This is a genomic window from Micromonospora chalcea (genome assembly GCF_028768405.1).
Taxonomy (GTDB): Bacteria; Actinomycetota; Actinomycetes; order Mycobacteriales; family Micromonosporaceae; genus Micromonospora; species Micromonospora chalcea.
The window spans coordinates 3,886,403-4,112,837 of the sequence record NZ_CP118233.1 but is presented as its reverse complement, the minus strand read 5'-3'; the positions used below and the strand labels follow the sequence as shown (position 1 = coordinate 4,112,837).

Sequence of the window (226,435 nt, the reverse complement as noted above, 5' to 3'; positions counted from 1 at the left end):
TCACCTCGGAGCGGATGTGCGCCGAGGGCGGACTGCGCACCGACCGGTACACCTCCTGCCGGCTGCCCGGCCGGGTCGTGCTCAACCTGGCCCGCTGGATGACGGCGGTGCCCGACTACGGCGCCCCGCTGGACGTCTACCGGACCTACGTGATCAACCACGAGGTCGGGCACGAGTTCGGCGAGCTGCACCAGGCGTGCCCCGCGCCCGGCGCGCCCGCCCCGGTGATGCAGCAGCAGACGTACGGGCTGGACGGCTGCCTGCCGAACGCCTGGCCGTACGTCGACGGGGCCCGATACTCCGGCGAGCCCACCGACGGGGTCTGAGTTATTCCCGGTCCCGCAGTTCGGGCCGAGTGTCCCTCATCATGGCCGATCCCCGCCCGGGCGAGCGACAATGGCGCGGTCACACCGCCGATCCCGGGGAGTCCACCGTGTCGTTGCCCCCGCTCGTCGAACCCGCCGCCGAGCTGACCGTAGACGAGATCCGCCGATACTCGCGCCACCTGATCATCCCGGACGTCGGGGTCGAGGGGCAGAAGCGGCTGAAGAACGCCCGGGTGCTCTGTGTCGGCGCCGGCGGCCTCGGCTCGCCGGCCCTGCTCTACCTGGCCGCGGCCGGTGTCGGCACGCTCGGCATCATCGACTTCGACACCGTCGACGAGTCGAACCTGCAGCGCCAGGTCATCCATGGCGTCTCCGACGTGGGCCGCTCCAAGGCCGAGTCCGCCGCCGCGTCGATCCGCGAGATCAACCCGCTGGTCAACGTGGAGATCCACAACACCGCGCTGGACCGGGAGAACGTCCGGGACATCTTCTCCCGGTACGACCTGATCGTGGACGGCACCGACAACTTCGCCACCCGGTACATGGTCAACGACGCCGCGGTGCTGCTCGGCAAGCCGTACGTCTGGGGTTCGATCTACCGCTTCGACGGCCAGGCGTCGGTGTTCTGGGCCGAGCACGGGCCCTGCTACCGCTGCCTCTACCCGGAGCCGCCGCCGCCCGGCATGGTCCCCTCCTGCGCCGAGGGCGGCGTGCTCGGCGTGCTCTGCGCGTCCATCGGGTCGATCCAGGTCAACGAGGCGATCAAGCTGCTCGCCGGCATCGGTGAGCCGCTCGTCGGCCGGCTGATGGTCTACGACGCCCTGGAGATGAGCTACCGCAAGATCAAGGTCCGCAAGGACCCGAACTGCGTGCTCTGCGGCGAGAACCCGACCCTCACCGACCTCATGGAGGACTACGAGGACTTCTGCGGCGCGGTCTCCGACGAGGCACAGGAGGCGGTGGTCGACTCGACCATCACCGCGCTGGAGCTGAAGGACTGGCAGGACTCCGGCAAGGACATCTTCCTGGTCGACGTGCGCGAGCCCGCCGAGTACGAGATCGTCCGCATCCCCGGCTCGACGCTCATCCCCAAGGGCGAGATCCTCTCCGGCGAGGCGCTGGCGAAGTTCCCGCAGGACCGGCAGATCGTGCTGCACTGCAAGTCCGGCGTCCGCTCGGCCGAGGCGCTCGCCGCGCTGAAGGCGGCCGGCTTCAACGACGCCGTGCACGTCCAGGGCGGTGTGCTGTCCTGGGTCAAGCAGATCGACCCGTCCCTGCCGTCGTACTGAGTCGTGTCGATGGGCCCGCCCGGTTCCCCGGGCGGGCCCATCGTGCTTTCCGTACCCCGTGGCGTGGACAAACGCCTGGTCGCCCGACCCGCAGGTGGATGCGTTCGGCGACCGGTGGGCGGTACCGGCCCTGACCGAGCTACCGAGGCGTAACCCCGGCCGCGCCAGTACCGTCAGGGCCGTGGTGGACTTGGACGCGGCGATCGGATTCGTCGTCGCTCACGGAGACGCGGTGGACCGCGCCCGTCTCTCCCGGCTGCGCACCGGCGCTCCGGTGCCGTCGGACGTGCTCGACGCCGCCGAGTCCGGGCCGGCGCCGGGCGGCGGCTGGCCCGCCGTACTCGACGGCGAAGTCGCCTCGATCGACGCGACCTGCTTCCGCCTGGCCGAGCTGGACGACCTCGGCGCGCTCGGCCGCCCGGCGGCCCGGCACGCGCTGGACTGGCTGGCCGCCCGGCAACTACCAGACGGCGGCTGGGACGAGGATCCGTCGCTGGCCGGGCTCGCCCCCGAATGGGCCACCCCCGGCGATCCGGAGGCCCGGCTCTACCAGACCGCCAACGCCGGATTCTGGCTCACGGTGGCCGGGCTGGACGCCCGGGCCGCCGGGCCGCTGGACCACCGGGTCGGCGGCGCGTACGCCGGTGTGGTGCAGGCGGCGGCCCAGGCGCTCGCCGCCCAGCTCGCCCCGGACGGAAGCTGGCCGTCCTTCCTGCCCGCCGGCTGGCTCGCCGCCGCGGTGCTGCACCGCCAGCAGATGTACTACGAGTCGGCGCGCATCCAGGCGGTGCTGGCCGACCGGATCCCCCGGATGTCCCCGGCCGACGTGGCCTGGCTCGCCGCCACGCTGCGCCGGGTCGACGTCGGCGAGGAGCAGTGGCTGCTGGTGTCCGCGCGCAGGCGGCTCGCCGAGACCCAGCGCAGCGACGGCGGCTGGGACAGCGACGACGGCCACCAGTTCGACGTGCACACCACGCTGCGGGCGATCCGGGCGTGCCGTCCGAACACGCCCGAGGCCCCGGTAGCCGGCGCGCCGTTCGTGGCGCCGCGCCCCGCCGAGCTGCCCCCGCCGCCCGCGGTGCCGGCCCCGCGCCCGCGCCGGCTCCCCGCATCGACGTCTCCGCCGCCCGCGCCCGACTCTGGGCCGCCCGCCTCCACGCCCGCGTCGCCTGCGCCCGTGTCTCCGCAGCCCGCCCCGGCTCGCCCGTTGACCGGCCCGGCTCGCCCGTTGACCGGCCCGGCCGAGGCATCGGTCGCATCGGCGGGTCCCGCTTCCGACCCTTCGGCGGGCTTCGGCTCCGACCTGTCGTCCAGTTTCGGCACCGACCCGTCGGCCGGGATCGCGCCCGCGCTGTCGGACGGCGCGCCGGAGCTGTTTCCGGCCCGGGGTCTCGGGCCGGATACCTGGTTCCGTCCGGACACCGGGCCGGATGCGATGCCCGGATCGGGAGCAGGGCCTGATCCGTCGGCCGGTGCTGAGGTGTCGGCCGGTGCGGAGAGCGGGCCGGGGCCGTGGTCCGCCTGGATCGTCACGCCCGATCTGCTCCCCGACGAGAGCGCCGGGCCTGCCGCGCAGCTGGTGTCGGAGCTGCTGCCCGGCCCGGTGCCGCCCGCTCTGCCTCCGGCGGTTGCGGTGCCACCGGCCGCCCCGGTGTCCCCGGGTTTGCCTCCGCTGGTCATGCCGCCATCGGAGCCCACCGCCCAGGTGATCGCCGCACCGCCGCAGCCCGGCACAGTTCCGCCGGTCGACCCCGCCGCACCGGCCGACGGAGATCCACTCCAGATCGCCTAGCCCGGCCAGCTGATGATCAACACCAGTTCGGGGAGGTGGTGGCATCAAAGTGCGGGGGTGGCGCCGGCGCGCCACAACGGGCAAGGTGGGTCAGCGCAGGTGACCGTCGCCGGTCACCACGTACTTGGTGCTGGTCAGCTCCGGCAGGCCCATCGGGCCGCGCGCGTGCAGCTTCTGCGTCGAGATGCCGATCTCCGCGCCGAATCCGAACTCGCCGCCGTCGGTGAACCGGGTGGACGCGTTGACCATGACCGCGGCCGAGTCCACCCGGGCCACGAACTCCCGGGCCGCCCGCTGCGAGTCGGTGACGATCGCCTCGGTGTGACCGGTGCCGTACCGGCGGATGTGCGCGACCGCCGCGTCCAGCGAGTCGACCACGGCGACCGAGATGTCGGCGGAGAGGTACTCGGTGCCGAAGTCCTCCTCGGTGGCCGGCACCACGGCGTCGGAGTGGGCGGCCACCTCGGGCGTGCCGTGCACGGTCACCCCGGCGTCGGCGAACGCGGCGAGCACCGCCGGCAGGAACGCGTCCGCGACGTCGCGGTGCACCAGCAGCGACTCGGCGGTGTTGCAGGTGGACAGGCGCTGGGTCTTGGCGTTCAACGTGACCGCCAGCGCCTTGCCGAGGTCGGCGGCGGCATCGACGTACACGTGGCAGTTGCCCACGCCGGTCTCGATCACCGGCACCGTCGACTCCTCGACCACGGCGCGGATCAGCGACGCGCCGCCGCGCGGGATCAGCACGTCGACCAGGCCGCGGGCGCGCATCAGTTCCTTGACCGAGTCACGGGTGCTGGAGTCGAGCAGCTGCACCGCGTCGGCCGGCAGCCCGGCGCCGGCGACCGCGTCGCGCAGCACCGCGACCAGCGCCGCGTTCGAGTGCGCGGCTGACGAGGAGCCGCGCAGCAGCGCCGCGTTGCCGGACTTCAGGCAGATCCCGGCCGCGTCGACTGTCACGTTCGGCCGGCCCTCGTAGACGATGCCGACGACACCGAACGGCACCCGGATCTGGCGCAGCTCCAGGCCGTTCGGCAGCGTCGAGCCGCGTACCACCTCACCGACCGGATCGGGCAGCGCGGCCATCTGGCGCAGCGCGTCGGCGATCGCCGCCACCCGGCCCTCGTCGAGCGCGAGCCGGTCCAGCACGGCCGCGGACAGCCCGGCCTCGCGCCCGGCCGCCAGGTCCGCGGCGTTCGCCGCCAACACCTCGGGGGTACGCGCCACGAGCGCGTCGGCCATCGCGTGCAGCGCGGCGTCCTTGACGGTACGGGTGGCCGTGGCCAGGGCTTCCGCCGCGTCCCGGGCTCGCCGGGCCTGCTCGACGACGCTCATCGTGCGTACTCCTTCGGAGGTGTTTTAAGGAGGGGCCCCTTATTAACAGACGTCTGTTAATAAGGGGCCCTTGCTTACAGCAGGACGAGGTCGTCGCGGTGGACGACCTCACGTTCGTACGCCGGGCCGAGCGCCGCGGCGAGTTCGGAGGTGGAACGGCCGAGCAGGCCGGGCAGTTCCACCGCGTCGTAGTTGACCAGCCCGCGGGCCACCGGCGCGCCGGCGGTGTCGACCAGGTCGACCGGGTCCCCGGCGGTGAACGCGCCGTCGACGGCGGTGATGCCGGCGGGCAGCAGCGACTTGCGGCGGCCCACCACCGCCTGCACCGCGCCCGGGTCGAGGTGCAGGCGTCCCCGGGGCGCGGTGGCGTGCGCCAGCCAGAACAGGCGCGCGGCGGGACGGCGGCTGCTCGGGTGGAAGTACGTGCCGACGGGCTCCCCGGCCAGCGCCGGCGCGGCCAGCGGCGCGGCGGTCAGCACCACCGGGATGCCGAAGCCGGTCGCGATGCGGGCCGCCTCGACCTTCGTCACCATGCCCCCGGTGCCCAACCCGGCCCGGCCGGCCCCGCCGATGTCCACGCCCGCGAGGTCGCCCTCGCCGTGCACCTCGGTGATGCGGGTGCTGCCCGGGCGGGCCGGGTTGCCGGTCCAGAGCGCGTCGACGTCGGAGAGCAGCACCAGCAGGTCGGCGTCGACGAGCGCGGCGACGAGCGCGGCGAGGCGGTCGTTGTCGCCGAACCGGATCTCCTCGGTGGCCACCGTGTCGTTCTCGTTGACGATCGGCACGGCCCGCAGGTCGAGCAGTTTCCGCAGCGTCCGGTACGCGTTGCGGTAGTGCGCGCGCCGGGTCACGTCGTCCACGGTGAGCAGCACCTGCCCGACGGTGCGGCCGTGCCGGGCGAACGCGGCAGCGTACCGTCCGATCAGCAGGCCCTGCCCGACGCTGGCGGCGGCCTGCTGGGTGGCCAGGTCGCGCGGGCGCCGGGGCAGCCGCAGCGGGGCGAGACCGGCGGCGATCGCGCCGGAGGAGACCAGCACCACCTCGCGTCCGGCGGCGGCCAGCCCGCCGAGCGTGTCGACGAGCGCGTCGACCCGGGCGTCGTCCAGGCCGCCGGTCGCGGTGGTCAGCGAGGACGAACCGATCTTGACGACGATCCGGCGGGCCGAGGTGACTGCTTCGCGCACCCGACCATTCTGCGCGCTGCGGTCTGTGACGCCGCGGCGCGTTCCCATATCGTGGCAGCTCGTGACACCTGACGAGTACGTCGAGGCGGTGCTGGCACTTGTCGAGCGGATCCCGCCGGGCCGCGTGATGTCGTACGGGGCGGTGGCCGACGCGCTCGCCGACCGCTCCGGGCGGGCGTCGCCGCGGCTGGTCGGCTCGATCATGGCGCGGCACGGGGGCGGCGTGCCGTGGCACCGGGTGGTGAACTCGGCCGGCCGGCTGCCGCCGGGTCACGAGCGCAAGGCGCGGGAACGGCTGCTCGCCGAGGGGTGCCCGCTGCGCGGCGACCGGGTGGACCTGGCGGCGGCGTCCTGGTCGCCGGACGAGGGGTGACCCGACCGCGTCGGAGGCGGCCGGTCGATCGATCGCGACTCCGCTCAACGGGGCCGAGTCATCGCGGCCACTCGGAGAACGTGTGCCGGAGGTCGTGGATCTCAGCCGGGGTGAGGCGGTAGAGCACGAAGACGGTGTCGGGGAGGCGGTCGAGGCGCTGCAGCGCGTCCTGGAACTCTTCGTCGGTGAGCGCCGGGTCGGCACGCCGTGCGAGGTCCACCAGGTCGTTCCTGCTGTACCGGCGGAGCGCGGCGGCTACGTCGATGTAGTCGCGGGGTTGAGCACGGGTCACCATGGCGGCGACTTTGGTGCCGATCACGTCGTCCAGGTGCAGCACCGGCCCGACGTCGAGCACGATCGGGCTGGCGCTGCGCGCGAAGCGCACGAGTTGCAGTCGTACGGTCCGGTCGTCGCGGCGAACCTCGAACTCGGTCATGTCGTGTTCGAAGCCGTAGAAGACATCGTCCAGCTCGGTGGGCTCGGCGATGGTCTCGACCTGAAACCCGGCATCGAGCAGGGTGGCGTGCACCAGCTCGGCGGCTGCGGTGACCCCGCCGTCGAGATCGGTGAACAGGTCCACGTCCTCGGTGGGACGGGCGCCGATGCCGTGGGCGATGAGGGCCTGGCCGCCGGCGAGGGCGAAGCCGTGTCGGCCGGCCACGGCGAGCGCGATACGGGCGACCTCGTGCTGGAACGGGTCCGGCGCGGGTGACATCAGGCGGCGACGTCCCGGGCGCGCAGCACCGGGTGGCTCTCTTCCCAGGCGCGGCGGACACCGCGGGGCACGTAAAGCTCGGGCCACAGCCGGACGAGGGTGGGTCCGTGCAGCCAGGTGCGCAGCTCGTCGGGATGAACGGCTTCGGTGAGCACCGTCTCGTACATCCAGGCGAGCAGACCCGGAACGTCGAGGTCGACGTGCCGGTCGGGTTGCCAGAACAGCCGGTGGGGCAACTCGACGATGCCGGTGACCGGGCCCTGCAATTCGCTCAGGGCGGGGACCACGACCGCACGGCGGCCGGGGCGGGCCTCGTACGGTGCCCGCGAGCTGCGAACGGATCGGGCCGGGTCCATGCCCTACAGGGTAACGGTGCCGACCTGCGGCTTGTTGCGACTCGCGAGCGCCTGGCGGCATCGAACAAGCAGCGTCCGGGAGGGGATGTGACGCGAGCCATAACGTGAGTAGCATTCGGCTCCATGACAGCTTCGGGCCTGCCCCGCCGGGTGCACCTCGGATACGCGCTCGGTTCCCTGGTCACCGGCGCGTTCGGCACCGTGCCCGGGCTGCTCCTGCTGCCGTACCTCACCGACACGCTCGGCGTCGCCGCCGGGCTGGCCGCGCTGCTGGTGCTCCTGCCGAAGGCGTGGGACGTACTGGTCAACCCGGTCGCCGGGCGGATCTCCGACCGGACCCGCTCCCGCTGGGGCGCCCGCCGCCCGTACCTGCTGGTCGGCGGGCTGGCGCTCGCCGTGCTGTTCGCCTCGATCTTCGCCGCGCCGTTCGCGAACGGTCCGGCCGCCGCCGCGTACGTGGCGCTGGCGTTCCTGGCGACAGCCACCGCGTTCGCGTTCTTCCAGGTGCCGTACGTGGCCATGCCGGCCGAGCTGACCGCCGACCCGGCGGAGCGTACCCGGCTGATGACCTGGCGGATCGCGGTGCTGGCGCTGGCCATCCTGGTCTCCGGCGCGGTGGCCCCGGCCGTGGTGAGCGCGGGCGGCGACGGCGTGCCCGGTCACCGGTGGATGGGCCTGTTCGTCGCCGCGCTGATCGTCGCCGGCACCGTCGGCGTGTTCCTGGGCACCCGGTCCGCGCCGACCGGCACGGTGGGGGAGAGCGAGCCGAGCCTGCGCGCCCAGCTCGCTGTCGCCACCGGCAACCGGCCGTTCCGGGTGCTGCTGATCTGCTTCGTGATCCAGTCCGCCGGGGTGGCCACCGTGCTGGCCGGGGTGAAGTACTTCGCCGGCCAGGTGCTGCGCGAGCCGGACAGCGGCCCGACGCTGCTGTTCGCCTGCTTCGTGGCACCCGCGCTGCTGGTCATGCCGCTGTGGTCGCGGGCCGGCGCCCGGCTGGGCAAGCGGGCGTCGCTGGTCGCCGCGTCGCTGATCTTCGCGGTGGGCGCGCTGGCCCTGGTCGCCGCGCCCGCGCTGCCCGCCGCCGCGGCCTACGCGGTGGTCGCGGTGATCGGCGTCGGGTACGCGGGCCAGCAGGTGTTCGCGTTGGCCATGCTGCCGGACTGCATCGCGTACGACACGGCGCGCACCGGGCGCCGGCAGGCCGGGGTGTTCACCGGGCTGTGGACCGCCGGGGAGACGTTCGGGCTGGCGCTGGGGCCGGGCATCTACGGGCTGGTGCTGCAGCTGTCCGGCTATGTCTCCTCGTCCACCGGTACCGCCGCCGCCCAGTCCGACACGGCACGTCTCGGCGTGCTGCTCGGCTTCACCGTGCTGCCCGCCCTGCTGGTGGCGATCCCGCTGGTGCTGCTGCGCGGCTACACCCTGACCCCGGCCCAGCTGACCGCCGCCGCACCCGAGGCCGATGACGCCGCGCCGGCCGCGCGGGCGTGAGCACCCCGTCCACGAGAGGAACCACCCGATGACCGACACGGCAGGCGCCGGTGCGCTGCCCGCCCAGGGGATGCCCGCGGCGGACGTACTCGGCGAGATCCGCGCGCTGCGGGACGCCGACCGGCCCACGCACGGCGGGCGGTTGTTCGCGTACGTCTACGACCCCGGCGTGGCCGGTCTGGACGAGCTGGCGCAGGCCGCGTACGCGCAGAGCGCCCACGTCAACGGCCTCGACCCGACCGCGTTCCCGTCGCTGCTGGCGATGGAGAACGCGCTCGTCGGCGCCGCCGCCCGGCTGCTCGGCGGCGGCCCCGGCACCGGCGCGCCGGATGTCGTCGGCAGCGTCACCAGTGGCGGCACCGAGTCGCTGCTGCTCGCCGTCAAGGCGGCCCGGGACGCCCGCCCCGACCTGACCGAGCCGCGGATCGTGGCGCCGGCGAGCGCGCACGCGGCGTTCGCCAAGGCGGCGCACTACCTGCGGGTCGCGCTGGACACGGTGCCGGTCGACCCGGTGACGCTGCGCCCGGACGTGGCAGCGGTGGCCGCCGCGATCCGCCCGGAGACCGTGCTGGTGGTGGCGTCCGCGCCGTCGTACGCGCACGGGGTGGTCGACCCGGTGACCGAGATCGCCGCCGTCGCGCAGGCCGCCGGGGTGCGATGCCACGTGGACGCCTGCTTCGGCGGCTGGGCGCTGCCCTGGCTGCGGCGGCTCGGCGCGCCGGTGCCGCCGTTCGACTTCGCCGTGCCGGGGGTCACCTCGATCTCGGTGGACCTGCACAAGTACGCGTACGCGCCGAAGGGCGTCTCGGTGCTGCTGCACCGCGATCCGGCGCTGCGCGCCCCGCAGTTCTTCGCGTACGCGGACTGGCCCGGGTACACGATGGTCAACCCGGTGATCGCCTCCACCCGCTCCGGCGGGCCGATCGCCGCCGCGTACGCCACGCTGCGGCACCTCGGCGAGGACGGGTACCTGCGGCTTGCCGCCGCCACCCGGGACGCGGTCGCCGGGCTCGCCGACGCGATCCGGGCCACCGACGGGCTGCGGCTGATGGCCGAACCGGAGACCACTGTCGTCTGCTTCACCAGCGACGATCCGGGGCTCGACCTGTTCGTGCTGGTCGACGAGCTGACCGAGCGTGGCTGGCACACCCAGCCCCAGCTCACGTACGCCGATCTGCCGGCCAGCGTGCACCTGACGGTGACCGCGGCGGTGGCGCCCCGGGTGGCCGAGTTCGGCCCGGCGCTGGCCGAGGCGGTCGCGGCGGCCCGCGCCGCCGGGCCGGTGGTGCTGCCGCCGGAGCTGCTGGCGCTGGCCGGCAGCCTCACCCCGGAGGCGCTCACCCCCGATCTGGTGGCCGGGCTGGCGGGCGGGCTCGGCCTGGCGGCCGACGCCGGTGCGCCGGAGCGGATGGCGGTGGTCAACACGCTGCTCGACGCCGCGCCGGCCCGGCTGCGGGAGCGGCTGCTCGCCGAGTTCGTCGGGTTGCTCCAGCGCCCGGCCTGGTGACGCGGACGGGGCCCGGCCTGGTCACGTGGACGCGGCCCGCCCGGATTCCGGGCGGGCCGCGTCGTGCGGTGTCTCAGCCGGCCGCGCCGATGCTGAACGTGGTGGTGTCGTCCGCCGGGTCGACGTCTGCGACCGGCTCGTTCACGTAGCGGGCCTCGACGGTGAACGTGCCGCTGCCCAGCACGCCGGCAGGCGTTCCGGCCGGAGCCCGCAGGACGACGTCGAACGTGCGCTCCTCGCCGGGCATGAACCGGCCGCCCGGGACGTCGAACGAGTCCGGGAAGCTGGGCAGGTCCTGCGGGTCGGTGCTCCAGACCTCGACCCCGGCGGGCAGGGCCGCCCGCGCGGCGAGCCGGAACGACGGCGCGTCGTTGCCGTAGCGCACCGTCACCGGCATCCGGCCCAGCAGGCTTCCGTCGGCCTGGCGGGTCAGCGTCACGTCACGACCGTTGACGGTCAGGTCCGTCTCGGTGGCCTGCCGGTAGACGCGCGGCGCGCGGACGCTGCCCGAGGTGGACCGGAACACGGTCGGGAAGAAGTCGCGGTCCGCGACCCGGGCGCCGCCGCCCGGCACCACCGCGATCGAGCCGCCCGGCGCGACCATCGGGTAGGCGCGCGCGGTCGTCCAGACCTGGAAGTTGAGCCGCAGGGCCCGGCTGTCGCCCGCCGCGACCCGGCCGCCGAAGCTGCCGATGACCCGGCGGTTTTCCACCAGGCCCTCGGTGAACCACGGCGTGCCGTCGTCGAGGCCGATGAACGAGGCGCCGGCCGGCTCGGTGATGCGCAGGTCGGCGACGCCGTCGGCCCGGCCCCGGTTGCTGATCGTCGCGGTCAGCGTGCCGACGTACCCCCGGTCGGTGGGCGTCAGCACCAGCGGCCCGGTGTCGACGGTCAGCCGTGCCGCAGCGGTGCCGCTCGTGGCTGCGGCGGGCGTGGCCAGCGCGAACAGCGCTGCCGCCCCGGCCAGCAGCGCGGTGGCGACTCGTGCCGTACGTGTGGTCATGACAGGTCCTCCGTGATCCCCGTGGTGGGCGGCGGTGGTTCCGTCCGCCCGACAGTGAAGACACCCGCCGGCCCCGGGGACAGTTGCCCGGGTTCCCTGTCGTGGGTACGACACCGGACCGCTGTGGTTGACTGTCTGCTCGGGGTTCACGGACAGCGGGAGGTCGGAGATGCAGCTGCCGGGCGTGCTCGGCGAGCCGATCCGGTTCGTGCTGAACTGGGGCCGCCGCTACTCGCTCTGGGTGTTCAACTTCGGCCTGGCCTGCTGCGCCATCGAGTTCATCGCGACCAGCATGGGCCGGCACGACTTCATGCGGCTCGGCGTGATCCCGTTCGCCCACGGCCCCCGGCAGGCCGACCTGATGGTGGTCAGCGGCACCGTCACCGACAAGATGGCCCCGGCGGTCAAGCGGCTCTACGACCAGATGCCCGAACCGAAGTACGTGATCTCGTTCGGCGCCTGCTCCAACTGCGGCGGCCCGTACTGGGACTCCTACTCGGTCACCAAGGGCGTCGACCAGCTCATCCCGGTCGACGTGTACGTGCCCGGCTGCCCGCCGCGCCCGGAGGCGCTGCTGCACGGCATCCTGCGCCTCCAGGAGAAGATCGCCGCCGAGCAGTCCGGCGTCGGCGGCGTGGCCCGCCCCGACGCGCTCGCCTCTCCGGCGGACGCTGTGGCGCGGCCGGTCGAGGCGCTGACCGCGCCGCCGGTCCGTCCGCCGCTCGGCTGAGCCGTCGGGTGGCGCCGCCGGTCTAGCCTGCGGCTCATGACCGACTTCGCGGAGAAGCGCTCCGCATTCATCATCGACGTGCTGACCGAGGAGTTCGGCGCGTCCATGGCGATCGACCCGGCGGCGTTCCGCCGTAAGTTCCGCAAGATGGCCGCGTCACCGTTCGCGTTCTACCGGGGCAGCGCGGCGCTGTTCTACGCCGACCAGCGCGGCGACTTCGGCAGCGACCGGTTCCTCGACGGCCGGACCAGCCGGGTGTGGATCCACGGCGACCTGCACGCCGAGAACTTCGGCACCTACATGAACGCCTCCGGGCAGCTCGTGTTCAACGTCAACGACTTCGACGAGGCGTACGTCGGGCCGTTCACCTGGGACCTGAAACGCCTCGCGGCGAGCGTGGCGCTGATCGGCTACGCGAAGGCCCTCTCCGACCGGGTGATCGGCGAACTGGTCACCGGCTTCGCCCGGTCGTACCTGGCCGAGCTGCGGGCCATCGCGGCCGGCGGGGACGACGCGATCGGCTCGATCACGCTGGACAACGCCGACGGCGTGCTGCGCCGGGTGCTCCAGCAGGCGCGGCTGAACACAAGGGTGGACCTGCTCGCCGCGCAGACCACCGTCGACAACTACGAGCGCCGGTTCTCCCTCGGCGACGGCGTGCACGAGATCGACGACGCGACCCGGGAGAAGGTCTGCGCCGCGTTCGCCGACTACCTGCACACGCTGCCGGACTCGACCACCCGGATGCGCCCGGTGGCCACCGGCATCAAGGACGTGGTGCTGCGCAAGGGCGTCGGCATCGGGTCGGCCGGGCTGCCGTCGTACAACCTGCTGCTGGAGGGGCACACCCAGGCGCTGGAGAACGACGTCGTCATCTACATGAAGCAGGCGCAGGTGCCGGCCGTGGCGCGGTACGTCGACGACGAGCGCGTCCGGTCGTACTTCCGGCACCAGGGGCACCGCACCGCCGAGTCGCAGCGCGCGTTGCAGGCGCACGCCGACCCGTGGCTGGGCTTCACCGAGCTGGACGGCGTCGGCCAGCTCGTCGCGGAGGTCTCCCCGTACGCGGCGGACCTCGACTGGGCCGACGTGAACGAGCCGGAGGAACTGGCCGGGGTGCTCGCCGACCTGGGCCGCGCGGTGGCCCGGATGCACTCGGTGGCCGACGACGAGTCCAGCCACGACCTGGTCGACTACTCCACCGAGGAGGCGATCGTCGCTGCCGTCGACTCCGACCCGGACGGGTTCGTCGACTACCTGGTCGACTTCGCGCACCGGTACGGGATCCGGGCCCGCGAGGACCACCAGCTCTTCGTGGACCTGTTCCGCAACGGCCGGCTGCCCGGCATCTGAGGGCGCGGGGCGTCGACCGCGGCGCCCCGCCTCACTGCGTGAAGTCCAGCACCGCCTTGATGTCCTCGCCGGTGCGGGCGTACGCCTCCCGGTAGTTCGAGACCGGTACGCGGCGGGTGATCAGCGACGTCAGCCAGGACTGGTCCGCCTGGGCGAGCGCCTCGGCGGCCAGGTCCCAGTGCCGCCGGCCGGCGTTCACCGAGCCGAACACCACGTTGTTCTCCAGCACCAGCTCCCGGTTGAGCGCCCCGGCGTCGAAGTTGATGGTCCGCCCGCCGCTGGACACACCGGTCAGGCAGACGATCCCGGTGGGCGCGGCCTTGCACATGGCGTCCAGCACCACCGTCGGCGCGCCGGTGCACTCGATCACCACGTCGGGTTTCACGTCCAGCTCGGTCACCGACGACGTGTGGTACGTGGCGCCCAGCGCCCGGACCAGGTCCGGCTTCGGGCCGGTGGTGTTGCGGTCCAGCACGTGCACCGACAGCTCACGCTGGCTGCCGAGCAGCGCCGCCAGCAGGCCGATCGGCCCGGCCCCGGTGATCAGCACGCTCTTCGGCGTCCACTCGGCCCGGCGCCCGATCCGCTCGATGTGGTCCCACGCCTTCGCCACCACGCTGGCCGGCTCCAGCAGCATGCCCACCGACGCGAGGGCCGGGTCCAGGCCGACCGCGAACTTGGGCTGCAGCCGCCAGCGTTCCCTGGCGAAACCGGGCAGTCCCTTGATGCCGTGCTCGGTGTACAGCCCGTTGCGGCACATGTCCCACTCGTCCACCGCGCAGTTCGCGCAGGGCACCGGATCGGGGTGGCGGACCACGCCCGCCACCAGGTCGCCGGGCTGCAACGTGCCGGTCGGATCCTCCAGCACCCGGCCCAGCGACTCGTGCCCGAGCACCAGCCGCTCCTGGCCCGGCGGCGCCTCGCCGTACTCGCCGGCGACGATCTCGTGGTCGGTGCCGCAGACGCCCACCGCCAGCGCCTCCACCAGGATCGCACCCTCCTCGGGCGCCGGCTCGGGCCAGTCCTCGACCAGCCGCAGCGAGTCCGGGACACCGGGGGTCACAGTCACAGCGCGCACGTCCCTCATCCTCCCGCGCGCTCCCGCCGTCCGCCCGGCAAAGCGACGATCCGGCACGGGCGGCCCGACCCGGTCCGCAGCCGTCGGCCATAGGATCAGCGCATGACTCCGGAAGAGGTCGGCCGGCGGGTGGTCGAGCTGCTCGCGCCCGTGGAGGCCACCGCGTCGGTCTCCGGCGGTCAGGGGTACGCCCGCGCCACCGTTGACGTACCCCCGGCGAGCTGGGCGGACGCGGTGCGTGCGGCGCGTGACGACGCCGAGCTGGGTCTCGACTTCCTCGACTGGCTGTCGGCGGTGGACGAGCTGGCCGACGGCTTCGACGTGGTGCTGCACCTCTGGTCGGTCGCGCACCGGCACGGGCTGCTGCTGCGCACCCGGGTGCCCCGCGACGCGCCCGTCGTCGCCTCGGTGGTCGACCTGTTCCCCGGCGCGGCCTGGCACGAGCGGGAGACCCACGAGATGTTCGGCATCGACTTCGCCGGCCACGGCGAGCTGCGGCCGCTGCTGCTGCCGCCGGAGTTCGAGGGGCACCCGCTGCGCAAGGAGTTCGTCCTCGCCTCCCGGGTCGCCAAGCCGTGGCCCGGCGCGAAGGAGCCGGGCGAGTCGGAGGCGGGCGGCGGCCGCCGGCCGGTCCGGCCGCCGGGCGTGCCCGCGCCGGGTGAGTGGGGCACGACGCCCACGCCGGCGGGTGCGGCGGGCGCCGGTGAGGGCCCCCGCGGGGGTACGCCGGCCCGCCCGGCCCGGGAGCGTCCGGCGCGTGCTGCCCGTCCCTCCACCGGCGCGGGGCAAGCGCGGTCCGGCGCTGCTCCGGCGGCCGATGAGGCGGGTCCGCTCGGGCGGCCGCTGCCCGGGGAACCGCCGACCGGTCCGCCCCGGCAGCAGCCGGACCCCGACGCGGCGGGGGAGAGCTGATGCCGGACTGGTTGGAGCTGGTCCTGCGCGTGGCGGGCGTGCTCGTCGCGTTCCTCACGCTGCCGCTGATCGTCGGCCAGGCCGAGCACAAGGTGATGGCGCACATGCAGGGCCGGCTGGGCCCGATGTACGCGGGTGGCTTCCACGGCTGGGCGCAACTGGTGGCCGACGGCATCAAGTTCGTGCAGAAGGAGGACGTCACCCCGCGCGACGCGGACCGGCAGGTGTTCCGGCTGGCGCCCGCGGTGGCGCTGGTGCCGTACCTGCTCGTGCTGCTCGTGATCCCGCTCGGCCCGGGTGACCTGGTCGCCCAGCCGCTGGACATCGGCCTGTTCTTCGTGCTCGCCGTGGTGGGCGTCGGGGTGCTGGCGGTGCTCATGTCCGCGTGGGCGTCAGCCAACAAGTACAGCCTGCTCGGCGGGCTGCGCGGCGCGGCCCAGCTGCTCGGGTACGAGCTGCCGCTCGTGCTGGCCGCCGCTTCGGTGGCGATGGCGGCCGGCACGCTCAGCCTCTCCGGCATCGTGGAGGCGTGGCAGCCGTGGTGGCTGCTCTGGCAGGCGCCGGCCATGGTGATCTTCTTCGTGGCGGGACTGGCCGAGATCCGCCGCCCGCCGTTCGACATGCCGGTGGCCGACTCCGAGCTGGTCTTCGGCTACATGACCGAGTACACCGGTCTGCGGTTCGCGTTCTTCCTGCTCGCCGAGTACGTCGGCATCGTGGTGATCGCGGCGCTGACGACTGTGCTGTTCCTCGGCGGCTGGCAGGGCCCGTTCGCCGACGCGCAGCTCGGCTGGCTGTGGACGCTGCTGAAGGTGTTCGCCGTCGCCTTCGTGATCATCTGGTTGCGGGTGAGCTACCCGAGGCTGCGCGAGGACCAGCTCCAGCGCCTCTGCTGGCTGGTCCTGGTCCCCCTGGCCCTGGCCCAGCTCGTCCTGACCGCCGCAGTCCGCCTGGCCCTGTAACCCACCCTCCCTCCCCACCCCCACCTCCCCGGCGATCTTGCACTTTCTGCCCCGGCGAAAGGGGCAAAGCTCGCAGGTTCCGGGCTCAATGTGCAAGATCGACGAGGCAGGGGCGGGCGGGCAGGGCGGGGCGGAAGAGAGCGGGTCAGCGCAACGGCGTGTGGGCGGGGTCCACCTGCTCGGACGGGGGTGGGGGCGGGGGTGGGGTGCCGTCGCCGAAGGGGCGGCCGCCCAGTTCCTCCCGGCCGTGCGGGGTGAGCCAGTTGCTCAGGTCGGGGCCGAGCGGCACGATCCCGGTCGGGTTGATGTCCCGGTGGACCTCGTAGTAGTGCCGCTTGATGTGGTCGAAGTCGATGGTGTCGCCGAACCCGGGCGTGGTGAACAGGTCCCGGGCGTACGCCCACAGCACCGGCATCTCGCTGAGCTTCTGCCGGTTGCACTTGAAGTGCCCGTGGTAGACCGGGTCGAAGCGGACGAGCGTGGTGAACAGCCGTACGTCCGCTTCGGTGATCGTGTCGCCGACCAGGTACCGCTGCCCGGCCAGCCGTTCGCTCAGCCAGTCCAGCCGGTCGAAGAGCCGGTGGTACGCCTTGTCGTACGCCTCCTGGCTGCCGGCGAAGCCGCACCGGTAGACGCCGTTGTTGACGTCCGCGAAGACGACCGCGTTCACCTCGTCGATCTCGGCGCGCAGCGGCTCCGGGTAGAGGTCCGGCGCGCCCGGCCGGTGGTGCGCCGTCCACTCGGTCGTGAGGTCCAGGCTCATCTGGGCGTAGTCGTTCGTCACGACCTGGCCGGTGGGCACGTCGACGAGCGCCGGGACGGTGATGCCGCGCTCGTAGCCGGGGAAGCGGGCGAAGTAGGCGTCGGCGAGCCGCTCGATGCCGAGTACCGGGTCCTTGCCGTCCGGGTCCAGGTCGAACGTCCAGCTGCGCTTGTCGTGGGTGGGCCCGGCCACTGCCATCGAGATGGCGTCCTCCAGCCCGAGCAGGCGCCGGACGATGATCAGCCGGTTGGCCCAGGGGCAGGCCCGGCTGACCGCCAGCCGGTAGCGCCCCGGTTCCACCGGCCAGCCGTCCCGCCCGTCGGCGGTGATCCGGGTGGCTATGTAGCGCTGGTCGCGGGTGAACTCGCCACCCGGCTCCACGTACTTGCCGCCGGTCCGGTCCAGGACCTCGTCGTCGCTGCCGCCCACGCTCTACCTCCGAGTTCGCTTTTCGCTCCCATCATGGTCGCTCGGGCGGCTCCCGGCAGGTCGAGCGCGTCACAAAGAGGCATAGGCTGCCCGCCGTGACCGATGTGGAGACGGCGGCCCGGCGTTTCGTCGCCGACGTGTGGAACGCCGGGCGCGAGGAGAGCGCGTACGAGCTGGTGGCGGCGGAGTGCCCGGGCCTGGGCGGCACCGGCCCGGCGGCGATGCTGGCGTGGCACCGGGACCGGCGGGCGTCGTTCCCCGACCTACGCTACAAGATCGTCGACGTGGTGGCGGCCGGTACGCGGGTCGCGGTGCGGTGGCGGGCCGCCGGCACCCAGGCGGGCCAGTTCGGTCCGGTGCCGCCGACCGGCCGGGTGGTCAGCTATTCGGGCGCGACGTTCCTGCGCTTCGACGACGACGGGCGGATCGTGGACGTGTGGAGCGTCAACGAGCTGTTCCAGGTGCTCCAGCAGCTCGGCGTGGAGATGCTGCCCCCACTCACACCCGGCGAGGCGTGATCCGGCCGCACGCCCGGGCCAAAGCGCCGGGTGGTGGTCGCGCGCGCCCGGGTCACAGGGCAGGATGGGCGGCATGAGCGAGCACGGTGGAGTGCCCGGCGGCGGTCTGGTGAAGGGCCTGGCGGTCACGTTGAAGACGATGACCCGCCGCTCGACCACCCAGCAGTACCCGGATGTGGCGCCCGAGCTGCCGCCGCGCTCCCGTGGCGTGATCGCGCTGCTGGAGGAGAACTGCACGGTCTGCATGCTCTGCGCGCGCGAGTGCCCGGACTGGTGCATCTACATCGACTCGCACAAGGAGGAGGTGGCGGTGCCCGGCGCCGCCCGCCCCCGCCAGCGCAACGTGCTCGACAAGTTCGACATCGACTTCTCGCTCTGCATGTACTGCGGCATCTGCGTCGAGGTCTGCCCGTTCGACGCGCTCTACTGGTCGCCCGAGTTCGAGTACGCCGAGTACGACATCAAGGACCTGCTGCACGACAAGGACCACCTGGGCGAGTGGATGGCCACCGTCCCGCCGCCGCCGGCGCACGACCCGCTCGGCGACCCCTCCAAGGAGGAGACCACCGCCGCCCGGAAGGCGGCGGGTCCGTCGGCCCGTCCGGCTCCTTCCCGGGTACGCCCCGACGCCGCCACCGATCCGGGCGGAGGCACCGCCTCATGACCGGTGCGGACGTGCTGCTGCTCGCGCTGGGCGCGGTGGCGGTGGGCGCGGGCGCGCTGGTGGTCGCGACCCGCCACCTGGTCCGGGCCGGGTTGTGGCTGGTGGTGTGCCTGGGCGCGCTCGCGGGTGACTACCTGGTGCTGACCGCTGAGCTGGTGGCCTGGGTGCAGGTGCTCATCTACGTCGGCGCGGTGGTGGTGCTGCTGTTGTTCGCGGTGATGCTGACCCGCGCGCCGATCGGCCCGTCGGACGACCTGGACCGGCCGGGCTGGGCCGCCGCGCTGGTCGGCGGCGGCAGCGGCCTCGGCCTGGCCGTGCTGCTGATCGACGCGTTCCGCTGGTCCCGGGTGGACCTGCCGGCCGCCGGCACCGCCGAGCGCCTCGGCGAGCAGATCTTCCGCTCGTGGGTGCTGCCGTTCGAGGTGCTGTCGGTGCTGCTGCTGGCCGCGCTGGTCGGCGCGATCGTGCTCTCCCGCCCCGACATCGGCCGCCGGCCCGCCGACGAGGGCGGGCGCCCGTGAGGCCGGTCATCCCGTACGTCACCGCCGTGCTGCTGTTCGGCCTCGGCGTGTACGGCGTGCTGCGCCGCCGCAACGCCGTACTGGTGCTGATGGCGGTGGAGTTGATGCTCAACGCGGTGAACCTGGTGCTGGTCACCGCCGACACCACTGTGAAGGCCACGCTGCCGCACTCGGGTCAGGTGTTCGCGCTGTTCGTGATCGTGCTGGCCGCCGCCGAGATCGGTGTCGGGTTGGCCATCGTGCTCCAGCTCTACCGGCTGCGCGCCAGCGTCACAGTCGACGACGTTCCGCTGGCCGAGCCGGCGCCCGCGGTGACCCCGGCCGAGCGCCCGGAAGGAGCGGTCCGGTGAGCACGCCGACGCTGTGGCTCGCGGCGGTGCTGCCGGGCGCCCCGCTGGTCGCCGGGCTGCTCGGCCTGCTGCTGCCGCCCGCCCCGCGCCACGACCGGGCGTCGGCCCGGCGGCTGGCGGTCGCGCTGGGCGTGGCCGGGGCGGCGGTGTCGCTGCTGGCCGCGCTGGCGCTGCTGGTCCGCGTGGACGCGCCGGTCGAGGCGTCCACCACCTGGGTCGACCTGGGCGGACTGCGGGTCACGCTCGGCCTGCGGCTCGACGGCGTGGCGGTGCTCGTCGCCACCGCCGTCGCCGCTGTCGCGCTGGCCGTGCAGGTCTACTCGATCGGCTACCTGCGCCGGGGCCCGCACGACGACGTGGACGTCGACCACCGCTACCCGCCGTACGCGGCGCAGTTGAGCCTCTTCACCGCCGCCATGCTCACCGTGGTGGTGTCCGGCGACCTGATCATGCTGCTGGTCGGCTGGGAGGTGATGGGCGTCTGCTCGTACCTGCTCATCGCCCACGACCGGCGGCTGCCCGAGGCACCCGGCGCGGCGGTGAAGGCGTTCCTTGTCACCCGCGTGGGTGACGTCGGCTTCCTGCTCGGCATCGCGCTGCTCGGCGTGGGCGCGGGCAGCTTCCGGATCGCCGACGTGCTGGCGCACGACTACGGCACCGGTACGCTCACCGCCGCCTGCCTGCTGCTGCTCGCCGGGGTGGCGGGCAAGAGCGCCCAGTTCCCGCTGCACACCTGGCTGCCCGACGCGATGGCCGGCCCGACGCCGGTGTCCGCGCTGATCCACGCCGCCACCATGGTCGCCGCCGGCGTGTACGCGGTGGCCCGCCTGTTCCCGCTGTTCGAGCGCGCCCCGGCCGCGCTCGCCGTGCTGGGCGTGATGGCCGCGATCACGATGCTGCTGGGCGCGTTCGCCGCCACCGCGCAGGACGACATCAAGCGCGTGCTCGCCTGGTCGACCGTGTCGCAGATCGGCTACATGACCGGCGCGCTGGCGGTCGGCGCACCGGCTGCCGCGCTGTTCCACCTGCTCACCCACGCCGCGTTCAAGGCGCTGCTGTTCCTCGCCGCCGGTGCGGTGATCCACGCCGTCGGCACCACGCTGATGTCCCGGATGGGCGGCCTGCGTACCGCCATGCCGGTGACGTTCTGGTGCACTGTGGTCGGCCTGGGCGCGCTCGCCGGCGTACCCCCGCTCTCGGGTTTCTGGAGCAAGGACGGCGTGCTCGCCGCCGCCGAGGCGGCCGCGCTCGACGGCGCCGGGCCGAGCGCGGCCTGGGTCGGCTGGCTGGTCTGGCTGGCCGGGCTGGTCGGCGTGGCGGTGACCGCCTGGTACGCGACCCGGCTGCTGCTGCGCACGTTCCTCGGCGCGACCCGCACGCCGCTGCTGCGGCCGCACGACCCGCCCGCGCTGCTGCGCTGGCCGGTGCTGCTGCTCACGGTCCCGGCCGCGTTGCTCGGGCTGGCCGCGTTCGCGCCGTGGTTCGCCGACCGGCTGCGCGTGCCGGGCGACGACACCGGCGAGGCGGTCGAGCTGGTGCACCTCGCGCCGAACCTGGTCCTGCCGTTCCTGCTGCTGCTCGTCGGCGCGGGCGTCGCCTGGGCGGGCTGGCGCCGCGACCCGGCCGCCGACCCGGCCCGCTTCCTGGGTCCGCTGCGGCCGGTCTTCGTCCGGGCGTTCCGGCTCGACGACGTCCAGCACACAGTCGTCGTACGCCCGGTGGGCGCGCTCGCGCGGGTCGTGCGTACCGGTGACGAACTGGGCGTGGACGGGCTGGTCGAGGGCAGTGGCCGGACGGCGGTCGAGGTGGGCGGTGGCCTGGCCGCGCTGCACCGGGCGGCGCTGCCGCGGGCGGCGGCCGGGGTGCTGGCGGGCGCGCTGCTGATCGGCCTCGCGGTCGCCCTGATCGGAGTCACGTCATGACGTTCGGGCAGGTCCTGCTGGTCGCCGTGGTGGCGGTACCGGCGCTCGGCGCGCTGGCCACCGCGGTCGTGCCGGGCGACCGGGCCGGCCGGGTGGTCGGCACCGTCGCCGCCGCGTTGACGCTGCTGGCGACGCTGCCGCTGGTCGGCGGCGACCACGGCTGGTTCGGGTACGGGCCCCGCCCGGCGGTGCAGCCCTGGCACCAGGTCGACGTGGCGTGGGTGCCCGGGCTCGACCTGCGCTTCCACCTGGGCGTGGACGGCATCTCCTGGCCGCTGGTGGTGCTGACCGCGCTGCTCACGCTGCTGTGCTGCGCGTACACGCTGTGGCGGGTGCCGTCCGGCGGCGGCAGCGGACGGGCGCTGGTGGCGTTGCTGCTGGTGGTCGAGGTCGGCATCCTCGGCACGTTCCTCGCGCTCGACCTGGTGTTGTTCTTCCTGTTCTTCGAGGTCGTCCTGCTGCCGATGTACGCGGTGATCGCCGGCTGGGGCGGCGCGGACCGGCGGCGCGCGGCCCGCAAGTTCGCGCTCTACACGCTGTTCGGCTCGGTGCTGCTGCTGGTCGGCGTCTACGTGGTGGTGGCCGCCGCGGGCACCGCCGACCTGGTCGCGCTCACCGGCGGCGCCGGGCTGTCCCGGGGCACCCAGCTCGCCGCGTTCACGCTGCTGGCGCTCGCGTTCGCGGTGAAGAGCCCGCTCTGGCCGCTGCACTCGTGGCTGCCCGACGCGCACACCCAGGCGCCGACGGTCGGCAGCGTGATCCTCGCCGGGGTGCTGCTCAAGATGGGCACGTACGGCATGATCCGGGTCGCCGTGGGGGTGGCCCCGGAGGGCGCCCGCTGGGCCGCGCCGGTGCTCGGCGTGCTCGCCGTCGCCGCCATTCTGATCGGTGGCCTGGTCTGCCTGGCGCAGGACGACCTGAAACGGCTCATCGCGTACTCCAGTGTCGGCCACATGGGCTTCGTGCTGCTCGGGATCGCCACGCTCACCGCCACCGGGCTCCAGGCCGCGCTGATCGGCAACATCGCCCACGGCGTCATCACCGCCCTGCTGTTCTTCCTGGCCGGCGCGGTCAAGGACCGCGCGCACACCGGCTCGCTGGCCGACCTGTCCGGGCTGCGGGAGACCGCGCCCCGGCTGGCCGGGCTGCTCGGCTTCGCGGCTGTCGCCTCGCTGGGGCTGCCCGGCCTGGCCGGGTTCTGGGGCGAGGCGTTCGCCGTGGTCGCCGCCGTGCAGCGGGGCGGCCCGCTCTGGCTGACCCTCGCCGTGCTGGCCGCGCTGGGCGGGGCGCTCACCGCCGCGTACTTCCTGCGGCTGCTGCGCCGGGTTTCGCACGGGCGGCCCAGCCCGGCGGTGGCCGGGCTCGCACCCGGGCTGGCCGGTGCGGAACTGACCGCCTGGGCGCCGCTGGTGCTGCTCGCGCTCGCGGTCGGCCTGGCCCCGGCGCTCGTGCTGTCGTACGCCTCCGGTCCGGTGGAGGCGCTGCTGGGGGTCGTCCCATGAGCCTGGTGCAGAGCGTCGACAACGTGGCGATGCTGCCCGCATACCTGGCCGCCGGCACCGCAGTGCTGGTGCTGCTGGTCGACCTGCTGGTGGCGCGGCCCGCCGTCACGGTCGCGGTGGCGGCGCTCGGCGCGACCGGTACGGCTGCCGGCGCGGCGCTCGTCGGCACGGCCGGGACCCGGCGCACGTTCTGCGTCGGCGACGACTGCTCCTGGGTGTGGGGCGGGCGAGCGGCGCTTGTCGGGGCGGTGATCGCCCTGCTCACGCTCGGCGTGCTGGCGCTGTCCGGCCCGCTGCTGCGCGCCGGGCGCACCCCGGTAGGCGAGTACTGCTTCCTGCTCGCCTGCGCGATGACCGGCGGCGTGGTGCTCGGCGCCGCCGGTGACCTGATCACGCTGATCGTGGCGCTGGAGACGCTGACGCTCCCGCTGTACGTGCTGGTCGGCCTGCGCCGGGGCAGCCTCGCCGGCGCCGAGGCGGCGGTGACGTTCTTCGTGGTCAGCGTGGTCGCCACCACTGTGACGCTGCTCGGCGCGGCGCTGCTCTACGCGGTCGCCGGCACGCTGCACCTGGACCGGCTCGGCGCCACGCTGGCCGACCGCGCCGACCTGACCGACCTGCCGCTGACCGGCGTCGCGGCGGCGCTCGTGGTGGCCGGGCTGGCGTTCAAGGTCGCCGCCGTGCCGTTCCACGCCTGGGCCCCCGCCACGTACGACGGCGCGCCGCTGCCGGTGGCCGCGTACCTGTCGACCGCCTCCAAGCTCGGTGGCGTGGTGGCGCTGCTGGCGGTGGTGCAGCGCGCGCTGCCGGGAGACATGACCGGCCCGGTGCTGGCGGCGCTGGCGGTGCTGACCATGACCGTCGGCAACCTGGTGGCGCTGCGTCAGCGGCGTACCGTGCGGTTGCTCGCCTGGTCGTCGGTGGCCCAGGCGGGGTACATCCTCGCCCCGCTGGGCGCGCTGGCGCTGGCCGCGGGCCGCACCGGCGACGCGCGCACGGCCGCGTACGCGGCAGCCGTCGCGTACGCGATCTTCTTCGTGCTGCTGGAGCTTGCCGCGTTCGCCGCGGTGGTGGCGTTGCGCCCGGCTGACGGCGACGGCGGCACGCTGGCCGACCTGCGCGGCGCGGCGCGGCGGCACCCGTGGGTGGGCGGCGCGTTCGCGCTGGCGCTGATCGGGCTGGCCGGTCTGCCGCCGGGCCTGGCCGGGCTGTTCGCCAAGGTGACAGTGGTACGCGCGCTGCTGGCCGGGCACGCGGGCTGGCTGGCGCTGGTGGTGGCGTTGAACGCGGTGATCGGCCTGGCCTACTACCTGCGGGTCACCGCCTCGCTTTACGCGACGCCCACGGGCGCGGCGGCGGTCCGGCCGGCGCGGACCGTGGCGCTGGCGCTCGGCGTGGCCACCGTGGCGGCGGTGGTGATCGGTTTCGCACCGCAGCTGGTGCTGGACGTGGCGGCGCGCTGACCGGTTCGTGCCCTGGTGGGCGACCGCTTCAGCGTGTGCACAGCAACATCCAGCCAACTTTCAGCCATGAGCCGGATGGTTGACGGGTACCGGTGTGTTGAACCGGTCAGCGGGCCTCCCGCAAGGGCCCGCGCACCGAAGGAGAGATCGTGCATCACAACCGTCTCAAGACCGCAGCGCTGCTCGGCCTGTTGACCTCGCTGATCCTCGCGATCGGCTACTGGTTCGGCGGTAGCGGCGGTCTCGTCATCGCCGTCGTCGTCTCGTTGCTGATGAACGGCGTCACCTACTTCTTCTCCGACAAGCTCGCACTGCGCTCGATGAAGGCGCAACCGGTCAGCGAGGCACAGTTCCCCGAGCTCTACCAGATGGTGCGGGAGCTGTCGACGCTCGCCGGCAAGCCGATGCCCCGGCTGTACGTGAGCCCGACCTCGCAGCCCAACGCGTTCGCCACCGGCCGTAACCCGGAGAACGCGGCGGTCTGCGTGACCCAGGGAATCGTGGAGATCCTGGACTACCGGGAGCTGCGTGGCGTGATCGGCCACGAGCTGTCGCACGTCTACAACCGGGACATCCTGATCTCCAGCGTGGCGGCCGGCCTGGCCGGCATCATCACCATGCTGGCGAACCTCGCCTGGTTCATCCCGCTGGGCTCGTCCGACGACGAGGACGGCCCGAACCCGGCCGTGCTGCTGCTCACGCTGATCCTCGGCCCGATCGCCGCCACGGTGATCCAGCTCGCGATCAGCCGGAGCCGGGAGTTCCAGGCCGACCAGTCCGGCGCCGAGCTGAGCCGCGACCCGCTGGCCCTGGCCAGTGCCCTCCGCAAGATCCACATGGGTACGCAGGCGCGCCCGCTCGCGCCGCAGGGCCAGCTCGCCAGCACCGCGCACCTGATGATCGACAACCCGTTCAAGCGGGGCGGCGGCATCGCCGCGATGTTCGCCACCCACCCGCCGATGGAGCAGCGGGTGGCCCGCCTGGAGCAGATGGCCCGCAACTCCGGGCCGGTGCAGTTCCAGCGCTGACCCGCCGTACGCCCGCACCGCGCCCGCGTCCCCAGGACGCGGGCGTGGTGGTGTGTCCGGGCACAATGCGTTTCCCCCGATCAGGCCGCGCCGTTAGGGTCGAAACGTCTCCCACCCATTACTCCCTCGGAGGTCGACCGTGGCCGCACTGCGCCAGTACCAGGGCGTCTGGCGGATCCCCGGCGCGCCGATGCTGCTGATCCTCGGCATCATCGGGCGGCTCGGGATCGGCATGACCCCGCTGGCGCTGCTGCTCGTCGTCGAGCAGGTCACCGGCCGCTACTCCCTGGCCGCCGTCGCCGGCGGCATCTACGCGCTCTCCGGCGCCGCGCTCAGCCCGGTCGCCGGACGCATCGCCGACCGGGTCGGCCCCACCCCCGTCCTGGTGGCCACCGCGTTGGCCCACCCGCTCGCCCTGCTCGGGCTGCTCGTCGCCACCCGCTCCGGCACCGGCAACCTCCCGCTGATCTACCTGGCGGCGGGCCTGGCCGGTGCCACGTACCCGCCGCTCACCGCAGCGATCCGGGGCGCCTGGAACGACCTCACCGCCCCCGCCACCGGCCGGGCGCACCTGCGCAACACCGCGCTCGCCGCCGAGACCACCCTCTTCGAGGTCGTCTTCGTGATCGGCCCGCTGCTGGTGGCTGGGTTCGTGCTGTTCGCCGACGCCTCCGCCGCGCTCGTCGGCGCCGCCGTGGTCACCCTGGTCGGCACCGGCGCCGTCGCGTTCGGCCGGGTCATGCGCGGCTGGCGCCCGCACCCGCGCGAGCACCACGCCCGGGGCCTCGGCCCGCTGCGGATCGGCGGCTTCCCCGCGCTGCTGCTCTGCGTGGCCAGCCTCGGCATCGCCTTCGGCGCCTCCGGCGTCATCGTCCCGGCCTTCGCCGGGAACTCCGGCGCCGACGACCCGGAAAGCCTGGCCGGCGTGCTGCTCGCGCTCTGGGGCATCGGCAGCGCCATCGGTGGTTTCTGGTTCGGCGTACGCAAGCCCGCCGCCAACATGACCCGCCAGTTCGCCTGGCTGCTCGGCACCGTCGCGGCCAGCTTCGCCGTCTTCGCGGTGATGCCCGGCCCGGCCGCGCTCGGCGTCGCGCTGGTGCTCGGCGGCGCGGCCATCGCCCCCGCGCTCACCCTGGAGAACACGCTGGTCGGGCGGATCGCCCCGGCCGGCATGCTGAACGAGGCGTACACCTGGGTGGTGACCATGTCGGTCGCGGCGAGCGCCGCCGGTGGCTCGATCGCCGGCCTGATCATCGACCACGCCGGCGGCGTGTCCTGGGCGTTCGTCTTCGCCGGGGTGGCGGTCGCCGTCGGGGCCGCGGTCGCCGCGCTGCCCGCCGGGCCGATCGCCCGGGCCGAGGCCACAGCGGTACGCGCCGAGCAGTCACTGGCCGCCTGACCGGTGGCGTCCGGGTGGGCCGGCCGGCGGCCCGGTCCCCTCCCGGCGCCTCCCCACCCGGGGCGCCCGGCCACGAGCAGGCCCAGGACGAGGATCGCCACCGCGCACGTCAGCAGGGTGGGCCGCGCCCCGAGCAACGCGGTCGCCGGACCGCCGAGCATGGTGCCCAGCGGCACCGACAGCACCAGGAGAGCCCCGTTCGCCGCCAGTACGCGAGGCAGGTCGGCGGCCCCGGCCCGGCGCTGGAACAACACCGTCACGGTCGGCTGGTAGGGGGCCCAGACCAGCCCGGCGAGCGCGAACGCGGACAGTGACAGCACCACAGGTGCGCCCAGGCCGAGCGGCAGCAGCGCGGTGCCGAACAACGCCACGATGCCGGCGAGCGTGGTCCGCGGCGGCCAGCCGCGCAGGTGCCCGGTGAGCAGCCCGCCGAGCAGCGAGCCGACGCCGAACGCGGTGTAGTAGGCCGCGAGCGTCCCGGCGGAGGCGTGCAGGTCGTCGGTGACGTGCACCGGCATGGCCACGTAGAACGGGCCGAAGAGGAAGAAGAACGCGAAGGACAGCGACAGCAGACCGAGCAGCGACCGGTCCCGCGCGATGATCCGGAATCCGGAGGCCGGCCGTTCTGCGCGGTTGCCCGTGCCCGCGTTGCTCGCGTGGCGGTCTGTGCCCGCGCTGCCTGTGTGGCGGGCTGTTCCCGCGTGGCGGGTGGTCGGGATGACGAGGCGGTAGCTGACGGCCAGCACGGCGAAGCTGACCGCGTCGATCGCGATCACCCACACCGGGCCCACCCCGGCGATGAGCAGACCGGCCAGCGGCGGCCCCACGATCGTCGCCGCCTGGCCGAGGGTCCCGAGCAGCGCGTTCGCGGCCAGGTGGTGCCGCTGCGGCAGCAGCTCGGCCACGAGCGTGAACCGACCGGCCGACCCCCACGGGTGCAACAGCGAGGACACCGCCAGCAGGGCGACGTAGAGACCGGCGTCCAGCACCCCGACGAGGTGTGCGGCCGGGATCGCGCCCAGCGCGGCCGCCCGTACCGTGGCGTCCCAGCCCGCGAGCTGAGCCCCGCTCCGCCCACCCAGCCAGCGACCGAGCAGCACCGCACCGGCCGCGCCCGGCAGCGTGTACGCCGCCACCGCCAACGCGGTCCAGGTGCCGCGCTGCCCCTCCGGGGCGAGTTGCAGCGCCAGCCACGTCACCGCGACCAGGGCCAGCCCGTCACCGAGCGCGGACGTGGCGAGGCCCGGCAGCAGCCGGCGCAGCACGGGATGGCCGAGCACCGGACGGTAGGGGAGGAGCAGCGCGGAGGTCATGGCTACCACCCGACCCCACGCCCGCCCTCCGGAACAACGAAGTTGCCTGTGGGCAGAAGCCGGCCGGAAACGACGGAACCTTTCCGCCCCGCCGTGAGTGGAACAAGCTGAGCAGGGAGGTGAGGGTGTCCGACGACGACGTGATCGCGGATGTCTATGCCGGGTGTTTCCGGCGGCTGGTCGTTCAGCTCTACGCGGTGACCGGTGACCTGAGCGAGGCGCAGGAGGCGGTACAGGAGGCGTTCACCCGGGCGCTCGCCGCGCCCCGCCGGTTCGCCGGCCTCGACAACCCGGAGGCGTGGCTGCGCCGGGTGGCGGTCAATGTCGCCCGCAGCCGGCATCGGCGTCGGCGGGTGCTCGACGGGCTGCTGCGACGGACGTGGTCGCCGCCGGTGGTCGCCGACAGCGCGCCGGAGCATCTGGCGCTGCTGGCCGCGCTGCGGCGCCTGCCGGACGGGCAGAGGCACGCGCTGGCCCTGCACTACCTGGTGGACCTGCCGGTCGAGGAGGTGGCGCGAACCCTGGGCGTCTCCGTCGGCACAGTCAAGTCCCGGCTGTCCCGGGGGCGTCAGGCGCTCGCCCTGCTGCTCTCCCCAGCCGACACCGTCGATGCCGTAGCCAGTCGTAGGAGGGCCGATGTCCGATCGTGAGTTCAGCGGGTTCGACGTGGACACCATCACCGACGCCGTCCGTCAGCCACCGCTCGACGATCTCCGGGCCGCCGTCGACTCGCGTCGTCGGCACCGCAGAAGCGGGATGGCGTTGGCCGCTGTGGCGGTCCTCGTGGTGGCCATCGGGGCCACCGCGCTCGTCCGCGCACCCCGCCAAACCGACCCGGTGCCACCGGCTGGGCCGTCGCCCACCCCGACCGTAACCACCGCCGCCGGCACACCCGAAGACTGGGCCCGGATCGACGCGGCCGTCATCCCGGCGCTGCTTCGACAGGCGCCCGAGCTGAGCGGCCCGGCCCGGCACGACCTGCTCAGCAACTGGAACAAGCAAGGCGGGACGGAGGGAGAGACGACTCTCACCGGCTACTGGGGTCAGGGCACCCTCGGCGCCGGGAACGGCAACGCTCACCTGTCGGTCCAGCTCACGCGAAACGCCGGTACCTCCCTCGCGTCGATGATCACCACTGCCTGCCCCTCCCGCACGGCGAGCGGCACCTGTGTGCAGCAGGTGGGCCCCGCGGGCGAGAAGATCAAAGTACGAACCTCGCTCCGGGAGCACCGGCTTCCGGCGGAGCGCGGCGCCGAGGTCGTGCGGTACGAGACGCTCAGCGTGGACCTGCTCCGGCCCGACGGGTCCGCAGCGTCCCTTCGCCTCACCGCGAGGAACGGATCTCTGCCACTGACACCGGACCAGGCAATCGGCGTGGTGCTCGATCCGCACCTGGTCCTCGGCCCCGCGACGTCCGCCACGCCTGGTGTCGAGGCGACGGACTAGGAGATATCCCTTCGCGGGTGCGACCGGCCGGCCGGTCGCACCCGCCTTCGGCATGACGGAGGCCCGCCGACGGCTCACGGTCCATGGTGGTTGCGGTAGGCCGCCGTGGGTCTTCGAGGAGCCTGCAACACGTTCCGATCATGCGTCCGGCCGAAGGGGGTCGTGTCCCATCAGCGGTCCTTGCCCGCGAGGGGTCGGAGCGCGCGCCGGGTCGAGGAGAGGCCGACCGACATCCGCGCGGATGGCAAGGCCCGGCCGGCCCGATGACCAGGCCGGCCAGAGTCCCCCTTACCGGTAGTTGGTGAACTGGAGAGCCAGACCGAAGTCCTCGCCCTTGAGCAGCGTGATGACGGCCTGGAGGTCGTCCTTCTTCTTGCCGGTGACGCGGAGCTGGTCGCCCTGGATCTGCGCCTGCACGCCCTTCGGGCCCTCGTCGCGGATCTTCTTGCTGATCGCCTTGGCCTTGTCCGAGTCGATGCCCTGCACCACCTTGGCATCGATCTTGAAGATCTTGCCCGACTGCTTGGGCTCGCCGGCATCGAGTGACTTCAGCGAGATGTTCCGCTTGATCAGCTTCTCCTTGAAGACCTCCAGCGCGGCCCGTACGCGCTCCTCGGTCTCCGCCTGGATGCTGATCGCCTCCTCGCCCGACCAGGAGATCTCGGCACCCGTGCCCCGGAAGTCGAACCGCGTCGAGAGCTCCTTCTCCGACTGGCGGAGAGCGTTGTCGACCTCCTGCCGGTCGACCTTGCTCACGATGTCGAACGAGGGGTTCGCTGCCATGCTCATGCTCCTGCTGTCCGGCGGTCTGTCCTGGTCCGTCCCGCGCTGACCAGCGTGGGACCTCCTGACGGTACCCGGTTGCGGCGGTGCCGGGGGCAACCGCTATCCTTGCTTCCGCCACCGCGTTGCGACGCGGTGGTGTGCCCTGGCGGGTTGCCCGAGCGGCCAATGGGAGCGGACTGTAAATCCGTCGCGAAAGCTACAGAGGTTCGAATCCTCTACCCGCCACCAGGTGCAGATACGGCCCCTGACCAGCAGAGATGCTGATCGGGGGCCGTTCTCGTTCGTCTGGCCGAGTCCGGCTGAGTCCAGCCGTCTGCGACTGATTGTGGGCGGGCCACGGAAAGGACGTCCACGACAAGATCGGGGATAATCCGTGGTGGCTCAACCCTGGTCCCTGCCGGCGCCGCTGTCGCCGACCAGTCGTCGAGCTTCGGCGATGACCTCCGCGTCGAGATCCTCGGGCTTGGTGCTGACCAGCATGTGTACCTCGTTGGCGGCCTCGACGTACTCGTAGGCGCTCTCCAGGTTGATCAGTTCGCCTGCCAGGGGAGTCCCGGCGTAGGTGATGAACTGTGAGACCCAGGACGTGAGTTCGCGAGGCGCGATCTTCCTGGCGAGCAGTCGTCGCGCCATGATGCGGAGGACTTCCTCTTCGGCCTTCCGGCTCTCTTTCCCGTAGTAGGTCAGGGAGAGTTCCGCGAACGCATCAGCCAGCCAGCGGCGCAGATCGTCGTCCTCGCTGCCCTTCACGGGGGAGACGCCGGCCAGGATCCGGAGGGTCGGACTGTCGACGCCTGCCACCAGGCAGTCGCAGGCGGCCATGACCACGTCAACCGAGGTGGCGGAGCCGATGCTCCAGAAGACGACGGTGTCGTGAAGGTTGGCAAGAGCCTCTTCCCTGGTCATCGACACATGATCGGTCGGCAAGCTGGTGGTGTCGCGGAAGTTATTGGGCGCCGGGAACGGTGGCAGGGGTGGATCCATGGGCGTTGGGCAAATGGTGGGCCGTGGACCGGCAAGCCCTGGCCGGCCGGCAGGAAAGCAGCAGCTGCCTCGGCCCATCTCGCCGCTGAAGTGCGCTCGTGACGAGCAGAGCGCCGGATCTGCGCCAAATGGGACTGAACTGCTTGATTGGTGTGGGTGCGAGGGGGTGTCTGAGCTTTGCCGTAAGCTGCCGTCCCATGGCGTCGAGCACTGAGGAGCGGGACCGGCTCTACCGAGAGATCCTGCTCGCGCCGCTCCGCACGTCGGCGGATTGCCTTCCCGAGATGGGAGGGGCCGACGAGGTCGACCTTGCCGGCTTCACCGCGCTGTACGGCGCTGACCCGCTCTGTCACTGAATGGGCGTCGCCTCGCCCCTGATGTTCGCCGCGCAGAGCCGCGGGCGGCATGACGTCGATCCACAGGCAGTTCGGCGTCGGCTGCGAGCGCATCTTCCGCCAGGTCCTCAAGGCGGAGTTCGGACTGTCCGAGAACCAGGTCACATGGTCTGCTCGCGATACCTGACCGGCAACTGGAGTGTCTTCCCAGCCGTGGGCGGGCATGACCCCCTGTCCAGTACTTTCGGTTTCCTGCGGGACGTTGTCGGCTACCTCCGGCGGGACACCACCGACCTGCGCGCCAGCGTGGAGCACGTCCTGCGGCGACTCCTGGAGGCGGCATGACGGAGCTCGTCGAGCGCGCGGCGCACAGCCGCAACGAGCACATGACGTTCCGCGCCAACATGGGTGTGGGGAGGCACGGCTGGTTGCGCCTCACGCCCGCCTACGGCGTACGCCTCGTCCGCGATCGCATGTCGCACATGCCGAGCGGCAGCATCGTCACCGACCCCTTCTCGGGCACGGGCACGACGCCTCTCGCGGCTGCCGAGCTCGGCCACCGGGGGCAGTCGGTGGACATCAACCCGTTCCTGGTCTGGCTCGGCACGGTCAAGACGACGAACTACCCGGAGGACACGCTCGTCGCGCTCGCTGACGCCGTGACGAGTGTGCTCGACGGGGCGCGGGCGCACGACGAGGACGCCGATCTCTGGCAGCCGAGCCTGTTCAGGATCGAGAAGTGGTGGTCGCCGGGCGCGCTCCACGCCCTCAAGGCGCTTCGGAACGAGATCGACCGTTTCGACGGGCAGATCCGCGACCTGCTGGAGATCGGTCTCTGCCGGTCGCTGATCTCCTGCTCCAACGCGGCGTTCAACCATCAGTCGATGTCCTTCAAGGAAGCGCCGGCCGAGCAGGCGCTCTTCGTGGTCGACGACCTCGACAAGGCGCTCGACGGGTACGCCACGGAAATGGCGACGATCATCGAGTCCGCCCGTTTCGACCTCGCCGGCACGGCGGTTGTCCGGCAGGGCGATTCGCGGACGGGTCTGGACGGCCTGGAGCCTGCGGACTTCGTGCTGACCTCACCGCCGTACGTGAATCGGATGAGCTACATCCGCGAGCTTCGCCCGTACATGTACTGGCTCCGCTACCTGGACGTGGCCGGCGACGCCGGCGAGCTCGACTGGCGCGCCATCGGTGGCACGTGGGGCACCGCCACGAGCAAGCTCAACACGTGGAAGCCGGACGTCGGGACGCCTGTCGACGGGGCGATGAAGGTGGTCTGCGAGAAGATCGCGGCCGACGGCGGCAAGAACGGTCCGCTGCTTGCCAGCTACGTTCACAAGTACCACCACGACATGTGGCTGCACTTCCAGAGCGTGACGAAGCACTTGAAGCCGGGCGGCAGCGTTTCCTACATCGTCGGAAACTCCACCTTCTACAAGCACGAGGTGCCCGCGCACACCTGGTATGCCGTGATGCTGCGCGAACTCGGCTATTCGGACGTCAAGGTGGAGACCATCCGCAAGCGGAACTCCAACAAGGCGCTGTTCGAGTACGACGTCACCGGCACGAAGCCCGCGTGAACCGGCAGCGGCGGTAGCCGGCCGGCAGTCAGGGTGCTGTCACCGGCTCGCGATCGGCCAGGGCTGGGGCGTCCTCACCGGCCGGCTGATGATTCACTCGGTTCTCCTGGCGTGAAACCTTGCCTCAGGCATCGATGATGGTAGAGGCTGTCCGAGGGCGGCCGACGGGAGCGCCGACGCCATCTACTGTGGCCGTGGCCGGGTGCCGGCCGGCTGACGGGTGAATCAGGCGCTAAGCGTGGTTTACGCGCGAAGTCGTTGTGCGCGCCTTCCGTAGCGGCTGCGGGGCTGATCGTGACGGTATGCTGGGCCGGAGGGTGAGCCGCGCCTGTCGAACGGATGATTTCCCTGCCACTGCCCCTGCGCGAGGGCTCGCGCAGCTTTTGCCCGTGAGCGGGGTGTGGCACGATCGTGGAACCTTCACGATGGTTGTAACTCTCCCGACAGGAGCAATCATGTCTGGTCGTAGGCTGGGCCGGCTGTTTGGCTCGCTCCTCCTCGTTTCCGCCGCCTTGGGCGTTTCGGTAATCAGTGCAAAGTCCGGCCTGGGCGACCTCCGCCTCCTCGACTACGTCTGGGTCTGACAGCGACCCGGGCTGACCTCCACGGGGGCGGAAGCCGGTGGGTCCTGCCCGCCGGACCGGGAGTGGGACCCACCGGACAGGGAGTGGGATGAGCGGGCGAGACAACCCGAGGCGCAGACCCTCCGAGGACGCCTGGATAATCACCGCGCCGCTCGCCCTGGTAGCGGTGGCTTGTTCGACGGTCACCGGATTGATCGCGAAGCCACCCATCGGCGGGTGGCTTCCGGCGGTGCTGCTCCTGGCGCTGATGATCGTCGCCAGCGGGCCGGTCGTCGGCGTGGTCATCCGCCGGCAGTCACTCGGTATGACGCTCACCGAGCTGCCGCTGGTGCTCGCCTTCTACTTCCTGCCGCCGCTCACCGTCGTCCTGATCTACACGCTGTCCTCGCTCGTGACGCACCTGCGTCACCGGTTGTCGGCGCCGAAGCTCTGGTTCAACGTCGCGCGTGCGGCGGCGGGCACCTCGGTCGGCGCCCTGGTGCTGACCATCCTGCCGCCGACCGAGGGCGTGGGCCCCGCCACGTGGCTGGGCCTCTGCCTCGCGGTGGCGATGGTGATCCTGGTGAGCCTCACCTCGATCGCCGCGGTCCAGACCCTGCTCATCGGGTGGCACGCCGGCCGGGAGACGTTCCGGGCGCTGCGTTCGGGCGTGCTGACCAACGGCATCAACGTGTCGGCCGGCCTGATCGTGCTGATGTTGCTGGAGCAGTCCTGGTGGTCCCTGGTGCCGTTGGCCGCGCTGGCCGCGGGGCTGGTGGCGGTCTACCGGTCGTACACCGAGTTCTTCCAGCAGCACCGCACGCTCAGCGGCATGTACGAGCTGAGCCGGGCGATCTCGGCCAGCGGCCAGGACGGCACGCTCGCGGACGCCCTGCTGGGCCGCGTCCGGGGTCTGATGCAGGCGGAGTACGCGACGTTGTGGCTGCCCGCCCAGGGCCGGCACCCGGAGACCCTGCTCACCGCGCGGGTCGATGACCCCGGCCTGCTGGACACCGCCCCGACCGGGGTGGAGCTGCGCCAGCGGGCGATGCAGAAGGCCCGCCCGGTCACCGTCGGCCGGGGCGTGTGCAGCGATCCGGAGTTCCGGGCCAGCCTGGCCGAACAGGGCGTCAAGGACACGATCATCGTCCCGTTGCGCTCGGGCCGGGTGGTGATCGGGACGCTCGAGGTGACCAACCGGCTGGTCGACCCCTCGCACTTCACCGCGCGCGACGTCGCGGTCCTGGAGACGGTGGCGGCGCACGCCGCTGTCGCCCTGGAGAATTCTCGCCTGGTCGACCGGCTGCGGCACGACGCCGACCACGACACGCTCACCAAGCTGCCCAACCGGCGCCGGCTGACCGCGGCGGTGGCCGAGGCGGTGAAGATCGGCGCGCCGGGCGAGGTGGTCGCGTTGCTCCTCTTCGACGTCGACCGGCTCCGCCAGGTCAACGAGTCGCTCGGCCACGCCGCCGGGGACAAGGTGCTCGTCGAGGTGGCCGAGCGGCTGCGCGCCTGCGCGCCCTCCTCGGCGCTGGTCGGCCGCGCCGGTGGGGACGAGTTCCTGGTGACGCTCCGGCTGGAGAGCACCGAGGCGGCCCTGGAACTGGCGGCCCAGCTCCGGGAGCAGATCCGCGACGAGATGGTTTTCGACGCGCTCACCGTGGACGTGGACACGGTGGTCGGCGTGGCGGTCCACCCCGACCACGGCAGCGACGCGGTGGCGTTGTTGCAGCGCGTCGACCTGGCGGCCAGCGCCGCCAAGTCGGTCCCGGGCAGCGTGCAGCTCTACAGCCCGGCGCTGGAGTCGCGGTCGCTGCGCCGGCTCGGCCTCGCCGGCGACCTGCAACGGGCGCTGGACGAGGGCAAGCTGGAGGTCTACTTCCAGCCCAAGGTCACGCTGCGGGACCGCCGCCTGGTGGGCGTGGAGTGCCTGGCCCGGTGGGAGCACCCGGCGCACGGCACGGTCTCGCCGGACGACTTCGTGGCGGTGGCCGAGCACACCGGCCAGCTCGGCCGGCTCACCGAGTTCGTGCTCCGGGAGAGCCTGCGGCGCAGCCGCGACTGGAGCCACGGCGAGCAGCCGCTCTCCGTCGCGGTCAACCTCGCCGCGCGTACGCTCACCGACCAGCACTTCCCGGCGCTGGTACGCGATCTGCTGGCCGAGTACGGCGTACCGCCGCAGCGGCTGACCCTGGAGGTCACCGAGGCCGGTGTGCTGGACGGCGCGGAACGTCCCATCCCGACCCTGCGCAGCCTCCGTGACCTCGGTGTCCGGCTCTCGGTGGACGACTTCGGCACCGGCAACTCGTCCCTGGCCCAGCTGCGCCGGCTGCCGGTGCACGAGGTGAAGGTGGACCGGTCGTTCGTGCAGGGCATGGCGACCGATCCGGGTGATCTGGCGATCGTGAACGCGGTGGTGACGCTCTCCCAGCAGTTCGGCCTGGCGGTGGTGGCCGAGGGCGTGGAGAGCGAGCTGATGCTGGAGCTCCTGCAGGACATCGGCTGCGAGATCGGCCAGGGCTTCCTGTTCAGCCGCCCCCTGCCGTACGAGCGTCTGGAGGCCTGGTTCGGTGCCCAGGTCGACCCGGAGACGGTGGCCACGGGGGAGCTGCCGCGGCTGCGTGTGGTGCCCTGAGCAGGGCCGACACGTACCTGGGGGATCCGATTTCACCTCGGCGACGCGGTCGTGTACTGTTTCCCCTGCGCGACACCCCCCGGGTGATCGGGCAGGCCCCCTTAGCTCAGTCGGCAGAGCGTCTCCATGGTAAGGAGAAGGTCTACGGTTCGATTCCGTAAGGGGGCTCAGAGGGTCCGGCTGGACCCGCCACGGCGGTGTAGCTCAGATGGCAGAGCAAGCGGCTCATAATCGCTGTGTCGCCGGTTCAAGTCCGGCCACCGCTACTCTCGTCCTCCGGGTACACCCGGTGGTCGGTGGGACGGGCGCCACAGGCGCCCACTTTGCATGTCCGCGTTGTCAGCGCGTAGGCTGACACGCCGTAGTTGTTCCGTGAGCGAGGAAGGCACTCCGCCGTGGCGAAGGCGACCGATGTTCGGCCGAAGATCACTTTGGCGTGTGTGGAGTGCAAGGAGCGCAACTACATCACGCGCAAGAACCGCCGTAACGACCCGGACCGCATCGAGCTGAAGAAGTTCTGCCCCCGGGACGGCAAGCACACCGTTCACCGCGAGACCCGCTGATCGCTACCGGCGCAGCCGGTCGGCACCAGCTTCGCGTACGCCGATCCACCTGACGGGTGGCCTCCGGGCCGCCCGACCGGGCGGATCGGCGTTCGTGTTTTCCGTGTAGGTTCGGCGGCATGTCCCTGGACCCGTCCTTCGTCGGCCGGACGTACCCGCCGACCGCCCCCTACCAGGTGGGCCGAGAAAAGATCCGCGAGTTCGCCACCGCCATCGGCGCGACCGACCCGGCCCACCACGATCCGGAGGCGGCCCGTTCGCTCGGCCACGCCGACGTGGTGGCCCCGCCGACGTTCCCGGTGCTCGTCACGATGGCGGCGAGCCGGCAGATCGTCGAGGATCCGGCGCTCGGCGTCGACTACAGCCGCGTGGTGCACGGCGACCAGCGGTTCGCGTACACCCGGCCGGTGGTGGCCGGCGACGAGCTGGTGTGCGTGAGCACCATCGAGGAGGTCACCACCCGGGGCGGGCACGGCTTCCTGACCACCCGCACCGATGTGAGCACTGTGGACGGTGAGCCGGTGGTCGCCGTCTGGTCCAAGATCGTCGTACGCGGGGAGGCCTGAGGACATGGAGCTGCCCACCCAGACGTACCGGGTGACCCGCGCGGACCTGGTCCGCTACGCGGGCGCCTCGGGCGACTTCAACCGGATCCACTGGAGCGACCGCGTCGCCACCGACGTGGGGCTGCCGGGCGTCATCGCCCACGGCATGTTCACCATGGCCCTGGTCGGCCGCGCGGTGACCGGCTGGGCCGGCGCGCCGGACGCGGTGGTCGACTTCGGCGTCCGGTTCACCCGGCCGGTGGTCGTCCCGGACACCGACGAGGGCACCGAGATCGAGGTGTCGGCGGTGGTCAAGGAGGTCACCGAAGACGGTCTGGCCAGGCTCGACATCACCGCCACCTGCCAGGGCGAGAAGGTGCTGTCGCAGGCCCGGGCACTGATCCGCACGACGCGCTGAGGGTCCGCCCGACGCGCGAGGGGCAGACCGGTTGGGAAAGTCGCACGACTACCCGTACACTGGTCCGCCGTGGGGCAAGTGACCCCCGCTCGGCACAGTGTGTCCGGGTGGAGGTGAGTTGCCGCACAGGGGTGTAGCTCAATTGGCAGAGCAGCGGTCTCCAAAACCGCAGGCTGCAGGTTCAAGTCCTGTCACCCCTGCGCCTCAGGCCTGACCGTTCCGTGGGTCGCGTCGCCCTCACCGGCGGCGTCCGGCCCGTGGTGGTGGCACCGGTGGGGTGGTTCCGAGGCGCTCGGGCCCTCCCGGCCGGTCCGCCGGCCGCGGCCCGTCGCGGGACGGTTGGTCCGGCCGGCGTGACCAACACGCCGCGCACGCCGCCCGGCGTGCGACCCCATATCCCGCACGGAGGGCGAAGTGGCCAAGAGCAAGCGCCGCGGCGAGGACGACGGCGACGAGCGTCTGAACGACGACGCGACCGTCGACGGCGTGGCCGACGACGACGTGGCCGACGACGACGCCACCGACGCGGACGAGCCGGTCTCCCGGGGCGGCACCGCGACCCGTAAGCGGGCGCAGGCCGAGCCGGCCGAGGGCCGGAAGACCCGCAAGGACACCGAGCGGATCGGGCTGTTCGCCCGCATCGCGCGGTTCTTCCGCGAGGTCGTGGCAGAGCTGCGTAAGGTCATCTGGCCGACCCGCAAGGAGCTGCTGACCTACACGGCCGTGGTGGTCACCTTCGTCGCGGTGATGCTGGCGATCGTGGCCGGCCTGGACTACGGCTTCGCCAAGGCGGTGCTGTGGGTCTTCGGCGAGCCGAGCTGACCTGCGGACAGCGATACTGACGGAAGTGAGCGAGCGTGCCTGAGTACGACGAGACCGCCGGAACCCCGGACAACCAGTCCACGGTGGCGACGGCGGCCAACAACGAGTCGGTCGAGGCCGCCAGCGAGCCGGAGTTCCCGACCACCGAGCCGGACCCGGACGAGGACTTCGACCCGGTCGCCGAGCTGCGCCAGAAGCTGCGCTACGCGCCCGGCGACTGGTACGTGGTGCACTCGTACGCCGGCTACGAGAACAAGGTCAAGACCAACCTCGAGACCCGGATCACCTCCCTCGACATGGAGGACTTCATCTACCAGGTCGAGGTGCCGACCCGGGAAGAGGTCGAGGTCAAGAACGGCAAGCGGTCGCAGGTCCAGGCGAAGGTCTTCCCGGGCTACATCCTGGTCCGGATGGAGCTGACCGCCGAGTCCTACTCCTGCGTCCGGAACACCCCGGGGGTCACCGGCTTCGTCGGCGCGACCGACCGGGCCGACCGGCCGGCGCCGCTGAGCCTCGACGAGGTGCTCAAGTGGCTGGCCCCGGCGGTCGAGACCGAGCAGAAGAAGGCCAAGCCCGAGGTCAAGGTCCTCGACTTCGAGGTCGGCGACTCGGTCACCGTCACCGACGGCGCGTTCGCGTCGCTGCCGGCGACGATCAGCGAGATCAACGCCGACCAGCAGAAGCTCAAGGTGCTGGTGTCGATCTTCGGCCGGGAGACGCCGGTCGAGCTGAACTTCAACCAGGTCGCCAAGATCTGACGTACGTCGGCACCGGCGGCCCGCCCCTTCCGGGGTGGCCGCCGGTGCGCCGTTTCGCCACCCACCGACCTCGGCGCGGAGGGTGGCCGACGGCTGCGCTACCCTAGAACGTCGGCTGTCCGCACCGCGCTGACCGTGCGCGCCCGCGGACCGGCGAGAATCCCAGTTTCAAGCCCCAGGAAGAGACATGCCTCCGAAGAAGAAGCTCGTCAAGACGTTCACGCTTCAGCTGCCGGCGGGCCAGGCCACCCCGGCGCCGCCGGTCGGCCCCGCGCTCGGCCAGCACGGCGTGAACATCATGGAGTTCTGCAAGTCCTACAACGCGCAGACCGAGTCCCAGCGGGGCGACATCGTCCCCGCCGAGATCAGCGTCTACGAGGACCGCACGTTCACCTTCGTGCTGAAGACCCCGCCCGCCGCCCGGCTGCTGATCAAGGCCGCCGGTGTGCAGAAGGGCTCGGGCGTCCCGCACAAGGAGAAGGTCGGCTCGGTCACCCGCGCCCAGCTGCGCGAGATCGCCGAGAAGAAGATGGCGGACCTCAACGCCAACGACATCGACCAGGCCGAGAAGATCATCGCCGGCACCGCCCGGTCGATGGGCCTGACCGTCGCCGACTGATCTCGCTCCACCGCTCCACCCGATCTTTCTGTTCGTGGGAGGGCCGCGTACGCCGCGCGCCCGCCAGAGACCACAGGAGTCACCAGAAATGCAGCGCAGCAAGAGCTACCGCAAGGCCGCCGAGGTCATCGACCGGTCGAAGCTCTACACCCCGGTCGAGGCCGTCAAGCTGGCCAAGGACACCACCAACACCAAGTTCGACGCCACGGTCGAGGTCGCGATGCGCCTCGGCGTCGACCCCCGCAAGGCGGACCAGATGGTCCGCGGCACGGTCAACCTGCCGCACGGCACCGGTAAGACCGCCCGCGTGATCGTCTTCGCCGCCGGCGCGAAGGCCGAGGAGGCCGTCGCCGCGGGTGCTGACGAGGTGGGCACCGACGAGCTGGTCGCCCGCATCCAGGGCGGTTGGCTGGACTTCGACGCGGCGATCGCCACGCCCGACCAGATGGCCAAGATCGGCCGGATCGCGCGGATCCTGGGCCCGCGCGGTCTGATGCCGAACCCGAAGACCGGCACCGTGACCATGGACGTCACCAAGGCCGTCTCGGACATCAAGGGCGGTAAGATCACCTTCCGGGTGGACAAGCACTCCAACCTGCACCTGATCATCGGCAAGGCCTCCTTCTCCGAGGCCCAGCTGGTCGACAACTACGCCGCGGTGCTGGACGAGGTGCTGCGCGCCAAGCCGTCCGCGGCCAAGGGCACGTACCTCAAGAAGGTCACCCTCACCACCACCATGGGCCCGGGCGTCCCGGTCGACCCGAAGGTCGTGAAGAACCTGCAGGAGGCCTCGACCGAGGCCTGAGCAACCAGCACGTCCCGGACGGGGCTCCGCCACCAGGTCGTGGCGGGGCCCCGTTCGTCTGTCCGGTGTGGCAGTCTCGGCGCATGCGGCTCGACGGCGTGTGGTTCCGCTACCACCGGCACGGCCTCTGGGTCCTGCGGCAGGTCGACGTCGCCGTCGGCCCGGGTGAGGTCGCCGTGGTGCTCGGCCGCAACGGGGCCGGAAAGTCCACGTTGCTTCAGCTCACCGCCGGGGTGCTGCGTCCGTCCCGGGGCCGCGTCGCCGACCGGCCGCGGGTGGTCGGCTGGGTGCCGGAGCGCTTCCCCGCCGACCAGCCGTTCACCGTCGGGGCCTACCTGACCGCCATGGGCCGCGTCGCCGGCCTGTCCGGTCCCGCCGCCGACCGGGCGGTGCGCCACTGGGTCGAGCGCCTCGGCCTGGCCCGGTTCCACGACGTCCGTCTGCCCCGGCTGTCCAAGGGCACCGCGCAGAAGGTCGGCCTGGCGCAGGCGCTGCTGCGCCCGCCCGGCCTGCTGGTGCTCGACGAGCCCTGGGAGGGGCTGGACGCCGCCGCCCGCGAGGCGGTCCCCGAGATCATCGGCGAGGTGCTGGCCGCCGGTGGCGCCGTACTCGTGAGCGACCACCGGGGCGAGACCGTCCGGCTGCCCGGTGCCCGGCACTGGTCGGTCACCGACGGCACGGTGACCGAGCAGGCCCCGTCGGGCGGCGCGGCCGTCGCCGTGGTCGAGCTGGCGGTGCCGGCCGCCGGGCTGGCCGCCGCCGTCGCCCGCCTGCGCGCCGACGGCCACCAGATCCTTCGGGTACGCGACCACGCCGTCCCGCCTCCGGCCACGCACCCGGTGCCGGCCTCCGTCGGCCCGTCCGCCGATGACGACTGCCCGGATGCGGACGCGCTATCCGGCCCGGTGGGCCACGTTGACGCCGGGGCCGGGGACTCGGGCCGCCCCGGGCCGGCGCCGGAGGTGGCCCGGTGATCGCGCTGGTCCGGCTGCGGCTGGCCGGCTTCCTGCGTACCGGACGGGCGCTGGCGCCGGTGCTGGCCGGCCTGCTCGTCCTGGGCGTCCTCCACGGCGGCGGCCGGGCCCGCCCGGCGGAGGCCTACGGCGTCTCCGCCGTGGTCCTGTTCCCGGTGCTGGCCTGGCAGACCAAGATCCTGCTGGACGTCGAGCCCGACGTGCAGCGCCGGCTGGCCCGGGTGGTGGTCGGGCCGGGCCGGGAGTGGGCGGCCGGGCTGCTCGCCGCGCTGGTGGCCGGGCTCGCCGTGGTGGTGGTCGCGCTGGCGCTGCCGTGGCCGCTCGGCGGGGTGACCGCGGCCGTCGCGCCGGGGGAGCGGCCGGTGCTCGTGGGGGTGGCGCTCGGGCTCTGGGCGCACCTGCTCGCCCTGCCCGCGGCGGTGGCGCTCGGCGCGCTGGCCAGCCGGGCCGTGACCCGCAGCGCCGGCTACGGGGTGGCGGTGCTGGTGACCGGCGCGGTCGGGGTGGTGGTGCTGGGGCTCTCCGGCTCGGTCGCGCCGTGGCTGGCCCCACCGGTCATGGCGACCGCGCGGGAGGTCACCGGGCCGGTCGCCACCGGTGCCGGCCTGCTGCTCACCGGCTGGGCGGCGCTCTGGGCGGCGGTGGCGCTCAGCGGCTACGCCTGGGCCCGCCGCACCCGGGCCTGAGGCGCGGTGACCGGGAGCACCGGGGCGCGATTTGGCGCTGCGGTCCCGGTCGCGTAACCTGGTGCGGTAGTTCCACCCAAAGACCGCTGGTCACCGTGCCCCGGCACGGTCGAAGGTCCCGCGACGACGGGCGACCCGCGCAGGGCGGTAAGCGAAAATCGGTGTCATGCATGGTCCGCCGACTGTGCCCGTGCCGCCGGCCCTCGCCCCGTGCGCCCTGCGCCGGGGCTTTTTCGTTGTCGTGATGCCTCCGCCGCCGCCGTCGAGCCTTGGCTCGTCGCCGGCGTACCAGCTCCGAGCAACGAGAGAGGAGGGACATGGCGGACAAGCCGATCCGGGCCGACAAGGCCACGGCCGTCGCCGAGCTGACCGAGAGCTTCCGCAACGCGGGGGCGACCGTGCTCACCGAGTACCGCGGGCTCACGGTTTCGCAGCTCACCCAGCTGCGGCGCTCGCTCGGCAAGGAGACCAGCTACACGGTCGCGAAGAACACGCTTGCCAAGCGTGCCGCGGCCGATGCGGGCATCTCCGGCCTCGACGAGCTGTTCTCCGGTCCTACCGCGCTGACTTTCGTTTCGGGCGACGTCGTCGAGGCGGCGAAGGGGCTTCGCGACTTCGCGAAGGCCAACCCGAAGCTCGTCATCAAGGGCGGTGTCTTCGAGGGCAAGGCCATTTCCGCGGCCGAGGTCACGAAGCTCGCCGACCTGGAGTCCCGCGAGGTGCTGCTGGCCAAGCTGGCCGGCGCGATGAAGGGCAACCTGAGCAAGGCCGCGGCCCTGTTCCAGGCGCCGCTCTCCAAGGCCGCCCGCGCGGCGGCCGCCCTGGCGGACAAGAAGCGCGAGCAGGAGGGCGCCGAGGCGGCCTGAGGCCCTCCCGGCGCACCACGTTCTTAGTTTTCATTGCGAGAAAGGACGCCAGACATGGCGAAGCTCAGCACCGACGAGCTGCTCGACGCGTTCAAGGAGATGACGCTGATCGAGCTCTCCGAGTTCGTGAAGCAGTTCGAGGAGACCTTCGAGGTCACCGCCGCCGCTCCGGTCGCCGTGGCCGCGGGCGCCCCGGCCGCCGGCGGCGCTGCCGCCCCGGCCGAGGAGGAGAAGGACGAGTTCGACGTCATCCTCGACGCCGACGGTGGCAAGAAGATCCAGGTCATCAAGGTCGTGCGTGAGCTGACCGGCCTGGGCCTCAAGGAGGCCAAGGACCTGGTCGAGGCCGCGCCGAAGGCCGTCCTGGAGAAGGTCAACAAGGAGACCGCCGAGAAGGCCAAGGCCAAGCTCGAGGGCGAGGGCGCCAAGGTCACCATGAAGTGACCTTGCTCCACCTGACGCGCGTCCGGCTCACGTGAGCCGGGGCACACCGCGTCGCGGCGGGCGGTGATCCGGAATCGGATCGCCGCCCGCCGTGTTGGTGGTCCCGGACGGCAGCGGTGTGAGCAGGGCGTACGACGGCCCGTGTGCCGGCTGGTCAGTGGCGTCTGTCGGTAGCCCGTCGGTGGGAAAGACACCCCGACCGGTAACCGGCCCTTGACGCGGCACCGGCCTGCCAGGCACGCTGACATCAGCAAGACTTTCCGCGCTTGCAACGGCCACCACTCGGGTAATGGCAACGGCAGCACCGCCGCCGCGGCACCCGAGCGGACCGGCAGGAGCGTCGCGTTCCGAGCGGCCCGGACGACCCGGTTTTCCGAGGTCCCAGGGCTTGTTCCGCGACGACCTGCGGGGTGGGCTGGACAGCGGTTAGCCTCTCGGCTACACTGCTAGTTTGCGCTGCCTTCCGACTTGACCCCTGCTCGGAAATGTCCGTTTACGGATAATTCTGGTGGGGTCATTGGAGTGCACGCGTACCAGCCGTTCTGCAGCACCGGTCCTCGGAAGGACGCATCTTGGCAGCTTCCCGCCCTGCGAAGACCAGTCGTACGTCGAGCGCATTCGCGCCCCGCCGAGTTTCTTTCGGTCGGATCACCGAACACCTCGAGGTCCCCAACCTCCTCGCCATCCAGAACGAGTCCTTCGACTGGCTCGTCGGCAACGAGGCTTGGCAGGGCCGGTCGGCGGACGACCCGCACGCACGCTCGGGTCTCGCGGAGATCCTCGACGAGATCAGTCCCATTGAGGACTTCTCCGGCACCATGTCGCTCTCCTTCTCGGCTCCGCGCTTCGACGAGGTCAAGGCCTCGATCGAGGAGTGCAAGGAGAAGGACCTCACCTACTGCGCGCCGCTGTTCGTGACCGCGGAGTTCACCAACAACACCACTGGCGAGATCAAGAGCCAGACCGTGTTCATGGGTGACTTCCCGATGATGACGCCGAAGGGCACCTTCATCATCAACGGCACCGAGCGCGTCGTGGTCAGCCAGCTCGTCCGCTCGCCGGGCGTGTACTTCGACAAGCAGCCGGACAAGACCTCCGACCGCGACCTCTCCAGCGTCAAGGTCATCCCGAGCCGGGGTGCCTGGCTGGAGTTCGACATCGACAAGCGCGACACGGTCGGCGTTCGCATCGACCGCAAGCGCCGCCAGGCCGTCACCGTCCTGCTCAAGGCCATCGGGTGGTCCGCCGAGCGCATCCGTGAGAAGTTCGGCTGGTCCGAGCTCATGATGACCACGCTCGAGAAGGACCACATCGCCGGCCAGGACGAGGCCCTGCTCGACATCTACCGGAAGCTCCGCCCCGGCGAGCCGCCGACCCGTGAGAACGCCCAGACCCTGCTCGACAACCTCTTCTTCAACCCGAAGCGGTACGACGTCGCCAAGGTCGGGCGCTACAAGTTCAACAAGAAGCTCGAGCTGGACGTGCCGATCACCACCGGCACGCTCACCGAGGACGACATCGTCGCCACCGTGGAATACCTCTGCCGGCTGCACGCCGGTGAGGAGGGCTACGAGGCCGACGACATCGACCACTTCGGCAACCGTCGCCTGCGTACCGTGGGCGAGCTGATCCAGAACCAGGTCCGGGTGGGTCTCTCCCGGATGGAGCGGGTCGTCCGCGAGCGGATGACCACCCAGGACGTCGAGGCGATCACACCGCAGACCCTGATCAACATCCGCCCGGTGGTGGCGGCGATCAAGGAGTTCTTCGGCACGTCGCAGCTGTCCCAGTTCATGGACCAGACCAACCCGCTGGCGGGCCTGACCCACCGGCGCCGGCTGAGCGCGCTCGGCCCTGGTGGTCTGTCCCGTGAGCGGGCCGGCTTCGAGGTCCGGGACGTGCACCCGTCCCACTACGGCCGGATGTGCCCGATCGAGACGCCGGAAGGCCCGAACATCGGCCTGATCGGCGCGCTCTCCACGTTCGCCCGGGTCAACCCGTTCGGCTTCATCGAGACGCCGTACCGGAAGGTCATCGACGGCCGGGTCACCGACCAGATCGACTACCTGACCGCGGACGAGGAGGACCGGTTCGTCAAGGCGCAGGCCAACGCCCCGCTGAAGTCGGACGGCACCTTCGCCGAGGACCGCGTCCTGGTCCGCCGTAAGGGCGGCGAGACCGAGGACGTCGCGCCGGGCGCCGTGGACTACATGGACGTGTCGCCGCGGCAGATGACCTCGGTCGCCACCGCGATGATCCCGTTCCTGGAGCACGACGACGCCAACCGCGCGCTCATGGGCGCGAACATGCAGCGTCAGGCGGTGCCGCTGGTCAAGGCCGAGGCCCCGCTCGTCGGTACGGGCATGGAGTACCGCGCCGCGGTCGACGCCGGTGACGTGGTCGTCGCCGAGGTCGGCGGTGTGGTCGAGGACCTCTGCGCGGACTACATCACGGTCCACCAGGACGACGGCCACCGCCGGACGTACCTGCTGCACAAGTTCCGCCGCTCCAACGCCGGCTCCTGCGTCAACCAGAAGCCGGTCGTCTTCGAGGGCGACCGCGTCGAGGCCGGTCAGGTCATCGCCGACGGTCCGTGCACCGACGAGGGCGAGATGGCGCTCGGACGCAACCTGCTGGTGGCGTTCATGTGCTGGGAGGGCCACAACTACGAGGACGCGATCATCCTGTCGCAGCGCCTCGTGCAGCAGGACGTGCTCACCTCGATCCACATCGAGGAGCACGAGGTCGACGCCCGGGACACCAAGCTCGGCCCGGAGGAGATCACCCGCGACATCCCGAACGTCAGCGAGGAGATGCTCGCCGACCTCGACGAGCGCGGCATCATCCGGATCGGCGCCGAGGTCGTCCCCGGCGACATCCTGGTCGGCAAGGTCACCCCGAAGGGTGAGACCGAGCTGACCCCCGAGGAGCGGCTGCTCCGCGCGATCTTCGGCGAGAAGGCGCGCGAGGTCCGGGACACCTCGCTGAAGGTGCCGCACGGCGAGACCGGCACGGTCATCGGTGTGCGTACCTTCTCCCGCGAGGACGGCGACGAGCTGCCCCCGGGCGTGAACGAGCTGGTCCGGGTCTACGTGGCCCAGAAGCGCAAGATCCAGGACGGTGACAAGCTCGCGGGCCGCCACGGCAACAAGGGCGTCATCTCCAAGATCCTGCCGATCGAGGACATGCCGTTCCTGGAGGACGGGACCCCGGTCGACATCGTGCTGAACCCGCTCGGTGTGCCGTCCCGGATGAACATCGGCCAGGTCCTGGAGACCCACCTCGGGTGGGTGGCCAAGACCGGCTGGAGCGTGGACGGCGACGACGAGGAGTGGAAGCGCCAGCTCCGCTCGATCAACGCGCACGAGTCCGAGCCGGACACCAACGTGGCCACGCCGGTCTTCGACGGTGCCCGCGAGGAGGAGATCTCCGGTCTGCTGGCGTCGACCCTGCCCAACCGGGACGGCAACCAGCTCATCGGGGGCAGCGGCAAGGCGCAGCTGTTCGACGGTCGTTCCGGCGAGCCGCTGCCCGACCCGATCGCGGTCGGCTACGTCTACATCCTGAAGCTCAACCACCTGGTCGACGACAAGATCCACGCCCGGTCGACCGGTCCGTACTCGATGATCACGCAGCAGCCGCTGGGTGGTAAGGCGCAGTTCGGTGGCCAGCGCTTCGGTGAGATGGAGTGCTGGGCCATGCAGGCGTACGGCGCCGCCTACGCCCTGCAGGAGCTGCTGACCATCAAGTCCGACGACGTCCTGGGCCGGGTCAAGGTCTACGAGGCGATCGTCAAGGGCGAGAACATCCCCGAGCCGGGCATCCCGGAGTCGTTCAAGGTGCTGCTCAAGGAGCTGCAGTCGCTGTGCCTCAACGTCGAGGTGCTCTCCAGCGACGGTGTGGCCCTGGAGATGCGCGAGACCGACGACGAGGTGTTCCGGGCGGCGGAGGAGCTGGGCATCGACCTGTCCCGGCGCGAGCCGAGCTCGGTCGAAGAGGTGTAAGTGGTGAGGTCGGGGGCCGACCGGCCCGCTCTGGGCGGTCAGGCTTGATCCCGACGCGGGCCGGCCGGCCCCCGACCCCGCCCATGATCTAGCTGTAAAGACGACGACATAGGGGACATAGTGCTCGACGTCAACTTCTTCGACGAGCTGCGCATCGGCCTCGCCACCGCTGACGACATCCGTCAGTGGTCCCACGGCGAGGTCAAGAAGCCCGAGACCATCAACTACCGCACCCTCAAGCCGGAGAAGGACGGGCTCTTCTGCGAGAAGATCTTCGGTCCTCAGCGGGACTGGGAGTGCTACTGCGGTAAGTACAAGCGGGTCCGCTTCAAGGGCATCATCTGCGAGCGCTGCGGCGTCGAGGTGACCCGCTCCAAGGTTCGCCGGGAGCGGATGGGTCACATCGAGCTGGCCGCTCCGGTGACCCACATCTGGTACTTCAAGGGCGTGCCGAGCCGGCTGGGCTACCTGCTGGACCTCGCCCCGAAGGACCTCGAAAAGATCATCTACTTCGCCTCGTACGTCGTGACGAGCGTGGACGCCGAAGCGCGTCACCGCGACCTCTCGACCATCGAGAACGAGATCCTGGCCGAGAAGCGGCAGGCGGAGAACAGCCGCGACTCGGAGATCGAGAAGCGGGCCGCCAAGCTGGAGGCCGACCTGGCCGAGCTGGAGGCCGAGGGCGCGAAGGCGGACGTCCGGCGCAAGGTCAAGGAGGGCGGAGAGCGCGAGATGCGCCAGATCCGCGACCGGGCCCAGCGCGAGATCGACCGCCTCGACGAGGTCCTCGACACCTTCCGCAAGCTGGAGCCGAAGCAGCTGGTCACCGACGAGCTGCTCTACCGCGAGCTGCGCGACCGCTTCGGTGAGTACTTCACCGGCAGCATGGGCGCCGAGGCGATCAAGGCCCTGGTCCAGAACATGGACCTGGAGGCCGAGGCGGAGAACCTGCGCGAGACCATCCGCTCCGGCAAGGGCCAGCGGAAGATCCGGGCGCTCAAGCGGCTCAAGGTCGTCGCGGCGTTCCAGAACACCCGGAACTCGCCGCTCGGCATGGTGCTGGACTGCGTCCCGGTCATCCCGCCGGACCTGCGCCCGATGGTGCAGCTCGACGGTGGCCGTTTCGCGACCTCCGACCTGAACGACCTGTACCGGCGTGTGATCAACCGGAACAACCGCCTCAAGCGGCTGATCGACCTCGGCGCGCCCGAGATCATCGTCAACAACGAGAAGCGGATGCTCCAGGAGGCCGTCGACGCGCTGTTCGACAACGGCCGTCGTGGTCGTCCGGTCACCGGCCCCGGTAACCGGCCCCTGAAGTCGCTGTCCGACATGCTCAAGGGCAAGCAGGGCCGGTTCCGCCAGAACCTGCTGGGCAAGCGCGTCGACTACTCCGGCCGTTCGGTCATCGTGGTCGGCCCGAAGCTCAAGCTGCACCAGTGCGGCCTGCCCAAGCAGATGGCGCTGGAGCTCTTCAAGCCGTTCGTGATGAAGCGGCTGGTCGACCTCAACCACGCGCAGAACATCAAGTCCGCCAAGCGGATGGTCGAGCGGCAGCGGCCGGTCGTGTGGGACGTGCTGGAAGAGGTCATCGGCGAGCACCCGGTGCTGCTGAACCGCGCGCCGACCCTGCACCGTCTGGGCATCCAGGCCTTCGAGCCGCAGCTGGTCGAGGGCAAGGCCATCCAGATCCACCCGCTGGTCTGCACCGCGTTCAACGCCGACTTCGACGGTGACCAGATGGCGGTCCACGTGCCGCTCTCCGCCGAGGCCCAGGCCGAGGCGCGGATCCTGATGCTGTCGTCGAACAACATCCTCAAGCCGGCCGACGGCAAGCCGGTCACCATGCCCACCCAGGACATGGTCATCGGTCTCTACCACCTCACCCACCTCACTCCGGGTGGCAAGGGCGAGGGCCGGGCGTTCAGCTCGGACGCCGAGGCGCGGATGGCGTACGACAACGGCGAGCTGCACCTGCAGGCGCCGGTCCGGATCCGGCTGCGCGACGTCGTCGGTGTGGACAACGGCGCCGGCGCCGAGCCGTGGACCGCCCCCGAGGGCTGGACCGAGGGCGAGCCGGTGACCGTGGAGACCACGCTGGGCCGGGTCCTGTTCAACGAGACGCTGCCCCCGGGCTACCGCTTCGTGAACTACGAGATCCGCAAGGGCCAGCTCTCCGCGATCGTCAACGACCTCGCCGAGCGCTTCCCGAAGGTGGCCCTGGCGGCCACCCTGGACGGGCTCAAGGAGGCCGGTTTCCACTGGGCCACCTGGTCCGGCGTCACCATCGGCATGGAGGACGTCATCGCTCCGCCGCGCAAGCGGGAGATCCTGGAGCGGTACGAGAAGGAAGCCGACCGGATCGACAAGCAGTACCAGCGTGGTCTGATGACCGCCGAGGAGCGTCGCGGCGAGCTCATCGAGATCTGGACCAAGGCGACCAACGAGGTCGCCAAGGAGATGGACACCGCGCTGCCGCAGGAGAACCCGCTGTGGAAGATGATCAACTCGGGCGCCCGCGGTAACCTGCTCCAGCTCCGGCAGATCGCGGCGATCCGTGGTCTGGTGGCCAACCCGAAGGGTGAGATCATCCCGCGGCCGATCAAGGCCAGCTACCGGGAGGGTCTGTCCGTGCTGGAGTACTTCATCTCCACGCACGGTGCCCGTAAGGGTCTCGCGGACACCGCCCTGCGTACCGCCGACTCGGGTTACCTGACCCGGCGTCTGGTGGACGTCTCGCAGGACGTCATCATCCGCGAGGAGGACTGCGGCACCGACCGCGCCATCCCGATGCAGGTCGGCGAGCGCATCGACGGCAAGCTGGTCGTGCACGAGCACGCCGAGACCAGCGTGCACGCCCGGACGCTGGCCGACGACATCAAGGGGCCGGACGGCACCGTGGTGGCCCACCGCGGCCAGGACATCAACTCGATCCTGGTGGACGCGATCGTCGCCGCCGGTACCGAGACGGTGCGGGTGCGCAGCGTGCTCACCTGCGAGTCGAAGCTGGGCGTCTGCGGTGCGTGCTACGGCCGCTCGCTGCCGACCGGCAAGACCGTGGACGTCGGCGAGGCGGTCGGCATCATCGCCGCCCAGTCGATCGGTGAGCCGGGTACGCAGCTGACGATGCGTACCTTCCACACCGGTGGTGTCGCGGGTGAGGACATCACCCAGGGTCTGCCCCGTGTCCAGGAGATCTTCGAGGCCCGGGTGCCGAAGGGTAAGGCGCCCATCGCCGACACCCCCGGTCGCATCCGGATCGAGGACGGCGAGCGGTCCCGCAAGATCGTGGTCATCCCGGACGACGGCAGCGACGAGATCGTCTACGACAAGATCTCGAAGCGGGTCCGGCTCCGGGCGCACGACGGCGACCACGTCGAGGTCGGCGAGAAGCTCACCGAGGGCACCATCGACCCGCACGAGCTGCTGCGCATCCTCGGCCCGCGCGCGGTCCAGGTCCACCTGACCCAGGAGGTCCAGGAGGTCTACCGCTCGCAGGGTGTGCTCATCCACGACAAGCACATCGAGATCATCATCCGCCAGATGCTCAAGCGGGTGACGGTCATCGACTCCGGCTCGACCGAGTTCCTGCCGGGTGTGCTGGTCGACCGGGCGCTGTTCGAGTCGGAGAACCGCCGGCTCGTCGGCGAGGGTGGCGAGCCCGCCGCCGGTCGCCCGGTGCTGATGGGTATCACCAAGGCCTCGCTGGCCACCGACTCCTGGCTGTCGGCGGCCTCCTTCCAGGAGACCACCCGGGTGCTGACGGACGCGGCGATCCACGCCCGCAGCGACTCGCTGATCGGCCTCAAGGAGAACGTGATCATCGGTAAGCTCATCCCGGCCGGTACGGGCATCAGCAAGTACCGCAACGTCCGGGTCGAGCCGACCGAGGAGGCGAAGGCCAAGGTCTACTCGATGACCGGCTACCCGGAGACCGACTACGGCTTCGGGCCGGCCAGCGGCCAGGCGGTTCCGCTGGACGACTTCGACTTCGGGTCGTACCGCTAAGCAGTAGGAAACGACGAGGCCCCCGGCAGCAGCCGGGGGCCTCGTCGCGTCCGGGCCGGCTTGCCGGGACCGGGGAACCGGATCCGGGGCATGATGGAGGGCATGACGACAGTGCCCGGGCCGGCGCCCGTCGTGCCGCAGGCGCACCGCCATCCGCACGACCCGGAGCCGGTCCGCTCCACCAAGGCGCGGGCGGTCTTCGCGCTCGGCCTGATCGGCGCGCTCACCGGTCTGTTCATCGGCGGCGCGGTGCCGGCCACGATCGCGCTCACGCTGGCCCGGCAGGCGCGCCGCGAGGCGTACACATCTGGTGGTTATCTCACCGGCGGCGACTGGCTGCGGCGCGGCGAGCAGATGGCGCGGACCGGGCTGGTGCTGACCGCGGCGGCGGTGGTGGCGGCGGTGGTGATCGGCGTGGTCCGGTACGCCGACGGCTCGTTCGGCCACGACTTCGCGCCGAACTTCGACTGACCGGGCGGGGGAGCGGAGCCGCGCCCGCCCACCCGGCCGTGACCGGCGACGGTAGCCTGGCCGGTGTCCGCCGGGTGGCGGGCGGGTGTGGACAGGAGGAACCGTGACGGAACCGGCCGCGCCGGGAGGCGACCCGAACCGCCCGGGGCCGTATCCGCCGGGTTCCGCGTCCGCGCCGGCGCATCACCCGCACGGGGCGTACTCGGGGAACGCGCCGGCCCACGGCGGCGGGTGGCCGGCGCCGGGAAGCGCGCCCGGCCACGGGGGCTGGGGGCCGGCGTTCCCGCCGCCGCCGGCCGAGGCGCCGCGGCCGCCGAAGCGGGTCGACGCGGTGCCGGGTACGCCGTTCGGGGTGGTCCACCTGGACGTGCCGCCGGTCACCTCGGGGCTCGCCATCGGCTCATTGATCGCGGGGATCGCCGCGATTCTGGTTTCTCTTCTGGTCTTCTGCTTCGGTATCGCCGGGCCGGACTACGGTGGCGCCTGGGCGGCCGGCGCGTTCACCGTGCTCGGCGCGCTGATCGGGGTCGGCGCGGTGGTCGCCGGGCTGCTGGCCCGGCGGCAGATCCGGCGGCCGGCGCCGCCGCCGGCGGTGCGGTTCACCGGCGCCGGCCTGGCCGTGGCCGGGCTCTCCTGCGGCGGGGTGGGGCTGCTGTTCAGCCTGGTCGGGCTCGGGCTGGCCCTCGTGGTGCAGATCACCTGAGGTCCCCGGTGGGGCCGGTGCGGCCGGTGACCTGCCGCGACCGGTATGTCCGGGTGCCCGGGGGGTGGGCTGTGTCGGGGCCGCCGGGCCGCGCGGCGGACGAGCCGGTACACTTGTCACTGTAGGTGCCCATCATGGGCGCGTCGGCGATCCGGAGATCGGCCCGGCGGACCGCGGCAGCGGTCCTCCCGACCCATCCGTTTTGACCGGCGCGGCTGTGGTAGGTACTCTTTCCCCTTGTGCCCGGGCTCGCCCGGGCAATGCGTGCGTGCGCTGGAACCGGTCAGCCGGTGAATCGCGCGGTCGCACCATCAAGACCAAACAACCCGGTACGACGCGCCAGCGGCCGGCACCGGGACCGTGACTTGGGCGACACGCCCGACCGCGGGTGCTGGGACGCCGTCAGGCGGCCCCGGTTGGAATGTAGGAGAGCCGCCCATCCGGACGGCTGGAGCAGACGGCGCGGTCGCCTCGCAGCGGCCGAAGGGAGCGGAGAAACCCGGTGCCCACCATTCAGCAGTTGGTCCGAAAGGGCCGTCAGGCCAAGACGACCAAGACCAAGACCCCGGCGCTCAAGGGGTCTCCCCAGCGGCGCGGCGTGTGCACCCGCGTGTACACCACCACCCCGAAGAAGCCGAACTCGGCGCTGCGCAAGGTCGCTCGTGTCAAGCTCAGCAGCCAGATCGAGGTGACCGCCTACATCCCGGGCGTCGGCCACAACCTTCAGGAGCACTCGATCGTGCTCGTGCGCGGCGGTCGTGTGAAGGACCTCCCCGGCGTGCGGTACAAGATCGTGCGCGGCTCGCTGGACACCCAGGGTGTCCGCAACCGCAAGCAGGCTCGCAGCCGCTACGGCGCGAAGAAGGAGAAGAGCTGACATGCCGCGTAAGGGACCCGCTCCGCGGAAGCCGCTGGTCGCTGACCCGGTGTACAACTCGCCCCTGGTCACCCAGCTGGTGAACAAGATCCTGCTGCGCGGCAAGCGTCAGCTCGCCGAGCGCATCGTGTACGCCGCCCTGGAGGGCTGCCGCGAGAAGTCCGGCACCGACCCCGTCGTCACGCTCAAGCGCGCGATGGACAACGTCAAGCCGACCCTCGAGGTGCGCAGCCGCCGTGTCGGTGGCGCCACCTACCAGGTTCCGGTCGAGGTCCGGCCGTCCCGCGCGACCACGCTCGGTCTGCGCTGGCTGGTGACCTACTCCCGGGCCCGGCGCGAGAAGACCATGGTCGAGCGGCTGATGAACGAGCTGCTGGACGCGAGCAACGGCCTCGGCGCCGCCGTCAAGCGGCGTGAGGACACGCACAAGATGGCCGAGTCCAACAAGGCCTTCGCGCACTACCGCTGGTAACACCTGAGGTTCCGGCGCCGGCAGGCGCCGGAACCGCCACCAGTTGTGTCGAGACGACGATAAGTAGGGATTGAAGTGGCCGCCGCAGACGCGCTCGCCAACGTACGCAACATCGGCATCATGGCCCACATCGATGCCGGTAAGACCACTACCACCGAGCGAATCCTGTTCTACACCGGCATCACGTACAAGATCGGTGAGGTCCACGAGGGCGCCGCCGTCATGGACTGGATGGAGCAGGAGCAGGAGCGCGGTATCACCATCACTTCCGCCGCCACCAAGTGCGAGTGGAAGGGCCACACGATCCAGATCATCGACACGCCCGGCCACGTCGACTTCACGGTCGAGGTCGAGCGGTCGCTGCGGGTTCTGGACGGTGCGGTCGCGGTCTACGACGGCGTGGCCGGCGTGGAGCCCCAGACGGAGAACGTCTGGCGGCAGGCGGACAAGTACAACGTCCCCCGGATGTGCTTCGTCAACAAGCTCGACCGGACCGGCGCCGACTTCTTCCGCTGCGTGCAGATGATGATCGACCGGCTCAACGCCACCCCGCTGGTGCTCCAGATCCCGATCGGCGCCGAGTCCGACTTCATCGGCGTGGTCGACCTGGTCGAGATGCGTGCGCTCACCTGGCGCGGCGAGACCCAGAAGGGTGAGGACTACGCGGTCGAGGAGATCCCGGCCGACCTCGCCGACTCCGCCGCGGAGTGGCGCGAGAAGCTGATGGAGACCCTCGCCGACGTCGACGACTCGGTGATGGAGAAGTACCTCGAGGGCGAGGAGATCTCGGCCGACGAGATCAAGGCCGCCATCCGCCGGGCCACCATCGCCGGCAAGGCCAACCCGGTCCTCACCGGTACCGCCTTCAAGAACAAGGGCATCCAGCCGATGCTGGACGCGGTCGTCGCGTACCTGCCCTCGCCGCTGGACATCCCGGCGATCGAGGGTACGGCCACCGACGGCGAGACCCCGCTGCAGCGGAAGCCCTCGGTCTCCGAGCCGTTCTCCGGCCTGGCCTTCAAGATCCAGACCGACAAGCACCTCGGCAAGCTGACGTACGTCCGGATCTACTCCGGCACGCTCGAGTCCGGTTCCCAGGTGATCAACTCCACCAAGGACCGCAAGGAGCGGATCGGCAAGATCTACCAGATGCACGCCAACAAGCGGGAGGAGCGCAGCTCCGCCCAGGCCGGCGACATCATCGCGGTGCAGGGTCTGAAGCAGACCACCACCGGTGACACGCTGTGCGACCCGGCGAACCCGGTCATCCTGGAGTCGATGACCTTCCCGGAGCCGGTCATCGAGGTGGCCATCGAGCCGAAGACCAAGGCCGACCAGGAGAAGCTCAGCACCGCCATCCAGCGGCTGGCCGAGGAGGACCCGACCTTCCGCGTCAAGCTGGACGACCAGACCGGTCAGACGGTCATCTCCGGCATGGGCGAGCTGCACCTGGACATCCTGGTCGACCGGATGCGCCGCGAGTTCAACGTCGAGGCGAACATCGGTAAGCCGCAGGTGGCGTACCGCGAGACCATCCGCCGCGCGGTGGAGAAGGTCGAGTACACCCACAAGAAGCAGACCGGTGGCTCCGGCCAGTACGCCCGCGTGATCATCAGCGTGGAGCCGCTGCCGCTCGGCAACGAGGCCCCGACCTACGAGTTCGCCAACGCCGTGACCGGTGGCCGCATCCCCCGGGAGTTCATCCCCTCGGTGGACGCGGGCGCGCAGGACGCCATGCAGTACGGCATCCTCGCCGGCTTCCCCCTGGTGGGCGTCAAGCTCACCCTGGTGGACGGCCAGTACCACGAGGTCGACTCGTCGGAAATGGCGTTCAAGATCGCCGGCTCGATGGCGATGAAGGAGGCGGCCCGCAAGGCCGACCCCGCTCTCCTCGAGCCGATGATGGCCGTTGAAGTCACCACTCCTGAGGAGAACATGGGTGACGTCATCGGCGACCTCAACTCCCGGCGTGGCATCATCCAGGCGATGGAGGAGCGCAGCGGCGCTCGCGTCGTCCGGGCCCTGGTGCCGCTGTCGGAGATGTTCGGCTACGTCGGCGACCTGCGGTCGAAGACCCAGGGCCGGGCTAGCTACAGCATGCAGTTCGACTCCTACGCCGAGGTTCCGAACTCGGTGGCCAAGGAGATCATCGCCAAGGCGACGGGTGAGTGACACTCACCCTCGGCTGATCCGATGACACGAGGGCGGTCGCGGGAGGGTTCTCCCGCCCGCGGCCACCTCGATCGGATTGCGTGAGACCGGGCCTGTAGGCTTCATCGCCGCAGAACCCACAAAAGCTCTCCGGCCTTCCGGCCGGAAAGGCTGTCGACAGAGTCCTAAGCGCCGAACGGCGCGCCGGGGCGAACGAACCAAGAAAGTCCACAGGAGGACACCAGTGGCGAAGGCGAAGTTCGAGCGGACTAAGCCGCACGTCAACATCGGCACCATTGGTCACATCGACCACGGTAAGACGACGCTGACGGCGGCCATCACCAAGGTCCTGCACGACCAGTACCCGGACCTGAACCCGTACACGCCGTTCGACGAGATCGACAAGGCGCCGGAGGAGAAGGCCCGCGGCATCACGATCTCCATCGCGCACGTCGAGTACCAGACCGAGGCGCGTCACTACGCGCACGTCGACTGCCCCGGTCACGCCGACTACATCAAGAACATGATCACCGGTGCCGCGCAGATGGACGGCGCGATCCTGGTGGTGGCGGCGACCGACGGCCCGATGCCGCAGACCCGCGAGCACGTGCTGCTGGCCCGTCAGGTCGGTGTGCCGTACATCGTCGTGGCGCTCAACAAGAGCGACATGGTCGACGACGAGGAGCTCCTGGAGCTCGTCGAGCTCGAGGTCCGTGAGCTGCTCTCCTCGCAGGAGTACCCGGGTGACGACCTGCCGGTCGTCCGGGTCTCGGCGCTGAAGGCCCTGGAGGGTGACCCGGAGTGGACCGGGAAGCTCCTGGACCTGATGAACGCCGTGGACACCGCGATCCCGCAGCCGGAGCGCGAGACCGAGAAGCCGTTCCTCATGCCCATCGAGGACGTCTTCACGATCACCGGTCGCGGCACCGTGGTGACCGGTCGCGCCGAGCGCGGCATCCTCAAGCCGAACGAGGAGGTGGAGATCGTCGGCATCCGTGAGAAGTCGATGAAGACCACCTGCACCGGCATCGAGATGTTCCGCAAGCTGCTCGACGAGGCCCGCGCGGGTGAGAACGTCGGTCTGCTGCTGCGCGGCATCAAGCGCGAGGACGTCGAGCGCGGCATGGTCGTCATCAAGCCGGGCACCACGACCCCGCACACGGAGTTCGAGGCGACGGTCTACATCCTCTCCAAGGAGGAGGGCGGCCGGCACACCCCGTTCTTCCAGAACTACCGCCCGCAGTTCTACTTCCGGACCACGGACGTCACCGGCGTCGTCACGCTGCCCGAGGGCACCGAGATGGTCATGCCGGGCGACAACACCTCGATGACGGTGAAGCTGATCCAGCCCATCGCCATGGAGGAGAACCTGAAGTTCGCGATCCGCGAGGGTGGTCGTACGGTCGGCGCGGGTCGCGTCACCAAGATCATCAAGTGAGCTGGGTAACCCCGATTAGCGTCGCCGCCGGTCGTGCGGCATACTAGTCAGGTTGCGTAACGACAGTCGGTCGCCTGCGTCCGGTTAACGCTGGACCTCCGGGAGTCAGACTGTCTCGCGTAGGGTGGTTGATCGCCATCGGCGGTCAACCACCCTCGCGCGGCGTCCAGGTCGCGGCCCCCGCGATCGGCGCCATGACCCACCGCGTGGTCAGAGAATCGCTCCGGAGTCCCGGGGCGGAGCCTGGCCCACGGGCGCGACACGCCCGACCGCGGGGGTCGGCGGAAGTGGGCCTGTGCCAGCCGGTACAGGCGCCCGCAACACAGCGGCATCGAGAGAAGGAACAGAAGCCACCATGGCGGGACAGAAGATCCGCATCCGGCTCAAGGCCTATGACCACGAGGTCGTCGACTCCTCGGCTCGGAAGATCGTCGAGACGGTGACGCGTACCGGGGCGCAGGTCGCTGGCCCGGTGCCGCTGCCCACGGAGATCAACCGTTTCTGCGTCATCCGCTCGCCGCACAAGTACAAGGACTCGCGCGAGCACTTCGAGATGCGTACGCACAAGCGTCTGATCGACATCATCGACCCGACCCCGAAGACGGTCGACTCGCTCATGCGCCTCGACCTGCCGGCTGGCGTCGACATCGAGATCAAGCTGTAGGGACCGGACAAATGGACAGGCAAGTCAAGGGGATCCTGGGCGCCAAGCTCGGCATGACCCAGGTCTGGGACAACAACAAGGTTGTGCCCGTGACCGTGGTTCAGGCCGGCCCGTGCGTCGTGAGCCAGGTTCGTAGCGCCGACAAGGACGGCTACTCCGCGGTCCAGCTGGCGTACGGGGTCATCGACCCGCGCAAGGTCAAGAAGCCGATCGCCGGGCACTACGCCAAGGCGGACGTCGCGCCGCGCCGGCACATCGTCGAGCTGCGCACCTCCGACGCCGCGGACTACGCGCCCGGCCAGGAGGTCACGGTCGAGGAGTTCCCGGCCGGCGCCGTGATCGACGTGACCGGCAAGACCAAGGGCAAGGGCTACGCCGGCCCGATGAAGCGGCACGGCTTCCACGGTCTGCGCGCCAGCCACGGTGTCGAGCGCAAGCACCGCTCGCCCGGCTCGATCGGCGCCTGCGCGACCCCGGGTCGCGTCTTCAAGGGCACCCGGATGGCGGGCCGGATGGGTGGCGTGCGCTACACCGTCCAGAACCTGACCGTCCAGGCGGTCGACACCGAGAACAACCTCCTGCTCGTCCGCGGCGCCATCCCTGGCCCGAAGGGCGCGCTGGTCCTGGTCCGCACCGCGGCCAAGGCGAAGGTGAAGAAGGGCGGTGCGGCCAAGTGACCACCGTTGACGTGATCAACGTCGAAGGCGCCAAGAGCGGCTCCGTGGAGCTGCCGGCCGACATCTTCGACGCGCAGGCCAACATCGCCCTGATGCACCAGGTCGTGGTGGCCCAGCTCGCGGCGGCCCGCCAGGGCACGCACAAGACGAAGACCCGCGGCGAGGTCTCCGGTGGAGGCAAGAAGCCGTACAAGCAGAAGGGCACCGGTCGTGCCCGCCAGGGCTCAACCCGCGCGCCGCAGTTCGCCGGCGGTGGCGTGGTCCACGGCCCGGTGCCGCGCGACTACAGCCAGCGCACCCCGAAGAAGATGAAGGCCGCCGCCCTGCGTGGCGCCCTCTCCGACCGGGCCCGCGCCGGCCAGGTGCACGTCGTCGAGGCGTTCGTCTCGGGCGAGAAGCCGTCCACCAAGGCGGCCCTGGCCACGCTGACCAAGCTGACCCAGGCCCGTCGGGTCCTGGTCGTGCTGAGCAGCACCGACGAGCTGAACTGGGTGTCGCTGCGGAACCTGCGCAACGCGCGGGACAGCCGGGTGCACCTGATCGAGGCCGGCCAGCTCAACACCTACGACGTGCTGGTGGCCGACGACGTGGTCTTCACCAAGGAGGCCCTGGACGAGTTCCTGGGCGTTCCCGCCGAGACCACCGAGGAGGATGGCAAGTGAGCACGATCGCCGATCCGCGTGACGTCATCGTCGCGCCGGTCGTCTCGGAGAAGAGCTACAGCGAGCTGAACCGCAACTGGTACACCTTCCTGGTGCACCCGGACGCCAACAAGACCGAGATCAAGATCGCTATCCAGCAGATCTTCAACGTCCGCGTCCTGACGGTCAACACGCTCAACCGCGAGGGCAAGCGCAAGCGGACCCGTACCGGGTTCGGCAAGCGCAAGGACACCAAGCGCGCGATGGTGAAGCTGGCTGACGGTGACCGTATCGAGGCCTTCGGCGGCCCGGTCAGCTGAGGGGTGTAGACAATGGCTATCCGTAAGTACAAGCCGACGACGCCGGGCCGGCGTGGCTCGAGCGTTGCCGACTTCGCCGAGATCACCCGGTCGACGCCCGAGAAGTCGCTGCTGGCTCCGCTGCCGAAGAAGGGCGGACGCAACGCCCACGGCCGGATCACCACGCGGCACCACGGCGGCGGTCACAAGCGCCAGTACCGTCTGATCGACTTCAAGCGGGTCGACAAGGACGGCGTGCCGGCGAAGGTCGCCCACATCGAGTACGACCCGAACCGCACCGCGCGCATCGCGCTGCTGCACTACGCCGACGGCGAGAAGCGCTACATCATCGCGCCGAAGGACCTGAAGCAGGGCGACCGCGTCGAGTCCGGTCCGGGCGCCGACATCAAGCCGGGCAACAACCTGCCGCTGCGCAACATCCCTGTCGGTACCACCATCCACAACGTGGAGCTGCGTCCGGGTGGCGGCGCCAAGCTGGCCCGCTCGGCCGGCGTCGGCATCCAGCTGCTCGGCCGTGAGGGCGCGTACGCGACCCTGCGTATGCCGTCCGGTGAGATCCGGCGTGTGGACGTGCGCTGCCGCGCCAGCATCGGCGAGATCGGCAACGCCGACCAGTCGAACATCAACTGGGGTAAGGCCGGCCGTATGCGGTGGAAGGGCAAGCGCCCGACCGTCCGTGGTGTCGCGATGAACCCGGTCGACCACCCGCACGGTGGTGGTGAGGGTAAGACCTCCGGTGGTCGCCACCCGGTCAACCCGCAGGGTAAGCCCGAGGGCCGCACCCGTCGTAAGGGCCAGCCGAGCGACCGGCTGATCGTCCGCCGCCGCTACGCCACGCGTAAGCGCGGCTGAGGGAGATAAGACATGCCTCGCAGCCTGAAGAAGGGCCCGTTCGTCGACGACCACCTGCTCAAGAAGGTGGAGACGCAGAACGACAAGGGCTCGAAGAACGTGATCAAGACCTGGTCGCGCCGCTCGACGATCATCCCGGAGATGCTGGGTCACACGATCGCCGTGCACGACGGACGCAAGCACGTCCCGGTCTTCGTGACCGAGGCCATGGTCGGGCACAAGCTCGGCGAGTTCGCGCTGACCCGCACGTTCAAGGGTCACGAGAAGGACGACCGGAAGAGCCGCCGGCGCTGACGCCGCGGGCATACGGATAGAGGAACAAGGGGTTACAGCGATGCCAGGAAAGGGCGACGCTCCGGTGCTTCCGGGCGCGCGGGCGGTTGCGCGGCACGTGCGCATCTCGCCGATGAAGGCGCGCCGGGTGGTCAACCTCGTCCGCGGCCTGCCCGCGAAGGAGGCGCTCACGGTGCTGCAGTTCGCGCCGCAGGCTGCGAGCGAGCAGGTGTACAAGGTGCTCGCGAGCGCGATCGCCAACGCGGAGAACAACGAGCGGCTGGACCCCGACGCGCTGCTCGTCAGTGAGGCGTTCGTCGACGAGGGCCCGACCATGAAGCGGTTCCGGCCGCGTGCGCAGGGCCGGGCGTACCGGATCCGCAAGCGCACCTGCCACATCACCGTGGCGGTCGAGGCGGTCGCGCCGGCCGCGCCGAAGAAGTCGGCGAAGAAGGCCGCTCCGGCCAAGCCGGCCGCCGAGGAGCAGAGCACGACGGAGGGTGCCGAGTAATGGGTCAGAAGGTTCACCCGACCGGGTTCCGGCTCGGCATCTCGACCGACTGGAAGTCCCGCTGGTTCGCGGACAAGCTCTACAAGGACTACATCGGCGAGGACGTCAAGATCCGCCGCATGATGTCCAAGGGCCTCGAGCGCGCCGGCATCTCCAAGGTCGACATCGAGCGCACCCGGGACCGGGTCCGCGTCGACATCCACACCGCCCGGCCGGGCATCGTCATCGGCCGTAAGGGTGCGGAGGCCGACCGGATCCGCGGCGAGCTGGAGAAGCTCACCGGCAAGCAGGTCCAGCTGAACATCATCGAGGTCAAGAACCCCGAGTCGGACGCGCAGCTGGTCGCCCAGGGCGTTGCCGAGCAGCTGTCCAGCCGGGTCAGCTTCCGTCGGGCCATGCGCAAGGCGATGCAGTCCGCGATGAAGAACCCCGCCTGCAAGGGCATCCGGGTTCAGGTCTCGGGCCGTCTCGGCGGCGCCGAGATGAGCCGGACCGAGTTCTACCGCGAGGGCCGGGTTCCGCTGCACACGCTGCGGGCCAACATCGAGTACGGCTTCTTCGAGGCCCGTACCACCTTCGGCCGGATCGGCGTGAAGGTCTGGATCTACAAGGGCGACGCCGTCCCGGGCCGCGAGGCCCCGGCCGAGGCCGCCCCGTCGCGCGGCCCGCGCCGCGACCGTGGCGACCGGCCGGACCGGCCGCGCCGTGGCCGCTCGGGCTCGTCCGGTACGACCGCCGGTGGCACCGAGGCCGGCCGGGCTGCCGCGACCACCATCGCGCAGCAGGCGGAGACGCCGGCCGGTGAGCCGGTCGACAGCAGCGCTGTCGCCGCAGCCGCCTCGGCTCCGGTCGGTAACCAGCCGGCAGAAACGCAGCAGGAGGGCTGACAGATGCTGATGCCGCGCAAGCCCCCGAAGGGCTTCCGCAAGCCGCACCACCCGGACCGCAGCGGCGCGTCCAAGGGTGGTAACCGGGTGGTGTTCGGCGAGTTCGGGATCCAGGCTCTCGAGCCGGCGTACGTGACCAACCGCCAGATCGAGTCGGCGCGTATCGCGATGACCCGTCACATCAAGCGTGGCGGCAAGGTCTGGATCACGATCTTCCCGGACCAGGCCCTCACCAAGAAGCCGGCCGAGACCCGGATGGGTTCCGGTAAGGGTTCGCCCGAGTGGTGGGTCGCCAACGTGAAGCCGGGGCGGGTCCTCTTCGAGATGTCCTTCCCCAACGAGCAGATCGCGCGAGAGGCGATGCGTCGCGCGATCCACAAGCTCCCGATGAAGTGCCGCATTGTTACGCGCGAAGTGGGTGAATCCTGATGGCAGCGGGCGTCAAGCCCTCCGAGCTGCGTGAGCTCTCCGAGGAGGAGCTGGTCACGAAGTTGCGCGAGGCTAAGGCGGAGCTGTTCAACCTCCGCGTGCAGGCCGCAACCGGGCAGCTGGACAACAACCGGCGGCTGCAGGTCATCCGTCGGGAGATCGCCCGGATCTACACGATCATGCGTGAGCGTGAGCTGGGTCTCTCGGCCGCGCCGACTGAGGTGACTGCATCATGAGTGAGAACACCACCGCCCCCGCGCGGGCCCGCCGCAAGGTTCGCGAGGGCCTCGTGGTCAGCGACAAGATGGACAAGACCGTCGTGGTCGAGGTCGAGGACCGCGTCAAGCACGCGCTGTACGGCAAGATCATGCGCCGTACGAGCAAGCTGAAGGTGCACGACGAGCAGAACTCGGCCGGCATCGGCGACCGGGTCCTGATCATGGAGACCCGGCCGCTGTCCGCCACCAAGCGCTGGCGGCTCGTGGAGATCCTCGAGAAGGCCAAGTAGCGAAGGCTCGAGCTCGGCCGGGTCTCGGTCGGGCGCAGGTTCCGCCAGGCTCCGGCCGCCCTGAGCGGCCGGAGAACCGGCAGACATAGGAGATAGACGTGATTCAGCAGGAGTCGCGACTGCGCGTCGCCGACAACACGGGTGCCCGGGAGATCCTGTGCATCCGGGTGCTCGGCGGCTCCGGTCGGCGCTACGCGAGCATCGGCGACGTCATCGTGGCGACCGTCAAGGACGCGATCCCCGGTGCCGGTGTGAAGAAGGGCGACGTCGTCAAGGCTGTCGTCGTTCGGACCGCCAAGGAGAAGCGGCGGCCGGACGGGTCGTACATCCGCTTCGACGAGAACGCCGCCGTCATCATCAAGGACGGTGGGGACCCGCGCGGTACCCGTATCTTCGGCCCGGTCGGCCGGGAGCTGCGGGACAAGCGGTTCATGAAGATCATCTCTCTCGCGCCGGAGGTGTTGTGACCGTGAAGGTCAAGAAGGGCGACACGGTCGTCGTCATCGCCGGCAAGGACAAGGGTGCCAAGGGCAAGGTCATCGCGGCCTACCCGCGGCAGGACAAGGTCCTGGTCGAGGGCGTGAACCGGGTCAAGAAGCACACCCGTATCAGCACCACCCAGCGTGGCGCCAAGACCGGTGGCATCGTCACCCAGGAGGCCCCGATCCACGTCTCGAACGTGATGGTCCTGGACTCCGACGGCAAGCCGACCCGCGTCGGCTACCGGATCGACGACAACGGCCAGAAGGTCCGCATCGCGCGTAGCACCGGTAAGGACCTCTGATGACCACGGCTACCGAAACCAAGACCCTGCCGCGCCTCAAGGAGCGGTACCGCAACGAGGTGGTGGCCGAGCTGCAGAAGCAGTTCGAGTTCGCCAACCCGATGCAGGTGCCGCGGCTGGTCAAGATCGTCGTCAACATGGGTGTCGGCGAGGCTGCTCGCGACGCCAAGCTGATCGACGGGGCCGTTCGCGACCTGGCCACCATCACCGGCCAGAAGCCGCAGGTCCGGCGGGCCACCAAGTCCATCGCGCAGTTCAAGCTCCGCGAGGGCATGCCGATCGGCGCGAAGGTCACCCTCCGCGGCGACCGGATGTGGGAGTTCCTGGACCGGCTGCTCTCGATCGCGCTGCCGCGTATCCGCGACTTCCGCGGCCTGGACGGGCGCAAGCTCGACGGGCACGGCAACTACACGTTCGGCCTGACCGAGCAGTCGGTGTTCCACGAGATCGATCAGGACAAGATCGATCGCCAGCGGGGCATGGACATCACGGTGGTCACGACCGCCACGACCGACGACGAGGGCCGGGCGCTGCTCAAGCTCCTGGGCTTCCCGTTCAAGGAGAACTGAGATGGCCAAGAAGGCGCTGATCCTCAAGGCGGCCGCGAAGCCGAAGTTCTCGGTTCGCGCGTACACCCGCTGCCAGCGGTGCGGGCGTCCGAAGGCGGTCTACCGCAAGTTCGGTCTCTGCCGGGTGTGCATCCGGGAGATGGCCCACCGCGGTGAGCTGCCCGGCGTGTCCAAGGCTTCCTGGTAATAGCCCGGCGCGCTCCGGCGCGTCAGCTGAACTGTCTCTTCGCCGTAGGCCCCGGGCCTGGCCCGGGGAACCCCGGCGAGAAAGGTTGACGAGTTTTCATGACGATGACCGACCCGATCGCAGACATGCTCACGCGTCTGCGTAACGCCAACCAGGCGTACCACGACCGGGTGACGATGCCCTACTCGAAGATCAAGGCGAACATCGCCGAGGTCCTCAAGGCCGAGGGTTACATCGCCACCTGGTCGGTCGAGGAGCCCGAGGAGGGCGCCGTCGGCAAGCGACTGGTCGTCGAGCTGAAGTACGGCCAGAACCGCGAGCGGAGCCTGGCCGGCATCAAGCGCGTGTCCAAGCCCGGTCTCCGGGTGTACGCCAAGTCGGACGGGCTCCCGCGGGTGCTCGGCGGGCTGGGCGTGGCGATCATTTCGACGTCCCAGGGGCTGCTCACCGACCGGCAGGCCCGCAAGCGGAGCGTTGGCGGGGAAGTCCTCGCCTTCGTCTGGTAACGGGAGACAGGTAGAAATGTCGCGTATTGGACGTAAGTCGATCCCGGTGCCTGCCGGCGTCGACATCACGATCGACGGCCGGACCGTCAAGGTCAAGGGCCCCAAGGGCGAACTGAGCCACGTGCTGGCCGAGCCGATCACGGCGGAGCGGGGCGAGGACGGCGAGCTGCACGTCAACCGGCCCAACGACGAGCGCAAGGCCAAGGAGCTGCACGGCCTGAGCCGGACGCTGGTGGCCAACATGATCGTCGGCGTGACCGAGGGCTACCGCAAGAGCCTGGAGATCGCCGGCACCGGTTACCGCGTGACCGCCAAGGGCAAGGACCTGGAGTTCGCGCTCGGGTTCTCGCACCCGGTCCTCGTGCCGGCGCCGGAGGGCATCACCTTCACGGTCGAGAAGCCGACGCTGTTCCACGTGGCCGGCATCGACAAGCAGCAGGTCGGTGAGGTCGCCGCCAACATCCGGAAGATCCGCCCGCCGGAGCCCTACAAGGGCAAGGGCGTGAAGTACCAGGGCGAGGTCATCCGCCGCAAGGCTGGTAAGGCGGGCAAGAAGTGACCGCGGCCATCAACACCCGGGCGAGGTCGTCCGCCGGCCGTGAGGCCGTGAGAAAGGCAGGTAAGAAGTGAGCGCCACGCTGCTCAAGCGCCGCCGCGGCGTCGCCGCCAAGCGTGCCGTCGGGCGTGCGCGTCGGCACTTCCGGGTCCGCAAGAACGTCAGCGGCACCGCCGAGCGTCCCCGCCTCGTCGTCACCCGCTCCCTGCGGCACATGGTGGCCCAGGTCGTGGACGACACCAAGGGTCACACCCTGGCGTCGGCCTCGACCATGGACGCCTCGCTGCGCGGCGCCGAGGGCGACAAGAGCGCCCTGGCCGGCAAGGTCGGCGCCCTGCTCGCCGAGCGCGCCAAGGCCGCCGGCGTCTCGAAGGTCGTCTTCGACCGCGGTGGCAACCGGTACGCGGGGCGTGTCGCCGCGCTTGCCGACGCCGCCCGCGAAGCCGGGCTCGAGTTCTAGAAACCCCGTCACGAGAGAGAAGGAAGGCTGCTGATGCCAGGTCAACAGCGCCGTGGCGGCGGGTCCGGTGGCAACGAGGGTGGTCGCCGCGACAACCGCCGTGAGGGCGGCCGCGGAAACGCGCCCGTCGAGAAGACCCCGCACCTCGAGCGGGTCGTCGCGATCAACCGCGTCGCCAAGGTCGTGAAGGGTGGTCGTCGCTTCAGCTTCACCGCCCTGGTGATCGTGGGCGACGGCGACGGCACCGTCGGTGTGGGCTACGGAAAGGCCAAGGAGGTGCCCGCGGCGATCGCCAAGGGTGTCGAGGAGGCCAAGAAGCACTTCTTCAAGGTGCCGCGGATCGGTCAGTCGATCCCGCACCCGGTCACGGGCGAGGACGCGGCCGGTGTGGTGCTGCTCAAGCCGGCCTCCGCCGGTACGGGTGTCATCGCCGGTGGTCCGGTGCGTGCCGTGCTGGAGTGCGCGGGCATCCACGACGTGCTCTCCAAGAGCCTCGGCTCGTCCAACCCGATCAACATCGTGCACGCCACGGTGGCGGCCCTGAAGGGCCTCGAGTCCCCGGAGCAGGTCGCGGCCCGTCGTGGTCTGCCGGTCGAGGACGTCGCGCCGGCCGCCATGCTGGCGTCGCGGGCGGGGGTGGCGTCCTGATGGCACGCCTGAAGGTCACCCAGGTCCGGTCCGAGATCGGGACCAAGAAGAACCAGCGTGACTCGCTGCGTTCGCTCGGTCTCAAGCGGATCAACGACGTGGTGGTCAAGGAGGACCGGCCGGAGATCCGCGGCATGATCTTCACGGTCAACCACCTCGTGAAGGTCGAGGAGGTCGAGTAATGACGATCAAGGTGCACCACCTGCGTCCGGCTCCGGGTGCCAAGACCGACAAGACCCGCGTGGGTCGCGGTGAGGGCTCGAAGGGCAAGACCGCCGGTCGCGGTACCAAGGGTTCGAAGGCCCGGAAGAACATCTCGCCGGCGTTCGAGGGTGGGCAGATGCCCATCCACATGCGCCTGCCGAAGATGAAGGGCTTCAAGAACAAGTTCAAGGTCGTGTTCCAGGTGGTCAACCTGGACCGGCTGGCCGAGCTGTTCCCGAACGGCGGCCAGGTCGGCCCGGTCGAGCTGGTCGAGGCCGGCGCGGTCCGCAAGGGTCACCCGGTCAAGGTGCTCGGCACCGGCGACCTCGGTGGCGTGTCTCTCCAGGTCTCGGCGCACGCGTTCAGCGCGTCGGCCAAGGAGAAGATCACCGCCGCCGGTGGCTCGGTCACCGAGCTGTAAGGCGATGTTCATGGCGCCCGCTCAGTTGTTCGCAACTGGGCGGGCGCCATGGTCTACCGGCCACGTGTGCGCCGGGTAACATCGGATTCGTTTTATGTAGCCGGGCACATCTGCCCGGAGGGGGATCGGACTGTTAGAGTCCGTTCCCAGCCATGGAATCCGGGCACGCCGCCCGGCCACACCACCCCGCCCCGCCAGGATTCGTCACCGGCGGCCCGCGTCGCGCAGGAGGAAGAAGTTGCTGTCCGCCTTTCTCAGTGCGTTCCGTACGCCTGACCTGCGCAAGAAGCTGCTGTTCACAGTAGGCATCATCGCGGTCTACCGGCTGGGCGCCACGATGCCCAGCCCAGGCGTCTCGTACGGCAACGTGCAGAAGTGTCTCGACACCATCCAGGGTGGCAGCACCGGCGTGCTCAACCTGCTGGATCTCTTCTCCGGTGGCGCGCTGCTCCAGCTCTCGGTCTTCGCGCTGGGCATCATGCCCTACATCACCGCGTCGATCATCCTGCAGCTGCTGACGGTGGTGATCCCGCGCCTGGAGCAGCTCCGCAAGGAGGGCCAGGCCGGGCAGGCCAAGATCACGCAGTACACCCGCTACCTGACGCTGGGTCTGGGCGTTCTGCAGGCCTCGGCGTTCGTGGCGCTGGCCCGCTCCGGGCAGCTGTTCAACAACCAGTGCGACCAGTTCCCGATCGTGCCCCGCGGCACCGGCATCCCGGACTGGCTGACGCTGACGATCCTGGTCATGACCATGACCGCCGGCACCGGCGTGGTGATGTGGCTCGGCGAGCTGATCACCGACCGGGGCGTCGGCAACGGCATGTCCGTGCTGATCTTCACCTCGATCGCGGCCCGGCTCCCCAGTGAGGGCTGGAAGATCAAGACCACCAAGGGCTGGGGGATGTTCCTCCTCGTCATCGCCCTGGTGCTGGTGGTCATCACCGCTGTCACGTTCATCGAGCAGGCGCAGCGCCGCATCCCGGTGCAGTACGCCAAGCGCATGATCGGCCGGCGGATGTACGGCGGCACCTCGACCTACATCCCGCTGAAGGTGAACCAGGCCGGCGTCATCCCGGTCATCTTCGCCTCGTCGCTGCTCTACCTGCCGCAGCTCGCGCTCCAGTTCTTCGATCAGAACGACCCGGGCAAGGTCCAGGCGTGGATCCAGAACCACATCGTGAAGGCGAGCGCGCCGGAGCACATCGCGATCTACTTCCTGCTGATCATCTTCTTCACGTACTTCTACGTGTCGATCACGTTCAACCCGACCGAGGTCGCGGACAACATGAAGAAGTACGGCGGCTTCGTGCCGGGTATCCGCCCCGGCAAGCCGACCGCCGAGTACCTCGACTTCATCCTCAGCCGGATCACCCTGCCGGGCGCGCTCTACCTGGGCATCGTCGCGATCCTGCCGAACTTCTTCTTCATCTGGCTGGACAACCAGCAGTTCCAGAACTTCCCGTTCGGCGGCACCGCTGTGCTGATCATGGTTGGCGTCGGTCTGGAGACCGTGAAGCAGATCGAAAGCCAACTCATGCAGCGGAACTACGAAGGGTTCCTGCGGTAGATGCGACTCGTTCTGGTTGGCCCGCCGGGCGCGGGCAAAGGCACACAGGCGGAGTTCATCGCCGCTCACCTCTCGGTGCCGAAGATCTCGACCGGTGACATCTTCCGGGCGAACGTCTCCCAGGGCACGCCCCTGGGAGTCGAGGCCAAGCGGTACATGGACGCCGGCAAGCTGGTCCCGGACGAGGTCACCATCAACATGGTGCGTGACCGGCTCGCCGAGCCGGACGCGAGCGAGGGCTTCCTGCTCGACGGCTTCCCGCGGACCACGCCGCAGGCGGCCGCGCTGGACAAGCTCCTCGCCGACCTCGGCACCGCGCTGGACCTGGTCCTGGAACTGGTCGTCGACGACGACGAGGTGATCCGGCGGCTGTCCGGCCGGCGCACCTGCCGGGGCTGCGGCAAGATCTGGCACGTCGAGTTCGACGCGACCAGCCGGGAGGGCATCTGCGACCGCTGCGGCGCGGAGCTGTTCCAGCGGGACGACGACAAGCCGGAGACCATCGCCGCCCGGCTGCGCGAGTACGCCGAGAAGACCGCGCCGCTGGTCGACTACTACGGCGCCCAGGGCAAGCTGGTCGGCATCGACGCGACCGGTCCGGTGGAGGACGTCACCGTCCGCGCCATCGACGCGCTGCGCTCGTACGGCGGCTGAGGTCCCACCCGCCACCCGGCGGATAGAGTGCGAACAGCGGGGTACGTGCGACGTGCCCCGCTGCTCCGCGTACGCGCGACGAAAGGTAACCACCACCATGCGCCGTCACCAGCTGGACATCCAGCTGAAGACCCCCGAGCAGATCGAGCTGATGCGGGCCGCCGGTCTGGTCGTCGCCCGTGCCCTGCGCCGGATGCGGGAAGCGGTGGCGCCGGGCGTGTCGACGGCAGACCTGGACGCGATCGCCGAGTCGACGATCCGCGAGGCCGGCGCGGTGCCGTCCTTCAAGGGCTACCACGGCTTCCCGGCGTCGATCTGCTCCTCGGTCAACCAGCAGGTGGTGCACGCCATCCCGTCGCCGCAGCAGGTGCTGCGCGAGGGTGACCTGATCTCGATCGACTGCGGCGCGGTGCTGGACGGCTGGCACGGCGACGCGGCCGTCACGGTGCCGGTCGGCGAGGTCGACCCGGCGCTGCTGAGGATGACGGCGGTGGCCGAGGACGCGATGTGGGCCGGGATCGCGGCGGCGGCGCGCGGGGCGGCCTCGGGCAAGGGCCGGCTCACCGACATCTCCCACGCGGTCGAGAGCGCGGTCCGCAAGGGCGGCCGGTACGGCATCGTCGACGGCTACGGCGGTCACGGCATCGGCACCGAGATGCACCAGGACCCGCACGTGCTCAACCACGGGCGCCCCGGCAAGGGGCCGCGTCTGGTGCCGGGCCTGGCGCTCGCCATCGAGCCGATGATCACCATGGGTTCGCCGCGTACGGTCGAGCTGGCCGACGGCTGGACCGTGGTGACCCGGGACGGCTCCATGGCGGTGCACGTGGAGCACTCGATGGCGCTGCTGGACGACGGCGTGTGGGTGCTGACCGCCGAGGACGGCGGACGGGGTCGCCTGGGCGACCTGGTGACCGCCCGGCAGACGTCTGTCGACTCTCCGGCGGTCTGAGCGGGCGCACGCCCGTCCCGGGCGCCGTGCTGCGGGCCTGGCGGCCGGATGACATGCTTGCTCCCATGGATGAGCGCAACCGGATGCGGGCGGCCGACGCGGACCGGGAGGCCACCGCGGATCGTCTCCGGGCGGCGCTGAACGAGGGCCGGCTCGACCTGAACGAGTACGACGAGCGGCTGCGCCGGGCGTACGGGGCGAAGACCTACGGCGAGCTGGACGAGCTGCTGACCGACCTGCCCGGTTCCCGGCCGGCGGAGACTTCGCTGCCGGCTCCGCGCACGGCCGGGAAGAGCCCGGCGGTTGATCGGGACCAGGCGGCCGAGAGCACGCGCAGCGTCTGGCTGCTGGGGGTGTGGGGGCCCTGGCTGAAGGTGGCCCTGATCCTCACCGCGATCTGGTTCGTCTCCCAGCTGGGTGAGGGCGAGTTCGACGACTACTGGCCGATCTGGGTGCTCGGCCCGTGGGGCGCCGTGGTGCTCTACCAGACGATCCAGGGGCTGGCGCACGGCGCGCCGGAGAAGGACGCGGAGCGCCGGCGGCGCAAGCAGGTCGAGCGGGAGGCGCGCCGCCGGGCGAAGCGGGAGCTGCCGGAGACGTGAGCTGCGTCATATTCACGCCCTGCGGGTGACGGTCCCGCCGGTCGGTTTGGCGAGCGCGCGCGGGTCGGCGTACACTTTCAGATCGGCGCACAGCGTCCACTCCGCCATGCCCACCCTGCGCTTCGGTGGGAGTCGGAGCCGCGGCTGGCGCGGGTTTCCTGATCTTGGTCAGTTCTCCCGTGTAAGACGTTGTGGGCCGTCCGGAGTAACCGACGTCAGGACAGCGGAGGACATGCCGAAAAAAGACGGAGCCATCGAGATCGAGGGTCGGGTCATCGAGCCCCTGCCGAACGCCATGTTCCGGGTGGAGCTCGCGAACGGTCACAAGGTGCTGGCTCACATCAGCGGCAAGATGCGGCAGCACTACATCCGCATCCTGCCGGAGGACCGGGTCGTCGTCGAACTCTCGCCGTACGACCTGACCCGCGGGCGCATCGTCTACCGCTACAAGTAAGCCTGACGGCGGCCGGGACGTTCCCGTGTCCGTCTTCGACGTCCGGGTCGCGCTGCGTCGCGCCTCCGGGCCAGATGGGAAGTAAGGCAACCGTGAAGGTCAAGCCGAGCGTCAAGAGGATCTGCAACAAGTGCCGGGTGATCCGCCGGCACGGCCGGGTCATGGTCATCTGCACCGACCCGCGCCACAAGCAGCGCCAGGGCTGACGCCCCACACATCACCAACTCGTCCCAGCCGCGGTCGGGCGCGCAGCGCGTACCCCCTCGTGGTTGACCCCCGGTCGGAGGCCGGGGCCCGCTCGGGCAGCGACCCGTCCCGGTCGCCGGCGTTCGTCGCCGGAAGGACAGGGACGGTCGGGTAGCGGGGTGGGACGGGTCCACACCTCCGCCACAACATCACGAGGAGTACGCCCGCACATGGCACGTCTAGTCGGCGTGGATCTCCCCCGCGAGAAGCGGATGGAGATCGCGCTCACCTACATCTTCGGGGTCGGTCGCACCCGCGCCCTGGAGACGCTCGCCGCGACCGGCATCTCGCCGGACAAGCGCGTTCGGGACCTCACGGACGAGGAGCTCGTCGAGCTCCGGAACCACATCGAGGGCAACTACAAGGTTGAAGGCGACCTGCGCCGCGAGGTCGCCGCTGACATCCGCCGCAAGGTCGAGATCGGCTGCTACGCCGGTATCCGGCACCGCCGCGGTCTGCCCGTGCGTGGCCAGCGCACGAAGACCAACGCGCGGACCCGGAAGGGCCCGAAGCGGACCGTGGCCGGCAAGAAGAAGCCCGGCAAGAAGTAACTAGGAGCGCACAGACTTATGCCACCGAAGGCTCGTGCCGGAGCCGCCGTCAAGAAGGTCCGGCGCAAGGAACGCAAGAACGTCGCCCACGGGCAGGCGCACATCAAGAGCACCTTCAACAACACCATCGTGTCCATCACGGACCCGACCGGTGCGGTCATCTCCTGGGCCTCCTCCGGCCAGGTCGGCTTCAAGGGCTCCCGCAAGTCGACTCCGTTCGCCGCGCAGCTCGCCGCCGAGGCCGCCGCGCGCCGCGCGATGGAGCACGGCATGCGCAAGGTCGACGTGTTCGTCAAGGGCCCCGGCTCCGGCCGGGAGACCGCCATCCGTTCGCTGCAGGCAGTGGGCCTCGAGGTCGGGCAGATCTCCGACGTCACGCCGCAGCCGCACAACGGGTGCCGTCCGCCGAAGCGTCGCCGGGTCTGAGAGGTTAGAGAGAGATGGCTCGTTACACCGGTGCTGACTGCCGCCGTTGCCGGCGGGAGAAGATGAAGCTGTTCCTCAAGGGCAGCAAGTGCGATGGCCCGAAGTGCCCGTTCGAGTCCCGGCCGTTCCCGCCCGGGCAGCACGGCCGCGGCCGCACGAAGGAGACGGAGTACCTGCTCCAGCTTCGTGAGAAGCAGAAGGCCCGTCGTGTCTACGGCGTGCTGGAGAAGCAGTTCCGCGGCTACTACGAAGAGGCCGTGAGCAAGGAGGCCAAGACCGGCGAGGTCCTGCTGCAGATCCTCGAGTCGCGGCTGGACAACGTGGTCTACCGGGCCGGCTATGCCAAGTCCCGGGACATGGCCCGCCAGCTGGTCAAGCACGGCCACTTCACGGTGAACGGCAAGAAGGTCGACATCCCGTCGTACCGCGTCAAGGAGCACGACATCGTCGAGGTGCGTGCCAAGAGCAAGGAGCTCACCCCGTTCCTCGTGGCGCAGGGTGAGGCCGGCTCGCGGACCGTTCCGGCGTGGCTGGAGGCGATCCCGAGCCAGCTGAAGATCCTCGTGCACTCGCTCCCGGCCCGCCAGGTGATCGACACCCAGGTCCAGGAGCAGCTGATCGTCGAGCTCTACTCCAAGTAAGGGCTCGTTGCGGTGGCCCGTCCTCCGGGGCGGGCCACCGGAACAGTTGTGTCGTGGGCGTCAAATAGCGGGCGCCCCGGAAGAGAAGAGAAAAGATGCTCATCAGCCAGCGACCGTCTCTCTCCGAAGAGTCGATCAACGAGACCCGCTCCCGGTTCACCATCGAGCCGCTGGAGCCCGGCTTCGGCTACACGCTGGGCAACTCGCTGCGGCGTACGCTGCTGTCCTCCATCCCCGGTGCGGCGGTCACCTCGATCAAGATCGACGGTGTGCTGCACGAGTTCACCACGATCCCCGGGGTCAAGGAGGACGTGGTCGAGCTCGTCATGAACATCAAGGAGCTGTGCGTCAGCTCCGAGCACGACGAGCCGGTCAGCATGTACCTGCGCAAGCAGGGCCCGGGCGACGTGACCGCCGGTGACATCCAGCCCCCGGCCGGTGTCTCGGTGCACAACCCGGACCTGAAGCTCGCCACCCTCAACGGCAAGGGCCGGCTCGACATGGAGCTGACCGTCGAGCGGGGTCGCGGCTACGTCACCGCGGCGCAGAACAAGCAGGCGGGCGCCGAGATCGGCCGGATCCCGGTCGACTCGATCTACTCGCCGGTGCTCAAGGTGACGTACCGGGTCGAGGCGACCCGTGTCGAGCAGCGGACCGACTTCGACCGGCTGATCATCGACGTCGAGACCAAGCCGTCGATGGGCCCGCGTACCGCGCTGGCCTCGGCCGGCTCGACGCTGGTGGAGCTGTTCGGGCTCGCCCGTGAGCTGGATGAGACCGCTGAGGGCATCGACATCGGGCCGTCCCCGCAGGACGCCCAGCTGGCGGCCGACCTGGCCCTGCCGATCGAGGAGCTGGACCTGACCGTCCGCTCCTACAACTGCCTCAAGCGCGAGGGCATCAACTCCGTTGGTGAGCTCATCGGGCGTACCGAGGCCGACCTCCTCGACATCCGCAACTTCGGCCAGAAGTCGATCGACGAGGTCAAGATGAAGCTCGCCGGGATGGGCCTGGGGCTGAAGGACTCGGCTCCGAACTTCGACCCGGCGCACGTCGTGGACGCCTTCGGTGAGGCGGACTACGACACCGACGACTACCGCGAGACCGAGCAGCTCTAGTCCGCGCTGCCGCCACACCTGAGGAGCACCAAGCATGCCCACGCCCACCAAGGGCCCCCGCCTCGGCGGCAGCCCCGCGCACGAGCGGCTGATGCTGGCCAACCTGGCCACCGCGCTGTTCCAGCACGGCAAGATCCAGACCACCGAGACGAAGGCCCGGCGGCTGCGTCCGCTGGCCGAGCAGCTCATCACCAAGGCCAAGCGCGGCGACCTCGCCTCGCGTCGCCGGGTGCTGGGCGTCGTCAAGGACAAGGACGTGGTCTACGCCCTGTTCGACCAGATCGCGCCCCGGTACGCCAACCGCAACGGTGGCTACACCCGGATCGTGAAGACCGGTCCGCGCAAGGGTGACGCCGCTCCGATGGCGATCATCGAGCTGGTGGAGGAGCTTCAGGTCGCCGAGCCGAAGGCGAACAAGAAGACCGCCGCCCGCAAGGCCGCGCAGCAGGACAAGGTCGAGGCCCTGGCCCCGGCCGAGGAGAAGCCGCGCTCCAGCGAGGGCGACCAGGACGCCGAGGCCCCGGTCTCCGCGTCGGGTGACACCGCCGCCGCCCGTGAGGACAGCGACGAGGCCACCGAGAACGACAAGGCCTGAGATCAGGCTCGACCGGGCCCGGCATCCCCTCGGGGGTGCCGGGCCCGTCGCCGTCGACAGGAGGTACGAGGTGGACGAGCGGATCCGGCTGCGGTTGGACGTCTCGTACGACGGCACGGACTTCTCCGGCTGGGCGCCCCAGCCGACCCGGCGCACCGTGGCCGGCGTGCTCATGCAGACGCTGGACCTGGTGCTCGGCGCGGGCACGGCGACCGGCCTGACGGTGGCCGGGCGTACCGACGCCGGGGTGCACGCCACCGGGCAGGTCTGCCACCTCGACCTGCCCGTCGGGGTGTGGCGGGAGCACGAGGGGCGGCTGCTGCGCCGGCTGGCCCGGCTCCTCCCGCCGGATGTGCGGGTACGCGCCATGACCGAGGTGCCGGCCGACTTCGACGCCCGCTTCTCGGCCACGTTCCGGCGTTACGAGTACCGGGTCACCGACGCCCCGTGGGGCGCCGAGCCGCTGCGCCGCCGGGACACCCTGGCCTGGCCGAAGCCGCTGGACCTCGCGGCGCTGAACGCCGCCGCGGCCGGGCTGGTGGGCGAGCACGACTTCGCCGCGTACTGCCGGCGCAAGGAGAACGCCACCACGCTGCGCGAGGTGACCCGGCTGGACTGGCGGCGCGACCCGGACGGGATCCTGGTCGCCACCGTGCAGGCCGACGCGTTCTGCCAGAACATGGTGCGCAGCCTGGTCGGGGCGATGCTGGTGGCCGGGGACGGGCGGCGGCCGGTGCAGTGGCCGGCCGGCCTGCTGACCCGGCGTGAGCGCTCCAGCGAGGTGACTGTGGCGCCGGCGCACGGCCTCGCCCTGGTCGCTGTGGGCTACCCGGCCGACCCGGCCGAGTACGCCCGCCGCGCCGATCTGACCCGCCGGTTGCGGGTGCCGGTGGCCGAGGGCTGACCGGAGGTCAGTCGGTGCCCCGCTGACCGGCGCTGTCCCCGGCCGACTCCGCGTCGGGCTGCCCGGCCGTTCCGGCCGCCGCACGACGGTCCAGCACAGCCCGGTTGAGGTGCAGCTCGACCATGTCGTACATGATCTCGCGGGCGCCTGCGTCGTCGCTGGGGATGCGTTCCCCGTCGGCGCGCGTGACCAGGCAGTAGGCGACGTAGTGTCCGCGTACCTGCCAGGCGACCCGGGCCGCGGCCTTCTCCACCACCTCGGTGTCGTCGCCCGCCGCCATGCCACGGAACCGTCCCTGGCGCGCGTCGAGCAGCGGCCGGATGCGGTCGCGTACGCGCTGAGCGGTGGCCACGTCGGTGAGGTTGAACAGACCGGCGGTGATCAGGTGGTCGCCGTCGGGGGAGCGGAGCGTGCCCCGCACGACCTGGTTGCAGCCGAGCCGGACCAGCAGGTCGGCGATCTCGCCGGTGGCCGCTACCTGACACTTCGTACTGGCCTGGGTCTTGAGCACCCGGTACGCCGGCTTCCCGTCGGTGAGCACCAGGTCCTTGGTCGGGAAGACCTCCTTGGCGGTGAGCGTCGCCTGGTCGGTGTCCCGGGAGTCCAGGTCGGTGCCGCCGGCCGGGGTGCTCGATTCGCTCGGCTGCGGGGTCGGCTGGCCGGCGGACGGCGTGGCCGTCCGCTCGTCCAGCAGCGCCGCGACGGCGAGCCCGGTGAGCGAGAGCAGCAGCAGTACGGCGGCGCCACCGACGAGCGCCTGCCAGAACCGGCTGCCGCCGTTGCGGCGGTCGGCGCGCCGGGCCCGGGGCAGTTCGGAGACGTCGCCGGCGCGGGCGGTCGGGTTGGCGGGGATCGGCACTGTCGGCCGGTTCGTCGCCGCCGGTACGGGCGCGGGCATGGGTGGCGCGGGCTGCGGCACCGGGGACGGCTCCCGTGGTGGCGCGGGCCGTCCCGGTGTCGGCGCCGGGGCCGGTGGCGCCGGAGCAGGTGCGCGGGTGTCGTCCGCCACCGCCTGTCCGTCGGGGTCGTCCTGCCCGGCCGCGCCGGCCGGCGGCAGCGCCGGTTGCGGGCGCGGCGGCGGGGGCAGCGACGGCGTGGGGAACCGGGAGCGTGACGGACCCGCGGGCGGCGGCGTCGTGGCTGCGGGCCCGTGCGGGGCCGACCCGGGCTTCGGGTACTCCAGGAAGGCGTCCTCATCGGACTCGTACCGGTACACCATGTGGCATAGAGTAGGACTGATTGTCCCTTTCAGGGGTAATATCGGGAAATTCTGGCGGAGTGGCGTCCGGCTCCGCCCCTGACACCGTTGCCGGAACCGCCCCGGCCCGGTGCGAGAATGCCTGCGTGACCGGCGACCACTACTTCACCGCTGAGCCCTCGGCTCCGGCCCGCCCGCGCGAGGTCGAGTTCACAGTCGCCGGGCGCGACTACACGCTCGGCTCGGCCGGTGGCGTCTTCTCCGCCGACCGGCTCGACCCCGGCACCGCCGTGCTGCTGCGCAAGGCCGACCTGCCGGCCGCCGACGTCACCGGCGCGCTGCTCGACATCGGCTGCGGCTTCGGCCCGATCACCTGCGTCCTCGCCACTGTCGCGCCGGAGGCCACCGTCTGGGCCGTGGACGTCAACGAGCGGGCCCGCGCCCTCACCACCGCCAACGCGGCAAGGGTCGGCGCCGCCGACCGGGTACGCGCCGTCGCGCCCGACGAGCTGCCGGACGATGTCACCTTCACCCAGATCTGGTCCAACCCGCCCATCCACATCGGCAAACCGGAACTGCACGGCCTGCTGCTGCGCTGGCTGCCCCGGCTCGCCCCGGACGGCGTGGCCTGGCTCGTCGTCGCCCGCCATCTCGGCGGCGACTCGCTGCACCGCTGGCTGGTCGAGCAGGGCTGGTCCGTCGAGCGGCACGCCAGCCAGAAGGGCTACCGGGTGCTGCGCGTCACCCGGTAATCCGGTGTCGTCCAGCGGCCCGGCTCGGGCAGGATGCCCGCGTGGGATACGTGGACGTGGCAGCGGTCGGGCACATCCTCCCGGACGGGCGTGAGCTGTTCAGCGACGTCTCGTTCCGGGTCGGTGAGGGTGCCAAGGTGGCGCTGGTCGGCCCGAACGGCGCCGGCAAGACCACGCTGCTGCGGATGGTCGCCGGTGACCTGCCGGTGAAGACCGGCGCGATCGCGCGCTCCGGCGGGCTGGGCGTGATGCGGCAGTTCATCGGCATGATCGGCGACGAGTCCACGCTCGCCGACCTGGCGCTCTCCCTCGCCCCGCCCGCGCTGCGCGACGCCGGGCGGCGGCTCGCCGAGACCGAGGCGGCCATGCGGGCGGCCGAGGTCCGCGGCAAGTACAGCTCCGCCGCGGCCAAGGCCCAGCTCGCGTACGCCGAGGCGCTCGCCGCCTGGGGCGAGACCGGCGGTTACGACGCGGAGGTCCTCTTCGACACCGTCGCCACCATCGTGCTGGACCTGCCGTGGGACAGCGCCCGGGACCGGCCGGTGCGCACGCTCTCCGGCGGCCAGCAGAAACGCTTCGCGCTGGAACTGCTGCTGCGCGGCCCGGACGAGGTGCTGCTGCTCGACGAGCCGGACAACTTCCTCGACGTACCCGGCAAACGCTGGCTGGAGGGGCGGCTGCGCGAGTCGGCCAAGTCCGTGCTGTACGTCTCACACGACCGGGAACTGCTGGCGCAGACCGCCGACCGGGTCGTCGCGGTGGAGGGCGGCAGCGCCTGGGTGCACCCGGGCGGCTTCGCGAGCTGGCACGACGCCCGGGTCGCCCGGCACGCCCGCCTCGACGAGCTGCGCAAACGCTGGGACGAGGAGCACCAGAAGCTGCGCGAGCTGATGCTGATGTACAAGCAGAAGGCCGCGTACAACGACGGGATGGCGTCCCGCTACCAGGCCGCGCAGACCCGGCTGCGCAAGTTCGAGGAGGCCGGGCCGCCGCCCGTACCCCCGAAGGACCAGGACATCCGGATGCGCCTGACCGGCGGGCGGACCGGCAAGCGCGCGGTCATCGCCGAGCAGCTGGAGCTGGACGGCTTGACGTACCCGTTCGACCTGGAACTCTGGTACGGCGACCGGGTCGCGGTGCTCGGCGCGAACGGCACCGGCAAGTCGCACTTCCTGCGCCTGCTGGCCCGCGGCGGCACCGACCCGGAGCCCGGCAACACCCCGGTCGACGGCGCCGCCGCGCTCGCGCCGGTCGCGCACGGCGGCGTGGTCCGGCTCGGCGCGCGGGTGCGGCCCGGGCACTTCTCGCAGACCCACGACCGCCCCGAGCTGATGGCGAAGACGCTGGTCGAGGTGCTGTGGCGCGGCGACGAGCACCGGGCCGGCATGGACCGGCACGCGGCCATGGCGGCGCTGTCCCGGTACGAGCTGGCCGGTCAGGGCGACCAGCGGTTCGGCACGCTCTCCGGCGGTCAGCAGGCCCGCTTCCTGGTGCTGCTGCTGGAACTGTCCGGCGCGACGCTGCTGCTGCTCGACGAACCCACCGACAACCTCGACCTGGCCTCGGCCGAGGCGCTGGAAGCCGGGCTGACCGCGTTCGAGGGAACTGTCGTCGCGGTCACCCACGACAGGTGGTTCACCCGTACCTTCGACCGGTTCGTGCTGTTCCGCGGCGACGGCGACGTGGTGGAGACGCCGGAACCGGTCTGGGACGTGGCCTGAGCCGCTCCCCGGGTGGGCCCCGGGGAGCGGGCATAGGGTGGATCTCGTGAGTGAGATGACCTATCGCCGGCTGGGCGACTCCGGGCTCGTGGTGTCAGTGGTCGGCATCGGCTGCAACAACTTCGGCCGCAAACTCGACCTCGACGGCACCCGGGCGGTGGTCGACGCCGCCCTCGACGCCGGGATCAACTTCTTCGACACCGCCGACATCTACGGCGAGCCGCAGGGCGCCTCCGAGGAACTGCTCGGCCAGGCGCTCAAAGGCCGCCGCGACGACGTGGTGGTGGCCACCAAGTTCGGCATGGACATGCACGGCGCGAACGGGCCGGACCACGACGCCCGGGGTGCCCGCCGCTACATCGCCCGCGCCGTCGAGGCGTCGCTGCGCCGGCTCGGCACCGACCACATCGACCTGTACCAGATGCACGAGCCCGACCCGGGCACCCCGATCGACGAGACGCTCGCCGCGCTCGACGACCTGGTGACCGCCGGCAAGGTGCGCTACCTGGGCAACTCCAACTTCGCCGGCTGGCAGATCGCCGACGCCGACTGGACCGCGTCGTCGCAGGGGCGTACCCGGTTCATCTCCGCGCAGAACCACTACTCGCTGGTGGAACGCGGGGTGGAGGCCGAGGTGATCCCGGCGTGCGAGCGGTTCGGCCTCGGCATGCTGCCGTTCTTCCCGCTGGCCAACGGGCTGCTCACCGGCAAGTACAAGCGCGGCGAGGCGCCCCCGGCCGGTAGCCGGCTGGCCGGCGGCGGCCGGTACGCCGAGCGGCTGGCCGCCGCGCGCTGGGACGTCATCGAGGCGATCGATGCGTACGCGGCCGAGCGCGGCATCAGCATGCTGCACGTGGCCATCGGCGGCCTGGCGGCCCGTCCCGCGGTGACGTCCGTGATCGCCGGCGCCACCACTCCCGACCAGGTGAAGGCGAACGCCGAAGCCGGCACGTGGCAGCCGTCCGACGAGGACCTGGCCGCCTTGGACGCCATCCTCTGACTGTCCGCGCCCGCGCGCTCGGGCTTGCACGTCGGGCGTGTGCTGGCGCGCTCGGGTTTGCACGTCGGGCGTGTGCTGGCGCGCTCGGGCCTGCACGTCGGGCGTGTGCTGGCGCGCTCGGGCCTGCACGTCGGGGCGTGTGCTCGTGTGTCGGGTGTGTGCGTCGGGGCGTGTGCTCACCCGTTTGGGCCTGCGCACACCGGGCTGCCCGCGCGCTCAGCTCACCCACGCGTTCGGCTCCGCCCGCACGTGGACTGTGCGCCCTCGGTTGGGGGCGCGCCCGCGCGGCCTGCGCCCCATCAAGGCTCGCCCACGCGTCAGGCACCCATAGCGTGCCACCCACAGGCAGCGCTCACGACGAGTGGAACACCATGGGTGTCATAAGGGCCTTGAGACCCCCATGGCGTTCCACTCGGGGCTGGATCTGGCGACGAGTGGAACGCGATGGGTGTTTGCGGGCGGGCCTCTGACGCGCGTGGTGTCTCGGGCGGCTCGACGGGTGGCGAGCCGGGGACCCAACGGGTGGCGGGCGGCGAAATGGGGGCCCGGTGGGTGGTGGGTGGTCCGGTGGGTGGTAGGTGGCGAAATGGGGGCCAGCGGTGACGTGTGGCGGGCCGGGGGCGTAGCGGGGTGAGGCTCGTGGCGGCGGGCGCGGATCAGTGGTTCGCCTCGGTGGCACGACGTTCTGCCAAGGCCTGGCGCACCAGGGCCACTGTGGCGTCGGGCCGGCGTAGCACGTCGTCGGCGGTGAAGCGGAGCACGAGCCACCCGGCTGCGCGCAGCGCGTTCAGGCGAGCCACGTCACGGCGGAAGTGAGCCCGTTCGCGGTGATGGTCGCCGTCGTACTCGACCGCGAGGCGGAGCGCCGGCCAGGCCAGGTCCACCCGGGCCACGAAGCGTCCGCCGGCGCGTACCTCGTGTTGGGCGGTGAGCGGGCCGAGGCCGGCGTCGAGCAGGAGCAGCCGCAGGCGAGTCTCCATCGGGGACTCGCTCAACGGCTCGGCCAGCGCCAGCACCTCGCGCAACAGCGGAGCGCCCGGCCAGCCCGGCCGGGCGGCGGCGTAGGCCCGCAGGGCGGGCAGCTTCACGGCCCGGCGACGCAGCAGCGCCTCGACGGCGACCAACGCCTCGGCGAGTGAGCCCTGCCGGCCCAGGTCGAACGCCGTGCGAAGGGGCGTGGTGACCGGCAGCCCGCCGACGAGGGTGCGGTCCCGCTCCGGCAGCGGTGACCGGACCAACCGCAACCGTGGGTGCGGTCGCAGCCGCGCAGCAGTCGGCAACAGTACTGTCACCGGCGCGTCGCGGGGGAGCACGTCCGCGCCGAACAACCACGCGGCGCTGCGCCCCGCCAGCACGGCACCCGGCGGCAGGCGCAACGCCACCGCCTCGCACCACATCCGGTGGTCGTCGGCGCGGTACCCGTCGCGGTGCACGTACACGTCCGGCCGCAGGCGGATCCAGGTCTGCCCGCGCAGCATCGTCCAGGTGAGTAGCCCTTCGGAGACGGCACGGCTGCCCCGGAACGGCAGGACCGCCAGGCGGCGGGGAACACGGGCGGGAACGGACACCCAGGCAGCGTGTCGTGACGGGACGGTCACCCGCTGCCCCGATCCGGCGGACGGCTGGTTCCTGGGAAAAACCTCACCCGGGCTTCCGTACGGGCGGGAGGCGTCGTACGGTAGGCCGCAAGTGACCCACGGGAGCCCGGTGCGGACCGGGCTGAGAGGGGGGCTGGGAGCCCCCGACCGTCGAACCTGATCCGGGTAATGCCGGCGCAGGGAGGAGCGTTGCCGTGCTGTCCCTGGGACGACTGCATCTCATCACCGACACCCGGCCGGGGCGTGACCCGCTCGCCGTGCTGCGTGCCGCACTGCCCGTGGCGGGCGCAGACCTCGTCGTGCAGGTGCGCGTGGAGGACGACGCCACCGACCGGGAGGCGTACGAGCTGGCCCGGCTGGTGGTCGACGCCTGCCGGCCGTACGGAGCACAGTGCCTGGTCAACGACCGGCTGCACGTGGCGCTCGCGGTGGACGCCGCCGGTGGCCACGTCGGCGCGGACGACCTGCCGGTGCGTGCCGCGCGCCGGGTGCTCGGCCCGGACGCGGTGCTCGGCGCGACCGCCCGCGAACCGGTGACCGCCCGGGCCGCGGTGGACGCGGGCGCGAGCTACCTGGGCGTGGGCCCGTGCCACGTCACCACCACCAAGTTCGGCCTGCCGGAACCGATCGGCCCCGAGGGGATACGCGCGGTCGCCGAAGCGGTGACCGTGCCGGTGATCGCGATCGGCGGGGTGACCGCCTCAAGCGTGCCGGCGCTGCGGGCCGCCGGGGCGTACGGGGTGGCGGTGGTCGGCGCGCTCAGCGGGGCAGCCGATCCCGCGCACGCCACCGCCGAGCTGCTGCGGGCCCTGACGTGTTAACAGGGGGCCCTTCCTCTACCGGAGGCGTTAACAGGGGGCCCTTCCTTAACGACGTGGCGGTGGTGGGGGGCGGGCCTGTCGGGTGGGCGATCGCGTGGCGGTGCGCGCAGCGTGGACTGCGCGTGGTGGTGCACGACGACCGGCCCGGGTCGGGCGCGTCGTCGGTGGCCGCCGGGATGCTGTCGCCGGTCGCCGAGGCGTACTTCGGTGAGCGCGAGCTGACCGCGCTGCTCGTCGAGTCCGCCGCCCGCTGGCCCGGCTTCGCGACCGAGCTGGCCGGGGCGAGCGGCGTCGACATCGGCTACCGCACCGAGGGCACGCTCGTCGTCGGGCTCACCGCCGACGACCTGGCCGAGGCGAGGCGGCTGTGGTCGTACCAGCAGGGCCTGGAACTGCCGATCACGCCGCTGCGTCCCTCGGAGCTGCGCGACCGCGAACCGGCGTTGGCGCCGCGCGTGCGCGGCGGCGCGGTGGCCCCTGGTGATCACCAGGTCGACCCGCGGCGGCTGGTCGCCGCGTTGCGCACGGCCGCGGAACGCGCCGGCGTGGAGCTGCGCCCGGCGCGCGTCGGCGCGCTGTCCGAGGTGGACGCGCGGGTCACTGTGGTCGCGGCCGGCTGCGGCGCGGCGGCGCTGACCGGCCTGCCGGTCCGCCCGGTGAAGGGCCAGGTGCTGCGGCTGCGCGCGCCGGGTGGCGGTCCGCCGGGCTTCCGGCACGTGATCCGGGGGTACGCGGACAGCGAGCCGGTCTACCTGGTGCCCCGGGACAGCGGCGAGGTCGTGGTCGGGGCGACGGTCGAGGAGCGCGCGGACACCGCTGTCACCGCCGGTGGCGTGCTGACACTGCTGCGCGCCGCCACGGAACTGGTGCCGGAACTCGTCGAGTACGAGCTGGTGGAGGCAGTCGCCGGGCTGCGCCCTGGTACGCCGGACAACGCGCCGATCATCGGGCCGCTGCCCGGGCAGCCGGGTGTGCTCGCCGCGACCGGACATCACCGGCACGGCATCGTGCTCACCCCGGTCACCGCCGACCTGGTCACCGAGCTGATCGTCACCGGCGAGCCGGATCCCGCGCTCGCCCCCTTCACCCCGGACCGCTTCGGGAAGGAGCGCACGTGGAACTGATCGTCAACGGCACCGGCCGGACGCTGCCCGAGGGCGTCACCGTCGCCGAGGTGGTCCGCACCGTCACCGACCGGGAGCGCGGGCTCGCCGTGGCGGTGAACGGCGAGGTGGTGCCGCGCGGCGGCTGGTCGGCGAGCGTCCTGCGCGACGGCGACCGGGTCGAGGTGCTCAGCGCCACCCAGGGCGGGTGAGCAGGATGTCCACGCTTGAGATCGGTGGGGTCGGGTTCGGCTCCCGGCTCATCCTCGGCACCGGTGGCGCGGCGAACCTGCACGTGCTGGAGGCGGCGATCCGCGCGGCAGGCACCGAGCTGGTGACGCTGGCGCTGCGCCGGGTCGACACCACGCCCGGCGGGTCGGGTGGCCTGCTCGACCTGGTGGAGCGGTGCGGCGTACGGCTGCTGCCGAACACGGCCGGCTGCCGTACCGCGGTGGAGGCGGTGAAGACGGCGCACCTGGCCCGGGAGGCGTTCGACACCGACTGGGTGAAGCTTGAGGTGATCGGCGACGAGCGCACGCTCCTGCCCGACGGGGTGGAGCTGCTGCGCGCCGCCGAGGAGCTGGTCGCGGACGGGTTCACCGTGCTGCCGTACACGTCGGACGATCCGGTGCTCGCGCGGCGGCTGGCCGACGTGGGATGCGCGGCGGTGATGCCGGCCGGGTCGCCGATCGGCTCCGGGCTGGGCATCGGCAACCCGCACCACATCCGGCTGATCCGGGCGGCGGTCGACGTGCCGGTGGTGCTCGACGCGGGCATCGGCACCGCCTCCGACGCCGCCCTCGCCATGGAGCTGGGTTGTGACGCGGTGCTGCTCGCCAGCGCCGTGACCCGGGCCGCCGACCCGGTCGCGATGGCCACGGCGATGCGCTACGCGGTCGAGGCCGGCCGCCTGGCGTACGGCGCGGGCCGCATCACCCGCCGCTTCCACGCCCTGCCGTCCACCCCCGACGAGGGACGGCCCGACCTGTGACCGCCTCACGCGTAGCGGATCTTGGTACGGAGGCGCCCCCCGAGGGGCGGCCGCGTACCAAGATCCAGGGCGGGCCGAGCGGGGTCGTGCTGCTGACCGATCGGCGGGTGGCCCGGGGGGCGCTCGTCGACGTGGTGGCGGCTGCCGTGGGTGGGGGAGTGCGGTGGGTGGTGCTGCGGGAGAAGGACCTGCCGCGCGCCGAACGCCTCGCGCTCGCCGTCGACCTGCGCGCGATCCTCGCCGACGCGGGCGGCACGCTCGTCGTCGCCGGACCCGACCCGCTCGACGGGGACGCGGTGCACCTACCGGCTGCCGGCCCGTACCCGCCGCCCACCGTCGGCCTGGTCGGCCGCTCCTGCCACGACACCGCCGAGCTGGCCCGCCTCACCACCGAGCACTACGCCACCCTGTCCCCGCTCTACGAGACAAAGACAAAACCCGGCTACGGCCCTGTGTTGGGACCGGGCGGATTGAGCGAGCTGATCGCGGTCAGCCCCGTGCCCGTCCTCGCGCTGGGCGGCATCGAGAACCCGGACCAGGTCCACGCATGCGTCGAGGCGGGCGCCGCCGGAGTAGCCGTGCTGGGCGCGATCATGCGCGCGGACGACCCGAGAGAAACCGCCACCACGCTGGGCAGAGCCTTCCAGGAGGCGGCCACCCACTTGGCGCGCACCCACCCCGCGCGATCCGACGCAAGCCCGCACGCGACAGGGCTGCGGCCGACCGTGCCCACGGAGGGATCAAGCCTGACCGCCCGGAGTGGGCACGGTCGGCCGCAGCCCCGAACCGCAACCACTGTCGGCCGCAGCCGTCAAACCACCGGAGAAGACCAGTGACGCCGAAAACAGTTCTCAGCATCGCCGGCTCCGACTCCGGAGCAGGCGCCGGCATTCAGGCCGACCTCAAGACGTTCGCCGCGCTCGGCGCGTACGGCACGAGCGTGCTCACCGCTGTCACCGCGCAGAGCACCAGGGGCGTGGACGCCGTCCTGCCGCTGCCCCCGCAGACGGTGCGCGACCAGATGGACAGCGTGCTCGGCGACTTCGACGTGCGCGCTGTGAAGACAGGGATGCTCGGCACCCCGGCCGTCGCCGACGCGGTGGCCGAGGCGGCCCGGGCCGGGCGGCTGCCACACCTGGTCGTCGACCCGGTACTGGTCGCCACCAGTGGGCACCGGCTCGGCGTGGTGGAGGCGGTCGAGCGGCTCCTGCCGTACGCGGAAGTGGCGACGCCGAACTGCGCGGAGGCCGCGGCCCTCACCGGAGGCCCGGTGGGCACGGTCGAGGAAATGGTGGCGGCGGCCGAGGCGCTGGCGGCGCGCGGACCGGCGTTCGTGGTGGTGACCGGCGGTGACGTGGACGCCGACGGCGAGTCGGTGGACGTGCTGTCGGGCGGCGGAACCACTCGGCTGCTGCGCGCGCCCCGGGTGGACACCCGGCACAACCACGGCACCGGCTGTTCGTTCTCGGCCGCCGTCGCGGTCCGGCTCGCCGCGGGTGACGCGGTGCCGGTCGCGGTGGCGGCCGCCAAGGAGTACGTAACCCGCGCGCTGACCGGCGCGCGGACCTGGGAGCTGGGCGCGGGACGCGGCCCGCTGGACCACTTCGGCTGGTCCGCATGAGCGACAGGGAGGCTGTCATGCAGGCACGTCGCAAGGTGTACGTGGAAGGGTCGCGCCCGGACATCCGGGTGCCGTTCGCCGAGGTGCCGCTGACCGGGGACAACCCACCGGTACGGCTCTACGACACCTCCGGTCCCGGCTCCGACCCGGAGGTGGGGCTGCCCGCGCTGCGCGGGCCGTGGATCGCCGAGCGCGGCGACGTCGCACCGGTACGCGGCGCCGGCACGCCGCTGGCCGGAACCCGTCCGACTCAGCTCGCGTACGCGCGGGCCGGGATCGTCACGCCGGAGATGGAGTTCGTGGCGATCCGGGAGTCGGTGTCGCCGGAGTTCGTGCGGGACGAGATCGCGGCCGGGCGGGCCGTGCTGCCGCTGAACGTGAACCACCCGGAGTGCGAGCCGGCGATCATCGGCAAGGCGTTCCTGGTGAAGGTCAACGCGAACATCGGCACCTCGGCTGTCACCTCGTCGGTGGCCGAGGAGGTGGAGAAGCTGACCTGGGCCACGCGGTGGGGCGCGGACACCGTGATGGACCTGTCCACCGGCAAGCGCATCCACGAGACGCGCGAGGCGATCGTGCGGAACGCGCCGGTGCCGATCGGCACGGTGCCGATCTACCAGGCGCTGGAGAAGGTCGGCGGTGACCCGGTGAAGCTGAGCTGGGAGGTGTTCCGCGAGACCGTCATCGAGCAGGCGGAGCAGGGCGTCGACTACATGACCGTGCACGCCGGGGTGCTGCTGCCGTACGTGCCGCTGGCGGTGGACCGGGTGACGGGCATCGTGTCCCGGGGTGGCTCGATCATGGCGGCCTGGTGCCTGGCGCACCACGAGGAGAACTTCCTCTACACCAACTTCCGGGAGCTGTGTTCGCTGCTCGCGAAGTACGACGTGACGTTCTCCCTCGGTGACGGGCTGCGCCCCGGTGCCATCGCGGACGCCAACGACGAGGCGCAGTTCGCCGAGCTGCGCACGCTCGGCGAACTGACGAAGATCGCCTGGGAGTACGACGTCCAGGTGATGATCGAGGGCCCCGGGCACGTGCCGATGCACAAGATCAAGGAGAACGTGGACCTCCAGCAGGAGTGGTGCCACGAGGCGCCGTTCTACACGCTCGGGCCGCTGACCACCGACGTCGCGCCCGCGTACGACCACATCACCTCGGCGATCGGCGCGGCGATGATCGGCATGTTCGGCACCGCCATGCTCTGCTACGTCACCCCGAAGGAGCACCTCGGGCTGCCCGACCGCGACGACGTGAAGGCGGGCGTGATCGCGTACAAGATCGCCGCGCACGCGGCCGACCTGGCCAAGGGGCACCCCGGCGCGCAGGCGTGGGACGACGCGCTCTCCAAGGCCCGGTTCGAGTTCCGCTGGGAAGACCAGTTCAACCTGGCGCTCGACCCGGAGACCGCACGGGCGTACCACGACGCGACGCTGCCCGCCGAGCCCGCGAAGACCGCGCACTTCTGCTCGATGTGCGGCCCGAAGTTCTGCTCCATGAAGATCACGCAGGAGTTGAAGGAGTACGCCGCGCGGGGCATGCGCGACAAGTCGGAGGAGTTCGTCGCCGGCGGGTCACGGGTCTACCTGCCACTGGCGTGACCGGAGCCGGGGCGGGCCTGGTGTCCCGGCCCGCCCCGGTGCTCGTTCAGTCGCGGTGGTGCCGCCCGGTACGCAGCGAGCGGGCGTCGTCGGCGTTGTCGTCCGAGGCGAGACCGGCGACCCAGTCCACGTACTCGTCGTCGGCCGCAGTGGTCGGTTCGGCCGTACGCTCGGCCGGCTCCGGCTCATCCTTGGCCCGGTTGCGGCGGAACAGGCCACGCCGGGCCTTCGACTTCCCGGCGGGCGCGTCGGCGTCGTCCGGTCCGGAGTGCCGCCCGCGCCGGGAGTCCGCCTCCGTCTCCGTGGCCTCGGGCAGCGCGGCGCCCGCCTCGCCCGGTACGGCAGTCGCCGCTTCGGGCCGGGCGAGCGGCATCCCCGCCTCCGGCCGGGCGAGCGGCCCCGCCGGGCGGGCGTTCGTGGCGAGCGCGTCCCAACCGGTGCTCGCACCCGGCTCGGGCAGACCACGGTGCCGGGGACGCGGCGCCGGCTCGCCCGGGGCGACCGCGTCCGCGGCGTCCCGGTCCGGCGCGTCCGGTTCGGCGGTCGCGCGGTGCGGCCGGCCCGCCGGGGTGATCGGCCAGGCCGGGCGCACCTCGCCGGGCTGCCCGGTCACGTCCTCGAACATCGCGAACCGCGGCCGGGTCGACGGGGCGGGCACCGGGTCGTCGAAGAAGAAGTCGCGTCCGGTACGCCCGGTCGGCGCCACCACGTTCGAGTCGGTGCTCGTGTCGTCCCGGTCCGGGTTCGTGGCCTGGGGGGTCGGCTCGGCGTCGGCTCCCCCGCTCGGCGCAGCTTCGGTTCGGCCGCCCGGTGTCGTCGGCGCGGTGTCGGCCGGGCCGGGGGAGGCCGGACCGGTGGCGCGCGGCGCCTTCGGAGTGCGGGTACGCCGGGGGCGGGCGGCGCGGCCGGCCGCGCCGGTGTCTCCGGGGGCTTCGGCCGGTGGCGCGGCTGGGGTGTCACTGCCCGCGTCGGCCGTGACCGGCCCGGCGAGGGCGCCGCTGTCCGTACGCGGGCCGGGAACGTGGCTGTCGGCGGTGGCCGGTGATGCGTCCTTCGCGGTGGTGCCCGCGCCGGCGCTGGGAGTGGTGACGTCTCCGGGGCGGGGTGCTGTGCCGTCGGCGGATGACACCGGCCCGTCGGTAGTCCCGCTGGACCGGCCCGCGCGGGTGCGGCGCGGCCGGGTCACCCGTGGCGTGGTCGTCGCCGCTTCCGGCGCCGGTGCGGCATCGTCCGTGCCGGTGCCGGTGCCGGTCTCGCTGTCGGCCGGAATGCCGGTGGCCTGCCCGGACGCTCGATCGGCGGCTTCGGAACCGGCGGCCGGGTCGGGAGTGGCCGGACGGTCCGTGGTGGCCGCCTCGCCGGTGCTGTCCGCGTGGGCCGTGCCCGGACCCGTGCCCGTGCCCGTGCCCGGACCCGTGCCCGTGACCTGACCCGCGACCGGGTCGGGGCGGCCCGCGGCGAGGACGTCGATGGCCGAGGTCCGGCGCCCCGGGGGCAGCAGACCCGGCATGGGCTGGCCGTGGCTCGTGTCGGCGACGGCCGGGCGCTCACCCGCCGGCCGTTCCGCAGCGGTCGGCAGATCGGCGGCGGGCAGATCCGCGAGGGCCGGCCGGCCGGCGGCGGGAAGATCGGTACCGGCCGGAGCCGTCGCCGTGGCCGAGCCGCCGGGCTCCGGCCAGTTCCAGTGCGCGGGCGCGGCGGCGCCGCTCGTCACCGGCGGCGCGGGCGGGGCGGCCGGGACGCCCGGAGCGGCCGAGTGCGGCAGCGGCGCGAGGAGTTCGGTGGCCTCGATTGCATCGGGATCGCCGTCGGCGGTGACCGGCCGGGGCAGCATCGTGGTGGCGGTCGAGCCGAGAGCACCGGCGACGACAGCGATCAGCGCGCCGTAGTAGGGCGCGATCTGGTACCTGTCGGTCGCCGCGCCCGGGCCGGCAGTCAGGTAGGCGAACGCGACGAGCACCGGACCGGCCGCGCCGGCCGCGCCACCGACCAGCGGCGGCCATCCGGCGCGGCGGGCCAGCACGCCGACCGCGCCACCGGCGAGCAGGGCCAGGGTGGGCAGCAGCAGCATGGACAGGCGCTGCGCGGCCGCCGGGTCCAGCCAGGACGGTTCGAGGACGCCGAGCCGGACGGATGCCAGCGGGCGGTCCGAGACGATGGTGGGCGCGACGGACAGCAGCGCCAGCAGCCAGACGATCCCGGCGGTGATCGCCACACCCCAGCCGAACGGCGGCTTCAGCAGTACGGCGATCGCCGCGCCCGCGCCGACCACCGCGCCGAGCGCGGCGCAGACACCGGCGGCCCAGACCGGGTCGACGGATCCGGCCAGCTCGGCCGCGCGGGCCGGTTGCATGCACAGCGGGGCGACCACCGTCGCGCCCAGCGCGCTGACGCCGGCGATGGAGAGCAGTTCGGTGGTGCCGCCGGGGAGGTCGTCGCGGCGGGCGAAGCGCTCGGTGAGGACGGCTCCGGCGACCGTGGCGACCACGGCGAACCAGCCCACCCAGACGAGCTGGGCGGGCCACCTGTTCACCGAGGCGTCGACGAACGCGCCGTCGAGGCGGACGACTCCGAAGCCGTACGCGATGCCCAACTGGCCGGCCCCGGCCAGTACGCTCACTCCGAGCGCCGTGAGCAGCAGCCTGCCCCACGTCCGAAAGGCCATGTCCGGCACGTTACGGCCCGGTGCCCCCGATCGCCACCTTGCCGCCGCGCGGCGCGGCGAACCTGCCGGCGTGGCTACTTCAGCTCGACCAGGCGGGCGAGGTAGGTGGTGTCGCCGACGTTGGTCAGCATGTGCACCGCGCCCGGATCCCGGTAGACGACGCCGCCGGTCGGCTCGTCGGCGTCGATGGTGGTGCCGTCGATCGTCTGCACCACGTTCTTCGCGCCCTGGATCGCCACCACCAGGTACGGGTGGTCGTGGCGGTGCAGCGGCTGCCGCTCACCCGGCTCCAGCCGGATGTGCCAGACCCGTACGCGGTCGTTCTCGTACACGATCTCCTGGCCCACCGGGCCGAGTTCGAGGTCGGCGGAGAGTTCGGTCATCGTGGTCCGTCCAGTCGGGGGAGCACCTCGGCGGCGATGAGCTCCACGTGGTCGAGGTCGTCGAAGTCGATCAGGCGCAGGTGCACCCGGGTGGCCCCGATCGCGGCGAACTCGCCGATCCGGTCCACGAGCTGGGCGGGGGAGCCGACCACCGGGTCCTCCGGCGGCAGCGCGCTCGTGACGTGCAGCGGGGCGGCCCGGCGCTGCGCCTCGGCGTCGGTGCGTCCGATCGCCACGACGATGCCGGCGGAGAGTGTCAGCGGGGCCCGGCCGGAGGCGTCCCGGCCGGTGCGGTCGCACGCCTCCCGGACCCGGTCGTACGCGGTGGCGGTCTCGGCCACGCTCTTGAACGGCATGTTGAACTCGTCGGCGTAGCGGGCGGCCAGCTCGGGCGTGCGCTTCGGTCCCCGGCCGCCGACGATCACCGGCGGGCCGGGCTGCTGAACCGGTTTGGGCAGCGTCGGCGCGTCGACCAGGCGGTAGTGCTCGCCGGTGAAGCTGTACGTCTCGTCGGCCGGGGTGCGCCACAGCCCGGTGACGATCTCCAGCTGCTCGGCGAGCCGGTCGAAGCGTTCGCTGACCGGCGGGAACGGGATGCCGAACGCGGTGTGCTCGCGCTCGTACCAGCCGGCGCCGATGCCCAGCTCGACCCGGCCGCCGCTCATCCGGTCGACCTGGGCGACCATGACGGCGAGCGGCCCGGGGAGCCGGAACGTGGCGGACGTGACGAGCGTGCCGAGCCGGATCCGGGAGGTCTCCCGGGCCAGCGCGGCGAGCGTCAGCCAGGCGTCGGTGGGGCCGGGCAGCGCCGGCTCGTCCCCCATCGCCCGATAGTGGTCGGCCCGGAAGAAGCCCTCGAAGCCGGTCTCCTCGACCAGCCGGGCGAACCGGAGCTGGTCGTCGTAGTCCGCTCCGCGGTGGGGTTCGGTGAAGACCGAGACCCGCATGGTCACCGTCCTCCCACGGGTACGCCGGGGGCGTCCCGCTCCATCAGCAGTTCGTGCAGCTCGGCGCTGATCCGCGCGACGTCGGCCAGGTGTTCGTGCCGGCCGAGCGTGCGGGGCCGGGGGACGTTCACCTCGACCACCTCGCGGATCCGGCCGGGGCGCGGGCTGAGCACGACGACCCGGTCGGCGAGCAGCACCGCCTCGTCGATCGAGTGGGTGACGAAGACGATCGTGGCCTTCGTCTCCATGTGCACCCGCTGGAGTTCGCCGGAGAGCTCCTCGCGGGTGAGCGCGTCGAGCGCGGAGAACGGCTCGTCCATGAGCATCACCCGGGGTGAGCCGATGAGCGACCGGCAGAGCGAGACGCGCTGCTGCATGCCACCGGACAGCTCGTGCGGGAGCCGCTTCTCGAAGCCGCCCAGCCCGGCCATCTCCAGCAGCTGGCGGGCGCGGTCGCGGTGCTCGGCCCGGCGCCAGCCGAAGATCTCCACCGGCAGCAGCACGTTGTCCAGCACCGTGCGCCAGGGCAGCAGGGCCGGCCGCTGGAACAGCATGGCCACGTCGCGGCGGGGCTTCGTGATCGGCGTACCGGCCACGGTGATCTCGCCGCCGCTGACCGGGAGCAGGCCGGCGATCATGCGCAGGAGCGTGGACTTGCCACAGCCGGACCGGCCGAGTACGGCGACGAACTCGCCCTCGGCGACGTCGAGGTCGATGCCGCGCAGCGCCTCCACCCGCCCCGAACGGCCGTCGAAGGTGCGGGACACCCCGGACAGTCGGATCATCTCCCGCCGGCTCCCTTCCACGTCGTCCCTAATGCGAGCCGGGCTAGCGTAGCGGACGGTGCTTATAGCACTGTCCGGGGTGGACGTCAGTCCACTTTCCGTCACGCAACTTCGTTTCCGTTCCGCAACCGGGACGGAGGGGGCACACCATCCGCCTTCTCGTACGCTGTTGCGCGCGAAGAGTCCCCTCACGACGGTCCAGTCGGCCCAACCCCTCCTGCCGGCCCCGTCGGACCCACGACCCGACCGGCGAGAAAGTCCTGGTCGGAAAGGACATGGTGCACTGATGAGAAGGCTGACCCGTACGGTCGCCGCCGCGGCTCTGGCTACCGCCCTCGCCCTCGTGGGCGGCTGCAGCAGCGACTCGGACAAGTCCGAGAGCGGCGGCGGAAACGGCGGCGCGCTGGAAAAGGTGACGTACCTCACCTCGTTCGGCAACTTCGGCCGCGACTCCTACGCCTGGGTGGCGAAGGACAAGGGCTTCTTCAAGGAGGCCGGTTTCGACGTCGACATCAAGCCCGGCCAGGGCACCGGCTCCGTCATCCAGACCATCACCGGCGGGCAGGCCCAGTTCGGCCCGATCGACCTGACCGGTGGCATCCTCCAGCTCGGCAACGGCCTGGCGAAGGACTTCGTGGCGGTGGCCGCGATCCAGCAGCGCACCATGGCCGCGATCGTCACGGTCGAGGGCAAGAACATCGCCACCCCGAAGGACCTCGAGGGCAAGAAGCTCGCGGACACCCCCTCCTCCGTCGTGCGCAACCTCTTCCCCACGTACGCGCGGCTCGCCGGTATCGACGGCAGCAAGGTGACCTGGGTCAACGGTGAGGCGCAGAGCCTGATGCCGATGCTCGGCTCCGGCTCGGTGGACGGCATCGGCCAGTTCGTCGTCGGCCAGCCGACGGTGGAGACGGTGACCAAGAAGAAGCCGGTCATCCTGCCGTACAGCAACGTGATGCAGGACCTCTACGGCAACGCGCTGATCACTTCCACGAAGCTCGCCAAGGAGAAGCCGGAGATGGTGAAGAAGTTCACCGCCGCGCTGCTCAAGGGCCTGGAGTACTCGCTGGCGAATCCGGACGAGGCCGCCGAGATCCTGAAGAAGAACGTGCCGGCCGCCGTCCCGGCCGCGGCCTCCGCCGAGCTTCAGCTGATGGCCGCGTACGTCCGGTCGAGCAACTCCGGCACCGCGATCGGCACGCTGGACAGCGGCCGGGTGGCCAAGAGCATCGCCCTGCTGAAGGGCGCGGGCGCGCTCAAGCAGGACCTCACCCCGGACCAGATCATCGACTTCGACCTCGCGCCGAAGGCCTGACCGGTCCGCTCGGGCCAACGGGGGTGCGACTCGCCGGACACCCGGCGGGGCGCACCCCCTTCCCGTGCCGGTCGCACCGACCGGCGCAGAGAGGAGGACACGTTGACACAGTTGACCGAGGCCCGGCCGGAGGCGCCGCAGCCGCGCCCGGCGGCCCGGCGGGGGTTCGCCGAGCGTCCGGCCGCGGTCGGGCTGCCGGCGCTCGGCCTGGTGATCGCGGTGGCCGGCTGGTGGCTGGTCACCTCGGGGCTGAACCTGGTGCACCCGGCCGCGCTGCCGCCGCCGCAGGCGGTGGGGGAGTCCCTCGCGAACGCCACCGACGTGCTGCTGCCCGCGTTGGGCATCACCACCTGGATGACGGTGCTCGGCTTCCTGCTCTCGTCGGCCGCCGGGGTGCTGATCGGGATGGCGCTGGCCGCGTCCCGCCGGGTCGAGCGGATGTTCGCGCCGTTGCTGGTGGCCGTGAACGCGGTCCCGAAGATCGCGTTCGGGCCGCTGCTGGTGGTGGCCGTCGGCTGGGGTCAGAAACCCATTCTGACCATGGTGTTCCTGCTCTGCTTCTTCCCGATCGTGCTCTCCACCGCCACCGGCCTGACCACCACGCCGGCGGACCTGGCGGAGCTGAGCCGGTCGCTGAACGCCTCGTGGTGGCAGTCGTTCCGCAAGGTGCGCTTCCCGTCCGCCCTGCCGCAGATCTTCGTCGGGCTCAAGGTGGCCATGCCGCTGGCCGCGATCGGCGCGGTGATCGGCGAGTTCTACTCGGACCGTCCCGGTCTGGGCTACCAGATCCTGCAGTACAACGGCGTCGGCGACACCGCCACCGCCTGGGCGGCGATCGTGCTGGTGGCCCTGATGAGCATCGCGCTCTACGCCGCCCTCAGCCTCGTCGAGCGCCTGGCCCTGCCCTGGGTGAAGGCCACCACCTCAGCCCGCTGACCACAACCAGGTAACCCGACGTCGGCCGAGAACCCAGAAGGAAACCTCAACCCACGGGTCGCAGCCGACCACGAAGGTGTCGCCCCCGGCGCAACCGGCGCAGGGATCAAGCTTGACCGCCCGGAGCCGGTTGTGCCGGGGGCGACACCCCCCACAGCGACTATCCAGCGAGCCGCCAACGCCCACCACGCGCCACCAGCGTCGTCAACGCCTGCGGCATCAACCCGGAGTGGTTGTCCGGCGTCATCCGGATCGGCCCGGACAGCCCGTCCAGCTGCGAGGTCTCCAGCACGTCGCGCAGCGCGTCCCGGTCGACAGTGCCCGGTTCGCCACCGGCGCGCTGCTCGGCGTCCACGATCAGTTGGACCGCGTCGGCCGCGAACGAGGAGAAGCCGTTGTAGCCGCCGAAGCGGGCGGTGTACTCCTGGAACCACTGCCGGCGCGCCGCCTTGGCCGGTGTGGTGGCGATCACGTCGTCGATCACCATGGTCTGCGTGAAGATCAGCGTGGCCTCTTCGGTGGAGCGGGCCGACGGGCCCAGGAAGAGGTCGCCGGCGGCCGCGGCGTCGAAGAACAGCGAGCCGCGGAACTTGCTCTGCCGGGCCGTGGTCGCGGCCAGCGTCGCCTGCTCCGGCGTGGTCCAGAGGATCAGGGCCTGCGGCTTGGCGGCGATCAATTCGTTGACCTGCGTGCCGACCTCGGTGTCGGTGAGCCGCACCGATTCGTTGCCGACCAGCCGCACCGTGGTCTTTTCCAGTTCCCGGCGCAGCGCGGTGAGCCCTTCCTGGCCGTAACCGTCGGCGCTGTGCAGCAGCGCGACCTTGCGGATGTCGCGCCGGTCCAGTTCGGTGGCGAGCGCGGCGGCGCTGTCGGCGGCGTTCGGGGCGAGCCTGAAGACATATCGCCGTTCGCCCACCGGTTCGGTGACCGCGCTCGAGGAGGCCAGTGCGATCGTCGGAATGCGCTTCTCGCCGATGGTGCGGGCCGCGCCCACCGCGCATTCGTTGCAGCCGCCCATGATGACGGCGCTCACCCGTGAGTCGCCGCTGAAATCATTGATGTTCCGCAAGGACTCCGCAGCGTCGGAGCGGTTGTCCTTGACCCGCAGATCGATCTTCCGGCCGCCCAGCGCGCCGGACGAGTTCAACTGCTCGACCTTCAGTTCCAGCGCCCGCTGGTACACCTTGCCGACCGGCGCGGACGCGCCGGAGAGTTCCAGGTCGGCGGCGATGACGATGGGGCTGGTGTCCTGCGGTTCCCCGCCGATCCCGCAGCCGGTGAGCGTGGTGGCCAGCACGGCCGATGCGAGCGCCGCGATGCTCGCGGAGCGGATGGGGCTCAACTCAGTCCTCCAGGTGCGGCGCGGGCCGACGCCCGATCACCGCCGCTAGTCCGTCCTCAGTGGAGGAACGGGATTGGTGTGCCGTACGGTGTGCGCGAAGCCTGCAAAACCTTGCCAATGCCGGGGCCTGTGGTCAAGCCGGGATCTCGAGTGCTGTTTCGGGACAGCCATCCCACATGCTGGGGACACGGAACATTAACTGACAATTACTGCACAGAAGCGTGTGACCACTCTGGAGTGACATCCCCTGATCAGGGGGTTGGAGAAAAGAAGGTATTAGGTGATCGGATCACGGGTTGCGCCGACCCCGACCGTTTCCTGCCTCCCTGCGGCTTCCCAAACACGATCTCGTCTGATGAAATCGCGGCCGTGCCGCGCGTGGCGCTGGCCGCTGCACCAGGCACGGGTCAGTGGGTCGCGCGTGGAAGAAACGACGGAGGCGATGTCGTGAGCACCGGACCTACGACCCTGCCCGGGAGCCCCAACGCCGAACAGCGGAACCGGCGACGGCGCCTGCCGAGGCTGCGCGACGCGCGGATCCGCTCGAAACTCGCCCTCATCCTGGTCGTTCCGGTCGCGGCTGTCATCGCACTGGCAACTATCCGACTCGTCTCGGTGGGTCAGGGCGCGTACGAGGCGGACCGGGTCCGGTCGCTGACGGCCGTGTCGGTCGACATCTCGGCGCTCACCCAGGACCTCCACAAGGAGCGGATGGCCGCGGCGGTCTTCCTGGCCAAGCCGGACGAGAAGCCGGACGCGTACAACCTGCGGGTGCGCCAGACCGACGAGCGGATCGCGGCGTACCAGGAGGAGCGGCGCCGCCTCGGCGACGTGCCGGGCGCTGTGAGCAGCCAGCTCAAGGTCATCGACGCCCACCTGTCCACGCTGAACGGCACGCGCCAGGAGGTGCTGGACCGGTCGCAGATGCCGGTGGCCGAGGCCAGCCTGCGCTACGGCATCGTCCTGGACGACCTGGTCGCGTACAGCGACGCGCTGGCCCAGCAGCCGGGCGCGGAGAGCCTGGCCGATGCCCGCCGCGCGGTGGCCGCGTTCGCCCACGCCAAGGCCGAGGTGGCCGAGGAGCAGGCGGTCGCCTTCACCGCGCTCGGCGCCGGCCGGATCGACGAGGAGCAGTTCTCCTCCTTCGTGGCCACCCTGACCGGTCAGCAGGAGGCGCTGCTCACGTTCTCCCGGTCCGCGACGCCGGCCCAGCGGGCCCTGGTGGACCGCACCGTGTCCGGTGACGCGGTCCAGCTCGCCGACCGGGTCGCCGCCGACCTGTCCCGCTCGGTCGGGCGTCCCGCGCTCGTCACCCGCCAGGAGGCGTCCGACGCCATCGGCGCGGTCGACGAGCTGATGCGGTGGGCGGAGATCCAACTCCTGGACGACCTGCTCGCCGACGCAGACGAGGTACGCGCCGACGTGATCCAGCAGGCGGTCGTGGAGGGCCTGCTGGTGCTGATCACGCTGGCCGTCGCGGTGACGCTCGCCGTGGTGCTCGCCCGGTCGCTGAACGACTCGCTGCGCCGGCTGCGTGAGGGCGCGCTCGCGGTGGCGAACCACGACCTGCCGGACGCGGTGAGCCGGCTGCAGAACGTCAACGCCATCGGTGACGGCGGCGTGGACGAGATCGTCCAGCAGGTCCGGGACCCGATCAAGCTGACCAACCGCGACGAGGTCGGCCAGGTGGCCGTCGCCTTCAACGTGGTCCACCGGGAGGCGGTGCGGGTGGCGGCCGAGCAGGCCGCGCTGCGCACGAGCGTCTCGGCGATGTTCCTCAACCTGGCCCGCCGCTCGCAGAGCCTGGTCGACCGCATGATCGGCGAGCTGGACGCGATCGAGCGGTCCGAGGAGGACCCGAAGCGTCTCGCGCAGCTGTTCGAGCTGGACCACCTGGCCACCCGGATGCGCCGCAACGACGAGAACCTGCTGGTGCTCGCCGGCGCCGACTCGGCGGTGCCGCGTCGCGACGACGCGCTCCTGGTCGACGTGCTGCGCGCCGCGCAGTCCGAGGTGGAGCTCTACAACCGGATCGAGTTCGGCACCGTCGACACCGACATCTCGGTGGCCGCCCACGCCGTCAACGACGTCGTCCGGCTGGTCGCCGAGCTGCTCGACAACGCCACCCGGTTCTCGCCGCCGAACACCTCGGTGGTGGCCGACGGCCGCCGGATCCGCGACTACGTGCTGATCCAGATCGAGGACCGGGGGCTCGGCCTCAGCGACGAACAGCTCGACTCGCTCAACCGGCGCCTGGCCGCGCCGCCGACCGTCGACGTGGCAGCGTTCCGGCTGATGGGTCTGGCCGTGGTGAGCCGGCTCGCCTCCCGGTACGGGATCCGGGTCGAGCTGCGCCGCAACGTCGAGGGCGGCACTGTCGCCCAGGTCACGCTGCCGAACTCGACAGTGGTGCTGCCGGCCAACCGTGGTCAGGCCCCGCTGACCCGGCCGCGCCAGCCGCTGGCCGTCGAGCAGTCACCGCTGAGCCAGGTCGGCGTCGCCGACGCGCTTGCCGGCGCCGGCCGGGGCGCCGCCACCGCGACGCTCGCCGACGGGTGGCGCGGGGCGACCACCGCCCCGCCCGCCAGGTGGCAGGCGCCCGCCGAGGCGCGGGACACCACTCCCGCCGTACAGCTCGGCGGGGCGACCGGCACGTTGCCGGCGGTCCCGGCGCCTCCGGCAACGCCGGCCCCGGTCTCCGGGGCGGGCTGGTCGGCCGGCGGGCCGACGGTGGCGTACCCGGCGCTGGACCCGCTGCCCAAGCGGTCGCCGGGCGTCGAGGCCGCCCAGCCGGTCGCACCTCCGGCCTACCAGCCGCTCGCCGCGGCGCCGGCGGTGGAGACCACCCCGGCGACGCCCGTGGTGGCCCGTCCCGAGCAGCGGGCCGAGGCCCCGATATTCCGGGAGATGGAGGCGGTCTGGTTCCGTTCGCACGGAGAGGACGAGACCACGATCTTCACTCGGCCCACCTTCGACGAGCCGCCCGCGCCGGCCCAGCCGGCCGTGCCGCCGCCCGCGGCGTCGGCTCGCCCGCCCCTGCCCACCCGTACCCCGGGCGCCCAGGCGTCGGGGCTGAGCACGCCGGCCGCGTACCACGCACCGGCCGTGCCGTCCGCGTCACCCGCGGACGCCGCCCCGTCGTCGCCCGCCGTCGCGTCGCCGCCCACGGCCGCCGCGGCGCCGCCACCGGCCGCCCCGGCGCCGCCACCCGCCGCCGAGCCCGCACCCGCCATCGACCCGAGCGCCTGGCGTACGGCGGCCGACGAGGGCTGGACGCGGGCCAGCCGGGCCGCGGAGCCCACCACCGGCGGCACCACCCGTTCCGGCCTGCCCAAGCGGGTGCCGCAGGCCCAGCTCGTGCCTGGTGGGATAGAGCCGAAGAGCGGCCGGGACCGCAGCCGGCGCACGCCGGACGAGGTCCGGGGGCTGCTCTCCGCCTACCACCGTGGCGTCCAGCGGGGCCGTACGGCCGGCGCCGACCTGAACAGCACCTCGACCAAGGAGACGAACCGATGAACAGGCCGGCGGCCATGCAGGACATGGGTTGGCTTCTCACCAACTTCGCCGACAGCGTGGCGGGCATCGCCCACGTGGTGGCGGTCTCCGCGGACGGGCTGCTGCTCGCCTCCTCCCGGGATCTGCCGGGGGACCGGGCCGACCAGCTTGCCGCGATCACCTCCGGCGTGGTGAGCCTGACCGAGGGCGCGGCGCGCATGTTCAGCGCCGGCGGGGTGCTGCAGACCGTGATCGAGATGGACAGCGGCTACCTGTTCCTGATGTCCATCAGCGACGGCTCGTCGATGGCCGTGCTCGCGGCGCGCAGCTGCGACGTGGGCCAGGTCGGCTACGAGATGGCGTTGCTCGTGGAACGGGTCGGGCAGGCGCTGGTCCCGCTGCCGAGGGACGCCGTCCGGTCCTGACCGGGCCCGCCGACATGAGCCGGAGCCGCTGCGCTCCGTACGAGGGGAGGTGATCGCGAGATGGAACCGCGACGTGATCCGCGTGGCGCGCTGGTGCGACCGTACGCGGTCACCCGGGGCCGCACCGAGCCGTTGCAGAACATCGCGCTCGAGGCGGTGCTGTCCAGCACGCCCACGCAGTCGGCCGAGGCGCGGTTCGCCGGGCACGACAAGTACCGCATCTCCTCGGTCTGTGAAGGCCGGGCACAGTCGCTGGCGGAAATCGCCGCTTACACCCGGATGCCGCTGGGCGTCACCCGGGTGCTGGTCGCCGACATGGTGGCCGAGGGCCTGCTGACGCTACACACTGCCGCTCCCGCGACGGGTTTCGCGGCGCGGATGAACCTGCTTGGAAGGGTGCTAAGTGGACTTCGCGAACTATGACCCCGACGGGGTGAACCGCGGCCGGGAGATCATCTCCGCGAAGATCGTGGTCGCGGGCGGCTTCGGCGTGGGCAAGACCACGCTGGTCGGTGCGATCTCCGAGATCCAGCCGCTGACCACCGAGGCGCTGATGACCGCGGCCGGCGTGGGCATCGACGACCCGTCGAAGGTGCCGGGCAAGGAGACCACCACGGTCGCCATGGACTTCGGCCGTATCACCATGGCCGAGGACCTGATCCTCTACCTGTTCGGCACCCCGGGCCAGACCCGTTTCTGGTTCATGTGGGACGAGATCATCCGGGGCGCGGTGGGCGCGGCGGTGCTCGTGGACACCCGGCGCATCACCGACGCGTTCGCGCCGCTGGACTACTTCGAGAACCGCAAGCTGCCGTACGTCGTGGCGTTGAACCGCTTCGACGACGCGCCGCACTACGAGATGGAGGAGATCCGGGAGGCGCTCGCCATCTCCCCGGACGTGCCGATGGTCCTGTGCGACGCCCGTCGGCGCGACTCGGTCAAGCAGGTGCTGGTGACAGTGGTCGAGCACGCGATGCTCCGCCTCCAGGCCGAGCACGGCTACCCGGCCTCGGTGGGCTGACCGCCTGCGGGTCAGTCGACCCGCAGGCGGTACCCCCGCTTGACGACCGTCTGCACCACGCGGGGCGCCTTCAGGCCGACCCGCAGCCGGGCGACGGCCATCTCCACGGCGTGCTCGTCGGCGCCGCGCGGCAGCGTACGCAGCAGCGCGGTGCGGGAGAGCACCTTGCCGGGTGACGCGGCCAGCGCCCGCAGCACGGCCATCGGGGCCGGCGCGAGCTGGCGCAGTTCCCCGTCCACCACCGCGGCGTGGCCGCGCAGCGTCAGCACGTGCCCGGCCGCCTTCACCGAGACCGTGCGCCGGGGCAGCTCCTCGACGATGGTGCGGACCAGCGCGCCCAACCGGGCCCGGCTCGGCGCGCTCACCGGCACCCCACGCCGGACCAGCGGCTCGGCGGTGACGGTGCCCACGCACCCGGCCAGCACGTCGCCGCGCAGCGCCTCCAGCACCGTCTCGGTACGGTCCCCGGCCGCCCGCAGCAGGGCCTCGGCCGCCGGAGCCGAGGTGAACGTGACCGCGTCGACGAGCCGCCCGGCGACCAGGTCGATGAGCCGGTGCAGCGGCGCCGGATCGGCCGGCGGCGCCCACCGGTAGACCGGCACCTCGATCACCGTGGCCCCGGCCGCCACCAGCGCGTCGGTGCACTCGGGTTGCCGCTCACCGTGCAGTTGCATCGCCACCACGTGGCCGGCCACGCCGCGCGCGACCAGGTGCTCCACCACCTCGTCGCAGCTCTCCGAGCCCGGCGACCAGTGCTCGCGCAGTCCGGCGGCGCGGATCGCCCCGGTCGCCTTCGGGCCCCGGGACACCACGTACGCGCGGGCGAGCGTGGCGCGCAGCGGCTCGGCCAGCCCCCAGCCCTCGGCCGCCTCCAGCCAGCCCCGCATGCCGATGCCGGTGTTGGCCATCAGCACGTCCGGCGGATGTTCCAGGCAGGCCCGGGTGGCCTCACGCAGGTCGGTGTCGTCGGCGAGCGGGACGATCCGCAGCGCCGGGGCGAGCACCACCCGCGCCCCGCGCCGCTGGAGCAGCGCGGCCAGTTCGTCGCGCCGCCGGTCCGCGGTGACCCCGATGGTGAAGCCGGCCAGCTCGTCGCGCATCACTGCTCCTGCCGTAACCGCACCTCGACCTGGCCGTCCCGGCAGCGCACCCGGTGCCGCGTCAACGTCACGCCGGGCAGGTCCAGGCACCGCCCGGTGGTGAGGTCGTAGACCTGCTTGTGCAGCGGCGAGGCGAGCGTCGGCACGCCGCCCCGGCTGCCCACGAGACCGCGGGACATGACGTACGCGCCGCCGACCGGGTCGAGGTTGTCCACCGCGTACAGCCCGTTCGCGGTGCGGAACACCGCCACCTGCACGCCGTCGACGAGCGCGGCCACGCCCCGGTCGAGGTCGAGCCGGTCCAGCGGGCAGACCGGCGTCCAGTCCAGCGTGACGACGGGGCTCATCGGCGTACCTCCGGCAGTCCGAGCGCTACGGGTTGGCGGCGGTGCCCGGCGTCCCGCGCCGGCACCGGCTGGCCCCGCTCCCGGGTGAACGAGATGGACGGGTCGGGCACGCCGGGCGCGTTGACGAACGAGGTGAAGCGGCGCAGCCGGTCCGGGTCGTCCAGCACGTCGCGCCACTCGTCGGAGTAGCTCGTGACGTGCCGGGCCATCGCCGCGTCCAGGTCGGCGCAGAGGCCGAGCGAGTCGTCCACGATCACCGACCGGAGGTGGTCCAGGCCGCCGTCCATCGCCTCGATCCAGGCGGCGGTGCGCTGCAACCGGTCGGCCGTGCGGATGTAGTACATGAGGAACCTGTCGATCAGCGTGACCAGCTCGGCGGTGCTCAGGTCGGTGGCGAACAGGTCGGCGTGCCGGGGCCGGAAGCCGCCGTTGCCGCCGACGTACAGGTTCCAGCCGCCCTCGGTGGCGATGACGCCGAAGTCCTTGCTCCGGGCCTCGGCGCACTCGCGGGCGCAGCCGGAGACCGCGGACTTGAGCTTGTGCGGCGCGCGCAGCCCCCGGTAGCGCAGCTCCAGCGCGACGGCGAGCCCGACCGAGTCCTGCACGCCGTAGCGGCACCAGGTGTCGCCGACGCAGGACTTCACGGTACGCAGCGCCTTGCCGTACGCGTGGCCCGACTCGAAGCCCGCGTCGACGAGCCGGCGCCAGATCTGCGGCAACTGGTCGACCCGCGCGCCGAACAGGTCGATCCGCTGCCCGCCGGTGATCTTCGTGTAGAGCTGGAAGTCGCGGGCCACCTCGCCGATCGCGATCAGCTTCTCCGGGGTGATCTCCCCGCCGGGAATCCGGGGCACCACCGAGTAGCTGCCGTCGCGTTGCAGGTTGGCCAGGAAGTGGTCGTTCGTGTCCTGCAGTGACGCCGCCTCGCCGTCGAGCACGTGACCGGCGCCGAGCGAGGCCAGGATGGAGGCCACCACCGGCTTGCAGATGTCGCAGCCGCTCCCGCGCCCGTGCTCGGCGACGAGCCGGGAGAACGTGCGGATGCCCCGCACCCGGATCAGGTCGAACAGCTCCTGCCGGCTCAGGTCGAAGTGCTCGCACAACGCGGTGGACTGGCGCACCCCGGCGGCGTCCAGCAGCTGCTTGAGCATCGGCACGCAGGAGCCGCAGCTCGTACCGGCCCGGGTGCACGCCTTCAACGCCGGCACGTCGGTCGCCCCGCCGGCGATCGCCGCGTCCAGGTCGGCCCGGGTCACCGCGTTGCAGGAGCAGACCTGGGCGGCGGCCGGCAGCGCCCCCGCGCCGGCGCCCGCGCCGCCGGCCGGCGCCAGCAACGCCAGCGGGGGAGCGGGCAGCGGCCCGCCGACACTGGCCCGCAACGCCGGGTACGCGCTCGCGTCCCCGACCAGCACGCCGCCCAGCAGCGTCCGCGCGTCGTCGGACAGGACCAGCTTCGCGTACGCGCGGGTGGCCGGATCGGTGAACGTCACGTCCAGGCAGCCGGGGGTGACGCCGTGCGCGTCGCCGAACGAGGCCACGTCCACGCCGAGCAGCTTGAGCTTCGTGGCGGTGTCCGCGCCGGGGAACGTGGCCGCGCCGCCGAGCAGCCGGTCCGCGACCACCTCGGCGGTGGCGTACCCGGGCGCGACCAGCCCGTGGCAGACCCCGTCCACCGCGGCGCACTCACCGACCGCCCAGATCCGCTCGTCGGCGGTGCGGCAGGAGGCGTCCACCAGCACGCCGCCGCGCGGGCCGAGCGGCAGTCCGGCAGCCCGGGCCAGCTCGTCGCGCGGCCGGATCCCGGCGGCCACCACCACCAGCTCCGCGTCCAGCGTGCGCCCGTCTGCGAGGTCGAGCGCGGCCACCGTGCCGTCCGGCCCGGGACGCAGCGCCGTGGTGGCCACCCCGAGGTACGGCGTGACGCCCAGCTCCTCGACGTAGCGGCGCAGCATCGACCCGCCCGCCTCGTCCACCTGCACCGGCATCAGCCGGGGCGCGAACTCGACCACGCTCGTGGTGAGCCCGAGCAGCCGCAGCGCGTTCGCCGCCTCCAGCCCGAGCAGCCCGCCACCGATCACCACGCCGGTGCGCCGCCCCCGGGCGTGCTCCCGGATCGCGGTCAGGTCGTCCAGCGTCCGGTAGACGAAGACGCCTGGCAGATCGGTGCCGTCGACCGGCGGCACGAACGCGTACGAGCCGGTGGCGAGCACCAGCGCGTCGTACGGGTACTCGCCGGCCGCCGTGGTCACCACGCGCCGTGCCCGGTCGACGCCGGTGGCCGGTTCGCCCAGGCGCAGGTCCACTCCGGCGTCGGGGGTGTGCACAGTCAGCTCGTCGGCGTCCACCCCGTCGAAGACGGCCGAGAGCCGCACCCGGTCGTACGCCGGACGCCGCTCCTCGGCCAGCACCGTGACCCGCCACCGCCCGCCGGTGTCCCGGGCCCGCAGCGCCTCGACGAAGCGCTGCCCGACCATGCCGTTCCCGACGACAATCAGCTCACTCATGACGCCACCTTCACCGTCTCGCGTACCGCGTCGGTCGCCTGCGGGTCGGCCTCGGCGAGCCAGGCGGCGATGCCGGCCACCGCGTCCCGGCAACTGCCGCAGCCGGTGCCGGCCCGGGTCGACGCGGACAACGCCGCCGCCGTCCGGGCGCCCGCCCGCCAGCACGCCACCAGCGCGCCCTTGCTCACGTCGTTGCACCGGCACACGGTCGCGGCGTCCGGCATCAGCGCCGGGGACGCGGCCGGCCCGGCCGGCGCCTCGCCGAACGCCCGGCCGAGCAGCAGCGAACGCCGGTCCGCCGGCACCGGCGCGCCCCTGTCGAACAGCTGCACCACAGTGCCGACCGCCGGGTTGTCGCCGAGCAGGATCGCGCCGGTCAGCCGCTCGTCCCGGATGCGCAGCCGGGCGTACGTGCCCCGGGCCGGGTCGGCGAAGGTCAGCTCCTCGACCGGCCCGCCCGGGTCGCCGGTCCCGGCCACGTCGCCCATCGCGGCCAGATCGATGCCGGCCGCCTTGAGCCGGGTCACCGCCGGGCGGGGCCGATAGCGGGCCAGCGGGTCCGCGCCGGTCAGCACGTCGGCCACCACCCGGGCCTGCGCCCAGGCCGGCGCGACAAGCCCGGTCAGCGTGCCGTCGTGCTGCGCGCAGTCGCCGATCGCCGAGATCCGCCGGTCACTGGTCCGCATCCGGTCGTCCACCACCACGCCCCGCTCGACGGCGAGTCCGGCCGCCGCGGCCAGCGCGGTGTCGGGGCGTACCCCGCAGCAGAGCACCAGCAGGTCGGCGTCGAGCGTCCCGGCGTCGCCCAGGTGCAGGCGGACGCCGTCGGCGTCGGCGGTCACGGCGGTGGCCGCCGCGCCGAGCCGGGACCGGACGCCCAGGCCGGCGAGCGTGCCCGCGAGGACCGCGCCGGCCGGTGGGTCGAGCTGACGTTCCATCAGGTGCCCGACCGGGTGGACCACTGTCACGTCGAGACCCCGCGCGGCCAGCCCGCGGGCCGCCTCCAGGCCCAGCAGCCCGCCGCCGAGCACGACGACGCGGCGCGCGCCCTCGGCGGCGGCGAGGATCCGCCGGCAGTCGCCGAGCGTGCGGAACGGGACGACCCGCTCGGGCATCGGCGCGAGGCCCGGCAGCGGCGGCACCACGGCCCGGCTGCCGGTGGCGAGCACCAGGTGGTCGTACCCGTGTCGCTCGCCGTCGTCGGTGACCACCTCGCCGGCGGCGCGGTCCACGACGGTGACCGCCGCGCCGGTGTGCACCTCGACGCCCGGCCCCACCGCTTCGACCAGCTCCACGTCCGGCTCACCGATGCGTCCGGCGAGCAGCGTGGAGAGCATGATCCGGTTGTACGCGCGGTGCGGCTCCGCCCCGAGCACGGTGATCGAGTGGTCCCCGCCGCGTGCGTGCAGCTCGGCGGCGAGCCGGGCGCCGGCCATGCCGTGGCCGACGACGACGATGCGCTCGTTCATGCCGGCTCCACCCGGACCGCGCAGATCTTGAACTCGGGCATCCCGGAGACCGGGTCGAGCGCGTCGTTGGTGACCGAGTTGGCGCGTTGCGCGCCGGGCCAGTGGAACGGGGCGAAGACGGTGTCCGGCCGGATCGCGGTGCTGAGCCGGGCCGGAGCCCGTAGCTCACCCCGGCGGGAGACCACACGTACCGGCGCTCCCTCGGTCACGCCGAGCCGTGCCGCCAGGTCCGGGTGCAGCTCGACGAAGCCGCCCGGCGCGGCCCGGCGCAACGCGGCGACCCGCCGGGTCTGCGCGCCGGACTGGTACTGCGCGAGCACCCGGCCGGTGGTGAAGTGCAGCGGATAGTCGGCGCACACCGACTCGGCGGCCGGCCGGTGGGTCACGGCGTGGAACCGGGCCCGGCCGTCCGGGGTGGGGAAGCGGTCGGCGAACAGCCGGGGCGTGTCCGGGCCGTCCCGGTCCGGGCAGGGCCAGAACACGCCTGTGTCGGCGTCGATCCGGTCCCAGGTGATCCCGGCGTAGTCGGCCGGACCGCCGGCCGAGGCCCGGCCCAGCTCCGCGAACACCTCGCGCGGGTCGCTCGGCAGTGGCGCGCCGTCGGTCAGCCGCCCGGCGAGCGCGGCGAGGATCTCCAGCTCGGTACGGACCCCGGCCGGTGGCTCACGCAGCGCCCGGCGGCGCAGCACCCGGCCCTCCAGATTGGTCATCGTGCCGTCCTCCTCGGCCCACTGGGCGACCGGCAGCACCACGTCGGCCAGCTCGGCCGTCTCGGAGCGGACGAAGTCCGCCACCACGAGCAGGTCCAGGGCGCGCAGCCGGGACTCGACCCGCGCGGCGCGGGGCGCGGACACGACCGGATTGGAGCCGAACACCAGCAGCGCCCGCGCGCCCGACGGCGTGCCCAGCGCGTCCAGGAGCTGGTACGCGGGCACCCCCGGCCCGGGTAGCGAGTCCGGTTCGACGCCCCACACCCCGGCGACGTGCGCGCGGGCCGCCGGATCGTCGATACGCCGGTAGCCGGGGAGCTGATCGGCCTTCTGCCCGTGTTCCCGGCCGCCCTGCCCGTTGCCCTGCCCGGTCAGGCAGCCGTAGCCGGAACCGGGGCGGCCGGGCAGGCCCAGGGCGAGCGCCAGGTTGATGAGGGCGGTGACCGTGTCCACGCCCTTGGCGTGTTGCTCGGCGCCCCGCGCGGTGAGAATGATCGCCCGGTCCACTGTGGCCAGCGCGCGGGCGGTCGCGTACAGGTCGGCCACCGGCACGCCGGAGAGCCGCTCCACCTCCGCCGGCCAGTAGCCGGCCACCGTCCGCCGGACCTCGTCGAAGCCGGTGGTCCGCTCCGCCACGTACGCCCGGTCCAGCCAGCCCTCGGTGAGCGCGATGTGCAGCAGCGCGTTCGCCACCGCGAGGTCGGTGCCGGGCAGCGGTTGCAGGTGCAGGTCGGCCTGGCGGGCGGTAGCGGTGGCGCGCGGGTCGACCACGATCAGCCGGCCGCCGCGTTCCCGCAGGTCGGTGACGTGCCGCATCAGCGGCGGCATGGTCTCGGCCGGGTTCGCGCCGACCAGCAGCAGCGTGTCCGCGCGGCCGAGGTCCGCCAGCGGGAACGGCAACCCCCTGTCGATCCCGAACGCCCGGTTGCCGGCCGCCGCGGCCGAGGACATGCACCAGCGTCCGTTGTAGTCGATGTGCCGGGTCCGCAGCGTCACCCGGGCGAAGCGGCCCAGCGCGTACGCCTTCTCGTTGGTGAGGCCGCCACCGCCGAAGACCGCTACCGCGTGCGGCCCGTGGCGCTGCTGCACGTCCCGCACCCCGGCGGCGATCCGGTCGAGCGCCTCGTCCCAGGTCGCCGGGCGCAGCTCGCCGCCGGGCCGGTCGCGCAGCAGCGGGGTGGTGAGCCGGTCCGGGTGGTCGAGCAGGTCGGCAGCGGTCCAGCCCTTCTGGCACAGCCCGCCCCGGTTGGTCGGGAAGTCCCGGGCGCCGACCTCGACGCCGTCGCCGGTGGCGCGCAGCACCATGCCGCACTGCAGGGCGCAGTACGGGCAGTGCGTGGCGGCCTGCGCGGGGCCTGAACCCGTTCGCGTCGCCGTGCGTGCACCGTCTGTCATGTCGGAAAAGCGTGCCGTCGGGCGGTTTCCGGTCCGGGTCTGCTCTGTTTCGGTCCTGTCACGAGCGCTTCACACCGCACGTAGGTGACGTCGTCCCCGGCGGGGTTTACAATGTGGGAAAATTGTCTCAAATAACGGGAGGCTCTGATGGGCGTGGCGGACGCGTTCGACGCGGTGGCCGGCAGCTACGACCAGGCCCGACGCCGCCTGGTGCCCTGCTTCGACGCCTTCTACGGCACCGCCGTCGAGGTGGCCGCGCCGCCGCTGCGTGCCGCGCTCGCCGCCGGGCGTACCCCCGAGGTGCTGGACCTGGGCGCGGGCACCGGCCTGCTGTCCCTGCTGCTGACCGCGGCCGTGCCCGGCGTCCGCCTGACGCTCGTGGACGGCGCCCCCGGCATGCTCGCGGTGGCCGCCGGACACCTGACAGAACGCGGCGTGGCGCACCGCACTGTGCACGCCGACCTGGCCGACCCGCTGCCCGCCGGCCGGTACGACGCGGTGGTCTCCGCGCTGGCCATCCACCACCTCGACGACGAGGGCAAACGGGCGCTGTACAAGCGGGCCGCGGGCGCGCTGGCGCCGGGCGGCGTGTTCGTCAACGCCGAGCAGGTGGCCGGGCCGACGCCGGCGCTGGACCGCCGCTACGACGAGGTGTGGACGGCGCGGATCACCGAGCTGGGCTCGGACGCCGAGGAGATCGCCGGCGCCCGGCAGCGGATGCGGCACGACCGGCCGGCCACGGTGGCAGACCAGTGCCGGTGGCTGACCGAGGCGGGTCTGGTGGACGTGGACTGCTTCTTCAAGGAATGGCGTTTCGCAGTCTTCGGCGGTCAGCGGCCGGACGGTTCGGCGAGGTGATTCTCGAGCCGATCGGCGAAACGGGGCGCGCCGGCCTTCCGTAGATGGGTGATCAGTTCGACCGCGTCCTTGTCCTCGGCGACCAGGCTGCGCCGGTAGTAGTCGATCTGCCGCGCCAACGTCCTCATGACCAGAGGCATCGAACGGTCGGCCACCCAGTTGAGGAACTCGTCGCCGGTGCGGACCGACAGCGATTCCCGTACGCATTCCGGCGGAAAGGCGCGCCGGTCGTCGGTCACCAGGATGTCGGCGCGGCTGTGCACGGCGGCGGCCAGCACGTGCCGGTCGTCCGGGTCCGGCGGGCACGGGACGTCGTTCGGCGAATAGCCGGTGACGAGGCCGTACGGGAACGCCTGGACGAAGCGGCGTCGCTGGCCGCCGATCGCCTGCTCGGAATGCTCGGGCCGCTTACGGCGCAGGCGATACATCCATTCCGCCAGAACGTCCTCGCTGTACCGCAGATCGAAGACGGCGCAGTCGCCTTCGAGCGCGAGAAGACTGATCCAGTCGCGAAGGGTCCTGGAATAGAGAATGTTCGCGTCCAGGAACACCAGTGGGGCGCTGGGGATCACAGTGGACACCCTACCCAGCGCCCACTGGCCGGGCCCGGAACTACACGTCGTCGGTGAAACCCAGCGCGTCGGACTCCCACATCAGGGCCTCGTACGACTTCCGTCGCTCTTCCATTTGTCGTTGCCGGAATGCGAGGACGTCGCGGAGGAAGAGGCGCCGGTGGCTGCCGACCCGGTGGGAGGCGATCGATCCGTTCTCCAGGAGACGGACGAGTGTGGGGCGGGACATGCCCAGCAGCCTCGCCGCCTCGGTCGTCGTCAGTTCGCGGGAGATGGCGCTGATCGCGACGCCGTCGCCGCGGGCGAGCATCGCCGAGATCTGATGGAGGACGTCGAACATCTGGGCGGGAACCTCGACCTCTTCGCCGTCCGCCGAGACGAGTCGGGCCACGCCTTCGCCCGCAGCGAGGGGATGCCGTACGAGGAACTCCTCCATGGCGGCCGCCTTCCGGCGCTCCGCTCCCTCGGTGGGCATGACCGAGGCGGCCATGCCGGTGCTGAGGCTCATCGCGGCTCCCTGTGGCAGATGTGGCTCGCGTCCGTTCGGACCTCCTCCATGGTCGCGTCCAAGTGCAATATCCGCAACCAGCTTCACTTGTTTCACCTGCTGGTGTCCGATTCCTCGTCCGGCGGGAACGAGGATGACTGCTGGTCATACCGCTGGGTAGTCTTCCCGGCATGACCGCCAAGGTGACACTGTCGTTCTCCGACGAGACGATCGAGGAGGCGCGCCGGTTCGCCAAGCGGGAAGGGCTCTCCCTCTCCGCCTGGATGGACCAGGCCGCCCGGGAGAAGGCGCTGCGCGAGGTCTTCACCGCGCACGCCGACGCGGTCGGCCGTGCCGGCCTGGACCTGGAAGCCGCCGCCCTGGCCGACGCCCAGGAGGCCGCGCTCGTCGACGACGCCCTGTTCGGCGGGCGTCCGCGTGCTGCGTAGGGGCGAGGTCTGGCGCATCTCCGGCGCCCGGGAACGGTTCGGTCTGGTGATCAGCTCCGACGTCTACAACGCCACTGCGGTACCCATCGTGATCGTGGCCGAGGTGGTCGAGGAGTCGCTGCTGCGCGACTCGCCGCTGGCCGTGCCGATGGGCCCGTACGTGGTGATGCCCGACCGGATCTCCGCACCGATGAAGAAGTGGTTCGCCGAGTGCGTGGACGTGGCCGACACCGAGACCATGCAGCGGGTCGGCCGGGCCCTGCGGATCCTCCAGGAGCTGTGACCGCCTCACCGGCGCCCTCCGGCGGACGTGCGATCTCCGTTGCCGAGCCGACGCGCGCGGGGTACGCCGGGGAAACCACCGGCTGAGAGCGTCCCCTCGTCATCGACGAGGAGGAGTCGCCGTGAGCACGCTCGTTTCCGCACCGACCCGGCCGTCGGCCCGCACCGCCGGACGGCTCACCGAATGGCGGCCGGAGGACCCGGCGTTCTGGGCCGCCGGGGGCGCCCGGGTCGCCCGGCGCAACCTGTACGTCTCGATCTTCGCCGAGCACGTCGGCTTCTCCGTGTGGAGCCTCTGGTCGGTGACCGTGTTGTTCCTGGGTCCCGAGTACGGCATCGACCCGGCCGGGAAGTTCCTGCTCACCGCCGTACCGGCCGCGCTGGGGGCGGTGCTGCGGCTGCCGTACACGCTGGCGGTGGCCCGCTTCGGCGGCCGGAACTGGACCATCGTGAGCGCGTTGCTGCTGCTCGTGCCGGCGGTGCCGATGGCGGTGCTGATCGAGCCCGGGGTGTCGTACGCCACGTTGATGGTGCTGGCCTGCCTGTCCGGCGTAGGCGGGGGCAACTTCGCCTCCTCGATGGCGAACATCAACCTGTTCTTCCCGGAGCGGCTCAAGGGCCGGGCGCTGGGGCTCAACGCCGGTGGCGGCAACCTGGGCGTACCTGCCGTGCAACTGGTCGGGCTGGCGGTGCTGGCGACGGCCGGCGCCGCGTACCCCCGGCTGGTGCCGGCGGTCTACCTGCCGCTGATCGTGCTGGCCGCGCTGGCCGCGGCCCGCTGGCTGGACAACGTTCCGGGGGCGCGTAACGAGCCGGGCGCGCTGCGCGCGGCGGCCCGCGATCCGCACACCTGGGTGATGTCGCTGCTCTACGTGGGCACGTTCGGCTCGTTCATCGGCTTCGGGTTCGCCTTCGGCCAGGTGCTCCAACTCCAGTTCCACGAGCGGTTCCCGACGCCCGTCGACGCCGCCTGGCTGACCTTTCTCGGGCCGCTGATCGGGTCGCTCATCCGGCCGGTGGGCGGCCAGCTCGCCGACCGGCTGGGCGGGGCCCGGGTCACGTTCTGGAACTTCGTGGCGATGGCCGCCGGCGCCGGGCTGGTGCTGTACGCGGCCCGGGAGCGCTCGTTCCCGCTCTACCTGGCCGGGTTCCTGGCGCTGTTCGTCTTCTCCGGCATCGGCAACGGCTCGACGTACAAGATGATCCCGGCGATCTTCCGGGCCCGGGCCGTCGCGGAGAGCGAGCTGACCGGCGACCCGGAGGCGGCGCAGCGGCGGGCCCGGCGCCTGTCCGGGGCGGTGATCGGCATCGCCGGGGCGGTCGGAGCCTCGGGCGGGGTGCTGGTGAACGTGGCGTTCCGGCAGTCGTTCCTGACCTCCGGCACGGCTGACGCCGCCTACCTGGCATTCATCGCCTGGTACGCGCTCTGCTTCCTGGTGACCTGGGTGGTCTACCTGCGTCCCGGGCCGCGTACGCTGGTCGGCGTGTGAGCTGCGCCATGGCGAACGCGCAGGCCACGCGGGGTACTACCCCGTTTTGACCTGCCGCCGGGCGGCCGGGTATCGTTGCCTGCTGTTGTACGACATTCTTAGGCGTGCCGCATCAGGTACGCTTGGTCGTTCGTGCGCGCTGGTCCGGCTGGGTATTCCCGGTCACCTCGGCGCGCGACCCCAGACCGACGACGAGACAAGGTAGACCTGTGCGTACGTACAGCCCGAAGCCGGGTGAGATCGAGCGTCAGTGGCACGTCATCGACGCCTCTGATGTCGTGCTGGGCCGCCTGGCGACCCACGCCGCCACGCTCCTGCGTGGCAAGCACAAGCCGACTTTCGCGCCGCACGTCGACACGGGCGACTTCGTCGTCATCGTGAACGCGGGCAAGGTCGCGCTGACCGGCAACAAGCGCCAGACCAAGGTCGCTTACCGCCACTCCGGTTACCCGGGTGGTCTGAAGCGGGTCGGCTACGACGAGCTGCTCACCAAGCGGCCCGAGCGGGCCATCGAGCTGGCCGTGAAGGGCATGCTCCCGCACAACAAGCTGGGCCGTCAGCTTCTCAAGAAGCTGAAGGTCTACGCCGGTGCCGAGCACCCGCACACCGCGCAGCAGCCGGTGCCGTTCGAGATCAAGCAGATCGCGCAGTGAGCGCGGGCGAAGGAAGCAGCATGACCGACATCACCGCCACCGAGGTCGCCCCCGAGGCCACCGAGGCGCCGGCGCCCGTCGCGCGCGCGCCCCGTGGTGACCGCCCGATCCAGACCGTGGGTCGGCGCAAGGAAGCCATCGTCCGGGTCCGGATCGTCCCGGGCAGCGGCAAGATCACCTGCAACGGCCGCGACCTCGAGGCCTACTTCCCGAGCAAGGTGCACCAGCAGCTCATCAAGGACCCGCTGGTCACCGCCGAGAAGGCCGAGGCGTTCGACGTGATCGCCAACCTGCGTGGCGGCGGCACCACCGGCCAGGCCGGCGCGCTGCGGCTCGCCATCGCCCGGGCGCTGATCGTCAGCGAGCCCGACGACCGCCCGGCCCTGAAGAAGGCCGGCTTCCTGACCCGTGACGCCCGGGTCAAGGAGAGCAAGAAGTACGGCCTCAAGAAGGCCCGCAAGGCTCCTCAGTACTCGAAGCGCTGATCACCACAAGCGCCTTGTACTTCTGACGGACGGCCGGTCCGCTTCCCCTTCCCGGGAGGCGGACCGGCCGTTCCGCGTTTCTCTCCTCATCGGCAGTTCCACGGAGGTTGGCGGGTATGGGCCGGTTGTTCGGCACGGACGGCGTACGCGGGCGGGCGAACGCGGATCTCACCCCGGAGTTGGCGCTTGCGGTCGCGGTGGCCGCGGCCCACACGCTGGCCGAGACCGACAAGAGCCATCCGCCGCTCGCGGTGGTCGGCCGGGACACCCGGGCCAGCGGCGAGATGCTGGAGGCGGCGGTGGTCGCCGGGCTCACCAGCGCCGGCGCCAACGTGGTCCGGGTCGGCGTGCTGCCCACCCCGGCCGTGGCGTTCCTCACCGCCGAGGCCAAGGCCGACCTGGGCGTGATGCTCTCCGCCTCGCACAACCCGATGCCGGACAACGGCATCAAGCTCTTCGCCGCCGGCGGGCACAAGCTGCCTGACGAGATCGAGATGCGGATCGAGGAGGCGGTGAAGGCGAACGCCACCACCGCCTGGAAGCGCCCCACCGGCGCCGGCGTCGGCCGCGTACACGACCTGCTCGACGGCGCCGACCACTACGTGCAGCACCTGGTCGGCACCGTGCCGCACCGCCTCGACGGGATCAAGGTCGTGGTCGACTGCGCCAACGGCGCGGCGGCCGACGTCGCCCCGGTCGCCTACCGCGAGGCAGGCGCCGAGGTCATCGCCATCCACGCCGAGCCGGACGGGCTCAACATCAACGACGAGTGCGGCTCCAACCACATCGACGCGCTGCGCGCCGCCGTGGTCGAGCACGGCGCGCACCTCGGCATCGCCCACGACGGCGACGCCGACCGCTGCGTCGCGGTCACCGCCGACGGCGACGAGGTCGACGGCGACCAGGTCATGGCGATCCTCGCGCTGGCCATGCGGGACGCCGGCGAGCTGACCCAGGACACCCTGGTCGCCACCGTGATGAGCAACCTCGGTCTCCGGCTGGCCATGTCCGAGCACGGCATCCGGCTGGTCGAGACCAAGGTCGGCGACCGGTACGTGCTGGAGGAGCTGCGCGCCTCCGGCCTGGCGCTCGGCGGCGAGCAGAGCGGGCACATCGTGCTGCCCGCGTACGCGACCACCGGCGACGGCGTGCTGACCGGCCTGCACCTGATGGCGCGGATGGCCGCCACCGGCACCTCGCTGGCCGAGCTGGCCGCCGTGGTCACCAAGCTGCCCCAGGTGCTGATCAACGTGCCGGTCGGCGACCGTACCGTCGGTGCCGCCGCACCGGCCGTCCGGGCCGAGGTCGAGCGCGCCGAGGCGGAGCTGGGCGAGACCGGCCGGGTGCTGCTGCGCCCGTCGGGCACCGAACCGCTGGTGCGGGTCATGGTCGAGGCGGCCACCGAGGACACCGCGCGCGAGGTCGCCGAGCGCATCGCCGAACAGGTCCGCACCGCCAGCCCGGTCGCCTGAGCCACGCCGCCCGCCCGCTGGGGATCTCCCTCCAGCGGGCGGTTCAGTTTCCGCGCAGACCGCGCAGCCGGGTCACCGCCTCGGCCAGCACCTCCGGCCGCTTGCAGAACGCGAACCGGACCAGCCGGCGGCCGGCCTCCACGTCGTCGTAGAACACCTGCGTCGGCACCGCCACCACGCCGCAGCGCTCCGGCAGCGCCCGGCAGAACTCCACCCCGTCCCGGCCACCGAGCGGCGTGACGTCGGCGGTGACGAAGTAGGTGCCCTCCGGCGCGAGCACGCCGAACCCGGCGTCGGCCAGCCCGGCGACGAGCTGGTCCCGCCGGCGTTGCATGTCGTCCCGGAACCCGGTGAAGTAGGCGTCCGGCAACCCGAGCGCCACCGCCACCGCCGGTTGCAGCGGCCCGGCGTTGACGAACGTGAGGAACTGCTTCACCCGCAGCACCGCCGCCACCAGCGGCGCGGGTCCGCTCACCCAGCCGACCTTCCAGCCGGTGCAGGAGAACGTCTTGCCGGCCGACGAGATGCGAAGCGTCCGCTCCCGCATGCCGGGCAGCGTGGCCAGCGGCACGTGCGGCGCGGCGGCGTCGGTGAACACCAGGTGCTCGTACACCTCGTCGGTGACCGCGTACACGTCGTGTTCCCGGCACAGCTCGGCGACCGTCGTCAGCTCGTCGGCGGTGAAGACCTTGCCGGTCGGGTTGTGCGGCGAGTTCAGCAGCACCAGCCGGGTACGCGGCCCGAACGCGGCGCGCAGCTCGTCCGGATCGAACGCGTACCTGCCGTCGGCGCCGGGCCGCAGCGTCACCGGGCGGCGCACCGCTCCGGCGAGCGCGATCGAGGCGGCGTACGAGTCGTAGTACGGCTCGAAGCAGATCACCTCGTCACCCGGCTCGCACAGCGCGAGGATGCTCGCCGCGATCGCCTCGGTCGCGCCGGCCGTCACGACGATCTCGCCGTCCGGGTCGTACTCCAGGTCCCAGAACCGTCGCTGGTGCTCGGCGACGGCGGCGCGCAGCGCGGGGATGCCCGGGCCGGGCGGGTACTGGTTGTGGCCGGTACGCAGCGCCTCGGCGGCGGCGGCGAGCATCTCCGGCGGGCCGTCGGTGTCCGGGAAGCCCTGCCCGAGGTTGACCGCCCCGGTACGCACGGCCAGCGCGGACATCTCGGCGAAGACGGTGGTGCCGAACGGCCGCATCCGGGCCACCAGGGGATCGGTCGTCGTCACGGCTGCGAGCCTACGGCCCGCCACCACGGGCTCACCAGCCGAAGCAGGTCACGCCCCACCTTCCCGACTTCTGGGAGACGACCTTGCCGTCGATGGTTATCCGGCAGGTCAACCCAGCAGCGCTTCCGGGCATGGTGACGATCTGGACCCGCTCACGGTTGTTCGTGGTGAACCTCAGCCGCCAGGACGAGTCCACCAGGTTGAGCTGGTGGAAGTCGCCGTTCGCGTCGTAGTACTGCACCTCCGCGTCGCCCTCGGAGCCGGTCACCTCGTACAGCACTGTGTACTTGCCGGGGCCGCCGGACGGGGTGGTCGCCGGCCTCGCCGGGGGCGCGCTCGGGTCGTCGGTCCAGTCGCCGGGCTCGCCGTAGATCGGCTCCTCGTACCCGGTGCCGGCTGCGGTCCCGTCGTCCATGGTGCTGCCGAGGAAGGCCAGCCCGACGCAGCCGCAGACGATCAGCGCCAGGACGGTGACGATGCCGACCACCACCCCGACCGCCCAACCGCCGCCGCTGCGGCGCGGCGGCATCCCCGGGTACGCGTACGGCGGCGGGTAGGGCCCCGGCGGGTACGCGGTGGGCGGGAACGGCCCGGGCGGATACGTGCCGGGCTGGTAGGCGCTCGGCGGTGGGGACGAGCCAGGGGTGCCCGGCTGCGCCGGCCAGCCCGGTGCTCCCGGCTGGGCCGGCCACTGCGGTGCGTCCGGGTTGGCGGGCCCGCCCGGCGTCCCGGGCTGTCCCTGGTCGCCGGCGCCCGGCGAGTCGGCCGGAGCGGCCCGGCCCGGATCGCCCGCCGGCCGCCCCTCGGCGCCGCCCGCCTGACCGGGGTGACCGGCGCCGGGGGCGCTCCAGGGCGACGGTGACGACGGCGACCAGGGCTCGGGTGGCGTCCACGGCTGCGGAGCGGCCAGCGGGTCCGGCGGGGTCCAGGTGGAGGGCTGCGGGGTCACCGGCGCGGCGGTCGGGTCGACCGGTCCGGAGGTCGGCTCGGGGGAAGGGGTCGTCTCGGACATCGGCTCAGCTCACAGGGGTACGGCGCGGACGCCCGCGGAACGATGGGCCCGGGGGCGGAGCCCGGCCCCAATGTAGGCCGTGGCGGCCACCCGCGTGGACCCGGTCCGCCCGGTGCGCGGCACGTCCCGAACCGGTACGCAAACGGCAGATGAGCCCGGCTGGTGCGTTGTCCGACATAGCAACCCCGGTGTTCGGTTCGCTCAAATTCAGTGATCGTTAACCGGCCTTCCGAGCACGCGCGATGAGCGAAACTCGGTTAGGCTGCGGACCATGTGTGGAATCGTGGGTTACGCCGGTGCCCGCCCGGCGCTCGGCATCGTGCTTGACGGACTGCGGCGGCTCGAATACCGCGGCTACGACTCGGCCGGTGTCGCCGTGGTCTGCGAGGACGAGCTGCTGACCGAGAAGAAGGCCGGCAAGCTCGCGAACCTGGAGAAGGTCCTCTCCGAGCGGGCGGCCGACAACCCCGAGGACTGCGCCGCCAGCCCGATCGGCATCGGCGACGGCACCACCGGCATCGGCCACACCCGCTGGGCCACCCACGGCGGCCCGACCGACCGCAACGCCCACCCGCACCTCTCCCCGGACGGCCGCGTCGCGGTGATCCACAACGGCATCATCGAGAACTTCGCGAAGCTCCGCGCCGAGCTGGAGGACGAGGGCGTCGAGTTCGCCAGCGACACCGACACCGAGTGCGCCGCGCACCTGATCGCCCGCGCGCTGGCCGACCTGCGCGCGGCCGGCGAGACCGACAGCCCGCAGCTCCTCGCCGCCGCCATGCGCGTGGTCTGCGGGCGCCTGGAGGGCGCGTTCACGCTGCTCGCCGTCGACGCCGGCATCCCCGGCGCGGTGGTCGGCGCCCGGCGCAACTCGCCGCTGGTCGTCGGTCGGGGCGACGGCGAGAACTACCTGGCCAGCGACGTCGCCGCGTTCATCGAGCACACCCGGGACGCGGTCGAGCTGGGGCAGGACCAGATCGTCCTGATCACGCCGGACAGCATCGACATCACCGACTTCCACGGTCAGCCGGCCAGCGGCACCGACTTCCACATCGACTGGGACTCGTCGGCCGCCGAAAAGGGCGGCTACGACTGGTTCATGCTCAAGGAGATCGAGGAGCAGCCGCAGGCCATCGCCGACACGCTGCTGGGCCGGCTCACCGAGACCGGCGAGATCGCCCTCGACGAGGTCCGCCTGAGCGAGCAGGACCTGCGCGACGTCGACAAGATCTTCATCGTCGCCTGCGGCACCTCCTACCACGCCGGCCTGGTCGCCAAGTACGCCATCGAGCACTGGACCCGAATCCCCTGCGAGGTGGAGCTGGCCAGCGAGTTCCGCTACCGCGACCCGGTGCTGGACCGGTCCACGCTGATCGTGGTGATCTCGCAGTCCGGCGAGACGATGGACACGCTGATGGCGCTGCGCCACGCCAAGGAGCAGAAGGCCCGCGTGCTGGCCATCTGCAACACCAACGGCTCGACCATCCCGCGCGAGTCCGACGCCGTGCTCTACACCCACGGCGGCCCGGAGATCGCCGTCGCCTCCACCAAGGCGTTCCTCACCCAGGTCGTCGCCTGCTACCTGATCGGCCTGCACCTGGCCCAGGTGCGCGGCATCAAGTTCGCCGACGAGGTGGGCGCGGTGGTCGCCCAGCTCCAGGATATGCCGGGCAAGCTGCGGGAGCTGCTGGACCGGATCGAGCCGGTCCGTGAGCTGGGCCGCGAGCTGAAGTCCGAGCCGACGGTGCTGTTCATCGGCCGGCACGTGGGCTACCCGGTGGCGCTGGAGGGCGCGCTGAAGCTCAAGGAGCTGGCGTACATGCACGCCGAGGGCTTCGCCGCCGGTGAGCTGAAGCACGGCCCGATCTCGCTGATCGACCAGGGCACCCCGGTGATCTGCATCGTGCCGTCGCCGGTCGGCCGGGGCATGTTGCACGACAAGGTCGTCTCCAACATCCAGGAGGTACGCGCCCGGGGCGCCCGCACGATCGTGATCGCGGAGGAGGGCGACCAGGCGGTGGTCCGCTACGCCGACCACCTGATCTACGTGCCGCGTACGCCGACACTGCTGGCGCCGCTGGTGACCACCGTGCCGTTGCAGGTGCTCGCCGCCGAGATCGCCGCCGCCCGCGGGCACGACGTGGACCAGCCCCGGAACCTGGCCAAGTCGGTCACCGTCGAGTAGTCCGCTTTTCGCCAGCGGTCCCTCCACCCGTCGGCCGGGGGGAGGGACCGCGCCGTCTCCGGCCCGCCCCGGGCGGCTCCCGGATCCTTTGGGACGGCCGCCGGACGGCATCGGGCGGCTCATCGGCCCAGCACGATCCGGGCCATCCCGTCCAGCGCCGGGTTGTCCGGGTCCCAGTAGCCGGTGTGACCGTGCGGGGCGCTCGGGAACCGCCGCCCGCCGAAACCCGGCGCGCTCGGGTCGGCGCCGAACCAGAGCCGCTCGGCGTGCGGGTCGAGCACGGCCAGCGCCGGGCCGAGCGGCGTGCCGGCGAGCAGGGCGCGGCGGGCCAGCTCGTCCGGCGGACGCGCCAGCCGGATCACGTCGTCCGGCGCGGTCGACGACCAGACCTCGCCGGCGCGCATCCGCAGCTCGGTGGCGTGGTCGACGCCGACGCCGGGCGAGCCGACGAATACCAGCGCGTCCGCGCTCAGCCCGTGGTCCCGGGCGGCGGCGCCGACCACCAGCGAGCCGTAGCTGTGCCCGAGCACCGTCTGCCGGGCCGGCGAACCCTCGTGTGCGGCGCGTAGCCCTTCCTGGAACCGGTGCAGAGCCGGCCCGGCGTCCTCGGCCTGCCGGGGGCCGGCCGCCTCGGTGAGGAAGTCGGGCGCGTCGTAGTCCAGCCAGAGCACCGCCGCCGCCTCCTCGCCCGGCCCCAGCGCCGCGCACCGCTGCAGCACCCGGGCGGCCCGGCCCAGCTCGTCCGGCGCGTCGGCGAGGTCCGAGGTCATGCCCGGGACGTAGGTCAGCACCGCGGCGGACCGGTCCGGGTTGCCGAGCGCCACCACCGCGCGCCCGTCGCCGCGCGGGTCCAGCCCCAGCAGGTACGCCCGCGGCAGCCCGGGCGCGGCGAGCCGCTCGCTCAGCCGGTTCAGCCCGCGCAGCGCCGCCTCGACGCCGGCGAGCCGGACCCGCCGGGACGCCTCCAACGGTCCGGCCGGCAGCGGCCGCAGCAGCGCGAGCCGCCGGACGAGCAACTGCTCCCGCCGGTCGCCGAGCAGCAGCCGGTTGGCCTGGTCCCGGGCGGCGGCCGGCACGCCGTCGAGGCGGCCGATCCGATCCGGTTCCCGCCCGACCAGCCAGCGCCGCTCGGCCGCACTCAGACCGGCCCACCAGCGGCTCACCTCGGCCGGCCCGGCGCCGGGGCCCGGCCGCCACCCGGGCGGGACGCTGACCCAGCCGGTCACCGTGGCGGTGGTCAGCTCCGCCAGGCGGCGAGCCGCCTCCCGGTCGGCGGCGCCGGCGAGTGTCAGCGCGCCCCGGATCCCGGCCCGCGCGTCCACCACCGCCGGACCGGCCCGGGACATCGGGCGGGCCGGATCGGGCCGCACCGCGCCGGCACGGTCGACGAGCAGGCCGCCGGACTCGGCGCGGGCCACCTCCGCGCCGAGGCGGGCCTTCGCCGCCCCCAGCCGGGCGCCGAACTCGGCCAGCACCTGGTCGACCTCGAACAGGGCGGGCAGCACGTCGGTGAGGTCGGTGCGCAGGTCCCCGATCCGCTGCTGGGCCGCGACCGAGGCGGCGCCCGACCACCCGGGCCGGAGCGTGCCGATCCGGGCGGTCAGCGCGTCGGCGCGACGGCGCACCGGCCCGGCGAGCCCTCGCCAGGCCACCCCGGCCGTGGACCAGGCGCCCGGATCGGCCCGCCAGAGCTGCGCGTACCCGACGTCCGCCGGGCCCTCGCCGGGCCCTCCGGAGCTCGGATCGGGCCGCCCGGGAGCGCCGCCGGTCACCGGAGCACCCCGCTGAGGCGGCGCGCGGCGCGCTCGTCCACCGCCTCGTAGCCGTCCGCCCCGCGGCGCAACGCCCCGGCGGTGTCGGCCACCCGGGCGCCGAGCGCGCCGGACCAGCGCCGTACCGCGGACTCCAGGTCGGCCAGCGCCGCCCCGGCCCGCCAGCCGTCCGGCGCCGCCACCAGCAGCGCCTCCGGCGCCGCCCCCGGCCCGGTGGCCAGCCGGTACGCGTCGTCGGCCAGCTCCCGTGCGACCGCGCGCAGCAGCTCCGGGTCGACGTCGAACGGTTTCTCCACCACGTGACCTCCCCACGTTGCCCGACGCCACCCACCGGCCCCGGACACCGGGACGCTAGGCCGCCCGGCGACCCGGCCGCCGACCCCTGTGGACAACGGCCGGGGTTTTCCACAGGGCGTTTCCGTCAGCCGGTCCCGGGTTCGTACCGCCGGTAGGGTGAGGCCGTGACCGGGGCAGCGGCGGGCGGGCGCTGAGCCGGCGCGACGAACGGGACGGGGTGGCATGAGACCGGTATGGCGCGTCGCGGACGTTCGCGCGGCGGAGGCGGGCCTGATGGCCACCCTTCCGCCCGGGGCGCTGATGCAGCGGGCCGCGGCCGGGCTGGCCCGGCGCTGCGCCCTGCTGCTCGGTGACCGGGGCGGGGTCTACGGCGCCCGGGTGCTGCTGCTGATCGGCTCCGGCGACAACGGCGGTGACGCGCTCTTCGCGGGCGCGCACCTGGCCCGCCGGGGCGCTGCGGTGGCCGCGCTGCTGCTGAGCCCCGGGCGGGCGCACGCGGAAGGGCTGGCGGCCCTGCGTGCCGCCGGCGGGCGCGTCGTCGACCGGCCGCCCGCCGGAGCCGACCTGGTGCTCGACGGGATCGTGGGCATCGGCGGCACCGGCGGGCTGAGGGAGACCGCCGAGCAGTTGGCCGCGAGCCTGACCGGGCAGCGCGGGCGCGACGGTGGGCCCGCTACGGTGGTCGCTGTCGATGTGCCGAGCGGCGTCGCCGTCGACACCGGCCACGTCCCGCTGACCGACGCCGGGCGGCCCCGCGCGGTCCGCGCCGACGTGACGGTGGCGTTCGGCGCGCTCAAACCGGCGCTGGTCGTCGGCCCGGCCGCCGAGCTGGCCGGCGAGGTCGAGCTGGTCGACATCGGGCTGACGCCGTGGCTGCGCGGCACCCCGGCGCTCCAGGTGATCGAGCAGACGGACGTGGTCGGCTGGTGGCCGGAGCTGGGCGCGTCGTCGGAGAAGTACACCAGGGGTGTGGTCGGCGTGGCCACCGGCTCGGCCACCTACCCCGGCGCCGCGGTGCTCTCGGTCGCCGGGGCGCTCGCCGGCCCGACCGGCCTGGTCCGCTACGCCGGGAGCGCCAAGGGCGAGGTGCTGCACCAGCACCCGTCGGTGATCGCCACCGGCCGGGTCGCGGACGCGGGCCGGGTGCAGGCGTGGGTGTGCGGCTCCGGCCTCGGTACGGGCGAGGAGTCCGCCGCCGAGCTGCGCGCGGTGCTTGCCGCGCCGGTGCCGGTGGTGCTCGACGCGGACGCGCTGACGCTGCTCGTCGACGGCAAGCTGGCCGACCGGCTGCGCGGCCGGGACGCGCCGATCGTGGTGACGCCGCACGACCGGGAGTACGCCCGGCTCTGCGGCGAGATGCCGGGGGAGGACCGGGTCGCCGCCGCGCTGCGGCTGGCCGCCTGGATGAACGCGGTGGTGCTGCTCAAGGGTGACCACACGATCATCGGCACGCCCGACGGCCGCGCGTACGTGAATCCGACCGGCACGCCGGTGCTGGCCACCGGCGGCACCGGCGACGTGCTGGCCGGGCTGCTCGGTTCGCTGCTCGCCGCCGGGCTGGCCCCGGAGCGGGCGGCCGCCGCGGCGGCGTACCTGCACGGGCTGGCCGGCCGGGAGGCGGCGCGCGGCGGTCCGGTCACCGCGCCCGACGTGGCGGCGGCGTTGCGTCCGGTACTGGCCCGGCTGGGCTGATCCGGGCGGCGACGCCCGGGTGGCGACGGGCACCGCCCGCACGGCTCAGGGCGCTGATGATCACTGACGGAAGTAGGCTGGGGACATGTGGCAGTCGGAGGTGCGCGTCGACCTGGACGCGATCCGGGAGAACGTGACCCGGCTCAAGGCCGGCACCAGCGCCGAGCTGATGGCGGTGGTCAAGGGCGACGGCTACGGCCACGGCATGGTGCCCGCCGCCCGCGCGGCGCTCGACGCGGGGGCGGACCAGCTCGGCGTCTGCACGCTGGACGAGGCGCTGCGGCTGCGCCAGGACGGCATCACCGCGCCGGTGCTGGCCTGGCTGCTCACACCCGGGCTGCCGCTGCACGACGGGATCACCGTCGGCGTCGACCTCGGCTGCGCCAGCCTCACCCAGCTCGACGAGATGATCGAGGCGAGCCGCCGGGCGGACCGCCCGGCCCGGCTGCACCTCAAGATCGACACCGGGTTGGCGCGGGGCGGCGCCACCGTCGCCGACTGGCCGGCGCTGCTGGAGGCCGCCGCGAAGGCCCAGGCCGACGGCCTGGTCGAGGTGGTCGGCGTGTGGAGCCACTTCGTGTACGCGGACTCGCCCGGCCACCCCACCACCGACCGCCAGCTCGCCGTCTTCCACGAGGGGCTGGAGATGGTGACGCGCGCCGGTCTGCGCCCTCGGTACCGCCACCTGGCCAACTCGGCCGCCACGCTGACCCGGCCGGACACGCACTTCGACCTGGTCCGGCCCGGCATCGCGGTCTACGGTCTGTCGCCGGTCGCGGGCGAGCAGTTCGGCCTGCGCCCGGCGATGACCGCCCGCGCCCGGGTGATGCTGACCAAGCGGGTCGCGGCCGGCACCGGCGTCTCCTACGGGCACACCTACCTCACCGAGCAGGAGACCAACCTGGCGGTGGTGCCGCTCGGCTACGCCGACGGTGTGCCCCGGCACGCCTCCAACACCGGCCCGGTGCACCTCGCCGGCAAGCGCCGGAACATTTCCGGCCGGGTCTGCATGGACCAGTTCGTGGTCGACTGCGGCGACGACGAGGTGGCCGCCGGTGACATGGTGACGCTGTTCGGCGACGGCGCGGACGGCGGGCCCACAGCCGACGACTGGGCCGAGGCGGTCGGCACCATCAACTACGAGATCGTGACCCGTTTCGGCGGCGTGCGCGTGCCCCGGTTCTACGACGGCGAGCGCGCATGAGTCTCCGGTTGCCGCGTCCGCGTACCGCCGCCGGCAAGGTCGCCGGGCTGGTCGGCGCCGCCGTCGGGGTGGCCGCCGCCGGGCTCGCGGCGGGCGTGGTCAGCGAGCGGGTGCTGGTCCGCCGGCTCAAGAACGACCCCACCGACAGGTACGCCGACGAGGTCTTCGGCGAGCAGCGCTACGACCAGGCGTACCGGCTGGAGATGCCGGACGGCACCGACATCCACGTGGAGGTGGTCGAGCCGACCCGCCCGGTCGCCGGGCACCCGACTGTGGTGCTGGTGCACGGGTTCTGCCTGGACATGGGCACGTTCCACTTCCAGCGCAAGCGGCTCGCCGAGCGCGGCGACTACCGGGTGGTCGCGTACGACCAGCCGGGGCACGGCCGTTCCGGCCGGCTGGAGAGCGGCGAGTACGACCTGACCGCGCTGGGCCACACGCTGCGCCGGGTGCTCGACGAGGTGGCCCCGGAGGGCCCGCTGGTGCTGGTCGGGCACTCGATGGGCGGCATGACGATCATGGCGCTGGCCGAGCTGTACCCGGAGATGTTCGGTGACCGCGTGGTCGGCACCGTGCTGATGGCGACCTCGGGCGGTCTGGCGGCGGAGACGAAGCTGGTGGCGCCCGCGCTGCTCGGCCGCGTCGGCTCGCCGGTGCTCTACATGATGAGCAACGCCACCCGGTACGGCGGCACGGTGATCGACCGGGCGCGCCGGTCGACCTCGAACGTGGCCTGGCTGCTCACCCGCAAGTACGGCTTCGGCACCTCGGCGCCGAGCCCGGCCCTGGTGTCGTACGTCGAGATGATGAACTCGCGCACCTCGGCCGACACGGTCACCCGCTACCTGCGGACGATCGCCACCCACTCCCGGTTCCCGGCGCTGGCCGCGCTGGCCGGCACGCCGGTGCTGGTGATCGTGGGGGACAAGGACATGATCACGCCGGTGACGCACTCCGAGGAGATCGTCCGGCGGCTGCCGCACGCCGAGTTCGTGAAGATCGACGACAGTGGGCACGTGGTGATGCTGGAGCACGCCGACGAGGTGAACGCGGCGCTGGAGAGGTTCCTGGATTCGCTATGACAGTGGTCGTGGAGCTGAAGACGGTCGACGACACCCACGAGTTCGGGCGGCGGCTGGCCGGGGTGCTGCGCGCGGGTGACCTGCTGCTGCTCAGCGGCCCGCTCGGGGCCGGCAAGACCGCGCTGACCCAGGGCATCGGCGCCGGCCTGGGCGTACGCGGCGACATCACCTCGCCCACCTTCGTCATCGCCCGGGTGCACCGGCCCGACCCGGATCGGGGCGGCCGGGTGACGCTCGTGCACGCCGACGCGTACCGCCTGGGTGAGGCCGCCGACCCGCGGGCGGAGATCGACGACCTCGACCTGGACGCCTCGGTGGACGAGGCGGTGACAGTGGTGGAGTGGGGCGAGGGAATGGTCGAGCAGCTGGTCGACGCGCACCTGCGGGTACGCATCGACCGCCGCGACGACGACACCCGGGCGGTCACGCTGGAACCGGTCGGTGGCGACTGGGCCGCCCGGGTCGCCGAACTGTCCTGAGTCAGGGCTGAAGGGGCATCGTCCAGCAGTTGGAGTAGGCGGTCCGCCCCGCGAGCCGGTCGCTCATCCAGGCCACCGCGTCGCCCTGGTCGGTGATGAGCGGCACCAGGTGGTTGGTGAGGATCTTGTCGCCGAGGTTGGGCAGGCTGATCGCCTGGTAGGTCACGTTGCCGCCCTTGCGGCACCAGTCGACAGCCAGTTGACGGGCCTGCCGGTGGGGCACGATGTCGTCCTGGATGCCTGTTGCCACACGTACCGGGCCGGTGGGCTTGAGCGTGCCGATGCGCTGCCGGTCGAGGACGGCCTGGGCCTCGGGCGAGGCGGCGATGACGGCGGTGAGGGAGCGGCCGCCGGTGATCCACTTGCTGCTCCTGGTGAACGCGTACCGGAGGATCGCGTCGCCGACGCACATGGTCGAGGTGTCCTTCAGCGCCGCCCGGCCGGTGTCGTTGACGGCGGCCTCGATGACGTCCCGCAGCGCCGGGTCGGACTGGGCGAAGCCGTTCAGCGACCATCCCAGCGCCCCCACCAGCGCGCTGCCGTCGATGCCGCCGATGACCGCGGTGAGGTCGGCGGGCGGCGCGCCGACGTAGGTGCCGGCGAGCGGCACGTCGGGCGCGTAGGTGGAGTGGAGTTCGGCGGCCGCGGCGCTGGCGCCCCCGCCCTGGCTGTAGCCGTAGAGACCGACGCGGGACTGGGCGGTGACCGATGCTCCGGGTACGGCGCGGGCGGCGCGGGCCGCGTCGAGCAGGGCGCGTCCCCCGTCGAGGCGGTTGACGTAGGTGTGCAGCCGGTCGGTCGTGCCCAGACCGACGTAGTCGGTGACGACGACCGCCGCGCCGGTGGCGAGGAGGCGATAGATCGCCAGGGCCTCGTAGCCGACGGACAGGGTGTCGCCGGTGAGCGTGAGCGGGTGTTGCAGCGAGAACGACGGCGCGCACTGGTCGCCCTGCCCCATGGTTCCGGAGGCGACGGCGACGAGGGGGCGCGGGCCGGCACCCCGCCACGCCGCCGACGGTTCGATGTAGGCGCCGGTCACCGCGACGGGCCGGCCGTTGGAGTCGGTGGACCGGTACATGAGTCGGGTGGCGGTGCCGGGCATCGCGCGGCCGTCGAGCCCGGGGATGCTCAGGCCGAGCGGCAGCGGCTCGGTGCGGATCAGCGTGCCGTTGGTGGCGGGCAGGTCGGCGGGCGGGTGGTAGAAGGCGGGGATGGTCACGCCGCGGGAGACCACGGGCGTGGCGTCGTCGGCGGCCGCGGCTGCGCCGGATCCGGCCAGGTAGGTGGCTGCCGCCGCGGCGACGGCGAGGATCCGGAGGCCGATCGCGCGGCGGGCGGAGGGCGTGCGGGGACGGGTGTTCCTGCTGCTCACGGGCACTCCTAGCGAGCATCGATGGTGGTGGATGCAAGCTAGCAGTGGTGGTGTGGCGTAAGTAACTTGCCAGTAGGTTACGCTCCGGTAACTTTTCCCGTCCAGTACCCGGCCCGGCCGCTGCCCGGGAGTGTCGGTCGCGGCTGGTAGGAAGATGGCGACCGACTAGGAGAGGTTGCCGATGCCCGACGCCCCCACCCTGGACCTGCCGGCGCTGTTGCCGGAGGCCTGGCGTGCCGTGCTCACCCCCCACCTCGACCCGGCCCGCACCGCCGCGCTGGCCGAGTTCGTCACCCGGGAGTACGCGACCGCCACGGTCTTCCCGCCGCTGGAGGACCTGTTCTCCGCCTACCGGCACTGCGCGCCGGCCGACACGAGGGTGCTCATCCTCGGCCAGGACCCGTACCACAAGGCGGGCCAGGCGCACGGGCTGAGCTTCAGCGTGCGCGAGGGGGTGGCGGTGCCGCCGTCGCTGCGCAACGTCTTCAAGGAGCTGAGCGAGGACCTGGGCGTGCCCAAGCCGCGCAGCGGAAACCTCGACGGCTGGGCCGCGCAGGGCGTGCTGCTGCTCAACTCGGTGCTGACGGTCCGGCAGGCCACCCCCGGCTCGCACGCGAACAAGGGCTGGGAGGAGTTCACCGACGCCACGATCCGGGCGCTGGACGCGCTCGACCAGCGCGTGGTCTTCCTGCTCTGGGGCGGCTACGCCCGCAAGAAGGCGGCGCTGGTGACCAACCCGCGGCACGTGGTGCTGGAGGCCGGGCACCCGAGCCCGATGAACCCGCGCGGCTTCCTCGGCAGCCGTCCGTTCAGCGCGGCAAACAAGGCGCTCGCCGACGCGGGGCTGCCCACCGTCGACTGGGAACGCTCAGCGGGCTGACCCGTCCGGCGCCTCGCCCGCCGCGGCGAGGCGCCGGCGGTACCGGGACAGCAGCTCGGCCGTGCGCTTGTCGGTCGCCTCCACCTCGACCAGCGGCTCCACCGGGTACGTACGTTCACCGAGGCGGACCTCGATGGGCTCGGGCAGTTCGTCGCACATCCGGGCCCGCAGCTCGCCGAACCGGGTCCGCCAGCGGTGCTCGCCCGGTTCCTCGGGCTCCGGGTGGCCCCCGCCCCACTCCTGCCATCGGGCATCCCAGCGCTGCGCGCGGCCCCGCTCCAGGAACGCGGTGAACCGCGGGGAGTCCCGCCACCGCACCGCGACCTCGACCGCGTCCACCGGCAGTGGCGCGCCCTGCAACAGGGCCGCCGTGCCGCCCGCCAGCACGTACGGCAGGTCGCCCAGCGCGTCCATGATCGGGTCGAGCCGGAGATGATCGATCCGCTCGGTCAGCGCGGTCCCGGCCATCTCGTCAAGCGCCGCGTCCAGGTGACTGTCCAGCGGCTCGACCTCGATCCGCAGTTGCCGATCCAGCGCGGCGAGCAGACGTTCCGCGGTGGTCAGGCTGGGCAGCCGGTCGCCGCGCTCGATCCGGGCGACGGCGGCCTGGCTGATCCCGACCCGCGCGGCCAGGGCCTGCTGGGTGAGCCCGGCCAGTTCCCGTTCGTGGCGCATGGCGCGGGCGATCTCCTGGGCCAGGCGACTCTCCGTCATCTCCGGAGGATGGCAACTCGCCGTCGAGCGATATACCTGTGAGTCATATTTATGACCGAGAGGTATATCGCTCCCAGGTCACCTCTTCCGTCGGGACACTACGCACCGTGACCGGGTCAGCGGCGAGGGCGTGCCGAGGGCGGACGGGGCGGACGGCTAGGCTGGCTTACCGTGCTCGTACTCGTGGTGGACTCCTCGACGCCCGCGGTGACCGCGGCGCTGGCCGAGGTCTCGGCGGACGGCGTCGCGGTTCGCGCGTCCCGGTGCACCGTCGATGCCCGCGCCCACGGCGAGCTGCTCGCGCCGCAGGTCGACGCCGTGCTGGCGGACGTCGGCGCGCGTCCCGCCGACCTGGCCGCGATCGTCGCCGGCCTCGGCCCGGGCCCGTTCACCGGGCTGCGCGTCGGGCTGGTCACCGCCGCCACCATGGGTCAGGTGCTCGGCGTCCCCACGTACGGTGTCTGCTCGCTGGACGGGCTCGGCCACCCGGCGGCCGCCGGCGAGCCGGTGCTGGCGGCGAGCGACGCGCGGCGGCGGGAGATCTACTGGGCCGTCTACGACGGCGCCGGTCAGCGCCTGGCCGGCCCGGAGGTGGCGGCCCCGGCGGTGGTCGCGCAGCGGGCGCGCGACCTGGCGGTCAGCGTCGCGGTCGGCGACGGCGCGCACCGGTACGCCGACGTGCTCGGCCTGCCGGTGCGGGACGAGCCGCGCTACCCGGACCCGCTGGCGCTGGCGCGTCTCGCCGCGCCGCGGATCCGCGCGGGCGCGCCCGGTGAGACGCTCACCCCGCTCTACCTGCGCCGCCCGGACGCGGTCGCCGCCACCGGCCACAAGCCGGTCCTGCCATGAGGCTGGGCCGGTTCCGCTGGTGGCACGTCGAGGAGGTGCTGCCCATCGAGGCGGACCTGTTCGGCGCCGAGCAGTGGTCGGCGGCGATGTTCTGGAACGAACTCGCCAACGGCCACTTCTATCTCGCCGCCACCGACGACGACGGCACCGTGCTCGGCTACGCCGGGCTGGCCGTCTACCCGCCCGACGAGGCGTGGGTGCAGAACGTCGCGGTCCGCCGGGACGCGCAGCGGCGGGGCATCGGCCGGCTGCTGCTGGAGGCGCTGCTCGCCGAGACGGCCCGGCGCGGCGTCCGCAGCACGCTGCTGGAGGTCGCCGCGGACAACGCCCCGGCGCAGCGGCTCTACGCCGGCTACGGCTTCGAGCCGATCGGCGTACGGCGCGGCTATTACCAACCGAGCAACACCGACGCGCTGGTCATGCAGCGCAACGAGGACTGACGCGCATGGCTGACGAACCACTGATCCTCGGCATCGAGACCTCCTGCGACGAGACCGGCGTGGGCATCGTGCGCGGGCACACGCTGCTCGCCGACGCGCTCGCCTCCAGCGTCGAGGAGCACGCCCGGTTCGGCGGCGTGGTGCCCGAGGTGGCCAGCCGCGCCCACCTGGAGGCGATCGTGCCGACCATGGACCGGGCGCTGCGCGAGGCAGGCGTCACCATCGCCGACATCGACGCCATCGCCGTGACCTCCGGGCCGGGCCTGGCCGGCGCGCTGCTCGTCGGGGTCGCCGCAGCCAAGGGGTACGCGGTCGCGGCGGAAAAGCCGGTGTACGGGGTGAACCACCTCGCCGCGCACGTGGCTGTGGACACGCTCGAACACGGCCCGCTGCCCGAGCCCGCCATCGCGCTGCTGGTCTCCGGCGGCCACTCCTCGCTGCTGCGCGTCGACGACCTGGCCCGCGACGTCGTACCGCTCGGCGCCACCATCGACGACGCGGCCGGCGAGGCGTTCGACAAGGTGGCCCGGCTGCTCGGGCTGCCGTTCCCGGGCGGACCGTACATCGACCGCGAAGCGCGTGCCGGTGACCCGGCGGCGATCGCCTTCCCGCGCGGGCTGACCGCCGCGAAGGACCTGGTCGGGCACCGGTTCGACTTCTCCTTCTCGGGTCTGAAGACGGCGGTGGCCCGCTGGGTGGAGGCGCGGCAGCGGGCCGGTGAGCCGGTCCCGGTCGCCGACGTGGCGGCGTCCTTCCAGGAGGCGGTCTGCGACGTGCTGGTCGGCAAGGCGATCGACGCCTGCCGCACCAGCGGCATCGACACGCTGGTGATCGGCGGCGGAGTGGCAGCCAACTCCCGCCTGCGGGCGATGGCCGAGCAGCGGGCCGGCAAGTACGGCATCCGGGTGCGTACGCCCCGGCCGAAGCTCTGCACGGACAACGGCGCGATGGTGGCCGCGCTCGGCTCGCACCTGGTCGCCGCGGGCGTCGCGCCGAGCCGGCTGGACCTGCCGGCCGACTCGGCGATGCCGCTGACGGTGGTCAGTGTGTGAGCGGGGAGGAAACCGACATGATCGTCCGGATGTGGGAGGCCAAGGCCGAGTCGTACGGCTTCGCCGACCTGATCACCTGGGTCTGCGAGACCGCGCTGCCCGAGTTCGAGCACGACCCGATGCACGTCTCCAGCGAGGTGTTCTCCTCCACCGACCACCGGCTCGTGGTCATCTCCAAGTGGCGGAACAACCCCCGGGAACTGCCCGAGCCACCGGCGCGCCTGATCGCCCGCCCGCCGCACAGCTGGGACTTCGCCCAGGTCGACCGCTGACGCCGCCGCCCCGCTAGGAGCGGCGGGTCAGCCGCCAGGTGGCGTACCCGCCGGTGCCGAGCGCGATCAGGAAGACCGCCCACACCAGTCCGGTGCCGACCTGGAGCCCACCGCCGCTGCCCACGTTGGCCTGGGCGGCGGCGACGAGCGAGTCGCTCTGCGCGGGCGGCAGCGCGGCCGGCGGCAACTGCTGCCAGCGCACCAGCCCGGTGCTCTCCAGCATGGTCATGTGGTCGTTGACGAACTTGTTGGCGTCCTCGGCCAGCTTCCGCACGATCGGGTCGCGGGTGCTGGCCCGGACCGCGCCGATCACCGGAAAGATCTTGCCGTGGGCGACCCGCAGCCGGGTGACGAAGATCTGGTCGAACCGGGCGCCGGTGGCGTTCCGCATCTCGGTCAGCCACCCCTGCTGCTCTGCCGTCGGATCCGTCGGCAGGGTGGCGCCGAGCTTGTTGGCCGCCTCGACCACCAGCTGGTCCAGCTCCGCGTGCTGCTTGGCGATCTCCGCGCCGACCTCGCGTACCCGGGCGGACTGGCCCTTCTCGGCCGCCATCTGCCCGGCCGGCATCTCCCACAGCCCGGCCAGCCGTACGCCGTTGAGCAGCGTCATGTCGGCGGCGTTCATCTGTACGCCGGGGTTGGGCGCGGCCTGCGCCGTCCCGGGAACGACGCCGATCCCCGCGCCCAGCGCGGCGAGCAGCAGTACCACCCGGTGCGCCAGCTTGCGGCGTGCGGATTCCAGCGATGCCATGGTTGCGGTGCCTCCTCGGTCCGGACCGGTACGCGGGGTCGTGGACGGCCGCGCAAGCCGGCCGCCCGTCCGCACACTGGTACGGATCACCGGGCCGATCAGTTCAGCGGATCGGCGAGGAGTCGTTCGAACGCCAGCTCGGCGGCGCCGATCAGCGCCGCGTCGTCGCCCAGCTTCGGGGTACGCAGCCGCACGTGCTCCAGGCACGCGGGCAGCCCGTTGGAGTTGAGCCGGCTGCGCACCTGCGCGGCGGAGGCCAGGTAGAGGTCACGCATGGTGCCGCCGAAGATGACCATCTCCGGGTTGAAGATGTTCACCAGGTTCGCGACGCCGAAGCCGAGCCAGTCGCCGGCTTGCCGTACCGCGGTCTGCGCGCGGGCGTCGCCCCGGTCGGCGGCGTCGAAGACGGCGAGCAGCGCGTCCCGGCCGCGTGCCTCGGACCGGCCGGCGGCGCGCAGCAGCCCGTGCTCGCCGATCTCGGTCTCCCAGCAGCCGCGCCGGCCGCAGTCGCAGCGCACCCCGTCGCGGACCACCACCATGTGGCCCACCTCGCCGCCGTAGCCGCCGTGCCCCCTCAGCCGCCGCCCTCCGGCGATGATGCCCGCGCCCACACCGACGTCGCCGTAGATGTAGATGACGTTGTCGCAGCCGACCGCCGCGCCCCGGGCGTGCTCGGCGTACGCGGCCACGTCGGCCACGTTGCCCACCGTGATCGGTACGTCTATCCCCAGCTCGACGGCGAGCGCCGCACCGATCGGCTCGTCCACCCAGCCGGTGGTGGGGCTGAGCCGGACCAGCCCGTCCTCGCGGCGGACCATGCCGCACACCGCCACGCCGGCGCCGACGCAGATCGCGTCCGGCGGCACCGACTGGTGCATCTCCTTGACCGCGCCGGCGAGCAGCGGGGCGGCCTCCCCGGCGACCAGGTTGCGCGGCCGGTCCATCTCCCGGCGGTCGAGCACCTCACCGCCGAGTCCGACCCGCGCGGCCCGCAGCCGGTCCACCTCGACGCTGTACGCGTACGCGTAGACCCGCCCCGACTCGGGCCGGACGACGAGTGACGGTCGTCCGGCCCGGCCGGTCTCCTTCGGCGTCCCCTCGCTGACCAGACCGGCGCCGGCCAGGTCCGCGGTCAGCGCGCCGATGGTGCTGCGGTTGAGTCCGAGCGCGGTGGTCAGCTCGGCGCGGGTGGTGGCCCCGTGGACGTGCACGTATCGGAGCAATGCGCCCAGGTTCTGCCGACGGATCTCGTCCTGACTGGGGCCCGCGCGCATTGCCACTGCCATGGTGTTTCCGTACCCCTGCTCAGCGGTTGCCGGTCGCGGCGGCCCGCCGACGCGAGAGCGCGTCGATGGTCGCCGCGGCGAGCAGCACCACGCCGGTGACCACGTACTTGACGCCCGAGCTGTATCCCATCAGTCCCATACCGTTGTCGATGACCGCGACCACCGCGCCTCCGAGCACGGCGTCGAGGACCCGGCCCTTGCCGCCGAAGAGGCTGGTGCCGCCGATCACCGCCGCGCCGACGGCGTAGAGCAGTACGTTACTGCCCCCGGTGTTGGGGTCGACCGAGTTGCCCCTGCTGGCGGCCACGATGCCACCGATGGCGGCCATCGAGGAGCAGATGACGAAGACGGAGATACGGATCCGGTCGACGTTGATGCCGGCCCGGCGGGCCGCCTCGGCGTTGCCGCCGACCGCGTAGATGTGCCGCCCGTAGCTGGTGCGCTGGAGCACGAACGTCCAGACGATCAGCAGCACCGCGATGATCGGCACCACGATCGGCACGCCCTTGAGCGAGGTGATCAGCACGTTGCGGCTGCGCTCCAGGTTGAGGACGTAGACCGCCACGCCGAGGATCACGGCCAGGCCGGCGATCCGCGCGCCGACCACCGTGAGCGGGTCGGTGAGCAGGCCACGGGCGGCCCGGTTGCGGTACCGGAGCAACTGCACTGCCGCGTACCCGGCGACGGCCACCGCGGCGAGCGCCCAGCCCAGCGCCGGGGAGAGGTTGCGGTTGGCGATCGCGACGAGCACGTCGTCGCGGATCGCGATGTTGGCGCCCTCGTCCATCAGCGTCAGCACGACACCCTGGAAGGCGAGGAACCCGGCGAGCGTCACCACGAAGGACGGGATGCCGACCTTGGCGACCAGCAGGCCCAGCACGGTGCCGATCACCAGACCGGTGACGACGGCGGCGAGCACCGCCACGTACCAGGGGTAGCCGAGCACGGTGACCACGTTGGCCAGGATCGCGGCGCAGACGCCGCTGGCGAAGCCGGCGGAGAGGTCGATCTCGCCGAGCAGCAGGACGAAGACCAGGCCCATGGCGATGAGCGTGACCGCCGCGCCCTGGGTGAACAGGTTCGCCAGGTTGCCGGCGGTGAAGAACGACGGGCGGGCGATCGAGAAGCCCACCGCCAGCGCCACGAGCATGACCACCGCGGGGAGCGCGCCGATGTCGCCGCCGCGTACCCGGCGCCAGTAGTTGTTCACGTGGCTGTTCAGGGTCGGTGTCGGCGCGACGCCGGCCGGGCCTTCCTTCTTCACGACGATGGCGGTCATCGGATGGCTCCTGGGGTGGTGTCGGCGGGCGCGGCGCCGTTGCCGCCCGGCTCGCCGGTGAGGCCGAGGCCGCCGGATCGGCCGGCGGTGATCAGCTCGACCACCTGCGAGTGGGTGATGTCGGTGGTCTTCACCTGGGCGACCATCTGGCCGAGGTAGAGCGCGGCGATCCGGTCGGAGACGGCGAAGACGTCGTTCATGTTGTGCGAGATGAGCACCACGGCCAGGCCGTTGTCGGCCAGCCGGCGCACCAGCTCCAGCACCTGGGCGGTCTGCGCGACGCCGAGCGCGGCGGTCGGCTCGTCCAGGATGACCAGCCGGCTGTTCCAGAGCACGGCCTTGGCGATGGCGACGGTCTGCCGCTGGCCGCCGGAGAGGCTGGCCACGTGCTGGCGCAACGACTTCACGGTGCGCACGCTCAGGCCGGCGAGCGTCTCGGCGGCCATCTGCTCCATGGTCGGCTCGTCGAGCACGATGCCGCTGCGCTTCTCCCGGCCGAGGAACATGTTCTGCACGATGTCGAGGTTGTCGCAGAGCGCGAGATCCTGGTAGACGACCTCGATCCCGAGCGCGGCGGCGTCCCGGGGGCTGTTGATGGTCACCGGCCGGCCGTCGAAGAGGAACTCGCCGGCGTCGGTGGGGTGGATGCCGCTGATGCACTTGACCAGGGTCGACTTGCCGGCGCCGTTGTCACCGACGAGCGCGGTCACCTCGCCGGGGTGCGCGGCGAAGGCGACGTCGCGCAGCACCTGGACGGGACCGAAGCTCTTGTCGATCCCGCGTAGCTCCAGCAGGGGGGTTGCGGACACGGGGTTCTCCTTTGGGCGGAGGGAGGTCTCGGATCCCGTCCGGCGCCGCCTGAGGCGGGTGGGTCAGCTCACGCCGGCGTCGGTGCAGAGCTTCGCGAAGGCACCGGTGCAGAGTTCTTCCTTGGTGACGTAGCCGTCGGCCACGACGTCCTTGACGTTGTCCTTGAAGATGGCCTTGGGCTCCAGCAGCACGGCCGGCACGTCCCGGTTGCCCTCCGGGTCCTTGACCGTCTGGCCAGTGTCCTTCCGCTCACCCTTGGCGAGCGCGATGGCCAGCTCGGCGGCGGCGTCCGCCTCCTTCTTGACCGCCTTGTAGACGGTCATGCACTGGTCACCGGCGAGGATGTTCTGCAGGCCCTCCTTGGTGGCGTCCTGACCGGTCACCGGGACCTTGCCGTTGAGCTTGTTCTTCTTCAGCACCGAGATGGCCGCGTTGCCGAGACCGTCGTTGGCGGCGAGCACGCCGTCGATCTTGCCGCCGGCCTTGGTCATCTGCTGCTCGAAGATCGTGGCGGCCTGCGCGTTGTCCCAGGCCGGCACCGGGTCGTCGGCGACCTTGGTGTACTCCTTCGAGTCGAACTTCGGCTTGAGCACCGAGTCGTACCCGTTCTTGAACAGGGTGGCGTTGTTGTCGGTCGGCGAGCCGTTGAGGTACGCGATCGACGGGTTCTTGACGCCCTTGTCGGTCAGGCACTTGCTCAGGCCTTCGCCCTGGAGCTTGCCGACCGCCTCGTTGTCGAAGCTGACGTAGTACTGGGCGGAGCCGCCCAGGGTCAGCCGGTCGTAGTCGATGGTCGCGACGCCCTGCGACTTGGCCTTGTCGAGCACGGCCTTGCCGGTGCCGGAGTCCAGGTTGACGATCATCAGGACGTTGACGCCGCTGGTGATCATCTGGTCGGCGATGGTCTGGAACGCGGTCTTGTCGTTCTGCGCGTTCTGGATGTCGGAGTCGACGCCGGCCGCGTCGAACGCCGCCTTGAGGTACTTGCGGTCCGCGCCCTCCCAGCGGGCGGAGGACTTGCTGTCCGGCAGGATCACGCCGATCTTCGGCTTCTTGGCGTTGGAGCCGCCGGCCTCGTCGGAAGAACCGCCGTTGTCACCGCAGGCGGCCATGCTGCCGGTCGCGAGGAGACCGACGGCCGCGAAGGTGAGGAAGCCCTTGCGCATGTGCAGGGTCCTTTCGGAGGTGGGGGAGTGGTGATGTTTTGTTGTGTCCGGCAACGTATTCCCCGCCTCCCATGCGCCGCAAGACTGCCGAGGTCAGAAGTTTGTTGGCGGCGGTAACAATTCAGCAACGCGGTTGTCACCCGCGGGACACCGCCGGGAGAGCGTGCTCCGGGAACGCTCCCACACGTACCGTCACGAGCCCGCTCAGGCAGCGGCGATCGATGCCGTGGCCGCCCCGGTGAGCGCCACCAGATCCGTCGGCGTGAGCTGCACCTGCAATCCCCGGCGGCCCGCCGACACGTACACGGTCGGGTGCGCCAGCGCCGAGGAGTCGACGACTGTCGGTAGCCGCTTACGTTGGCCGAGCGGACTGATGCCGCCCCGCACGTACCCGGTCGCCCGCTCGGCCACCGCCCGGTCCGCCATCACCGCGCGCTTGCCGCCCACCGCGGCGGCCAGCGCCTTCAGGTCCAGCTCGCCGGTCACCGGCACCACCGCCACGGTCAGCCCGCCGTCGACCTCGGTGACCAGCGACTTGAACACCCGGTCCGGTGCCACCCCGAGCGCCGCGGCCACGAGCGCGCCGTAGTTCGGCGCGTCCGGCGAGACGTCGTACGGGTGGATGCTGTGGGCGATCTTCCGCTTGCTCAGCAACGCGATCGCCGGAGTGCCAGGGCCCGCCACGGGCTCAAGCTAACCCGCGCGCCGCGACACCGCGAGCTGGAAACGTGAGCCGGGTCAGCCGCCGACCGGAACCGGCCGGCACACGAGCACCGTGGGGTCGCCCGCCACCCGGGTCAGCACCAGGTCGGCCGCCGCCTCGCCGGACAGCCGCAGGTCACGGCGCAGCTTTTCCGGCTCCAGCGCCGACCCGCGCTTGCGGATCTCCACCCGGCCGACCCGGCGCTCCCGCAGCAGGGCGCGCAGCCGCTTCAGCGAGAACGGCAGCACGTCGGTGATCTCCAGACAGCGGGCGAACGGGGTGGGCCGGGCCTCGTCGGCGTACAGGTAGGCGATCGACGGGTCGGCGAGCGTGGCGTCGAGGTCGGCGGCCAACTCGGCGACCAGGTGCGCGCGGACGACCGCCGGGTCCGGGTCGTAGAGGAAGCGCCGGACCGGCCCCACCTCCGCTTCCTGCGCGCCCGTGCCGGTGAGGTGATAGGAAGGGACCCTTTTACTACCGGAGGCGTTAAGAAGGGGCCCTTCCTTCTCGCGCAGCAGGGTGGCGCGGCGGGGGACCTCGGCCAGCTCGCCGCACCAGAGCGCGGCCTCGACCAGGTCGCCGTCCACGCTCACCCACTCCGCCTCGGCGCCCGCCGGGATCAGCGCGTGGTCCAGCCCCGGCGCGACCTTCACCACTGTGCGCGGCACCCGCGCGGCGAGACCGGTGACGAAGTCCCACGGCGGGGAGTAGGAGTTCGGGTCGAAGACGCGCCGCCCGGTGCCGGCCCGCCGCCGCGCCGGATCGCAGAACGCGCCTTCGACGCGGCTCACGTCGAACTCCGTGGCGTCGCCGCACTCGACTGTCACCAGATCGGCGAGCCCGGCCGCCTCGGCGTTCGCGGCGGCCATCGCGGCGGTCAGCGGGTCGGCCTCCACCGCGTACACCCGGATGCCGGCGCGGGCGGCGGTGAGCGCGTCGGCGCCCAGGCCGCAACCCAGGTCGGCCAGCGTGGTCACGCCCGCGGCGCGCAGCCGTGCGGCCCGGCGGCCGGCGACCACCCCGCGGGTGGCCTGCTCCAGCCCGGGCCGGGTGAGGAACATCCCGGCCGCCGCCGCGCCGAACTTGCCTGCTGCCCGGCGGCGCAGCTCGGCCTGGGTCAGCGCGGCGGCGGCGAGGTCGCCCGGAATCCCGGCCGAGCGCAGCGCGGCCGCCGCCGCCAGCGGGTCGCCGCCGGCCACCCGCCCGGCCGCGGCGAGCGCCGCCGACCCCTCGGGGGTACGCAGCACGGCGAGCAGGTCGAGATCCACGCGCCCATTCTCCCGGGCCGGTTCCGGCGCGACACGGAGGGCGACGCGCGTTGGCACTCTCCTTGACGGAGTGCTAGCCGAGGAATAACCTGCGATTAGCACTCTCACCCTGAGGGTGCCAACGCCCGAGCCTCGTGCCCGGGGGTTGAGCGCCAGGCGGACCGGCACCCGCGACGACGGCCCCGCCCGGTGGCATGTGGCAGATTGACGCTGGTCGGCACGCCGGCCGGCAACGACACCAAGTACCCGGGAGGGTATGCCCGTGACTACCGCGACCAAGGTTGCGATCAAGCCGCTCGAGGACCGCATCGTGGTCCAGGCGAACGAGGCCGAGACCACCACCGCCTCGGGCATCGTGATCCCCGACACCGCCAAGGAGAAGCCGCAGGAGGGCACCGTCCTCGCTGTCGGCCCGGGCCGGATCGACGACAAGGGCAACCGCGTGCCGATCGACGTGAAGGTCGGCGACACCGTCCTCTACTCGAAGTACGGCGGCACCGAGGTCAAGTACGCCGGCGAGGAGTACCTGGTGCTCTCCGCCCGCGACGTCCTCGCGGTCATCGAGAAGTAAGCAACCGATCAGTGTCGTTGCCCCGGTCCGGCTCGCCGGGCCGGGGCAACGTCGCTTCGAAGGGATACTGATGGCGAAGATCCTCAGCTTCTCGGACGACGCCCGGCACCTGCTCGAGCACGGTGTCAACGCCCTCGCGGACGCGGTCAAGGTCACCCTCGGCCCGCGCGGGCGCAACGTCGTCCTGGACAAGAAGTTCGGTGCGCCCACGATCACCAACGACGGCGTGACCATCGCCAAGGAGATCGAGCTCACCAACCCGTACGAGAACCTCGGCGCGCAGCTGGTCAAGGAGGTGGCGACCAAGACCAACGACGTCGCCGGCGACGGGACCACCACCGCCACCGTGCTGGCCCAGGCCATGGTCCGCGAGGGCCTGCGCAACGTGGCCGCCGGCGCCAACCCGACCGGCCTGAAGCGGGGCATCGACGCGGCGGCCGCCAAGGTCTCCGAGGCGCTGCTCGGCAAGGCCGTCGAGGTCGCCGGCAAGGAGTCGATCGCGCACGTCGCGACCGTCTCCGCGCAGGACGCCGCGATCGGCGAGCTGATCGCCGAGGCGATGGAGAAGGTCGGCCGCGACGGCGTCATCACCGTCGAGGAGGGCTCCGCGCTCGTCACCGAGCTGGAGGTGACCGAGGGTCTGCAGTTCGACAAGGGCTTCATCTCGCCGAACTTCGTCACCGACCTGGAGGCGCAGGAGGCGGTCCTGGAGGACCCGTACATCCTGATCACCACCCAGAAGATCTCGGCGATCGAGGAGCTGCTGCCGCTGCTGGAGAAGGTTCTCCAGAACAACAAGCCGCTGCTCATCGTCGCCGAGGACGTCGAGGGCCAGGCCCTGTCGACGCTCGTGGTCAACGCGCTGCGCAAGACCGTCAAGGTCTGCGCGGTCAAGGCCCCCGGCTTCGGCGACCGCCGCAAGGCGATGCTCCAGGACATGGCGATCCTGACCGGCGCCGAGCTGGTCGCCCCGGAGCTGGGCTACAAGCTCGACCAGGTCGGCCTGGAGGTGCTCGGCACCGCCCGCCGCGTCGTGGTCGACAAGGAGAACACCACTGTCGTCGACGGTGGCGGGCAGGCCTCCGAGGTCGCCGACCGGGTCGCCCAGATCCGCAAGGAGATCGAGGCCTCCGACTCGGAGTGGGACCGGGAGAAGCTGGCCGAGCGGCTGGCGAAGCTCTCCGGCGGCATCGCCGTGATCAAGGTCGGCGCGGCCACCGAGGTCGAGATGAAGGAGCGCAAGCACCGCATCGAGGACGCCATCGCCGCGACCAAGGCCGCGGTCGAGGAGGGCACGGTCCCGGGTGGCGGCGCCGCCCTGGCCCAGATCCTGCCGGCGCTCGACGACGACCTGGGCTTCACCGGTGACGAGAAGGTCGGCGTCTCGATCGTGCGCAAGTCGCTCGTCGAGCCGCTGCGCTGGATCGCCCAGAACGCCGGCCACGACGGCTACGTGGTGGTGCAGAAGGTCGTCGGCAAGGACTGGGGCCACGGCCTCGACGCCGCCACCGGCGAGTACGTCGACCTGGCCAAGTCCGGCATCATCGACCCGGTGAAGGTGACCCGCAACGCGGTCAGCAACGCCGCCTCGATCGCCGGCCTGCTGCTCACCACCGAGAGCCTCGTGGTGGAGAAGCCGGCCGAGCCGGAGCCGGCCGCCGGTGGCCACGGCCACTCGCACGGGCACGGCCACCAGCACGGCCCGGGCTTCTGACCCGAGGAGTACGCCCGACGTCAGGGCACACCGCCGACCCGGTGGTGTGCCCTGACGCATATGTCCTTACGGATCGCTGACGAGATTGGCAGCCGGGCCCGCGGGGCGACCAGACTGGAGCCCGTGAGCACCCTCTCCCCCCGCCGGGCGGCGTCGGCCGGTGTCGTCGCCGCCGTGGTGGCGCTCGGCGCCGCCGAACCCGTTGCGGTCCTGACCGGCCCCCGGTCGGCTCCGCTCGTCGCCGTCGGCGGACTCGTCGTCGACCTGGTGCCCGAGCCGCTCAAGCAGTTCGCCATCAGCGTCTTCGGCACGTACGACAAGATCGCGCTGCTGATCGGGACGGCGCTGCTGCTGGCCGCCTTCGGGGCGCTGCTCGGTCTGGCGGCGGTCCGGCGGCTGGCGATCGGCCTGGCCGGCATCGCCGCGTTCGCCGCGCTCGGTGTCGCCGCCGCGCTGACCCGGGCCGGCGCTGACGCGTTCGACGCGCTGCCCTCCCTGATCGGCGGCGGACTCGGCGCGCTGACGCTCTGGGCGTTCGTGGCCGGCCCGCTGGGCGCCGACCCGGCGCACCGGAAGCGACCGGGGCGCGACCGGTCCGACGCCGTGCGACGCGACCGGGCCGGGACCGGCCCGGCGGAGCGCGACGGGGCCGCTTCGGCGGACGGCGAGCCGCCGTCCGCGTCGCCCCCGCCATCCGCCCCGCCTCCGGCGGTCGCCGCGCTGGCCCGGGAGGGGGAGACGCCGGGCGGCTGGGAGCCGGCCCGGCCCGACGACGCGGAGTCGCGACGACGGTTCCTGCGTGGCGCCGGGCTGCTCACCGGCGCGGCTGCGGTGGCCGGGCTGGGCGGGCACTGGCTGGCCGGCCGGCGTGGCGTGTCGACGGCCCGGGACGCGGTGACGCTGCCCGCCCCGGCCGCGCCCGCCCCACCGCTGCCGGCCGGAGCCGACCTGTCGCTGTCCCGGCTCGCGCCGTACGTCACGCCGAACCGGGAGTTCTACCGGATCGACACCGCGCTGGTGGTGCCGCAGGTGGACCCGGTCACCTGGCGGCTGCGCATCCACGGGCGGGTCCGCAACCCGATCGAGCTGAGCTTCGACGACCTGCTCGCCCGCCCGATGGTCGAGCGCTACGTGACGCTCGCCTGCGTCTCCAACGAGGTGGGCGGCGACCTGATCGGCAACGCGCGCTGGCTTGGCGTACCGATCAGGGAACTGCTGGACGAGGCCGACCCGGAGGACGGGGCGGACCAGGTCGTCGGGCGCGCCGTCGACGGCTGGACGTGCGGCACGCCCACCTCGGTGCTGCGCGACGGGCGGGACGCGCTGCTCGCGGTCGGCATGAACGGCGAGCCGCTGCCGATCCAGCACGGCTTCCCGGTGCGGATGGTGGTGCCGGGCCTCTACGGGTACGTCTCCGCGTGCAAGTGGATCACCGAGCTGGAGCTGACCAGCTTCGCCGACTTCGACGCGTACTGGGTGCCGCGCGGCTGGTCAGCGCAGGGCCCGATCAAGACGCAGTCCCGGATCGACACGCCCCGGCCCCGCAGCCGTCCCGCCGCCGGTCCGGTGACCGTCGCCGGTGTGGCGTGGGCGCAGCACCGCGGCATCAGCCGTGTCGAGGTACGCGTGGACGGCGGCCCCTGGCAGGAGGCGACGCTGGCCCCGGCGGTGTCGGCGGACACGTGGGTGCAGTGGTCGTGGCGGTGGGACGCCACACCGGGCGAGCACACGCTCCAGGTCCGGGCGACCGACAGCACCGGCGAGACCCAGACGGAACAGCGCGCCCCGGTCGTCCCGGACGGCGCGACGGGATGGCACACGATAAGGGTCACAGTCACCTGACCCGCACCGTCGCGAGGACCGCTCTCGGTGGGGAGATGGCCTGCCCGTGCCACTGGCGGGTGCCTGCCGATCGGGTGCGCGCCGCTTGGCTCCGGCCTGAGTCCAGACTCCCGAGCGCTCACGAAAGAGATCTTGGTATGAAACGGCCCCTATAAGGGCCGTTTCATACCAAGATCTATGTGGTGTCCTAGCATCTGGAACGCCGATCCTGGTATTCGAAACGGTAGGCGAGTCGCCCAGCGGCGGCCTTCGCCGCGCCGGGGTGCGGGGGCCAGCGGATGCCCCGGGCCACGACACGACGCCGCGCCCCGGGATCCGGGGCGCGGCGTCGGGGGTCGTGAAGCCGGTCAGGCGACCTTGCGCTGGTCCGGCACGGCGGTGTTGTGCGGGCGGCCGAGGCGCGCCTCCAGCCGGGCGATGTCCACCTTGGTCTGGCGGCGGTCGGCCAGGTCCTCCCAGCCGAGCGCGAGCAGCCGCAGCCGCTCGGACTCGCTGAACCCGCCCCAGACGCCGTACGGCTCGCGTACGGAGAGCGCGTGGGCGGCGCACTCGGCGCGTACCGGGCAGGCGCGGCAGACGGACTTGGCGCCCATCTCGCGGCGCAGCCGGGAGGAGCCGCGCTCGCCGTCCGGGTGGAAGAACTGCGCGCTGTCGCGGCCACGGCAGGCCCCGAGCCGCTGCCAGTCCCAGAGCTCGTCGATCGGTCCAGGCAGCCTACGTACGTTCGACATCAGCACCCCTCCTCCCGCGCGGCACCGCGGAGAATGTTCGTGGCCAGCTACCGGGCGGCGGTCCGCGCGGGATGCCGGTTCCGGATGAACCCCTCGGTACCCGAGCGGTCCGCGCCTCACACATCTGTGATCGAAAACCTCGGACAGTCGGTGGCATATGCCCCATCTGTCGGAAAAGTTCGGATGATTGCCCGGAACCCCCTCCCGAGCCCACCTCCGCATGGTCTGCTCTGAGTCGGAGAGGAGACCACTGTGCGTAGTGTTCTTGTGTGCGTACGGACACCATTGGCGGCCCAGCATCTGACCTCCGCGGCGGCGCGGCTCGGGCTGTCCGGCGTCGTCCGGACGGCCGTCTCCGATCCGGAGGTGATGTTGCGGCTCGCGGAGCGCCCGGTGGACGTGGTGCTCGCCGACACCGCGCTGACCCGGCCGGACAGCGCCGGTTTCGTGCGCCGGGTGCTGGCCCGCGCGCCGCAGGCGGCGGTGCTGCTGCTCGGGGCCGAGGAGTCGGAGTCGGCGGCGGCCACCATCAGCGCCGGAGCGCGCGGCCTGATCCAGAACGCCGACCACGATCTGACCAGCGCGGTCGCCAAGGCGCTGCTGCTGCTGTCCGCTCCCGGGCGGAGCAACAGGCACCGGGTGGCGGACACCGCCCGGGACGCGGCAGCGGTCGGCGGTCCGGCCCGGTCGGCGGGGCGTACCCCGGGTGGGCCCGGCTGGCCGGCGGCGGCGCCGGTGGACGCGGCCGGCCTGCCCACGGTGGTGCCGGTGCAGCGGGGTGAGGACGCGGAGGACCCGGCGGCGGCCGACGCGGCGGAGGCGGCCCGCCCGGGCGCCGGTCAGCGGCCGGCCCGGACGCCGCGCGGTGCCATCGGGCTGACCGAGCGGGAGCTTCAGGTGCTGCTCGGCATGGCCGAGGGCAAGAGCAACGCGGAGATCGGGCGGGAGTTGTTCGTCTCCGAGGACACGGTCAAGACGCACGCCCGACGGTTGTTCCGCAAGCTCGGGGCGCGGGACCGGGCACACGCCGTGGCGGCCGGATTCCGGGCCGGCCTGGTCGCCTGACCCGGGCCGGAGTCACTCCGACGCGGAGTCGTCGGTGCCCTCGGTGAGCGTGTCGTGCACGCCGTCGGCGTAGCCACGGGCGTAGTCCCAGCTCACGTAATGGTCCGGGTCCGGGTCGTAGGCCGGTTCGTGCACCCGGGGGCGCCCCGAGTTGAGCAGGTGGCGCAGGTTTCCGCGCAGCAGGTCCCAGTCGAAGTAGTGCGGCTCGCGGCAGTCCTCGCACTCGATCACCAGGCCGCGCACCCCGATCGGCTGGAGCAGCGCCTGGTAGATCTCCAGATCGGCGAGGTCCTCCAGCACGTCCTGGCGTTCGACGTCGGTCAGCGGGTCGAGCGCGTCGTCGTCGCCGGGATCGTGCAGACCGGCAGCCGGATCGGCGGGGTCGCCGTTGAACGGGTCGATGGGCTCGTCGTGCACCCCCTCACCGTAGTCCCCGGGCCGCCGGAAAGCCCGCCCCAGGCCGCGCTGTGGCCCGGCCTACCCCCGGGCCCGCCGCTGCCCGGACGGGAACGGGCCAGTGGGTACGATGAGGCGACGCGCCGTCACCAGGCGCCTGCCGGTGCCCCCGCGCGCCGCCTCGCTGCAGCCCGATCGACCAGCTCAGGGGAGCAATCGTGGAGAATTCGCCCAGCACCGAGATCCCGGCCGGCACCGACGGCGGGGAGCTGGGTGGCCATCTGCCCGAGCTGCCGGCCGGTTCGGCCCGGGTGGTACCGCTCGGGTTGACCTTCGACGACGTCCTGCTCCAGCCGGGCGAGTCGGACGTCGTACCCAGCCGGGTGAACACCCGTACCCGCCTGACCCGCAACATCGAGCTGACCGTGCCGCTGCTGTCCAGCGCGATGGACACGGTCACCGAGGGGCGGATGGCGATCGCCATGGCCCGCCAGGGCGGCATCGGCGTGCTGCACCGCAACCTGTCGGTGGAGGACCAGGCGCTCCAGGTCGACCTGGTGAAGCGCTCCGAGTCCGGCATGATCACCAACCCGGTGACCGCCAGCCCGGACGACACGCTGCGCGAGGTCGACGCGCTCTGCGGTCGCTACCGCATCTCCGGCGTGCCGGTGATCGACGGGCAGGGCCAGCTGGTCGGCATCGTCACCAACCGCGACATGCGCTTCGTCTCCGACCCGGCCACGCCGGTCCGCGAGATCATGACGCGCACTCCGCTGATCACCGCCCCGGTCGGGGTGAGCAAGGACGACGCGCTCGGCCTGCTGCGCCAGCACAAGATCGAGAAGCTGCCGATCGTGGACGCGGGCGGCAAGCTGCGCGGCCTGATCACGGTGAAGGACTTCACCAAGAGCGAGCAGTACCCGAACGCGACCAAGGACGACGCGGGCCGGCTCCGGGTCGCCGCCGCGGTGGGCGTGGGCGAGGACGGCTACAAGCGGGCCCGTGCCCTGGTCGACGCCGGCGTGGACGTGGTCATCGTGGACACCGCGCACGGGCACCAGCGGGCCGTGCTGGAGATGGTGGCCCGGCTCAAGCGGGACGTCAGCATCGACATCGTGGGCGGCAACATCGCCACGTACGCGGGCGCGAAGGCGCTCGTCGAGGCCGGCGCGGACGGCGTGAAGGTGGGCGTCGGCCCGGGCGCCATCTGCACCACCCGGATCGTGGCCGGGGTCGGCGTACCGCAGATCACCGCGATCATGGAGGCGGCCCGGGCCGCACGCCCGGCCGGCGTGCCGGTGATCGGCGACGGCGGCATCCAATACTCCGGCGACATCGCCAAGGCGCTCGTCGCGGGCGCCGACACGGTGATGCTCGGCAGCCTGCTGGCCGGCTGCGAGGAGAGCCCCGGCGAGCTGATCTTCATCAACGGCAAGCAGTACAAGGCGTACCGGGGGATGGGCTCGCTCGGCGCGATGCAGTCGCGTGGCCAGGGCAAGTCCTACTCCAAGGACCGTTACTTCCAGCAGGACGTGCTCGCCGAGGACAAGCTGGTCCCGGAGGGCGTCGAGGGCCAGGTGCCCTACCGGGGTCCGCTGTCCGCCGTCGCCCACCAGCTCATCGGCGGCCTCCGCGCCGCCATGGGGTACGTGGGCGCGGAGAGCATCCCGGAGCTGCACCGGCGTGGCCAGCTCATCCGGATCACCGCGGCCGGGCTCAAGGAGAGCCACCCGCACGACATCCAGATGACGGTCGAGGCGCCCAACTACCACTCCCGCTGACCCACCACCCCCAACCACCTGGAGTCCCTCATGCGTGACGTGGTCGAGATCGGGCTGGGCAAGACCGCGCAGCGCGGCTACCACCTTGACGACATCGCCATCGTGCCGAGCCGCCGCACCCGGGACGTCGACGACGTCTCCACGGCGTGGCAGCTCGACGCGTACCAGTTCGGCATCCCCTGCGTCGGCCACCCCTCGGACGCGACCATGAGCCCCGCCTCGGCGGTCCGGCTGGGCCAGCTCGGCGGCCTCGGCGTGCTCAACGTCGAGGGCCTCTGGACCCGGTACGAGAACCCGGCCAAGGTGCTGGAGGAACTGGCCGGTCTCGGCGAGGACGCGCGGGCGACCAAGCGCCTCCAGGAGGTCTACGCCGAGCCGATCCGGCCCGACCTGATCGCCGAGCGGGTACGCGAGCTGCGCGAGGGCGGCGGCACGGTGGCGGTGCGGGTCTCGCCGCAGCACACGCTCGCGCTGGCCCCGGTGATCCTCGACGCCGGCGTGGACATCCTGGTCATCCAGGGCACGCTCGTCTCGGCCGAGCACGTCTCCACCACCGACGAGCCGCTGAACCTCAAGGAGTTCATCGCCGACCTCGACCTGCCGGTCATCGTCGGCGGCTGCACCGACTACAAGACCGCGCTGCACCTGATGCGTACCGGCGCGGCCGGTGTGATCGTGGGCATCGGCGGCGACGACTGGTCGACCACCGAGTCGGTGCTCGGCATCCGGGTGCCGATGGCCACCGCGATCGCCGACGCCGCCGCTGCCCGCCGCGACTACCTGGACGAGACCGGCGGCCGGTACGTGCACCTGATCGCCGACGGCGACATGCAGACCTCCGGCGACATCGCCAAGGCACTCGGCTGCGGCGCGGACGCGGTGATGCTCGGCGAGCCGCTGTCGCTCTGCGAGGAGGCGCCGGCCGGTGGCGCCTGGTGGCACTCCGCGGCCAGCCACCCGTCGCTGCCCCGGGGCGCGTTCGAGGTGGCCGGCGAGCCGCTCGGCTCGATGGAGAAGCTGCTGTTCGGCCCGGCCGACGAGCCGGACGGCCAGCTCAACCTCTTCGGCGGCCTGCGCCGCGCGATGGCCAAGTGCGGCTACCGTGACCTCAAGGAGTTCCAGAAGGTCGGGCTGGTCCTCGACCGCTGAGCACCGCTGAGCACCGGCTGAGCACCGCATGACGGCGCGGGCGGCGGCCCGGACGTGTTCCGGCCCCGCCCGCGCCGTCGCGCGTCTAGGCTCGCCGGGTGAGACGGGGGCGGATCTGGGCGGCAGGGCTGGTGGCGGCGCTCGCGGTGAGCGGATGCACGGGCGGCGACGAAAACGGGTTCCGGCCGGGCGCGGCGGACGCCGGTGACCCGTACGTGCCGGGCGCCGGCAACGGCGGCTACGACGTGGGCCACTACGCGCTCGACGTGCGCTACGACCCGGCCGGCGACAGGCTCGCCGGCACCGCCACGCTGACCGCCACCACCACCCGTGCGCTGTCCCGGTTCCAGCTCGACCTGGCCGGGCTGGACGTCGAGCGGGTCCGGGTGGACGGGGAGGCGGTGAAGCACCGCCACGACGGCGCCGAGCTGATCGTCACCCCGCCGCGCGGGCTGCCGCCGGGGAAGCGGCTCACCGTCGAGGTGACGTACGGCGGGGTGCCGCAACCGCTGCCGAACGCCGAACTCGGCGACGGCGGCTTCCACGCCACACCGGACGGCGCGATCGCGCTCGGCCAGCCGGAGTCGGCGAGCACCTGGTACCCGGTCAACGACCACCCGTCGGACAAGGCGACCTACGACTTCACGATCACCGTGCCGGACGGGCTCGCCGCGCTCGCGAACGGCGTGCCGGAGGGCAAGACGTCAAGCGGCGGCTGGACCACCTGGCGCTGGTCGGAGCGCGCGCCGATGGCCAGCTACCTGAGCACGCTGGTGATCGGCGACTACCGGGTCAGCACCGGGACGCACGCGGGCAAGCCGCTGGTCACCGCCGTCGCCGAGGCGCTGCCCGCGGACGGGCCGGCCGCCGCGTCGGTGGCCCGCACCGGTGAGATCGCCGACTTCCTGGCCGAGCGGTTCGGTCCGTACCCGTTCGAGGCGTACGGCGGGATCGTGGTGGCCGACGAGCGCATCCGGTACGCGCTGGAGACGCAGAGCCGGCCGGTCTACGGGCCGGGCTTCTTCCGGGGCGACCGCCCGAACACCGAGGTGGTCGCGCACGAGCTGGCCCACCAGTGGTTCGGCGACAGCGTCTCGGTGGCCCGGTGGAGCGACATCTGGCTCAACGAGGGCTTCGCCACGTACGCCGAATGGCTCTGGGCCGAGCACGACGGCGGCCGGACGGTGGCGCAGACGGTCGCCGAGCGGTACGCGGACACCGACTGGTCGAAGCCCACTGTCGACCCGGGCCGGTCCGGGATGTTCGGCGACGCGGTCTACCAGCGGGGCGCGCTCGCGGTGCACGCGCTGCGCCGCGCGGTCGGCGACGAGACGTTCTACCGGGTGCTGCGCGGCTGGCTGGCGCAGCACCGCAACGGCAACGTCACCACCGCCGACTTCGTCGGGTACGCCGAACGCACGTCGGGGCGGCCGTTGCGGACGCTGCTGGACGCCTGGCTGGTCGGCGCGACGCCACCGGGACTGCCGTGACGTGGGCGTGACCGCCGCTGGGTAGGCTGCCGCGGGCGGAGCGGCCCGTGGGCGGGGCCGCTGTTCGGGACCCCGGAGGGATCGAGGCGATGACGCGGCGCGGCGGACGACGACGGCTCGGGCTGCTGGCCTGCACGACGCTGCTGGTGGCCGGCTGCGGCTCGGCCGAGCCGGACCCGGGACCGGCGTCTCCCACCACTGCCGCCCCGGCGGCCACGCGCAGCTTCGCGGCGGGCGCGGCCGGCGCGGGCGACCCCTACTTCCCGAGCTACGGCAACGGTGGCTACGACGTCGCGCACTACACGGTGAAGGTGCGCTACGACCCGGAGACGGACAAGCTCAGCGGCACCACCACGATGCGGGCCACCGCGACCGCCGACCTGTCCGCGTTCAACCTGGACCTGGCCGGGCTGACCGTCCGCGCGGTGACTGTGGACGGCGCCGCCGCCCGGCACAGCCGTACCGGCAACGAACTGGTGGTCACCCCGGCCACCGGGCTGACCTCCGGCAACGGGTTCACCGCCGAGATCCGGTACGACGGGCGGCCGGAGCCGCTGCGTACCGAGTCGCTGGGCGAGGGCGGCTGGCTGCACACCTCGGACGGGGCGATCGCGCTCGGTCAGCCGGAGTCGGCGAGCACCTGGTTCCCGGTGAACGACCACCCGTCGGACAAGGCGACCTACGACTTCGAGATCACCGTCCCGAAGGGACTGACGGCGGTCTCCAACGGCGTGCCGAAGGGGAAGTCGACAAGCGGCGACTGGACCACCTGGAAATGGTCGGAGGGCGCGCCGGCGGCCAGCTACCTGACCACCGTGGCGATCGGGAAGTTCCGGGTCACCACCGGCGAGCACAAGGGGCGGCCGGTGTACAGCGCGGTCACCACGCAGCTGCCCCAGGGCGCCCCGGACCGGTCGATCGCGCGTACCGTCGAGGTCGCCGACTACCTGGAGAGCGTCTTCGGGCCGTACCCGTTCGACTCGTACGGCGGCGTGGTGATCGACGACGACCGGATCCGGTACGCGCTGGAGACGCAGAGCCGTCCGGTCTACTCGGCCAGCTTCTTCCGGCAGGGCGACAACACCGGCGTGGTCGCGCACGAGCTGGCCCACCAGTGGTACGGCAACAGCGTGTCGATCCAGCGCTGGCAGGACATCTGGCTCAACGAAGGGCTGGCCACGTACGCCGAGTGGCTGTGGGCCGAGCACAGCGGCTCGACCACCGTGCAGCGTACGTTCGAGCAGAAGTACGCGAACGCCGGCTCGCAGGTGTGGCGGACGCCGCCGGGCAAGCCGGGGGTGGAGAACCTGTTCAGCCGCTCGGTCTACGACCGGGGCGGGATGACTGTGCACGCGCTGCGGGTGGCGGTGGGCGACACCGCGTTCTTCACCGTCCTGCGTACCTGGGCGGCGGAGCGGAAGAACGGCAACGCCACCACAGCCGACTTCGTCGCGCTGGCCGAGCGGGTCTCGGGCAAGAAGCTGGCGAAGGTCTTCGACCCGTGGCTGTACGGCACCGAGCGCCCGCCCGCCCCGAAACCGCTGTAGGTCCTCAGTTCTTGACGCGCAGCGACGGGTGGGCGGTCAGGAAGGCGTCGGGCCGCCCGTCGCGCAGCGCGGTGAGGAAGTCGCGGCCCAGCGGCTTGAGCTGCTCGCCCCGGTACGCGCCGCCGCTGCTCACCCCGGCGCCGGGCAGCACGACGAGCGTGAGCCGGTCGGCGGGCAGGCCACCGAGGGCGTACGCGAAGTCGACCAGGTTGCGGCCGCCTCCGGCGTACACCAGGGTCTTGCCGAGCGCGGCGACCACCTGCTCGACCCGCTGCGGGTCGCGCGCGGTGCCCTGGTCGACGATCTTGCGGGCCAGCGCCCGGAGCAGTTGCTGCTGGTGCCGCTGCCGGGTGTAGTCGCCGCCCGCGGTGTAGCGCTGCCGCGCGTAGTCCAGCGCCTGCCAGCCGGTCAGGTGGCGGGTGCCCTTCTCGTAGACCATCTGCGGCCCGGTGTAGCCGCCGCCGGTCAGCGTCCGCATGGTGCCGTCCGGGCGGCGGTGCCGGGACTCGACCCGCTGGTCCACGTAGAGGTCGACCCCACCGAGCGTGTCCACCAGCTTGTCGAAGCCGCCGAACGTGATCACCGCGCCGGCGTCGATGCGCAGCCCGGTGTAGCGGGAGACGGTGGTGCGCAGCAGCTCGTACCCCTGGGCGGTGCTGGGGTTGGCCTTGTCGCCCGGCACCCGGCTGCCGTAGCTCATCGCGTGGGTGAGCTTGGTCCGGCCGCCCGGGTAGCGCGCCTTCGGGTAGGCGGGGATGTCCACCACCAGGTCGCGGGGGAGCGAGAACAGGTACGCCCGGTCCAGCCCGGCGGGTACGTGCAGCAGCAGCACCGCGTCGGCGTGCGGCTCCCAGCCGGGGATGCTGACCCGGGTGTCGACGCCGACGAGCAGCAGGTTGAGCGGGCCTTTCAGGTCGGCGCCGGGCGGCGGCGTCGGGCTGGCGGTGGTCGGGGCGGGCGTCGGCGAGGCCGGTGGCGTGGTGCTCGGGCCGGCGGCCGGGGCGGCCGGACGGTTCGCCACCAGCCGGGTGGTCACCACCGCTCCGGTGGCGACCAGCAGCGCGGCCACCAGCGCGGCCAGGCCCAGCAGGCGTCGTCTCGTCACGTTCGTGCCTCCCCGTGTGATTCGACGCGCCAGGAGGGCCCAGAGGTTGCAGTGGTGGGAATCCCGGCGATCGAGCGCTCTGCATGATGTGCGAAAAGGTCTCGTTGGCGCTATAGCTACTCGTCGGTAATGATGCGTCCATGCGCTACGACGTGGTCGTCATCGGGTCCGGGTTCGGCGGCAGCGTCACCGCGCTGCGGCTGGCCGAGAAGGGTTACTCGGTCGGCGTCCTGGAGGCCGGGCGGCGCTTCGCCGACGACGAGTTCCCGCGTACGTCCTGGCGGGCGCGACGGTTCCTCTGGGCGCCCCGGCTCGGCTGCTTCGGGCTCCAGCGGATCACGCTGCTGCGCTCGGCCGACCGCAAGGCCGGCGGCGGCGTGCTCGTGCTCTCCGGCGCCGGGGTGGGCGGCGGCTCGCTCGTCTACGCGAACACGCTCTACGAGCCGCTCGACGCGTTCTACGCCGACCCGCAGTGGCGCGACATCACCGACTGGCGCGACGAACTGGCCCGCCACTACGACCAGGCGAAGCGGATGCTCGGCGTCACCACGTACCCGATCGACACCCGCGCGGACCAGGCCGTCCGCGCGGTGGCCGAGCGGATGGGGGTGGCGCACACCTACCACCCGACGCCGGTCGGCGTGCACATCGGGCGGCCGGGCGAGCGGGTGGCCGACCCGTACTTCGGCGGGGCCGGCCCGGACCGCACCGGGTGCAGCCACTGCGGATCGTGCATGACCGGCTGCCGGCACGGCGCCAAGAACACGCTCGTGAAGAACTACCTCTGGCTGGCCGAGCGCCTCGGCGTGCAGGTGCACCCGCTGACCACCGTGACCGCCGTCCGCCCCGACCCGGCCGGCGGCTACGCGGTGCACACCGAACGCACCGGCGCCTGGCTGCGCAAGCGGCGCGAGGTGATCCACGCCGACCAGGTCGTCTTCGCGGCCGGCGCGCTCGGCACCCAGCGGCTGCTGCACGAGATGAAGGCGACCGGCGCGCTGCCGGCGCTCTCGCCCCGCCTCGGCGAGCTGACCCGCACCAACTCCGAGGCCATCCTCGGCGCCTCGGTGGCGCCCGGCGCGGCCCGGAAGCGCGGCGTCGACTTCACCGAGGGGGTGGCGATCACCAGCTCGTTCCACCCCGACCCGCAGACCCACATCGAGCCGGTCCGGTACGGCAAGGGCTCCAACGCGATGGGCCTGCTCCAGTCGCTGCTCGTCGACGGCGGTCCCCGCCGCGCCCGGCGCTGGCTGGGCAGCATCGTCCGGCAGCCCCTGCTGGCGGCGCGGATGCTGTCCGTACGCCGCTGGTCCGAGCGCACCGTGATCGCGCTCGTCATGCAGTCGGTCGACAACTCGCTGACCACCCGCTACCGCCGGGGCCGGCTGGTCTCCGGCCCCGGCCACGGCGCGCCCAACCCGACCTGGATCCCGGCCGGCAACACGGCGGCCCGGCTGCTCGCCGAGGAGATCGGCGGCACCCCGGGCGGGGCGGTCACCGAGCCGTTCAACATCCCGGTCACCGCGCACATCCTCGGCGGCGCGGTCATCGGCGCCTCCCCGGACGAGGGCGTCATCGACCCCTGGCACCGGGTGTACGGCCACCCGGGGCTGCACGTGGTGGACGGCGCGGCGGTCTCGGCGAACCTGGGCGTCAACCCGTCGCTGACGATCACCGCGCAGGCCGAGCGGGCCATGTCGTACTGGCCGAACAAGGACGAGGCGGACCCGCGTCCGGCGCTCGGCTCGCCGTACACCCGGGTCGCGCCGGTCCCGCCGCGGCGGCCCGCCGTCCCCGCGCACGCCCCCGCCGCCCTGCGGTGAAAGGAAGGGCCCCTTCTTAACGCCTCCGGTAGAGGAAGGGGCCCCTGTTAACACATTCACCCCGCCACACCGCCGGGGCGCGTCCGCGCGCCCGGTGACTGTCGGTAGGCTTTGCGCACATGAGCACGCCTCGCCCCGTCCTCGTGGTGGACTTCGGAGCCCAGTACGCCCAGCTCATCGCGCGCCGCGTCCGCGAGGCGAAGGTCTACTCGGAGATCGTCCCGCACTCCATGCCGGTGTCCGAGATGCTGGCGAAGAACCCCGCCGCGATCATCCTGTCCGGCGGTCCGGCCAGCGTGTACGCGCCGGACGCGCCCCAGATCGACGCCGGCGTGTTCACCGCCGACGTGCCGGTCTTCGGCATCTGTTACGGCTTCCAGGCCATGGCCCAGGCGCTCGGTGGCACCGTCGCGCGCACCGGCAACCGCGAGTACGGCGGCACCCCGCTGCGCCCGCGCCTGACCGAGCCCGGCGTGCTGCTGCGCGACCTCCCGGCCGACCTGCCGGTCTGGATGAGCCACGGCGACTGCGTCACCGAGGCGCCGGAGGGCTTCACCGTCACCGCCGAGTCGGCGGGCGCCCCGGTCGCCGCGTTCGAGGACCTGGCCGGCCGCCGCGCCGGCGTGCAGTTCCACCCGGAGGTCGGGCACACCGCACACGGCCAGGAGATGCTCACCCGCTTCCTGTACGACATCGCCGGCATCGAACCGACGTGGACGCCGTCGAACATCATCGACGAGCAGGTCGCCCGGATCCGCGAGCAGATCGGCGACAAGGAGGTCATCTGCGGCCTCTCCGGCGGTGTCGACTCGGCGGTCGCCGCGGCGCTCGTGCACCGTGCCGTGGGCGACCAGCTCACCTGCGTGTTCGTGGACCACGGCCTGCTGCGGGCCGGTGAGGCCGAGCAGGTCGAGAAGGACTACGTCGCCGCCACCGGCATCAAGCTGAAGGTGGTCGACGCCCGGGAGCGGTTCCTAGGCGCGCTGGCCGGGGTGACCGACCCGGAGCAGAAGCGCAAGATCATCGGCCGGGAGTTCATCCGGGTCTTCGAGGCCGCCGCCCGGGAGATCGCGGCGCACGGCGACGTGGAATACCTGGTGCAGGGCACGCTCTACCCGGACGTGGTGGAGTCCGGCGGCGGCACCGGCACCGCCAACATCAAGAGCCACCACAACGTCGGCGGCCTCCCCGAGGACCTGAAGTTCTCACTGGTCGAGCCGCTGCGCACGCTGTTCAAGGACGAGGTTCGCACGATCGGCCTGGAGCTGGGCCTGCCCGAGGCGATGATCTGGCGGCACCCGTTCCCCGGCCCGGGCCTGGCCATCCGGATCATCGGCGCGGTCGACGAGGAGCGTCTCGCCGTGCTCCGCAAGGCCGACCTGATCGCCCGGCAGGAGCTGACCACTGCCGGCCTGGACCGGGGCGTCTGGCAGTTCCCGGTGGTGCTGCTGGCCGACGTCCGCAGCGTCGGGGTGCAGGGTGACGGGCGCACCTACGGTCACCCGGTGGTGCTGCGCCCGGTCTCCAGCGAGGACGCGATGACCGCCGACTGGTCCCGGCTGCCCTACGACGTGGTGGCCCGGATCTCCACCCGGATCACCAACGAGGTCGCCGAGGTCAACCGCGTGGTCCTGGACGTGACGAGCAAGCCGCCGGGCACCATCGAGTGGGAGTGACGCCGCTCAGGCCGCGGGCGGCGGTCCGGCGTCCGGCCCGGTCGGCGGGACCGGCGGCCACCCGGGCGCGGTGCCCGGCGGGTGCGGCCAGGCGGGCGCGCCGGCCGGCTCCTCGGGCATCAGGAACCACATGATCGGGTACGCGAGCGCGGCGAGCCCGCCGGTGAGCACCGTGGCGGTCGCGAAGATCACCCGGATCAGTGTGGGGTCGGCGGCGAAGTAGCGGCCGAGGCCGCTCGCCACGCCGGCGATCATGCGGTCGCTGATCGGGCGGCGAAGCTGCTTGTACGGGGCGTGGGAGGGATTCGGAGAGGTCATGTCTCCACGGTCCCGCGCGTCGAGGCGGGCGACCTCGGTGACCGCCCGGAGCCCTACCCTGATGCGTCCCTGAGACGCCAGCGAAGAGTCAGGAATCTGACTCTTTTCGATCCCGGTAACCCGCTCCGGGGAGAATTTGATCCCGTGACCACCTCGCTGGAGCCGCTCCGCAGGATCGCGGCATACGCAGTTTGTGCTGATTCAAACGGCCGAGTGTTGCTGGTCCGCGCATCGGAGCGCTCCGGCACCCCCGGCACCTGGTCGCTCCCCGGAGGAGCGGTCGACCACGGTGAGGACCCCAAGCACACAGTCGTCCGGGAGACCGCGGCCGAGACCGGGCTCTCGGTCGCCGTCGCCGGCCTCCAGGACGTGCTCGCCGACATGCGGGCCCTGCCCGAGCGGCGCATCACGATCCACACCGACCGCCTCCTCTACACCGTCTCGGTACGCGGCGGGACGCTCACCGAGCGGATCGACCGCCCGACCGACCTGGCCCGCTGGTTCACCCTCGACGAGGCCCGGGAGCTGCCGCTGCGGTCGTTCACCGCGCGTGCGCTGGGCCTGCCCACCTCCACCGACGACATCGTGCCGGAGGAGGTGCCCGAGTTCCCCTCGTTCTACGCCGTGCCCGGCCCGGACGGGCTGCACCGGGCGCAGCGCTTCGCCGCGTACGCGGTGGTGACCGACCCGGAGGAGCGCGTGCTGCTGACCCGGGTGTCCGACGGCTACCCGGGCGCCGGTTGCTGGCACCTGCCCGGTGGCGGCACCGACTACGGCGAGCAGCCGGGCGCGGCGCTGATCCGGGAGCTGGTCGAGGAGACCGGGCAGACCGGCCGCCTGGTCGAGCTGCTCGGCGTGGCCAGCCACCGGGACGCCGCCTCGCTCGGCCCGGAGGGCTACCCGATCGACTGGCACGGCGTACGCGCCTTCTACCGGGTTGTGGTCGACCAGCCGGCGCCGCCCACGGTGGCCGACGTCGGCGGCTCCACCTGCGAAGCCCGCTGGTTCCGGCGCGAGGAACTCGGCGCCCTGCCCACCGACCGCCTCACCGAGGTGACCGCCGAGGCGGTCCAGGCCGCCCATCTCCTCTAGACCCACCCGACCCGCTCACACCCGCGCCCCACTCCGGCGATCATGAAGTTGACGGCGGGAAATGTCCGCCCCGGTACCGCTAACCTCATGATCGACGGAGTGGGGCGCTCGGGTGCGGGGGAGTGGTGCGGGTGGAGCAGCAGCGGCGGGTCGGGGCGTACGGGATGCTGCGGGACTCCGAGGGGCGGGTGCTGCTGGCGCGTGGCTCGGCGAAGTGCCCGTACCCGGGGGTGTGGCAGCTGCCCGGCGGCGGCGTCGAGCACGCGGAACACCCGGCCGACGCGGTGGTCCGCGAGTTCGCCGAGGAGACCGGGCTGACCGTCGCGCCCGGCGCGATCCGGGCCGCCGTCGCCGACGTGACCGCGTTCCGCGCCGAGAACGTCGCGATGCACACCGACCGGTTGATCTTCGACGTCGAGGCGCGCGGCGGGCGGCTGCGACCCGAGCCCGCCGGCGGCACCGACGAGGTGGGCTGGTTCACCCCGGAGGAGGCGGCGAGCCTCCCGCTGATGGTGTTCACCGCCGAGCTGCTCGGCCTGCCGGTGACTCCGCTGCCGGCCGACATGCCCCGCGGGCTGCCCGTCGACCCGGCCGGGCCGGCCGTCGACCGACGGCAGCGCTTCGCCGCGTACGGGCTGGTCACCGATCCGGCCGACCGGGTGCTGCTCACCATGATCGCCGACGGTTACCCGGGCGCGGGTCGCTGGCACCTGCCCGGCGGCGGCACCGACCACGGCGAGCAGCCGGCCACCGGGCTGCTGCGTGAGCTGGTCGAGGAGGCCGGACAGCTGGGCCGGGTGGTCGACCTGATGGCGGTGGACAACCTGCACAACCCGGCCGCGCTCGGCCCGGAGGGCCGGCCGCTGGACTGGCACGGCATCCGGGTGATCTACCGGGTACGCGTGGACGCGCCGACCGAGGCGGTGGTGACCGAGCTGGCCGGTGGCTCCACCGCCCGGGCGGCCTGGTTCGCGCCGGAGCAGGTCGGCGGCCTGTCGATGACCGATGTGGCGGCCCGCGCCACCGGGCAGCGGGTGAGGTGAATCGCTCGCCGAGCCGCCCTGGGTGACCTCCGGTACAGTCGGAAGGAAGGGTTGGCCGACAAAAACGGACGTTGAAGCCCGAGATGGGAATGATTGAGCGGTTCGTGCGGTTAAGGGAGATATAAGTACCGCCGGCAGCTATCGCCAAGCCCCTGTTCCCTGTGCAATGGTGTACTCCGCAAAAGGGCTGCCGGACCCGAAAGGTCCGGCACGAGACAGCCGGACACCCGCCCCGTCGAGGGCGGCCAGCCGATCCGGTGATGGAGGAAACGTGCCGAGAGCCCCATGGCGCCGGCGTCGTACGACTGACAGTCCGCGCCCCGCAGGGCGTCGCTGGGCGGGCCGGTTGCGCCGCAGCAGCACGTTCGCCCGCCAGGTGCTGCTGGTCCGGGTGGGCCGCCGGGACGGCGCGGCCGTTCCGGGGACCGACCTGGTCACCCCCGACCACCGTTACGCAGACCGCCAGCGTCTCCGCTACGGCCGGCTCGACACCGACATCGAGGTGGTACGCCCGGTCAGCCCGGCGCTCGCCCCGGCCGCCCCGGTCGACGACGAGTCATCGGCGATGTCGATCCCGCTCCTGCCGGGTGAGCGCACCGCCGCCCGCCGGGTCAAGTTCGCGCTCGTCAACGCGTGCACGCTGAGCAGCCTCATGCTCGGCATGCTGGCCATCTTCCTGGCCATGCGCGGTGACGTGCAGATCGCCGCGATCTGCCTGATCGCGTGCGTCGCGTTCGACGGCCTCGACGGCGCGCTGGCCCGCAAGCTCGGCGTGGCCAGCCCGTTCGGCGCGCAGATGGACTCGCTCGCCGACATGTGCTCCTTCGGCCTCGCCGCGCCGGTGGTGGTCTACGCCTCGCTGGCCGGTTCGGTGCCCCCGGCGGCCGCCGCGGTCTCCTGCGCGCTCGTCGCCGCCTGCGCGGCGATCCGGCTCGCCCGGTTCAACGTCTCGCCGAAGGACGGCCGCTTCTTCTGCGGTGTGCCGACCACCATGGCGGCGGCAGTGCTCGCCCTGACCGTGGCCATCGGCGTGCCGGTCCCCGGCCTGGTGATGGTGGCCGGCGTGGCGCTGCTCGCCTTCGCCATGGTGTCGAGCTTCCCGTACGCCAAGCTCGCCCGGCTGCTGAAGCTGCCGCCGTGGCTCTGGCTGGCCCCGGTGATCGGCGCGCTCGTCGACATCCGGCTCACGTTCGCCCTCGTGGTGGTGGGCTACCTGGTCAGCGGGCCGCTGCTCTGGCTGCACCAGCGCCGTACCGCCTGATCCGAGAACGACAGAAGGGGCGCCGCCGCAGCGGCGCCCCTTCTTCGTGTCCGGCGTTCAGCGCCAGCGGGCGATCACCGTCGCGCCGCCGACCACCTTGTCGCCCGGACCGACCAGCGGGTCCGCCGCGTCGGCCGGCAGGTAGACGTCGGTACGCGAGCCGAACCGGATCAGGCCGAAGCGCTCACCCCGGGCCAGCAGCGAACCGACCGGCGCCCGCTGCACGATCCGGCGGGCGATCAGCCCGGTGCGCTGCGCCACGACCACGGTGCCGTGGTCGGTGTCCAGCACCGTGTACGCCGCCACGTTGTGCTCGGCATCAGGCTTCATGGCGTTGACGAACCCGCCGTCGGCGACGAAGTAGTCCACCACCTTGCCGGCCACCGGGGCGCGGTTGACGTGCACGTCCAGCACGGACAGGAACACCGCGATCCGCAGCCACTCGCCGTCGCCGAAGCGCTCGTCCTGCAGGCGCTGCACGGAGAGCACCTGGCCGTCCGCCGAGGCGACCACTGCCGACGGGTCCTCCGGCACGTCCCGCTCCGGGTCCCGGAAGAACGCGGCCACCGGCGCGGCGGCCAGCGCCGGAAGCAGCCAGAGCTTCGACTTCGGGCGGGCGGCCCGGGCCAGGGCGGCCAGGCCGAGCGTGATGCCGGCGGCGGCCACCCCGTTCGAGTCGATGTGCATGCCCCGGGTCAGCGGCACGCTCGACGGCCGGTACGCCGGGGACAGCGAGGCCGCGAGCGCGACCGGCGCCGGGGTGAACCGCAGGTGGTGCACGCGTACCGGCGGGGTGTTGCGCAGCACCAGGTCGGTGCGTACGCCGTGCAGCACGCCCTGCCGGTCCAGTTCGCCGTCCGCGCCCTCGGTGCGGAACAGCGGCGCGGCGACGCTCAGCACCGCGCCGTCGGCCAGGTATTTCGTCAGCCCGTCCACAGCGGCACGCGCCTGTTCGGCGGTGCCGGTGAACGGCTCGGCGACGACCACCACGGCGGCGGCGTCCGCCTCGGCGAGGGTGTCGACCACCCGTACCCGGTCGGCGACCCAACGGCCCTGCGCGGTGACGTGCTCCCGCAGCGCGGCCGCCGCGGCGCCCTCCGCCGGCACCACTGTGAGCCGGTCGCCGGGTAGCAGCGCCTCGATCGCCGCGGCCAGCACCGCGGACTCCGGAGTCGCGCCGACCAGCAGGCCGGCCTTCGGGTCGTTACGCCGGGCGAACTCGCTGACGAGCGTGCGGGCGGCGCGCTCGCCGATGCGGACCGCACCGGAGGGACCGGTGACGCGCACGGCGGGGGACTGGGTCATGTCGGGCGGGCTCCTGACGAGGTAGCGGACGGACGGGCGGCGGCTCTCCGGCGACCCGGCCGGCGGCTCCGGCGTGGTCGGGTGCGCGGGCCGGCCGGCGGAGGCGAGATCTCCGCCGACCAGCATAGGCCGCGTTCCGAGGGCCCCGCAGTGGCGCGGTCAGGCCGGGTCGCCCGGCGTACGCCGTTCCTCGCGTGTCTCGTCCGCCGGCGGGTCCACCGCCGGCATCTCGCGGGTGGCGGGCCCCGCGTCGTCGGTCGTCGCCTCGGTGGCCCACTCGTCGGCCACGTCGGACGTCGTCTCGCCGTCGCCGGCCGGGCTGTCGTCCCGGTACGGCGCGGAGACCGTCGCCTCCGGCGGCGCGGGCTGCTCCGCGGCCCGCCCCGAGCGCAGCGCGCCGATCAGCCCGAGCAACCCGATCAGGACCAGGCCGCCGGCCAGGAACCAGCCGACCGGAGGTACGGACAGCCCGAGGATGCGGGCCAGCAGCCACCAGACGGACAGGCCGAGGAAGACGAGTCCGAAAGCGAACGACACGATGTCGGTGCGGTGCGCCTTCATCGGGTCACCTCCAGCTTGCCGGCGTTCACGTGGATGTAGAGGCGCAGCTTGCCCCCGCCGGGGCCGTCGGCGCCGGTGTCGGTGCTCTCCCACTGGCGGTTGCCGAGCCCGCCGCTGCGCTTGCCGAAGACCGAGGCGTCACCGGCGTTCACCTCGGCGACGGTTGTCACGTCCACGTCCGGCGGTACGACCACTGTGGCGTTGCCGAGGTTCACGTCGAGGGTCACCTGCACGTCCTGCTTGTCGAAGTTGATCCCACGCAGGTCGAGCACGGCGTCACCGAGGTTGTTCTCGTACCGGTCGGCCAGGTCGCGCAGGTCGGTCGGCGCCCAGGTGACGTTGCCGTCGATGCCGCGCACCCGGTCGTAGGACTCGGCGACGGTGGCGATGCCGAGCGCCGCCGCGGTCACCAGGCCGAGGGCGATGAGCCAGCGGGCCCGGCCGAACCAGGTGCCCACGAGCAGGCCGAGGCCGATGGTGGCGAGTACCGCGGCGAAGTAGCCGGCGGCGCCGACCGGGAAGACGTCGAGCAGGTCGAGCATGGCCACCACGCCCAGCGCCAGGAAGATCAGCGAGAACGTGATCGCGCCGAGCGGGGACCGCTCCTTGGGCCGCTTCGGCGGTCGTGGCGGCCGGCCCGGCGGTGGCGAGGGCGGCGACCCGGCGTACGGGCCGTGCGGGGCGAACGGCGGGCGGTATCCGCCGGGCGGCAGCGGCGAGCCCACCGGCGCGGGGGGCGGCACGGCGGCCGGCTCACCCAGCGGGGCACCGGTGCCCGGCGCACCCGGCCAGGAGGGCGCCGCGCCGTAGGCCGGCCAGGTGGCGGTGTCCGCGACCGGACCGCTCACCGGGGGCATCGCGGCGGTCGTCGGCTCGGACCAGCCCGGCCGGGTGCCGGCCGCGGCGGGCCAGCCCGGCGCCGGGAGCGTCGGGTAGCTCGTCCCGGCCTCCGGGAGGCCCGGCTCGCGTCCCGGCGTCGCCGGGTGGCCCGGGCCGGACGGGGACGCCGGTTGGTAGCCGGGCTCGGAGGCGGGCGCCGGGGGATAGCCCGGCTCGGTGCGGCCGGCCGGCGGGTAGCCGGGCTCGGCGTGGGCGGCGTACGACGCTGCTCCGGGGCGTACCGGTGGCGTGGTACCGACCGGCGGCGCGGCGGTCCACGGCGGCCCGGCGGCCCCCGCGGTCCACGCGCCGGGGGCCGGCGGCGCGGGCCAGGCCACCGGCGGCACCGGACCCGGCACCGGACCCGGCACCGGGCCGGGCGGCGGTGCCGGCTGAGCCGGCTGAGCCGGCCGCTGCCCCGGGCCGCGCTGCTCGCGGTTGAGCAGCAGCGCGCCGCCGATCAGGATCACCGCGCCCAGCAGGATGGCCCGGAACCCGTCGGTGACGACGTAGGCGAAGCCGAGCGCCACCACGATGCCGAGCACGATCACGGTGATCGGGGACATGCTGGACCGGCCGCGGCCGAGCATGGCCTCCACCGGGGAGGCGGTGTCGCCCTCGCCGGGGATGATCAGCCAGCCGGCGACGTACACGATGATGCCGATGCCACCGAAGAAGCCGAGCACGGCCAGCAGCACGCGCCACAGCACCGGGTCGGTGTTCGTGGCCCGGCCGATGGCGGCGCACACCCCGGCCAGGTAGCGGCCCTCGCGGGGGCGCACCAGCCCGTACCGGGTGGTGAAGCCGGCGGCACCCGGCGGCGGGGCGTACCCCCCGGGTGGCGGGCCGGTGAACGGCTCGCCGCCGCCGGGCGGCGTGGTCGCGTGGTCGGTGGGGGGCGCCGACCCCGGTGGGGGCGGCGGCGGGGCGTCCTGTGCTGCCGCCCAGGGGCGGGGCGGACGGGCAGCGTCCTCGGTCATGCCTCCGATACTGCTTGCCCGGCCGCCCGGACTGCCTCAGGACCCGACCCTGACCCCACCCTGAGATCCGCCGGTGGCGAAAGTCCGGGGCGTCCCCGTGGTCCGGGACGTCGCCGCCGTGTGACGATCTGAGCGTCGGCGCCGCCGCCCTCTCCATCTCGACCTGGGAGTTTCCGATCAGCAGCACCCCTGCCCCGCACGCCCCGCGCCTCTACCGGGCCACCGAGCACCGGCTGGCCGCCGGGGTGGCCGCGGGCATCGCCGAGCACCTGGGCATCCCGGTGCTGCGGGTGCGGATGGCGTTCATGGTCCTGCTCGGGCTCAGCGGCCTCGGGCTGCTGCTCTACGCAGCATTCTGGGCGGTGGTGCCACCCCGCCCCGGCGACACCGCCGTCCCGCCGCGCCGTGACCTGGCCCAGCTGCTGCCGTTCGTGGCGATCGGGCTGGGCGTACTGCTGTTGCAGGTCTTCGCCTTCAACTCGGTGGGCGCGGCCGGCACCGCCGGCTGGCTGGTGGCGATCATCGCGGTCGGCGCGGGCGTCATCTGGCACCAGTCCGGGCCGGAGCGGCGCCGGCAGTGGGGCGACGCGGCGGTGCCCTGGCTGGGCGCGGTGGTGGAGGAGACCGACCGGCGCGCGTTCGTGCTGCGCTTCATCGGCGGCGGCGTGCTCGTCGCGGTCGGCATCATCGGCGTGGCGGCCGTCTACTCGCCGGCGCAGAACTTCGACGCGGTGCTCAACGGCGTGATCTTCGCGCTGGTCGGGCTGGCCGGCGTCGGCGTGGTGACCGGCCCGGTGCTCTGGCGGACCTGGAACCAGCTCCGCTCGGAGCGGGAGGGACGCATCCGCGAGCAGGAGCGGGCCGAGCTGGCCGCCATGGTCCACGACCAGGTGCTGCACACGCTGGCCCTGATCCAGCGCAACGCCAGCGACGTCAAGACGGTGCAGCGGCTGGCCCGTGGCCAGGAGCGCTCGCTGCGCAACTGGCTCTACAAGCCGACCGCCTCGCCGACCGAGCGGTTCGCGGCCGCGCTGGAGCAGGCCGCCGCCGAGGTGGAGGACACGTTCGCCATCACTGTCGAGGCGGTGGTCGTCGGCGACCGGGAGACCGACGAGCGGGTCGGCGCGCTCGTGGCCGCCGCCCGGGAGGCCCTGGTCAACGCGGCCCGGCACGCCGGTGTGCAGACCGTGTCGCTCTACGCCGAGGTGGAGCCGGAGCAGGTGAGCGTCTTCGTCCGGGACCGGGGCAAGGGCTTCGACCCGGATACGGTGGAGAATCACCGGCACGGCGTCCGAGGATCGATCATCGGGCGGATGAAGCGGCACGGCGGCCGGGCGGAGATCCGGTCCGAGCCGGGAGAAGGGACCGAGGTCCGGCTGATCCTGCCGATCAGCGGCTCCGGCTCCACGGCGGAAAGGGACAGGTGACATGTCCGAGCAGGAACCGGTCGAGGGCACGGCGCCGCGCGGGCCGCTGCGGGTCTTCCTCGTCGACGACCACGCGATGTTCCGGGCCGGCGTGCGCGCCGAGCTGGGCGCGCGGGTCGAGGTGGTCGGCGAGGCCAGCTCGGTGGCCGAGGCGGTGACCCGGATCGCGGCCACCGCGCCGGACGTGGTGCTGCTCGACGTGCACATGCCCGACGGCGGCGGCCGCGCGGTGCTGGAGGCGATGCGGCGTACCCACCCACAGGTGCGGTTCCTCGCGCTGAGCGTGTCCGACGCCGCCGAGGACGTGATCGGGCTGATCCGGGCCGGCGCGCGGGGCTACGTCACCAAGACGATCTCCCCGGAGGAGCTGACCGACGCGATCCGCCGGGTGGCCGACGGGGACGCCGTGTTCAGCCCCCGGCTGGCCGGGTTCGTGCTTGACGCGTTCGCGTCCCGGCCGGACGCGCCGGTGGCCGACCCCGAGCTGGACCAGCTCACCAACCGGGAGCGCGAGGTGCTCCGGCTGCTCGCCCGCGGGTACGCCTACAAGGAGATCGCCAAGGAGCTGTACATCTCGATCAAGACGGTCGAGACGCACGTCTCCAACGTCCTGCGCAAGCTCCAGATGTCGAACCGGTACGAGCTGTCCCGCTGGGCTGCCGACCGCCGCCTGGTCTGAGCTCACGTCGCTCGGCGACCCCCTGGGAGGCATCGTCCCCCCGGGGGGTCGTTGTTGTCCGCACAGTCGACGTCGGTATCCTCCGGACGGACAAAAAAGCCGCAGCCGTGCGCCCGTTGACGGCCCGGAGCGGGCGCGGTCCACGTCACAGCGCATGCGGGCGGCAGGGATGCCCGTCAACCTCCATGTGCCCGTCTTGCCTGTTCAGGGCCCTATCGTCCGTACGCTTTGTGATCTTTTCTCAAGTATCGGCAACGTGGCGGGCAACTAACGTCTTGATAACGGCACCTTCACGGAAAGGGCCGGTGGGTGTCACAGTGGCAGCACCTCACCCCCCGGTGTGAGGCATCTCGTCGGGCCTGCCGACCACGTGGACGCCGCCACCAGCGTCGCCGCGTGGTTGTCGACCCTGCGCGGTGCCCACGTCCAAGGTGTGGCGCCCGGCGGATCGGTACCCCTGGGGTGTCCCGAAATCCTCTGCGGTAAACCGACGTCCGGCTTGTCCGGGTCGCCGGTGGTGTCACCCCCAAACGTGCGTGAAACCCACGACGGAACCAGGTTAAGAAAGAGGAGGCCCCTCGGAATGAGAGTCTCGAAGCGGGCGAGCGGCGCGCTCGCGGTGGGCGCGGCATTCGCGCTCGTCGCGTCCGGCTGCTCCAGCGGGAACAACGACGGTGGCGACGCCGGCGCCAGCTCGGACGGCGCGATCGTCATCGACGGTACCCAGCCGGAGAACCCCCTGGTTCCGGCGAACACCACCGAGACCGGTGGCGGCGCGATCATCGACTGGATGTGGAGCGGTCTGGTCGAGTACCCCAACAACGGTGGGGCGCCGCAGAACCTGCTCGCCGAGTCGATCGAGACGAGCGACTCGAAGGTCTTCAAGATCAAGATCAAGCAGAACACCAAGTTCCACGACGGCACCACCGTCAAGGCCGAGAGCTTCGTCAAGGCCTGGAACTGGGCGGCGTACGGCCCGAACGGCGCGCAGAACGCCTCCTTCTTCTCCGACATCCAGGGCTTCGACGAGGTCTACACCGAGGACCCGGACGGCCCGGACGGCCCGCAGAAGGCCCCGGAGCCCAAGGCCAAGGACATGTCCGGCCTCAAGGTCGTCGACGACTGGAACTTCGAGGTCACGCTGAACGCGCCGACCGCCGTGTTCCCGACCAAGCTCGGCTACAGCGCCTTCGTGCCGCTGCCGGACGCCTTCTTCTCCACCACCCCGGCGGAGTTCGGCAAGAAGCCGATCGGTAACGGCCCGGTCAAGCTCGTCTCCTGGCAGGACGACGTCGAGATCAAGCTGACCCGCTTCGACGACTACAGCCTGCGCGACAAGATGAAGATCAAGGACGTCACCGTCAAGATCTACCAGGACGACACGGCGGCCTACAACGACCTGCTCGCCGGCAACCTGGACTTCCAGCAGCAGGTTCCGGTCTCCGCGCTGGCCGGTGACAAGTGGAAGACCGACCTGGCCGAGCGGGCCATGTCCTCGACCACCCCGTCGACCGGCATCATCGCCTTCCCGATCTACGACAAGCGCTTCCAGAACCCGAAGCTGCGCAAGGCGATCTCGCTGTCCATCGACCGGCAGGCGATCACCGACAAGATCTTCTTCGGTACCCGTAAGCCGGCCGACAGCTGGGCCAACCCGCTGACCCCGGGCGCCGAGCCGGGCAACTGCACCGCCTGCAAGTTCGACGTGGCCGAGGCCAAGAAGCTCTACGCCGAGTCCGGTGGCTTCCAGGGCAAGCTGACCCTGTCGTACAACGCGGACGCCAGCCACAAGGAGTGGATGGAGGCCGTCGCCCAGCAGATCAAGACCAACCTGGGCATCGACGCGGTCGCCGTCGGCGTGCCGACCTTCGCGGTCTTCCGCGCCAACATCAACGCCTACAAGATGACCGGCGCGTACCGGGCCGGCTGGCAGCAGGACTACCCGGACGTGGAGAACTGGATCAACCCGCTCTACGTCACCGGTGGTTCCTCGAACGACGGCAAGTACAGCAACCCGCAGGTGGACGCCCTCTCGAAGGAGGCCACCGCGGCCCCCAGCATCGAGGAGGCCCACAAGAAGTTCGCTGAGGCCGTCAAGCTGATCGACCAGGACGTTCCGTCGATGCCGATCTACTTCGGTGGCCAGCAGTCCGGCCACTCGGAGAAGATCAAGAAGCTCGAGCTGACCAACGTCGGCGAGCTCGACATCACCTCGGTCGAGCTCTGATCCGAACGCTCTGACCCCGGGTCGGGCTCGCCTACCGGTGAGCCCGACCCGGGGCCGTTCCGCGAGGGGGTGTACAACGAACCCCTCGCAACGTTGTCGCCGCCGCGCCGGCCCGCCCCGGCGCTCCCTGTCTGGAGGACCACCCCATGGGCCGTTATCTCTTGAGACGGCTGCTGCAACTCGTGCCGGTGTTCATCGGTACGACGTTCCTGATCTACTGGCTCGTCTGGTCAGTGCCCGGTGACCCCTTCGCCGGCAAGTGCGGCGACCGCGGTTGCCCGCCGAACTACCGCGCCATGATGACCGAGAAGTACAACCTCGACGAGTCGATCTGGGTGCAGTACGCCAGCTACATGAAGAACCTTCTGCAGGGTGACTTCGGTATCACGTTCGGCGGTCGCGAGATCAGCGACATCATCGCCACGTCGTACCCGAACACCCTGAAGCTGGCGGTGGTCGCCCTCGCCATCGAGGCCGTGATCGGTCTCGGCGCCGGCATCCTCACCGGCCTGCGGCGCAACGGCTTCCTGGACAACCTGGTCCTGGTCTCCACCCTCTTCCTGATCGCCCTCCCGGTCTTCGTCATCGGCTTCGTGCTGCAGTGGCTGCTCGGCGTGAAGTGGGGCATCATCAACCCGACCGTGTCCAACGAGATGCGGTTCAGTGAACTGATCGTGCCGGGCTTCGTGCTCGGAAGCGCATCGATGGCGTACATCGCCCGGGTGGCGCGTACGAGCATCGCCGAGAACCGGCGTGCCGACTACGTCCGCACCGCGATCGCCAAGGGCCTCCCGATGCGCCGCGTGGTCGGCGTGCACCTGCTGCGCAACTCGCTCATCCCGGTGGTCACCCTGCTCGGCACCGACCTCGGCGCGCTGATGGGTGGCGCGATCGTGACGGAGGGCATCTTCGGCATCAACGGCATCGGCCGTCAGGTGCTCCGCTCGATCGTCACCAAGGAGAGCGCTACCGTTGTCGGCATCGTCGTGGTGTTGGTGCTCGTCTATCTCATCATGAACCTGGTGGTGGACCTGCTCTACGCCGCCCTCGACCCGAGGATCCGCTATGAGTGACCGCCGCAGCGTACGAAACGTCCCAGCAGTCTGCGCGGGTAACCACGCCCGCGCCGAGCGCAGCGAGGTACGGGCATGAGTGACCCGAATACCGCGTCGATCGTGTCGACGCCGCCCGCGACCATGCCCACCGAGGCGGGGTCGGGCGCGCCCACCAACGCGGGCCTGCCGGAGAGCGCGAAGCAGAACAAGCCGCGTGGCCTGCTCGGTGACGCCTGGATCGACCTGCGCCGCAAGCCGCTGTTCTGGATCTCGGCGACGATCATCCTGATCTTCCTCGTGATGGCGGCCTTCCCGTGGCTGTTCACCTCCGGCGACGCGGTCAACGGCTCGCTTGACCGCAGCCGGGTCGAGCCGTCGTCGGCCGCCTGGTTCGGCTACGACGTGCAGGGCCGCGACGTCTACGCCCGGGTCATCTACGGCGCCCGCGCCTCGATCGTGGTGGCAGTGGTCTCCACCGTCCTGACGCTGCTCGTCGGCGGCACGATGGGCATCATCGCCGGCTACCGCGGCGGCTGGGTGGACGCGCTGCTGTCCCGTGTCGCGGACATCTTCTTCGGCCTGCCGTTCGTGCTCGGCTCGATCGTCATCCTGACCACGTTCAACGGCTCCGGCACCGACAACGGCGAGTGGACGATCATGGGCCTGGTCATCCTGTCCCTGAGCGTGCTGAGCTGGCCGGTGGTGATGCGGCTGATGCGCTCCTCGGTGCTCGCCACCAAGGAGGCCGACTACATCGTCGCGGCCCGCGCGCTCGGCGCCAGCACCGGCCGGATCATCCTCAAGCACCTGCTGCCGAACTGCCTGGCCCCGCTTCTGGTCTACGGCACGATCATGGTCGGCTCGTTCATCGGCGCGGAGGCCACGCTCTCGTTCCTGGGCATCGGCCTGAAGAGCCCGGTCGTCTCCTGGGGCATCATGATCAGCGAGGCGCAGAACTACATTCGGGTCTCGCCGTACCTGCTGTTCTTCCCCTCCGCGTTCCTCGTCGCCGCAGTGCTGAGCTTCGTCATGCTCGGCGAGGCGGTCCGCGAGGCCCTCGACCCGAAGCTTCGATAGGGGAACTGAGTTGTCCGACATTCTCGTGTCCGAGCAGTCCGCGCCGGGCGCCGACGGATCCGGTCGCCCCTCGGGCCGGCTGCTCGAGGTCGACGACCTTCGGGTGGAGTTCCGTACCCGGGACGGCGTCGCCAAGGTCATCAACGGAGTCACGTACCACGTCGACGCGGGGGAGACCCTCGCCGTGCTCGGCGAATCGGGCTCCGGCAAGAGCGTCACCGCGCAGACCATCATGGGCATCCTGGACACCCCGCCCGGGTTCGTCACCGGCGGCCAGGTCCGCTTCCACGGCAAGGACATGCTCACCATGTCCCCCGAGCAGCGGCGGCGGATCCGGGGCGAGGGCATCGCCATGATCTTCCAGGACTCGCTCTCGGCCCTCAACCCGGTTTTCACAGTCGGCTTCCAGATCGCCGAGCAGTTCCGCATCCGGCGCGGCATGAGCCGCTCGGACGCCAAGAAGCGCGCGATCGAGATGCTCGACCAGGTGAAGATCCCCAACGCCAAGGGCCGGTTCAGCAACTACCCGCACCAGTTCTCCGGCGGTATGCGGCAGCGCGCCATGATCGCCATGTCGCTGGCGCTGGACCCCGAGGTGCTGATCGCCGACGAGCCGACCACCGCCCTGGACGTGACCGTGCAGGCCCAGATCATGGACCTGCTCGGTGAGCTCCAGCGGGAACGGCAGATGGGCATGATCCTGATCACCCACGACCTCGGCGTGGTCGCCGACGTCGCGGACCGGATCGCGGTCATGTACGCCGGCCGGATCGTCGAGGAAGCCGACGTCTACGACCTGTACCGCAAGCCGGCACACCCGTACACGCTCGGCCTGCTCAACTCGATCCCGCGGATGGACGAGAAGGGCCAGGAGCTCCGCACGATCAAGGGCCTCCCGCCGAACCTGATGAACATCCCGCCGGGCTGCGCGTTCAACCCGCGCTGCCCGATGGCGCAGCCGGTGTGCCGGGAGAAGGTCCCGCCGCTGCTGCAACTGGGCAACGGCCGGGCCAGCGCCTGCCACTTCGCCGAGGAACTGGTGAACCGTGACTGAGAACATCATCGAGGTTCGTGACCTGGTCAAGCACTACCCCGTGACCCGGGGCGTGGTGTTCAAGAAGACCATCGGCCACGTCAAGGCGGTCGACGGCGTCTCCTTCGACCTAAAGGCCGGCGAGACGCTCGGCGTGGTCGGCGAGTCCGGCTGTGGCAAGTCCACGCTGGCCCGGGTGCTGATGAACCTGGAGAAGCCGACCGGCGGCCAGGTGCTCTACAAGGGCCAGGACATCTCCAAGCTCTCCGGTGGCGCGCTGCGTCGGCTGCGCCGGCAGATCCAGCTGGTGATGCAGGACCCGTACACCTCGCTCAACCCCCGGATGACGGTGGGTGACCTGATCGGCGAGCCGTTCGAGATCCACCCCGAGGTGGCTCCGCGCGGCAGCCGGCGCACCAAGGTCAAGGAGCTGCTCGACCTGGTCGGCCTCAACCCGGAGCACATCAACCGGTACCCGCACCAGTTCTCCGGCGGCCAGCGGCAGCGCATCGGCATCGCCCGGGCGCTCGCGCTGCGGCCCGAGGTGATCGTCTGCGACGAGCCGGTGTCGGCGCTGGACGTCTCCATCCAGGCGCAGGTGATGAACCTGCTGGAGAAGCTCCAGGGCGAGTTCGGCCTGTCGTACGTCTTCATCGCCCACGACCTGTCGGTGGTGCGTCACCTCTCCGACCGGGTCGCCGTGATGTACCTGGGCAAGATGGTGGAGATCGGCACCGAGGACGAGATCTACGAGCGTCCGACCCACCCGTACACCCAGGCGCTGCTGTCGGCGGTGCCGGTGCCCGACCCGACGGTGCGCGAGAGCAAGGCGATCATCCGGCTCCAGGGCGACGTCCCCTCGCCGGTCAGCCCGCCCTCGGGCTGCCGGTTCCGGACCCGGTGCTGGAAGGCGCAGGACGTCTGCGCCCAGGAGGTGCCGCTGCTCCAGATCCGGCCGGGCTCGGACCACCCGAGCGCCTGCCACTTCGCGGAGAAGCGGGAGATCGTCGTCACCCACGACGCGGCCTGAACCGAACCGGACCGCCTGCCGGCGTCAACTCGACGCCGGTAGGCGGTTCGTCGTATCCGGGGGCGTCACGGCGTCACAGCGGGCCGCGACCGGCGCGCAGCAGCAGGAGCGCGAGCTGGGTGCCGTCCGCGCCGAGCTCGGCCCGGAACCGCTCCAGGATCTCCCGTTCGCGGGAGAGCACGAGCCGGGTCCCACCGGAGGCCATCCGGGTCGCGCCGACCTCCTGGGAGAGCGCGGCCCGCTCCTGCCAGAGCGCGATGAGCGTGCTGTCGATCTCGTCGATCCGCCGCCGGATCTCACCGATCCGCTCGGCGGCCGTCGCGTCGTCGGTGCCGGTCCGGGACGCCGCGGCGCCGCTCGGGTCGGCGTCGGCCGGCCGGCCGTTGCGCGCCGGGCTGCCGCTGGACTCCACCACGTCAGTCATCATCGTCGTCCCTCTCGGGGCTCGGGCCCGGTACCCGGATCCCGGGACGGAAACGCCCCGGGCTCTCCGAGCCCGGGGCGTTTCGTAGGTCTGTGATCAGGCGCGACCCACGGCTGCCGGACTCCCGGTGCCGTAGTAAAAGTAGAAGCGCTGATCGAACACGTCGTCGAGTATGCCGACCACCCGGGCGGGCGCGCAAGAAGACGCACCAACAGGTGAGACGTGCCGCCGGGCGCCGACCGGCGGCGCGGGCGGGGAAGTGTCCGGCCGACGGCATAGACTCGGACTGCGATGCATCCTCTCTTCGACATCCCCGCGTCCCCGCCTGCGCCGGAGTCCCGGCCGACCCCGCCGCGCCGCCCCGGGGCCCCCGGGTCGGACCCGCAGGCCCTCCTCGACGGCCTGAACGGCCCCCAGCGGGACGCGGTGACCCACGCCGGCTCCCCGCTGCTCATCGTGGCCGGCGCCGGCTCCGGCAAGACCCGGGTGCTGACCAACCGGATCGCCTACCTGCTCGCCGCCCGGGACGTGCATCCCGGCGAGATCATCGCGATCACCTTCACCAACAAGGCCGCCGGCGAGATGAAGGAGCGGGTGGCCGCGCTCGTCGGCCCGCGCGCCCGGATGATGTGGGTGTCGACGTTCCACTCCGCGTGCGTACGCATCCTGCGGGCCGAGCACGAGCACGCCGGCCTGAAGTCGACGTTCTCGATCTACGACGCGGACGACTCGCGCCGGCTGATGCAGATGGTCGCCCGCGAGCTGGACCTGGACCCGAAGCGCTACCCGGCCCGGGGTCTGGCCGCCCAGGTGTCGAACCTGAAGAACGAGCTGGTCGACCCGGAGGAGTTCGCCGGCCGGGCCAAGGGGCCGAACGAGCGGGCGCTCGCCGAGGCGTACACGCTCTACCAGCGGCGGCTGCGCGAGGCGCACGCGCTGGACTTCGACGACCTGATCATGACCACGGTGCACCTGCTCCAGTCGCACCCGCACGTGGCGGAGAGTTACCGGCGGCGGTTCCGGCACGTGCTGGTCGACGAATACCAGGACACCAACCACGCCCAGTACGTGCTGATCAAGGAGCTGGTCTCCGGGACCGAGGGGATCCCGCCGGCCGAGCTGTGCGTGGTCGGCGACGCCGACCAGTCGATCTACGCGTTCCGCGGCGCGACCATCCGCAACATCCTGGAGTTCGAGCGGGACTTCACCGACGCCCGCACGATCCTGCTGGAGCAGAACTACCGCTCGACCCAGACCATCCTCAACGCGGCGAACGCGGTCATCGACCGCAACACCTCCCGCAAGCCGAAGCGGCTGTGGAGCGACGCCGGGGCCGGGGAGCAGATCGTCGGGTACGTCGCCGACACCGAGCACGCCGAGGCCGACTGGGTCGCCCGCGAGATCGACCGCCTGGTCGACGACGGCGACACCCGCCCGGGCGACGTGGCCGTCTTCTACCGCACCAACGCCATGTCCCGCGTGTTCGAGGAGGTGTTCATCCGGGTCGGCCTGCCCTACAAGGTGGTCGGCGGGGTGCGCTTCTACGAGCGCAAGGAGGTCCGCGACGCGCTCGCGTACCTGCGCGCGGTGGTGAACGACGACGACACGGTCAGCCTGCGGCGGATCCTGAACACCCCGCGCCGGGGCATCGGCGAGCGGGCCGAGGCGTGCGTGGAGGCGCTGGCCGCGCGCGACCGCATCTCCTTCGGCGCCGCGCTGCGCCGGGCCAAGGACGCACCCGGCATCTCCACCCGGGCCGCGAACGGCATCGCCGAGTTCGTCGCGCTGCTCGACGCGGCGCGGGAGCTGGCCGCCACCGGCACGCCGGAGGAGGTGCTGGAGGCGGTGCTGACCCGCTCGGGTTACCTGGCCGAGCTGGAGGAGAGCCTCGACCCGCAGGACGCCGGCCGGGTGGACAACCTCCAGGAGCTGGTGAGCGTCGCCCGGGAGTACACCGAACGGATCGAGGCGCTCGGCGCCGAGGACGAGCGGGCCACCCTGGCCGGGTTCCTGGAGCAGGTGGCGCTCGTCGCCGACGCCGACCAGATCCCCTCCGACGACCCGGACCACCAGGGCGTGGTCACGCTGATGACGCTGCACACGGCCAAGGGCCTGGAGTTCCCGGTGGTCTTCCTGACCGGCCTGGAGGACGGCGTCTTCCCGCACCTGCGCTCGCTCGGCGACACCCGGGAGCTGGAGGAGGAGCGGCGGCTGGCGTACGTGGGCATCACCCGGGCCCGCCAGCGTCTCTACCTGTCCCGCGCGGTGACCCGGTCGGCGTGGGGCGCGCCCGCGTACAACCCGCCGTCGCGGTTCCTGGAGGAGCTGCCGCCGGAGCTGGTCCGCTGGGAGCGCACCGAGGGGTCGTACACCTCGTGGGGTGGCGGGGGCGGCGGCGTCGGCGGCCGGGCGGACCGCCTGGGCCGCGGCGGCTTCGCCGGCGGCACGCCGAAGGCGACCGAGCTGGCGAAGCGGCTGGGCGTGGACGCCAGCCGGCTGTCCACGGCGAGTGAGCTGAAGCAGGCCCCGAAGGTCTCGGCCGGGGACCGGGTCAACCACCAGCGGTACGGCCTGGGCCGGGTGCTGGCGGTGGAGGGGGCCGGGCCGGGCGCCCGGGCGCAGATCGACTTCGGCGACCAGACGATGTGGCTGGTGCTGCGGCACGCCCCGATCGACAAGCTCTGAGCGTGAGCGGGCCCGGTCCGGCTCGTGGCCGGACCGGGCCCTGCCCCTGTCGTGGCGCGGTCAGCAGGCCACGTCGATGCCCCGTGCGCGCAGGAACGGCGCCGGGTCGATCTGGTTCCACATGGCGCCCTGGTGCACCTCGAAGTGCAGGTGCGGGCCGGTGGAGTCGCCGGTGGAGCCTTCGTAGCCGATGACCTGACCGGCGGTGACCTTGTCGCCCACGGCGACGGCGAGCCGGCTCTGGTGGGCGTAGTGGGTCAGGTAGCCGTTGTGGTGGTCGATGAAGACCGAGATGCCGTAGCCGTCGCCCACGTCGCCGGCCTTGACCACGGTGCCCGCCGCGGCGGCGTGGATCGGGGTGCCGGCCGGCATGGCGAAGTCGATGCCGGCGTGCTGGGTGCCCCAGCGGGGCCCGTAGCAGGACGTGATGTCCGCGCCCTTCATCGGGATGACCCAGGTCGGCTTCTTCGCCACCGCCTTCTTCGCCACGGTCTTCTTCGGCTTGGGCTTGGCGGTGGCCGTCTTCTTCGGCGCCGGGGCGGTCGCGCTCGGGCTCGGCGCGGGGCTGGCCGGGACGGCGGACGGGGTGATCGGTTCGCGGGCCGAGCGGTCGGCGCGGGCCGCGTCGTCGACGCGGGCCTGTACGCCGAGGTCGACGGCGGCCGGCGTCGGCGCGGACCGGTCGGCGACGGTGACCACGCCGCCGATGCCGAGGCCGAGCAGGGCCACCGCGCCGGTGACCACGTATACGGTGCGCCGGGCGCGGCGCGGACGCCGGTGCCGGGCGGGAGCGTTGTCCGGGGTGGGGCTGCTGTGCTGCACGGGATCCTTCACCAGTCGAGGGGCACGTGACCACGAAATACTGGTGTCGGCGCAGGTGGTGGCGGGTATCGGGTGGCCGGAGCAATGGCTGCGGGCCGTCGCGCCGTGCCCGGTTGCGGACCGGACGGGCGGTTCATCGGCGAAGACGATCACCTACCGATGTGGTCCCGCTCACACCGGCGGGTGTGACGTGGCAGACTTCCGCCAAAACGAAACCGCCCGGATCGTGTGATCCGGGCGGTGACGGGGCGTACTGAGCGTCAGGAGGCGGCTACGTCGCCGTAAATCGCTTCGATTTCGAGCTGGATGTCCACTCCGCGCTCCTTGAGGAACGCCACCGGGTCCTGCGGCTGGCCCTTGACATGGATCTCCAGGTGCAGGTGGGAGCCGTAGGAGTGGCCGGTGTTGCCGACCAGGCCGAGCTGGTCGCCGGCCTTCACCTCCTGGCCCTCCTTGACCGACACGGCGGAGGAGTGGCCGTAGATGGCCTCGGTGCCGTCGGAGTGCTTCACGATCACCGCGTAGCCGTAGCCGCCGAACCAGCCCGCCTTGGTGACCGTCCCGGCGTGGACCGCCTTGTACGGCGTGCCCTCCGGCGCAACCAGGTCGATGCCGGTGTGCAGCTTGCCCCAGCGCATGCCGTAGGGGGACTTGAAGTCGTAGCCGTGCAGCGGCAGGAGCCACGGGTCCTGCTCGGTGATCTTGCTGTCGGTGCGGTCGGACCGGGACGCGCGGTCGGCGCTGTCGGCACGGGCCGCCGCGTCCTGGCTGGCGACCGAGGCCTGCCGGAGCTCGTCGAGGACCGAGGGGTTGACGCTCTTGGCGTCAGGAAGGGCGTTCGCGCCGATGGCGACGATGCCGGCGCCGACGAACGCGGTGGTGACCACCGCCGCGTAGCGGCTCCGCGGGGGGGTGGGTACGCGACGGCGGCCGCGATAGCGATCGGGCTCAGACGACAGGCGCTGGCGCACGCACACCCTCCGTTGTCGGGGATCCGATGCGACTCCGGACCGTTCGGTGAAGCTCGGTGGAACCTCCGGTGTCGCGTCGTCACCCGTCCGTGGACCTGATGACAACCGTGGACACGTTAGCCAACTGCCACTCCTGTCACAAGCCGAAGCGCCGAACTGGCGATTCGTTATGTCCGTTTCCATCCTGTCTTGTCATGTCTCGTGCCGCCGGTCGGATGGGCCTCCGACTGTCCATTCGTCGCGGACAGTGACCGATCGGCGGAGGTGTCCGGCTTTCCGCGTCCGCGCCTGAGCGGTAGGAGAGTAGCCCGGGCGTGGGACGGTCCGGGCCCCGCTTTCCGCCCCCCGCTCCGCCGGGTTACCGTTCGTTCAGGTCAGTGTCCTGGTGAAAGGTGTGCGCAGATGAGCTCTCGTATCCGGGTCGTCGTCGCGAAGCCCGGCCTGGACGGCCACGACCGGGGCGCGAAGGTCGTCGCGCGTGCCCTGCGCGACGCGGGCATGGAGGTCATCTATACCGGCCTGCACCAGACGCCCGAGCAGATCGTGGAGACCGCCATCCAGGAGGACGCGGACGCGGTCGGCCTGTCCGTGCTCTCCGGCGCGCACATGACGCTGTTCAAGCGCGTACTCGAACTGCTCGCCGAGCGCGAGGCCACCGACATCGTGGTGTTCGGCGGCGGGATCATCCCCGAGGCCGACCTGCCGGAGCTGGAGCGGCTCGGCGTCGCGAAGATCTTCACCCCCGGCGCGACCACCGGGTCGATCGTCGAATGGGTGCGGGAGAACGTGGCCCAGCCGGTCGGCTGACCCGCCGCATCTGCGGCTCCGGGCACGGGGGAGGGGCCGGACGCACCCCTCACACGCCCGGCCCCTCTATGCACGATGCCCCGCCGCCACCCCTCGACCGACAGGGCATCGGCCGCTCCCGTCGTCGCGCTTGACCAGCGCTCCGACATCACACTCAACGACGCCCCCGACCGGCGGTTACGCCCGGTCCGGCACATCCCCCGGACGGCTGACAACCGCGGCCGCCGCCGCGTGCCGGCGCCGCCGGAAACCGGTGCCGGCCGAAGAGGGCTGTGCATTACCGCACACCCCGCACCCGCTCGGTTGCCGCCGGTTCCCATCTCGTTAGGCTGCGGCAAATGGCCTGTCTCTTCTGATGACAGGCGTCAAACTGATTTTCCAACGCTGGTGGCGGCGCGACGGCGCGCCGCGGAGACGGGACGGGACGCGCAAACGTGGACCTGTACGAGTACCAGGGGCGGGACCTGTTCGAGCGGCACGGCTTGCCCGTGCTCGCCGGCGGCGTCGCCACTACCCCGGAGGAGGCCCGCGCGATCGCCGAACGCCTCGGCGGTCGGGTGGTCGTCAAGGCGCAGGTGAAGGTCGGTGGCCGCGGCAAGGCCGGCGGCGTGAAGCTGGCCGAGGGCGCGGAGGAGACGGTGGCCCGGGCCACCGACATCCTCGGCATGGACATCAAGGGTCACACCGTCCACAAGGTCATGATCACCGTGACCGCGGACGTGGCCGAGGAGTACTACTTCTCTTACCTGCTCGACCGGGCGAACCGCACCTTCCTCTGCATCGCCAGCGTGGCCGGCGGCATGGACATCGAGCAGGTCGCCGCCGAGACGCCCGAGAAGGTCGTCAAGGCTCCGATCGACGCCAACACCGGCGTCGACGAGGCGAAGGCCCGGGAGATCGTCACCGCGGCCGGCTTCCCGGCCGAGGTCGCCGACCAGGTCGTCGACGTCGCGGTGAAGCTGTGGCAGGCGTTCGTCGCCGAGGACGCCACGCTCGTCGAGGTGAACCCGCTGGCCACCACCAAGGACGGCAAGCTGCTGCTCCTGGACGCCAAGGTCACGCTGGACGAGAACGCCGCGTTCCGGCACCCGGACCACGAGGCCCTGGTCGACCAGGCGTCGGTGGACCCGCTGGAGCAGGCCGCCAAGGCCAAGGACCTCAACTACGTCAAGCTCGACGGCGAGGTCGGCATCATCGGCAACGGCGCGGGCCTGGTCATGTCCACGCTCGACGTGGTCGCGTACGCGGGCGAGCGGCACGGCGGCGTCAAGCCGGCCAACTTCCTCGACATCGGCGGCGGCGCGAGCGCCGAGGTGATGGCGAACGGCCTGGAGATCGTCCTGTCCGACCCGTCGGTCAAGAGCGTCTTCGTCAACGTCTTCGGCGGCATCACCGCGTGCGACGCGGTCGCCAACGGCATCGTGCAGGCGCTGGCGCTGCTGGAGCAGCGCGGCGAGAAGGCCACCAAGCCGCTCGTCGTCCGTCTCGACGGCAACAACGCCGAGGCCGGTCGGGCGATCCTCGACGGCGCGGCCAACCCGCTGATCCAGCGGGTCGACACCATGGACGGCGCGGCCGAGCGGGCCGCCGAGCTGGCAGCTGCGGGGGTCTGACAATGGCTATCTGGCTGACCAAGGACTCCAAGGTCATCGTGCAGGGGATGACCGGTTCCGAGGGTTCCAAGCACACCCGGCGGATGCTCGCCGCCGGCACCAACGTGGTCGGCGGCGTGAACCCGCGCAAGGCCGGCACCACCGTCGACTTCGACGGCACCGAGCTGCCCGTCTTCGCGTCCGTCGCGGACGCGATGAAGTCCACCGGCGCGGACGTCACAGTCATCTTCGTGCCGCCGCAGTTCACCAAGGCCGCCGTGGTCGAGGCGATCGACGCCGGCATCGACCTGGCCGTGGTGATCACCGAGGGCGTGCCGGTGCACGACACCGCCGCGTTCTGGGCGTACAACAAGTCCAAGGGCGAGCGCACCCGGATCATCGGCCCGAACTGCCCGGGCATCGCCTCGCCGGGCGCGTCCAACGCCGGCATCATCCCGGCCGACATCACCGGCTCCGGCCGCATCGGCCTGGTCAGCAAGAGCGGCACGCTGACCTACCAGATGATGTACGAGCTGCGCGACATCGGCTTCTCCACCTGCGTCGGCATCGGCGGTGACCCGATCATCGGCACCACCCACATCGACGCCCTGGCCGCCTTCGAGGCGGACCCGGAGACCGACGCGATCGTCATGATCGGTGAGATCGGCGGCGACGCCGAGGAGCGGGCGGCCGAGTTCATCAAGGCCAACGTCACCAAGCCGGTGGTCGGCTACATCGCCGGCTTCACCGCCCCGCCCGGCAAGACCATGGGTCACGCCGGCGCGATCATCTCGGGCTCCGCGGGCACCGCCGACGCCAAGAAGGCGGCGCTGGAGGCGGTGGGCGTCAAGGTCGGCAAGACCCCGACCGAGACCGCCAACCTGATGCGGGAGCTCATGTCCGGCCGCTGAGCGGCCGTACCACGCGCCGAGGGGGCCGACCGGGGAACCGGCCGGCCCCCTCGCGTTCAGCGGTACCAGTACGGGTAGTACGAGTTGCCCCGGGCCCGCACGATGGCGCTGGCGACGATGTTGATCACACCGAACGCGATGGCCAGCCAGCCGAGCAGCTGCGACTTGCCGTTGCGCCGCGCGTCGCGGATCGACAGCGCGCCGAAGACGATGCCCAGGATGCCGCAGCAGAACAGGCCGAAGACGATGCCGAGGACGCCCCAGAGCGTGGTCCGGTCCCGGCCGACGGCCGGCGGCGGCGGTGGTGGCGGATACGGAGCGTGCACGGCTTCCTCCGAACGGTAGGCGCCGCGACGGGAATGGTCGCGTCTGAGGCCGAGGCTAGACCGGATCACCACCGCTGAGGCGGGGGTTCGGCGAACTCGCCGCGCTGCCGACCCGGTATCGGACTGCCGTCCTTCCCGCGGCGTGCCAGAGTAGACCCGATGTCACGTGTCACCCCTGACCAGCCACGCCGTCCGGCTTCCGGTCCCCGCGCCGGGGAACGGCCACCCGGCCGCGCCCGCCCGGCCGCGCGGGTGCCCGCGCCGCGCTCGGGCGAGGAGCCGCGCAGCCGGGCGCCGTTGCCCGTCGCGGCCGGGGTGGCGGCGCTCTGGGCCGCGCTGACCTCGTGGCTGCCGGTCTCCGTCGTGCTGGGCCTGGCCCAGCTCAGCGAGGACGCCGGCTCGCTCGGTGGCGCGCTGCGCGCCGGCCTGGCCGGCTGGCTGCTCGGGCACGGCGTGCCGCTGCAGACCACAGCCGGGCCGCTGGGCCTGATCCCGCTCGCGCTGAGCGCGCTCGCCGTCTGGCGGCTCACCCGCGCCGGCGTGCACGTCAGCCGGGCCGTCGGCGCGCGCGGGGCCGGCTCGCCCCGCCAGGCGCTCACCGTCGCGGCCGCCGTCGGGATCGCGTACGCGCTGCTCGGCGCGCTCGCCGCGTTCGCCGTCGACGCGGGCGGGCTGCGGGTCTCCCCGGTCACCGCCGCGCTCACGTTCGCCGCGTTCGGCGTGCCGGCCGCCCTGGTCGGGGCGCTGCGCACCACAGGCGTCTGGGCGCTGCTGACCGCGCGCTGCCCACCGCCGCTGCGCGACGGCCTGCGTACCGGCCTGGTCGCGGCGCTGCTGCTGCTCGGCGCGGGCGCGGGGGCGGCCGGACTGGCGGTGGCCACCGGCGGCGGCGACGCGGCCGACATGATCGGCGCCTACCGGACCGGGGTGGCCGGTCAGGCCGGCATCACCCTGGTCAGCCTCGCGTACGCGCCGAACGCCATCGCCTGGTCGGCCAGCTACCTGCTCGGTCCCGGGTTCGCCGTCGGCACCGACACCGCCGTCCGCACGAGTGAGGTGTCGGTCGGCGCGCTGCCGGCCGTACCGTTGCTGGCCGGCCTGCCCCGCGGCCCGATGGACGGGCTCGGCGCCGCGCTGCTCGCGGTGCCGGTGCTGGCCGCGATGGCGGCCGGCTGGCTCCTGGCCCGGCGGCTGATCCGGGCGGCCGCCGAGGAACGGGCCGATGTGGCCTGGCCGGCGCTGCTCGGGCCGGCCGCGCTCGCCGGACCGGTGGCCGGCGTGCTGCTGGGGCTGGTCGCGGCGGTCTCCGGCGGGCCGCTCGGCGGCGGGCGGCTGGCCGAGGTCGGCCCGTCGCCCTGGCCGGTGGCGGTGGTGGCCACCCTGGTGATCGCGGTGGGCGCGGTACTCGGCGCGGCCGCCACCCGCACCCTGACCCGCCCGGCGCGTCCGGCACCCCCGCCCCGCGCCACCCCGGCGCCCCGCTGATCCGTCCGGCGCCGCGCGGGGAGAGAGACGCGCGAGGGGCGCCCGGCGGTCGCCGGACGCCCCTCGTTCGAACGACGGTCAGGCGCCGAAGTTGTTCATGTTGATCGCAGCGCCCGCGATGGCGCTGACGATGCCGACGACCACGCCGACGGCGCCGCAGATCAGGGCGGCCCGCGCCTGGCCGGCGTTGCTGGCCTCGCCCGCCTGGACCTTCTTCTGGCCGAGCACGCCGAGGACGACCGCCACGATGCCGGCCGGGACACCCAGCAGCGGGCAGCACAGGCCGAGCACGATCGAGGCGATGCCGACGATCATGCCGGCCAGGCCCATGGTGTTGTTCTGGCCCTGACCCTGCGCCGGGCCGGCCGGGTAGCCGGCGGCCGGGTACTGCGGCGCGGCACCGTACGGCGGCTGCTGCTGCGCGTACGGGTCCTGGCCGTAGGCGGGCTGACCCGAGGTGGGCTGGCCGTACGGCTGGCCCGACGTCGGCTGCTGGCCGTACTGCGGCTGCTGGCCGTACTGCGGGGCCTGCGGCGGCTGGGCGTACGGGTCGTTCGGCTGAGCGGTCGGGTCCTGGTTCGGCTGCTGGCCGTACGGGTCCTGGCCGGGGTAACCGGGCTGCATGTCTGGGTGCTCCTCAGGTTCGGTTCGGTTGTGCGTCAGTTGCTGCCGCTGTTGCCGGCGATACCAGCCAGGCCGCCGAGGAGGCAACATCCCACCACGATGATGGCGATCCAGGCCAGGCCGGCGATGAGGGCCCACTTGGACCACTTCTTGGACTCGGCGGCGGCAGCCTGGGCGCCGGCGTAGTCGCCCTGCTGGATCAGCGGGTTGACCTTCGACGCGTTGATGATGGCCGGGATCGCGAGCGGCCAGAACAGGAAGATCGCGACGATGGACATCGTCATGTTGTTGTCGATCTGCTGCGGCTGCTGCGGGGGGTATCCGGGCTGCATGCGACGTACTCCTCGGTCCGACGGCACGCGGCGTGCCGGATTCTTCGTGGGGTGCGGGCCGGGCGCGAGGCCGGACACCGGGCGACCGGCAGCGTACCGCGAGCACGCCACCCGGGAGGTCAACCGTTGAGCCGCCGCCCCGAGGCCGGGGCGCCTGACCTGCCCGATAGGGTTGCCGCGTGACCGAGCCCGCGTCCGTCGCCCGCCTCGTCGTCCTCGTCTCCGGTTCCGGCAGCAACCTCCAGGCGCTGCTGGACGCCACCGCCGACCCCGGCTTCGGCGCCCGGGTCGTCGCCGTCGGCGCCGACCGGGACGGGATCGCCGGCCTGGACCGGGCCGCCGCCGCCGGCGTGCCGTCCTTCGTCGAGCGTGTCAAGGACCACCCCACCCGCGCCGACTGGGACAAGGCGCTCACCGCGCGGGTCGCCGAGCACCGGCCGGACCTGGTCATCAGCGCCGGGTTCCTCAAGCTGGTCGGGCCGGAGTTCCTGGCCGCGTTCGGCGACCGCTACCTCAACACGCACAACACGCTGCTGCCGGCGTTCCCCGGCATCCACGGCCCCCGTGACGCGCTGGCGTACGGCGTGAAGGTCACCGGGGCCACGCTGTTCTTCGTCGACGCCGGGATGGACACCGGGCCGATCGTGGCCCAGGTCGCCGTGCCGGTGCTCGACGGCGACGACGAGGACACGCTCACCGAGCGCATCAAGTCCGCCGAGCGGCGCCAGCTCGTCGAGCAGGTCGGCCGCCTGGTCCGTGAAGGCTGGACGATCACCGGAAGAAAGGTCACCATCCCGTGAACGCCACTGAGGACGCCGGCCGCCGCCCGATCCGGCGCGCGCTGGTCAGCGTCTACGACAAGACCGGCCTGGCCGAGCTGGCCCGCGCCCTGCACGGGGCCGGCGTGGAGATCGTGTCGACCGGGAGCACCGCGTCGACGATCTCCGGCGCCGGGGTGCCGGTCACGCCGGTCGAGCAGGTCACCGGCTTCCCGGAGATCCTCGACGGGCGGGTCAAGACGCTGCACCCGAAGATCCACGGTGGTCTCCTCGCCGACCTGCGCAAGGACGCGCACGCCGCCCAGCTCGACGAGCACGGCATCGCCGGCATCGACCTGCTGGTCTCCAACCTCTACCCGTTCCAGGCCACCGTCGCCTCCGGCGCCGACACCGAAGAGTGTGTCGAGCAGATCGACATCGGCGGCCCGGCGATGGTGCGGGCCGCGGCGAAGAACCACGCCTCGGTCGCGGTGGTGACCGACCCGGCCGCGTACCCGGCGGTGGTGGCCGCGCTCGCCGACGGCGGTTTCACGATCGCCCAGCGCCGGGCGCTCGCCGCCCGGGCCTTCGCCGACATCGCCGACTACGACGTGGCGGTGGCCGACTGGTTCGCCACCACCGTGGCGCCGGCCGAGGACGGCTGGCCGCAGTTCGCCGGGCTGGCGCTGCGCCGCCAGGCCGTGCTGCGGTACGGCGAGAACCCGCACCAGGCGGCGGCGCTCTACACCGATCCGGGCGCGCCGGCCGGGCTGGCCCAGGCCGAGCAGCTGCACGGCAAGGAGATGTCCTACAACAACTACGTCGACGCGGACGCCGCCTGGCGGGCCGCCAACGACTTCCCGGACCAGCCGGCGGTGGCGATCATCAAGCACGCCAACCCGTGTGGCATCGCGGTCGGCGCGGACGTGGCCGAGGCGCACCGCAAGGCGCACGCCTGCGATCCGGTCTCCGCGTTCGGCGGGGTGATCGCGGTGAACCGGCCGGTCGACGCGGCGATGGCCGGCCAGGTCGCGGAGATCTTCACCGAGGTGCTGGTGGCGCCCGGCTTCGACGAGGACGCGCTGGAGCTGCTGCGGGCCAAGAAGAACCTCCGCCTGCTGCGGGCGCCCGAGTTCGCTGTGCGGCCCGCCGAGTGGCGGCAGGTCAGCGGCGGCGTGCTGGTGCAGTCGCGGGACGCCGTCGACGCGCCCGGCGACGACCCGTCCGGCTGGACGCTGGCCACCGGCGACCCGGCCGACTCCGCGACGCTGCGCGACCTGGCGTTCGCCTGGCGGGCGGTCCGCGCGGTCAAGAGCAACGCGATCCTGCTGGCCCGCGACGGCGCCACCGTCGGCGTCGGCATGGGTCAGGTCAACCGGGTGGACTCGGCGCGGCTGGCGGTCAGCCGCGCCGGCGACGAGCGGGCCCGCGGCTCGGTCTGCGCCTCCGACGCGTTCTTCCCGTTCGCCGACGGCCCGCAGATCCTCATCGACGCCGGGGTACGGGCGATCGTGCAGCCGGGCGGCTCGATCCGGGACGAGGAGACCATCGCGGCCTGCAAGGCGGCCGGCGTCACCATGTACCTGACCGGGACGCGGCACTTCTTCCACTGACCAGGCCGTAATCGCCCGGGTGCGTCGGTCGTCCACCCGACGGACGCACCCGGACGCCGGGCCGTTGCCCGCCGCCGGAACCGGTTGCTAGCGTGTGCGCGGCGACGATCGACCGTCTCCGCCGCCCGTGAGACCGGCAGGTGTGCCATGCGCGTTCGCGACCGGTTGACCGCCGTCGTCGTCACGCTGGCCTTCGTCCTGGCCGGGCTGGGATCGGCCGCCGCGCCCGCCGTCGCACCGGCCCCCGCCCCGATCGTTGCCGCGCTCGCCGCCGCGCCGCCCGCCGATACGCCCGCCGCCGCGCCGCCTGCCGGAACGCTCGCCGCCGCGCCGTCCGCCGGAACGAGCCCGGTCGCGCTGCGTACCGCGTACCCCGGAATCTCCTGGTCGGGGCTTGCCGCCGGGCCGTGGCACGACCACGGCGGCGGCCTCGGCTACGCCGACGGACCGGACGACCTGGCCCCGGCCGCGCTCCCGCGCGTGGCCGGTCCGGCCGTGCCGGAACCCGTCGTGCCCGCGCCCCGGCCGCCGGTCGTGCCGCTGCCGCCGCGCGGCCCGCTCGCCGCGCGCGCCCCGCCGGCCGCCTGAGCCACGCCGGACCCGGGACCCGCACGCCGGGACACCTCACCCGAGCCGCACCGGCCCGCCGCGTCGACCCGGCGGTCCGTCGCGGGACACCGATCACGTACGGCGGCGCGCCTCAACGCCGCCGGGATCGCCCCGGGTCCACGCCCAACCCGCCGCAGCGGAGGCCCCGCCCCCTCTTCCTCCGGGGGACGGGGCCTTCGTCGCGCTCACACGTCGGTGCGGACCTCGGCGAAGTGGCAGGCGCTGGGGTGCGGGTCCGCCGCCCGGGGCACGGTCTGCGGGTCCTGGACCGCGCAGACCTCCTCGGCCTTCCAGCAGCGGGTCCGGAAGTGGCAGCCGGACGGCGGGTCGGCCGGGCTGGGCACGTCGCCGCTGAGCCGGATGATGGTCTGCCGGTCGCGGGCCTCCGGATCGGGCACCGGGACCGCCGACAGCAGCGCCTGGGTGTACGGGTGGGTGGCCCGCTGGTAGATCTGCTCCTCGGTGCCGATCTCGACGATCCGGCCCAGGTACATCACCGCGACCCGGTCGGAGATGTGCCGCACCACCGACAGGTCGTGGGCGATGAAGATGTACGACAGCCCGAACTCGTCCTGGAGCTGCTCCAACAGGTTGATCACCTGGGCCTGGATGGAGACGTCGAGCGCCGACACCGGCTCGTCGCAGACGATGATCTCGGGCCGCAGCGCGAGCGCCCGGGCGATGCCGATGCGTTGCCGCTGGCCGCCGGAGAATTGGTGCGGGTACCGGTTGACGTGTTCCGGGTTGAGCCCGACCACGTCCAGCAGCTCCTGCACCCGCTGCCGCCGGCTGCGCTTCGGCGCCACCTCCGGGTGGATCTCGAACGGCTCGCCGACGATGTCGCCGACAGTCATCCGCGGGTTCAGCGAGGTGTACGGGTCCTGCATCACCATCTGCATGTTGCGGCGCAGCCGGCGCAGGTCCGCCCCGCCGGCCCGCAGCAGGTCGCGGCCCTCCAGCGTGACCCGCCCGGCGGTGGGCGTCTCCAGGCGCATCAGCAGCCGGGCCAACGTGGACTTGCCGCAGCCGGACTCGCCGACCACGCCGAGCGTCTCACCGCGCCGCAGCTCGAAAGAGACGCCGTCGACCGCCTTGACCTGGCCGATGGTCTTCTTGAACAGCACGCCCTGGCTGATCGGGAAGTGCTTGACCAGGTGGTCGACGGAGAGGATGGTCTCGCCGCGCACCTTCGTGGCGTCAGCCGGCGCTGTCATCGTGCACCTCCTGCGCGAAGTGGCACGCGCTGGTCCGCCCGTCGCCGAGCACCAGGTCGTGCGGCACCTCGTCCACACAGACCTGCTGGACGTACGGGCACCGGGGGTGGAACGGGCAGCCGGAGGGGATCGCCATCAGGTTCGGCGGCAGGCCGCGGATGCTCGACAGCTCCTGGCCGCGCACGTCCAGGCGCGGGATCGACTCCAGCAACCCCTTCGTGTACGGGTGGGCCGGCGCCCGGTACAGCGCGCGCACGTCGGCGTGCTCGACGATGCGGCCCGCGTACATGACCGCGATCCGGTCCGCGACACCGGCGACCACCCCCAGGTCGTGGGTGATCAGGATGAGCGCCGTGCCGAGGTCGCGGCGCAGGTCGGCCAGGAGGTCCATGATCTGCGCCTGCACCGTCACGTCCAGCGCGGTGGTCGGCTCGTCGGCGATCAGCACCTTCGGGTCGAGAGCCAGCGCCATGGCGATCATGACCCGCTGGCGCATGCCGCCGGAGAACTGGTGCGGGTAGTCACCGAGCCGCTTCGCCGCGGCCGGGATCCGGACCAGGTCCATCAGCTCGATCGTGCGCCTGCGCGCGTCGGCCCGGGACATCCCGGCCCGCTCGCGCAGCGACTCGCCGATCTGCCAGCCGACCGGGAAGACCGGGTTCAACGCCGACAGCGCGTCCTGGAAGATCATCGCGATCTCGGTGCCCCGGATCTGACGGCGTTCCTCCTCCGGCCGGGTCAGCAGGTCCCGCCCCTGGTAGAGGATCTGCCCGCCGCGCACGTACGCGGGCGGGGTGTCCAGGATGCCCATGATCGCCTGGGCGGTGACGGACTTGCCGGAGCCGGACTCGCCGAGCACCGCGAGCGTCTCCCCGGCGTCCAGGTGGTACGTCACCCCGTTGATGACCCGGGCCACGCCCTCGCGGGTGCGGAACTCGACGTGCAGGTCCCGTACCTCCAGCAGGTGCCCGCCCGGCGGGGTGGGCGAGGCCGGCGTGGGCCGGGCCGACGACTGGGTCATGGGTTGTCACCGCAGCTTCGGGTCGAAGGCGTCGCGGATCGCGTCGCCGAGCATGATGAAGGCGAGCACGGTCAGGGCGAGGAAGGCCGACGGCACGATCAGCGGCGTCGCCGACTCGCGCATGTGCACCCGCCCGGCGTCGATGTCGATGCCCCAGGAGATGGTCGGCGCCTTCAGGCCGATGCCGAGGAAGCTCAGCGTCGCCTCGGCCGCGATGAACGAGCCGAGCGCGATGGTGAGCACCACGATGGCCGGGGCGAGCGCGTTCGGCAGGATGTGCCGCCACATGATCCGACCGTTGCCGGCCCCCAGCATCCGGGCTGCGGCCACGTAGTCCTGCTCCCGGGCGGTGATCACCGAGGAGCGGACCACCCGGGCCGCGGTGGTCCACCCGAGCAGCGCCAGCACGAAGATCACCGCGAACAGCCGTACCGTGTCGCCGCTGGTGCTGACCCGCTTGAGCAGCACGATCGCGGCCAGCAGCAGCGGGATGCCGAGCACGATGTCGATCACCCGGGAGAGCACCGCGTCGACCCAGCCGCCGAAGTAGCCGGCGAGCATCCCGACGACGAGCGCGATCACGCCGGTGATCAGCGCGGAGAGCGCCCCCACCAGCAGTGAGGCGCGGGCGCCGTAGACCGCGCGGGCGAACGTGTCGCAGCCCTGGAAGTCGTACCCGAAGATGGCCCCGCCGGACGGCCCGGCGTGCTGGCGGGAGAGCACGCAGTCGCGCGGGTCGTTCGCGGCGAACAGCCCGGGGGCCACCGCCATCGCGGCGACGAGCACCACCAGGAGCAGGCTGATCCAGAAGACCGGGTTGCGGCGCAGGTCCCGCCACGCGTCCCCGGCCAGGCTGCGGGCCCGCTCCGGCCGCCCGGCCCGGCCGGGCGTGCCCGGTTCGCCGGAGACGCCGCGCCGCGCCGCCTGGTTCTCGGTGGCCGCCACCGTCTCGAAGTCACTCATAGCGGATCCTCGGGTCGAGGACGGCGTAGAGCACGTCCACCACCAGGTTGGAGAGCAGGTAGACCACGACGAGCACGCTGACGATGCCGACCACCAGGGGGCCGTCCTCGGTGCGGATGCCGCGGAACAGGTTGAAGCCGACGCCGGGCACGTTGAACACGCCCTCGGTGATGATCGCGCCGCCCATCAGGTTGCCCAGCTCGACGCCGAGGAAGGTGATCACCGGGATGAGCGAGTTGCGCAGCACGTGCACGCCGACGATGCGGCGTCGCCGCAGGCCCTTCGAGCGGGCGGTGCGGACGTAGTCGGCGCGCAGGTTCTCGGTCACCGAGGTACGGGTCAGCCGCAGCGCGGTGGCCAGGGACAGCGAGCCGAGCACGATGCCGGGCAGCAGCAGCGCGTAGAAGGAGGGTTGCGCTCCGGCGGTGGGCGGGAAGATCGGCCAGCGTACGCCGAGGAAGTACTGCGCCAGCGGCGCGAGCACGATGGTGGGTATGCCGAGCACCAGCAGCGTGAGCACGAGCGTGGCGTGGTCGAACACGCCGGAGCGGCGGATGGCCGCGATCACGCCGGCGGTGACTCCGAAGATCACCGTGACCGCCATCGCGATCACCGCCAGCTTGAGGGTGACCGGCCAGGCGGCGGCGAGGATGTCGCTGATCTGCCGCCCGGTCAGCGACTGCCCGAGGTCACCCTGGACCAGACCGCCGAGGTAGTTGAAGTAGCGGTAGAAGAAGCCGCCGACCCCTGTCGCGTCCAGGTGGTACTTCTCGGTCAGGTAGGCCCGCTGCGCGGGGGTCACCGGCCGCTCCCCGGCGAGGGCCTGGATCGGGTCGCCCTGCCCGGCGAACATCAGCGCGTAGACGATCAGAGTGGTCCCGAAGAAGGCGAGGACCATCTGCAGGAGTCGCCGCAGGATGAAGCGGAGCATGCTGGCAAGTCTGCCGAAAACAGCGCAAATGTGGGCCAATGCCAAGGCCGGGCCACCCGGTGGGGGTGGCCCGGCCCGTCAGCAGGGTGTCAGGCGAGTTCGATCTTCAGCAGGTCCACCCGGTCGAAGAGGTCCACGTGGACGTTCTTGACCTTGGTCGAGTGGCCGAAGTTGTTCTGCCCGTACCGCAGCGGGATCACCGGCATGTCCTGCGCGAGCAGGTCCTCCGCCGCCTGGTACTTCTTGATCGCCTCGTCCTCGGTCGCCGCGCGGGCGCCCTCGGCGAGCAGCTTGTCGAACTCCGGGTTGCTGTAGCCGTAGTAGTTCGACGAGCCGGTGCTGCTGTACAGCGGGCCGAGGTAGTTCTCCATGGACGGGTAGTCCATGACCCAGCCCATCCGGAACAGGCCGACCGGCTGCTTCTTCTTGACCTTGGTCAGCAGGTCCGCGAACTTCGGCTCGGCGGTGCCGACGCAGTCCACGCCCAGGTTGGCCTTGAGCTGGTTACAGGTGGCGTCGATCCAGTCCTTGTGGCCGCCGTCGCCGTTGTAGGACAGCTCGATCTTCTTCGGGCCGCCCGCGGCCTCGTACATGGCCTTGGCCTTGACCGGGTCGAACGCGCCCGCGGTGCCGATGGTGTTCTCCCGGTAGCCGGCGACCACCGGCGAGACGAACGAGCGGGCCGGCCGCTGCGAGTCCTTGAAGATCGACTTGGTGATCTCGTCCCGGTCGATCGCCATCGAGATGGCCTTGCGCACCTCGGGCTTGCTGAACTCCTCCTGGAACGTCGGGAAGGCCAGCACCTGCAGCGACGAGGCCGGGCTCTCCTGGTAGCGGTCGCCCAGGTCGGTCGCGGCGGTGGACAGGTTCTCGGTCGGGATCGTCTTGATCACGTCGAGGTTGTCCGACAGCACGTCCGCGTACGCGGCGGTCGGCTGCTGGTAGATGCGGAACTCGACACCGGCGACCTTGGGCTGCTGGCCCGGGAAGGCGTCGTAGCGCTCCACCTCGACCTTGGCGTCGTGCTGCCAGCTGCCCTTCATCTTGAACGGGCCCTGACCGATCGGGGCCTGCTCGTAGCCCTCGGCCAGTACGCCCGGCGCGGAAAAGGCCGCCTCGGGCAGCGGGTAGAAGGCGGTGTAGCCGAGCATCGACTTGAAGTCCACGTACGGCTCGTTGAGCGTCACGGTGAAGGTCAGGTCGTCGACCTTCTGCAGGCCGCTGAGCGTCTTCGCCTTCGGCGTCTCGCCCTGGAGGTCGTCGTAGCCGGCCACCTTCTCGAAGAAGTAGCTGGAGTTCTGGCCGTTCGGGGCGTACGCGCCGTAGTTCCAGGCGTCGATGTAGTTGTCGGCGGTGACCTTCTCGCCGTTGTGGAACGTGTAGCCGGGCTTCAGCTTGATCGTCCAGACCTTGTTGTCCGACGTCGTCACCGAGTCCGCCGCCACCTCGTGCGGCTTGTTCGCCTCGTCGTAGTCGACGAGCGGGCTGAACAGGGCCGACAGGACCTGGGAGCCGCTCGTCTCGTTGGTGTTTGTGGGCACCAGGTGCTGCGGCTCGGCGATCTCGATCCGCACGGCCGCGTCGGGGTTGCCGGCACCGCCGCTGCCGCCGCCCGAGCCGCAGGCCGTCAGGCCGAGCGTCACCGCGAGCGGGAGCGCGGCCCAGGCCGCGAGCCTACGAACACGCATGGGGTCTCCTCATCTCCTCACGCTGCGCGGTCGTCCCGACGTTGGGTGACTCTCCGCAACGAGCGGTAACGGTAGGTCGCGGTTCGGCCCATCGACAACTGGCGCGTGGTTGATCGATGACGGATCGTGTTCGCCCTGTCTTGTCGTTGCCGCTCGCGCGTGCTAAACCTCGCCCCTGCCTGGTTCTTTCCTGGTTGCCTCTGTTCCGGTCCGCGCGTGGCCGGGCGGTCTGCGACGGCTGTTCCCGCTGTCCGGTCCCTGCCCGTCCGGGTGTGACCGGGCTGCGGCGTCACCGTGATTGGTGACTCTCCGTGACTTAGCGCACGTTGCGCAGCGTGATCGTCGGCCGTCGTCGTCCGGGCCCGCCAGCGGGCGTGAGACGATCACGACGTGACGGCGACGATCCTGGACGGCAAGGCCACCGCGGCGGAGATCAAGGACGAGCTACGGGCCCGGGTCAAGGCGCTCGCGGAACGCGGCATCACCCCCGGCCTCGGCACGGTGCTGGTCGGGGAGGACCCCGGCTCCCAGGCGTACGTCAACGGCAAGCACCGCGACTGCGCCGAGGTCGGCATCGCCTCGCTGCGGGTCACGCTGCCCGCGGACGCCACCCAGGAGCAGCTCGACGCGGCGCTCGCCGAGCTGAACGCCGACCCGGCCTGCCACGGCTACATCGTCCAGCTCCCGCTCCCCGGGCACCTCGACACCCAGCGCGCGCTGGAGTCGATCGACCCGGACAAGGACGCCGACGGGCTGCACCCGGTCAACCTGGGCCGGCTCGTCCTCGGGTACGACGCTCCGCTGCCCTGCACCCCGCGCGGCATCGTGGAGCTGCTGCGCCGCCACGACGTGCCGCTGCGCGGCGCGAACGTGGCCGTCGTCGGCCGGGGCAACACGGTCGGCCGTCCGCTGGGCCTGCTGCTGACCCGGCGCAGCGAGAACGCCACGGTGACGCTCTGCCACACCGGCACGCTCGACCTCGCCGCGCACACCCGCGCCGCCGACGTCGTCATCGTCGCCGCCGGCGTACCGGGTTTGCTCACCGCCGACATGGTCAACCCGGGCGCGACAGTGGTCGACGTCGGCATCACGCGCGTGATCGGCGACGACGGCAAGGGCCGCTACACCGGCGACGTCGACCCGGAGGTCGCCGAGGTCGCCGGCAAGCTCGTGCCGATGCCCGGCGGCGTCGGTCCGATGACCCGGGCGATGCTGCTCACCAACGTGGTCGAACGGGCCGAGCGGGCGGGCTGACACCCACCCAGGTCATAACCGTCCGCCCCTGGCCCGATCGGTGCCAGGATGGCTGATACGGTCCGGAAAACCGACTGGGATCAGGGAGTGGGACGACCATGGGTAAGAAGGTCACTGTCGTCGGCGCCGGCTTCTACGGCTCGACCACCGCACAGCGCCTGGCCGAGTACGACGTCTTCGACACCGTCGTGATCACCGACATCGTGGAGGGCAAGCCGGCGGGTCTCGCGCTCGACCTCAACCAGTCCCGCGCGGTCGAGGGCTTCGAGACCAAGGTTGTCGGCGTCACCACCGGCCCGAACGGCGAGGGCTACGACGCCATCGAGGGCTCGGACGTGGTCGTCATCACCGCCGGCCTGCCGCGCAAGCCCGGCATGAGCCGGATGGACCTGCTGGAGACCAACGCCAAGATCGTCCGGCAGGTCTCCGAGAACGTCGCCAAGTACGCGCCGAACGCCGTCGTCATCGTGGTGTCCAACCCGCTCGACGAGATGACCGCGCTGGCCCAGCTCGCCACCCAGTTCCCGCGCAACCGGGTGCTCGGCCAAGCCGGCATGCTGGACACCGCCCGCTTCACCAACTTCGTCGCCGAGGCGCTGAGCGTACCGGTGAAGTCGGTACGGACCCTGACGCTCGGCTCGCACGGCGACACGATGGTCCCGGTGCCGTCCAAGAGCACCGTGAACGGCAAGCCGCTGCGTGACGTCATGCCGGCCGAGCAGATCGAGGAGCTGGTCGTCAAGACCCGCAACGGTGGCGCCGAGGTCGTCGCGCTGCTCAAGACCGGTTCGGCGTACTACGCCCCGTCCGCCGCCGCGGCCCGGATGGCGAAGGCAGTGGCCGAGGACTCCGGCGAGGTCATGCCGGTCTGCGCCTGGGTCGACGGCGAGTACGGCATCTCCGGCGTCTACCTGGGCGTCGAGGCCGAGATCGGTGCCGAGGGCGTGAAGCGGGTCGTCGAGACCGACCTGGACGCCGACGAGCTGGCCGCGCTGAAGGAGGCCGCCGAGGCCGTCCGCGCCAAGCAGGGCGACGTCGCCAGCATGTGAGCCCGACCAACTGCGCAGAAGGCCCGCCGGCTTCCGCCGGCGGGCCTTCCGCTGTCCCGCCCGCGTCTCTCCCCGCCCTCCCCGTCGATCATGAAGTTGACGGCGTATTCGATCTCCAATTCCGCCGCCAACCTCATGATCGGGCCGGTCGGGGGTGGGGGGTGAAGGGAGCGGTCAGGTGGGGGGTGGCCAGGGTGGCGGGGGAGAGGGTTGCCAGCAGGGTCGTGCGGGCGTGGCGGGCTTCGTCCGGGTCCACCTCGTGGGCGTACGCCAGCTCCGGGGCGACCAACTGGATCGCGTGCACGAGCAGGTCGCCGGTGATCAGGAGGCGCTCGTCGTCCGCCTCGATGAGCACCGACTGGTGACCCGGCGTGTGGCCTGGGGTGTGCAGCAGCCGTACCCCCGGGGTGAGGGGCGTCTCGCCGTCGACCACCCGCAGGCGGCCGGCGGCGCGCAACGGCCCCAGGAACCGGGCCGGCAGTTCCGGGTGGAACAGATCCAGCGCGTCCAGCTCGGCGCGCTGTACCAGGTGGTCCGCGTTCGGGAACAGCGCGCCGGCCCAGCCCACGTGGTCGGTGTGCAGGTGGGTGAGGACCACGGTGCGGACGTCGGCCGGATCGATCCCGGCGGCGGCCAGCTCGGCCGGCAGCCGGCCGGGGACCGGCGCCCAGCTCGCGGCGAGCGAGTCGGCCGGGCCGATGCCGGCGTCGACGAGCGTGACCGGCCCGTCGCCGGTCCGCACCGCGAACGCGCGGAACCGCAGCCACCACCGGCCGTCGGCGGTGACGGCGCCCGGGTCGAGCCGGTCGGCAGCCGCCCAGTGCGCCTGGGTGGCGCCGGGAAACGCCTCGCCGCGGGGCTGGAAGAAGGGCCCCTCGCCGTCGGACAGCGCGGTGACCGTGATAGACCCGAGGGTGCGGCTGCGCGGCATCGCACGATGATGCCAGCGGGTCGCGGTACGGCGCAGCCCGCTTTTCCGGCGGCCCACCCGGGCCGCCTGGGGACTGCCGGCCAGTTTCCAGTACGCTCGTACTGCTTGAGCACGTGTCCCCCGAGAGGAGCGCCGGCCGATGGCGAAGATCAAGGTAAACAACCCGGTCGTGGAGATCGACGGCGACGAGATGACCCGGATCATCTGGAAGCAGATCCGGGAGCAGCTGATCCTGCCCTACCTCGACGTCGACCTGCACTACTACGACCTGTCGATCCAGCACCGTGACGCCACCGACGACCAGGTCACCGTCGACGCCGCCAACGCCATCAAGGAGCACGGCGTCGGCGTCAAGTGCGCCACCATCACCCCGGACGAGGCCCGGGTGGAGGAGTTCGGCCTGAAGAAGATGTGGCGGTCGCCGAACGGCACCATCCGCAACATCCTCGGCGGCGTGGTCTTCCGCGAGCCGATCATCATGTCGAACGTGCCGCGGCTCGTCCCGGGCTGGACCAAGCCGATCATCATCGGCCGGCACGCGCACGGCGACCAGTACAAGGCCACCGACTTCGTCGTCCCCGGCCCGGGCACGGTGACCATCACCTACACCCCGGCCGACGGCGGCACCCCGATGGAGATGGAGGTCGCCAACTTCCCCGGCGGCGGCATCGCCATGGGCATGTACAACTACGACGAGTCGATCCGGGACTTCGCCCGCGCCTCGTTCCGGTACGGCCTGGACCGCAACTACCCGGTCTACATGTCCACCAAGAACACCATCCTCAAGGCGTACGACGGCCGGTTCAAGGACATCTTCGCCGAGGTGTTCGAGAACGAGTTCAAGGCCGAGTTCGAGGCCGCCGGCCTCACCTACGAGCACCGGCTGATCGACGACATGGTCGCCGCCGCGCTCAAGTGGGAGGGCGGGTACGTCTGGGCCTGCAAGAACTACGACGGTGACGTGCAGTCCGACACCGTCGCGCAGGGCTTCGGCTCGCTCGGCCTGATGACCTCGGTGCTGCTCTCCCCGGACGGCCGCACCGTCGAGGCCGAGGCCGCCCACGGCACCGTCACCCGGCACTACCGGCAGTACCAGAAGGGCGAGAAGACCTCGACCAACCCGATCGCCTCGATCTACGCCTGGACCCGGGGCCTGGCCCACCGGGGCAAGCTGGACGGCACCCCGGCGGTCACCGAGTTCGCGAACACGCTGGAGAAGGTCATCGTGGACACCGTCGAGGGCGGCCAGATGACCAAGGACCTCGCGCTGCTCATCTCGCGGGACGCCCCGTGGCTGACCACCGACGAGTTCATGAACGCGCTCGACGAGAACCTGGCGCGCCGGCTCGCCGCCTGACGTGTAAGGAAGGGCCCCTTCTTAACGCCTCGCGTTGTAGAAGGGGCCCTTTTTAACACCTCAGGGCTGTCGGGGCGGCGTGACCTCGCTCGGTGCGTTCTCGTTGACAGGGTGGACGAGATGCCAGTCGCGTCCGTGAAGGTGGGCCGTCGCCGCGCGCCGGCCGGCCGACCTTCGAGGCTGCTGAGCGCAGCCAGCCGTCCCTTCCCTGCGGGGGGTCCTGTCCCGGGCCCCCCGCGCCCCCGTGCCCGGGCTGCGGTTGTTAAGAAGGGGCCCTTTCTCTACCGCAGGCGTTAACAAGGGGCCCTTCCTTTCATGCGGCGCGCAGCAGCTCGGCGGCTCGCTCGGGGGCGATGTCGTTGATGAACACCCCCATGCCGGACTCCGACCCGGCCAGGTACTTCAGCTTGTCCTTGGCCCGCCGGATGCTGAACAGCTGCAGGTGCAGGTGGCCCAGCTCCCTGTCGATCCGTACCGGCGCCTGGTGCCAGGCCGCGATGTACGGCATCGGCAGGTCGAACAGCCCGTCGAAGCGACGCAGCAGGTCCAGGTATAGCGGCCCGAACGCGTCCCGCTCGGCGTCGTCGAGCGCCGGGATGTCCGGCACCGGCCGGTGCGGCGCCACGTGCACCTCGAACGGCCAGCGCGCCGCCGCCGGGACGTACGCGGTCCAGTGCTCGTTGCTCGTCACCACCCGTTCCCCGGAGGCGCGTTCGGCAGCCAGCACGTCGGCGTACAGGTTGCCGCCGGTGCGCTCGGCGTGCCGCCGGGCGGCGGCCAGCATGTCGCGGGTGCGCGGCGTGACGAACGGGTACGCGTAGATCTGCCCGTGCGGGTGGTGAAGCGTCACCCCGATCTCCACGCCCCGGTTCTCGAACGGGAAGACCTGCTCCACGCCGGGCAGCGCGCTCAGCGCTTCGGTGCGGTCGGCGAGCGCGTCCAGCACGGTCCGCACCCGGTGCGGGGAGAGCCGGGCGAACGAGGCGTTGTGGTCGTCGGTGAAGCAGACCACCTCGCACCTGCCGAGGCCGGGCCGTACCGGGGTGAACGGCGTGATCTCGGCCGGTTCGTCGGCGACCCGCTGGCTCAGTGACGGGAACCGGTTCTCGAACACGACGACGTCGTAGTCGGGCGCCGGGATCTCGCTGTGCCGGTCGCCCCGGGACGGGCACAGCGGGCACTGGTCGGCCGGGGGCAGGAACGTGCGGGTCTGCCGGTGCACCGCCACCGCCACCCACTCGTCGGTCAGCGGGTCGTACCGCAGCTGCGAGGCGGGCGGGGGAGGGGGCAGGTCCCGCCGGTCCGGCTGGTCCCGGACCGCGTCGTCCCGCTCGTCGAAGTAGATCAGCTCGCGGCCGTCGGCCAGCGCGATCCGCGTACGCTTCACTGCGCCCCCCTCTGCGCGGGCACCGTCACCAGCTCGCCCACCCTGTCGTCGAGTACCCGTCGTGCCTCGGGCGCCAACCGGTCGTCGGTGACCAGCACGTCCGCCGCGTCCAGCGGCACTATCGACGAGATGCCGACGGTGCCCCACTTGGTGTGGTCGGCCAGCACCACGAGCCGGTCCGCGGCGGCCACGAGCGCCCGGTTCGTGTCCGCCTCCATCAGATTGGGCGTGGTGAACCCGGCCCGTTCGCTGATGCCGTGCACGCCGAGAAAGAGCACGTCCAGGTGGAGCGCGGCGATCGCGGCCACGGCGAGCGGCCCGACGAGCGCGTCCGACGGCGTGCGTACCCCGCCGGTGAGCACCACTGTCTGGTCGGGCCGGCCGCCGACGTGCAGCGCCTCCGCCACCGGCAGCGAGTTGGTGACCACCGTGAGGCCGGGCACGTCGACAAGTCGCCGGGCCAGCTCGGCGGTGGTGGTGCCGGCGGAGAGCGCGATGGCGGCGCCGGGCCGGACCAGCCCTGCGGCGTGGTCGGCGATCGCCGCCTTCTCGGCGGACTGGCGGTCGGCCTTGGCGCGGAAGCCGGGCTCGTCGGTCGAGCCGGGACCGGCGGGCGTCGCGCCGCCGTGCACCTTGGCGAGCAGGCCCTGCTCGTGCAGCGTGTCCAGGTCGCGGCGGATGGTCATGTCGGACACGCCGAACTCGGCGGCCAGTTCGGTGACCCGGACGCCGCCGGCGAGACGCAGTCGTTCCAGGATCGCCGTCTGCCGCTGCCGCGCCAGCATTCCGGCCCACCTCCGAGCGTCACCGACCGCGATGCTCACGCGGTCGAACGTGTTCCAACAAAGGCGAACACTACCGCGCAGCGAGGGGCGATGCGAAACCGCCGTCGTCCGAAGGCCGGACGACGGCGGTCGAGGTGCTCGCAGGCCGGACGCGTCCGGCGGCCGAAAGGTCAGGCGGGCTGGAGGCGGGGCTCCACCCAGCCGGTCTCGGTGAGGTGTTCCATCACCTTCCCGATGGCCTCCTCGACGCTGATGTCCGAGGTGTCCACCACGAGATCGGCGTCGGTGGGCTCCTCGTACGGGTCGTCGATGCCGGTCATCCCGGTGAGCAGGCCGGCCCGGGCGCGGGCGTACAGGCCCTTGCGGTCGCGCTGCTCACAGACCTCAAGCGGCGTCGCCACGTGGACCAGCAGGAAGCCCGCGCCGGCCGCCTCGGCCATCTCCCGCGCGGTGGCGCGGGCCGCCGCGTACGGCGCGATCGGGCAGCAGATGCCGACCCCGCGGTGCCGGGCGATCTCGGCGGCCACCCAGCCGATCCGGCGCACGTTGAGATCCCGGTCGGACTTGCTGAACCCGAGCCCGGCGGACAGCTCCCGCCGCACCACGTCGCCGTCGAGCAGCGTGATCGTGCGGTCGCCCTGCTCACGGAGCACGTCGGCCAGGCCCCGGGCGATCGTCGACTTGCCCGAGCCGGACAGCCCGGTCAGGAAGATCACCAGTCCCCGGTACCGCCGCGGCGGGCGGGCCCGGACCAGTTCCTTCGCCACCGCCGGCGGGGTGTGCCACTCGGGCAGCGGGAAGCCCCGGTCCAGCAGGTCGTCGATCTCCTCCACGCTCAGCGCCAGCCGGCGGTTGCGCGGCGGGATGTCCTCCCGCCAGCGCCACTGCCCGTCCCGGTTGTCGTAGGCCAGCTCGCGGGGCACCAGCACGCGCAGGCCGGCGCCGGAGAGCATGCCCTCGGTGGAGAGCAGGTGGGTCACGCCGTACGCGGCGGCGACCCGGGCCCGCAGCAGCGCGTCGCTGATCTCGTCACGCCGGCGGGCCAGCGGCACCGCCACCAGCGTCGCCGGGGGCATCCGGTCGCGGGCGGCGAACACGGTACGCACCAGCGCCTCGGACGGCAAGCCACCGGTCGACCCCTCGCCCACCGGGATCAGCACCAGCAGGTGCGCGCCGAGCGTGCGGGCCGCGTGCGCGATCTGCGCCAGTTGCGGGCGGTGCAGCGGACGGTCGGCGAAGACCCCGAGCACCCGGCCCGGCGGCAGCAGGCCGCGTACCTCGTCGGGGCCGCGCCGCAGGCGCTGGAACGGTCCGTGGCCGCCGTCGCCCAGGCGGCGCACCGTGCCACCGACGCCCACCAGGCCCTCGCGGCCCGGCCAGACGTCCGTCACGTCCATCGCCGCGACCGGCGCGCCCTCGCCGTCGGTGAGGACCACCGCCCGGCGGGCCGGGTCCGCCGGGTCGAGCCCGTCGGCCAGCGCGGCCGGCACCTGGAGCGTCACCGGCACCGGCCACGGGGTGCCGTCGGCCAGCCGGCCGCGCCGGCTCAGCGAGGTCAGGTCGGCCCGGCTCATGAAACCGGTGAGCGGCGCGTACGCCCCGCTCAGCAACAACTGGAGATCGGCCAGCTCAGCGGGTCTGGGCGCGTACGACGGCGCATCCCGCAGAACGTCCTCGGGCAGCAGCCACCCGTTGCTCATCGAACCCCCAACTCACCGGCCGGCACACAGTTTCGCAGCCCACCGGCGATCGGTCGAGAGCGCCACCCGGCCTCCCGGTAATCGCGCGTTCCGGCGATCGTGCCGAGGACGAACCGGGGTCTTCGAATCCTTACCGCCGGGCCGCCGCCGGTCGATCGTGCGAACGGCTGCCGGCGCGCGCCGTCCGGCCGAGCGCGCGATCCCGGATCCGCCGGACCGCCCGCCGGATCCGGGCGCGGAGCCGGCGCGGATCCTCCACCCGGGGCGGCCCGCCGTCGGCCGCGCAGCGCACCACGAGCGGCAGGTTCGCGTCCAGCGCCCACCCGGCCTGAATCACCCGGGCCCGGACCTCCCAGGTGCCCCGGGTCCGGCCGCCGTCGAGCGCCGCGAAGTCGACGGTGGCGGTGCTGCGGTGACAGACCCGGCCGTCGGCGGCCGGCTCGGTGGTGGCGTCGACCGGCAGGAAGAACTCCTCCCGGGTCTCCCGGCGGCGGATCACCACGTCGGTCCTCGCCCCGCCGGCCCGCATCACGACACCGTCCGGCGCGGCCCCGGCCACCGGGAGCACCGGCAGCCCTCGGTCGTCGAAGCGCAGCGGCTCGTCCCCGGCGCGCAGGTGGGCGGAGACGGCGACGGTCAGCGTCCGTCCCTCCACCTGCCACCGGTCGACGGCGGCGTGCGCCCGGACACTCACGTCCCACTCCGCCAGCCGGCGCAGGTCGGCCATCCGCCCCTGCGCGGCGAGATGCGCGATCACCTGGTACATCGGCGGCACCCCGGCGATCGCCTCGGGTGCGACACGCTCCTTCACGAGCTGCCCCACCTCGTCCGCCACCTGCCCGGCCCAGGGCTCCGGCGCGCTCAGCAGCGCCTGCCCGCGCAGCCGGTTCAGCATCTCCTTGCGCAGCCAGCGCCGGTGCAGCCGCAGGCGGGCCGCGGCCGGTGGGCGGTGGGCGTCCACGATGTCCATCGCGGCCCGCAGCGCCGCGTAGTACTCCGCCGGGTCCATCCGGGTGGCGGTGACGTTGCCCGCGTCCTCGCGGCGGGCGTGGTGGTAGCAGGGGTGGTCGGCCAGCACGCAGATCCGTTCGGCGAGCAGATAGGCCGCCGCCATCAGCCGGTGGTCCTCCAGGCGTCGCGGGTGGCCCTCCGGGAAGCGCAGCCCGTGCCGGTCGAGGAAGGACCGCCGGAACAGCTTGTGACAGGTCATGCTGTCGGCCAGCGGCGCGTTCGCCAGGGTGGCGTCGAACCGGTTCTCCCGGAACAGCTCCCGCGGTACGCCCCGCCGGTGCCCGATCATCCGTCCGACGACGATGTCCGCGTCGTGTGCCCGGGCGCAGGAGTGCAGGCGGGCCAGCGCCTCGTCGCCGAACCAGTCGTCGTCGTCGGCGAAGAAGACGTACTCGCCGCGTGCCTGCTCCAGCCCCTGGTTGCGCGGGCGCGACGGCCAGCCCGAGTGCGGCAGGCGCAGCACCCGCACGTGCGGGTCGGCAGCGGCCAGCTCGTCCAGGCGCTGCGGCGTCCCGTCGGTCGACCCGTCGTCGGCGAAGATCACCTCGTATCCGCCGGGCGGCAGCCCCTGCCGCGACAGCGACGCGACGAGCGGATCGAGGTGGGCCCCGCAGTTGTACGTGGGCACCACCACGCTCACCGCCGGCCGGTCCGTACCGTCGCTCATGACGCCCCCCGTCGAGTCGCCTCACACGGTGGCAGCTTCCCCGCGACGCCGCTACCCCGTCGGTCACCTAGGGGGCCCGGAGCCGAGGGATCAGGGGATCGCCCGGGTCAGGACGGGCTCCGGCGCGGCCCCGGAGTTCTACGCTGAACGGCGTGACACTGCTCGCGACCGAGTCGCTGACCAAGACGTACGGAGGCCGGGTCACCGCGTTGACCGACCTCACCGTATCGGTCGAGCCGGGGATCATCGGGCTGGTGGGCGCGAACGGCGCCGGCAAGTCCACTCTGATCAAGATCCTGCTGGGTCTGCTCCCGCCGACCAGCGGCCGGGTACAGGTGCTCGGCCTCGACCCGACCACCGACCCGGCCGCGGTCCGCGCCCGGGTCGGATACATGCCCGAGCACGACGCCCTCCCGCCCGACCTGTCCGCCGCCGAGCTGGTCACCCACCTGGGCCGGATCAGCGGACTGCCGCGCACCGTCGCCCGGGAACGGGCCTCCGAGGCGCTGCGCCACGTCGGCCTGCACGAGGAGCGGCACCGGGCCGTCGGTGGCTACTCCACCGGCATGAAGCAGCGGGTCAAGCTCGCCCAGGCGCTCGTACACGATCCCGATCTGCTGCTGCTCGACGAGCCGACGAACGGCCTCGACCCGGCCGGCCGGGACGCCATGCTCGCGCTGATCCACCGGATCGGCACCGAGTTCGGCATCTCGGTGGTGGTCTGCTCGCACCTGCTCGGCGAGGTGGAGCGGATCTGCGACACGCTCGTCGCCATCGACGGCGGCCGGCTGCTGCGCGCCGACCGGGTGTCCGCCATGACCACCGCCACCGACGTGCTCGCCGTCGAGGTGAGCGAGGGCACCGACGACCTGGCCGCCCGGCTCGCCGCGCTCGACCTGCCGGTGACCCGCGACGGGCGGCTGCTGCTCGTCCCGCTCGCCGACGACGCCACCTACGACCAGATCCTCGGCGCGGTCGCCGAGCTGGACCTGCCGCTGCACCGGCTGGACCAGCGGCGGCACCGGGTGGCCGAACTCTTCGCCGCGAGGGAGCCCAGCCATGTCTGACGCGACCGGGGTCATCCACGACATCGGCTACCAGCGCTACACCGGCCCGCGGCTCGGCCGCCGGCAGGTCTTCGGCGCGCTCTACCTGCACGGCGTGCGTACCGTCTTCGGGCTGGGCCGCAGTGCCAAGGCGAAGATCTTCCCGTGGCTGGTCGTCTCCGTGGTGACCGTGGTGGCCGCCGGGGTCACCGCGGTGCGCAGCCAGATCGGCGAGGTGGTGATGACGTACGCCCAGTTCGCCGACGCGATGAGCTGGCTGGTCATCTTCTTCGCCGCGGTGGCCGCGCCCGAGCTGGTCTCCCGCGACCTGCGCAGCGGCGTGCTGCCGCTGTACTTCTCCCGGCCGCTGCCGCGCGGCGACTACGCGCTGTCCAAGCTGCTGGCGCTTGTCACCGCGCTGTGGCTGCTGCTCGGCGGCCCGCAGCTGGTGATGTTCCTCGGCGCCGCGTTCACCACGAACCGGGGCGTACGCGGGGTGTGGGACGAACTGCTCGACCTGCTGCCCGGGCTGCTCTACGCCGGGCTCTGGGCGGTGGTGTTCGCCTCGATCGCGCTGCTCGTCGCCTCGCTGACCGGCAAGCGCGCGTTCGCGGCCGGCGGCATCGTGGCGGTCTTCCTGATGACCACGCCGGTCGTCGGCGTGCTGTCCATCCTGCCCTCGCGGACGATCAACGAGCTGGCCTTCGTCGCCTCCCCGCCGACGCTCGTCGGCGGCGTGGGCAACTGGGCGCTCGGCGACCGGCTGACCCAGGGACGGGGTGGCATGCCGATCGGCGACTTCGGGCCGGTCTACGCCGTGGTCGCCGTGCTGCTGGTCGCCGCCTGCGTCAGCCTGCTGCTCCTGCGATACCGGAAGGTGGCCGCCCGATGACGGCGATCAGCACCCAGTCGACGGCCGGCGCGCCCGCCACCGCGACGAGCACGCTCGACCTGGCCGGTGTCTCCCGCTGGTACGGCAACGTGGTGGCGGTCAACGACGTCACCATGCGGCTCGGCCCCGGCGTGACCGGCCTGCTCGGCCCCAACGGCGCCGGCAAGACCACGCTGCTGCACATGATGGCGGGCTTCCTGTCGCCGTCGCGCGGCACCGTGACGCTGGACGGGGAGCCGACCTGGCGCAACCCCGGCGTCTACCGGCGGCTCGGCCTGGTCAGCGAGCGCGAGGCGGTGCACACGTTCCTCAGCGCGTACGAGTTCGTGCTGGCCAGCGCGAAGCTGCACCGGCTGCCCGACCCGGAGGCCGCCACGAAGCGGGCGATCGAGCTGGTCGAGATGGAGGACGCGCAGACCCGCCGGATCGGCACCTACTCCAAGGGCATGCGGCAGCGCACCCGGGTCGCCGCCGCGCTGGTGCACGACCCGCAGGTGCTGCTGCTCGACGAGCCGTTCAACGGGATGGACCCGCGCCAGCGGCTGCACATGATGGCGCTGCTGCACCGGCTCGGCGACGCGGGACGGACCATCCTGTTCAGCTCGCACATCCTGGAGGAGGTCGAGCAGGTCTCCGGCACCGTCCAGGTGATGGTCGCCGGCCGGCTGGCCGCCTCCGGCGACTACCGGACCATCCGCCGCCTGATGACCAACCGGCCGCACGTGTTCGCGGTCCGCTCCACCGACGACCGCGCCCTGGCGGTGGCGCTGATGGCCGAGGCGTCGGTCTCCGGCGTCGAGCTGGGCCGCACCGGCCTGACCGTCAAGGCCGGCGACTACGGCGCGTTCACCCGGGCCCTGCCCCGGATCGCGCTCCGGCACGGCATCCGGGTCCGGCAGCTCCTGCCGGAGGACGAGTCGCTGGAGAGCGTCTTCTCGTATCTGGTGGAGGCATGATGTCGACAGTCACCTGGATCACCGCGCGCGGCCTGTTCGGCCGGAGCCGGTTCCTCATGCTGCTGCCGTTGCCGCTGATCCTGATCGGCCTGGCGGTGCTCTGCCGGTCGCTCGGCGTCGACCCCGGCCAGTGGGGCCCGCCGGTGCTCGTCGGCCTCGGCCTGGCGGTGGTGCTGCCGGTGGTGGCGCTGATCGTGGGCACCGGCGTGCTCGGCGCGGAGATCGACGACGGCACCGTCGTGCACATCCTCACCAAGCCGCTGCCGCGCTGGCAGATCGTGCTGCCGAAGCTGGCGGTCGCGGCCGGCGTCACGGCGGTCACCGTCGGTGTCCCGATCTACGTCGCGGGCGTGCTCGCCGATTCGGTACGCCTCGGACTCGCCCTGGTCGTCGCCTCGGCGGCGGGCGCGCTGGCGTACTCGGCGCTGTTCCTGGCGCTGAGCCTGGTGACCCGGCGGCCGGTGCTGCTCGGCCTGGTCTACGTGCTGATCTGGGAAGGCCTGCTGGGCCGGTTCGTCAGCGGCACCCGGGTGCTGTCGATCCAGCAGTGGGTGATCGCCCTGGCCGACCGGATGGCGCCGACGCCGCTGCTCGGCACCAGTGTCTCGGTGCCGGTCGCGGCGGTGCTCACCGCGCTGGTGGCGGTCGGGTTCACCGTGCTGGCGATCGACCGCCTGCGCTCGTTCAGCGTGGCCGGCGAGACGAGCTGAGCCCGCAGGGCGGGACCCGTTTTCCGGCGTTCGCGACGGAAAACGGGTTCCGCCCTGCCGTGTCCGGTCTGCTAGTTTGCGGCGGCTACGAACACCGACACGGGGAGAACACTGTGCGTTCAGCTCGCTTCGCCCTGCTCGCTCCTGCCGCGGTGGCGATGATCGTCATGTCCGGCTGCGGCGACGACGAGGACACCCCCTCGGCCGGGTCGGCGGCGCCCTCCGCCCCGGCCGCCACGTCCGTGCCGCCGGTGACGCCGGCCCCGGTGGGCCTCGACGAGGCCACCCGGAAGACCTGCACGACGGCGGAGAAGGACATCACCGCCGCCCTGAAGGAGGTGGCCGAGGCGGAGAAGATCGGCCCGCCGGCCGGTCACTCGGCGGTCAGCGCGCAGTACTCGGCGGGCGCGGCCACGCTCTACACGCACGCCTTCACCAACAGCGACGAGGTGAACAGCGCGGTGAAGGGCGTCGCGACCGAGATGAGCGACCTCGCCGACGCCTGGGCCAAGGCGCCGGGCAAGGCGCCGAGCAGGGCGGATCTCACCGCCGCCCGGGACAAGCTCAAGGCGGCCTGCGCGGCCGACTGAGGCATGCACCGCCGCGGGCCGGTCCGGCCGGCCCTTCGGGGTGTTAAGAAGGGCCCCTTCTACAACGCCAGGCGTTAAGAAGGGGCCCTTCCTTACATCGCCGGCGGCGCTCAGAACGCGCAGGCGATGACCAGTTCGGTGGTGCGATCCGGCAGCAGGTCCAGCTTCGCGATCCGGCCCGCCGCGCGCAGGTCGTCGGCGACCGTGCCGAGCTGGTCCAGCACCGCCGCCGGTCCGAGCGCCTCGGCCAGCGGCACCTCCGCCTTCATCGACAGCTTCCGTTCCGACTTGGCGCGGCGCACCTGGCCCAGCGCGTCCGCGGCCAGCCGCAGCAGCTCCGGGTCGCCCGGCGCCTGCGTCGCGCGGCCCACCTCGTACGTGGTCGGCCACGGCGAGCGGTGCACCGAGCCGTACCGCCACCACGACCAGACCTCCTCGGTGACGAACGGCAGCACCGGCGCGAACAGCCGCAACTGCACCGACAACGCGGTCGCCAGCGCCGCCCGGGCCGAGTCGGCCGCCGGCCCGGTGCCGTAGGCGCGCTCCTTCACCAACTCGATGTAGTCGTCGCAGAACCGCCAGAAGAACGCCTCGGTGGCCATCAGGGCGGCCGTGTGGTCGCACCCGTCGAAGGCGGTGGTCGCGGTCGCGACCACGCCGGACAGTTCGGCGAGCATCGCGGTGTCCAGCGGTTGGGTCGCCGCGGCCCGCAGCGCGTCGGCGGCGCCCAGCCCGAGCGCGAACCGCGACGCGTTGAGCAGCTTGGTGGCCAGCCGCCGGCCCACCTTGACCTGGGCCGGGTCGAAGGCGAGGTCCATGCCCGGCTTGCCGTTGGCGGCCCAGTAGCGGACCGCGTCGGAGCCGTTCTGTTCCAGCAGCGCCATCGGCGTGACCACGTTGCCCTTGGACTTCGACATCTTCTTGCGGTCCGGGTCGAGGATCCAGCCGGAGAGCACAGCCGTGTGCCAGGGCAGCGCGCCGTGCTCCAGGTGGGACCGGGCCACGGTGGCGAACAGCCAGGTCCGGATGATGTCGTGCCCCTGCGGGCGCAGGTCCATCGGGAAGACCCGGGCGAACAGGTCCGGGTCGGTCTCCCAGCCGCCGACGATCTGCGGGGTCAGCGACGAGGTGGCCCAGGTGTCCAGCACGTCCGGGTCGCCTGTGAAACCGCCCGGCACGCCGCGCTGCGACTCCTCGTATCCGGGCGGTGGTTCGCTGCTCGGGTCGATCGGGAGCGTCGCCTCGTCCGGTGTGAGAGGGTGGGTCCAGTCCGGCTCGCCAGTGTCGTCGAGCCGGTACCACACCGGCACCGGCACGCCGAAGAACCGCTGCCGGCTGACCAGCCAGTCACCGGTGAGGCCGCCCACCCAGTGCTCGTACCGGTGCCGCATGTGCTCCGGCACCCAGCGCAGCTCCCGACCTCGGGCCAGCAGCTCCTCGCGCAGGCCGGCGTCCCGGCCGCCGTTGCGCAGATACCACTGCCGGGTCGAGACGATCTCCAGCGGCCGGTCGCCGCGCTCGTAGAACTTCACCGGGTGCGTGATCGGGCGCGGCTCGCCGACCAGATCACCCGCGTCGGCCAGCAGCTCCACCAGCGTCCGCCGGGCGCCGTTCACCGTCTGCCCGGCCAGCGCCGCGTAGGGCTCCGCCGGCACGCCGGCCGGCGGCTCCGGCAGCAGCCGCCCGTCCCGGCCGATCACCACGCGGGTGTCCAGCCGCAGCTCACGCCACCAGGTCACGTCGGTCAGGTCACCGAACGTGCAGACCATCGCGATGCCCGTGCCCTTGGCCGGGTCCGCCAGCGGATGCGCGCGCACCGGCACCTCGACCCCGAACACCGGGGTACGCGCGGACGCGCCGACCAGGTCCGCGTACCGCTCGTCGTCGGGGTGGCAGACCAGAGCCACGCAGGCCGGCAGCAGCTCCGGGCGGGTGGTGTCGATCAGCACCTCGCGGCCGTCCGGCCCGGTGAACCGCAGCCGGTGGTACGCGCCGGGCCGCTCCCGGTCCTCCAGCTCCGCCTGCGCCACGGCGGTGCCGTACCCGACGTCCCACAGCGTCGGCGCCTCCGCCTGGTACGCCTCACCCCGAGCCAGGTTCCGCAGGAACGCACGCTGGCTCGCGGCGCGGGCCGCCGACCCGATCGTGGTGTACGTCAGCGACCAGTCCACGGACAGCCCGAGCCGCCGCCACAGCGCCTCGAACGCCTTCTCGTCCTCCACGGTGAGCAGTTCGCACAGCTCGATGAAGTTACGCCGGGAGATCGCCGTCGGGTTCTTCCGGGCCGCGTCGTCCACCGGCGCGGACGGCGGCCGCCAGTTGCTGTCGTACGGCAGCGCCGGGTCGGGACGCACGCCGTACACGTTCTGCACCCGGCGTTCGGTGGGCAGCCCGTTGTCGTCCCAGCCCATCGGGTAGAAGACCGTGCGCCCGCGCATCCGCTGGAACCGGGCCACCGTGTCGGTGTGCGTGTACGAGAACACGTGCCCCATGTGCAGTTCGCCCGACACGGTCGGCGGGGGAGTGTCGATCGCGTATACGTCCGACCGCTCCTTCGTACGGTCGAACGCGTACGTGCCGTCGGACTGCCAGCGGCGGGCCCAGGTCTCCTCGAGGCCGTCCAGGCTCGGACGCTCGGGGACGCCGCCGCGGGCGCTGATCGTCGTGTCGGTCATCAGCCGATGGTAGGCAGCCCGGTTGCCGCACTCCACGACTTTCCCCACCCCGCGCGTCCTCGCCGATCTTGCACTTGCCGCCCCGGCACAAGCCGCTTTTCGGGCATCCCTCGGGCCGCAAGTGCAAGATCAACGAGGGTCGGAGGAGAGAGCTAGAGGAGCGAGTCGCGCCACTGGCGGTGCAGGGCGGCGTAGCGGCCGTCGGCGGCGATCAGCTCGGCCGGTGGGCCGTCCTCCACGATCCGGCCGTCGTCGAGCACCAGCACCCGGTCCGCCGTCTCCACGGTGGAGAGACGATGGGCGATCACCAAGGCGGTGCGGTCGCGCAGCACGTTGTGCAGGGCCCGCTGCACCAACCGCTCGGTCGGCACGTCCAGCGACGAGGTCGCCTCGTCCAGGATCAGCACCCGCGGGTCGGCGAGGAACGCCCGGGCGAACGCGACGAGCTGCCGCTGACCGGCGGACAGCCGCCCGCCGCGCCGGTGCACGTCCGTGGCGTACCCGTCGGGCAGCGCGGCGATGAAGTCGTGCGCGCCGATCGCCCGCGCCGCCGCGACCACCGCCTCGTCGTCCGCGTCCGGCCGCCCGAACCTGATGTTGTCGGCCACGGATCCGCTGAACAGGTGGGTCTCCTGGGTCACCAGCACCACCGCCCGGCGCAGCTCGGCGTCGGCCAGGTCACGCAGGTTCACCCCGTCCAGGTCGACAGCGCCCGCGTCCGGGTCGTGGAACCGGGCCAGCAGCTTCGCGACAGTGGACTTCCCGGCGCCGGTCGGCCCGATCAGCGCCACCGTCTGCCCGGGCGGCACGGTCAGGTCCAGGCCGGACAGGATCGGCGTCTGCCGCCGGTAGCCGAAGTCGACGGCGCGGAACGTCACCGCCCCGCGCGGCGGCCCGGCCGGCAGCGGCACCGGATCCGCCGGTTCGGCCACCGCCGGACGCTCGTCCAGCACCCCGGCCAGCTTCTCCAACGCGGCGGTCGCCGACTGGAGCGCGTTGTAGAACTGGCTCAGCTCCTCCATCGGCTCGAAGAACCGGCGCAGGTAGAGCAGGAACGCGGCGAGCACACCCACCTCCACGCCGCCGCCCAGCACCCGCCAGCCGCCGTACCCGAGCACCACCGCCGTGGTCAGGTTGCCGATCAGCCGGATGCCCGGCGAGTAGATCGCGATCAGCCGGAACGCGCGCAGGCTGGAGCGCCGGTAGTCGTCGTTCACGGCGGCGAAGATGCGCTCGTTGCGGGGCTCCCGCCGGTACGCCTGCACGGCCCGGATGCCGCGCAGCGACTCGACGAAGTGCACGATGACCAGCGCCACCGCCTCCCGGGTACGCCGGTACGCGCCCGCCGACGCGCGCGCGAACCAGCGCGACAGCAGGAACAGGAACGGGAACGCGAGCAGCGTCACCGCCGCCAGCGGCAGGTCCAGCCAGAGCAGGATGCCCGCCACCGACAGCACCGACAGCCCGGCCATCACCAGCTTGTCGATGCCGCCGTCGACCAGCTCGGCGATCGACTCCAGGTCGCTCGTCAGCCGGGACACCATCCGCCCGGAGGTGTAGCGCTCGTGGAAACCGACGTCGAGGCGGAGGAAGTGCCCGTACACCCGTCGGCGCAGGTCCAGCAGGACGGCCTGGCCGATCCGGGCGGCGAGGGTGAGGAACGCGCGCCGGGCCGCGTACTCGACGGCTGTCGCCACCACGAACGCGGCGGCGACAGCGATCAGCGGGCCGGGATCACCGGCCCGCAGTGGCCCGATGCCCCGGTCGATGCCGAGCATGACCAGGTACGGGCCGGACATCGCGGCGGCGTTCTGGGCCAGCAGCAGCGCCACCGCCAGCCCGAGCGCACGCCGGTGCGGGCGCAGCAGTTGCCGCAGCAGGAGCCGGCTGCGGGCGCGGAGCCGGGCCACCGCCGCCGGGGAGGAGTCCTCGGCGCGGCTGCGGTCGGCGTCCGGGTCGGTGGCCCGGCCGCGCCAGCGGGACAGGTCGTCGCGTCCGCCGGTGCGGTTCGCGTCGTCGTGGCGTGGGCCGGCTGCGCCGTGCGCCTGCCCGTGCCCGGCGGTGCGCGCGCCGGTGTCGCGCGGCGCGTCGCGGGGCCGGGGCACCCGCGGCGCGCCGCCGGTCACGAGCGCACCAGACCGACGCCGCCGGAACGGCGCTCCGGCTCGGCGGAGAGCACCGCCCGGTACGCCGGCACCCGGGCCAGCAGTTCCGAGTGGGTGCCGACGGCGACGATCCGGCCGCCGTCCAGCAGCGCCACCCGGTCCGCCAGCGCCACTGTCGAGGGGCGGTGCGCCACCAGCAGGGCCGTGGTGCGGCTCTCCCGCAGCACCCGGCGCAGCGCCGCCTCCACGAGCGCCTCGGTGTGCACGTCGAGCGCGGAGAGCGGATCGTCGAGCACCAGCAGTGCGGGCCGTCCGAGCACCGCGCGGGCCAGCGCGAGGCGCTGTCGCTGCCCGCCGGACAGCGACAGCCCCTGTTCACCGACCCGGGTGGCCAACCCCCAGGGCAGCTCGTACGCGAAGTCCGCCTGCGCCAGCGCCAGCGCCGCCCGGACCTCCTCCTCGCCCGCGTCCGGCCGCCCCAGCGTCAGGTTCTCCCAGACCGACATGGAGAACAGGGTCGGCTCCTCGAACGCCACCCCGACCAGCCGTCGCAGCGAGCCGAGCCGCAGGTCACGCACGTCGCGCCCGTCGACGGTGATCCGGCCGCCCGTCACCTCGTGCAGCCGCGGGACGAGCGACAGCAGCGTGCTCTTGCCGCAGCCGGTGACGCCGACGAGCGCCATCGTCTCGCCCGGCTCGACGGTCAGGTCCAGGTCGCGCAGCACCGGCGCCGAGGTGCCCGGGTAGCGAAAGGTGACCCCCTCGAAGCGGAGCCGGCCGCGTACGTCGGCGCGCTCCAGCGACCGGGCGTTCGGCGCGTCCACGATCGTCGGCCGGGTGTCGAGGACCTCCTGGATCCGGTCGGCGGCGGTGGCGGCCTCCTGGCCGTTGGCGATGATCCAGCCGAGCGACTGCACCGGCCAGATCAGCATGAGCTGGAGGCTGACGAACGCGACCAGCTCACCGATGGACAGCGCGCCCTCGGCGACGGCCGCCGCGCCGGTCACCAGGACCGCGCCGAGGGTCAGGTTGGGCACCAGGTCGAACAGCGCCGAGGTGCGGGCCAGCAGCCGCGCCTTGCCGATCCCGGTGTCGTGCAGCCGGCGCGCGCCGACGGCGAACCGGGCGGCCAGTTCCGGCCCCCGCCCGTACGCCCGCATGGTGCGCAGCCCCTGCGCGGTCTCCTCGACGAGCGTGGCCACGTCGCCCTGCTGGTCCTGCATCCGGCGCGACGCCGCGTGGTAGTGCCGGGCGAAGCGGCGGCTGATCAGGAACAGCGGAACGGCGCTGGCCGCGACCAGCGACCCCAGCCAGGGGTGCAGCCGGATCAGCAGCACCACCACGGCGACGTAGGTGATCAGGTTGAGGACCAGGAACAGCAGCCCGAAGGAGAGGAACCGCCGGATCACCGAGAGGTCGCTGGTGATCCGGGACAGCAACTGGCCGGACTGCCAGCGGTCGTGGAAGCCGGCCGGGAGCCGTTGCAGGTGGGCGTAGATGTCGGCGCGGATGGCCGCCTCCATGCCCACCGAGGACGACGACTGGGTCCAGCGGCGGATGAAGATGAGAACCGCCTCGGCCAGCCCGAGCAGCAGCGCCAGGGCGCCGAGCCGCAGCAGCCCGGCCTCGTCGTGCCGGGCCACCGGCCCGTCGACCACCCGCTGCACCACCAGCGGAACGGCCAGGCTCGCCGCAGTGGCCGCGAGCGCCGCCACCAGCAGCCAGGCGAACTCCGTCGCGTACGGGCGCAGGTAGGGCCGCAGCCGCCAGAGGTTGCGCAGCGGCTTGGACCGGGCGTCGTCTTGCGCCGCGGGGTTGCCGTCGCTGGGCGCGGGCACTACCCGACGGTAGCCGCCGGGGGTGACGTTTTCGCTGTCAGCTAGCCGTCACCCGTCCCTCATGCCCGAGAAGCCACTTCTTCACGGGCAGGCCCCAGCGGTAGCCGCCGAGCGTGCCGTCGGTGCGCAGCACCCGGTGACAGGGCACGAAGAGCGCTGCCGCGTTGCGCGCGCATGCCGCCGCGGCGGCGCGGACCGCGGCGGGCCGTCCGGCCAGCGCGGCGAACCCGGTGTAGGTGACCGGGTCGCCGGGCTTGACGTCGCGCAGCACCTGCCAGGCGTGCGTCAGGAAGAGCCCGCCGCTGTGCTGCTCCACCGGGATCGCGTCGATCGCGGCGAGGTCTCCGTCCAGGTAGGCCCGGACGGCGGCGGTGACCGGACCGAGGTCGGCCCGTTCCCGCAGGTCACCACGCAGGCTCGGGTGGGTCAACGGCGCCAGGGCCGCCGGGTCGGGCGTGAAGCCGGCCGCGCGTACCGCGCCGTCGGGGCCGGCGAGCACGCTCAACGGGCCGACCGGTGTGTCGATGACGGTGCTGTCCACAGTGCTCATGCTGCTCTCCAGAGTCGGATCGTCGCGTAGGACCGCCAGGGGCGCCAGCGTTCGGCGTACGCGAGCAGGGTCTTGGGGGTGTCGGGCAGGCCGAGCGCGGTTGCGCCGCGGCGTACGCCCAGGTCGGTGGTGAGGGCGACATCGGGGTCGCCGAGTGCGCGCATGGCCAGGTAGCCGTTGGTCCACGGGCCGACGCCGGGCACCGCGGCCAGGAGCCGGACCGTCTCCTCCCGGTCGCCCCCGGGTTCCAGGTCCAGCGTCCCGTCGGTGACGGCGCGGGCCAGCGCCCGGATCGTCTCCCGGCGGGCGGCCGGCATCCGGAACGCCGGGTCCGGCGCCGCGAGCACGTCGGCGGGACCCGGGAACGCCACCAGGCCGTCGGCCGGGTCGTCGGTGCCCGAACCGCTCGCCGACCGGACGGCGGAGAGCAGGCGGGTGAGCGTGGTCCGCGCCGAGGTCAGCGAGACCTGCTGGGTCACGACGGCGCGGACGGCCAGCTCGAAGCCGTCGACCGCGTGCGGAAGCCGGACGCCCGGCTCGGCGACGACCGCCGGGGCCAGCGCCGGGTCGGCGGCCAGGGTGGCGTCCACCGCGACCGGGTCGGCGTCCAGGTCGAGCAGGCGGCGGCAGCGGGCCACCGCGGGAGCCAGGTCACGCATGTCGGCCAGCCGCAACGTGGCGTCGATGTGGCCGTCGGACGGGGTCAGCGCCACCGTGCCGGGACCGTGCGGCAGGCGCAGCCCCCGGTGGTAGGTGCCGTCGCGGACCACCTCGACGCCGGGCAGCGCGCGCAGCGCGAGGAAGTCCAGCAGCGCGCCCGCGTGCAGCGGTGGCCGGTATGCCAGCCGCAGCGAGAGCGTGCCCGCGCCGGTGGCCGAGGCCGGACCGCGTCGCCCGGCGCGCAGCTCGGACGGGGTGCCGCCGTAGACCTCACGGACCGTCTCGTTGAACTGCCGGACGCTGCCGAACCCGGCGGCGAAGGCCACCTCGGCCAGGCCGAGGCCGGTGGTCTCGATCAGGATCCGGGCGGTCTGCGCGCGCTGTGCCCGGGCCAGCGCCAGCGGGCCGGCGCCCAGCTCGGCCTGGAGCATCCGGTGCAGGTGCCGCTCGGTGTAGCCCAGCCGGCCGGCCAGCCCGGGCACCCCGTCGCGGTCGACCACGCCGTCGGCGATCAGCCGCATGGCGCGGCCGACCAGGTCGGCCCGGACGTCCCACTGCGGGGAGCCCGGCGCCGCGTCCGGCCGGCACCGGCGGCACGCCCGCAGCCCGGCCCCCTGCGCGGCGGCGGCCGACGGGAAGAAGCGGACATTCTGCCGCTTGGGCGTCATCGCCGGACAGGACGGCCGGCAGTAGATCCCGGTCGACGTCACGCCGGTGTAGAACCAGCCGTCGAACCGCGGATCGCGGCTGTCGACGGCCCGGTAACACCGCTCAAAGTCCAGCTCCATGCCCCCGATCCTGCCTCGCCGTCCCCGGCCGTGGCTGGCGGTATTCGGACATGACGTGTGGCAGTCGCGCCAGCTCGGGGAGGTGGCGGTATCGCCGGTTCCCGGATGCCGCCACCTCGGCGGAATGGTGTGGATCATGCCCGGCGGACCCGAGAAAGTGTCGTAAGTGGTCGGTACGGTCCCGCCACCAACTCAAGAAAAGGTGCGGGGCATGGCGAGCGTGGCCGGGCGGGGTGTCCGCTGATGCGATCGGGGCGGGCACCGTTGGACGCCGCGGTGGTGCAGGGCTTCTACGAGCGGATGAGGTTGGTGGCGCCGGCCGCCTACGGCGCGATCGAGCGCGACCGGGCCGGTGACCCCGGGCGCCCCTTCCCCGACACCGCCTGCGGCCGGCTGGCCGGCTCGCTCGACCCGGACGGGCTGCGCGCGCTCGGCATGTGGGCGCACCACTGGTGCATGCGCTTCTACGACGACGACACCCGGGTCGGCCTGCGGCTGGTCCGGGAGATCGCCGCCCGGTCCGGCCTGGGCTGGACCGCCGACGAGGTGCGGTGGCTGCTCGACCGGTCGTACGAGGCCGGGCCCGCCGCCGCGCACCGGTTCACGCTGCCGCTGGCCGCCGCGGCGCAACTGCCGGCCGGTGCGCTGCCCGAGGGTGTCGCCGCCGAGGCGTGGCCGGACGACTGGCGCCGGCTGCGGGCCGGCTGACGGCGCCGCCACCAGCCCACCGCTCCGCCGCCCGCCCGAACGCCGACCAGCGCCATCGCCGGGTGGTCCGCGTCGCCACCCAGCCGCGGGCGAGGAGGCCGGTCCGGCATCTGGGCGAGCACCATCGCCGCCACGGCCACCGCGAAACCGGCGAGCTGGACCGGGTCCAGCGCCTCACCGAGCACCGCCCAGCCGAGCGTCGCCGCAGTCAGCGGGCTCAACGCGCCGAGCACCGACACGCGGGACACCGGCAGTCGCGCCGCGCCCCGGAACCACAGCACGTACGCCAGCGCGGTGCCGGCCAGCCCGAGCCACGCGTACCCGAGCACTGCCGGTCCGTCGGGCACGGGCGGCGCGCCCTCGACGGCGGCGGCGACCGGCACGATCATCAGGCCACCGGCGACGAGCTGCCAGCTCGTCGCGGCCAGGATGCCCACTCCGGGTGGCCGGCCCCAGCGGCGGGTGAGCACCAGCCCGGCGGCCATCGCCACGGCCCCGGCGAGCCCGGCGGTGACGCCGAGCGGGTCGAGGCCGGCGCCGGGGCGCAGCACTACGAGGGCGACGCCGAGCGGGGCGGCCACGGCGGCGACCAGCGCCGGCCGGGTGGGGCGGTCGCGGAGCAGCGCGACCGTCAGCACCGCCACCAGCAGCGGCTGGGCGGCGCCGAGCACGGCGGCGGTGCCGCCGGGCAGCCGGTACGCGGCGAGGAAGAGCAGCGGGAAGAACACCCCGATGTTGAGCGCGCCGAGCACGGCGGCCCGCCCCCACCAGAGGCCGTGTGGTCGCCGTCGGGTCAGCGCGAGCAGCAGCAGACCGGCCGGGAGGGCGCGGATCGCGCCGGCCCAGAGCGGCCGGTCCGGGGGCAGGAGTTCGGCGGTGACCAGGTAGGTGGTGCCCCAGGTGACGGGGGCGGCGGCGGTGAGCGCGACGTCGGTCCAGCGAGAGTTCACAGCAGCTTCCTCAGCTCTAAGTATCTTAGGGCTAAGCTACTCAGGCCCGAGCGAAAAGGGAAGTGGGACGTGGGGCACAATCGGCAGCCGTGACAGGCGACGAGGTGGACGCGATCGTCGAGCAGTGGCGGCGGGAACGACCCGGCATGCGGCCCGAGCCGATGGCCGTGTTCGGCCGCATCTACCGGCTCGCCCGGCTGGTCGGCAACGGCCAGGAGAAGGTGTACGCGGCCTGGGGCATCGGCCGAGGTGAGTTCGACGTGCTCGCCGCGCTGCGCCGCTCCGGTGAGCCGTACACGCTGGCGCCGAAGGCGCTCGCCGCCTCGCTGATGCTCACCTCGGGCGGCATGACCGGGCGGCTCGACCGCCTCGAACGGGCCGGCCTGGTACGGCGCTCGCCGGACCCGGCTGACCGGCGGGCGCTGCGGGTCACACTCACCGACACCGGTCGCCGGGTGGTCGAGGAGTCCGCCGAGGCCGGGCTCGCGGTGCAGCGGCGGATCCTCGACGCGCTGCCCCCGGCCGACCAGGAGCGGCTGGCCGACCTGCTGCGTACGCTGCTCGCCGCGGCCGATACCTCCGGTCCGGCACAATGATCGTCACTGTCATCGGCCGGAAGGACGCCCGTGCCCGCCACTGAACCGACGATCGTCGCCACCAGCATGGGTTTCGCCAGCCGTCGTCGTGGCCCCTGGGACGCCCGGCCCAGCGCCCTGTTCGACCTGATGGCCGACCTGGCCGGGGCCGGTGACGCGCCGCGCGTCTGCTACCTCGGCCAGGCCACCGGGGACCAGCCGACCGGGTTCACCGTCTTCTACGGCGCCTTCGCCGGCACCCGGTTCCGCGCCTCCCACCTGGCGCTCTACCCGATGCCGAACGTCGAGGACATCCGCGCCCACCTGCTCGCGCAGGACGTCATCTGGGTCGGCGGCGGCAGCGTGGCCAACCTCTGCGCGGTCTGGCGGGTGCACGGTCTGCCGGAGATCCTGCACGAGTGCTGGCAGGCAGGCGTGGTGCTCGGCGGTGTCTCCGCCGGCTCGATCTGCTGGCACACCGGCGGCGCCACCGACAGCTACGGCCCGACGCTGCGGCCCTTCACCGAAGGGCTGGGCTGGCTCCCGTACGGCAACGGCGTGCACTACGACAGCGAGGAACAGCGGCGACCGCTGATGCACCAGCTGGTCGCCGACGGCACGCTCCCGGCCAGCCACTGCACCGACGACGGCGTCGGGCTGATCTACCGGGGCACCCGGTTGGCCGAGGCGGTGGCCGACCGGCCGGGCGTGGCCGCGTACCAGCTGGTCCGCGCCGAGGACGGCACCGCCCGGGAGACCCGGATCGAGCCGCGCCTGCTGTCGGAGTGACAGGCTTCGCGGACCTGCCTGCCCGGCGCGGGCGGCGAACCGCGTAAGCTGGTTCGTCGTGAGTCTCACCATCGGCATCGTCGGCCTGCCCAACGTGGGCAAGAGCACCCTGTTCAACGCGCTGACCAAGAACGACGTGCTCGCCGCGAACTACCCGTTCGCCACCATCGAGCCGAACGTCGGCGTGGTCGGGCTGCCCGACGAGCGGCTGGCCAAGCTGGCCGAGATCTTCTCCTCGCAGAAGGTGCTGCCGGCGCCCGTCTCCTTCGTCGACATCGCCGGCCTGGTCCGCGGCGCGTCCAAGGGGCAGGGCCGGGGCAACGCGTTCCTTGCCAACATCCGCGACGCCTCGGCGATCTGCCAGGTGGTGCGCGCCTTCTCCGACCCGAACGTGGTGCACGTCGACGGCAAGGTCTCCCCGGCCGACGACATCGAGACGATCAACACCGAGCTGATCCTGGCCGACATCCAGACGCTGGAGAAGGCGCTGCCCCGGCTGGAGAAGGAGGCCAAGCTCCGCAAGGACCGGGCCGCCGCCGTCGAGGCCGCCAAGAAGGCGGTCGAGGTCCTCGACAACGGTGTGACCCTGTACGCGGGCGCCGCAGCCGCGAAGGTCGAGCTGGAACACCTGCGTGAGCTGCACCTGCTCACCACCAAGCCGTTCCTCTACGTCTTCAACGTCGACGAGGCCGAGCTGGGCAACGCCGAGTTCCTCGACGAGCTGCGCGGTCTGGTCGCCCCCGCCGAGGCGATCTTCATGGACGCCAAGATCGAGTCCGAGCTGGTGGACCTGCCCGAGGACGAGGCCCGCGAGCTGCTGGAGTCGATCGGGCAGTCCGAGCCCGGCCTGAACCAGCTCGTCCGGGTCGGCTTCCGCACGCTCGGGCTCCAGACGTACCTGACGGCCGGCCCCAAGGAGGCGCGGGCCTGGACCGTCCCGGTCGGCGCGACCGCGCCGGAGGCCGCCGGGGTGATCCACAGCGACTTCCAGCGCGGCTTCATCAAGGCCGAGGTGGTCTCCTACGACGACCTGGTCGAGGCCGGATCGATGGCGGCGGCGAAGGCCGCCGGCAAGGTCCGGATCGAAGGCAAGGAGTACGTCATGCAGGACGGCGACGTGGTGGAGTTCCGCTTCAACGTCTGAGGCGGTGACGTCATCACTTCCGCTTCTCAGGCCGCCCGGCCGCCCACATCGCTGCGACGATGCACAGCAGCAGCAGACAACTGAACCCGCCGCAGAGCAGTGCCCCGACGGCGAAGAGACCTTCCATGCGCATGATCGTAGAGTCGGCACAGCGCCACAGCGGCGATGGAGCTCAGGAAGATCAGCTTGGCGTTTCTGGGCCGTTCGGGCCGCCGAGGGCCGACCGGAGATGACCGACGACGACCAGCATTGCCCAGAAAAAGAGCAGGTCAACCGCCACGTAGAGGCGGCTGACCTGGTGGGCGACGGACGAGTCGGCCTGTACGCACCGCTAGCAGTTGGCTGGCGAGGGAGAGACGCACCGGACGATCAGCCACCGCGGCCCTAGTGACGGATGACCAGAACGTGCCTGACATGCGCTAATCTGCCCCGTGATCAACAACCCCACCGATGCCAGCCGTCGTCGCCGGCGTGCCGCCATCCCCATCACTGTGGGCGTCGCACTGTGCCTGGTCGGGCTCGGTGTCTGGCTCACCTTCGCCGTGCGCGGCGAGGATGGGCGTGGCGAGGACGCTCGTGAAATCGAGCTGGAAGTCACCTCAGGGGCCGGCCAGGTGAAGGGCATTGTCTGGCGGTACCCGGATGACGGGAACAAGATCCATGACGTGAGCGACTCTTCTGGCATGATCAAGACGCCCTGGTCGCGGCGGATCGACGTCAAGTCTCTGAAGGGGCCGATCATTCTCAACGTCATCCATGACCCGGACTCCACCGGGGCGACCTGCCGGATCCTGGTCAACGGCAAGGTGACGGAGGAGCAGAGCGGCGTCTTTCCGCACTGCATGACCACGGTCCAGCGGGCGTTCCCGGCGTCGTGACTTGTCAGCCTGCTTGGTCAGGCATGGCCGGGTCGCGCCCGTTGACCCCGGGGGCGAAGGCCGCACGGGTGAAGCTGGACATACTCGCCCGAGGTGAGACGGGGAGCTTGCAAGCGAGGGATCAGCGCGGGCCGGGGCGCACCGGCTGCGGCGGGTCGACGAGGACCAGCTCCAGGCCGTCGCCAGGCCGCCGGATGTCGATCCAGAGTGACCAACGGCGACCACTGGTGACGACGTCTGCCCGGGTGACAAGGCGTGATGGGCCCGCTAAGCAGGGTTGGCCGGGGCCTCCTTGCCTGTAGTTGGTGCACTGGTGGGGCGCGTTGAAGGTGTGCGGGCCAGCGCTCAAGGCGAGACAGGGGTGCAGATCCGGCACCAGTCCCAGCTCACAGCGCGGTTGGCTCGTAGGTCAATGCCTCTTCGATGAAACATGTAGTCGGCGACGTGCGGGCATTGAGGATGGTTCGAGTTCTTTGACCTTGTTGCCTATCTCCTCGTCGGGCGTGTGCAATAGCTCAGCCATGAGCGCCAAGGCGCGCTGTCGAGCCTGCGGGCGAAAGTTCTCACGCCAGCTTCCGCCTCCGTCAATAGTTGGCAAGCAGCCGGCAGTACTGCGAGGTACCAACACCTCTTGACCTGGACCGCAGGCATGTCGGTGCAGGTCATCGGCGAGCCGGTCCAGGTTCCGCTTCGACGTCTGAATCCGGCCCGCTTTCTCAGGAACCAGGCTGCCGAACGAGCCGCAGGTGACGTCCGACTATGACGTGCCCGACGCGGCGAACCTCTTCACGTCCTGGAGCAGGCAGTCGAGGAAGGTGGCCAGGTCCGGGGCGGCCACGTCGAAGCGCGGGTCCTCCGAGGTGTAGACGCCGTCGAGGACGAGGTCGGGAGGGAGTCGGTAGACGGGCCACCCGTCCGGCGTCGCCAGCGCGTACTGCGTGCCGCCGCCGTCGCTGGCGAACACGACCACATCGGCGTCGTGGCGGCCGCGTACGCGCCAGAGGTGCCGTGCCTCGTGAACGTGGACCACGTGGGAGGCGCTGTGCAGGAAGAACCCGTTGTCGATGTCGGCCAGGTCGACGGCGTCAACCACCGCGTACAGGTCGGCAAGTGCAGCGGGGATGGCGGGACGGGCAGCGGCGATCAGCGCGGCAGAGGTCGTCGAGGGCTCACTGACGGCGTTCTCACCGGGCGGGTATCCGTAGCGGTCCTCGAAGTCGAGCACCGCGGAAGCGACAGCATTCCGCAGATCCTCTCGCCAGGTCACCAGGTCTCGTTGCATCACGGCAGGACACTGCCACCGTGGACCAGAACTGACCAGGAGCGCTGGGAGCGGGACGACCGTCCGACCTGTCAGACGTCCGTACGCCGGATTTCGGGTCTTTGATCTCTGGGCCGGCACTGCGACGATGCAGGCCGTCGGAGGCGGCCGTGTGCGGACGTCTCGTGTCTCACCGACCGAGGAGCCGATGTGCGTCTGCCCCGTGAGCCCCACCCGGTTGACCGGCCGGGCCTGCTCATCTCCATGATCGTCTGTGGTGGCCTCGGGACTCTTGCGGCGAGCGGATGGAACGGCGACGCAGGGCGGTTCCAGCCGATCGCGGCGGTGCTCGCCGTGGTGCTGTTCGCGTGCTTCCTGATCTTGTTCGCGGTGTTCTGGGTCGGCTGGCTGATGCGTGGGCACGAGTTGTGGCGCGAGGCGCGACGTGAGCGCTGACCAGGACCGTCACCGGCATGACCGCCCGGTGGCTCGAACATGCGGTGCACGAGCTTCCGGCCGGGGTGCTGTGGGGCGCCGACGGCGCGACACCCACTACCTGAGCCGCCGCCGTCATTTCGCGGACCACGCGACGTACATCAGGGACCGTCGCGCACCGATGCGGGTCTCGCCGCCGCCGCCGGACTGGCTACGACGTCGCTGACCACCGCCGGGCCCGTGCAACGATGTGGGCGTGTCGGGCACGGCGGTGGACAGGCTGGCGGCGCTGGTCGGCTGGAACGGCAGGTCCTCCCAGCGCCCGGACTGGTCGTCGTTGCACGCCGCGTTCGGCCACCGGTTTCCCACGGACTTCCAGCAGTACGTGGAGCGGTTCCCTCCGGGCGCCGTCGACTTCGTCCAGGTGTTCCACCCGTACGAACGGGCCTTCCAGGGGGATCCGGCTGTCTATGTCGAGCAGCTTCTGGCGCGCACCGATCCGGCCAACGACATCGAGGACTGGTACCGGTTCGGCAATGCGCCGGGGGAGCTGTTCTCCTGGGGCACGGTGAACGGCGAGTTCGAGCTCTGCTGGGAGCTGACCAGTGGGCCGCCCGACACCTGGACGTGCGTGGTGGCCGACATCCGCTGTCAGGCCGGGGAACGTCATCCCGGCGGCATGGTGGACCTGCTGCTGGACGTCCTGGGCGGCACCGGAAGGGTCAGCTCCCTGGACTATCTCCGTGAGATCCTGCCGACCGCCTTCGAGCCGTACCTGTAGTCGCGTGCCCACCCAGGCGACGACGCTTTTTTCAACGTCTGGTCCCAGCCTCGTGCCGAGAGACGTGTCCGTCGTGGTCAGGCGCGACGCTCGGCAAGGACCCTGCGGAACAGGGCGGGGTAGTCGGCATGAGCCAGCGGTAGCGCTCCGAGCGCGTCCGCGGTGAACCAGCCGACGGCTTCGTGTTCCTCCGGCGCCAGGTTGGCCGGAGACCCGCTCCACGCTTCGATCAGCCAAATCCGCATGTCGAACGTGTCGGCGTGAACCTCGTGCACGGGCGGACCCGCCGGCACCGCCACGTCGACGCCCAGTTCCTCTCGAAGCTCACGGGCAAGTGCGACACGGGGCGGTTCCCTGGGCTCGACGTGCCCGCCGGGCAGGTCCCAGACGTCGGGCAGCACACGACGCAGGGGAGAGCGGTGGCACAGGAGTATCCGGTTGCCGTCGCACAGCAACCCGGTGACGATGCGCGCCTTGGGAGATCCGTCCGCCGAGGCCTCCGATGCGGGGCCGGTCCACGTGGACACCGGACGCTACGCCTGCGCGTCCAGGTCGCGCACTGCGAAGCGGAGGTGTTCCCACTCCTCGTCGATGATGACGTGAAGGCAGTGCAGGACCGGCTTCTCGTGTTCGGGTGACCACGCTGACGGCCGAGGCTCGGCGAGCAGCTCCGGAGTGACGCCCGTGAGGAAGTCCCGCACCATGGCCTGCCGCTCGGCGCGCAGATCGAGCACCTGGGCGAGACTCGGCCGCGCCGCGGGGAAGATCGACATGTCGAGTCCGTCCGTCTCGTACTCGGCGTGTGGCTGCCCGAGCGGATGGAAGGGCTGCGGCAGGCGCAGGATCGCCTTGCCGAGCCAGGCGTCGGTGGCGAACGCGAGGTGGCGCAGGGTCTGCGCGAACGACCACTCGCCGTCGATCGAGATGTCGGCGGCGCCGTCGGGCATGGACACGACCCGGTCGACCGCGGCCGCCCAGGCTCGTTCGAGCGCCGCCCACGCCGCGCGCAGGCCGTCGGGATCCTCGGCACCCCTCAGCTCGCGCCCAGGGAACCGCCGGTTGAGTTCGGCCTCGACGAGCGGCACGACGTCGACACCGTTGACCAGCAGCGCGCCGTCGGTGAGCCACGGCGCGTCGATGTCGAGCCCGCGCACGTCGACGCCGCGCATCACCGCGCCGGCAAGCGTCGACCTGGTGAAGCGCGCGCCTTGCAGGTCCCGGTCCACGAACGTCGTGAGGTCGCTCTGGTCCACGGCGCACCCCTCTCGTCGGCGATCGCGGCAATGCTAGCGAGCAGGTCCGACAACAGCTGTCGATGCGACCGAACCGGGGAGCTGCGGGTGGCGGCCGACGACCCGCATCGCGCGGATCGTCGGCCGACCGTCCGTGCCTGCCGTCAGGCGTTCGCCCGGCGGATGGCCGCCATCCCCCCGAGGGCGGCCACCGCGGCGATCAGGGCGGGCCACCCCACCAGCAGGCTGACCTGGTGCTGGCTGCTCAGCCACTGCCAGATGTCACCGAACCATCCCTGCCAGGTGATCAACGCGACGAGCAGGCCGGTCACCAGGATCAGGGCCGCGCCGGCCCCGAACAGGCCGTTCATGCCGAACCGGACGTACCAGACGGCGACGAAGACGGAGACGAAGTTCAGGAACAGGAACGGCACCGCGTAGACGGCGATCTGCAACAGCCCGTTGTCGACGTCGACGTACGGGATTCGGAAGAACCGCAGCTGGATCCCGAAGCCGCCGGTGGCGCCCTCGATCAGGTTGAGCAGGTAGAGCAGGACGCCGTAGACGACCGCCTGCACCACGTTGACGAGCACCGTGGCGAGGTAGAAGGTGCGCCGGGTGACGCCCATGCCGAGCGCGAACGGGAACACCTGGCTGATCGAGGTGGCGGCGACGATCGAGCAGACGATGTAGATACTGACCAGACCGCCCGTGGTGTTCTTGCCCGGCGCGGCCTCGTCGATCGAGGCAAAGATCAGCAGGTTGACGCCGAGCGAGATGGCCATGATGCCCCATGGCCAGGCCAACTGGCTGACCCAGGCGATGGTGTGCATCCGGGCGACGTCGAGGATACGAGTCATCGCGCGTTCGTCCTTTCCGTCGTCAGGCGCACCACGGCCTGTTGGAGCGACACCGGCGCCAGGTCGATGCCGAGCTTCTTGGCGCGCGTCCGTTCGGCGTCGTCGAACGACCCGCGCAGCGACGCGCGGACCGCGCCGCCGAGTTGCTCACGATGCAGCGCCTGGTGCGCGGCGGCGAACTCGTCCACCGCAGCGGCCGGGCCGGACGCCTCCACCACCTCGCCGCGCAGCTCGTCGCTGGGCGCGTCGAGCAGCAGCTTTCCGCGGTCGAGCAGCAGTACGTGCTCGATCAGGTCGGCCACCTCGTCGATGAGGTGTGTGGAGAGCACGACGGTGCGCGGATTCTCGGCGTAGTCGGCGAGCAGCCGGTCGTAGAAGAGTTGCCGGGCGACCGCGTCGAGACCGAGG

At 72.3% G+C, this 226,435-nt stretch carries 221 protein-coding genes, 4 tRNA genes, 3 pseudogenes and 1 riboswitch (2 of these 229 cut by a window edge); of the genes and pseudogenes, 157 read left to right on the top strand and 71 right to left on the bottom strand.

Features of this window, described 5'->3' with window-relative positions; all coding sequences use genetic code 11:
• The 3 genes and pseudogenes from PVK74_RS18080 to PVK74_RS31150 all read left to right on the top strand — a co-directional run.
• On the top strand, positions 1–326 hold the final stretch of the coding sequence (locus PVK74_RS18080) for a DUF3152 domain-containing protein (RefSeq protein WP_104115501.1). It extends 520 nt beyond the left edge of the window; only the last 326 of its 846 coding nucleotides appear in the window; the start codon falls outside the window, past its left edge; the stop codon is at positions 324–326.
• 41 nt (positions 327–367) lie between these two features.
• Positions 368–1,615, top strand: a complete 1,248-nt coding sequence (gene moeZ / locus PVK74_RS18075) for an adenylyltransferase/sulfurtransferase MoeZ (protein ID WP_176722780.1) — start codon at positions 368–370, stop codon at positions 1,613–1,615.
• A gap of 130 nt (positions 1,616–1,745) precedes the next feature.
• Positions 1,746–2,615: pseudogene (locus tag PVK74_RS31150) on the top strand (hypothetical protein); the annotation flags it as partial.
• An 882-nt stretch (positions 2,616–3,497) separates the two neighbouring features.
• Here the strand turns inward: PVK74_RS31150 and PVK74_RS18065 are convergent.
• Entirely contained in the window at positions 3,498–4,739 is a 1,242-nt protein-coding gene (locus tag PVK74_RS18065; RefSeq protein WP_274476845.1) for a glutamate-5-semialdehyde dehydrogenase, read from the bottom strand.
• A 74-nt stretch (positions 4,740–4,813) separates the two neighbouring features.
• Positions 4,814–5,971, bottom strand: coding sequence for a glutamate 5-kinase (gene proB, locus PVK74_RS18060; RefSeq protein ID WP_274476844.1), 1,158 nt, complete (start codon positions 5,969–5,971; stop codon positions 4,814–4,816).
• Positions 5,972–5,984: 13 nt separating this feature from the next.
• Between proB and PVK74_RS18055 the strand changes: the two genes are divergently transcribed.
• Positions 5,985–6,296 carry an MGMT family protein gene (locus PVK74_RS18055; protein WP_043328189.1) on the top strand — a complete coding sequence of 104 codons (312 nt, stop codon included), beginning with the start codon at positions 5,985–5,987 and terminating at the stop codon, positions 6,294–6,296.
• A gap of 58 nt (positions 6,297–6,354) precedes the next feature.
• Here PVK74_RS18055 and PVK74_RS18050 read toward each other — a convergent pair whose 3' ends face one another.
• A complete protein-coding gene (locus tag PVK74_RS18050; protein ID WP_274476843.1) occupies positions 6,355–7,011 on the bottom strand; it encodes a nucleotidyl transferase AbiEii/AbiGii toxin family protein in 657 nt (218 codons plus the stop codon).
• Complete coding sequence (locus PVK74_RS18045) at positions 7,011–7,367, bottom strand: hypothetical protein (RefSeq protein WP_043328193.1); 357 nt, start codon at positions 7,365–7,367, stop codon at positions 7,011–7,013. Before PVK74_RS18045 ends, PVK74_RS18050 begins: the two co-directional genes overlap by 1 nt.
• A 123-nt stretch (positions 7,368–7,490) precedes the next feature.
• Between PVK74_RS18045 and PVK74_RS18040 the strand changes: the two genes are divergently transcribed.
• Positions 7,491–8,858 (top strand): MFS transporter, encoded by a 1,368-nt coding sequence (locus tag PVK74_RS18040; protein WP_064446637.1) that lies wholly within the window; start codon positions 7,491–7,493, stop codon positions 8,856–8,858.
• A 28-nt stretch (positions 8,859–8,886) separates the two neighbouring features.
• Positions 8,887–10,365, top strand: a complete 1,479-nt coding sequence (locus tag PVK74_RS18035; RefSeq protein ID WP_274476842.1) for a pyridoxal phosphate-dependent decarboxylase family protein — start codon at positions 8,887–8,889, stop codon at positions 10,363–10,365.
• A 73-nt stretch (positions 10,366–10,438) separates the two neighbouring features.
• Here PVK74_RS18035 and PVK74_RS18030 read toward each other — a convergent pair whose 3' ends face one another.
• Positions 10,439–11,368 (bottom strand): hypothetical protein, encoded by a 930-nt coding sequence (locus PVK74_RS18030; protein ID WP_274476841.1) that lies wholly within the window; start codon positions 11,366–11,368, stop codon positions 10,439–10,441.
• Between the two features lie 169 nt (positions 11,369–11,537).
• On the opposite strand from PVK74_RS18030, the gene PVK74_RS18025 reads away from it, so the two are divergent.
• Positions 11,538–12,098, top strand: a complete 561-nt coding sequence (locus tag PVK74_RS18025; RefSeq protein WP_043328197.1) for an NADH-quinone oxidoreductase subunit B — start codon at positions 11,538–11,540, stop codon at positions 12,096–12,098.
• Positions 12,099–12,134: 36 nt separating this feature from the next.
• Positions 12,135–13,451 (top strand): DUF2252 domain-containing protein, encoded by a 1,317-nt coding sequence (locus PVK74_RS18020; RefSeq protein WP_274476840.1) that lies wholly within the window; start codon positions 12,135–12,137, stop codon positions 13,449–13,451.
• A 31-nt stretch (positions 13,452–13,482) separates the two neighbouring features.
• On the opposite strand, the gene PVK74_RS18015 is transcribed toward PVK74_RS18020, so the two are convergent.
• Positions 13,483–14,529 carry a glucose 1-dehydrogenase gene (locus PVK74_RS18015; RefSeq protein WP_176722782.1) on the bottom strand — a complete coding sequence of 349 codons (1,047 nt, stop codon included), beginning with the start codon at positions 14,527–14,529 and terminating at the stop codon, positions 13,483–13,485.
• A 102-nt stretch (positions 14,530–14,631) separates the two neighbouring features.
• Here PVK74_RS18015 and PVK74_RS18010 point away from each other — a divergent pair, with 102 nt between their 5' ends.
• The gene (locus PVK74_RS18010; protein WP_064446634.1) at positions 14,632–15,441 is read left to right on the top strand and encodes an NADH-quinone oxidoreductase subunit C; all 810 of its coding nucleotides are present in this window, start codon (positions 14,632–14,634) and stop codon (positions 15,439–15,441) included.
• Positions 15,441–16,403 carry an NADH-quinone oxidoreductase subunit NuoH gene (gene nuoH / locus PVK74_RS18005; RefSeq protein ID WP_064446633.1) on the top strand — a complete coding sequence of 321 codons (963 nt, stop codon included), beginning with the start codon at positions 15,441–15,443 and terminating at the stop codon, positions 16,401–16,403. Before PVK74_RS18010 ends, nuoH begins: the two co-directional genes overlap by 1 nt.
• Positions 16,404–16,548: 145 nt before the next feature.
• Here nuoH and PVK74_RS18000 read toward each other — a convergent pair whose 3' ends face one another.
• Positions 16,549–17,595 (bottom strand): glutathione S-transferase family protein, encoded by a 1,047-nt coding sequence (locus PVK74_RS18000; RefSeq protein WP_274476839.1) that lies wholly within the window; start codon positions 17,593–17,595, stop codon positions 16,549–16,551.
• Positions 17,596–17,690: 95 nt separating this feature from the next.
• On the opposite strand from PVK74_RS18000, the gene PVK74_RS17995 reads away from it, so the two are divergent.
• The 9 genes from PVK74_RS17995 to PVK74_RS17955 all read left to right on the top strand — a co-directional run bounded on the left by PVK74_RS17995 (position 17,691) and on the right by PVK74_RS17955 (position 26,962).
• Positions 17,691–18,113 carry an ester cyclase gene (locus tag PVK74_RS17995; protein WP_064446631.1) on the top strand — a complete coding sequence of 141 codons (423 nt, stop codon included), beginning with the start codon at positions 17,691–17,693 and terminating at the stop codon, positions 18,111–18,113.
• 73 nt (positions 18,114–18,186) lie between these two features.
• Positions 18,187–18,777 (top strand): NuoI/complex I 23 kDa subunit family protein, encoded by a 591-nt coding sequence (locus PVK74_RS17990; protein ID WP_051611348.1) that lies wholly within the window; start codon positions 18,187–18,189, stop codon positions 18,775–18,777.
• The gene (locus PVK74_RS17985) at positions 18,774–19,298 is read left to right on the top strand and encodes an NADH-quinone oxidoreductase subunit J family protein (RefSeq protein WP_043328208.1); all 525 of its coding nucleotides are present in this window, start codon (positions 18,774–18,776) and stop codon (positions 19,296–19,298) included. Before PVK74_RS17990 ends, PVK74_RS17985 begins: the two co-directional genes overlap by 4 nt.
• Entirely contained in the window at positions 19,295–19,648 is a 354-nt protein-coding gene (gene nuoK / locus PVK74_RS17980) for an NADH-quinone oxidoreductase subunit NuoK (protein WP_274476838.1), read from the top strand. The genes PVK74_RS17985 and nuoK overlap by 4 nt, the downstream gene beginning before the upstream one ends.
• A complete protein-coding gene (locus tag PVK74_RS17975; RefSeq protein WP_274476837.1) occupies positions 19,645–21,570 on the top strand; it encodes an NADH-quinone oxidoreductase subunit 5 family protein in 1,926 nt (641 codons plus the stop codon). The genes nuoK and PVK74_RS17975 overlap by 4 nt, the downstream gene beginning before the upstream one ends.
• Positions 21,567–23,072, top strand: coding sequence for a complex I subunit 4 family protein (locus PVK74_RS17970; RefSeq protein ID WP_064446628.1), 1,506 nt, complete (start codon positions 21,567–21,569; stop codon positions 23,070–23,072). Before PVK74_RS17975 ends, PVK74_RS17970 begins: the two co-directional genes overlap by 4 nt.
• Positions 23,069–24,535 (top strand): NADH-quinone oxidoreductase subunit N, encoded by a 1,467-nt coding sequence (locus PVK74_RS17965; protein ID WP_274476835.1) that lies wholly within the window; start codon positions 23,069–23,071, stop codon positions 24,533–24,535. The genes PVK74_RS17970 and PVK74_RS17965 overlap by 4 nt, the downstream gene beginning before the upstream one ends.
• 149 nt (positions 24,536–24,684) lie before the next feature.
• On the top strand, positions 24,685–25,563 hold the full coding sequence (htpX, locus tag PVK74_RS17960; RefSeq protein WP_064446626.1) for a zinc metalloprotease HtpX: 879 nt from the start codon (positions 24,685–24,687) through the stop codon (positions 25,561–25,563).
• A 139-nt stretch (positions 25,564–25,702) separates the two neighbouring features.
• Entirely contained in the window at positions 25,703–26,962 is a 1,260-nt protein-coding gene (locus tag PVK74_RS17955; RefSeq protein ID WP_274476833.1) for an MFS transporter, read from the top strand.
• A gap of 65 nt (positions 26,963–27,027) precedes the next feature.
• Here PVK74_RS17955 and PVK74_RS17950 read toward each other — a convergent pair.
• Positions 27,028–28,275 (bottom strand): annotated as a pseudogene (locus PVK74_RS17950) (MFS transporter); the annotation flags it as partial.
• Between the two features lie 125 nt (positions 28,276–28,400).
• Here PVK74_RS17950 and PVK74_RS17945 point away from each other — a divergent pair.
• Together PVK74_RS17945 and PVK74_RS17940 are read left to right on the top strand one after the other, a co-directional pair.
• Complete coding sequence (locus tag PVK74_RS17945) at positions 28,401–28,925, top strand: RNA polymerase sigma factor (RefSeq protein ID WP_043328223.1); 525 nt, start codon at positions 28,401–28,403, stop codon at positions 28,923–28,925.
• Positions 28,926–28,941: 16 nt separating this feature from the next.
• The gene (locus PVK74_RS17940) at positions 28,942–29,721 is read left to right on the top strand and encodes a hypothetical protein (protein WP_274476832.1); all 780 of its coding nucleotides are present in this window, start codon (positions 28,942–28,944) and stop codon (positions 29,719–29,721) included.
• A gap of 288 nt (positions 29,722–30,009) precedes the next feature.
• Here the strand turns inward: PVK74_RS17940 and PVK74_RS17935 are convergent, their stop codons facing one another.
• On the bottom strand, positions 30,010–30,504 hold the full coding sequence (locus PVK74_RS17935; RefSeq protein WP_064446624.1) for a YajQ family cyclic di-GMP-binding protein: 495 nt from the start codon (positions 30,502–30,504) through the stop codon (positions 30,010–30,012).
• 147 nt (positions 30,505–30,651) lie between these two features.
• On the opposite strand from PVK74_RS17935, the gene PVK74_RS17930 reads away from it, so the two are divergent.
• Positions 30,652–30,735, top strand: a tRNA-Tyr gene (locus tag PVK74_RS17930).
• Between the two features lie 153 nt (positions 30,736–30,888).
• Here PVK74_RS17930 and PVK74_RS17925 read toward each other — a convergent pair.
• Positions 30,889–31,491 (bottom strand): hypothetical protein, encoded by a 603-nt coding sequence (locus tag PVK74_RS17925; RefSeq protein ID WP_274476831.1) that lies wholly within the window; start codon positions 31,489–31,491, stop codon positions 30,889–30,891.
• A 197-nt stretch (positions 31,492–31,688) separates the two neighbouring features.
• Here PVK74_RS17925 and PVK74_RS17920 point away from each other — a divergent pair, with 197 nt between their 5' ends.
• The 59 genes from PVK74_RS17920 (at position 31,689) to truA (ending at position 77,044) form a co-directional block, all read left to right on the top strand.
• Positions 31,689–31,847: a hypothetical protein gene (locus PVK74_RS17920; RefSeq protein ID WP_157560792.1), complete on the top strand. Its 159-nt coding sequence runs from the start codon at positions 31,689–31,691 to the stop codon at positions 31,845–31,847.
• 192 nt (positions 31,848–32,039) lie between these two features.
• On the top strand, positions 32,040–32,171 hold the full coding sequence (locus PVK74_RS17915) for a hypothetical protein (protein ID WP_274476830.1): 132 nt from the start codon (positions 32,040–32,042) through the stop codon (positions 32,169–32,171).
• Positions 32,168–33,412 carry a DNA methyltransferase gene (locus PVK74_RS17910; RefSeq protein ID WP_274476829.1) on the top strand — a complete coding sequence of 415 codons (1,245 nt, stop codon included), beginning with the start codon at positions 32,168–32,170 and terminating at the stop codon, positions 33,410–33,412. The genes PVK74_RS17915 and PVK74_RS17910 overlap by 4 nt, the downstream gene beginning before the upstream one ends.
• Positions 33,413–34,084: 672 nt before the next feature.
• A complete protein-coding gene (locus tag PVK74_RS17905) occupies positions 34,085–36,613 on the top strand; it encodes a putative bifunctional diguanylate cyclase/phosphodiesterase (RefSeq protein ID WP_030501622.1) in 2,529 nt (842 codons plus the stop codon).
• A 95-nt stretch (positions 36,614–36,708) separates the two neighbouring features.
• Positions 36,709–36,781: transfer RNA gene (locus PVK74_RS17900), tRNA-Thr, on the top strand.
• 25 nt (positions 36,782–36,806) lie between these two features.
• Positions 36,807–36,879, top strand: a tRNA-Met gene (locus PVK74_RS17895).
• A 129-nt stretch (positions 36,880–37,008) separates the two neighbouring features.
• Positions 37,009–37,176: a 50S ribosomal protein L33 gene (gene rpmG / locus PVK74_RS17890; RefSeq protein WP_013288652.1), complete on the top strand. Its 168-nt coding sequence runs from the start codon at positions 37,009–37,011 to the stop codon at positions 37,174–37,176.
• A 119-nt stretch (positions 37,177–37,295) separates the two neighbouring features.
• Entirely contained in the window at positions 37,296–37,742 is a 447-nt protein-coding gene (locus PVK74_RS17885; RefSeq protein WP_030501621.1) for a MaoC family dehydratase N-terminal domain-containing protein, read from the top strand.
• Between the two features lie 4 nt (positions 37,743–37,746).
• Complete coding sequence (locus tag PVK74_RS17880) at positions 37,747–38,139, top strand: MaoC family dehydratase (protein WP_274476826.1); 393 nt, start codon at positions 37,747–37,749, stop codon at positions 38,137–38,139.
• A gap of 127 nt (positions 38,140–38,266) precedes the next feature.
• Positions 38,267–38,339: transfer RNA gene (locus tag PVK74_RS17875), tRNA-Trp, on the top strand.
• Between the two features lie 214 nt (positions 38,340–38,553).
• Entirely contained in the window at positions 38,554–38,961 is a 408-nt protein-coding gene (gene secE / locus PVK74_RS17870) for a preprotein translocase subunit SecE (protein ID WP_030501619.1), read from the top strand.
• Between the two features lie 35 nt (positions 38,962–38,996).
• Positions 38,997–39,719, top strand: a complete 723-nt coding sequence (gene nusG / locus PVK74_RS17865) for a transcription termination/antitermination protein NusG (RefSeq protein ID WP_274476825.1) — start codon at positions 38,997–38,999, stop codon at positions 39,717–39,719.
• A gap of 187 nt (positions 39,720–39,906) precedes the next feature.
• Positions 39,907–40,338 carry a 50S ribosomal protein L11 gene (gene rplK, locus PVK74_RS17860; protein ID WP_013288647.1) on the top strand — a complete coding sequence of 144 codons (432 nt, stop codon included), beginning with the start codon at positions 39,907–39,909 and terminating at the stop codon, positions 40,336–40,338.
• A gap of 88 nt (positions 40,339–40,426) precedes the next feature.
• Positions 40,427–41,143, top strand: a complete 717-nt coding sequence (rplA, locus tag PVK74_RS17855) for a 50S ribosomal protein L1 (RefSeq protein ID WP_064446621.1) — start codon at positions 40,427–40,429, stop codon at positions 41,141–41,143.
• Positions 41,144–41,226: 83 nt separating this feature from the next.
• The gene (locus PVK74_RS17850; RefSeq protein ID WP_274476823.1) at positions 41,227–42,117 is read left to right on the top strand and encodes an ATP-binding cassette domain-containing protein; all 891 of its coding nucleotides are present in this window, start codon (positions 41,227–41,229) and stop codon (positions 42,115–42,117) included.
• Positions 42,114–42,803, top strand: a complete 690-nt coding sequence (locus PVK74_RS17845; protein ID WP_104113751.1) for a hypothetical protein — start codon at positions 42,114–42,116, stop codon at positions 42,801–42,803. Before PVK74_RS17850 ends, PVK74_RS17845 begins: the two co-directional genes overlap by 4 nt.
• 317 nt (positions 42,804–43,120) lie before the next feature.
• The gene (gene rplJ, locus PVK74_RS17840; RefSeq protein WP_013288643.1) at positions 43,121–43,669 is read left to right on the top strand and encodes a 50S ribosomal protein L10; all 549 of its coding nucleotides are present in this window, start codon (positions 43,121–43,123) and stop codon (positions 43,667–43,669) included.
• A 54-nt stretch (positions 43,670–43,723) separates the two neighbouring features.
• Entirely contained in the window at positions 43,724–44,113 is a 390-nt protein-coding gene (gene rplL, locus PVK74_RS17835; protein ID WP_043328232.1) for a 50S ribosomal protein L7/L12, read from the top strand.
• A gap of 572 nt (positions 44,114–44,685) precedes the next feature.
• On the top strand, positions 44,686–48,117 hold the full coding sequence (gene rpoB, locus PVK74_RS17830) for a DNA-directed RNA polymerase subunit beta (protein ID WP_030501613.1): 3,432 nt from the start codon (positions 44,686–44,688) through the stop codon (positions 48,115–48,117).
• A 120-nt stretch (positions 48,118–48,237) separates the two neighbouring features.
• On the top strand, positions 48,238–52,125 hold the full coding sequence (locus tag PVK74_RS17825; protein ID WP_043328234.1) for a DNA-directed RNA polymerase subunit beta': 3,888 nt from the start codon (positions 48,238–48,240) through the stop codon (positions 52,123–52,125).
• Positions 52,126–52,227: 102 nt separating this feature from the next.
• Entirely contained in the window at positions 52,228–52,596 is a 369-nt protein-coding gene (locus PVK74_RS17820) for a hypothetical protein (RefSeq protein ID WP_030501612.1), read from the top strand.
• 331 nt (positions 52,597–52,927) lie between these two features.
• Complete coding sequence (locus tag PVK74_RS17815) at positions 52,928–53,299, top strand: hypothetical protein (RefSeq protein ID WP_176722859.1); 372 nt, start codon at positions 52,928–52,930, stop codon at positions 53,297–53,299.
• A 502-nt stretch (positions 53,300–53,801) separates the two neighbouring features.
• The gene (gene rpsL, locus PVK74_RS17810) at positions 53,802–54,176 is read left to right on the top strand and encodes a 30S ribosomal protein S12 (RefSeq protein ID WP_007465318.1); all 375 of its coding nucleotides are present in this window, start codon (positions 53,802–53,804) and stop codon (positions 54,174–54,176) included.
• A gap of 1 nt (position 54,177) precedes the next feature.
• The gene (gene rpsG / locus PVK74_RS17805) at positions 54,178–54,648 is read left to right on the top strand and encodes a 30S ribosomal protein S7 (RefSeq protein WP_013288637.1); all 471 of its coding nucleotides are present in this window, start codon (positions 54,178–54,180) and stop codon (positions 54,646–54,648) included.
• Positions 54,649–54,723: 75 nt separating this feature from the next.
• On the top strand, positions 54,724–56,820 hold the full coding sequence (gene fusA, locus PVK74_RS17800; protein ID WP_030501610.1) for an elongation factor G: 2,097 nt from the start codon (positions 54,724–54,726) through the stop codon (positions 56,818–56,820).
• A 223-nt stretch (positions 56,821–57,043) separates the two neighbouring features.
• A complete protein-coding gene (tuf, locus tag PVK74_RS17795; protein ID WP_013288635.1) occupies positions 57,044–58,237 on the top strand; it encodes an elongation factor Tu in 1,194 nt (397 codons plus the stop codon).
• 355 nt (positions 58,238–58,592) lie between these two features.
• Positions 58,593–58,901, top strand: a complete 309-nt coding sequence (gene rpsJ, locus PVK74_RS17790) for a 30S ribosomal protein S10 (RefSeq protein WP_007073037.1) — start codon at positions 58,593–58,595, stop codon at positions 58,899–58,901.
• 11 nt (positions 58,902–58,912) lie between these two features.
• Positions 58,913–59,578 carry a 50S ribosomal protein L3 gene (gene rplC / locus PVK74_RS17785; protein ID WP_030501609.1) on the top strand — a complete coding sequence of 222 codons (666 nt, stop codon included), beginning with the start codon at positions 58,913–58,915 and terminating at the stop codon, positions 59,576–59,578.
• Positions 59,575–60,240 carry a 50S ribosomal protein L4 gene (gene rplD, locus PVK74_RS17780; RefSeq protein ID WP_013288633.1) on the top strand — a complete coding sequence of 222 codons (666 nt, stop codon included), beginning with the start codon at positions 59,575–59,577 and terminating at the stop codon, positions 60,238–60,240. The genes rplC and rplD overlap by 4 nt, the downstream gene beginning before the upstream one ends.
• Positions 60,237–60,539, top strand: a complete 303-nt coding sequence (rplW, locus tag PVK74_RS17775) for a 50S ribosomal protein L23 (RefSeq protein ID WP_013288632.1) — start codon at positions 60,237–60,239, stop codon at positions 60,537–60,539. The genes rplD and rplW overlap by 4 nt, the downstream gene beginning before the upstream one ends.
• 12 nt (positions 60,540–60,551) lie before the next feature.
• Entirely contained in the window at positions 60,552–61,391 is an 840-nt protein-coding gene (gene rplB, locus PVK74_RS17770; protein ID WP_013288631.1) for a 50S ribosomal protein L2, read from the top strand.
• 12 nt (positions 61,392–61,403) lie between these two features.
• The gene (rpsS, locus tag PVK74_RS17765) at positions 61,404–61,685 is read left to right on the top strand and encodes a 30S ribosomal protein S19 (protein ID WP_007073032.1); all 282 of its coding nucleotides are present in this window, start codon (positions 61,404–61,406) and stop codon (positions 61,683–61,685) included.
• A 40-nt stretch (positions 61,686–61,725) separates the two neighbouring features.
• Positions 61,726–62,175, top strand: coding sequence for a 50S ribosomal protein L22 (gene rplV, locus PVK74_RS17760; protein WP_018784552.1), 450 nt, complete (start codon positions 61,726–61,728; stop codon positions 62,173–62,175).
• Positions 62,175–63,062 carry a 30S ribosomal protein S3 gene (gene rpsC / locus PVK74_RS17755; RefSeq protein ID WP_013473694.1) on the top strand — a complete coding sequence of 296 codons (888 nt, stop codon included), beginning with the start codon at positions 62,175–62,177 and terminating at the stop codon, positions 63,060–63,062. Before rplV ends, rpsC begins: the two co-directional genes overlap by 1 nt.
• A gap of 3 nt (positions 63,063–63,065) precedes the next feature.
• Positions 63,066–63,491 carry a 50S ribosomal protein L16 gene (gene rplP / locus PVK74_RS17750; protein ID WP_007465292.1) on the top strand — a complete coding sequence of 142 codons (426 nt, stop codon included), beginning with the start codon at positions 63,066–63,068 and terminating at the stop codon, positions 63,489–63,491.
• Positions 63,491–63,727, top strand: a complete 237-nt coding sequence (gene rpmC, locus PVK74_RS17745) for a 50S ribosomal protein L29 (RefSeq protein WP_013288628.1) — start codon at positions 63,491–63,493, stop codon at positions 63,725–63,727. The genes rplP and rpmC overlap by 1 nt, the downstream gene beginning before the upstream one ends.
• On the top strand, positions 63,724–63,999 hold the full coding sequence (gene rpsQ / locus PVK74_RS17740) for a 30S ribosomal protein S17 (RefSeq protein ID WP_030501606.1): 276 nt from the start codon (positions 63,724–63,726) through the stop codon (positions 63,997–63,999). Before rpmC ends, rpsQ begins: the two co-directional genes overlap by 4 nt.
• 98 nt (positions 64,000–64,097) lie before the next feature.
• Complete coding sequence (gene rplN, locus PVK74_RS17735) at positions 64,098–64,466, top strand: 50S ribosomal protein L14 (protein ID WP_007073026.1); 369 nt, start codon at positions 64,098–64,100, stop codon at positions 64,464–64,466.
• Positions 64,463–64,783 carry a 50S ribosomal protein L24 gene (gene rplX / locus PVK74_RS17730; protein WP_013288626.1) on the top strand — a complete coding sequence of 107 codons (321 nt, stop codon included), beginning with the start codon at positions 64,463–64,465 and terminating at the stop codon, positions 64,781–64,783. The genes rplN and rplX overlap by 4 nt, the downstream gene beginning before the upstream one ends.
• Positions 64,783–65,352, top strand: coding sequence for a 50S ribosomal protein L5 (gene rplE / locus PVK74_RS17725; protein ID WP_018784556.1), 570 nt, complete (start codon positions 64,783–64,785; stop codon positions 65,350–65,352). The genes rplX and rplE overlap by 1 nt, the downstream gene beginning before the upstream one ends.
• 1 nt (position 65,353) lies before the next feature.
• Complete coding sequence (locus PVK74_RS17720; RefSeq protein ID WP_007073023.1) at positions 65,354–65,539, top strand: type Z 30S ribosomal protein S14; 186 nt, start codon at positions 65,354–65,356, stop codon at positions 65,537–65,539.
• A gap of 98 nt (positions 65,540–65,637) precedes the next feature.
• Entirely contained in the window at positions 65,638–66,045 is a 408-nt protein-coding gene (rpsH, locus tag PVK74_RS17715) for a 30S ribosomal protein S8 (protein WP_013288624.1), read from the top strand.
• 16 nt (positions 66,046–66,061) lie between these two features.
• Complete coding sequence (gene rplF / locus PVK74_RS17710; protein ID WP_013288623.1) at positions 66,062–66,604, top strand: 50S ribosomal protein L6; 543 nt, start codon at positions 66,062–66,064, stop codon at positions 66,602–66,604.
• 67 nt (positions 66,605–66,671) lie between these two features.
• Positions 66,672–67,061, top strand: a complete 390-nt coding sequence (gene rplR, locus PVK74_RS17705) for a 50S ribosomal protein L18 (RefSeq protein WP_030501605.1) — start codon at positions 66,672–66,674, stop codon at positions 67,059–67,061.
• 33 nt (positions 67,062–67,094) lie between these two features.
• Positions 67,095–67,709 carry a 30S ribosomal protein S5 gene (rpsE, locus tag PVK74_RS17700; RefSeq protein WP_013288621.1) on the top strand — a complete coding sequence of 205 codons (615 nt, stop codon included), beginning with the start codon at positions 67,095–67,097 and terminating at the stop codon, positions 67,707–67,709.
• Complete coding sequence (gene rpmD, locus PVK74_RS17695) at positions 67,709–67,891, top strand: 50S ribosomal protein L30 (RefSeq protein WP_013473693.1); 183 nt, start codon at positions 67,709–67,711, stop codon at positions 67,889–67,891. The genes rpsE and rpmD overlap by 1 nt, the downstream gene beginning before the upstream one ends.
• Positions 67,891–68,334 carry a 50S ribosomal protein L15 gene (gene rplO / locus PVK74_RS17690; protein ID WP_018784561.1) on the top strand — a complete coding sequence of 148 codons (444 nt, stop codon included), beginning with the start codon at positions 67,891–67,893 and terminating at the stop codon, positions 68,332–68,334. The genes rpmD and rplO overlap by 1 nt, the downstream gene beginning before the upstream one ends.
• A 238-nt stretch (positions 68,335–68,572) precedes the next feature.
• Entirely contained in the window at positions 68,573–69,901 is a 1,329-nt protein-coding gene (gene secY / locus PVK74_RS17685) for a preprotein translocase subunit SecY (protein ID WP_043328244.1), read from the top strand.
• Positions 69,902–70,555, top strand: coding sequence for an adenylate kinase (locus tag PVK74_RS17680; RefSeq protein WP_030501603.1), 654 nt, complete (start codon positions 69,902–69,904; stop codon positions 70,553–70,555). It abuts the gene before it with no gap.
• 97 nt (positions 70,556–70,652) lie between these two features.
• Positions 70,653–71,507: a type I methionyl aminopeptidase gene (gene map, locus PVK74_RS17675; RefSeq protein WP_030501602.1), complete on the top strand. Its 855-nt coding sequence runs from the start codon at positions 70,653–70,655 to the stop codon at positions 71,505–71,507.
• Positions 71,508–71,590: 83 nt separating this feature from the next.
• A complete protein-coding gene (locus PVK74_RS17670) occupies positions 71,591–72,109 on the top strand; it encodes a DUF1707 SHOCT-like domain-containing protein (protein WP_113973624.1) in 519 nt (172 codons plus the stop codon).
• A 232-nt stretch (positions 72,110–72,341) separates the two neighbouring features.
• Positions 72,342–72,563 (top strand): translation initiation factor IF-1, encoded by a 222-nt coding sequence (infA, locus tag PVK74_RS17665; RefSeq protein WP_007073013.1) that lies wholly within the window; start codon positions 72,342–72,344, stop codon positions 72,561–72,563.
• A gap of 92 nt (positions 72,564–72,655) precedes the next feature.
• A complete protein-coding gene (rpmJ, locus tag PVK74_RS17660) occupies positions 72,656–72,769 on the top strand; it encodes a 50S ribosomal protein L36 (RefSeq protein ID WP_012184307.1) in 114 nt (37 codons plus the stop codon).
• Positions 72,770–72,979: 210 nt separating this feature from the next.
• Positions 72,980–73,360, top strand: coding sequence for a 30S ribosomal protein S13 (gene rpsM, locus PVK74_RS17655; protein ID WP_013288614.1), 381 nt, complete (start codon positions 72,980–72,982; stop codon positions 73,358–73,360).
• A gap of 18 nt (positions 73,361–73,378) precedes the next feature.
• Entirely contained in the window at positions 73,379–73,786 is a 408-nt protein-coding gene (gene rpsK, locus PVK74_RS17650; protein WP_013288613.1) for a 30S ribosomal protein S11, read from the top strand.
• Positions 73,787–73,800: 14 nt separating this feature from the next.
• Entirely contained in the window at positions 73,801–74,427 is a 627-nt protein-coding gene (rpsD, locus tag PVK74_RS17645) for a 30S ribosomal protein S4 (RefSeq protein ID WP_018784565.1), read from the top strand.
• Between the two features lie 95 nt (positions 74,428–74,522).
• Positions 74,523–75,545 (top strand): DNA-directed RNA polymerase subunit alpha, encoded by a 1,023-nt coding sequence (locus PVK74_RS17640; protein ID WP_007073009.1) that lies wholly within the window; start codon positions 74,523–74,525, stop codon positions 75,543–75,545.
• 34 nt (positions 75,546–75,579) lie between these two features.
• On the top strand, positions 75,580–76,140 hold the full coding sequence (gene rplQ / locus PVK74_RS17635; RefSeq protein ID WP_030501600.1) for a 50S ribosomal protein L17: 561 nt from the start codon (positions 75,580–75,582) through the stop codon (positions 76,138–76,140).
• 70 nt (positions 76,141–76,210) lie between these two features.
• Positions 76,211–77,044: a tRNA pseudouridine(38-40) synthase TruA gene (gene truA / locus PVK74_RS17630; protein WP_274476815.1), complete on the top strand. Its 834-nt coding sequence runs from the start codon at positions 76,211–76,213 to the stop codon at positions 77,042–77,044.
• Positions 77,045–77,051: 7 nt separating this feature from the next.
• Here truA and PVK74_RS17625 read toward each other — a convergent pair whose 3' ends face one another.
• Positions 77,052–78,263: a hypothetical protein gene (locus PVK74_RS17625; RefSeq protein WP_274476814.1), complete on the bottom strand. Its 1,212-nt coding sequence runs from the start codon at positions 78,261–78,263 to the stop codon at positions 77,052–77,054.
• Between the two features lie 125 nt (positions 78,264–78,388).
• On the opposite strand from PVK74_RS17625, the gene PVK74_RS17620 reads away from it, so the two are divergent.
• The 3 genes from PVK74_RS17620 to PVK74_RS17610 are packed head-to-tail and all read left to right on the top strand — an operon-like array spanning position 78,389 to position 81,715.
• Complete coding sequence (locus tag PVK74_RS17620) at positions 78,389–78,994, top strand: class I SAM-dependent methyltransferase (protein ID WP_113973440.1); 606 nt, start codon at positions 78,389–78,391, stop codon at positions 78,992–78,994.
• Between the two features lie 41 nt (positions 78,995–79,035).
• A complete protein-coding gene (locus tag PVK74_RS17615; protein WP_274476813.1) occupies positions 79,036–80,715 on the top strand; it encodes an ABC-F family ATP-binding cassette domain-containing protein in 1,680 nt (559 codons plus the stop codon).
• A 37-nt stretch (positions 80,716–80,752) separates the two neighbouring features.
• Positions 80,753–81,715 carry an aldo/keto reductase gene (locus PVK74_RS17610; RefSeq protein WP_176722774.1) on the top strand — a complete coding sequence of 321 codons (963 nt, stop codon included), beginning with the start codon at positions 80,753–80,755 and terminating at the stop codon, positions 81,713–81,715.
• Positions 81,716–82,371: 656 nt separating this feature from the next.
• On the opposite strand, the gene PVK74_RS17605 is transcribed toward PVK74_RS17610, so the two are convergent.
• The gene (locus PVK74_RS17605) at positions 82,372–83,283 is read right to left on the bottom strand and encodes a DUF559 domain-containing protein (RefSeq protein ID WP_274476812.1); all 912 of its coding nucleotides are present in this window, start codon (positions 83,281–83,283) and stop codon (positions 82,372–82,374) included.
• Between the two features lie 118 nt (positions 83,284–83,401).
• Positions 83,402–83,513, top strand: a riboswitch (TPP riboswitch).
• Here PVK74_RS17605 and thiE point away from each other — a divergent pair.
• From thiE to thiC, 7 genes are all read left to right on the top strand, one after another.
• Positions 83,508–84,134, top strand: coding sequence for a thiamine phosphate synthase (gene thiE, locus PVK74_RS17600; protein WP_069087959.1), 627 nt, complete (start codon positions 83,508–83,510; stop codon positions 84,132–84,134). Its footprint overlaps the riboswitch before it by 6 nt.
• The gene (thiO, locus tag PVK74_RS17595) at positions 84,128–85,258 is read left to right on the top strand and encodes a glycine oxidase ThiO (protein ID WP_274476811.1); all 1,131 of its coding nucleotides are present in this window, start codon (positions 84,128–84,130) and stop codon (positions 85,256–85,258) included. Before thiE ends, thiO begins: the two co-directional genes overlap by 7 nt.
• Entirely contained in the window at positions 85,249–85,449 is a 201-nt protein-coding gene (thiS, locus tag PVK74_RS17590; protein WP_013288601.1) for a sulfur carrier protein ThiS, read from the top strand. The genes thiO and thiS overlap by 10 nt, the downstream gene beginning before the upstream one ends.
• A 5-nt stretch (positions 85,450–85,454) precedes the next feature.
• Positions 85,455–86,228: a thiazole synthase gene (locus tag PVK74_RS17585; protein WP_104113829.1), complete on the top strand. Its 774-nt coding sequence runs from the start codon at positions 85,455–85,457 to the stop codon at positions 86,226–86,228.
• A 62-nt stretch (positions 86,229–86,290) separates the two neighbouring features.
• Positions 86,291–87,064 (top strand): thiamine phosphate synthase, encoded by a 774-nt coding sequence (locus PVK74_RS17580; protein ID WP_386956690.1) that lies wholly within the window; start codon positions 86,291–86,293, stop codon positions 87,062–87,064.
• The gene (gene thiD / locus PVK74_RS17575; RefSeq protein WP_209963258.1) at positions 87,061–87,849 is read left to right on the top strand and encodes a bifunctional hydroxymethylpyrimidine kinase/phosphomethylpyrimidine kinase; all 789 of its coding nucleotides are present in this window, start codon (positions 87,061–87,063) and stop codon (positions 87,847–87,849) included. Before PVK74_RS17580 ends, thiD begins: the two co-directional genes overlap by 4 nt.
• A 17-nt stretch (positions 87,850–87,866) precedes the next feature.
• Entirely contained in the window at positions 87,867–89,450 is a 1,584-nt protein-coding gene (thiC, locus tag PVK74_RS17570; protein WP_274476809.1) for a phosphomethylpyrimidine synthase ThiC, read from the top strand.
• A 46-nt stretch (positions 89,451–89,496) separates the two neighbouring features.
• Here thiC and PVK74_RS17565 read toward each other — a convergent pair whose 3' ends face one another.
• The 4 genes from PVK74_RS17565 to PVK74_RS17550 form a co-directional block, all read right to left on the bottom strand.
• Positions 89,497–92,115 carry a hypothetical protein gene (locus PVK74_RS17565; RefSeq protein ID WP_274476808.1) on the bottom strand — a complete coding sequence of 873 codons (2,619 nt, stop codon included), beginning with the start codon at positions 92,113–92,115 and terminating at the stop codon, positions 89,497–89,499.
• A 74-nt stretch (positions 92,116–92,189) separates the two neighbouring features.
• Positions 92,190–92,498: a cupin domain-containing protein gene (locus tag PVK74_RS17560; RefSeq protein ID WP_013288595.1), complete on the bottom strand. Its 309-nt coding sequence runs from the start codon at positions 92,496–92,498 to the stop codon at positions 92,190–92,192.
• Entirely contained in the window at positions 92,495–93,445 is a 951-nt protein-coding gene (locus PVK74_RS17555; protein ID WP_113974776.1) for an LLM class F420-dependent oxidoreductase, read from the bottom strand. Before PVK74_RS17555 ends, PVK74_RS17560 begins: the two co-directional genes overlap by 4 nt.
• Positions 93,446–93,447: 2 nt before the next feature.
• Positions 93,448–94,230, bottom strand: coding sequence for an ABC transporter ATP-binding protein (locus tag PVK74_RS17550; protein ID WP_274476807.1), 783 nt, complete (start codon positions 94,228–94,230; stop codon positions 93,448–93,450).
• Positions 94,231–94,516: 286 nt separating this feature from the next.
• On the opposite strand from PVK74_RS17550, the gene PVK74_RS17545 reads away from it, so the two are divergent.
• On the top strand, positions 94,517–95,545 hold the full coding sequence (locus PVK74_RS17545; protein WP_043328275.1) for an ABC transporter substrate-binding protein: 1,029 nt from the start codon (positions 94,517–94,519) through the stop codon (positions 95,543–95,545).
• A 102-nt stretch (positions 95,546–95,647) separates the two neighbouring features.
• Positions 95,648–96,481, top strand: coding sequence for an ABC transporter permease (locus tag PVK74_RS17540; protein WP_274476805.1), 834 nt, complete (start codon positions 95,648–95,650; stop codon positions 96,479–96,481).
• Between the two features lie 160 nt (positions 96,482–96,641).
• On the opposite strand, the gene PVK74_RS17535 is transcribed toward PVK74_RS17540, so the two are convergent.
• Positions 96,642–97,823, bottom strand: a complete 1,182-nt coding sequence (locus PVK74_RS17535) for an ABC transporter substrate-binding protein (RefSeq protein WP_043328278.1) — start codon at positions 97,821–97,823, stop codon at positions 96,642–96,644.
• A 447-nt stretch (positions 97,824–98,270) separates the two neighbouring features.
• On the opposite strand from PVK74_RS17535, the gene PVK74_RS17530 reads away from it, so the two are divergent.
• The 4 genes from PVK74_RS17530 to PVK74_RS17515 are packed head-to-tail and all read left to right on the top strand — an operon-like array spanning position 98,271 to position 102,764.
• Positions 98,271–101,339: a sensor histidine kinase gene (locus tag PVK74_RS17530; protein ID WP_064446601.1), complete on the top strand. Its 3,069-nt coding sequence runs from the start codon at positions 98,271–98,273 to the stop codon at positions 101,337–101,339.
• Positions 101,336–101,743, top strand: coding sequence for a roadblock/LC7 domain-containing protein (locus PVK74_RS17525; protein WP_013288588.1), 408 nt, complete (start codon positions 101,336–101,338; stop codon positions 101,741–101,743). Before PVK74_RS17530 ends, PVK74_RS17525 begins: the two co-directional genes overlap by 4 nt.
• Positions 101,744–101,803: 60 nt before the next feature.
• On the top strand, positions 101,804–102,166 hold the full coding sequence (locus PVK74_RS17520; protein WP_030501578.1) for a DUF742 domain-containing protein: 363 nt from the start codon (positions 101,804–101,806) through the stop codon (positions 102,164–102,166).
• Positions 102,147–102,764 carry a GTP-binding protein gene (locus tag PVK74_RS17515; RefSeq protein WP_030501577.1) on the top strand — a complete coding sequence of 206 codons (618 nt, stop codon included), beginning with the start codon at positions 102,147–102,149 and terminating at the stop codon, positions 102,762–102,764. The genes PVK74_RS17520 and PVK74_RS17515 overlap by 20 nt, the downstream gene beginning before the upstream one ends.
• A gap of 11 nt (positions 102,765–102,775) precedes the next feature.
• Here PVK74_RS17515 and PVK74_RS17510 read toward each other — a convergent pair whose 3' ends face one another.
• From PVK74_RS17510 to PVK74_RS17490, 5 genes are read right to left on the bottom strand one after another with little or no spacing between them, the layout of a single operon-like run.
• Positions 102,776–103,864, bottom strand: a complete 1,089-nt coding sequence (locus PVK74_RS17510; protein WP_064446600.1) for a uroporphyrinogen-III synthase — start codon at positions 103,862–103,864, stop codon at positions 102,776–102,778.
• Complete coding sequence (gene nirD, locus PVK74_RS17505) at positions 103,864–104,211, bottom strand: nitrite reductase small subunit NirD (RefSeq protein ID WP_043328283.1); 348 nt, start codon at positions 104,209–104,211, stop codon at positions 103,864–103,866. The genes PVK74_RS17510 and nirD overlap by 1 nt, the downstream gene beginning before the upstream one ends.
• The gene (gene nirB, locus PVK74_RS17500; RefSeq protein ID WP_274476804.1) at positions 104,208–106,715 is read right to left on the bottom strand and encodes a nitrite reductase large subunit NirB; all 2,508 of its coding nucleotides are present in this window, start codon (positions 106,713–106,715) and stop codon (positions 104,208–104,210) included. The genes nirD and nirB overlap by 4 nt, the downstream gene beginning before the upstream one ends.
• Positions 106,712–108,184 carry an FAD-dependent oxidoreductase gene (locus tag PVK74_RS17495; RefSeq protein ID WP_274476803.1) on the bottom strand — a complete coding sequence of 491 codons (1,473 nt, stop codon included), beginning with the start codon at positions 108,182–108,184 and terminating at the stop codon, positions 106,712–106,714. The genes nirB and PVK74_RS17495 overlap by 4 nt, the downstream gene beginning before the upstream one ends.
• Entirely contained in the window at positions 108,181–110,289 is a 2,109-nt protein-coding gene (locus tag PVK74_RS17490) for a molybdopterin oxidoreductase family protein (RefSeq protein WP_274476802.1), read from the bottom strand. The genes PVK74_RS17495 and PVK74_RS17490 overlap by 4 nt, the downstream gene beginning before the upstream one ends.
• Before the next feature lie 147 nt (positions 110,290–110,436).
• On the opposite strand from PVK74_RS17490, the gene PVK74_RS17485 reads away from it, so the two are divergent.
• Positions 110,437–111,147: a class I SAM-dependent methyltransferase gene (locus PVK74_RS17485; RefSeq protein WP_043328289.1), complete on the top strand. Its 711-nt coding sequence runs from the start codon at positions 110,437–110,439 to the stop codon at positions 111,145–111,147.
• Here PVK74_RS17485 and PVK74_RS17480 read toward each other — a convergent pair.
• Together PVK74_RS17480 and PVK74_RS17475 are read right to left on the bottom strand one after the other, a co-directional pair.
• The gene (locus PVK74_RS17480) at positions 111,120–111,719 is read right to left on the bottom strand and encodes a PIN domain-containing protein (protein ID WP_083296964.1); all 600 of its coding nucleotides are present in this window, start codon (positions 111,717–111,719) and stop codon (positions 111,120–111,122) included. The genes PVK74_RS17485 and PVK74_RS17480 overlap by 28 nt on opposite strands.
• 40 nt (positions 111,720–111,759) lie before the next feature.
• The gene (locus tag PVK74_RS17475) at positions 111,760–112,227 is read right to left on the bottom strand and encodes a helix-turn-helix domain-containing protein (RefSeq protein ID WP_043328291.1); all 468 of its coding nucleotides are present in this window, start codon (positions 112,225–112,227) and stop codon (positions 111,760–111,762) included.
• Positions 112,228–112,397: 170 nt separating this feature from the next.
• On the opposite strand from PVK74_RS17475, the gene PVK74_RS17470 reads away from it, so the two are divergent.
• The 6 genes from PVK74_RS17470 (at position 112,398) to glmM (ending at position 117,037) form a co-directional block, all read left to right on the top strand.
• Positions 112,398–112,655 (top strand): DUF6364 family protein, encoded by a 258-nt coding sequence (locus tag PVK74_RS17470; RefSeq protein WP_030501570.1) that lies wholly within the window; start codon positions 112,398–112,400, stop codon positions 112,653–112,655.
• Complete coding sequence (locus PVK74_RS17465) at positions 112,645–112,938, top strand: type II toxin-antitoxin system PemK/MazF family toxin (RefSeq protein WP_043328292.1); 294 nt, start codon at positions 112,645–112,647, stop codon at positions 112,936–112,938. The genes PVK74_RS17470 and PVK74_RS17465 overlap by 11 nt, the downstream gene beginning before the upstream one ends.
• Before the next feature lie 121 nt (positions 112,939–113,059).
• Positions 113,060–114,427, top strand: coding sequence for an MFS transporter (locus tag PVK74_RS17460; RefSeq protein WP_043328294.1), 1,368 nt, complete (start codon positions 113,060–113,062; stop codon positions 114,425–114,427).
• A 209-nt stretch (positions 114,428–114,636) separates the two neighbouring features.
• On the top strand, positions 114,637–115,080 hold the full coding sequence (gene rplM / locus PVK74_RS17455; RefSeq protein WP_013288574.1) for a 50S ribosomal protein L13: 444 nt from the start codon (positions 114,637–114,639) through the stop codon (positions 115,078–115,080).
• 20 nt (positions 115,081–115,100) lie between these two features.
• Positions 115,101–115,565, top strand: coding sequence for a 30S ribosomal protein S9 (gene rpsI, locus PVK74_RS17450; protein ID WP_030501567.1), 465 nt, complete (start codon positions 115,101–115,103; stop codon positions 115,563–115,565).
• A gap of 116 nt (positions 115,566–115,681) precedes the next feature.
• Positions 115,682–117,037, top strand: a complete 1,356-nt coding sequence (gene glmM, locus PVK74_RS17445) for a phosphoglucosamine mutase (RefSeq protein WP_030501566.1) — start codon at positions 115,682–115,684, stop codon at positions 117,035–117,037.
• 43 nt (positions 117,038–117,080) lie between these two features.
• On the opposite strand, the gene PVK74_RS17440 is transcribed toward glmM, so the two are convergent.
• Positions 117,081–118,265 carry a pyridoxal phosphate-dependent aminotransferase gene (locus PVK74_RS17440; protein WP_043328296.1) on the bottom strand — a complete coding sequence of 395 codons (1,185 nt, stop codon included), beginning with the start codon at positions 118,263–118,265 and terminating at the stop codon, positions 117,081–117,083.
• A 31-nt stretch (positions 118,266–118,296) separates the two neighbouring features.
• Positions 118,297–119,277, bottom strand: a complete 981-nt coding sequence (locus PVK74_RS17435) for an MmpS family transport accessory protein (RefSeq protein WP_043328298.1) — start codon at positions 119,275–119,277, stop codon at positions 118,297–118,299.
• A gap of 271 nt (positions 119,278–119,548) precedes the next feature.
• Here PVK74_RS17435 and glmS point away from each other — a divergent pair, with 271 nt between their 5' ends.
• Positions 119,549–121,462, top strand: a complete 1,914-nt coding sequence (glmS, locus tag PVK74_RS17430; RefSeq protein ID WP_043328300.1) for a glutamine--fructose-6-phosphate transaminase (isomerizing) — start codon at positions 119,549–119,551, stop codon at positions 121,460–121,462.
• Positions 121,463–121,581: 119 nt separating this feature from the next.
• Here the strand turns inward: glmS and PVK74_RS17425 are convergent, their stop codons facing one another.
• Both PVK74_RS17425 and PVK74_RS17420 read right to left on the bottom strand, forming a co-directional pair.
• Complete coding sequence (locus tag PVK74_RS17425) at positions 121,582–123,234, bottom strand: alpha/beta hydrolase (protein WP_140946480.1); 1,653 nt, start codon at positions 123,232–123,234, stop codon at positions 121,582–121,584.
• Complete coding sequence (locus PVK74_RS17420; protein WP_104113845.1) at positions 123,231–123,533, bottom strand: type VII secretion target; 303 nt, start codon at positions 123,531–123,533, stop codon at positions 123,231–123,233. The genes PVK74_RS17425 and PVK74_RS17420 overlap by 4 nt, the downstream gene beginning before the upstream one ends.
• 220 nt (positions 123,534–123,753) lie before the next feature.
• Between PVK74_RS17420 and PVK74_RS17415 the strand changes: the two genes are divergently transcribed.
• The 4 genes from PVK74_RS17415 to tsaE all read left to right on the top strand — a co-directional run bounded on the left by PVK74_RS17415 (position 123,754) and on the right by tsaE (position 127,988).
• Entirely contained in the window at positions 123,754–125,223 is a 1,470-nt protein-coding gene (locus tag PVK74_RS17415) for an NAD(P)H-hydrate dehydratase (RefSeq protein ID WP_043328303.1), read from the top strand.
• Positions 125,224–125,308: 85 nt separating this feature from the next.
• Positions 125,309–126,427 (top strand): alanine racemase, encoded by a 1,119-nt coding sequence (alr, locus tag PVK74_RS17410; RefSeq protein ID WP_043328305.1) that lies wholly within the window; start codon positions 125,309–125,311, stop codon positions 126,425–126,427.
• On the top strand, positions 126,424–127,509 hold the full coding sequence (locus tag PVK74_RS17405) for an alpha/beta fold hydrolase (RefSeq protein ID WP_043328307.1): 1,086 nt from the start codon (positions 126,424–126,426) through the stop codon (positions 127,507–127,509). The genes alr and PVK74_RS17405 overlap by 4 nt, the downstream gene beginning before the upstream one ends.
• Positions 127,506–127,988 (top strand): tRNA (adenosine(37)-N6)-threonylcarbamoyltransferase complex ATPase subunit type 1 TsaE, encoded by a 483-nt coding sequence (gene tsaE, locus PVK74_RS17400; protein ID WP_043328309.1) that lies wholly within the window; start codon positions 127,506–127,508, stop codon positions 127,986–127,988. Before PVK74_RS17405 ends, tsaE begins: the two co-directional genes overlap by 4 nt.
• Before the next feature lies 1 nt (position 127,989).
• On the opposite strand, the gene PVK74_RS17395 is transcribed toward tsaE, so the two are convergent.
• Positions 127,990–129,360, bottom strand: a complete 1,371-nt coding sequence (locus tag PVK74_RS17395; RefSeq protein WP_274476799.1) for a lipase family protein — start codon at positions 129,358–129,360, stop codon at positions 127,990–127,992.
• A 181-nt stretch (positions 129,361–129,541) separates the two neighbouring features.
• On the opposite strand from PVK74_RS17395, the gene ung reads away from it, so the two are divergent.
• Positions 129,542–130,240 carry a uracil-DNA glycosylase gene (gene ung, locus PVK74_RS17390; protein WP_043328313.1) on the top strand — a complete coding sequence of 233 codons (699 nt, stop codon included), beginning with the start codon at positions 129,542–129,544 and terminating at the stop codon, positions 130,238–130,240.
• Here ung and PVK74_RS17385 read toward each other — a convergent pair.
• Positions 130,229–130,954, bottom strand: a complete 726-nt coding sequence (locus tag PVK74_RS17385; protein WP_274476797.1) for a helix-turn-helix domain-containing protein — start codon at positions 130,952–130,954, stop codon at positions 130,229–130,231. The two genes, ung and PVK74_RS17385, sit on opposite strands and share 12 nt — an antisense overlap.
• Before the next feature lie 171 nt (positions 130,955–131,125).
• On the opposite strand from PVK74_RS17385, the gene tsaB reads away from it, so the two are divergent.
• From tsaB to PVK74_RS17365, 4 genes are read left to right on the top strand one after another with little or no spacing between them, the layout of a single operon-like run.
• Complete coding sequence (gene tsaB, locus PVK74_RS17380) at positions 131,126–131,803, top strand: tRNA (adenosine(37)-N6)-threonylcarbamoyltransferase complex dimerization subunit type 1 TsaB (protein WP_064446584.1); 678 nt, start codon at positions 131,126–131,128, stop codon at positions 131,801–131,803.
• Entirely contained in the window at positions 131,800–132,243 is a 444-nt protein-coding gene (rimI, locus tag PVK74_RS17375; RefSeq protein ID WP_069087939.1) for a ribosomal protein S18-alanine N-acetyltransferase, read from the top strand. Before tsaB ends, rimI begins: the two co-directional genes overlap by 4 nt.
• A 5-nt stretch (positions 132,244–132,248) precedes the next feature.
• Entirely contained in the window at positions 132,249–133,295 is a 1,047-nt protein-coding gene (tsaD, locus tag PVK74_RS17370) for a tRNA (adenosine(37)-N6)-threonylcarbamoyltransferase complex transferase subunit TsaD (protein ID WP_030501550.1), read from the top strand.
• A gap of 17 nt (positions 133,296–133,312) precedes the next feature.
• Positions 133,313–133,567 (top strand): hypothetical protein, encoded by a 255-nt coding sequence (locus PVK74_RS17365; protein ID WP_030501549.1) that lies wholly within the window; start codon positions 133,313–133,315, stop codon positions 133,565–133,567.
• 13 nt (positions 133,568–133,580) lie between these two features.
• Here PVK74_RS17365 and PVK74_RS17360 read toward each other — a convergent pair whose 3' ends face one another.
• From PVK74_RS17360 to PVK74_RS17330, 7 genes are all read right to left on the bottom strand, one after another.
• Positions 133,581–134,318, bottom strand: a complete 738-nt coding sequence (locus PVK74_RS17360; RefSeq protein ID WP_043328319.1) for a DUF4142 domain-containing protein — start codon at positions 134,316–134,318, stop codon at positions 133,581–133,583.
• Between the two features lie 98 nt (positions 134,319–134,416).
• A complete protein-coding gene (locus PVK74_RS17355) occupies positions 134,417–135,592 on the bottom strand; it encodes an ROK family protein (RefSeq protein ID WP_030501547.1) in 1,176 nt (391 codons plus the stop codon).
• Between the two features lie 31 nt (positions 135,593–135,623).
• Positions 135,624–136,883: a sugar ABC transporter permease gene (locus PVK74_RS17350; protein ID WP_043328321.1), complete on the bottom strand. Its 1,260-nt coding sequence runs from the start codon at positions 136,881–136,883 to the stop codon at positions 135,624–135,626.
• The gene (locus PVK74_RS17345) at positions 136,880–137,692 is read right to left on the bottom strand and encodes an ATP-binding cassette domain-containing protein (protein ID WP_043328323.1); all 813 of its coding nucleotides are present in this window, start codon (positions 137,690–137,692) and stop codon (positions 136,880–136,882) included. The genes PVK74_RS17350 and PVK74_RS17345 overlap by 4 nt, the downstream gene beginning before the upstream one ends.
• Positions 137,693–137,755: 63 nt before the next feature.
• Complete coding sequence (locus PVK74_RS17340; protein WP_043328325.1) at positions 137,756–138,859, bottom strand: sugar ABC transporter substrate-binding protein; 1,104 nt, start codon at positions 138,857–138,859, stop codon at positions 137,756–137,758.
• A 204-nt stretch (positions 138,860–139,063) separates the two neighbouring features.
• Positions 139,064–139,543, bottom strand: coding sequence for a Cys-tRNA(Pro) deacylase (gene ybaK / locus PVK74_RS17335; protein WP_274476794.1), 480 nt, complete (start codon positions 139,541–139,543; stop codon positions 139,064–139,066).
• Positions 139,544–139,597: 54 nt separating this feature from the next.
• Positions 139,598–140,830 (bottom strand): THUMP-like domain-containing protein, encoded by a 1,233-nt coding sequence (locus PVK74_RS17330; protein ID WP_274476793.1) that lies wholly within the window; start codon positions 140,828–140,830, stop codon positions 139,598–139,600.
• A gap of 256 nt (positions 140,831–141,086) precedes the next feature.
• Between PVK74_RS17330 and groES the strand changes: the two genes are divergently transcribed.
• The 3 genes from groES (at position 141,087) to PVK74_RS17315 (ending at position 144,957) form a co-directional block, all read left to right on the top strand.
• Positions 141,087–141,401 (top strand): co-chaperone GroES, encoded by a 315-nt coding sequence (gene groES, locus PVK74_RS17325; protein ID WP_018222648.1) that lies wholly within the window; start codon positions 141,087–141,089, stop codon positions 141,399–141,401.
• A 70-nt stretch (positions 141,402–141,471) separates the two neighbouring features.
• A complete protein-coding gene (gene groL / locus PVK74_RS17320) occupies positions 141,472–143,115 on the top strand; it encodes a chaperonin GroEL (protein ID WP_064446579.1) in 1,644 nt (547 codons plus the stop codon).
• A gap of 123 nt (positions 143,116–143,238) precedes the next feature.
• Positions 143,239–144,957, top strand: a complete 1,719-nt coding sequence (locus tag PVK74_RS17315; RefSeq protein ID WP_274476792.1) for a sulfite oxidase — start codon at positions 143,239–143,241, stop codon at positions 144,955–144,957.
• 347 nt (positions 144,958–145,304) lie between these two features.
• Here the strand turns inward: PVK74_RS17315 and PVK74_RS17310 are convergent, their stop codons facing one another.
• Positions 145,305–145,688, bottom strand: a complete 384-nt coding sequence (locus PVK74_RS17310) for a WhiB family transcriptional regulator (protein ID WP_013288543.1) — start codon at positions 145,686–145,688, stop codon at positions 145,305–145,307.
• A gap of 252 nt (positions 145,689–145,940) precedes the next feature.
• Between PVK74_RS17310 and PVK74_RS17305 the strand changes: the two genes are divergently transcribed.
• On the top strand, positions 145,941–146,753 hold the full coding sequence (locus PVK74_RS17305) for a helix-turn-helix transcriptional regulator (protein ID WP_043328333.1): 813 nt from the start codon (positions 145,941–145,943) through the stop codon (positions 146,751–146,753).
• A 12-nt stretch (positions 146,754–146,765) separates the two neighbouring features.
• Here PVK74_RS17305 and PVK74_RS17300 read toward each other — a convergent pair whose 3' ends face one another.
• The gene (locus tag PVK74_RS17300; RefSeq protein ID WP_043328334.1) at positions 146,766–147,170 is read right to left on the bottom strand and encodes a DUF5319 domain-containing protein; all 405 of its coding nucleotides are present in this window, start codon (positions 147,168–147,170) and stop codon (positions 146,766–146,768) included.
• 197 nt (positions 147,171–147,367) lie between these two features.
• Here PVK74_RS17300 and guaB point away from each other — a divergent pair, with 197 nt between their 5' ends.
• From guaB to PVK74_RS17280, 4 genes are all read left to right on the top strand, one after another.
• Positions 147,368–148,930 (top strand): IMP dehydrogenase, encoded by a 1,563-nt coding sequence (gene guaB / locus PVK74_RS17295; RefSeq protein ID WP_064446576.1) that lies wholly within the window; start codon positions 147,368–147,370, stop codon positions 148,928–148,930.
• Positions 148,931–148,960: 30 nt separating this feature from the next.
• Positions 148,961–150,079 carry a GuaB3 family IMP dehydrogenase-related protein gene (locus PVK74_RS17290; RefSeq protein ID WP_043328337.1) on the top strand — a complete coding sequence of 373 codons (1,119 nt, stop codon included), beginning with the start codon at positions 148,961–148,963 and terminating at the stop codon, positions 150,077–150,079.
• 98 nt (positions 150,080–150,177) lie between these two features.
• The gene (locus PVK74_RS17285; protein WP_274476789.1) at positions 150,178–151,569 is read left to right on the top strand and encodes a M1 family metallopeptidase; all 1,392 of its coding nucleotides are present in this window, start codon (positions 150,178–150,180) and stop codon (positions 151,567–151,569) included.
• Positions 151,570–151,658: 89 nt separating this feature from the next.
• Complete coding sequence (locus PVK74_RS17280) at positions 151,659–153,116, top strand: M1 family metallopeptidase (protein ID WP_187694186.1); 1,458 nt, start codon at positions 151,659–151,661, stop codon at positions 153,114–153,116.
• A 4-nt stretch (positions 153,117–153,120) separates the two neighbouring features.
• Here PVK74_RS17280 and PVK74_RS17275 read toward each other — a convergent pair whose 3' ends face one another.
• Complete coding sequence (locus PVK74_RS17275; RefSeq protein WP_274476788.1) at positions 153,121–154,221, bottom strand: LCP family protein; 1,101 nt, start codon at positions 154,219–154,221, stop codon at positions 153,121–153,123.
• Positions 154,222–154,361: 140 nt separating this feature from the next.
• On the opposite strand from PVK74_RS17275, the gene PVK74_RS17270 reads away from it, so the two are divergent.
• Both PVK74_RS17270 and guaA read left to right on the top strand, forming a co-directional pair.
• Positions 154,362–156,044, top strand: a complete 1,683-nt coding sequence (locus PVK74_RS17270; protein WP_274476787.1) for an FAD-dependent oxidoreductase — start codon at positions 154,362–154,364, stop codon at positions 156,042–156,044.
• A gap of 119 nt (positions 156,045–156,163) precedes the next feature.
• Positions 156,164–157,720 (top strand): glutamine-hydrolyzing GMP synthase, encoded by a 1,557-nt coding sequence (gene guaA / locus PVK74_RS17265; protein WP_043328342.1) that lies wholly within the window; start codon positions 156,164–156,166, stop codon positions 157,718–157,720.
• A 6-nt stretch (positions 157,721–157,726) separates the two neighbouring features.
• On the opposite strand, the gene PVK74_RS17260 is transcribed toward guaA, so the two are convergent.
• Entirely contained in the window at positions 157,727–158,038 is a 312-nt protein-coding gene (locus PVK74_RS17260; RefSeq protein ID WP_166456932.1) for a PspC domain-containing protein, read from the bottom strand.
• A gap of 144 nt (positions 158,039–158,182) precedes the next feature.
• Between PVK74_RS17260 and PVK74_RS17255 the strand changes: the two genes are divergently transcribed.
• From PVK74_RS17255 to PVK74_RS17245, 3 genes are all read left to right on the top strand, one after another.
• Positions 158,183–159,130: an NUDIX domain-containing protein gene (locus tag PVK74_RS17255; RefSeq protein WP_043328344.1), complete on the top strand. Its 948-nt coding sequence runs from the start codon at positions 158,183–158,185 to the stop codon at positions 159,128–159,130.
• Positions 159,131–159,294: 164 nt separating this feature from the next.
• Entirely contained in the window at positions 159,295–160,173 is an 879-nt protein-coding gene (locus PVK74_RS17250; protein WP_247677217.1) for an NUDIX hydrolase, read from the top strand.
• A 346-nt stretch (positions 160,174–160,519) separates the two neighbouring features.
• A complete protein-coding gene (locus PVK74_RS17245) occupies positions 160,520–161,434 on the top strand; it encodes a CDP-alcohol phosphatidyltransferase family protein (protein ID WP_043328345.1) in 915 nt (304 codons plus the stop codon).
• A 57-nt stretch (positions 161,435–161,491) separates the two neighbouring features.
• Here PVK74_RS17245 and PVK74_RS17240 read toward each other — a convergent pair whose 3' ends face one another.
• The 3 genes from PVK74_RS17240 to PVK74_RS17230 form a co-directional block, all read right to left on the bottom strand.
• Positions 161,492–162,739 (bottom strand): phosphatidylserine decarboxylase, encoded by a 1,248-nt coding sequence (locus PVK74_RS17240; protein ID WP_043330939.1) that lies wholly within the window; start codon positions 162,737–162,739, stop codon positions 161,492–161,494.
• A gap of 159 nt (positions 162,740–162,898) precedes the next feature.
• Entirely contained in the window at positions 162,899–163,300 is a 402-nt protein-coding gene (locus PVK74_RS17235) for a hypothetical protein (RefSeq protein WP_043328346.1), read from the bottom strand.
• Positions 163,297–165,159, bottom strand: coding sequence for a PspC domain-containing protein (locus PVK74_RS17230; RefSeq protein WP_274476786.1), 1,863 nt, complete (start codon positions 165,157–165,159; stop codon positions 163,297–163,299). Before PVK74_RS17230 ends, PVK74_RS17235 begins: the two co-directional genes overlap by 4 nt.
• Positions 165,160–165,314: 155 nt before the next feature.
• On the opposite strand from PVK74_RS17230, the gene PVK74_RS17225 reads away from it, so the two are divergent.
• From PVK74_RS17225 to PVK74_RS17195, 7 genes are all read left to right on the top strand, one after another.
• Entirely contained in the window at positions 165,315–166,586 is a 1,272-nt protein-coding gene (locus PVK74_RS17225) for a PspC domain-containing protein (protein WP_084213052.1), read from the top strand.
• 1 nt (position 166,587) lies between these two features.
• Positions 166,588–167,265 (top strand): response regulator, encoded by a 678-nt coding sequence (locus PVK74_RS17220; RefSeq protein WP_030501521.1) that lies wholly within the window; start codon positions 166,588–166,590, stop codon positions 167,263–167,265.
• Between the two features lie 583 nt (positions 167,266–167,848).
• The gene (locus PVK74_RS17215; RefSeq protein WP_043328348.1) at positions 167,849–169,492 is read left to right on the top strand and encodes a peptide ABC transporter substrate-binding protein; all 1,644 of its coding nucleotides are present in this window, start codon (positions 167,849–167,851) and stop codon (positions 169,490–169,492) included.
• A gap of 146 nt (positions 169,493–169,638) precedes the next feature.
• Entirely contained in the window at positions 169,639–170,565 is a 927-nt protein-coding gene (locus PVK74_RS17210) for an ABC transporter permease (protein WP_013288523.1), read from the top strand.
• 75 nt (positions 170,566–170,640) lie between these two features.
• Positions 170,641–171,624 carry an ABC transporter permease gene (locus tag PVK74_RS17205; protein WP_043328349.1) on the top strand — a complete coding sequence of 328 codons (984 nt, stop codon included), beginning with the start codon at positions 170,641–170,643 and terminating at the stop codon, positions 171,622–171,624.
• 25 nt (positions 171,625–171,649) lie between these two features.
• Complete coding sequence (locus tag PVK74_RS17200) at positions 171,650–172,678, top strand: ABC transporter ATP-binding protein (RefSeq protein ID WP_043328350.1); 1,029 nt, start codon at positions 171,650–171,652, stop codon at positions 172,676–172,678.
• Complete coding sequence (locus tag PVK74_RS17195) at positions 172,671–173,687, top strand: ABC transporter ATP-binding protein (protein WP_043328351.1); 1,017 nt, start codon at positions 172,671–172,673, stop codon at positions 173,685–173,687. The genes PVK74_RS17200 and PVK74_RS17195 overlap by 8 nt, the downstream gene beginning before the upstream one ends.
• A 73-nt stretch (positions 173,688–173,760) precedes the next feature.
• Here the strand turns inward: PVK74_RS17195 and PVK74_RS17190 are convergent, their stop codons facing one another.
• The gene (locus PVK74_RS17190) at positions 173,761–174,114 is read right to left on the bottom strand and encodes a chorismate mutase (protein WP_043328352.1); all 354 of its coding nucleotides are present in this window, start codon (positions 174,112–174,114) and stop codon (positions 173,761–173,763) included.
• Positions 174,115–174,402: 288 nt separating this feature from the next.
• On the opposite strand from PVK74_RS17190, the gene pcrA reads away from it, so the two are divergent.
• The gene (pcrA, locus tag PVK74_RS17185; RefSeq protein WP_064446564.1) at positions 174,403–176,796 is read left to right on the top strand and encodes a DNA helicase PcrA; all 2,394 of its coding nucleotides are present in this window, start codon (positions 174,403–174,405) and stop codon (positions 176,794–176,796) included.
• Positions 176,797–176,856: 60 nt separating this feature from the next.
• Here pcrA and PVK74_RS17180 read toward each other — a convergent pair whose 3' ends face one another.
• Both PVK74_RS17180 and PVK74_RS17175 read right to left on the bottom strand, forming a co-directional pair.
• Entirely contained in the window at positions 176,857–177,618 is a 762-nt protein-coding gene (locus tag PVK74_RS17180; protein WP_274476784.1) for a M23 family metallopeptidase, read from the bottom strand.
• 260 nt (positions 177,619–177,878) lie between these two features.
• The gene (locus tag PVK74_RS17175) at positions 177,879–178,589 is read right to left on the bottom strand and encodes a M23 family metallopeptidase (RefSeq protein ID WP_043328356.1); all 711 of its coding nucleotides are present in this window, start codon (positions 178,587–178,589) and stop codon (positions 177,879–177,881) included.
• Between the two features lie 402 nt (positions 178,590–178,991).
• On the opposite strand from PVK74_RS17175, the gene PVK74_RS17170 reads away from it, so the two are divergent.
• The 3 genes from PVK74_RS17170 (at position 178,992) to sucD (ending at position 181,899) form a co-directional block, all read left to right on the top strand.
• Positions 178,992–179,396 carry a coenzyme B12-dependent isobutyryl CoA mutase small subunit gene (locus PVK74_RS17170; protein ID WP_030501512.1) on the top strand — a complete coding sequence of 135 codons (405 nt, stop codon included), beginning with the start codon at positions 178,992–178,994 and terminating at the stop codon, positions 179,394–179,396.
• A 434-nt stretch (positions 179,397–179,830) separates the two neighbouring features.
• Positions 179,831–181,009, top strand: coding sequence for an ADP-forming succinate--CoA ligase subunit beta (gene sucC, locus PVK74_RS17165; RefSeq protein WP_043328357.1), 1,179 nt, complete (start codon positions 179,831–179,833; stop codon positions 181,007–181,009).
• Between the two features lie 2 nt (positions 181,010–181,011).
• Positions 181,012–181,899: a succinate--CoA ligase subunit alpha gene (gene sucD / locus PVK74_RS17160; protein ID WP_030501510.1), complete on the top strand. Its 888-nt coding sequence runs from the start codon at positions 181,012–181,014 to the stop codon at positions 181,897–181,899.
• A gap of 56 nt (positions 181,900–181,955) precedes the next feature.
• Here sucD and PVK74_RS17155 read toward each other — a convergent pair whose 3' ends face one another.
• Entirely contained in the window at positions 181,956–182,225 is a 270-nt protein-coding gene (locus PVK74_RS17155; RefSeq protein ID WP_043328358.1) for a hypothetical protein, read from the bottom strand.
• A 159-nt stretch (positions 182,226–182,384) separates the two neighbouring features.
• Between PVK74_RS17155 and PVK74_RS17150 the strand changes: the two genes are divergently transcribed.
• Positions 182,385–183,710 (top strand): cell division protein PerM, encoded by a 1,326-nt coding sequence (locus PVK74_RS17150; protein WP_043328359.1) that lies wholly within the window; start codon positions 182,385–182,387, stop codon positions 183,708–183,710.
• A 78-nt stretch (positions 183,711–183,788) separates the two neighbouring features.
• On the opposite strand, the gene PVK74_RS17145 is transcribed toward PVK74_RS17150, so the two are convergent.
• Together PVK74_RS17145 and PVK74_RS17140 are read right to left on the bottom strand one after the other, a co-directional pair.
• Entirely contained in the window at positions 183,789–184,334 is a 546-nt protein-coding gene (locus PVK74_RS17145; RefSeq protein WP_274476783.1) for a DUF4190 domain-containing protein, read from the bottom strand.
• Positions 184,335–184,369: 35 nt separating this feature from the next.
• Positions 184,370–184,666 carry a CD225/dispanin family protein gene (locus tag PVK74_RS17140; protein ID WP_043328361.1) on the bottom strand — a complete coding sequence of 99 codons (297 nt, stop codon included), beginning with the start codon at positions 184,664–184,666 and terminating at the stop codon, positions 184,370–184,372.
• A 179-nt stretch (positions 184,667–184,845) separates the two neighbouring features.
• Between PVK74_RS17140 and purN the strand changes: the two genes are divergently transcribed.
• From purN to PVK74_RS17125, 3 genes are all read left to right on the top strand, one after another.
• Positions 184,846–185,466 carry a phosphoribosylglycinamide formyltransferase gene (purN, locus tag PVK74_RS17135; protein WP_069088272.1) on the top strand — a complete coding sequence of 207 codons (621 nt, stop codon included), beginning with the start codon at positions 184,846–184,848 and terminating at the stop codon, positions 185,464–185,466.
• Positions 185,463–187,037 carry a bifunctional phosphoribosylaminoimidazolecarboxamide formyltransferase/IMP cyclohydrolase gene (gene purH / locus PVK74_RS17130; RefSeq protein ID WP_043328363.1) on the top strand — a complete coding sequence of 525 codons (1,575 nt, stop codon included), beginning with the start codon at positions 185,463–185,465 and terminating at the stop codon, positions 187,035–187,037. Before purN ends, purH begins: the two co-directional genes overlap by 4 nt.
• 147 nt (positions 187,038–187,184) lie before the next feature.
• Complete coding sequence (locus tag PVK74_RS17125) at positions 187,185–187,625, top strand: hypothetical protein (RefSeq protein WP_274476782.1); 441 nt, start codon at positions 187,185–187,187, stop codon at positions 187,623–187,625.
• Positions 187,626–187,831: 206 nt separating this feature from the next.
• Here PVK74_RS17125 and PVK74_RS17120 read toward each other — a convergent pair whose 3' ends face one another.
• From PVK74_RS17120 to PVK74_RS17100, 5 genes are all read right to left on the bottom strand, one after another.
• Positions 187,832–188,860 carry an ABC transporter ATP-binding protein gene (locus tag PVK74_RS17120; protein WP_104114344.1) on the bottom strand — a complete coding sequence of 343 codons (1,029 nt, stop codon included), beginning with the start codon at positions 188,858–188,860 and terminating at the stop codon, positions 187,832–187,834.
• Positions 188,844–189,881 (bottom strand): ABC transporter ATP-binding protein, encoded by a 1,038-nt coding sequence (locus tag PVK74_RS17115; RefSeq protein ID WP_043328366.1) that lies wholly within the window; start codon positions 189,879–189,881, stop codon positions 188,844–188,846. The genes PVK74_RS17120 and PVK74_RS17115 overlap by 17 nt, the downstream gene beginning before the upstream one ends.
• A 6-nt stretch (positions 189,882–189,887) precedes the next feature.
• A complete protein-coding gene (locus PVK74_RS17110) occupies positions 189,888–190,844 on the bottom strand; it encodes an ABC transporter permease (protein WP_064446558.1) in 957 nt (318 codons plus the stop codon).
• Entirely contained in the window at positions 190,837–191,775 is a 939-nt protein-coding gene (locus PVK74_RS17105; RefSeq protein WP_043328367.1) for an ABC transporter permease, read from the bottom strand. Before PVK74_RS17105 ends, PVK74_RS17110 begins: the two co-directional genes overlap by 8 nt.
• A gap of 89 nt (positions 191,776–191,864) precedes the next feature.
• Positions 191,865–193,463, bottom strand: coding sequence for a peptide ABC transporter substrate-binding protein (locus PVK74_RS17100; RefSeq protein WP_043328368.1), 1,599 nt, complete (start codon positions 193,461–193,463; stop codon positions 191,865–191,867).
• Between the two features lie 390 nt (positions 193,464–193,853).
• Between PVK74_RS17100 and PVK74_RS17095 the strand changes: the two genes are divergently transcribed.
• Together PVK74_RS17095 and PVK74_RS17090 are read left to right on the top strand one after the other, a co-directional pair.
• Complete coding sequence (locus tag PVK74_RS17095; protein ID WP_043328369.1) at positions 193,854–194,717, top strand: bifunctional methylenetetrahydrofolate dehydrogenase/methenyltetrahydrofolate cyclohydrolase; 864 nt, start codon at positions 193,854–193,856, stop codon at positions 194,715–194,717.
• 98 nt (positions 194,718–194,815) lie between these two features.
• Entirely contained in the window at positions 194,816–195,766 is a 951-nt protein-coding gene (locus tag PVK74_RS17090) for a malate dehydrogenase (protein ID WP_043328370.1), read from the top strand.
• Between the two features lie 133 nt (positions 195,767–195,899).
• On the opposite strand, the gene PVK74_RS17085 is transcribed toward PVK74_RS17090, so the two are convergent.
• On the bottom strand, positions 195,900–196,697 hold the full coding sequence (locus tag PVK74_RS17085; protein ID WP_274476781.1) for an MBL fold metallo-hydrolase: 798 nt from the start codon (positions 196,695–196,697) through the stop codon (positions 195,900–195,902).
• Positions 196,698–196,836: 139 nt separating this feature from the next.
• Between PVK74_RS17085 and PVK74_RS17080 the strand changes: the two genes are divergently transcribed.
• On the top strand, positions 196,837–198,054 hold the full coding sequence (locus tag PVK74_RS17080) for an NADP-dependent isocitrate dehydrogenase (RefSeq protein ID WP_043328372.1): 1,218 nt from the start codon (positions 196,837–196,839) through the stop codon (positions 198,052–198,054).
• Positions 198,055–198,367: 313 nt separating this feature from the next.
• Here PVK74_RS17080 and galT read toward each other — a convergent pair whose 3' ends face one another.
• The 4 genes from galT to PVK74_RS17060 form a co-directional block, all read right to left on the bottom strand.
• A complete protein-coding gene (gene galT / locus PVK74_RS17075) occupies positions 198,368–199,441 on the bottom strand; it encodes a galactose-1-phosphate uridylyltransferase (RefSeq protein ID WP_274476779.1) in 1,074 nt (357 codons plus the stop codon).
• Entirely contained in the window at positions 199,438–200,226 is a 789-nt protein-coding gene (locus tag PVK74_RS17070; RefSeq protein WP_043328376.1) for a DeoR/GlpR family DNA-binding transcription regulator, read from the bottom strand. The genes galT and PVK74_RS17070 overlap by 4 nt, the downstream gene beginning before the upstream one ends.
• 170 nt (positions 200,227–200,396) lie before the next feature.
• Positions 200,397–201,926: an adenylyl-sulfate kinase gene (cysC, locus tag PVK74_RS17065; protein ID WP_043328378.1), complete on the bottom strand. Its 1,530-nt coding sequence runs from the start codon at positions 201,924–201,926 to the stop codon at positions 200,397–200,399.
• A 130-nt stretch (positions 201,927–202,056) separates the two neighbouring features.
• Positions 202,057–203,604 (bottom strand): glycosyltransferase family 2 protein, encoded by a 1,548-nt coding sequence (locus tag PVK74_RS17060; protein WP_069088265.1) that lies wholly within the window; start codon positions 203,602–203,604, stop codon positions 202,057–202,059.
• A 152-nt stretch (positions 203,605–203,756) separates the two neighbouring features.
• Here PVK74_RS17060 and PVK74_RS17055 point away from each other — a divergent pair, with 152 nt between their 5' ends.
• From PVK74_RS17055 to PVK74_RS17035, 5 genes are all read left to right on the top strand, one after another.
• Positions 203,757–204,671 carry an ABC transporter ATP-binding protein gene (locus PVK74_RS17055; protein WP_064448851.1) on the top strand — a complete coding sequence of 305 codons (915 nt, stop codon included), beginning with the start codon at positions 203,757–203,759 and terminating at the stop codon, positions 204,669–204,671.
• Positions 204,664–205,542 (top strand): ABC transporter permease, encoded by an 879-nt coding sequence (locus PVK74_RS17050; protein ID WP_069088264.1) that lies wholly within the window; start codon positions 204,664–204,666, stop codon positions 205,540–205,542. Before PVK74_RS17055 ends, PVK74_RS17050 begins: the two co-directional genes overlap by 8 nt.
• Complete coding sequence (locus PVK74_RS17045) at positions 205,539–206,498, top strand: ABC transporter ATP-binding protein (RefSeq protein WP_069088263.1); 960 nt, start codon at positions 205,539–205,541, stop codon at positions 206,496–206,498. Before PVK74_RS17050 ends, PVK74_RS17045 begins: the two co-directional genes overlap by 4 nt.
• The gene (locus PVK74_RS17040; protein WP_043328383.1) at positions 206,498–207,208 is read left to right on the top strand and encodes an ABC transporter permease; all 711 of its coding nucleotides are present in this window, start codon (positions 206,498–206,500) and stop codon (positions 207,206–207,208) included. Before PVK74_RS17045 ends, PVK74_RS17040 begins: the two co-directional genes overlap by 1 nt.
• A gap of 152 nt (positions 207,209–207,360) precedes the next feature.
• Positions 207,361–207,798: a hypothetical protein gene (locus PVK74_RS17035; RefSeq protein WP_176722806.1), complete on the top strand. Its 438-nt coding sequence runs from the start codon at positions 207,361–207,363 to the stop codon at positions 207,796–207,798.
• Between the two features lie 110 nt (positions 207,799–207,908).
• Here PVK74_RS17035 and valS read toward each other — a convergent pair whose 3' ends face one another.
• The 5 genes from valS to PVK74_RS17010 form a co-directional block, all read right to left on the bottom strand.
• On the bottom strand, positions 207,909–210,473 hold the full coding sequence (gene valS, locus PVK74_RS17030; RefSeq protein WP_274476778.1) for a valine--tRNA ligase: 2,565 nt from the start codon (positions 210,471–210,473) through the stop codon (positions 207,909–207,911).
• Between the two features lie 152 nt (positions 210,474–210,625).
• Complete coding sequence (locus PVK74_RS17025; RefSeq protein ID WP_231915671.1) at positions 210,626–212,458, bottom strand: ABC transporter ATP-binding protein; 1,833 nt, start codon at positions 212,456–212,458, stop codon at positions 210,626–210,628.
• 137 nt (positions 212,459–212,595) lie between these two features.
• On the bottom strand, positions 212,596–214,416 hold the full coding sequence (locus tag PVK74_RS17020; RefSeq protein WP_274476777.1) for an ABC transporter ATP-binding protein: 1,821 nt from the start codon (positions 214,414–214,416) through the stop codon (positions 212,596–212,598).
• A 37-nt stretch (positions 214,417–214,453) separates the two neighbouring features.
• Positions 214,454–214,966, bottom strand: coding sequence for a methylated-DNA--[protein]-cysteine S-methyltransferase (locus PVK74_RS17015; RefSeq protein ID WP_069088261.1), 513 nt, complete (start codon positions 214,964–214,966; stop codon positions 214,454–214,456).
• The gene (locus PVK74_RS17010; protein ID WP_069088260.1) at positions 214,963–216,414 is read right to left on the bottom strand and encodes an AlkA N-terminal domain-containing protein; all 1,452 of its coding nucleotides are present in this window, start codon (positions 216,412–216,414) and stop codon (positions 214,963–214,965) included. The genes PVK74_RS17015 and PVK74_RS17010 overlap by 4 nt, the downstream gene beginning before the upstream one ends.
• 243 nt (positions 216,415–216,657) lie before the next feature.
• On the opposite strand from PVK74_RS17010, the gene PVK74_RS17005 reads away from it, so the two are divergent.
• Positions 216,658–217,122: a hypothetical protein gene (locus tag PVK74_RS17005; RefSeq protein WP_223201312.1), complete on the top strand. Its 465-nt coding sequence runs from the start codon at positions 216,658–216,660 to the stop codon at positions 217,120–217,122.
• Positions 217,123–217,298: 176 nt separating this feature from the next.
• On the opposite strand, the pseudogene PVK74_RS17000 reads toward PVK74_RS17005, so the two are convergent.
• Positions 217,299–218,072, bottom strand: a pseudogene (locus PVK74_RS17000) (EamA family transporter); the annotation flags it as partial.
• 89 nt (positions 218,073–218,161) lie between these two features.
• Here PVK74_RS17000 and PVK74_RS16995 point away from each other — a divergent pair.
• From PVK74_RS16995 to PVK74_RS16980, 4 genes are all read left to right on the top strand, one after another.
• The gene (locus PVK74_RS16995; RefSeq protein ID WP_069088258.1) at positions 218,162–218,668 is read left to right on the top strand and encodes a MarR family winged helix-turn-helix transcriptional regulator; all 507 of its coding nucleotides are present in this window, start codon (positions 218,162–218,164) and stop codon (positions 218,666–218,668) included.
• Between the two features lie 30 nt (positions 218,669–218,698).
• Positions 218,699–219,436, top strand: a complete 738-nt coding sequence (locus PVK74_RS16990) for a Type 1 glutamine amidotransferase-like domain-containing protein (RefSeq protein WP_043328392.1) — start codon at positions 218,699–218,701, stop codon at positions 219,434–219,436.
• 58 nt (positions 219,437–219,494) lie between these two features.
• The gene (gene ychF, locus PVK74_RS16985) at positions 219,495–220,580 is read left to right on the top strand and encodes a redox-regulated ATPase YchF (RefSeq protein ID WP_043328395.1); all 1,086 of its coding nucleotides are present in this window, start codon (positions 219,495–219,497) and stop codon (positions 220,578–220,580) included.
• Positions 220,581–221,011: 431 nt separating this feature from the next.
• Entirely contained in the window at positions 221,012–221,458 is a 447-nt protein-coding gene (locus PVK74_RS16980; RefSeq protein WP_158629848.1) for an MmpS family transport accessory protein, read from the top strand.
• A 757-nt stretch (positions 221,459–222,215) separates the two neighbouring features.
• Here the strand turns inward: PVK74_RS16980 and PVK74_RS16975 are convergent.
• Positions 222,216–222,725 carry a hypothetical protein gene (locus PVK74_RS16975; protein ID WP_124778739.1) on the bottom strand — a complete coding sequence of 170 codons (510 nt, stop codon included), beginning with the start codon at positions 222,723–222,725 and terminating at the stop codon, positions 222,216–222,218.
• Between the two features lie 204 nt (positions 222,726–222,929).
• Here PVK74_RS16975 and PVK74_RS16970 point away from each other — a divergent pair, with 204 nt between their 5' ends.
• Entirely contained in the window at positions 222,930–223,175 is a 246-nt protein-coding gene (locus PVK74_RS16970) for a hypothetical protein (protein WP_064447927.1), read from the top strand.
• 235 nt (positions 223,176–223,410) lie between these two features.
• Complete coding sequence (locus PVK74_RS16965; protein WP_274476775.1) at positions 223,411–223,935, top strand: hypothetical protein; 525 nt, start codon at positions 223,411–223,413, stop codon at positions 223,933–223,935.
• A gap of 77 nt (positions 223,936–224,012) precedes the next feature.
• Here PVK74_RS16965 and PVK74_RS16960 read toward each other — a convergent pair whose 3' ends face one another.
• The 4 genes from PVK74_RS16960 to PVK74_RS16945 form a co-directional block, all read right to left on the bottom strand.
• Complete coding sequence (locus PVK74_RS16960; RefSeq protein WP_274476773.1) at positions 224,013–224,462, bottom strand: NUDIX domain-containing protein; 450 nt, start codon at positions 224,460–224,462, stop codon at positions 224,013–224,015.
• A 6-nt stretch (positions 224,463–224,468) separates the two neighbouring features.
• Positions 224,469–225,161 (bottom strand): DinB family protein, encoded by a 693-nt coding sequence (locus PVK74_RS16955; RefSeq protein ID WP_274476772.1) that lies wholly within the window; start codon positions 225,159–225,161, stop codon positions 224,469–224,471.
• A 170-nt stretch (positions 225,162–225,331) separates the two neighbouring features.
• Entirely contained in the window at positions 225,332–226,027 is a 696-nt protein-coding gene (locus PVK74_RS16950) for a hypothetical protein (protein ID WP_064447924.1), read from the bottom strand.
• Positions 226,024–226,435 carry the end of an ATP-binding cassette domain-containing protein gene (locus tag PVK74_RS16945; protein WP_043328404.1) on the bottom strand. The gene runs 467 nt beyond the window's last position, so the window shows 412 of its 879 coding nt (coding positions 468–879); its start codon lies beyond the right edge, outside the window; its stop codon occupies positions 226,024–226,026. Before PVK74_RS16945 ends, PVK74_RS16950 begins: the two co-directional genes overlap by 4 nt.

Coding starts and splice junctions, on each gene's coding strand:
- moeZ (WP_176722780.1), top strand. CDS start 368: ATGGCCGATCCCCGCCCGGGCGAGCGACAATGGCGCGGTCACACCGCC.
- PVK74_RS18065 (WP_274476845.1), bottom strand. CDS start 4,739: ATGAGCGTCGTCGAGCAGGCCCGGCGAGCCCGGGACGCGGCGGAAGCC.
- proB (WP_274476844.1), bottom strand. CDS start 5,971: ATGGGAACGCGCCGCGGCGTCACAGACCGCAGCGCGCAGAATGGTCGG.
- PVK74_RS18050 (WP_274476843.1), bottom strand. CDS start 7,011: ATGTCACCCGCGCCGGACCCGTTCCAGCACGAGGTCGCCCGTATCGCG.
- PVK74_RS18045 (WP_043328193.1), bottom strand. CDS start 7,367: ATGGACCCGGCCCGATCCGTTCGCAGCTCGCGGGCACCGTACGAGGCC.
- PVK74_RS18040 (WP_064446637.1), top strand. CDS start 7,491: ATGACAGCTTCGGGCCTGCCCCGCCGGGTGCACCTCGGATACGCGCTC.
- PVK74_RS18035 (WP_274476842.1), top strand. CDS start 8,887: ATGACCGACACGGCAGGCGCCGGTGCGCTGCCCGCCCAGGGGATGCCC.
- PVK74_RS18030 (WP_274476841.1), bottom strand. CDS start 11,368: ATGACCACACGTACGGCACGAGTCGCCACCGCGCTGCTGGCCGGGGCG.
- PVK74_RS18025 (WP_043328197.1), top strand. CDS start 11,538: ATGCAGCTGCCGGGCGTGCTCGGCGAGCCGATCCGGTTCGTGCTGAAC.
- PVK74_RS18020 (WP_274476840.1), top strand. CDS start 12,135: ATGACCGACTTCGCGGAGAAGCGCTCCGCATTCATCATCGACGTGCTG.
- PVK74_RS18010 (WP_064446634.1), top strand. CDS start 14,632: ATGACTCCGGAAGAGGTCGGCCGGCGGGTGGTCGAGCTGCTCGCGCCC.
- nuoH (WP_064446633.1), top strand. CDS start 15,441: ATGCCGGACTGGTTGGAGCTGGTCCTGCGCGTGGCGGGCGTGCTCGTC.
- PVK74_RS17990 (WP_051611348.1), top strand. CDS start 18,187: ATGAGCGAGCACGGTGGAGTGCCCGGCGGCGGTCTGGTGAAGGGCCTG.
- PVK74_RS17985 (WP_043328208.1), top strand. CDS start 18,774: ATGACCGGTGCGGACGTGCTGCTGCTCGCGCTGGGCGCGGTGGCGGTG.
- PVK74_RS17970 (WP_064446628.1), top strand. CDS start 21,567: ATGACGTTCGGGCAGGTCCTGCTGGTCGCCGTGGTGGCGGTACCGGCG.
- PVK74_RS17965 (WP_274476835.1), top strand. CDS start 23,069: ATGAGCCTGGTGCAGAGCGTCGACAACGTGGCGATGCTGCCCGCATAC.
- PVK74_RS17935 (WP_064446624.1), bottom strand. CDS start 30,504: ATGGCAGCGAACCCCTCGTTCGACATCGTGAGCAAGGTCGACCGGCAG.
- PVK74_RS17925 (WP_274476831.1), bottom strand. CDS start 31,491: ATGGATCCACCCCTGCCACCGTTCCCGGCGCCCAATAACTTCCGCGAC.
- PVK74_RS17920 (WP_157560792.1), top strand. CDS start 31,689: ATGGCGTCGAGCACTGAGGAGCGGGACCGGCTCTACCGAGAGATCCTG.
- PVK74_RS17910 (WP_274476829.1), top strand. CDS start 32,168: ATGACGGAGCTCGTCGAGCGCGCGGCGCACAGCCGCAACGAGCACATG.
- PVK74_RS17905 (WP_030501622.1), top strand. CDS start 34,085: ATGAGCGGGCGAGACAACCCGAGGCGCAGACCCTCCGAGGACGCCTGG.
- PVK74_RS17885 (WP_030501621.1), top strand. CDS start 37,296: ATGTCCCTGGACCCGTCCTTCGTCGGCCGGACGTACCCGCCGACCGCC.
- PVK74_RS17880 (WP_274476826.1), top strand. CDS start 37,747: ATGGAGCTGCCCACCCAGACGTACCGGGTGACCCGCGCGGACCTGGTC.
- rplK (WP_013288647.1), top strand. CDS start 39,907: ATGCCTCCGAAGAAGAAGCTCGTCAAGACGTTCACGCTTCAGCTGCCG.
- rplA (WP_064446621.1), top strand. CDS start 40,427: ATGCAGCGCAGCAAGAGCTACCGCAAGGCCGCCGAGGTCATCGACCGG.
- PVK74_RS17850 (WP_274476823.1), top strand. CDS start 41,227: ATGCGGCTCGACGGCGTGTGGTTCCGCTACCACCGGCACGGCCTCTGG.
- rplJ (WP_013288643.1), top strand. CDS start 43,121: ATGGCGGACAAGCCGATCCGGGCCGACAAGGCCACGGCCGTCGCCGAG.
- rplL (WP_043328232.1), top strand. CDS start 43,724: ATGGCGAAGCTCAGCACCGACGAGCTGCTCGACGCGTTCAAGGAGATG.
- PVK74_RS17820 (WP_030501612.1), top strand. CDS start 52,228: ATGACGACAGTGCCCGGGCCGGCGCCCGTCGTGCCGCAGGCGCACCGC.
- rpsG (WP_013288637.1), top strand. CDS start 54,178: ATGCCGCGTAAGGGACCCGCTCCGCGGAAGCCGCTGGTCGCTGACCCG.
- rpsJ (WP_007073037.1), top strand. CDS start 58,593: ATGGCGGGACAGAAGATCCGCATCCGGCTCAAGGCCTATGACCACGAG.
- rplC (WP_030501609.1), top strand. CDS start 58,913: ATGGACAGGCAAGTCAAGGGGATCCTGGGCGCCAAGCTCGGCATGACC.
- rplB (WP_013288631.1), top strand. CDS start 60,552: ATGGCTATCCGTAAGTACAAGCCGACGACGCCGGGCCGGCGTGGCTCG.
- rpsS (WP_007073032.1), top strand. CDS start 61,404: ATGCCTCGCAGCCTGAAGAAGGGCCCGTTCGTCGACGACCACCTGCTC.
- rplV (WP_018784552.1), top strand. CDS start 61,726: ATGCCAGGAAAGGGCGACGCTCCGGTGCTTCCGGGCGCGCGGGCGGTT.
- rpsC (WP_013473694.1), top strand. CDS start 62,175: ATGGGTCAGAAGGTTCACCCGACCGGGTTCCGGCTCGGCATCTCGACC.
- rplP (WP_007465292.1), top strand. CDS start 63,066: ATGCTGATGCCGCGCAAGCCCCCGAAGGGCTTCCGCAAGCCGCACCAC.
- rpmC (WP_013288628.1), top strand. CDS start 63,491: ATGGCAGCGGGCGTCAAGCCCTCCGAGCTGCGTGAGCTCTCCGAGGAG.
- rpsQ (WP_030501606.1), top strand. CDS start 63,724: ATGAGTGAGAACACCACCGCCCCCGCGCGGGCCCGCCGCAAGGTTCGC.
- rplE (WP_018784556.1), top strand. CDS start 64,783: ATGACCACGGCTACCGAAACCAAGACCCTGCCGCGCCTCAAGGAGCGG.
- PVK74_RS17720 (WP_007073023.1), top strand. CDS start 65,354: ATGGCCAAGAAGGCGCTGATCCTCAAGGCGGCCGCGAAGCCGAAGTTC.
- rpsH (WP_013288624.1), top strand. CDS start 65,638: ATGACGATGACCGACCCGATCGCAGACATGCTCACGCGTCTGCGTAAC.
- rplF (WP_013288623.1), top strand. CDS start 66,062: ATGTCGCGTATTGGACGTAAGTCGATCCCGGTGCCTGCCGGCGTCGAC.
- rpsE (WP_013288621.1), top strand. CDS start 67,095: ATGCCAGGTCAACAGCGCCGTGGCGGCGGGTCCGGTGGCAACGAGGGT.
- rpmD (WP_013473693.1), top strand. CDS start 67,709: ATGGCACGCCTGAAGGTCACCCAGGTCCGGTCCGAGATCGGGACCAAG.
- rplO (WP_018784561.1), top strand. CDS start 67,891: ATGACGATCAAGGTGCACCACCTGCGTCCGGCTCCGGGTGCCAAGACC.
- PVK74_RS17680 (WP_030501603.1), top strand. CDS start 69,902: ATGCGACTCGTTCTGGTTGGCCCGCCGGGCGCGGGCAAAGGCACACAG.
- map (WP_030501602.1), top strand. CDS start 70,653: ATGCGCCGTCACCAGCTGGACATCCAGCTGAAGACCCCCGAGCAGATC.
- PVK74_RS17670 (WP_113973624.1), top strand. CDS start 71,591: ATGCGGGCGGCCGACGCGGACCGGGAGGCCACCGCGGATCGTCTCCGG.
- infA (WP_007073013.1), top strand. CDS start 72,342: ATGCCGAAAAAAGACGGAGCCATCGAGATCGAGGGTCGGGTCATCGAG.
- rpsM (WP_013288614.1), top strand. CDS start 72,980: ATGGCACGTCTAGTCGGCGTGGATCTCCCCCGCGAGAAGCGGATGGAG.
- rpsK (WP_013288613.1), top strand. CDS start 73,379: ATGCCACCGAAGGCTCGTGCCGGAGCCGCCGTCAAGAAGGTCCGGCGC.
- rpsD (WP_018784565.1), top strand. CDS start 73,801: ATGGCTCGTTACACCGGTGCTGACTGCCGCCGTTGCCGGCGGGAGAAG.
- PVK74_RS17640 (WP_007073009.1), top strand. CDS start 74,523: ATGCTCATCAGCCAGCGACCGTCTCTCTCCGAAGAGTCGATCAACGAG.
- rplQ (WP_030501600.1), top strand. CDS start 75,580: ATGCCCACGCCCACCAAGGGCCCCCGCCTCGGCGGCAGCCCCGCGCAC.
- PVK74_RS17625 (WP_274476814.1), bottom strand. CDS start 78,263: ATGGTGTACCGGTACGAGTCCGATGAGGACGCCTTCCTGGAGTACCCG.
- PVK74_RS17585 (WP_104113829.1), top strand. CDS start 85,455: ATGTCCACGCTTGAGATCGGTGGGGTCGGGTTCGGCTCCCGGCTCATC.
- thiC (WP_274476809.1), top strand. CDS start 87,867: ATGCAGGCACGTCGCAAGGTGTACGTGGAAGGGTCGCGCCCGGACATC.
- PVK74_RS17565 (WP_274476808.1), bottom strand. CDS start 92,115: ATGGCCTTTCGGACGTGGGGCAGGCTGCTGCTCACGGCGCTCGGAGTG.
- PVK74_RS17560 (WP_013288595.1), bottom strand. CDS start 92,498: ATGACCGAACTCTCCGCCGACCTCGAACTCGGCCCGGTGGGCCAGGAG.
- PVK74_RS17555 (WP_113974776.1), bottom strand. CDS start 93,445: ATGCGGGTCTCGGTCTTCACCGAACCCCACCGCGGAGCGGACTACGAC.
- PVK74_RS17550 (WP_274476807.1), bottom strand. CDS start 94,230: ATGATCCGACTGTCCGGGGTGTCCCGCACCTTCGACGGCCGTTCGGGG.
- PVK74_RS17545 (WP_043328275.1), top strand. CDS start 94,517: ATGAGAAGGCTGACCCGTACGGTCGCCGCCGCGGCTCTGGCTACCGCC.
- PVK74_RS17525 (WP_013288588.1), top strand. CDS start 101,336: ATGAACAGGCCGGCGGCCATGCAGGACATGGGTTGGCTTCTCACCAAC.
- PVK74_RS17520 (WP_030501578.1), top strand. CDS start 101,804: ATGGAACCGCGACGTGATCCGCGTGGCGCGCTGGTGCGACCGTACGCG.
- PVK74_RS17510 (WP_064446600.1), bottom strand. CDS start 103,864: ATGCGCGACGAGCTGGCCGGCTTCACCATCGGGGTCACCGCGGACCGG.
- nirD (WP_043328283.1), bottom strand. CDS start 104,211: ATGAGCCCCGTCGTCACGCTGGACTGGACGCCGGTCTGCCCGCTGGAC.
- nirB (WP_274476804.1), bottom strand. CDS start 106,715: ATGAGTGAGCTGATTGTCGTCGGGAACGGCATGGTCGGGCAGCGCTTC.
- PVK74_RS17495 (WP_274476803.1), bottom strand. CDS start 108,184: ATGAACGAGCGCATCGTCGTCGTCGGCCACGGCATGGCCGGCGCCCGG.
- PVK74_RS17490 (WP_274476802.1), bottom strand. CDS start 110,289: ATGACAGACGGTGCACGCACGGCGACGCGAACGGGTTCAGGCCCCGCG.
- PVK74_RS17485 (WP_043328289.1), top strand. CDS start 110,437: ATGGGCGTGGCGGACGCGTTCGACGCGGTGGCCGGCAGCTACGACCAG.
- PVK74_RS17475 (WP_043328291.1), bottom strand. CDS start 112,227: ATGAGCCTCAGCACCGGCATGGCCGCCTCGGTCATGCCCACCGAGGGA.
- PVK74_RS17470 (WP_030501570.1), top strand. CDS start 112,398: ATGACCGCCAAGGTGACACTGTCGTTCTCCGACGAGACGATCGAGGAG.
- rpsI (WP_030501567.1), top strand. CDS start 115,101: ATGACCGACATCACCGCCACCGAGGTCGCCCCCGAGGCCACCGAGGCG.
- glmM (WP_030501566.1), top strand. CDS start 115,682: ATGGGCCGGTTGTTCGGCACGGACGGCGTACGCGGGCGGGCGAACGCG.
- PVK74_RS17435 (WP_043328298.1), bottom strand. CDS start 119,277: ATGTCCGAGACGACCCCTTCCCCCGAGCCGACCTCCGGACCGGTCGAC.
- glmS (WP_043328300.1), top strand. CDS start 119,549: ATGTGTGGAATCGTGGGTTACGCCGGTGCCCGCCCGGCGCTCGGCATC.
- PVK74_RS17415 (WP_043328303.1), top strand. CDS start 123,754: ATGAGACCGGTATGGCGCGTCGCGGACGTTCGCGCGGCGGAGGCGGGC.
- alr (WP_043328305.1), top strand. CDS start 125,309: ATGTGGCAGTCGGAGGTGCGCGTCGACCTGGACGCGATCCGGGAGAAC.
- PVK74_RS17405 (WP_043328307.1), top strand. CDS start 126,424: ATGAGTCTCCGGTTGCCGCGTCCGCGTACCGCCGCCGGCAAGGTCGCC.
- tsaE (WP_043328309.1), top strand. CDS start 127,506: ATGACAGTGGTCGTGGAGCTGAAGACGGTCGACGACACCCACGAGTTC.
- ung (WP_043328313.1), top strand. CDS start 129,542: ATGCCCGACGCCCCCACCCTGGACCTGCCGGCGCTGTTGCCGGAGGCC.
- PVK74_RS17385 (WP_274476797.1), bottom strand. CDS start 130,954: ATGACGGAGAGTCGCCTGGCCCAGGAGATCGCCCGCGCCATGCGCCAC.
- rimI (WP_069087939.1), top strand. CDS start 131,800: ATGAGGCTGGGCCGGTTCCGCTGGTGGCACGTCGAGGAGGTGCTGCCC.
- tsaD (WP_030501550.1), top strand. CDS start 132,249: ATGGCTGACGAACCACTGATCCTCGGCATCGAGACCTCCTGCGACGAG.
- PVK74_RS17365 (WP_030501549.1), top strand. CDS start 133,313: ATGATCGTCCGGATGTGGGAGGCCAAGGCCGAGTCGTACGGCTTCGCC.
- PVK74_RS17360 (WP_043328319.1), bottom strand. CDS start 134,318: ATGGCATCGCTGGAATCCGCACGCCGCAAGCTGGCGCACCGGGTGGTA.
- PVK74_RS17355 (WP_030501547.1), bottom strand. CDS start 135,592: ATGCGCGCGGGCCCCAGTCAGGACGAGATCCGTCGGCAGAACCTGGGC.
- PVK74_RS17350 (WP_043328321.1), bottom strand. CDS start 136,883: ATGACCGCCATCGTCGTGAAGAAGGAAGGCCCGGCCGGCGTCGCGCCG.
- PVK74_RS17340 (WP_043328325.1), bottom strand. CDS start 138,859: ATGCGCAAGGGCTTCCTCACCTTCGCGGCCGTCGGTCTCCTCGCGACC.
- groES (WP_018222648.1), top strand. CDS start 141,087: ATGCCCGTGACTACCGCGACCAAGGTTGCGATCAAGCCGCTCGAGGAC.
- groL (WP_064446579.1), top strand. CDS start 141,472: ATGGCGAAGATCCTCAGCTTCTCGGACGACGCCCGGCACCTGCTCGAG.
- PVK74_RS17310 (WP_013288543.1), bottom strand. CDS start 145,688: ATGTCGAACGTACGTAGGCTGCCTGGACCGATCGACGAGCTCTGGGAC.
- PVK74_RS17290 (WP_043328337.1), top strand. CDS start 148,961: ATGCGTGACGTGGTCGAGATCGGGCTGGGCAAGACCGCGCAGCGCGGC.
- PVK74_RS17280 (WP_187694186.1), top strand. CDS start 151,659: ATGACGCGGCGCGGCGGACGACGACGGCTCGGGCTGCTGGCCTGCACG.
- PVK74_RS17270 (WP_274476787.1), top strand. CDS start 154,362: ATGCGCTACGACGTGGTCGTCATCGGGTCCGGGTTCGGCGGCAGCGTC.
- guaA (WP_043328342.1), top strand. CDS start 156,164: ATGAGCACGCCTCGCCCCGTCCTCGTGGTGGACTTCGGAGCCCAGTAC.
- PVK74_RS17260 (WP_166456932.1), bottom strand. CDS start 158,038: ATGACCTCTCCGAATCCCTCCCACGCCCCGTACAAGCAGCTTCGCCGC.
- PVK74_RS17250 (WP_247677217.1), top strand. CDS start 159,295: ATGCTGCGGGACTCCGAGGGGCGGGTGCTGCTGGCGCGTGGCTCGGCG.
- PVK74_RS17240 (WP_043330939.1), bottom strand. CDS start 162,739: ATGACCCAGTCCCCCGCCGTGCGCGTCACCGGTCCCTCCGGTGCGGTC.
- PVK74_RS17235 (WP_043328346.1), bottom strand. CDS start 163,300: ATGAAGGCGCACCGCACCGACATCGTGTCGTTCGCTTTCGGACTCGTC.
- PVK74_RS17230 (WP_274476786.1), bottom strand. CDS start 165,159: ATGACCGAGGACGCTGCCCGTCCGCCCCGCCCCTGGGCGGCAGCACAG.
- PVK74_RS17220 (WP_030501521.1), top strand. CDS start 166,588: ATGTCCGAGCAGGAACCGGTCGAGGGCACGGCGCCGCGCGGGCCGCTG.
- PVK74_RS17215 (WP_043328348.1), top strand. CDS start 167,849: ATGAGAGTCTCGAAGCGGGCGAGCGGCGCGCTCGCGGTGGGCGCGGCA.
- PVK74_RS17210 (WP_013288523.1), top strand. CDS start 169,639: ATGGGCCGTTATCTCTTGAGACGGCTGCTGCAACTCGTGCCGGTGTTC.
- PVK74_RS17205 (WP_043328349.1), top strand. CDS start 170,641: ATGAGTGACCCGAATACCGCGTCGATCGTGTCGACGCCGCCCGCGACC.
- PVK74_RS17190 (WP_043328352.1), bottom strand. CDS start 174,114: ATGATGACTGACGTGGTGGAGTCCAGCGGCAGCCCGGCGCGCAACGGC.
- pcrA (WP_064446564.1), top strand. CDS start 174,403: ATGCATCCTCTCTTCGACATCCCCGCGTCCCCGCCTGCGCCGGAGTCC.
- PVK74_RS17170 (WP_030501512.1), top strand. CDS start 178,992: ATGAGCTCTCGTATCCGGGTCGTCGTCGCGAAGCCCGGCCTGGACGGC.
- sucD (WP_030501510.1), top strand. CDS start 181,012: ATGGCTATCTGGCTGACCAAGGACTCCAAGGTCATCGTGCAGGGGATG.
- PVK74_RS17150 (WP_043328359.1), top strand. CDS start 182,385: ATGTCACGTGTCACCCCTGACCAGCCACGCCGTCCGGCTTCCGGTCCC.
- PVK74_RS17145 (WP_274476783.1), bottom strand. CDS start 184,334: ATGCAGCCCGGTTACCCCGGCCAGGACCCGTACGGCCAGCAGCCGAAC.
- PVK74_RS17140 (WP_043328361.1), bottom strand. CDS start 184,666: ATGCAGCCCGGATACCCCCCGCAGCAGCCGCAGCAGATCGACAACAAC.
- PVK74_RS17125 (WP_274476782.1), top strand. CDS start 187,185: ATGCGCGTTCGCGACCGGTTGACCGCCGTCGTCGTCACGCTGGCCTTC.
- PVK74_RS17120 (WP_104114344.1), bottom strand. CDS start 188,860: ATGACAGCGCCGGCTGACGCCACGAAGGTGCGCGGCGAGACCATCCTC.
- PVK74_RS17115 (WP_043328366.1), bottom strand. CDS start 189,881: ATGACCCAGTCGTCGGCCCGGCCCACGCCGGCCTCGCCCACCCCGCCG.
- PVK74_RS17110 (WP_064446558.1), bottom strand. CDS start 190,844: ATGAGTGACTTCGAGACGGTGGCGGCCACCGAGAACCAGGCGGCGCGG.
- PVK74_RS17105 (WP_043328367.1), bottom strand. CDS start 191,775: ATGCTCCGCTTCATCCTGCGGCGACTCCTGCAGATGGTCCTCGCCTTC.
- PVK74_RS17100 (WP_043328368.1), bottom strand. CDS start 193,463: ATGCGTGTTCGTAGGCTCGCGGCCTGGGCCGCGCTCCCGCTCGCGGTG.
- PVK74_RS17090 (WP_043328370.1), top strand. CDS start 194,816: ATGGGTAAGAAGGTCACTGTCGTCGGCGCCGGCTTCTACGGCTCGACC.
- PVK74_RS17085 (WP_274476781.1), bottom strand. CDS start 196,697: ATGCCGCGCAGCCGCACCCTCGGGTCTATCACGGTCACCGCGCTGTCC.
- PVK74_RS17080 (WP_043328372.1), top strand. CDS start 196,837: ATGGCGAAGATCAAGGTAAACAACCCGGTCGTGGAGATCGACGGCGAC.
- PVK74_RS17070 (WP_043328376.1), bottom strand. CDS start 200,226: ATGCTGGCGCGGCAGCGGCAGACGGCGATCCTGGAACGACTGCGTCTC.
- cysC (WP_043328378.1), bottom strand. CDS start 201,926: ATGAGCAACGGGTGGCTGCTGCCCGAGGACGTTCTGCGGGATGCGCCG.
- PVK74_RS17060 (WP_069088265.1), bottom strand. CDS start 203,604: ATGAGCGACGGTACGGACCGGCCGGCGGTGAGCGTGGTGGTGCCCACG.
- PVK74_RS17050 (WP_069088264.1), top strand. CDS start 204,664: ATGTCTGACGCGACCGGGGTCATCCACGACATCGGCTACCAGCGCTAC.
- PVK74_RS17045 (WP_069088263.1), top strand. CDS start 205,539: ATGACGGCGATCAGCACCCAGTCGACGGCCGGCGCGCCCGCCACCGCG.
- PVK74_RS17040 (WP_043328383.1), top strand. CDS start 206,498: ATGTCGACAGTCACCTGGATCACCGCGCGCGGCCTGTTCGGCCGGAGC.
- valS (WP_274476778.1), bottom strand. CDS start 210,473: ATGACCGACACGACGATCAGCGCCCGCGGCGGCGTCCCCGAGCGTCCG.
- PVK74_RS17015 (WP_069088261.1), bottom strand. CDS start 214,966: ATGAGCACTGTGGACAGCACCGTCATCGACACACCGGTCGGCCCGTTG.
- PVK74_RS17010 (WP_069088260.1), bottom strand. CDS start 216,414: ATGGAGCTGGACTTTGAGCGGTGTTACCGGGCCGTCGACAGCCGCGAT.
- PVK74_RS17005 (WP_223201312.1), top strand. CDS start 216,658: ATGCGATCGGGGCGGGCACCGTTGGACGCCGCGGTGGTGCAGGGCTTC.
- PVK74_RS16950 (WP_064447924.1), bottom strand. CDS start 226,027: ATGACTCGTATCCTCGACGTCGCCCGGATGCACACCATCGCCTGGGTC.